The 170,000-nt window shown below is 47.4% G+C and carries 170 protein-coding genes, 2 rRNA genes, 1 pseudogene and 1 riboswitch (2 of these 174 running past the window's edge); of the genes and pseudogenes, 100 read left to right on the forward strand and 73 right to left on the reverse strand.

Going from position 1 to position 170,000, the window contains the following annotated elements; genetic code table 11:
* Nucleotides 1-772, forward strand: a 23S ribosomal RNA gene (locus CBP12_RS10580) (it extends 2,119 nt beyond the left edge of the window).
* 112 nt (nt 773-884) lie between these two features.
* A 5S ribosomal RNA gene (rrf, locus tag CBP12_RS10585) occupies nt 885-999 on the forward strand.
* 133 nt (nt 1,000-1,132) lie between these two features.
* Here rrf and CBP12_RS10590 read toward each other — a convergent pair.
* The gene (locus tag CBP12_RS10590; RefSeq protein ID WP_157420101.1) at nt 1,133-3,808 is read right to left on the reverse strand and encodes a bifunctional acetate--CoA ligase family protein/GNAT family N-acetyltransferase; all 2,676 of its coding nucleotides are present in this window, start codon (nt 3,806-3,808) and stop codon (nt 1,133-1,135) included.
* A gap of 213 nt (nt 3,809-4,021) precedes the next feature.
* Between CBP12_RS10590 and cysM the strand changes: the two genes are divergently transcribed.
* Complete coding sequence (cysM, locus tag CBP12_RS10595; RefSeq protein ID WP_086964397.1) at nt 4,022-4,912, forward strand: cysteine synthase CysM; 891 nt, start codon at nt 4,022-4,024, stop codon at nt 4,910-4,912.
* Between the two features lie 79 nt (nt 4,913-4,991).
* On the opposite strand, the gene cysA is transcribed toward cysM, so the two are convergent.
* From cysA to CBP12_RS10625, 6 genes are all read right to left on the reverse strand, one after another.
* Nucleotides 4,992-6,083 (reverse strand): sulfate/thiosulfate ABC transporter ATP-binding protein CysA, encoded by a 1,092-nt coding sequence (gene cysA / locus CBP12_RS10600; protein ID WP_086964398.1) that lies wholly within the window; start codon nt 6,081-6,083, stop codon nt 4,992-4,994.
* A 6-nt stretch (nt 6,084-6,089) separates the two neighbouring features.
* Complete coding sequence (cysW, locus tag CBP12_RS10605; protein ID WP_086964399.1) at nt 6,090-6,929, reverse strand: sulfate/thiosulfate ABC transporter permease CysW; 840 nt, start codon at nt 6,927-6,929, stop codon at nt 6,090-6,092.
* Nucleotides 6,929-7,771, reverse strand: a complete 843-nt coding sequence (gene cysT, locus CBP12_RS10610; protein WP_086964400.1) for a sulfate/thiosulfate ABC transporter permease CysT — start codon at nt 7,769-7,771, stop codon at nt 6,929-6,931. Before cysT ends, cysW begins: the two co-directional genes overlap by 1 nt.
* 3 nt (nt 7,772-7,774) lie before the next feature.
* Nucleotides 7,775-8,779 carry a thiosulfate ABC transporter substrate-binding protein CysP gene (gene cysP, locus CBP12_RS10615; protein ID WP_086964401.1) on the reverse strand — a complete coding sequence of 335 codons (1,005 nt, stop codon included), beginning with the start codon at nt 8,777-8,779 and terminating at the stop codon, nt 7,775-7,777.
* Between the two features lie 255 nt (nt 8,780-9,034).
* Complete coding sequence (locus CBP12_RS10620; RefSeq protein WP_086964402.1) at nt 9,035-10,999, reverse strand: exoribonuclease II; 1,965 nt, start codon at nt 10,997-10,999, stop codon at nt 9,035-9,037.
* 94 nt (nt 11,000-11,093) lie between these two features.
* The gene (locus CBP12_RS10625) at nt 11,094-12,023 is read right to left on the reverse strand and encodes a hypothetical protein (protein WP_086964403.1); all 930 of its coding nucleotides are present in this window, start codon (nt 12,021-12,023) and stop codon (nt 11,094-11,096) included.
* A 185-nt stretch (nt 12,024-12,208) separates the two neighbouring features.
* Nucleotides 12,209-12,311, forward strand: a riboswitch (TPP riboswitch).
* 78 nt (nt 12,312-12,389) lie between these two features.
* Between CBP12_RS10625 and thiC the strand changes: the two genes are divergently transcribed.
* From thiC to CBP12_RS10655, 6 genes are all read left to right on the forward strand, one after another.
* Nucleotides 12,390-14,378, forward strand: a complete 1,989-nt coding sequence (gene thiC / locus CBP12_RS10630) for a phosphomethylpyrimidine synthase ThiC (protein WP_086965542.1) — start codon at nt 12,390-12,392, stop codon at nt 14,376-14,378.
* Nucleotides 14,375-15,883, forward strand: coding sequence for a thiamine phosphate synthase (gene thiE / locus CBP12_RS10635; RefSeq protein WP_086964404.1), 1,509 nt, complete (start codon nt 14,375-14,377; stop codon nt 15,881-15,883). The genes thiC and thiE overlap by 4 nt, the downstream gene beginning before the upstream one ends.
* Nucleotide 15,884: 1 nt before the next feature.
* Nucleotides 15,885-16,643 (forward strand): HesA/MoeB/ThiF family protein, encoded by a 759-nt coding sequence (locus tag CBP12_RS10640; protein ID WP_086964405.1) that lies wholly within the window; start codon nt 15,885-15,887, stop codon nt 16,641-16,643.
* Between the two features lie 12 nt (nt 16,644-16,655).
* The gene (gene thiS, locus CBP12_RS10645) at nt 16,656-16,856 is read left to right on the forward strand and encodes a sulfur carrier protein ThiS (protein ID WP_086964406.1); all 201 of its coding nucleotides are present in this window, start codon (nt 16,656-16,658) and stop codon (nt 16,854-16,856) included.
* Nucleotide 16,857: 1 nt separating this feature from the next.
* Nucleotides 16,858-17,625: a thiazole synthase gene (locus tag CBP12_RS10650; protein ID WP_086964407.1), complete on the forward strand. Its 768-nt coding sequence runs from the start codon at nt 16,858-16,860 to the stop codon at nt 17,623-17,625.
* Nucleotides 17,626-17,827: 202 nt separating this feature from the next.
* Nucleotides 17,828-18,226: an NINE protein gene (locus CBP12_RS10655; protein WP_086964408.1), complete on the forward strand. Its 399-nt coding sequence runs from the start codon at nt 17,828-17,830 to the stop codon at nt 18,224-18,226.
* A gap of 115 nt (nt 18,227-18,341) precedes the next feature.
* Here the strand turns inward: CBP12_RS10655 and CBP12_RS10660 are convergent, their stop codons facing one another.
* Together CBP12_RS10660 and CBP12_RS10665 are read right to left on the reverse strand one after the other, a co-directional pair.
* Nucleotides 18,342-19,916 carry a phospholipase D family protein gene (locus CBP12_RS10660; protein WP_086964409.1) on the reverse strand — a complete coding sequence of 525 codons (1,575 nt, stop codon included), beginning with the start codon at nt 19,914-19,916 and terminating at the stop codon, nt 18,342-18,344.
* Between the two features lie 101 nt (nt 19,917-20,017).
* Nucleotides 20,018-21,559, reverse strand: a complete 1,542-nt coding sequence (locus CBP12_RS10665; RefSeq protein WP_198341798.1) for a phospholipase D family protein — start codon at nt 21,557-21,559, stop codon at nt 20,018-20,020.
* Nucleotides 21,560-21,907: 348 nt separating this feature from the next.
* Here CBP12_RS10665 and CBP12_RS10670 point away from each other — a divergent pair, with 348 nt between their 5' ends.
* Nucleotides 21,908-23,290, forward strand: coding sequence for an NAD(P)-binding domain-containing protein (locus CBP12_RS10670; protein WP_086964411.1), 1,383 nt, complete (start codon nt 21,908-21,910; stop codon nt 23,288-23,290).
* Between the two features lie 143 nt (nt 23,291-23,433).
* On the opposite strand, the gene CBP12_RS10675 is transcribed toward CBP12_RS10670, so the two are convergent.
* Genes CBP12_RS10675 through CBP12_RS10685 form a run of 3 tightly spaced genes read right to left on the reverse strand, consistent with a single transcriptional unit; the run spans nt 23,434 to nt 25,837 of the window.
* Complete coding sequence (locus tag CBP12_RS10675) at nt 23,434-24,363, reverse strand: 5-oxoprolinase subunit C family protein (RefSeq protein WP_086964412.1); 930 nt, start codon at nt 24,361-24,363, stop codon at nt 23,434-23,436.
* Entirely contained in the window at nt 24,360-25,094 is a 735-nt protein-coding gene (gene pxpB / locus CBP12_RS10680; protein WP_232455057.1) for a 5-oxoprolinase subunit PxpB, read from the reverse strand. The genes CBP12_RS10675 and pxpB overlap by 4 nt, the downstream gene beginning before the upstream one ends.
* A complete protein-coding gene (locus CBP12_RS10685; protein ID WP_086964413.1) occupies nt 25,091-25,837 on the reverse strand; it encodes a 5-oxoprolinase subunit PxpA in 747 nt (248 codons plus the stop codon). The genes pxpB and CBP12_RS10685 overlap by 4 nt, the downstream gene beginning before the upstream one ends.
* 387 nt (nt 25,838-26,224) lie before the next feature.
* On the opposite strand from CBP12_RS10685, the gene CBP12_RS10690 reads away from it, so the two are divergent.
* Complete coding sequence (locus tag CBP12_RS10690) at nt 26,225-27,766, forward strand: TerC family protein (RefSeq protein WP_086964414.1); 1,542 nt, start codon at nt 26,225-26,227, stop codon at nt 27,764-27,766.
* A gap of 95 nt (nt 27,767-27,861) precedes the next feature.
* On the opposite strand, the gene CBP12_RS10695 is transcribed toward CBP12_RS10690, so the two are convergent.
* Complete coding sequence (locus tag CBP12_RS10695) at nt 27,862-28,401, reverse strand: glutathione peroxidase (RefSeq protein ID WP_086964415.1); 540 nt, start codon at nt 28,399-28,401, stop codon at nt 27,862-27,864.
* A gap of 104 nt (nt 28,402-28,505) precedes the next feature.
* Nucleotides 28,506-29,471 carry a zinc transporter ZntB gene (zntB, locus tag CBP12_RS10700; RefSeq protein ID WP_086964416.1) on the reverse strand — a complete coding sequence of 322 codons (966 nt, stop codon included), beginning with the start codon at nt 29,469-29,471 and terminating at the stop codon, nt 28,506-28,508.
* A gap of 109 nt (nt 29,472-29,580) precedes the next feature.
* On the opposite strand from zntB, the gene CBP12_RS10705 reads away from it, so the two are divergent.
* The 8 genes from CBP12_RS10705 to CBP12_RS10740 all read left to right on the forward strand — a co-directional run bounded on the left by CBP12_RS10705 (nt 29,581) and on the right by CBP12_RS10740 (nt 35,501).
* On the forward strand, nt 29,581-31,374 hold the full coding sequence (locus tag CBP12_RS10705; protein ID WP_086964417.1) for an ABCB family ABC transporter ATP-binding protein/permease: 1,794 nt from the start codon (nt 29,581-29,583) through the stop codon (nt 31,372-31,374).
* Between the two features lie 66 nt (nt 31,375-31,440).
* Nucleotides 31,441-31,938 (forward strand): DUF2165 family protein, encoded by a 498-nt coding sequence (locus CBP12_RS10710; protein WP_086964418.1) that lies wholly within the window; start codon nt 31,441-31,443, stop codon nt 31,936-31,938.
* A 37-nt stretch (nt 31,939-31,975) separates the two neighbouring features.
* The gene (locus CBP12_RS10715) at nt 31,976-32,401 is read left to right on the forward strand and encodes a DUF3465 domain-containing protein (RefSeq protein ID WP_086964419.1); all 426 of its coding nucleotides are present in this window, start codon (nt 31,976-31,978) and stop codon (nt 32,399-32,401) included.
* Between the two features lie 31 nt (nt 32,402-32,432).
* Nucleotides 32,433-32,978, forward strand: a complete 546-nt coding sequence (locus CBP12_RS10720; RefSeq protein WP_086964420.1) for a DUF1415 domain-containing protein — start codon at nt 32,433-32,435, stop codon at nt 32,976-32,978.
* A gap of 132 nt (nt 32,979-33,110) precedes the next feature.
* Nucleotides 33,111-33,623 carry a lipocalin family protein gene (locus tag CBP12_RS10725; protein ID WP_086964421.1) on the forward strand — a complete coding sequence of 171 codons (513 nt, stop codon included), beginning with the start codon at nt 33,111-33,113 and terminating at the stop codon, nt 33,621-33,623.
* A gap of 113 nt (nt 33,624-33,736) precedes the next feature.
* Nucleotides 33,737-34,198 (forward strand): c-type cytochrome, encoded by a 462-nt coding sequence (locus CBP12_RS10730; RefSeq protein WP_086964422.1) that lies wholly within the window; start codon nt 33,737-33,739, stop codon nt 34,196-34,198.
* A 178-nt stretch (nt 34,199-34,376) separates the two neighbouring features.
* On the forward strand, nt 34,377-34,898 hold the full coding sequence (locus CBP12_RS10735; protein WP_086964423.1) for a cytochrome b: 522 nt from the start codon (nt 34,377-34,379) through the stop codon (nt 34,896-34,898).
* A gap of 27 nt (nt 34,899-34,925) precedes the next feature.
* Nucleotides 34,926-35,501: a YceI family protein gene (locus CBP12_RS10740; RefSeq protein WP_086964424.1), complete on the forward strand. Its 576-nt coding sequence runs from the start codon at nt 34,926-34,928 to the stop codon at nt 35,499-35,501.
* A gap of 68 nt (nt 35,502-35,569) precedes the next feature.
* Here CBP12_RS10740 and CBP12_RS10745 read toward each other — a convergent pair whose 3' ends face one another.
* The 3 genes from CBP12_RS10745 to CBP12_RS10755 all read right to left on the reverse strand — a co-directional run bounded on the left by CBP12_RS10745 (nt 35,570) and on the right by CBP12_RS10755 (nt 37,529).
* Entirely contained in the window at nt 35,570-36,247 is a 678-nt protein-coding gene (locus tag CBP12_RS10745; protein ID WP_086964425.1) for a cytochrome b/b6 domain-containing protein, read from the reverse strand.
* A gap of 172 nt (nt 36,248-36,419) precedes the next feature.
* Nucleotides 36,420-37,109, reverse strand: a complete 690-nt coding sequence (locus CBP12_RS10750; RefSeq protein WP_086964426.1) for a hypothetical protein — start codon at nt 37,107-37,109, stop codon at nt 36,420-36,422.
* An 81-nt stretch (nt 37,110-37,190) separates the two neighbouring features.
* Entirely contained in the window at nt 37,191-37,529 is a 339-nt protein-coding gene (locus CBP12_RS10755) for a DUF3634 family protein (protein WP_086964427.1), read from the reverse strand.
* Nucleotides 37,530-37,603: 74 nt separating this feature from the next.
* On the opposite strand from CBP12_RS10755, the gene CBP12_RS10760 reads away from it, so the two are divergent.
* On the forward strand, nt 37,604-38,713 hold the full coding sequence (locus tag CBP12_RS10760; RefSeq protein WP_232455058.1) for an endonuclease/exonuclease/phosphatase family protein: 1,110 nt from the start codon (nt 37,604-37,606) through the stop codon (nt 38,711-38,713).
* A 303-nt stretch (nt 38,714-39,016) separates the two neighbouring features.
* Here CBP12_RS10760 and ftsZ read toward each other — a convergent pair whose 3' ends face one another.
* Entirely contained in the window at nt 39,017-40,108 is a 1,092-nt protein-coding gene (ftsZ, locus tag CBP12_RS10765) for a cell division protein FtsZ (protein ID WP_086964428.1), read from the reverse strand.
* Between the two features lie 70 nt (nt 40,109-40,178).
* The gene (locus CBP12_RS10770) at nt 40,179-41,138 is read right to left on the reverse strand and encodes a helix-turn-helix transcriptional regulator (protein WP_086964429.1); all 960 of its coding nucleotides are present in this window, start codon (nt 41,136-41,138) and stop codon (nt 40,179-40,181) included.
* 277 nt (nt 41,139-41,415) lie between these two features.
* Between CBP12_RS10770 and CBP12_RS10775 the strand changes: the two genes are divergently transcribed.
* Nucleotides 41,416-42,876, forward strand: coding sequence for a M14 family zinc carboxypeptidase (locus CBP12_RS10775; RefSeq protein ID WP_232455059.1), 1,461 nt, complete (start codon nt 41,416-41,418; stop codon nt 42,874-42,876).
* A gap of 88 nt (nt 42,877-42,964) precedes the next feature.
* On the opposite strand, the gene CBP12_RS10780 is transcribed toward CBP12_RS10775, so the two are convergent.
* Nucleotides 42,965-43,357 (reverse strand): SirB2 family protein, encoded by a 393-nt coding sequence (locus tag CBP12_RS10780; RefSeq protein ID WP_086964430.1) that lies wholly within the window; start codon nt 43,355-43,357, stop codon nt 42,965-42,967.
* Between the two features lie 162 nt (nt 43,358-43,519).
* Here CBP12_RS10780 and CBP12_RS10785 point away from each other — a divergent pair, with 162 nt between their 5' ends.
* The gene (locus tag CBP12_RS10785; RefSeq protein WP_086964431.1) at nt 43,520-43,960 is read left to right on the forward strand and encodes a DUF411 domain-containing protein; all 441 of its coding nucleotides are present in this window, start codon (nt 43,520-43,522) and stop codon (nt 43,958-43,960) included.
* 13 nt (nt 43,961-43,973) lie between these two features.
* Here the strand turns inward: CBP12_RS10785 and CBP12_RS10790 are convergent, their stop codons facing one another.
* A complete protein-coding gene (locus CBP12_RS10790; RefSeq protein ID WP_086964432.1) occupies nt 43,974-44,318 on the reverse strand; it encodes a DUF2500 family protein in 345 nt (114 codons plus the stop codon).
* A gap of 161 nt (nt 44,319-44,479) precedes the next feature.
* Here CBP12_RS10790 and CBP12_RS10795 point away from each other — a divergent pair, with 161 nt between their 5' ends.
* From CBP12_RS10795 to CBP12_RS10810, 4 genes are all read left to right on the forward strand, one after another.
* Entirely contained in the window at nt 44,480-46,297 is a 1,818-nt protein-coding gene (locus CBP12_RS10795) for an intermembrane phospholipid transport protein YdbH family protein (protein WP_086964433.1), read from the forward strand.
* Entirely contained in the window at nt 46,298-46,480 is a 183-nt protein-coding gene (locus tag CBP12_RS10800) for a YnbE family lipoprotein (protein ID WP_086964434.1), read from the forward strand.
* A 9-nt stretch (nt 46,481-46,489) separates the two neighbouring features.
* Entirely contained in the window at nt 46,490-46,804 is a 315-nt protein-coding gene (locus tag CBP12_RS10805; RefSeq protein ID WP_232455060.1) for a YdbL family protein, read from the forward strand.
* A gap of 143 nt (nt 46,805-46,947) precedes the next feature.
* On the forward strand, nt 46,948-49,023 hold the full coding sequence (locus tag CBP12_RS10810) for a S9 family peptidase (protein ID WP_086964435.1): 2,076 nt from the start codon (nt 46,948-46,950) through the stop codon (nt 49,021-49,023).
* Nucleotides 49,024-49,118: 95 nt separating this feature from the next.
* Here CBP12_RS10810 and CBP12_RS10815 read toward each other — a convergent pair whose 3' ends face one another.
* The gene (locus tag CBP12_RS10815; RefSeq protein WP_086964436.1) at nt 49,119-50,465 is read right to left on the reverse strand and encodes a sodium-dependent transporter; all 1,347 of its coding nucleotides are present in this window, start codon (nt 50,463-50,465) and stop codon (nt 49,119-49,121) included.
* A 344-nt stretch (nt 50,466-50,809) separates the two neighbouring features.
* Here CBP12_RS10815 and fabR point away from each other — a divergent pair, with 344 nt between their 5' ends.
* Together fabR and CBP12_RS10825 are read left to right on the forward strand one after the other, a co-directional pair.
* Nucleotides 50,810-51,421 (forward strand): HTH-type transcriptional repressor FabR, encoded by a 612-nt coding sequence (gene fabR / locus CBP12_RS10820; RefSeq protein ID WP_086964437.1) that lies wholly within the window; start codon nt 50,810-50,812, stop codon nt 51,419-51,421.
* Between the two features lie 23 nt (nt 51,422-51,444).
* Nucleotides 51,445-51,825 carry a YijD family membrane protein gene (locus CBP12_RS10825; protein ID WP_086964438.1) on the forward strand — a complete coding sequence of 127 codons (381 nt, stop codon included), beginning with the start codon at nt 51,445-51,447 and terminating at the stop codon, nt 51,823-51,825.
* Between the two features lie 55 nt (nt 51,826-51,880).
* On the opposite strand, the gene CBP12_RS10830 is transcribed toward CBP12_RS10825, so the two are convergent.
* On the reverse strand, nt 51,881-52,753 hold the full coding sequence (locus CBP12_RS10830; RefSeq protein ID WP_232455061.1) for a sulfurtransferase: 873 nt from the start codon (nt 52,751-52,753) through the stop codon (nt 51,881-51,883).
* A 592-nt stretch (nt 52,754-53,345) separates the two neighbouring features.
* On the opposite strand from CBP12_RS10830, the gene CBP12_RS10835 reads away from it, so the two are divergent.
* Nucleotides 53,346-53,666, forward strand: coding sequence for a putative signal transducing protein (locus CBP12_RS10835; protein WP_086964440.1), 321 nt, complete (start codon nt 53,346-53,348; stop codon nt 53,664-53,666).
* Here the strand turns inward: CBP12_RS10835 and CBP12_RS10840 are convergent.
* Together CBP12_RS10840 and rsmD are read right to left on the reverse strand one after the other, a co-directional pair.
* Nucleotides 53,663-53,989 (reverse strand): DUF1145 domain-containing protein, encoded by a 327-nt coding sequence (locus tag CBP12_RS10840; protein WP_086964441.1) that lies wholly within the window; start codon nt 53,987-53,989, stop codon nt 53,663-53,665. The two genes, CBP12_RS10835 and CBP12_RS10840, sit on opposite strands and share 4 nt — an antisense overlap.
* The gene (gene rsmD, locus CBP12_RS10845; RefSeq protein ID WP_086964442.1) at nt 53,986-54,576 is read right to left on the reverse strand and encodes a 16S rRNA (guanine(966)-N(2))-methyltransferase RsmD; all 591 of its coding nucleotides are present in this window, start codon (nt 54,574-54,576) and stop codon (nt 53,986-53,988) included. Before rsmD ends, CBP12_RS10840 begins: the two co-directional genes overlap by 4 nt.
* A 133-nt stretch (nt 54,577-54,709) precedes the next feature.
* Here rsmD and ftsY point away from each other — a divergent pair, with 133 nt between their 5' ends.
* From ftsY to glpX, 6 genes are all read left to right on the forward strand, one after another.
* Nucleotides 54,710-56,164, forward strand: coding sequence for a signal recognition particle-docking protein FtsY (gene ftsY, locus CBP12_RS10850; protein ID WP_086964443.1), 1,455 nt, complete (start codon nt 54,710-54,712; stop codon nt 56,162-56,164).
* The gene (ftsE, locus tag CBP12_RS10855) at nt 56,165-56,830 is read left to right on the forward strand and encodes a cell division ATP-binding protein FtsE (protein WP_086964444.1); all 666 of its coding nucleotides are present in this window, start codon (nt 56,165-56,167) and stop codon (nt 56,828-56,830) included.
* The gene (ftsX, locus tag CBP12_RS10860) at nt 56,827-57,774 is read left to right on the forward strand and encodes a permease-like cell division protein FtsX (protein WP_086964445.1); all 948 of its coding nucleotides are present in this window, start codon (nt 56,827-56,829) and stop codon (nt 57,772-57,774) included. Before ftsE ends, ftsX begins: the two co-directional genes overlap by 4 nt.
* Nucleotides 57,775-57,969: 195 nt before the next feature.
* Nucleotides 57,970-58,827, forward strand: a complete 858-nt coding sequence (gene rpoH / locus CBP12_RS10865; RefSeq protein ID WP_086964446.1) for an RNA polymerase sigma factor RpoH — start codon at nt 57,970-57,972, stop codon at nt 58,825-58,827.
* Nucleotides 58,828-58,913: 86 nt separating this feature from the next.
* A complete protein-coding gene (can, locus tag CBP12_RS10870) occupies nt 58,914-59,564 on the forward strand; it encodes a carbonate dehydratase (protein ID WP_086964447.1) in 651 nt (216 codons plus the stop codon).
* Nucleotides 59,565-59,600: 36 nt separating this feature from the next.
* Entirely contained in the window at nt 59,601-60,608 is a 1,008-nt protein-coding gene (glpX, locus tag CBP12_RS10875; protein WP_086964448.1) for a class II fructose-bisphosphatase, read from the forward strand.
* 166 nt (nt 60,609-60,774) lie between these two features.
* On the opposite strand, the gene CBP12_RS10880 is transcribed toward glpX, so the two are convergent.
* Both CBP12_RS10880 and CBP12_RS10885 read right to left on the reverse strand, forming a co-directional pair.
* Nucleotides 60,775-62,136: a class II fumarate hydratase gene (locus CBP12_RS10880; protein WP_086964449.1), complete on the reverse strand. Its 1,362-nt coding sequence runs from the start codon at nt 62,134-62,136 to the stop codon at nt 60,775-60,777.
* Between the two features lie 25 nt (nt 62,137-62,161).
* Entirely contained in the window at nt 62,162-62,533 is a 372-nt protein-coding gene (locus CBP12_RS10885; protein ID WP_086964450.1) for an acetyl-CoA sensor PanZ family protein, read from the reverse strand.
* Between the two features lie 217 nt (nt 62,534-62,750).
* On the opposite strand from CBP12_RS10885, the gene CBP12_RS10890 reads away from it, so the two are divergent.
* Nucleotides 62,751-63,335 carry a gamma-glutamylcyclotransferase gene (locus CBP12_RS10890; protein WP_086964451.1) on the forward strand — a complete coding sequence of 195 codons (585 nt, stop codon included), beginning with the start codon at nt 62,751-62,753 and terminating at the stop codon, nt 63,333-63,335.
* A 2-nt stretch (nt 63,336-63,337) separates the two neighbouring features.
* The gene (locus tag CBP12_RS10895) at nt 63,338-63,589 is read left to right on the forward strand and encodes a YkgJ family cysteine cluster protein (RefSeq protein ID WP_086964452.1); all 252 of its coding nucleotides are present in this window, start codon (nt 63,338-63,340) and stop codon (nt 63,587-63,589) included.
* A 122-nt stretch (nt 63,590-63,711) separates the two neighbouring features.
* Here the strand turns inward: CBP12_RS10895 and envC are convergent, their stop codons facing one another.
* Together envC and gpmM are read right to left on the reverse strand one after the other, a co-directional pair.
* On the reverse strand, nt 63,712-64,995 hold the full coding sequence (envC, locus tag CBP12_RS10900; protein WP_086964453.1) for a murein hydrolase activator EnvC: 1,284 nt from the start codon (nt 64,993-64,995) through the stop codon (nt 63,712-63,714).
* Nucleotides 64,996-65,003: 8 nt separating this feature from the next.
* Entirely contained in the window at nt 65,004-66,536 is a 1,533-nt protein-coding gene (gene gpmM / locus CBP12_RS10905) for a 2,3-bisphosphoglycerate-independent phosphoglycerate mutase (protein WP_086964454.1), read from the reverse strand.
* Nucleotides 66,537-66,762: 226 nt separating this feature from the next.
* Here gpmM and CBP12_RS10910 point away from each other — a divergent pair, with 226 nt between their 5' ends.
* Genes CBP12_RS10910 through gpsA form a run of 3 tightly spaced genes read left to right on the forward strand, consistent with a single transcriptional unit; the run spans nt 66,763 to nt 68,728 of the window.
* Entirely contained in the window at nt 66,763-67,191 is a 429-nt protein-coding gene (locus CBP12_RS10910) for a rhodanese-like domain-containing protein (protein ID WP_086964455.1), read from the forward strand.
* Nucleotides 67,192-67,220: 29 nt separating this feature from the next.
* Entirely contained in the window at nt 67,221-67,724 is a 504-nt protein-coding gene (secB, locus tag CBP12_RS10915) for a protein-export chaperone SecB (protein WP_086964456.1), read from the forward strand.
* Nucleotides 67,724-68,728, forward strand: a complete 1,005-nt coding sequence (gene gpsA / locus CBP12_RS10920) for an NAD(P)H-dependent glycerol-3-phosphate dehydrogenase (RefSeq protein ID WP_086964457.1) — start codon at nt 67,724-67,726, stop codon at nt 68,726-68,728. The genes secB and gpsA overlap by 1 nt, the downstream gene beginning before the upstream one ends.
* A gap of 140 nt (nt 68,729-68,868) precedes the next feature.
* Here gpsA and nfuA read toward each other — a convergent pair whose 3' ends face one another.
* Nucleotides 68,869-69,447: a Fe-S biogenesis protein NfuA gene (nfuA, locus tag CBP12_RS10925; protein WP_086964458.1), complete on the reverse strand. Its 579-nt coding sequence runs from the start codon at nt 69,445-69,447 to the stop codon at nt 68,869-68,871.
* Between the two features lie 94 nt (nt 69,448-69,541).
* Complete coding sequence (locus tag CBP12_RS10930; RefSeq protein WP_086964459.1) at nt 69,542-70,252, reverse strand: ComF family protein; 711 nt, start codon at nt 70,250-70,252, stop codon at nt 69,542-69,544.
* Between the two features lie 27 nt (nt 70,253-70,279).
* Between CBP12_RS10930 and bioH the strand changes: the two genes are divergently transcribed.
* From bioH to CBP12_RS10960, 6 genes and pseudogenes are all read left to right on the forward strand, one after another.
* Nucleotides 70,280-71,053, forward strand: a complete 774-nt coding sequence (gene bioH, locus CBP12_RS10935) for a pimeloyl-ACP methyl ester esterase BioH (RefSeq protein ID WP_086964460.1) — start codon at nt 70,280-70,282, stop codon at nt 71,051-71,053.
* Between the two features lie 166 nt (nt 71,054-71,219).
* Complete coding sequence (locus tag CBP12_RS10940; protein WP_086964461.1) at nt 71,220-71,540, forward strand: hypothetical protein; 321 nt, start codon at nt 71,220-71,222, stop codon at nt 71,538-71,540.
* A 117-nt stretch (nt 71,541-71,657) separates the two neighbouring features.
* Nucleotides 71,658-72,374 (forward strand): YebC/PmpR family DNA-binding transcriptional regulator, encoded by a 717-nt coding sequence (locus CBP12_RS10945; protein ID WP_086964462.1) that lies wholly within the window; start codon nt 71,658-71,660, stop codon nt 72,372-72,374.
* 224 nt (nt 72,375-72,598) lie between these two features.
* Nucleotides 72,599-73,081 carry a nucleoside deaminase gene (locus tag CBP12_RS10950; protein ID WP_086964463.1) on the forward strand — a complete coding sequence of 161 codons (483 nt, stop codon included), beginning with the start codon at nt 72,599-72,601 and terminating at the stop codon, nt 73,079-73,081.
* Nucleotides 73,082-73,594: 513 nt separating this feature from the next.
* Nucleotides 73,595-74,290 carry an aspartate/glutamate racemase family protein gene (locus CBP12_RS10955; protein ID WP_232455063.1) on the forward strand — a complete coding sequence of 232 codons (696 nt, stop codon included), beginning with the start codon at nt 73,595-73,597 and terminating at the stop codon, nt 74,288-74,290.
* A gap of 680 nt (nt 74,291-74,970) precedes the next feature.
* Nucleotides 74,971-78,113: pseudogene (locus CBP12_RS10960) on the forward strand (DUF3427 domain-containing protein).
* An 80-nt stretch (nt 78,114-78,193) separates the two neighbouring features.
* Here CBP12_RS10960 and CBP12_RS10965 read toward each other — a convergent pair.
* From CBP12_RS10965 to CBP12_RS10975, 3 genes are all read right to left on the reverse strand, one after another.
* On the reverse strand, nt 78,194-79,459 hold the full coding sequence (locus tag CBP12_RS10965) for a type II toxin-antitoxin system HipA family toxin (RefSeq protein ID WP_086964464.1): 1,266 nt from the start codon (nt 79,457-79,459) through the stop codon (nt 78,194-78,196).
* Nucleotide 79,460: 1 nt separating this feature from the next.
* Complete coding sequence (locus tag CBP12_RS10970; protein WP_086964465.1) at nt 79,461-79,766, reverse strand: helix-turn-helix domain-containing protein; 306 nt, start codon at nt 79,764-79,766, stop codon at nt 79,461-79,463.
* Between the two features lie 376 nt (nt 79,767-80,142).
* A complete protein-coding gene (locus CBP12_RS10975) occupies nt 80,143-81,012 on the reverse strand; it encodes a LysR substrate-binding domain-containing protein (RefSeq protein ID WP_086964466.1) in 870 nt (289 codons plus the stop codon).
* Between the two features lie 390 nt (nt 81,013-81,402).
* Here CBP12_RS10975 and CBP12_RS10980 point away from each other — a divergent pair, with 390 nt between their 5' ends.
* Nucleotides 81,403-82,248 carry a bifunctional allantoicase/(S)-ureidoglycine aminohydrolase gene (locus tag CBP12_RS10980; RefSeq protein ID WP_086964467.1) on the forward strand — a complete coding sequence of 282 codons (846 nt, stop codon included), beginning with the start codon at nt 81,403-81,405 and terminating at the stop codon, nt 82,246-82,248.
* A 75-nt stretch (nt 82,249-82,323) separates the two neighbouring features.
* On the opposite strand, the gene CBP12_RS10985 is transcribed toward CBP12_RS10980, so the two are convergent.
* Together CBP12_RS10985 and yjjG are read right to left on the reverse strand one after the other, a co-directional pair.
* A complete protein-coding gene (locus CBP12_RS10985) occupies nt 82,324-82,926 on the reverse strand; it encodes an FMN-dependent NADH-azoreductase (RefSeq protein ID WP_086964468.1) in 603 nt (200 codons plus the stop codon).
* 72 nt (nt 82,927-82,998) lie between these two features.
* On the reverse strand, nt 82,999-83,673 hold the full coding sequence (yjjG, locus tag CBP12_RS10990; protein WP_086964469.1) for a pyrimidine 5'-nucleotidase: 675 nt from the start codon (nt 83,671-83,673) through the stop codon (nt 82,999-83,001).
* A gap of 230 nt (nt 83,674-83,903) precedes the next feature.
* On the opposite strand from yjjG, the gene CBP12_RS11000 reads away from it, so the two are divergent.
* Nucleotides 83,904-84,509, forward strand: coding sequence for a LysE family translocator (locus tag CBP12_RS11000; RefSeq protein WP_086964471.1), 606 nt, complete (start codon nt 83,904-83,906; stop codon nt 84,507-84,509).
* 266 nt (nt 84,510-84,775) lie between these two features.
* Here CBP12_RS11000 and CBP12_RS11005 read toward each other — a convergent pair whose 3' ends face one another.
* Both CBP12_RS11005 and CBP12_RS11010 read right to left on the reverse strand, forming a co-directional pair.
* The gene (locus CBP12_RS11005; protein ID WP_086964472.1) at nt 84,776-85,162 is read right to left on the reverse strand and encodes a VOC family protein; all 387 of its coding nucleotides are present in this window, start codon (nt 85,160-85,162) and stop codon (nt 84,776-84,778) included.
* A gap of 152 nt (nt 85,163-85,314) precedes the next feature.
* Nucleotides 85,315-86,931: a BCCT family transporter gene (locus CBP12_RS11010; RefSeq protein WP_086964473.1), complete on the reverse strand. Its 1,617-nt coding sequence runs from the start codon at nt 86,929-86,931 to the stop codon at nt 85,315-85,317.
* 171 nt (nt 86,932-87,102) lie between these two features.
* Here CBP12_RS11010 and CBP12_RS11015 point away from each other — a divergent pair, with 171 nt between their 5' ends.
* Nucleotides 87,103-87,837, forward strand: coding sequence for an endonuclease/exonuclease/phosphatase family protein (locus CBP12_RS11015; protein ID WP_086964474.1), 735 nt, complete (start codon nt 87,103-87,105; stop codon nt 87,835-87,837).
* Nucleotides 87,838-87,905: 68 nt separating this feature from the next.
* On the opposite strand, the gene CBP12_RS13610 is transcribed toward CBP12_RS11015, so the two are convergent.
* Complete coding sequence (locus tag CBP12_RS13610) at nt 87,906-88,169, reverse strand: ADP-ribosylglycohydrolase family protein (RefSeq protein WP_198341800.1); 264 nt, start codon at nt 88,167-88,169, stop codon at nt 87,906-87,908.
* 9 nt (nt 88,170-88,178) lie between these two features.
* A complete protein-coding gene (locus CBP12_RS11020) occupies nt 88,179-89,003 on the reverse strand; it encodes an ADP-ribosylglycohydrolase family protein (RefSeq protein ID WP_198341801.1) in 825 nt (274 codons plus the stop codon).
* Between the two features lie 209 nt (nt 89,004-89,212).
* Here CBP12_RS11020 and CBP12_RS11025 point away from each other — a divergent pair, with 209 nt between their 5' ends.
* The gene (locus tag CBP12_RS11025) at nt 89,213-91,495 is read left to right on the forward strand and encodes a putative bifunctional diguanylate cyclase/phosphodiesterase (protein ID WP_086964475.1); all 2,283 of its coding nucleotides are present in this window, start codon (nt 89,213-89,215) and stop codon (nt 91,493-91,495) included.
* Between the two features lie 20 nt (nt 91,496-91,515).
* Here the strand turns inward: CBP12_RS11025 and CBP12_RS11030 are convergent, their stop codons facing one another.
* The 3 genes from CBP12_RS11030 to CBP12_RS11040 all read right to left on the reverse strand — a co-directional run bounded on the left by CBP12_RS11030 (nt 91,516) and on the right by CBP12_RS11040 (nt 95,778).
* The gene (locus CBP12_RS11030) at nt 91,516-93,411 is read right to left on the reverse strand and encodes a TRAP transporter permease (RefSeq protein ID WP_086964476.1); all 1,896 of its coding nucleotides are present in this window, start codon (nt 93,409-93,411) and stop codon (nt 91,516-91,518) included.
* A 5-nt stretch (nt 93,412-93,416) separates the two neighbouring features.
* On the reverse strand, nt 93,417-94,349 hold the full coding sequence (locus CBP12_RS11035; RefSeq protein ID WP_086964477.1) for a TAXI family TRAP transporter solute-binding subunit: 933 nt from the start codon (nt 94,347-94,349) through the stop codon (nt 93,417-93,419).
* Between the two features lie 190 nt (nt 94,350-94,539).
* Nucleotides 94,540-95,778: a glycosyltransferase gene (locus CBP12_RS11040; protein ID WP_086964478.1), complete on the reverse strand. Its 1,239-nt coding sequence runs from the start codon at nt 95,776-95,778 to the stop codon at nt 94,540-94,542.
* Between the two features lie 83 nt (nt 95,779-95,861).
* Between CBP12_RS11040 and CBP12_RS11045 the strand changes: the two genes are divergently transcribed.
* On the forward strand, nt 95,862-96,203 hold the full coding sequence (locus tag CBP12_RS11045; protein ID WP_157420103.1) for a hypothetical protein: 342 nt from the start codon (nt 95,862-95,864) through the stop codon (nt 96,201-96,203).
* On the opposite strand, the gene CBP12_RS11050 is transcribed toward CBP12_RS11045, so the two are convergent.
* Entirely contained in the window at nt 96,204-96,905 is a 702-nt protein-coding gene (locus tag CBP12_RS11050) for a pseudouridine synthase (RefSeq protein ID WP_086964480.1), read from the reverse strand. It abuts the gene before it with no gap.
* 157 nt (nt 96,906-97,062) lie between these two features.
* Nucleotides 97,063-98,445, reverse strand: coding sequence for a glycosyl hydrolase (locus CBP12_RS11055; RefSeq protein ID WP_086964481.1), 1,383 nt, complete (start codon nt 98,443-98,445; stop codon nt 97,063-97,065).
* Nucleotides 98,446-99,169: 724 nt separating this feature from the next.
* Between CBP12_RS11055 and CBP12_RS11060 the strand changes: the two genes are divergently transcribed.
* Together CBP12_RS11060 and CBP12_RS11065 are read left to right on the forward strand one after the other, a co-directional pair.
* The gene (locus CBP12_RS11060; protein WP_086964482.1) at nt 99,170-99,466 is read left to right on the forward strand and encodes a hypothetical protein; all 297 of its coding nucleotides are present in this window, start codon (nt 99,170-99,172) and stop codon (nt 99,464-99,466) included.
* Between the two features lie 84 nt (nt 99,467-99,550).
* Nucleotides 99,551-100,525: a porin gene (locus tag CBP12_RS11065; protein WP_086964483.1), complete on the forward strand. Its 975-nt coding sequence runs from the start codon at nt 99,551-99,553 to the stop codon at nt 100,523-100,525.
* A 104-nt stretch (nt 100,526-100,629) separates the two neighbouring features.
* On the opposite strand, the gene CBP12_RS11070 is transcribed toward CBP12_RS11065, so the two are convergent.
* From CBP12_RS11070 to CBP12_RS11080, 3 genes are all read right to left on the reverse strand, one after another.
* Complete coding sequence (locus CBP12_RS11070) at nt 100,630-101,061, reverse strand: GNAT family N-acetyltransferase (RefSeq protein ID WP_086964484.1); 432 nt, start codon at nt 101,059-101,061, stop codon at nt 100,630-100,632.
* A 111-nt stretch (nt 101,062-101,172) separates the two neighbouring features.
* Nucleotides 101,173-103,515: a Tex family protein gene (locus CBP12_RS11075; RefSeq protein ID WP_086964485.1), complete on the reverse strand. Its 2,343-nt coding sequence runs from the start codon at nt 103,513-103,515 to the stop codon at nt 101,173-101,175.
* 295 nt (nt 103,516-103,810) lie between these two features.
* Nucleotides 103,811-104,236: a DUF4168 domain-containing protein gene (locus CBP12_RS11080; protein WP_086964486.1), complete on the reverse strand. Its 426-nt coding sequence runs from the start codon at nt 104,234-104,236 to the stop codon at nt 103,811-103,813.
* Between the two features lie 179 nt (nt 104,237-104,415).
* Between CBP12_RS11080 and CBP12_RS11085 the strand changes: the two genes are divergently transcribed.
* Together CBP12_RS11085 and CBP12_RS11090 are read left to right on the forward strand one after the other, a co-directional pair.
* Nucleotides 104,416-105,933, forward strand: a complete 1,518-nt coding sequence (locus CBP12_RS11085; protein WP_086964487.1) for a sensor histidine kinase — start codon at nt 104,416-104,418, stop codon at nt 105,931-105,933.
* Nucleotides 105,934-107,403, forward strand: coding sequence for a sigma-54-dependent transcriptional regulator (locus tag CBP12_RS11090; protein ID WP_086964488.1), 1,470 nt, complete (start codon nt 105,934-105,936; stop codon nt 107,401-107,403). It begins immediately after the preceding gene.
* 227 nt (nt 107,404-107,630) lie between these two features.
* Here CBP12_RS11090 and greB read toward each other — a convergent pair whose 3' ends face one another.
* Entirely contained in the window at nt 107,631-108,119 is a 489-nt protein-coding gene (greB, locus tag CBP12_RS11095) for a transcription elongation factor GreB (protein WP_086964489.1), read from the reverse strand.
* A gap of 179 nt (nt 108,120-108,298) precedes the next feature.
* Between greB and CBP12_RS11100 the strand changes: the two genes are divergently transcribed.
* The gene (locus tag CBP12_RS11100; RefSeq protein WP_086964490.1) at nt 108,299-108,676 is read left to right on the forward strand and encodes a DUF6746 family protein; all 378 of its coding nucleotides are present in this window, start codon (nt 108,299-108,301) and stop codon (nt 108,674-108,676) included.
* 239 nt (nt 108,677-108,915) lie between these two features.
* Entirely contained in the window at nt 108,916-109,707 is a 792-nt protein-coding gene (locus CBP12_RS11105) for a hypothetical protein (RefSeq protein WP_086964491.1), read from the forward strand.
* A gap of 18 nt (nt 109,708-109,725) precedes the next feature.
* On the opposite strand, the gene CBP12_RS11110 is transcribed toward CBP12_RS11105, so the two are convergent.
* Nucleotides 109,726-110,211: an Lrp/AsnC family transcriptional regulator gene (locus CBP12_RS11110; RefSeq protein WP_086964492.1), complete on the reverse strand. Its 486-nt coding sequence runs from the start codon at nt 110,209-110,211 to the stop codon at nt 109,726-109,728.
* Between the two features lie 428 nt (nt 110,212-110,639).
* Nucleotides 110,640-111,173: a superoxide dismutase family protein gene (gene sodC, locus CBP12_RS11115; RefSeq protein ID WP_086964493.1), complete on the reverse strand. Its 534-nt coding sequence runs from the start codon at nt 111,171-111,173 to the stop codon at nt 110,640-110,642.
* Nucleotides 111,174-111,488: 315 nt separating this feature from the next.
* Here sodC and CBP12_RS11120 point away from each other — a divergent pair, with 315 nt between their 5' ends.
* The 3 genes from CBP12_RS11120 (at nt 111,489) to CBP12_RS11130 (ending at nt 118,860) form a co-directional block, all read left to right on the forward strand.
* Nucleotides 111,489-113,201 (forward strand): diguanylate cyclase domain-containing protein, encoded by a 1,713-nt coding sequence (locus CBP12_RS11120; protein ID WP_086964494.1) that lies wholly within the window; start codon nt 111,489-111,491, stop codon nt 113,199-113,201.
* Between the two features lie 188 nt (nt 113,202-113,389).
* On the forward strand, nt 113,390-115,915 hold the full coding sequence (locus CBP12_RS11125) for a sensor domain-containing protein (RefSeq protein ID WP_086964495.1): 2,526 nt from the start codon (nt 113,390-113,392) through the stop codon (nt 115,913-115,915).
* 389 nt (nt 115,916-116,304) lie between these two features.
* Nucleotides 116,305-118,860, forward strand: a complete 2,556-nt coding sequence (locus tag CBP12_RS11130; RefSeq protein ID WP_198341802.1) for a putative bifunctional diguanylate cyclase/phosphodiesterase — start codon at nt 116,305-116,307, stop codon at nt 118,858-118,860.
* A 39-nt stretch (nt 118,861-118,899) separates the two neighbouring features.
* Here CBP12_RS11130 and hslO read toward each other — a convergent pair whose 3' ends face one another.
* Nucleotides 118,900-119,760 (reverse strand): Hsp33 family molecular chaperone HslO, encoded by an 861-nt coding sequence (gene hslO, locus CBP12_RS11135; protein WP_086964497.1) that lies wholly within the window; start codon nt 119,758-119,760, stop codon nt 118,900-118,902.
* A 221-nt stretch (nt 119,761-119,981) separates the two neighbouring features.
* Nucleotides 119,982-120,377 (reverse strand): ribosome-associated heat shock protein Hsp15, encoded by a 396-nt coding sequence (gene hslR, locus CBP12_RS11140; protein WP_198341803.1) that lies wholly within the window; start codon nt 120,375-120,377, stop codon nt 119,982-119,984.
* A 151-nt stretch (nt 120,378-120,528) separates the two neighbouring features.
* On the opposite strand from hslR, the gene nudE reads away from it, so the two are divergent.
* Nucleotides 120,529-121,092 (forward strand): ADP compounds hydrolase NudE, encoded by a 564-nt coding sequence (gene nudE, locus CBP12_RS11145; protein WP_086964499.1) that lies wholly within the window; start codon nt 120,529-120,531, stop codon nt 121,090-121,092.
* 185 nt (nt 121,093-121,277) lie between these two features.
* On the opposite strand, the gene CBP12_RS11150 is transcribed toward nudE, so the two are convergent.
* Both CBP12_RS11150 and CBP12_RS11155 read right to left on the reverse strand, forming a co-directional pair.
* Nucleotides 121,278-122,183, reverse strand: a complete 906-nt coding sequence (locus tag CBP12_RS11150; RefSeq protein WP_086964500.1) for a glycosyltransferase family 2 protein — start codon at nt 122,181-122,183, stop codon at nt 121,278-121,280.
* 288 nt (nt 122,184-122,471) lie between these two features.
* Entirely contained in the window at nt 122,472-122,930 is a 459-nt protein-coding gene (locus CBP12_RS11155) for a nucleoside deaminase (protein ID WP_086964501.1), read from the reverse strand.
* A gap of 419 nt (nt 122,931-123,349) precedes the next feature.
* Between CBP12_RS11155 and cysQ the strand changes: the two genes are divergently transcribed.
* Entirely contained in the window at nt 123,350-124,180 is an 831-nt protein-coding gene (gene cysQ / locus CBP12_RS11160) for a 3'(2'),5'-bisphosphate nucleotidase CysQ (protein WP_086964502.1), read from the forward strand.
* 81 nt (nt 124,181-124,261) lie between these two features.
* Here the strand turns inward: cysQ and metJ are convergent, their stop codons facing one another.
* Entirely contained in the window at nt 124,262-124,594 is a 333-nt protein-coding gene (gene metJ / locus CBP12_RS11165) for a met regulon transcriptional regulator MetJ (protein ID WP_086964503.1), read from the reverse strand.
* 183 nt (nt 124,595-124,777) lie between these two features.
* Between metJ and metB the strand changes: the two genes are divergently transcribed.
* Both metB and metL read left to right on the forward strand, forming a co-directional pair.
* A complete protein-coding gene (gene metB, locus CBP12_RS11170) occupies nt 124,778-125,935 on the forward strand; it encodes a cystathionine gamma-synthase (protein WP_086964504.1) in 1,158 nt (385 codons plus the stop codon).
* 2 nt (nt 125,936-125,937) lie between these two features.
* Nucleotides 125,938-128,379 (forward strand): bifunctional aspartate kinase/homoserine dehydrogenase II, encoded by a 2,442-nt coding sequence (metL, locus tag CBP12_RS11175; protein ID WP_086964505.1) that lies wholly within the window; start codon nt 125,938-125,940, stop codon nt 128,377-128,379.
* A gap of 245 nt (nt 128,380-128,624) precedes the next feature.
* Here the strand turns inward: metL and CBP12_RS11180 are convergent, their stop codons facing one another.
* From CBP12_RS11180 to ybaK, 11 genes are all read right to left on the reverse strand, one after another.
* Nucleotides 128,625-130,055 carry an aspartate ammonia-lyase gene (locus tag CBP12_RS11180; protein ID WP_198341804.1) on the reverse strand — a complete coding sequence of 477 codons (1,431 nt, stop codon included), beginning with the start codon at nt 130,053-130,055 and terminating at the stop codon, nt 128,625-128,627.
* A gap of 493 nt (nt 130,056-130,548) precedes the next feature.
* Nucleotides 130,549-130,974: an NUDIX hydrolase gene (locus CBP12_RS11185; protein ID WP_086964506.1), complete on the reverse strand. Its 426-nt coding sequence runs from the start codon at nt 130,972-130,974 to the stop codon at nt 130,549-130,551.
* An 80-nt stretch (nt 130,975-131,054) separates the two neighbouring features.
* On the reverse strand, nt 131,055-131,321 hold the full coding sequence (locus CBP12_RS11190; protein WP_086964507.1) for a GlsB/YeaQ/YmgE family stress response membrane protein: 267 nt from the start codon (nt 131,319-131,321) through the stop codon (nt 131,055-131,057).
* Between the two features lie 85 nt (nt 131,322-131,406).
* Entirely contained in the window at nt 131,407-132,495 is a 1,089-nt protein-coding gene (locus CBP12_RS11195; RefSeq protein WP_086964508.1) for a DUF1513 domain-containing protein, read from the reverse strand.
* On the reverse strand, nt 132,495-133,532 hold the full coding sequence (locus tag CBP12_RS11200) for an imelysin family protein (RefSeq protein WP_086964509.1): 1,038 nt from the start codon (nt 133,530-133,532) through the stop codon (nt 132,495-132,497). The genes CBP12_RS11195 and CBP12_RS11200 overlap by 1 nt, the downstream gene beginning before the upstream one ends.
* Complete coding sequence (locus tag CBP12_RS11205) at nt 133,529-134,917, reverse strand: di-heme oxidoreductase family protein (protein ID WP_086964510.1); 1,389 nt, start codon at nt 134,915-134,917, stop codon at nt 133,529-133,531. The genes CBP12_RS11200 and CBP12_RS11205 overlap by 4 nt, the downstream gene beginning before the upstream one ends.
* Before the next feature lie 129 nt (nt 134,918-135,046).
* Nucleotides 135,047-136,312: an imelysin family protein gene (locus CBP12_RS11210; protein ID WP_086964511.1), complete on the reverse strand. Its 1,266-nt coding sequence runs from the start codon at nt 136,310-136,312 to the stop codon at nt 135,047-135,049.
* A gap of 227 nt (nt 136,313-136,539) precedes the next feature.
* Nucleotides 136,540-137,280: an amino acid ABC transporter ATP-binding protein gene (locus CBP12_RS11215; RefSeq protein WP_269765817.1), complete on the reverse strand. Its 741-nt coding sequence runs from the start codon at nt 137,278-137,280 to the stop codon at nt 136,540-136,542.
* A complete protein-coding gene (locus CBP12_RS11220) occupies nt 137,265-137,909 on the reverse strand; it encodes an amino acid ABC transporter permease (protein ID WP_086964512.1) in 645 nt (214 codons plus the stop codon). Before CBP12_RS11220 ends, CBP12_RS11215 begins: the two co-directional genes overlap by 16 nt.
* 63 nt (nt 137,910-137,972) lie before the next feature.
* Complete coding sequence (locus CBP12_RS11225; protein WP_086964513.1) at nt 137,973-138,749, reverse strand: transporter substrate-binding domain-containing protein; 777 nt, start codon at nt 138,747-138,749, stop codon at nt 137,973-137,975.
* Between the two features lie 232 nt (nt 138,750-138,981).
* Nucleotides 138,982-139,440, reverse strand: a complete 459-nt coding sequence (ybaK, locus tag CBP12_RS11230; protein ID WP_086964514.1) for a Cys-tRNA(Pro) deacylase — start codon at nt 139,438-139,440, stop codon at nt 138,982-138,984.
* A 176-nt stretch (nt 139,441-139,616) separates the two neighbouring features.
* Here ybaK and CBP12_RS11235 point away from each other — a divergent pair, with 176 nt between their 5' ends.
* Entirely contained in the window at nt 139,617-140,567 is a 951-nt protein-coding gene (locus CBP12_RS11235) for a bile acid:sodium symporter family protein (protein WP_086964515.1), read from the forward strand.
* Between the two features lie 58 nt (nt 140,568-140,625).
* Here the strand turns inward: CBP12_RS11235 and CBP12_RS11240 are convergent, their stop codons facing one another.
* Genes CBP12_RS11240 through CBP12_RS11255 form a run of 4 tightly spaced genes read right to left on the reverse strand, consistent with a single transcriptional unit; the run spans nt 140,626 to nt 143,291 of the window.
* Nucleotides 140,626-141,120 carry a TPM domain-containing protein gene (locus CBP12_RS11240; protein ID WP_198341805.1) on the reverse strand — a complete coding sequence of 165 codons (495 nt, stop codon included), beginning with the start codon at nt 141,118-141,120 and terminating at the stop codon, nt 140,626-140,628.
* A gap of 43 nt (nt 141,121-141,163) precedes the next feature.
* Nucleotides 141,164-142,036 carry a TPM domain-containing protein gene (locus CBP12_RS11245; protein WP_086964516.1) on the reverse strand — a complete coding sequence of 291 codons (873 nt, stop codon included), beginning with the start codon at nt 142,034-142,036 and terminating at the stop codon, nt 141,164-141,166.
* Nucleotides 142,037-142,051: 15 nt separating this feature from the next.
* Nucleotides 142,052-142,675 (reverse strand): LemA family protein, encoded by a 624-nt coding sequence (locus CBP12_RS11250; RefSeq protein ID WP_086964517.1) that lies wholly within the window; start codon nt 142,673-142,675, stop codon nt 142,052-142,054.
* Nucleotides 142,676-142,724: 49 nt separating this feature from the next.
* Entirely contained in the window at nt 142,725-143,291 is a 567-nt protein-coding gene (locus CBP12_RS11255; RefSeq protein ID WP_086964518.1) for a DUF488 domain-containing protein, read from the reverse strand.
* Nucleotides 143,292-143,590: 299 nt separating this feature from the next.
* Between CBP12_RS11255 and CBP12_RS11260 the strand changes: the two genes are divergently transcribed.
* Both CBP12_RS11260 and CBP12_RS11265 read left to right on the forward strand, forming a co-directional pair.
* Entirely contained in the window at nt 143,591-144,007 is a 417-nt protein-coding gene (locus CBP12_RS11260) for a CopG family transcriptional regulator (RefSeq protein WP_086964519.1), read from the forward strand.
* 27 nt (nt 144,008-144,034) lie between these two features.
* Nucleotides 144,035-145,342, forward strand: coding sequence for an extracellular catalytic domain type 1 short-chain-length polyhydroxyalkanoate depolymerase (locus CBP12_RS11265; protein ID WP_198341806.1), 1,308 nt, complete (start codon nt 144,035-144,037; stop codon nt 145,340-145,342).
* A 74-nt stretch (nt 145,343-145,416) separates the two neighbouring features.
* On the opposite strand, the gene ppc is transcribed toward CBP12_RS11265, so the two are convergent.
* Both ppc and argE read right to left on the reverse strand, forming a co-directional pair.
* Nucleotides 145,417-148,059 (reverse strand): phosphoenolpyruvate carboxylase, encoded by a 2,643-nt coding sequence (ppc, locus tag CBP12_RS11270; RefSeq protein ID WP_086964520.1) that lies wholly within the window; start codon nt 148,057-148,059, stop codon nt 145,417-145,419.
* A gap of 362 nt (nt 148,060-148,421) precedes the next feature.
* Nucleotides 148,422-149,582: an acetylornithine deacetylase gene (argE, locus tag CBP12_RS11275; protein ID WP_086964521.1), complete on the reverse strand. Its 1,161-nt coding sequence runs from the start codon at nt 149,580-149,582 to the stop codon at nt 148,422-148,424.
* Nucleotides 149,583-149,825: 243 nt separating this feature from the next.
* On the opposite strand from argE, the gene argC reads away from it, so the two are divergent.
* The 33 genes from argC to rplQ all read left to right on the forward strand — a co-directional run.
* On the forward strand, nt 149,826-150,839 hold the full coding sequence (gene argC, locus CBP12_RS11280; protein WP_086964522.1) for an N-acetyl-gamma-glutamyl-phosphate reductase: 1,014 nt from the start codon (nt 149,826-149,828) through the stop codon (nt 150,837-150,839).
* Between the two features lie 4 nt (nt 150,840-150,843).
* On the forward strand, nt 150,844-151,632 hold the full coding sequence (gene argB, locus CBP12_RS11285) for an acetylglutamate kinase (protein ID WP_086964523.1): 789 nt from the start codon (nt 150,844-150,846) through the stop codon (nt 151,630-151,632).
* 27 nt (nt 151,633-151,659) lie between these two features.
* Nucleotides 151,660-152,577 carry an ornithine carbamoyltransferase gene (locus CBP12_RS11290; protein ID WP_086964524.1) on the forward strand — a complete coding sequence of 306 codons (918 nt, stop codon included), beginning with the start codon at nt 151,660-151,662 and terminating at the stop codon, nt 152,575-152,577.
* On the forward strand, nt 152,577-153,788 hold the full coding sequence (locus tag CBP12_RS11295) for an argininosuccinate synthase (protein ID WP_086964525.1): 1,212 nt from the start codon (nt 152,577-152,579) through the stop codon (nt 153,786-153,788). Before CBP12_RS11290 ends, CBP12_RS11295 begins: the two co-directional genes overlap by 1 nt.
* Nucleotides 153,789-154,003: 215 nt before the next feature.
* Entirely contained in the window at nt 154,004-155,878 is a 1,875-nt protein-coding gene (gene argH / locus CBP12_RS11300; protein ID WP_086964526.1) for an argininosuccinate lyase, read from the forward strand.
* 587 nt (nt 155,879-156,465) lie between these two features.
* On the forward strand, nt 156,466-156,777 hold the full coding sequence (gene rpsJ, locus CBP12_RS11305; RefSeq protein WP_086964527.1) for a 30S ribosomal protein S10: 312 nt from the start codon (nt 156,466-156,468) through the stop codon (nt 156,775-156,777).
* Between the two features lie 17 nt (nt 156,778-156,794).
* Nucleotides 156,795-157,433, forward strand: a complete 639-nt coding sequence (gene rplC, locus CBP12_RS11310; RefSeq protein WP_086964528.1) for a 50S ribosomal protein L3 — start codon at nt 156,795-156,797, stop codon at nt 157,431-157,433.
* A 17-nt stretch (nt 157,434-157,450) separates the two neighbouring features.
* Nucleotides 157,451-158,056, forward strand: a complete 606-nt coding sequence (gene rplD, locus CBP12_RS11315; RefSeq protein WP_086964529.1) for a 50S ribosomal protein L4 — start codon at nt 157,451-157,453, stop codon at nt 158,054-158,056.
* Nucleotides 158,053-158,355 carry a 50S ribosomal protein L23 gene (rplW, locus tag CBP12_RS11320; protein WP_086964530.1) on the forward strand — a complete coding sequence of 101 codons (303 nt, stop codon included), beginning with the start codon at nt 158,053-158,055 and terminating at the stop codon, nt 158,353-158,355. Before rplD ends, rplW begins: the two co-directional genes overlap by 4 nt.
* A 17-nt stretch (nt 158,356-158,372) precedes the next feature.
* Nucleotides 158,373-159,197: a 50S ribosomal protein L2 gene (gene rplB / locus CBP12_RS11325; RefSeq protein WP_086964531.1), complete on the forward strand. Its 825-nt coding sequence runs from the start codon at nt 158,373-158,375 to the stop codon at nt 159,195-159,197.
* A 20-nt stretch (nt 159,198-159,217) separates the two neighbouring features.
* Nucleotides 159,218-159,496 carry a 30S ribosomal protein S19 gene (gene rpsS, locus CBP12_RS11330; RefSeq protein ID WP_086964532.1) on the forward strand — a complete coding sequence of 93 codons (279 nt, stop codon included), beginning with the start codon at nt 159,218-159,220 and terminating at the stop codon, nt 159,494-159,496.
* A gap of 10 nt (nt 159,497-159,506) precedes the next feature.
* On the forward strand, nt 159,507-159,839 hold the full coding sequence (gene rplV, locus CBP12_RS11335; RefSeq protein ID WP_086964533.1) for a 50S ribosomal protein L22: 333 nt from the start codon (nt 159,507-159,509) through the stop codon (nt 159,837-159,839).
* Between the two features lie 18 nt (nt 159,840-159,857).
* On the forward strand, nt 159,858-160,547 hold the full coding sequence (gene rpsC, locus CBP12_RS11340; protein WP_086964534.1) for a 30S ribosomal protein S3: 690 nt from the start codon (nt 159,858-159,860) through the stop codon (nt 160,545-160,547).
* 12 nt (nt 160,548-160,559) lie between these two features.
* Nucleotides 160,560-160,973: a 50S ribosomal protein L16 gene (gene rplP, locus CBP12_RS11345; protein WP_086964535.1), complete on the forward strand. Its 414-nt coding sequence runs from the start codon at nt 160,560-160,562 to the stop codon at nt 160,971-160,973.
* On the forward strand, nt 160,973-161,164 hold the full coding sequence (gene rpmC, locus CBP12_RS11350) for a 50S ribosomal protein L29 (protein WP_086964536.1): 192 nt from the start codon (nt 160,973-160,975) through the stop codon (nt 161,162-161,164). Before rplP ends, rpmC begins: the two co-directional genes overlap by 1 nt.
* A 1-nt stretch (nt 161,165) precedes the next feature.
* The gene (gene rpsQ / locus CBP12_RS11355; protein WP_086964537.1) at nt 161,166-161,426 is read left to right on the forward strand and encodes a 30S ribosomal protein S17; all 261 of its coding nucleotides are present in this window, start codon (nt 161,166-161,168) and stop codon (nt 161,424-161,426) included.
* Between the two features lie 165 nt (nt 161,427-161,591).
* On the forward strand, nt 161,592-161,960 hold the full coding sequence (rplN, locus tag CBP12_RS11360) for a 50S ribosomal protein L14 (protein WP_086964538.1): 369 nt from the start codon (nt 161,592-161,594) through the stop codon (nt 161,958-161,960).
* Between the two features lie 10 nt (nt 161,961-161,970).
* On the forward strand, nt 161,971-162,288 hold the full coding sequence (gene rplX / locus CBP12_RS11365) for a 50S ribosomal protein L24 (RefSeq protein ID WP_086964539.1): 318 nt from the start codon (nt 161,971-161,973) through the stop codon (nt 162,286-162,288).
* Between the two features lie 14 nt (nt 162,289-162,302).
* Nucleotides 162,303-162,842, forward strand: coding sequence for a 50S ribosomal protein L5 (gene rplE, locus CBP12_RS11370; protein ID WP_086964540.1), 540 nt, complete (start codon nt 162,303-162,305; stop codon nt 162,840-162,842).
* A gap of 11 nt (nt 162,843-162,853) precedes the next feature.
* Entirely contained in the window at nt 162,854-163,159 is a 306-nt protein-coding gene (gene rpsN / locus CBP12_RS11375) for a 30S ribosomal protein S14 (RefSeq protein WP_086964541.1), read from the forward strand.
* A 22-nt stretch (nt 163,160-163,181) separates the two neighbouring features.
* Nucleotides 163,182-163,574, forward strand: a complete 393-nt coding sequence (rpsH, locus tag CBP12_RS11380; protein WP_086964542.1) for a 30S ribosomal protein S8 — start codon at nt 163,182-163,184, stop codon at nt 163,572-163,574.
* Nucleotides 163,575-163,583: 9 nt separating this feature from the next.
* Nucleotides 163,584-164,117 carry a 50S ribosomal protein L6 gene (gene rplF, locus CBP12_RS11385; RefSeq protein ID WP_086964543.1) on the forward strand — a complete coding sequence of 178 codons (534 nt, stop codon included), beginning with the start codon at nt 163,584-163,586 and terminating at the stop codon, nt 164,115-164,117.
* A gap of 9 nt (nt 164,118-164,126) precedes the next feature.
* Nucleotides 164,127-164,480 (forward strand): 50S ribosomal protein L18, encoded by a 354-nt coding sequence (rplR, locus tag CBP12_RS11390; RefSeq protein ID WP_086964544.1) that lies wholly within the window; start codon nt 164,127-164,129, stop codon nt 164,478-164,480.
* A gap of 14 nt (nt 164,481-164,494) precedes the next feature.
* A complete protein-coding gene (gene rpsE / locus CBP12_RS11395) occupies nt 164,495-164,995 on the forward strand; it encodes a 30S ribosomal protein S5 (RefSeq protein WP_086964545.1) in 501 nt (166 codons plus the stop codon).
* Between the two features lie 6 nt (nt 164,996-165,001).
* Entirely contained in the window at nt 165,002-165,184 is a 183-nt protein-coding gene (gene rpmD / locus CBP12_RS11400; protein ID WP_086964546.1) for a 50S ribosomal protein L30, read from the forward strand.
* A gap of 4 nt (nt 165,185-165,188) precedes the next feature.
* On the forward strand, nt 165,189-165,623 hold the full coding sequence (gene rplO / locus CBP12_RS11405) for a 50S ribosomal protein L15 (RefSeq protein ID WP_086964547.1): 435 nt from the start codon (nt 165,189-165,191) through the stop codon (nt 165,621-165,623).
* 8 nt (nt 165,624-165,631) lie between these two features.
* Nucleotides 165,632-166,963, forward strand: coding sequence for a preprotein translocase subunit SecY (gene secY / locus CBP12_RS11410; protein WP_086964548.1), 1,332 nt, complete (start codon nt 165,632-165,634; stop codon nt 166,961-166,963).
* Between the two features lie 26 nt (nt 166,964-166,989).
* Complete coding sequence (gene rpmJ, locus CBP12_RS11415) at nt 166,990-167,103, forward strand: 50S ribosomal protein L36 (RefSeq protein ID WP_086964549.1); 114 nt, start codon at nt 166,990-166,992, stop codon at nt 167,101-167,103.
* A gap of 139 nt (nt 167,104-167,242) precedes the next feature.
* Nucleotides 167,243-167,599, forward strand: a complete 357-nt coding sequence (gene rpsM / locus CBP12_RS11420; RefSeq protein WP_086964550.1) for a 30S ribosomal protein S13 — start codon at nt 167,243-167,245, stop codon at nt 167,597-167,599.
* Between the two features lie 14 nt (nt 167,600-167,613).
* A complete protein-coding gene (rpsK, locus tag CBP12_RS11425; RefSeq protein WP_086964551.1) occupies nt 167,614-168,006 on the forward strand; it encodes a 30S ribosomal protein S11 in 393 nt (130 codons plus the stop codon).
* A gap of 30 nt (nt 168,007-168,036) precedes the next feature.
* Entirely contained in the window at nt 168,037-168,657 is a 621-nt protein-coding gene (gene rpsD / locus CBP12_RS11430) for a 30S ribosomal protein S4 (protein ID WP_086964552.1), read from the forward strand.
* A gap of 24 nt (nt 168,658-168,681) precedes the next feature.
* Nucleotides 168,682-169,671, forward strand: a complete 990-nt coding sequence (locus tag CBP12_RS11435; RefSeq protein WP_086964553.1) for a DNA-directed RNA polymerase subunit alpha — start codon at nt 168,682-168,684, stop codon at nt 169,669-169,671.
* 43 nt (nt 169,672-169,714) lie between these two features.
* A protein-coding gene (gene rplQ / locus CBP12_RS11440) for a 50S ribosomal protein L17 (protein ID WP_086964554.1) crosses the window boundary here: on the forward strand, nt 169,715-170,000 show its 5' portion. 104 nt of this gene lie beyond the right edge of the window; only the first 286 of its 390 coding nucleotides appear in the window; it begins with the start codon at nt 169,715-169,717; the stop codon falls past the right edge of the window.

Consider the following 170,000-nt stretch of genomic DNA (forward strand, 5'->3'; position numbering starts at 1 on the left):
GAAACCATGACGCCAGTCGTGGTGGAGCCATCCTTGAAATACCACCCTTGTATGTCTGATGTTCTAACGTTGGCCCCTTATCGGGGTTGCGGACAGTGCCTGGTGGGTAGTTTGACTGGGGCGGTCTCCTCCTAAAGAGTAACGGAGGAGCACGAAGGTTGGCTAAGTACGGTCGGACATCGTACGGTTAGTGCAATGGCATAAGCCAGCTTAACTGCGAGACGGACAGGTCGAGCAGATACGAAAGTAGGTCATAGTGATCCGGTGGTTCTGAATGGAAGGGCCATCGCTCAACGGATAAAAGGTACTCCGGGGATAACAGGCTGATACCGCCCAAGAGTTCATATCGACGGCGGTGTTTGGCACCTCGATGTCGGCTCATCACATCCTGGGGCTGAAGTCGGTCCCAAGGGTATGGCTGTTCGCCATTTAAAGTGGTACGCGAGCTGGGTTCAGAACGTCGTGAGACAGTTCGGTCCCTATCTGCCGTGGGCGTTGGATGATTGAGAGGAGCTGCTCCTAGTACGAGAGGACCGGAGTGGACGAACCCCTGGTGTTCGGGTTGTATCGCCAGATGCATTGCCCGGTAGCTACGTTCGGAATCGATAACCGCTGAAAGCATCTAAGCGGGAAGCGAGCCTCAAGATGAGTCATCCCTAGGGCTATACGCCCTCTGAAGGGCCGTTGGAGACGACAACGTTGATAGGTTGGGTGTGTAAGCGCTGCGAGGCGTTGAGCTAACCAATACTAATGACCCGTGCGGCTTAACCATACAACACCCAAGAAGTGTGAGACCTTGCGCTCAAGAGCAACAAACAAATTATCCAGTTAACGTACTAACAGTACGATAATAAAAACATCAGTCTTCCAGATTACAATTTATGCCTGGCGGCCATAGCGCTGTGGAACCACCTGACTCCATGCCGAACTCAGTAGTGAAACGCAGCCGCGCCGATGATAGTGTGGCAGATGCCATGTGAAAGTAGGTCACTGCCAGGCGCCAAATTCAAAAAGCCCTTCACCAATGTGAAGGGCTTTTTTATGCCAGTTATAAAGTGCTATATCTCGGTGTCTTGCTGTTAAGCTATCAGAGCCAACCCGTACATCAGCCGATAGACAGCTCGGTTTTATTCTACATATCAGAGCGAGGCGCAGCGTCTGCCAGCTGTAGTTTTAACTCGGCCGCCCCTTCTTCTAAGTCTATTTTGACCTTAAAGCCAAGCTTACGCGCTAAGGCAATCATGCCGCGATTAGTGGGCATGGTCATACCGCTTAAACTGTGTAAGCCTTTAATAGTGGCATAGCGGATCATTTTCTCCATGAGTAAACGGCCTAAACCTTGGCCCTTAAGATCAGAGCGCACTAGAATAGCAAATTCGGCATCTTCGTTATCGGGATCTGACACCGCCCTGACCACTGCTAAAATTTTTCCATCCTCAGCAATCGCCACAAACGCCATTTCACGGTCATAATCGATTTGCGTCATATGGGCTAACTCTTCGTGCCCAATAACGATATTGGCAAAAAAGCGCTTATATCTATCTTCTTCAGAGACATTATTCACAAACTCTTTATGCGCCGGTTCATCTTCTGGCAAGACGGCACGCATTAAAATAGGGCTGCCATCTTTTAGCGTGGCTCTTTCTTCCCATTCGGTAGGATAAGGCCTAATGGCCAACCTGGCTTGTGCCTCTCCTTCAAAAGGTTCGAGCTTTAAGCTCACATCTAATGCGATTAATTCTTTGCCGGTCGCTAGTAGAGGATGAATATCTAAATGCGTAATCTCTGGATGATTAATAATTAAATGAGATACTTTGGTTAACACCCGACAGACAGCTTCCATATCCAGTGACTGATGAGAGCGGTTAGCCCTTAACTTGCCGGTCTTTAGTGCATGGATCACTAAGTAACGCGCTAGGGTCATATTAAGGGGCAGTAGAGAAACGGCTGCTTGTTCTTCACCGTCCCAATCGATACCACCATCACCTAATAAAATAATGGGACCAAATACTGGATCTGAGCGCACAGCGATATGTAGCTCTTGTGAACCGGCACGCCGCGCCATGGGTTGGACCATCAAGCCGGTTATACGAGAGCCGGGGTAGGAATGACTAACTCGATCGAAGATGGCGTCTGCCGAATGTGCCACCTCGGCGGCACTGCGCAAGTTAAGCACCACGCCCGATACCTCTGATTTATGGACGATGTCGGGGGAGCGCAATTTAAGAGCGATAGGATAACCAATTTGCTCGGCGATATGCGCCGCTTCAGTGCTGTCATTGGCAATCCAAGTAGGCAGTGTTTGTATGCCATAAGCTGCCATTAAGCGGCTCACTTCATGGGTATCGAGTTGATAAATCTGTTGCGAAAATGCTTCTTGAATTAATGACTTTACGGTCTCTCTGTCGCTTGGCATATCTGAGATAGACTCAGGTGTTTCCATTAACAGTTTTTGGTTGCGTCGATACTCTACTAAGTGCATATAAGCACTAGCAGCACTCTCTGGCGTGCGATAAGTAGGAAGACCGGCCTCGGTAAAGTAACGTCTTGCTTCAAAAGCACTGGTTTCACCGGACCAATTAGTAAGAATATTAACGCGCTTAGCGCGCGGATGGGTGTTTAGTAATTGAATAATCCCCTTCGCTACGGCTGAACTAGAAACAGATGCAGAGGGAGCATGCATAATTAAAATAGCGTCGCAGTCATCGCTATCGAGTAACACTTTTAAGCTATCGAGATAACGATTGATAGGGGCATCGCCCACTATATCGATAGGGTTGTTTTTTGACCATGCAGCGGGCAGTACTTTGTTTAATTCGACTGTGGTGTGCTCACTTAAGGTAGCGAGTTTACCGCCGCGACTTATTAATGTGTCTATGGCCATAATAGCTGGCCCCCCACCATTGGTAAGGATCACTAATCGCTCACCGCGCAAGCTTTGGGCATGGTTCAGCGTTTCTACTGCGGCAAAGAGATCGTGAGTGTCTCGCACTCTTAGCATACCTGCGCGACGAATAGCGGCATCGTAGGCGGCGTCCATGCCCACTTTGCCACCCGAGTGCAACTGACTCAGCTCGGCACCTAGGGGAGTGCGGCCGCTCTTTACCACTAGCACGGCTTTATTACGCGAGGCAGTTCTAGCGGCGGTCATAAATGCGCGCGCATCTTGTACAGCATCCATATATAAAAGAATGGAGTGGGTGTGGCGATCGCGCGCTAAATAATCGAGCAGTTGAGCAAAGTCGATATCGCAGGCGTCCCCTAGCGATATAAAGTGAGAAAAGCCCACATCATTATGACGTGCCCAATCGAGAATAGTGGAGCATACCGCTGCCGACTGAGACACAAAGGCAATGCGCCCCGCCTTAGCTGGAAAAGGAGCAAAGCTAACGTTAAGGCCTAAGTGGGGTAGGATCACCCCCATACTATTAGGACCTAGCAGGCGCATTTTATGTAAGCGCGCGCTGGCTTTCATCTCAACTAATTGTTCAGCCATAGTGCCGGCGGCAAGAATAATGACCGCCTTGCAGCCCTTACTTCCTAGTTGCTCAATAATCTCGGGATTTTTTGCCGCAGGCGTACAGACTATGGCTAAGTCGGGGCTGCGGGGAAGACGGCTAATATTGGGGTAGGCCATCACACCCGCTACGGCTTCGTATTTGGGATTAACGGGCATAATAGGGCCGCTAAAATTGCCGGCTAGTAAGTTTTTCATTACCAACTTTCCCGCGCCGTTATCGCGATGAGAAGCGCCGATCACCGCTATGCTTGCGGGGCGAAATAACGCATCTAAACCTTGCAGCGGCATACGCACTCCTTTATGTCGGGGGCAAAATTATGGCAAAATGATATTCACGGCTGCGCACCCTAAAAGCGCAGCGTGCTTTTAATGAGCTTGAAAGTTGTAGCATAAAACTTGCCACTTAGCTTAGCTTGCACTTAAAGGCGTGAGCAAATAGACATTAAGTACTGGCTCATCTGCTTAATTCTATCTTATGTACTTAGCAATCAAGGACACACAATGCCATTTCCTACCATAGAGGACTTCGTGGGTCATACGCCTCTCGTGCGTTTGCAGCGTTTAGCCCGCCATACTAACAGTCAGGTGCTAGTTAAGTTGGAGGGCAACAATCCCGCAGGCTCGGTGAAAGACAGGCCTGCCCTAAATATGATCATTCAGGCTGAAGCGCGCGGTGAGATAACGCCCGGCGATACGCTTATTGAGTCCACGAGCGGTAATACGGGCATTGCGCTGGCGATGGCGGCGGCGATTAAGGGTTATAAAATGATATTAATCATGCCCGATAATGCCACCGAAGAACGTAAAGCCGCCATGCTCGCCTATGGTGCCGAGCTAATCTTAGTGAGCAAAAAAGCAGGCATGGAAGGCGCACGTGATTTAGCCGATAAAATGGCTGCTGACGGTAAAGGGGTGATTTTAGATCAATTTAATAACCCTGATAATCCGCAGGCACACTATCTCACTACAGGTCCAGAGATTTGGCAGCAAACCCAAGGCACACTTACCCATTTTGTCTCTAGCATGGGGACTACGGGTACTATCATGGGCGTATCTCAGTACTTAAAAGAACAAAATAACGCCGTGCAAATTGTCGGCTTACAGCCGTGCGAAGGCAGCAGTATCCCAGGAATTCGCCGCTGGCCAGAAGCTTATTTGCCCGGTATTTTTGAAAAAAGCCGTGTCGATCAAATATTAGATATCAGTGAAGATGAAGCTACAGCCACTATGCTGCGCTTGGCTCGCGAAGAAGGTATTTTTTGTGGGGTCAGCTCAGGCGGTGCAGTAGCTGGTGCGCTCAAGCTTGCCGAGCAAGTAGATAATGCCATTATTGTGGCCATTATTTGTGATCGCGGTGATCGCTACTTATCGTCTGGTGTTTTTAACGGCTAAAGACGGGCAAGAGTGATTAGGGACTGGAAAGCGTGTTTGCTTATCACCACTCACGCCTCCCTCGTCCTTTTTTGCTCTTTTAGGCCGTTAACGCGATATGGCTATCGGTTAATTGCTGCTCGCCTAAATAGACTCGCCCGCCTTGGCTACCTAAATAAAGCGTTTGACCACGTTGGACATTACTTAAATGCTGATGAGGTAGTTGAGCCGTTAATAATTGTCCTGGCCAATCTTTAGGCTCTAACTCTAATTGCACGGCGCTACCTCGTCCGTTCACATCGGTCACCAATACCGGCAGCGGATGCTGGGCGTCTGCGTCAGTGGTAAGGCTCACTTCATGAGGGCGTAAATACCAGCAAGCGGCCCCTTGTTTATGGCTAGCTACTGGTAACTGCAGTGGATAATGACCCACCTTAAAGCGGCTACCATTAAGCTCGCCCTCAATTTTGTTTACTTCCCCGAGAAACTCCAACACAAAACGGCTGGCGGGTGCTTGCCAGATGGCGTCTGGCGAACCAATTTGCTCCACTTGGCCTTGGCTCATGACCACCACTTGATCAGACACATCCATGGCTTCTTCTTGATCGTGGGTAACAAACACGCTAGTAAAGTGCAGCTCATCATGTAAGCGGCGTAACCAGCGGCGCAGCTCCTTGCGTACTTGAGCATCTAAGGCGCCAAAGGGCTCGTCGAGCAATAGCACACTGGGCTCTACGGCTAAAGAGCGTGCTAACGCGACTCGCTGGCGTTGGCCACCTGACAGTTGAGCGGGGAAGCGCTCGGCAACGTGAGATAACTGGATCATCTCAAGTAGAGCGGTGACTCGGCGCTTAATGTCAGCCGCGCTAGGGCGCTGGCCTTTAGGCATAATAGTAAGGCCAAAGGCGATATTGTCGAACACCGTCATATGGCGAAAGAGTGCGTAGTTTTGAAATACAAATCCTACCTTGCGATCTCTGGCATGTAGCTGAGTAACGTCGTTACCGTTAAAGTGAATTCGTCCCTGATTGGCATGCTCAAGACCGGCAATAATACGCAGCAAAGTGGTTTTGCCTGAGCCAGAAGGACCCAGCAAGCCCACTAACTGCCCGCTGGGTAAGTCTAGATTAATATTATTTAGCACTTGGTTTTTGCCGAAGGACTTGTGAATACCCTCAATATGAATACTCATGTTGACTTACTCCTGTGCTTCAGCGCGTTGCAAGCGCCATTCAAGATAAGATTTAATTAGCAAAGTGAAAATGGCCATCAAGGTTAACAGTGCCGCGGCGGTAAAAGCACCGACTGCATTGTAGTCTTGATGTAATAACTCCACATGTAATGACAGCGTATTGGTTTCACCGCGAATACCACCGGAAACCACAGACACGGCACCAAATTCACCCACGGCGCGGGCGTTGGTTAAAATAACGCCGTACAAGAGTGCCCAGCGGATATTAGGTAAGGTGATTTTGCGAAATAGCTGCCAACCACTAGCACCCAGTAATACGGCCGCTTCTTCTGAGTCGGTACCTTGGCTGCTCATAAGCGGTACTAATTCTCGGACCATAAAGGGGCAAGTTACAAACACCGTCACCATGACGATGCCGGGCCAAGCAAACATGAGCTGCATATCGTAATTGTCGAGCCAGCTACCGATAGGACCATTGACGCCATACATCAGCAGGTACAATAAGCCTGCTACTACAGGTGACACGGCAAAGGGCACATCAATTAAAGTCAGCAGAAATTGGCGGCCACGAAAGTTAAAGCGGGTCACCAACCAAGCCAGCAAGGTGCCAAACACTAAGTTAATGGGTACAGTCAGTGCGGCTACCATTAGCGTTAAGCCAATAGCATGTAACATGTCTGGCTCATTTAAGTTCTCAATCACGCCACCGACACCGGCGGCAAAAGCACCGGCAATAATCGCCAGCAGCGGCACCACTAATAGCAAAATAGACAGCACTGTGCCTATGGTAATTAAACACCAGCGGCCCCAAGGGCGAGGTTGAGTAATATTAAGAGTGTGCTCCATTAGCCGTTACCTCGCACGCGACGCATAAAACGACCTTGGATGCCGTTAATTAAAAACAACAACAAGAAAGACGCTAATAAGATGACGCTGGCAATGGCACTGGCGCCGGCTAAATCAAATTCTTGGATCTTGATAAAAATCATCAAAGAGGTAACTTCGGTTTGCCAAGGCATATTGCCGGCAATAAAAATAACGGCACCAAACTCACCCAAACTACGGGTAAAAGACAGCGCGGTGCCGGTGATCAATGCGGGTTTTAATTCCGGTAGTACTACACGGCTAAAAGCTTGCCAAGGGCTTGCGCCTAAGGTTTCAGCCGCTTCTTCATATTCAGGCCCAAGATCTTCTAGTACCGGCTGTACGGTGCGCACGACAAAGGGCACGCTGGTAAACACCATGGCCACCACTATGCCCACCCACGTATAAGAGACCTTAATGCCCACATTAGCTAACGCCTCGCCATACCAACCGTTGGTGGCAAACAGTGAGGCCAAAGTTAAGCCTGCTACTGCCGTGGGTAGAGCAAACGGCAAGTCCATTAAGCCATCTAAAATGGCCCGACCTGGAAAGCGATAGCGCGTTAAAATCCAAGCCATAAGCAGGCCAAATATCATATTAAATAAGCTAGCAGCGGCAGCGGCGCTGGCGGTCACCTTATAGGTGGTAACCACCCTAGGGTCACTAATAATCTGCCAATATTGCTCCCAGCCCATTTGGCTGGTGCTGATCACAAGACCGGTTAACGGCAACAAGATAATCAAGCTCACAAATAGCAGGCTAGTGCCCATGCTCAGGGTAAAGCCCGGTAATACTCGCTTTGAAGAACCCAAGAGCGCCATCATGACTTAGCGTCCTTGAGCCTGAAGCTGGTCTAGCGTGCCACCGTTAGCAAAGTGATCTTTCATGGCTTGTTCCCAGCTACCGAACACATCTTCTACCTTAAACAGCTCAGTTTCGGGGAACTTATCGGCAAATTCATTAGCCACGTCTTTATCATTTACGCGATAGTAGTTTTTCGCCAAAATACGCTGTGCTTCGGGGCTATATAAAAACTCTAAGTAAGCTTTAGCTTCTTTTTCGGTCTTGTTGCGCTTTACGTTCTTATCAATCCAAGTCACCGGGAATTCGGCTAATACATCTACCGGTGGCACTACCACTTGGTAACCATCAGCGGCATACAAGTCGCGAATATTGTTTACTTCAGACTCAAAAGTGATTAATACGTCACCAATACCACGGTCGATAAAAGTAGTTGTTGCGCCCCGACCGCCGGTATCAAACACAGCGACTTGCTTGATCAGCTTGCCCATGTGCTCACGAATTTTATCTTGGTCGCCATCAAACTTCTGATGGGCGGCACCCCAAGCAGCAAGGTAGGTGTAACGCCCGTTGCCTGAGGTTTTTGGATTAGGGAACACTAACTTTACATCTTCACGAGTTAAGTCATCCCACGTTTTAATATTTTTTGGGTTATCTTTTCGCACTAAGAACGCCATAGTGGAAACATAAGGCGAGCTGTCGTTAGGTAGGCGCGCTTTCCAATCTTCTGGGATTAGTTTGCCTTTTTCATAGAGTACATCTACGTCTGTGACTTGGTTATAAGTCACGACGTCGGCGCGCAAACCTTGCAAAATCGCCTGAGCTTGGCTGGATGAGCCGGCGTGGCTTTGCTTAATAGTGAGCTTCTCACCGGTTTTTTCTTCCCAGTGCTTAACGAATACCGGATTAATTTCAGCGAACAGTTCGCGTGCTATGTCATAGCTGCTGTTTAGCAGTTCTTTAGCCTGCAATGGACCTGCGGTGGTTAAGCCCGCAGTTAACAGCAGAGTTGCGATCAGTGTTTTGCGCATAGTGAACTCCAAAACAAATAGGGTGGATATGCATCTATACTAATAGATCCATAAGTGATTGATAAGTCATTTCATATTCTTTTTAGTTATACATAAGCAGGCGAGAGTATAATACCCCTACGCCGTCGTACGTTTACGCCGTACGTGGTAAGTGAAACAGAGGGTGTTAGTATTTTACGTGTTGCGCGAGACATAAAGCTTACAAAAAAAAGGCCTGCAACTGCAGGCCTTTTAGAGTGGTTTACCTAAGAGCGGTTACTGCGAAGCGGCGCTCGCAATGGGTTGTGCAGGTTTAGCAATTAAAGAGCGAGTTTCTTCAATGGCTTCGGTAATAATAATTTGTACTACCTGGCCTAGCTCATATAACGGCGCTTTATCTAGATAAACGCGGCCATCATCCCAGCTGCACTCTAAGCGATCGCGATTGGCTAAAATAAGTGACGAGGGCATAAATACCCCGGCGCCATTTTCATGTAAACGCAAACGCACGCCACCACGACTCACATCTACTACATCCGCATCAAAGACTTTACCTTCGGCTACGGCCGGCTTTAAGAAGCGTACATATAACCAATCAGCAATATCGCGCTCGGCACGGCGATGCATACGGCGCTGATCCGATAAATGAGTCGCTAGCTCATTGCTAGGTAACAGGTCTTTATGATCTTGGCCTGCCAAGACTGCTTTAATAAGACGATGATTAATAATATCGCCGTATTTGCGAATAGGTGAGGTCCAAGTAGCGTAGGCATCTAAACCTAAGCCAAAGTGAGCACCTGGATTGGCGCTCATGGCGGCAAAAGATTGGAAGCGACGAGTACGGCTATCTAAATAAGAAGTTTCGCGCTCATCTAACCAACGGCGCAAGGCACAAAAACCCGCTAGCGTATTGATAGTGGCGGGGTCAAAAGGGGCATCGTGTGCGGTTAATAGCTCAGTTAAGCCGTCCATTTTTTCGCTATCAAAGCCGGCATGCACGTTAAAGATACCCGCGCCCACATGCTCGTTTAGCCAGTTACCACAGGCTAAGTTGGCAGCAATCATCGACTCTTCTACCATTTGGTTGGCAATACGACGGTAATCCACCAAAATAGCCGTGACATTGCTGTCGGCGTCTAGCGCAAAGCGAAAATCGGGGCGGTCTTTAAACACGATGGCATGCTTAGCTCGCCAAGCGGCGCGCACTAAAGTAAAGGCATGCATTTGACGGATCTGCTCAGCAATAACTTCATTAGCTGGCTGCCAGTCGCCTTTTTCTTCAATCCAATCAGACACATTGTCGTAGCTTAAGCGCGCGTGCGAGCGCATAGTCGCGGCAAAAAATTCTGCTTTATCTGCGACTTTACCTTCATTATCAATAAATAAGCGGGCACAAATAACGGGACGCTCTACGCCCTCTTGTAATGAGCACAGCTCATCAGACAAGGTGCGTGGCAACATAGGGATATTACGCCCTGGCAAGTAAGCGGTAAAAGCGCGCTCAGCGGCCACTTTATCCATCACACTGCCTTGGGGTACATACGCCGTGGGATCGGCAATGGCCACTAACAGTTCCCAGCCGTCATCAAGCTTTTTAATGCTTAGCGCATCATCCATATCCAGCGTGGATTCGGCGTCTATGGTGAAAAAGGGGATATCCGTGAGATCACGACGCGCTAAGGTATCGGGCACTTGCTGCCAGTCTTTGCTGTCTTCGGGGGCGACTTTAGACAGATTATTGCGCGCTAGTACCACCCACCAAGGGGCAATAGGATCATCAACACCGGCAATCACTTCCACTACATTGGCGAAAAAACCATTGCCTTTTAGCGGGTGTGAAGTCATTTCAGCCAGCACCCAATCGCCTTCTTTTAAGCTTTTTTCATTTAAGCCTTTAACGGTGCGGGCTTTAATGGCTTCGTTCATTAAAGGGTGGTCGGGTACCAAGTTTAATCGGTCACGAAACCACTTAACGCGAGCTACAAAGCGGGTTACGCCGGCTTCAATTAGTTTTTCTGGCTCTACCAGCTCGCGCTCATTTTCGGTGCGTAAAATAGCGGTAATATGATCGCCATGCATGACTTTTTTCATGTGGGGCGGGGGAATAAAGTAACTTTCTTTTTCGCCGACTTCTAAAAAGCCAAAGCCTTTAGATGTGCCTTTAACGACACCTTCTTTGATAGTAAGGTCGTCACGCATTTGTTGCTTTAGCTGAGCTAATAGGGGGTTATTTTGAAACATATATAGAAACCTGTCGAAATATGCAGCTGACTATACGGATTTAGCCCTCATAAGCCAAGCAGAGCGTGAGCGCCAAGTTACGCTAATTGCTGCGTTAGAGCGGCGTGAGTCCGCTAATCAGTGGCAATCCGTGGTGATCTACGCCTGAGTCTAATAAATACCGACAGCGGCCTAAGGCCAGAGGTGCCTCCCCTAGCCATTGGCCAGATAAGTAAGCAAGCTGGCTCTGTCCAAAGCCACTTTGTAAGCTATCGCCAAGCAATACGGCTTGCCCTAACTGTTGAGCGTGGCGCACCAATGCTTGGTTATAAGCTAAGCCGCCTAGCTGACTGGGGCGAATAAGCAGTGCGCTGGCAAAACTAAACGCCCCTAAATCGACTTGCTGAGGCGGTGGTGTATCTAAATAGCGTGCTATATCCAGTGCCACTGGAATGTTAGCTTGCTCTGCCAACCCTTGAGCTTGTGCAAGGGTGGTGCCCGCATCCATTATCCAATCGATACGTTGCCCGTCGATACGTGACCATAAGTCTTGGATATATTCGTCGCTAAATTGGCCCGCTCCATCCAGCACTAAGCGCACCTTAGGTGCTAATAAACACAACTCGCGAATTAAGCCGGCGTCATAGTGAATACTGCCGGTAAGGGTAAGCCAAGCCAAGGCGGGGTGAATACGCCGACAGCGCCATGCGCGCACTAGAGGGTCGCGTGCTCCTTCTAACAATGGCAAGTTTAAAGGACTCGTTTTAAGGGAGAATGGCGCGCTAGGGAGCTGAGCTAAGGCGCAATCTAGACCAAACTGTACGGCAGGGGTGTGAGCATTATGAGCCAGTCCTTGGCGCAGGCGGGCACAGGCTTGGCGAGCATCTTTGGCGACCAGCGCCATGTCTGCCGTAAGCGGTGGCGCTATTTCTCCCCAAGCGTCATTAATTTGGACAAAAAAGCCCTGTCGCTGGCCAATCATCTGCTGGGCAAAGACTAGCGGCTGAGTGAGTGATAATTGATAAGGATAAAGACTAATAGACATCCGTTCTCGCCTTAAAAAGAAAGCACGCCGCCGCGATGCGACTTAAGCTAACCGACAGCTAATTTCACCTGAAGATACCAGTTGAGGCGAACAATGACAGCCTAACAGAGAATGAGTTATTGGTAATTTTTGACTGAGCGTGCCAGTGAGCTTTGCTTTTGTGATCTGGATCTGCTTTACTGGCCACTATCTTGTCGGAGTGCTCTATGGAGCTGAGACCACGAATGTGGGATCCGTTGAACCTGATCAGGCTAGTACCTGCGTAAGGGAAGCAAGTGAGAAATTGGCGTTTTTCCCCTCTACCATTTTCTTTATCAACACTCCTGACAAGCTTTTTCACCCAACACGGATTCAAGTGAGATGGCTATGTCAACTAAAGCAGTAACCCAAGTTTCAGAGCAACAATCTAAAAAAACTAATCGTCGCGAAATTCGCAGCCAAGCCCAAGCCTTTATCGATAACCTTAAAGGCGAGCAATTCCCTAACTCTAAACGTATTTATGTCCAAGGCTCACGCCCTGATATTCAAGTCGCGATGCGTGAAATCCACCTTGCCGACAGCTTTAAAGGTGGCACCCAAGAGCAACCCCTTCTTGAGCCTAATGCGCCAGTACCCATTTACGACACTTCAGGTCCTTATGGCGATGCCGAGGCGAAGTTAGATGTGCGCTTAGGCTTGCCTCAGCTGCGCCGGCAGTGGATTTTAGAGCGCAACGATACCCAAGAATTAGCCCAAGTGAGCTCAGCCTTTACCCAAGAACGCATGGCCGATGAGGGCCTGGATCATTTACGCTTTGAGCAACTCCCTCAGCCTCGTAAAGCTAAGCCAGGCAAACGTGTGACGCAAATGCACTATGCGCGCCAAGGGATTATTACCCCAGAAATGGAATACATCGCCATTCGAGAAAACATGGGGCGTGAGCGGGTGCGCGACGAAATGTTGCTCCAACAGCATAAAGGTGAAAGTTTTGGTGCTAATTTACCAGAGCGTATTACGCCGGAGTTTGTACGCAAGGAAGTAGCAGAAGGGCGCGCGATTATCCCCGCCAACATTAATCATGCCGAGTCTGAGCCGATGATTATTGGCCGTAATTTCTTGGTGAAGATTAATGCTAATATCGGCAACTCAGCGGTGACCTCCTCCATTGAAGAAGAAGTAGAAAAACTGGTGTGGGCAACGCGGTGGGGCGCGGATAACGTGATGGACTTATCCACGGGGCGTAATATTCATGAAACTCGCGAATGGATCTTGCGCAACAGTCCAGTGCCGATTGGCACCGTTCCTATTTACCAAGCGTTAGAAAAAGTGAATGGGGTGGCCGAAGACTTAAACTGGGAAGTATTTCGTGACACCTTAATCGAGCAGGCCGAGCAAGGCGTGGACTACTTCACGATTCATGCCGGCGTCTTGCTGCGCTATGTGCCCATGACCGCCAAGCGCGTCACCGGAATTGTATCGCGCGGTGGCTCTATTATGGCCAAATGGTGTTTATCCCATCATAAAGAAAGTTTTCTTTATGAGCGCTTTCGCGATATTTGTGAAATTTGTGCCGCCTATGATGTGTCATTATCGTTAGGTGATGGCATGCGCCCAGGCTCGATTGCCGATGCGAACGATGAAGCACAATTTGCCGAGCTGTATACCTTGGGCGAGCTCACGAAAATTGCCTGGGAATATGATGTACAGGTAATGATTGAAGGCCCAGGCCATGTGGCCATGCATATGATTAAACGTAATATGGAAGAGCAGCTTGCACATTGTCATGAAGCGCCTTTTTATACATTGGGTCCGTTAACGACTGATATCGCGCCGGGTTATGATCATTTTACCTCAGGGATTGGTGCGGCTTTAATTGGTTGGTATGGCTGCGCTATGTTGTGTTACGTCACGCCTAAAGAGCATTTAGGGCTACCTAACAAAGAAGACGTGAAGCAAGGCTTAATCACCTATAAGATAGCCGCCCATGCGGCCGACTTAGCCAAAGGTCATCCGGGTGCGCAAATTAGAGATAATGCCTTGTCTAAGGCGCGATTTGAGTTTAGATGGGAAGATCAGTTTAACTTAAGCTTAGACCCACAAACGGCCCGCGATTATCACGATGAGTCTTTACCCCAAGAATCCGGTAAAGTCGCGCATTTTTGCTCTATGTGTGGCCCCAAGTTTTGCTCAATGAAAATTACTCAAGAAGTGCGAGAATATGCCGCCGCGCAAGAAGCGATAGCCATTAAGCTAGTCGACATAGATGGCAACCAAGAGACAGTACTGGCGGGCATGGCAAAAATGTCAGAAGAGTTTAATAAGCGCGGTGGTGAGCTTTATCATCAAGCGGATCAATTGGAGAAAGAATTAATATGACAAGACCCATAGTCTGGACCATAGCCGGTTCTGATTCGGGCGGCGGCGCTGGCATTCAGGCCGACTTGCACACTATTCACGCACTGGGCGGCCACGGCTGCTCGGTTATTTCTGCTATTACCGCCCAAAACTCGGTGGCCGTTTCTATGGTCGAGCCGGTTCTAATGCAGGCATTTAGCCAACAATTAGTGGCCCTAGCCAGCGACTTACCGGCTCAAGCCATTAAAATTGGACTATTGCCAGGCGGCTTGCGTGCAGAAGTATTGGCTCGTTACCTACGTGAATATCGCCGCCAATGGCAGCCATATGTGGTGTATGACCCGGTGGCGATTGCGAGCACCGGCAAAGCCATGGCACAAGAGAGTCTGTTGCCGGCAATTAAACAGCACTTGCTAGCCGAGGTGGATCTTATCACCCCCAACGCCATTGAGTTGGCGGCGTTGTCGGGCATTACGCCCGACTCGCCTGCTAATGTGCGCAGGGGTGCCGCGGCGTTATTAGCAATGGGCGCGCGCGCCGTCCTTGTTAAAGGAGGGCACTTTGATTGGGCGCCAGAGCAAGCGATCGATTTTTATACCGATGGTGAGCGTGAAATTTGGCTAGCCAGTGCGCGTGTAGAAACCACGCACGGCCATGGCACGGGTTGTACCTTATCCTCCGCCATCGCGACTGCCATTGCACTCGACTATCCTATCGAAGATGCGCTGGTGTTAGCTAAGGCTTATGTCACTCAAGGTCTAAAAGCAGCCCAAGGGCTAGGCGCGGGTCCTGGCCCAGTTGCACACTTAGGTTGGCCAACGGATCTTAATGATTTTCCAACCGTCGTTATGCCAGGCTCGACGCTAGCTGAGCAGTTAGGTATTAGCGGACCCCACCCTAAGGCGGAGTTTGCGCCTATGGACACCTTAAAGCTGGGTTTATATCCGGTGGTGACCAGCGTGAGCTTATTAGAGCAACTGTTAGACTGGGGCGTGCGCACTTTGCAGCTGCGCATTAAAGACAAAACCGATGACCAAGTAGAAGCGGATATTAAAGCGGCAGTTGAGCTAGGCCAGCGTTTTAACGCGCGCTTATTTATTAACGACTACTGGCGCTTGGCCATTAAGCATGGCGCTTATGGTGTGCATTTAGGCCAAGAAGACATAGAGATTGCCGACTTAGAAGCGATTCGTGCCGCCGGTATTAAGTTGGGTCTTTCTACTCACGGCTATTATGAAATGCTGCGGGCTCGCGAGCTTAAGCCCTCTTATTTAGCGCTGGGTCATATCTTTCCGACCAAGACTAAAGATATGCCTTCTCGGCCACAGGGCTTAGAGCGTTTACATCGCTACGTCGCCTTGATGGAAACCGAGTTTCCACTGGTGGCGATTGGTGGCATTAGCCGCGACCGAGTGCCATTAGTTGCTGAAACGGGGATTGGCAGCATAGCGTTAGTCACCGCCATTACCGAGTCTGACAATCCAGAAGCCGCAACGCGCGAATTATTAGCGCTAGTGGAGGGGTAAGATGGTTAGCGACAGCCAGCTCACCGACGACGAATTTATGCGCTACAGCCGCCACTTACTGCTAGAAGAAGTGGGCGAGCAAGGGCAGCTAAAGCTTAAGCAGGGTTCAGTACTGATTGTCGGGTTAGGCGGCCTTGGCTCGCCGGCGGTGCAATATTTAGCCGCGGCGGGGGTGGGTACCTTATGGTTAGCAGATTTTGATCATATCGAGGTTAGTAACCTACAGCGCCAGACGCTGTATGATATGAAAAGCTTAAAGCACAGTAAGGCAGAAACGGCACGCATTAAGCTACAAAATCTAAACCCTGAAGTAGAAGTCATTGCCATTAATCAAAAAATGGATGAGCAAAACTTAGCCGCTTTTGTGGCTGAGGTCGACTTGGTGTTAGATTGCACCGATAATATCCTCATTCGCCAGCAACTCAATGCCGCCTGCTATCAGGCTGGTAAACCGTTGTTAGTAGGGGCTGCGATTCGTTTTGAAGGGCAATTGCTGGCGCTAGACCCTAAGCAAGATCACGGTTGTTATCGATGTCTTTATGGCACCGATATCGGGGAGCGACTTAATTGCAGCAACTCAGGCGTAATTGGCCCTGTGGTGGGCACTATTGGTATGCTGCAAGCGCTGGAAGCCATTAAGTTTTTTACACAAACCGGTAGCGTACCTTGGGGTGAGCTAAAACTATTTGATGCCAAAAACCACAGTTGGCATGGCTTGCGGGTACCAAAAGATCCCGCTTGTCCGGTCTGTGGATCCTAAGGGAGGTAAAGAATGCAAATCACCTTAAATGATAAAACCATGATGTTGACCGAGGGCATTACCCTCGGTCAATTATTACAAGATCTTGAACAAGATAAGCCGGGCGTGGCGGTGGCGCTAAACCAGAGTGTGGTGGCGCGTGGCCAATGGTCCGAGCAAGTTTTAAATGAAAACGATAAAGTTACGTTATTTCACGCCATAGCCGGAGGCTAATATGAGTCTTACCATTGCCGATAAAACCTTTAGTTCTCGTCTTTTTACCGGAACCGGTAAATTTGCCAGCCGTCAGCAGATGAAAGATGCGTTTTTTGCGGGTGGCTCAGAGATGGTCACCATGGCAATGAAGCGCGTTGATTTGGTTAATCACAGCGATGACATTTTGCCGCCCTTGCTGGAGTTAGGTGTGCATTTGCTGCCTAACACTGCAGGCGCGCACACCGTAGAAGAGGCGTTATTTGCAGCGCGTTTAGCTCGTGAGGCACTGGGCACGAACTGGTTAAAACTTGAAGTGCACCCTGATCCTAAGTATTTGCTGCCTGATCCCATTGAAACACTAAAAGCGGCGGAGATTTTAGTTAAAGAAGGCTTTATCGTCTTGCCTTATTGCAGCGCCGACCCTTTATTGTGTAAGCGCTTAGAAGAAGTAGGCTGTGCCGCTGTCATGCCACTGGGTGCGCCTATTGGCACCAATAAAGGCTTAGTGACTCATGATTTTCTACAAATCATTATCGAGCAGGCTAAGGTTCCGGTGATCGTTGATGCGGGAATTGGTGCGCCAAGTCATGCGGCTTACGCCATGGAGTTGGGGGCCGATGCCGTGCTAGTTAATACTGCTATTGCTACTGCGCGCGATCCTATTGCTATGGCCAGTGCTTTTAAATTGGCAGTGGAGTCGGGTCGTCAAGCGTATTTGGCTGGGTTACCAACCAAAAGCCAATATGCCCAAGCAACCAGCCCGCTGACTAATTTTTCTCAAAAGTAACTTAGTTTTACCTAATAAAAAAACCTGCTGCGGCAGGTTTTTTTATATCTAACCCTTGCGCTTCAGTCAAATTAAGACGCAGCCTCTGCATTTAGTGTGACTAAACATGGTGTGAGTGGCTAACAGCCGTTAAGCTAAAGTGACCGCCTACTCGCGTCCCGCCCTTGAGCGAAACCTACCTAATATCGATGAGGATAAGTAAATGAACAATACGCACAGTGTGGTGATCGGCTATGTGTTATGGATTTTTGGTTTTATGGGAGCGCACCGCTTTTACTACGGTCGCCCTATTAGCGGCATTATTTACTTCTTCACGCTGGGCTTATTTTTTATTGGCTGGATTGTGGATCTCTTTTTAATTCCCAGCATGGATAAATCCGCCGACCGCCGTTTTACTAAAGGCAGCAAAGATTACAACATTACCTGGATTTTAATGACTTTTCTCGGCATCTTTGGCGCGCATCGTCTTTACATGGGCAAGTGGATCACGGCTATTTTATGGTTTTTTACCGGTGGTTTCTTTTTGATAGGTTATCTTTATGACTTTTGCACTTTAAACAGCCAAATCGACGAAGTTAACCGAAATTCAAGAAGGTTATGATAAGTAACGGTCATAAACCATACGTTATCTAGGTGCTTAATCTTAATTTTCCGTGTATTGAGTGGCAAAAAAATATTGAGTCTTTAGAAATTAGCTTACAGCGGACGGCTAGCTGTTAAAGCATGCCTTCGATAGGGAGATAGCCAAAAGCCCACACTTGAAAACGCCGCCACTGGCTAGCTTCTGGCTCGTGGCTAATAAGAGTTGCGGGCTGGTGAGACTCATCTCGCCATATTAAACGTTCGCGCTTGCCCCACCATGCTTTAGTAGATATTACATCTAAGTGCCATGCATGCTCGGGAAGATCATTCAAAAAAGTGGTACTGGCTGTGCTAGCTAACGTTTTACTATAAATAAGTACCCCAATTTCGGTATTTAAATTAATGGAACGGGGGTCTAAATTCATAGAGCCCACAAACAAAGTATCGCGATCAAAAATCATGGTTTTAGCATGTAGACTGGCACGTGATGAGCCGGGTAAGTCTTTTTTGTAACTGTTATTTTTAAGCGCACTGGCACTGGGTCGTAATTCCCACAGCTCTACGCCTGCTGTTATTAATGGCTTACGATAGCGGGCATAACCGGCGTGCACCGCCGGCACATCATTTGCGGCAAGCGAGTTAGTTAAAATCGTAACTTTGGCGCCTGCGTCAATCCAACTTGCAAAACGACTTACCCCATTGTTACCAGGAATAAAGTAGGGCGAGACGATCAATGCCTCGTTTTCGACTTCACTAAGTAAGGCATTAAGCGCAGGCGCCATATGGCCGTGGGTATTATCGCTAGCATTAAGAATTTTATCTGGCGTGTCATAAATTAGGCTAAAGTCGGCCCAGTGAAACGCTAACGAACCTTGTTTTAATTGCTCGACTAATTGCAGCGAAGCAAGTCGTGCTAGATAAGTTTGGCTGCGCTCACTGTTCATGGCGCTATGCAGTTGCTGGCGCGCCTTAGTGAGAGCGGTGGCTCCTTGGCCTTGTTCAAATTGCTGAACGGGGCTTGATAAAACATGGTTCCAATAGAGATCAAAAGCGCCAGATACCTGTGGCGCAAAACTTCCCACCCCTAATACATCTAAGTCAGTGAAGTTGGTGTGCTCATCGGCGCCAAAGTAAGTATTACCAATATTACGCCCGCCAATAATAGCGGCCTGATTATCGGCAATAAATGACTTATTGTGCATCCGCCTGTTTACCCGCTTAAAGCGAGTGATAAAGTCTAAGTAAGGCATCACTCGGTTGCTAAAAGGATTAAATAAGCGCACTGAGATATTAGGATGTTGCGCTAAGGCGGCAAGCAACTTTTCTTGACCATGGTGGCCAAAGTCATCGAGTAGTAAGCGCACTCGCACTCCGCGGTCTGCGGCGCGTAATAAGTAATGACTAAAAAGCTTGGCGGTGTCATCGTCATGAAACAGATAATATTGAATATCTAGCGTTTTATCGGCCGCCTCCATTAATAACAAACGCGTTACAAAAGCATCTAAACCATTACTTAATAAGTAAAAGCCAGAGCTGGCTGTTTGAGCCTTTGCCTCTTGCGCTATGCCTTGGCCAAGGCGCGTGTCTTGAGTATCGCTAAATGCCGAGCTAATAGGGCGATAAACTTGCGCTTGCGCCCCACAACCGCTTAAATAACTACTCAGCAATAAGATAAGGCTTAGATAAAACACGTGAAAATTAGCGGTCATAGCGGCGTCTTTTTATAAAAATTAAGCTTAAGTGTATCGCAGCCTAGCGACTAGATAACTCATTTTGGCGCTCAACTTGAGCGACCAGATAGGGTTATATGCTACAAAAAGGCGTCTATGGGTAAGTAACCAAACAAGCGCGCGCGAATGCGACTCCATAGGCTAGCCTCTGGCTCATGATGATAGCGAATGATGGCGTTGGGATCGGACTCGTCGAGCCAATTAAGGAGTGGGCGTGAGTCTTTATTAATGTGTAAGCGCCAAGCGTGCTCGGGCAATTCATTTAAAAACACTCCACTCACGTATTCGGCTAAGCGTTCGCTATTAATTACTACGCCAATTTCAGTATTGAGATTAAGGGATCTGGGGTCTAAATTAAGTGAGCCGATAAACAGCGTTTTACGATCAAATACCAGCGTTTTAGCATGTAAGCTGGCCTTTGATGAGCTAGGAAGGCCGCGTCGGCGTCGGCTTTTACGCGCTTTTTTACTACTAGGTTGTAGCTCCCATAAAGCGACGCCTGCCGCTAACATGGGCTGGCGGTATTTTGCATACCCAGCATGGACTAAGGGCACATCATTGGCGGCTAATGAATTGGTTAATACCGTCACTTTCGCCCCCGCTGCCACCCAAGCGGCTAACTTTTCTACGCCACTGTCTTCAGGGATAAAATAAGGCGACACTAACAGCGCTTCTGTTGTGACCGACTGCCAAATGCTCTCTAAGCTTGCAGACAAATGACCGCGCGTATCTTCCCAGCCATTGAGTAGCTTATCGGGATGATCATACACTAACGTTGCCTCTGCCCAGCGTAGTGCTAGCTTCCCCTGAGTCAGTTGTTCTACCAGCTTTAAATTACCTAAACGCGCTAAGTAATCACGACTGTGTTTATTATGACTGCTAAAGGCGAGCCTGCGTCGTACTCTCTTTAACGAGGGGGCGATGCGTTTGCGCGCTAAATTTTGCATCGGTACCGCTAAGCTATGATGCCAATATATATCAAAACTGGCGCCAACATCTTGGGCGAACTGTCCTACGCCCAACACATCTAAATCACTGAAACTGGCATATTTATCGGCGCCAAAATACGCGTTACCTATATTTCGCCCACCGATAATGGCGGCCTGGTTATCCACGGTAAATGACTTATTGTGCATGCGTCTGTGAATTTTAGAAAAGCGCGTTAAAAAATCCAGATAACGCCAGCGCCGATTGTTAAAGGGATTAAATAAACGAATAGAAATATTAGGGTGTTTAATTAGGGCTCTAAATAAACGCTCTTGGCCATAATGGCCAAAATCATCCAGCAACATGCGTACCCGCACGCCTCGATCGGCGGCGCGTAATAAATAATAAGTAAACAGCTTGGCCGTGGCATCTCGGTGAAACAGGTAATACTGTACATCCAGCGTTTGATCGGCGGCTTCCATTAAAGATAAACGAGTCACGAAAGCATCTAGGGCATTATTAAGAATAAAAAAGCCCGAGCTGCCTTGTTGCTTTGCAGTGGCTTTCATAATGCCTTGGCCTAAGCGCGTGTACTTAGAGTTGCGCGGCTCAAAAGGAGTAGGCTCGGGCTGTGGTTCGGGGACGCCAAACCAAGCTCGAAAGCGCGACAATAATCGTTTTGCATAATGGTTCATAGCAGCTTCTAGGTGAGTGCTTCGCATAACCTCAGTATAAACAGCTCATGAGACTAAAGATAAGAAACTAAGACAGGATAAATTATTAGGCTAGCAGGCAGTAAGTTAAGTCGTTGCTAATTAACAGGTTGATGAAAGGTTGGCGCCTACTAACCTACAGAGAATTTACTGCTAATAAAGTATAATTTTACGCATTAATGAGTGGCAATAAGGCAGCTAAAAGCACGGATTTAATACCATAATAGTCTGACTCATCTGGCTATTATTGAGCCAAAATGCCACAAATATTTGTAAATCAACAGCTAAATCCTTTAGTATGATAAGGTTACAGTTCTAAAGGAGCTTGTTTTGAAACAGCAGAAAATAGCGATTTTGGGCGCAGGGCCCAGCGGTTTAGCTCAGTTGCGTGCCTTTGAAGCTGCGCGCCAAGCTGGGGTAAAAAACCTACCAGAGATAGTGTGTTTTGAGAAACAAAACGACATCGGCGGCATGTGGAATTACACTTGGCGCACCGGCTTAGATAAAAATGGCGAGCCTGTACACGGCAGTATGTATCGCTATTTATGGTCTAACGGCCCTAAAGAATGCTTAGAGTTCGCAGATTATTCTTTTGACGAGCATTTTGGTCAGGCCATCCCTTCTTATCCGCCACGTGCTGTGCTCAAAGATTATATTATGGGGCGTATCGATAAAGCGGCCATTTCTAAGTACATACGTTTCGAATGCCCAGTGCGTTGGGTGACTTATGACGAAAGCAGCAAATTATTTACTGTTACCGTCATGAATCATAGAACTGGCAAACAAGAAACCGATGAATTTGACTATGTCGTAGTTGCCACTGGCCATTTTTCAACGCCCAATATGCCTTATTTTGAAGGTCTAGAGCAGTTTCCTGGGCGAGTGTTACATGCTCATGATTTTAGAGATGCGCTAGAATTTGCTAACCAAGATGTGTTGTTAGTCGGCGCCAGTTACTCCGCAGAAGATATCGGCTCACAGTGCTTTAAGTACGGCGCTAAGTCGGTAACTATTAGTTATCGCACTAACCCTATCGGTTTTGATTGGCCAAAGGGAATGAGTGAGCGGCCTTTATTACTGCGCTTAGAAGGTAATGTAGGGCATTTTAGTGATGGCAGTAGTAAGCAATTTGACTCGGTAGTGATGTGTACCGGTTATCTGTTTCACTTTCCGTTTTTACCCGATGAGTTGCGTTTGCAAACCCATAACTGCTTATATCCAGACAATCTGTATAAAGGGGTTTTCTTTCAATCTAATCCTAAGCTTATTTATTTGGGCATGCAGGATCAGTATTACACCTTTAATATGTTTGACGCCCAAGCGTGGTATGCCAGAGATGTCATCTTAGGCCAGATAGCCTTGCCTGCGGCCGCACAGCGCCAGCAGGATATGCAAAGCTGGCTAGCGCGCCATGAACAACTTACCGGCTGTAATGACGCAATCGATTTTCAAGCCAGTTATATTCGTGACTTATTAGAGGCTACCGACTACCCAGATTTTGCAGTTGAAGCGCAGGCTGAATTATTTAAGCAGTGGCTACGTGATAAAGAAGCCGACATTATGGCCTTTAGAGAAAACGTGTACGCCTCTACTGTAACCGGCACCTTGGCCACGCAATTACCCGCGTCTTGGTTAGATATTAAAGATGACTCTTTAGAGAGCTTTATGTCCCTTGATTTTATTGAAGCTAATGAGCTAGATAAAGTCGATTAAGCATGGCGTTTGCTTAACAAGCCTGCCTAAATGGCAGGCTTTTTTATGGGCGCTTATCCAGCACGTTTTTTGCTTGATAGCTTTGGTGGTACAGGATGTGCTTGAGGTAGAAACAGCGGGTATTGTAAATCTGACTCTGCTCGCTATTTATCTAGTGCAGCCCTAAAGGTACGATATTGAGTTTGTGCTTGACTGGCAGTACATAGGCTGATCCTTAGCTGCTGCCCAGGCGGACACTGTGCTAATCGCGCACAGGCCAGCGGAGTTAAGCTGCCTAAGCGCGGGTAGCCACCAATGGTTTGGCGATCATTAAGCAAAATAATAGGTTGACCATTAGGTGGTACCTGTACGGCGCCCAGCGTTAACCCTTCTGAGATTAAGTTTTCAATAGAGCAGTGCAAAATAGGGCCCTGTAAGCGCACGCCCATGCGATCGGAGTTAGGATCCACTCGCCAGGGTTGGTTAATCACATGCAATAAGCTTTGATTATCAAAAAAGCGAAACTGAGCGCCAGGAATGAGCTCTAAGACAGGAGGGCGGCGATAATCGGGCAGGGCGGCCTTGGGCAGCTCTCGGATGGGCAAAGATTGTGCGTTCTTTGTAAAGGCTAAGCGCTGAAGGGGTGCAAGCGGGCTGCCATCCCCGTGGTGGCCACCTAATTGCTCACGACGCACCGTCGCCACGCTGTTGAGTATGGGCGGCGCTTTAAAGCCGCCTGCAATAGCAAGGTAACTGCGCAGCCCTTGTCGCGCCATGCCGAGTACCAACTCTTGCCCTACTTGCATCTGAAAGGCGCGATTATTAGCTAACGGCTCACCGTCCAGCCTTGCCTGCATATCGGCGCCGCATAACGCTAAATAACAAGTTTGCTCGGCTATGACAGTAAGCCCGCCTAAGGTCACCTCTAAAGCAGGGCTGCCCCAAGCATTGGCAAGCAACCAGTTTGCCCAGCCCCACGCTTGTAGGTCCACAGGCCCCCCTTGAGTAATACCTAAGTGGCGTACGCCAAAACGCCCCGCATCTTGTAGGGTGGTTAAGGGGCCGGCCTTTATCACTGTTAAGTAACCTGTCATAACGGCGCCTTTGCTAGCGGCGTAGTATCTCCGCCTAAGCGTACAAACTGCGCTTGGTCAATCGGTACAAAACGCACTCGATCGCCTGCCTGTAATAGGCTTAAAGAGGCGCTTGCTAAATTAAATAATGGCGTGGGACAACGACCTAAAATATTCCAGCCACCTGGAGTGGCGGTTGGGTAAATAGCCGTTTGGCGCCCCGCAATAGCTAAGCTTCCTTGAGGAACTTGCGCTCTAGGCTGAGTTAAGCGCGCTAGCGCTAACGGCTCGGGTAGCGAGCCCATAAAGGCAAAACCAGGCGCAAAGCCTAGCGCAAAAACGCAATAAGTCGGTGCACTGTGTAAGTCAATTAGGGCGGGCACGCTTAAGCCGGTGTGCGCGCTTAAACGTGCTAATTCAGGGCCTACGCTTAAGTGATACCAAATTGGCAGCTCAATAACGGCGCGTGATTTAAGCTCTTTTGCTAAGGGGAGCGTGAGCTCACTTACTATGTGTTCTAATAATTGGCGCGCTTTACCATGATCTAGCAATAGTGCATCAAATTGCACTAATACCGTGGTATAGGAGGGCACTATATCGACTAAGTACGGCCCAAATTGATGCTGAACATCCTCTACCAAGGAGGAAATCCAAGGCATATTGCGCTCATCTAGGGTATCAAAGAGGCGTACTAGCCACGCCTCCATGCCCGCGTTTTCAAGGCGCGGCATAGGCGTTAGTAATAGCTTCATCCTAAGTTGTCCAGTAACTGGCGAATAGCCGCCACCGCCTTAATAGACTCTGGGTTGTCGCCGTGTACGCACAAAGTATCTGCCTGCAGCAATAAGGCACTGCCCTCTAAGGTCATTAATGGCTCGCCTAAAGCCAAGCGTCTTGCTTGCTCAATAATTTGGGTGGGCGCTGTTAATACTGCCCCAGGGCATTGGCGCGATACTAAATTACCGTTGTCGTGATAGGCACGATCGGCAAAGGCTTCAAACCACAGCTGCAGTCCAAAGGGCTGCGCTAATTCACGTGCCTCTTGATTATTAGCTTTGGCCATCAGCATTAGTGGTAAATGATGATCAAAGTGCGCGATCGCCTGCATGACGGCTACCAACTTTTCGGGTTCGCGCATCATATCGTTATACAGGGCGCCGTGGGGCTTGACGTAGCTTAACTCGGTGCCTTGAGCGCGACACAAACCAGCCAGTGCGCCTAACTGATACAGCACCATGTTTTCTATCTCAGCAGGCGTGCAGGCCAGTGAGCGGCGGCCAAAGCCTACCAGATCGGGATAAGCCGGATGAGCCCCAATCTTTACATTATGTTGGTGCGCTAACTGTAAGGTGGTGCGCATGTTAGTGGGGTCGGAGGCATGAAAACCGCAAGCGATATTGGCTAAGTCGAGATAAGGCATCAGCGCGCCATCTTGGCCTAGCTGCCAATGTCCAAAACTCTCCCCTACATCGGCATTCAGCCATAACCTTGCCATGCACCTTACTCCTTTCACTGTATCTAGCATCAATCTTACCCTGCATTTAGGCCTGATACAGTAGCCGCGGCGTTTATAAGACAGGGTACTTAAACAGAAGAGGGACCTAAAAAGGTTAAAAGGTAAACAAATAACCTTGCCAGTGGCGTTTTTGAGCTTATGATATGCTTTCATTTTAATTAAGAGGTCCGGCTAAACCCGGTATGGCCTATGGATGGCTCGCGAAGTTGCTTGCATCGTAATGATTTAACCCTTTCTGTTCTCTTGCCGCTGTCTGGGGCAGGCGCCACTTTTTTTATCCCCTCCCACTCCTTTAATGCCGCTATGAGTGTCAGCTCAATTACGCGATTAATGAATGGCTTTGCCTTAAGCGACTAAGAGGTCAATATGGAATTTTTAACGGATCCTTCGTTGTGGGCGGGCTTACTGACCCTGGTATTACTAGAAATTGTCTTAGGTATCGACAACTTAGTATTTATTGCCATTTTAGTGAAAAAATTGCCTGCGCCTCAGCGTGACAAAGCGCGAATAATTGGCTTGTCGTTGGCGCTGGTGATGCGCTTAGGATTATTGAGCGTAGTGTCTTGGTTGGTTACCCTCACCAGCCCTTTAATCACTTGGTATAACTTTAGCTTTTCTGGTCGAGATTTAATCTTGCTGGCTGGGGGTGTTTTCTTACTCTTTAAAGCCACAACCGAATTGCACGAGCGCTTAGAAGATACGAGTCATGAAGCCACTCAAAGCGGAGTGTATGCCGGCTTTGGCGTGGTGATAGCGCAAATTTTAGTGTTAGATGCGGTATTTTCACTGGACTCAATTATTACTGCTGTGGGCATGGTTGATAGCCTAGGCGTGATGATGACGGCCGTTATCTTAGCCATGATAGTGATGTTATTGGCCTCAAAAGCACTCACCGATTTTGTAAATGCGCACCCTACCGTCGTCGTGCTGTGTTTAAGCTTTTTGTTGATGATAGGCTTTAGCTTAGTGGCAGAAGCGTTTGGTTATCATATCCCTAAAGGCTATTTATACGCGGCTATTGGCTTTTCGGTATTAATTGAGTTTTTTAACCAGTGGGCTAAGCGCAACTCTACTAAAGCTCAAGCGCGCTTGCCGCTACGAGAGCGCACCACTACGGCTATTTTTAAACTCATGGGCGGACAATCGGCTGCGGATGCGGAGCAAGACGTTGAGCCCAACCCAGAGCAGGAGCTGGGCTTTGCTGAAGAAGAACGTAATATGATCAGCGGCGTGTTATCGCTAGCGGAGCGCTCTACGCGCACCGTAATGACGCCGCGTTCTGATATTGCGTGGTTAGATATTGCTGATACTCGCGAACAAATTATTGAGCAGTTAATGGCGTCATCTCATAGCCAATTTCCGGTATGCGATGCAGAGCTAGATAATTTATTGGGTGTGGTGCGCGCCAAAGATCTGATGGCGGGCTTAAAAGAGGGTAAAAAGTTAGCCGAGCTGGCGCAAGGTCATCACTCTATCATAGTGCCTGATAGTATTAGTGTGATCCGGCTGTTGAATTTGCTACGCGAAGCCCGAGGTAATTTAATACTGGTCAACGATGAGTTTGGGACCATACAAGGCTTAGTGACTCCCCATGATGTCCTAGAAGCCATAGTGGGCGAGATGCTTGATGAAGATGAGGACCCTGAAGTGGTGGTTGTAGCGGATGCTTGGCTGGTAAAGGGCAGCACCGACTTACATTATCTGGAGCAAGTGTTATCGCGCCGTGGACTCGTGGATCCCGAAGAAGAGTATGCCACTCTGGCCGGCATGCTGTTAGCCTGGAGTGGGCAGCTGCCGACAGAGGGAGCCATCTTTGAACATGAAGACTTACGCTTTGAAGTGGTAGAGCTGGATGAGTTTCGTATCGCCCAAGTACGTATCTCTTCGTTGCTCGATACGCCAAGCTAAGCTGTTGCGTCACTAGTGCTTGCAAAACGGCGTCTTTCGGCGCCGTTGTTTATCACCTAAGTTTGATTGATTTTTCCCTAATCCCTAATCCCTAATTATAATACCGCCTCAATCGCGGCCTGTAATTTAGGATCGTCTGGCTTAGTTAAGCTTGAAAAAACTGCCGTCACTGCGCCGTTTTTATTAAGCACATATTTATAAAAATTCCAGCGCGGTGCCTTGCCACTTTGACGAGCAATTTCTTTAAAAATAGGGTGCGCGTCTTTGCCGCGCACCGCTATGGGTTGGCTCATATCAAAGGTGACCCCAAAGTTAACAAAGCAGACTTCTGCCGCTTTCGCCTCATCTTTGGCTTCTTGGCGAAAATCATTTGAAGGAAAACCTACCACCTTTAAACCTTGATCTTTATAGGTTTGATGTAGCGCTTCTAAGCCTTCAAATTGACCGGTAAAGCCACAAAAACTAGCAGTATTAATGATTAACATCGGTTGGCCAGCAAAAGGGCGCAGATCCAGTGTGTCGCTAGAATGCAGCCTAGGTAATTGATGGTCATACAATGTTGAAGTATTAGGGCTAGCTGCTAGCAGGGGCGGGCAAAGTAATAATGCGCACAGTCCAGTTACTAATTTTTTCATGGCACTTTCCTCATGGGCATAACAAAGACTTAAAGCTATCGCCATCCTTTAGGTTCGTTAAGTAGTAGACCCAGTGTCAGTCATTTTGCTTGCACTAAGCTTGCCTACCACCAACGTCGCGCTTTAAGCCATAATGCTAATGCCCCGCCTAAGCTGCCCAAAATGGCACAAAAAGTCCAAAATGCATGCGGGTTCTCTGCGCCTGGAATGCCGGCAAGATTAACGCCTAATAAGCCGGTTAAAAAAGTAGCGGGTAAAAATAATAACGCCAAGATAGAGATTTGATAAGCGCGTTTATTAGTAGCAGCACTCATCATATTATTAATTTCATCGGCCAAAATGGCACTGCGCGCCACGCCTGTATCCAAGTCATCCAGCCAGCGGTGTAACCGCTCGGCAATATCGAGCAGGCGGCGTCGGTCGTCCTCTGCCAGCCAGCTGATTTTTTCACTGGCTAGACGCGCTACCAGATCACGTTGTGGTGAAAGGTAGCGGCGAATTAAAATTAATTGCTTACGAATCCGACTAAGTTGGCCACTGGCAGGCAACTGACCTTCTAGCACTGTTTCTTCGAGCGCTAAAATATCATCGTGTAACGAATCGACAAACTCACCGGCGCGATCTGTTAGCGTGTCACACATTTCTACCAGCCAATCTGCAGTGGTGAGTGGGCCGGCTTGCTCTTGCAGTTGTTGATAGAGGTCTTGTTCAGAGAGTAAGGGGCGTTGGCGGCTGCTAATAATCAGCTTGGCATTAATAAAAATGCGCAGCGCCACCATTTCTTCAGGGCGGTTAACTTCATTATGATTAATGCCTCTTAAGACTAAGAGCAGGTTATCGCCATAACGTAATAGTTTAGGGCGATTACTTTGTCCTACTAGCGTCTCTTTAGCCGCTTCATTTAATAACGAGGTGTGTAAGAGCCAATGTTTGGCCGCTACTTGGCCATAATCTAAATGCAGCCAAGTGGCTTTAGCCTCCGTTAAAGCTGAGCCTGGCGCGAGGGCTTGCATGCCGCCAGTGCCGTTAAGTTGTAGGCTATAAATACAGCGCGCCGGCACGTGTTCCATACGATAGCACTCCTAGAGCGTTAATAAATAAAGAGGAGTTGTTACATGCCCTCACTACAAACAAGCAGGTATGATAGCGCCATTCCCGTTTTTTATAGCTAGGTGATGCATGCGCCGCAGTTCTTTTAATCCCGATACCCCTGATGAGCGTTTTAATAAGCAAACATTGCGCACTCTGCTGCCTTATTTACTTGAGTATCGCGTGCGGATTTTTTTAGCACTGTTGTGCTTAATCGCGGCCAAGGTCGCCAGTGTAGGCTTACCTTTTATTCTTAAGTATATAGTCGATGCCTTGGATAAAGGCGGCGAGGGCAATGCTCAAGTGCTCATTCTACCGCTTGGCTTATTACTGGCTTATGGCGTGGTGCGCTTTGCCAATGTCTTATTAGGAGAAGTGCGCGATGCGTTATTTGGGCGGGTAACCGAGCGTGCTATGCGCCGTATTGGTTTAACGGTGTTTAAACATCTGCACCGCCTAGAGTTAGACTTTCATCTTAATCGCAATACCGGTGGCTTATCTCGCGACGTTGAACGCGGCGTGTCGGGGGTCAGTTTTTTACTGCGCTTTATGGTGTTTAATATAGTGCCGACCCTCTTTGAAATTGCCATGGTCATTGGGGTGTTATTAGCTAACTATTCAATTTGGTTTGCCTTAGTAACCTTTATTGCGGTGGTGTGTTATATCGCGTGGTCGGTGATTGCCACCGATTGGCGAACCGAATATGTACGTGCCGCTAATTTGGCTGACTCGCAAAGTAATACCCGCGCCGTAGACAGCCTACTTAATTTTGAAACTGTTAAATATTTTACTAATGAAGCCTATGAAGCGAAGCGCTACGATCAAGACCTAGCACAGTGGGAGATAGCACGGCGTAATAATCGCCTAAGCTTATTTGCGCTTAATGGCGGGCAAGCGCTAATTATTGCCGTGGCCATGACCACTATGATGATATTAGCAGGCCAAAATGTGGTGGCTGGGACCATGACGCTGGGTGATTTTGTACTGATTAATGCCTTTATGATGCAGCTTTTTTTACCGCTTAATTTTTTAGGCTTTGTGTATCGAGAAATGAAAGGCTCTATGGCTAATGTGGAGCGTATGTTTGCCTTATTGCGCCGTAAGCCGTTAATTAATGATGCGCCGGTCCATAAAGACTTGCGCATCAGCCAAGGGGCCATTGAATTTAATAAAGTACACTTTAGTTATACTCCTGAGCGGGAAATCTTAAAAGACGTTAGCTTTTGGGTGCGTCCTCAACAAAAAGTAGCGGTAGTGGGCGCCAGTGGCTCCGGTAAGTCGACCTTAGTTAAGTTATTATTTCGCTTTTATGATGTAGATGCGGGTGCCATTTCAATCGATGGCCAAGATATTCGCCATGTCACCCAAGCGTCATTGCGCCAAGCAATAGGCATAGTGCCCCAAGATACGGTGCTATTTAATGCCTCTATTTTTGACAATATTCACTATGGCCGTATTGAAGCCAGTACTGAGGAAGTGTTAGCCGCTATTCGCATGGCGCATTTAAGTGACTTTATTGCCCGCCTACCCGAGGGCGCTAATACCTTAGTGGGGGAGCGTGGTCTTAAATTAAGCGGCGGTGAAAAACAACGAGTGGCGATTGCGCGCACTATTTTAAAACGCCCCGCTATTTTGGTATTTGATGAAGCGACTTCTTCGCTAGATAGCCGCTCTGAGCAAAGTATCTTACAAGCCATTAGCGAAGTGTCGCGTGGGCAAACCAGCCTAGTGATAGCCCATCGCTTATCCACCATAGTGGATGCGGATCATATTTTAGTCATGGATCAAGGGCGTATAGTGGAGCAAGGAAACCATCAGCAGTTATTAGCGCAACAAGGGCGCTATGCCAAGCTTTGGCACATTCAGCGCCAATCTCAAACGTAAATTTTTTAATCAGTATCCCCTCAACCGTTACCTAGGTAGCAAACCCTATAATAGTAAGGAGTCAGTATGATAGTGCGTCTTTCTAAAACGCTAATGGTCGCAGCAATAGGTCTATTTGCCTTTTTAGTTGCCTTTGGCAATATCACCGATTACGGCAGTAACTTTGCTTTTGTACACCATGTGTTTTTGATGGACACGATTTTCCCTGAAGCCAGTATTAAATACCGCGCCATTGAAACCGAGTGGGTTCATCATCTCGGCTACGTGTTTATTATCCTCTTAGAAAGCCTCACTAGTTTATTGTGTTTGGCGGGCGCTTGGCAGTTGTGGAGTAACCGGGATCAAGCGGCGCGCATTTATAATCGTAGTAAACGCCTAGCGGTGATCGGCCTAACCTTAGGCTTTTTAACTTGGCAGGTGGGCTTTATGTCGGTAGGCGGAGAGTGGTTTGGAATGTGGATGTCTTCTCAGTGGAATGGCGTACCCGATGCCTTTCGCTTTTTTATTACTATCTTGGGCGTGCTTATTTACTTAGTGCAAACGGATGATGAGCTAGACGCTTAACCTCGGCTCTTTTTACTTCATGACTAGGCTTATTGTTATGAAAAAAAACTGGCTAGCGCTGCTAGTGATTCTGGGAGTGATGTTTGGCTCTCAGGCGGCTGTTAGCCGTTCTCATGAGTGGGGGGCAACGCACACCAACACTCAGTTCTCCCACTATAATAAAACGCATCATAAACAACAAATTACGGGTAGCGGACAAGTAATAAAGTTATTAGCCGATGATAATAAAGGCAGTCGTCATCAGCGCTTTATTTTGCGCCTCGCCCAAGGACAAACCCTATTAGTAGCGCACAACATTGACTTAGCTCCTTATTTAACTGAGCTGCGCCTAGGTGATACGGTCGCATTTTGTGGTGAATATATTTGGAATAAAAAAGGTGGTGTTTTGCATTGGACCCACCATGATCCACAGGCACGCCGAGCAGGTGGCTGGCTCAAGCATCAAGGTCGCATCTATCACTGATGCGTTATAAAAAATTAATGAGAGTTATGTTATGCCAGACCTCGATTATCAGCAGGCGACCGAAAACTGGGTGAAACAGGTTATTATGAAGTTTAACCTGTGCCCGTTTGCTCGTCGTGAAGTAGAGCGCGCCAGTATTCGCTATGCGCTAGTAGAAGAGACTAAAGTCAAAGCGGTAGTAAAAGCGGTGCTAGCCGAGTGTGCGTTACTTGATACTCAACCCGAGATTGAAACAACATTAGTTATTTTGCCGCGCGGCTTTGAAGGTTTTTATGACTATTTAGACTTAGTGGATAAGGCGCAAGCCATGCTTGAAGCTCAGGGATATGAAGGACATTATCAGTTGGCCAGTTTTCATCCCGATTACTGCTTTGATGGTGAAGCACAAGAGGATGCCGCCAACTTTACTAACCGCTCACCGTACCCTACGTTACATTTAATTCGCGAAGCCAGTATGGTGCAGGTATTGGCTGATTATCCTAATCCCCATGCTATTCCTGAGCGCAATATCGCCTTTGCACGACGCAAAGGTAGCGAGTTTTTTGCTGCACTCTTGGCTAACTGTACCAAGTCTTAGGCTCGCAATGTGGGGGCATTTGTCTAAAGTGAGGGCTAAGCACAGTACTTTTTAGTCACTATGGGCGGCGACTGGTTGTTGTGGGCAGGCGCTGTTGGTTTATTTTCATGTTAGTAACTGCAAAGGAATATTATGCGCTATTTACTTGTCTCGTTGTTGGCTTTATTAACAGGTTGTACCGGCATGCCTAAAGGAGTGACTCCGGTAGAAAATTTTGATGCACAACGCTATCTGGGTACTTGGTATGAGATAGCGCGCCTTGATCACTCCTTTGAGCGTAACTTAGAGCAAGTGACCGCCGAATATAAAATGCGTGAAGACGGCGGTATTCAAGTGATTAACCGAGGCGTAGAGGCGAGCAGTGGCAAGCACAAAGAAGCTAAGGGTAAGGCGTATTTTGTAAACGGTGCCGATAAAGGGCACTTGAAGGTGTCATTTTTTGGTCCTTTTTATAGCTCTTATGTGGTGTATGAATTAGACGATGATTATCAATATGCCTTTATCTCGGGGTACAACTCTAAATATCTGTGGTTATTGTCTCGCACGCCACAAGTGAGTGATGAATTAAAAGAAAGATTTATTAATAAAGCGCAAGAATTAGGCTTTGCTACTGAGTCATTAATTTGGGTTAAGCAATCAAACTAGGCTAAAGTCTTAGTCTTTATCGGTGGCTTTGCGCTTTTTGATGGTTTATCGTAATAAGCTAATAAAGGTAATATCATTTACCAATTAAAAATAACTCATATTAGGAGCATATAATGCTGAAAAAAGTTGCGCTATTAGTAGTGGGGGGCGTTTTTGCAAGCTCGGCTCTTGCTCAATCTGAATTATTTAAGCCCGATGACTTAGTTAAGTATCGCCAATCTATTTACCAAGTGATGAGTGCTCAAGCAAAAGTCATGGGCTCCATGGCCAAAGGTGAGACAGAGTTTGATGCTGAAGTGGTGCATGAGCGGGCGCAAAACCTAGGCAATGTGGCTAAACTGTTGGGTGAAACCTATGTGCCTGCTACTGAAGGCGTAAAAGACAGTAATATGTTGCCCGCCGCTTGGAAAGATATGGATGGCTTTCAAGACAAGGGCAAGGCCTTTGGCGGAGCGCTGCAAGAGCTGATAGCCGTATCCGGCGAGCCGGACTTTGATGCTAAAGCTGCACGCCCTGCAATTGGTAAATTGCTAAAAAGCTGTAAAGCGTGTCACGACGATTATCGCGCAGATTAATAAGTTTATATTTTTATTTAAAGGAGCCTCAGGGCTCCTTTTTATTAGGCATTTGAAATGCATTAATATAAAAACTCGAGCTCTATCAAAAATAAAGTGCTGATATTAGCGAGCAGCTAATATAAGTGGTAAAGATAAAGGGATATAAACTTAATTATTATTTTTACTGAGAGCTGCTATGCATAAATATTCGCCCACCCTGCGTATTTTACACTGGCTTAGCGCACTGCTTATTATTGGCCTATTTATAATAGGCTTATGGATGCGCAGCCTTAGCTATTATGACGCGCTTTATCAGGTGCTGCCGTTTTGGCATAAAAGCGTCGGCTTTTTACTGCTAGGCTTAGTACTGTTACGCTTAGTAGTAAAGATGATAAGCACCCAGCCGCAACCCTTAGCAAGTCACAAGCCTTGGGAACGACGACTGGCTAATCTAGTGCAGTGGTTATTGTATGGCTTGCTGTTTGCTATGTTTATTAGTGGCTACTTAATCGCTACTGCAGATAACAGACCGGCCTCATTTTTTGGCTGGTTTGATATTCCTGTGTTGATGAGAGCTTTTCCAAATCAAGAAGATGTAGCTGGCTTATTTCATGAATACTGTGCCTGGGTATTGATTGGTTTATCACTCCTACACGGCCTAGCTGCACTAAAACATCATTTTTTAGACAAAGATGCCACGCTTAAACGTATGCTTTAATTCCGTAATTTAACTAAGGGGAACATAATGAAAAAAACGCTACTTGCTCTCGCTACTATGGTGCTCGCTAGCCACGCTTATGCAGCACCCGAAAACTATGTAGTAGATACCGAAGGTATGCATGCTTCAGTTAATTTCAAAATTAACCATATCGGATATAGCTGGGTAGTAGGGCGCTTTAATGATTTTAAAGGCAGCTTTGTATTTGATGAAGATGACGTAGCTAATAATGAAGTTAAGGTCACTATTAACACCAACAGTGTTGATACTAACCACGCGGAGCGCGATCGCCATGTACGCGGTAAAGACTTCTTAAATGTGAAAAAATTTCCTGAAGCAAGTTTTCAAAGTACTCGGGTGACTCAAGCTGATGATAAGGGTGAGTACACAGTAGTCGGTGATTTAACCTTGCACGGTGTTACACAACAAGTGGAGTTTGAGATTGAAGAAGTAGGTGCGGGTAAGGATCCTTGGGGAGGCTATCGCCGTGGCTTTACCGGCGAGATGACCTTAAAGCCCAGTGACTTTGGGATTAATTATGACTTAGGACCTGCGGCGGCGACCATGGAGCTTGAGTTTATTTTAGAAGGGGTAAGGCAGTAAAAGAGCCTTATCAGTTCAACAGTGACTAGTAACAACCCGAACCCTTAGGTTCGGCTTGTTGCGCCTCACTAGATATAATAAAACAATATCCATACCGGCAGGATGGCCAGTGCCACTGCCAAAATAAAACGTAGCCAAGGAAAGGTAGCGTCGGCAGGCAAAGGATCGGCGACTCGTGCAACCTCAAGCTCTTTATGGCCGGTGAACATGGCTTTAACTAAGGCTTCACCGCGGATGCGATACATTATAATAGCCAGAATATGTAAGCCCACTAAACTCAAAATCCCCCAATAAAACCATTTCTTATGCACAAAGGTGAGCAAGTCGGTAGTGGCGCCTGAGGCATACATATAGAGCGGGCCATCATAAAAAATATCATCACTGGCAAAGAGCCCGCTACCTAATTGCACCAGTAAGGTTGCTAGTAACACCAGCACCATAATGCCGCCTACGGGATTATGGCTAACATAAATAGGTTTGTTGGGTTGAGTGCTGGCGATAAAATAAGCAAAAATATGTTTAGGATGGTAAATAAAATGGCTAAAGCGTGCATAGGGGGTACCAATTAGCCCCCAAATTATACGATAGGTTAATAAGACAAGCAGCACCTGGGCAAACAGCATATGTTGATCCATATCTTCACCCGCAGAGCGCCACAATAAAAACAGCAAAATCGGCAAGCTCCAGTGAAACAGCCGAACGGACCAATCCCATACTTTTATTTTACTCGCAGCTGGCTGGCTCATTACAATCTCCGATGAACACCATAAGGCTATATTAGCCTGAGCAAACTTTTTATATAAGTAATAACTTAAGTTAATGTGCAGTGATGTGAGCTAAGCCTGCTAAAGGCGTGCTCTTAAAAGTAAACATCCCAGCCTAGGCTGGGATGGAGTCATACTAAAGTGCCAGCTGCCGTTACTTGGCTGAAGCAGGCTGCTTTATTTTTGCTAAGGCTTGCTCTAGGCCTTGGCGAAATTGATTGCGGGTGAGTGCATCAATTTCTGCCCACTTTTGCTTAGGAGCAAAGTCAATGGTGCTCTCGGTGAGTACATCTTTACTTTGCAGGGCAATCCAGCGCGCATCATAATTACGCTTTTGCTTGCCATCCCATTCTAATGCCTGACTAACAATGGCTTTTAAGCGCTCAGGGTTGCTCATAGAATAAGGGGTTATCTTGGCACCAAAGCGTTGATTAAGCTGACTTACTGCGGCGTGGGCCGTGTCATCTCCCGATTTATTGGCATCACTGCGCGCGCGCAGCTGAGCAACGTAAAACCAAAAAGTAGCCTGATCTTCATATTCGTTATCAAACATAATGGCAGAAATTAAATATAACACGGGTGGAGCATAATCATTGGGCGCTTCTAAAATAGTGTTAATGGTTTCGCCTTTACCATTGGTGATGGCATCCATTGCCTGCTGAGATTTACTAATATCAACTTCGGCAAATTCGCCCTTAGGAGTAATTTTACTGGGGGCTTGGTTGGCCGAGGTTTGGCTGCTTTGTTTATTGTCTTTGCCCCCTGCACTATTGGCTTTTTCAGAAGGAGCTTGGCTTGAACAAGCAGCCAATAAGGCGCACAGCAATAATGGATATAATTTCATCGGTAAACCTCATGTATTAATAATGTATTCAGCAAAGCGGTAAATGGCGCTTAGGTCAAGGGCATTAATAACAATAAGCCATTATTTCAGTAAGCTTGGCAGGCCATTAGGGCAGCTTTTGTCTGTTTGGCAGTGCTGTTGCCAAAATAAATAAATATCTTGCCGATAAGCAATGGGGATACTGTGCGAGCAAATAAGCTCAATGCGATTATTTTTTTTAAGTCCGCGAATACTGCCGTTCACACTGCCCACTTCTAGGGTGAGCTGTTTACAAAATTGCAGTAGTTTTGGGCACGGTTGTCCGCTAATCACCTTTACTTGGGTGCTTTGCAAGCGAATGCGAAACACTTCTTGTTGGCGGCGCAATAGGTACAATAAAACAAATAATGACAATGCAGTAAGAAATACGAGGCTGGACATGATTTTTCATCCTTGAAAAATAGCGCTTAAAAACTAGATGATGACAGCTTGAACTATAAAGGCAAGTAACGCTCATGATGCAGCAAGATAAAGTGCGTGTGGCGACATTTAACGTCGCGCTCGCTAGGAATAAACGGAGACAGTTAGCGCGCGAACTCGCTAGCGGGCTGCAACAAGCTCGTAATTTGGCGCATATTCTACAACAAGTCCGCCCCGACATAGTGCTGCTCAATGAATTTGATCATCAAGGGGAAGAGGCGGGGCTGCTACTATTTTGCCAAGAGTATGTAGCACAAGGAGCTCAAGCACTCCATTATCCATTTTACTATCTGGTACCCAGTAACACAGGAGTATTGGCGCCGCTCGCGTTACAAGGCAGCGACGTGCCTACACTTCCCCGTGATGGCTTAGGTTTTGGTCATTTCCCTGGACAATATGCCATGGTCATTTTGTCTCGTTTTCCTTTTCTGATAGAGCAAAGCCGCAGCTTTCAGCACTTTTTATGGAAAGATATGCCCAGTGCGCGCTTACCTAGCACTGCTGAAGGGGCATATTATGCGCAGTCTGTGTTAGACATACTGCCGCTATCTTCTAAGAACCATCTTGATCTGCCAGTGCAGCTGCCTAATGGCACCTTGTTGCATCTGCTTGCCAGCCATCCTACTCCGCCTATCGATGAAGGGGATGAGCGGCGAAATAGCTGTCGTAATCATGATGAACTGCGCCTGTGGCATGACTATATCCGCCCCAGCAAGAGTGACTATCTTTATGATGACAAAGGAAAGCGCGGCGGATTAGCTCCCTCCCATCCTTTTATTATACTTGGCGACTTAAATGCAGATCCCCGAGACGGTGATGGCTTTCGCAGTGCTATTAATCACTTACTTAGCGAGCCGCTGCTAAATCAGGCCGTTACCAAAGGGCACTTGCAGCCAAAAGCGCGCGGTGGTTATGGGCTCAAGCTGCGCCATGCTCGCTCTGGCTCCCCTAAAGTTTGGACTCATAGCCAAGGTTTACGTCTTGATTATGTGCTACCCAGCTCTGAGCTGAAGGTGACAGCCACGGGTGTATATTGGCCGTTGCCCAATGAACAAGACAGTGAATTATTTTGGAATAAACGAGGCTGGCCGGCGCGCAAAGCGAGCTCCGATCATCGTCTAGTGTGGCTTGATATCGCTCTTTAGCTAGGTAGCGCCATAAGCTGTGAGTCAGTTCACGATTTTTAGCAATTAAGCCGTAATACTTCGAGCTAGCTCAAACATTAAACTCGCGCGGCTAGGTTTTTTTGCGATGGCGTTATCTAATAGCACTCGAGACCCAAGATTGCTTTCGAAGTGCCCTTATCTGTGTTGGTGACGTAGATAAGTTATTGGTATCCTTCATTTCGGGCAAGCCAGTGGCTTGCCCTTTTTCTTGTCTGCTTTACTCAATATAAGTTAACAGCATAAAAAAAGCCGATGCAGGCATCGGCTTGTTAAGAGCAAGTACTATTGCTGGCGTTGGCGTAAAAAGGCCGGAATATCTAAGCCATCGGGCATGGCTTCTTGCTCAGCTTTCGCCTCGGACTCTTGCGGCTTGGGCTGCTGAGTAATGGCAATGGTTTCTTGAGGCGGCTGAATACCGGTCGCAATCATAGTAACTTGGACGCTATCGACTAAGTTAGGGTCTAAGCTAATACCTGATACCACAGTGGCATATTCGCCAACACATTCTGCAACCTGATCGCCGATTTTTTGAAAATCATCAAGACCAATGTCCATTGAAGCGACCACATTGAGCAACACCCCTCGGGCGCGCTCTAATTCAACTCGCTCCAATAAAGGGTTATTTAACGCTTGCAAGGTGGCGTCATGGACTTTGTTTTCTCCGGTGCCTAAGCCAATTCCCATGACTGCCTTACCTTGTTGGCGCATGATGGTGCGCACATCGGCAAAGTCGATATTAATTAATCCTGTTTGGCCTATGATATCGGCTAAGCCTTTAACGGCATTTTGAATAACCTTGCTGCTTTCAGTAAAGGCCTGCAATAACGGCGTTTTAGAGCCGAGCACTTTTAATAAGTAATCATTAGGCAGCACTAATAATGCGTCTGTGTGCTCAGCTAAGTCTTTTAAACCATCATCGGCAGACTTAGCGCGCAGCTTACCTTCAAAGCCAAACGGGCGGGTGACAATGGCCACCGTCATAATGCCTAGCTCTCTGGCAGCTTTAGCCACAATGGGCGCAGCACCCGTACCGGTCCCCCCGCCCATGCCGGCTGTTATAAAGCATAAATCCGCGCCTTGGAGTTGGGCACGGATTTCATCAATACTTTCTTCGGCTGCTAGGCGGCCTACTTCGGCTTGGGCGCCGGCTCCTAAGCCGCGCGTTAATACTTTGCCAAGTTGTAATATATTTACTCGGCTTTGTTGTAGTGCTTTAGCGTCGGTATTCATGGCCACTATATTGACGCGTTCGGGCAAGCTGCTATCAGCTAATAAGTTGACGGTATTACCGCCGCAACCGCCTACACCAATAACGCCTATATTAATGACATCACATTCCGGCTCGGCAGGTTCGAAAAACAGGTGGTCGCTCATCCGGTACTCCGTGGAAAAACAAAAGGGCTGATTGGTCAGCCCTTAGATACAATATATCAGAAACAATAGTTTAACTATTTTTCAATGATTCTGGCGCCAAAATTTCAACTTTCCCGGCCATGTCTGTTAACCAGCGGCGAAATTCTGGAGAGTCTTTCACTTCGGTTTCCACCATCATGCTTTGCTTGTCATAACGGGTCAGTCTTGGGTTGTTGCCAGGAATCGCCGTTTCAATAATGGCACGATTCGGGCTAGTAATGCGACCCACAAACTGAATGGTGTCTGCCTCTTCATGGTAGCCTTTTTCGCGAATCAGCTTATTAACGCTAAAGTCACGAGGCTGAGTGACAGGGCGAGCGGTGAGCTCTACTTCTTTGATATGTTCAAAGGAGATGCCGTAAATCTTAGGATCCATGTCAGAAACGGTGCACAGCAACATAGTGCCATCTTTACGACCGACTATGCCTAATGGATTCACCTGCTCGTAGCGTAACCAGACGGTGCGGCCTTTTATTACGCGACGAATTTCGGCGCTAAACTTACGACCACGCCACAGCGCATCACGAATAGTGGTAGAGCGACGGATTTCTGGGCTGCCAGCAAATGGCTTAGGCAGTCTCACTACGTTTTCCATCCAACGACCGGCGAGCTCACTTTGGCTATCGCTGATCACTTGGTTGGCTTTATCTATAATAGGGTTTAACTCATTTAGCACACTGGCTGGCAGCAAGTCGGCGGCCTGATCATTCCAGGTCTTAAGCGCCATCGCTAAGCCCAGTGGCATAAAGTTAGCAAAGTCATTTAAGCCATTGCGTTCGAAACACCAACCATGGGGTTTGCTGCGATCATCAGAGGTGAGATCAAACAGGCCCATGCCTGACATTTCTTCTAAGTCACGCTGTACGGTGCGTAAACTTACTTGGATACCTTCTTCTTCCAATTTCTCTTGTAGCTGGCGCGCAGTCAGCTTATACGGACGGTATGGAACACAGCGCGCCAGGGTCAGTTGTCTTAATAGCTTTTTACTCATTGGTGATGCCCTCTTGCTTTGGTATGAGTGTATCCTAGTCTGAGGTTGTGACAACTTCTGTCGCATCCTTTGTGGGGGAGAGTGTCGCTATTTCTCTACACTTTGCTTTTTGCAGTCGGTTATTGACGCTATAGTTGGCTGGTATTGCATCTAGCTGCTACCGTGTAAGTTACTGTTCTCAATGATTATTTTTGAGGTTTTCGTGATCAAGATCATGGTTTTTTTACTTTTTTTGCTGCTGCAGGTTGGGCCCTTAGCCGTCGCAGAATCTCGCGATGTGTCAAAAAATAAACCGCAATTAGCGACCAGTACGACAGTCAGTCAGGGTTTACATCGCCTTGCTGAGCAATCTGAGCGGCTTAAAGTGGTGAAGTTAGGTCAGTCTGCGGGAGGGCGCCCTATAGAAGCGGTGTTAGTCTCAGCGGATCCCGACTTTCTTAATCAGTCTGCGCCTCAAGCTAATAAAGTCACTGTGATGTTGTTTGGTTCACAGCATGGCAACGAGCCTGCGGGTAGCGAAGCCTTAAGGCGATTAGTAAAGGAGTTTTCACAAAATCAACACAGTGAACTCTTGACGCGACTTAATTTAGTGTTGGTGGTACTCGCTAATCCCGATGGTCGAGATCTAGCCTCTCGTTACAATGCCAATAAAGACAACACCAATATTGATTATGTCGCGCTCGCTGCCGGTGAAACTCAATTACTGGTTGATGCGCTTCATGATTTTGATCCCGATGTAGTCTATGACGCTCACGAGTCTGGTATTTGGAAGCGCGTGCTCACCAAGCAACAAGGGTGGCTGACTGATGTAGAGGCGCAATTTGATATGGGCAACAACCCTAATATCGATATTAGATTGCATCATTATACGGAGCAAAAGCTGCTGCCTATGTTAATTGAGCGCGTGAGTGAGGCAGGCTTACCGGCTAGTCGTTACCGAGGAGAAATTACTCAACTAGAACAAAGTGTGGCTCGTGGTGGCTTAGGTATTACTAACTTGCGTAACTATGCGGCTTTACAAGGGCGAGTCTCTATCTTGGTCGAAAACCGCCTCGATAATAAACAAGGTCATTATGATAGCCCGCGTAATATTGACGAGCGTATCCGTAAGCAGCACTTAAGCATGCTGACGATGTTGCAATTAGTCAGTGAAGAAGCTGAGCCATTATTAGCGGTGTCTCGTGCGGCGCGTAGTCACTGGCAATCCGGTACTCATGGCGAGCAAGAGCTAGTAATGAGTGTGGGCTTTGGCGTAAATGAAAGTGAGCCACAGGTAGAGATTCCCTTAGTTCGGTTAAGTGACGGTCAAAGTGCACTGCACACTTTTGCTAATCATGATGCCATTATCGCCAGCCAAGCCGTGGCTTTGCCTGCAGCCTATGCTATTACGCGAGAGCAAGCGCGCATGGCCACTTGGCTAGCGCGCCATCACATCGACTTTACGACTTTAACTAAGGCGCAATCCTTTGCCGCGCAGCGCTTATCTATTACTAAGCTAAGTCCACCGCTAAATGTGCGCTCAGGAGTGCGAGAAAAAATACAGGCCACCGTTCACAGTGAGCCAAGCCAAGTGACTTTAAGCGCCGGTGATTTATTAGTGCCGATGGCGCAACCCTTAGCGCCGCTAGCGGCATTAATGTTAGACCCTCGCTCAGCCAATGCCCTCTATCAAGAGGCGTCGTGGCCATGGTTAGCGCTGGGTGAGTTTCCTGTATTCCCTATTTTAACGCCGCCTTAGTAGCGCCCTAAGCAACGCCATAAAAAACCGCAGCCAGAGAGCTGCGGTTTTAGAAAGTGTGCGCTTGATGACGCTTTTGCTTAAGGCCTTAAGAGAACGCCAACCAAGACCAAGGTGACTTGCTAAGAGCTGCACCATAAATATAAGCAAAAATAGCCAGTGACGCCACGGTAGCTACTACTCTTTGGCTTTGGGTCTTGCCGCGTTTAATCGCTATGGTGCCCACGATAATATAGAGCACTAAACCAATGACTTTAGCGGTGAGCCAAGGACTGTTACCAAAAGGAATTTGATTGCTAAGTACTGCAAGCCATATCCCCATGGCTAACAATAAAGTATCCACAATATGGGGCAATATCTTAAGTAGCTTACTCTTAACGCGAGCCGGTGAAGGAACTGCTAGCCAAGCGCGCAGCATAAACAACGTAATACTGATCAGCGCAAACATCATATGTGCGTGCTTAATCGCCACGTAAGGCATAATAACTCCAAGAAAAACGAACGAGGGCGCTATGATAGCAGGAACCGCTTTTAGGGCGAGATGAAATACTGTTTAGTATCAAGGTCAAGGCCTCCCAACTCGCTATAGTAACTCCTCATTATATTTTATTAGACATTATCGATATGAACCAAAGAGGTCATTATGGCTAACACTTTCTCTTATGGTACTTTGCTGGGCCTATTTTCCAGCTTATTAGCCGCGCCAGTATTGGCGGCCTCCTTAACCGTTTATAAATCTCCAAGCTGTGGCTGTTGTGAAGATTGGGTGAGCCACATGCAAGAAGAGGGTTTTGTGGTGAAAGTTATTGATCGCGATAATATGTTGCCGATTAAACAACAAGCCGAGGTTTCCCCAGCGCTTGCCTCTTGCCATACCGCATTTATAGAGGGCTATGTAATTGAAGGTCATGTACCGAGCGCAGATGTGCGCCAACTCTTAGAAACAAAACCCCAGGTACGTGGGCTTACTATTCCTGGTATGCCACAAAGTGCGCCAGGCATGGATATTCCAGGCACGCCTTATGAGGTGTTAAGTTTTGATGAGCAAGGGCAAACCCAAGTATTTAGTCGCTATGCAGGCTAAAAGATTGTAGCTGTTATTGGTTTGCATCGGGCTCAAAGGCAATAAAGCGAGTCCCTTTAATAATTAGGGTGCCCGTTTGCTCTGGCTCTAATTGCTCATAGATAAGCTGGCTTACCTGAAACTCTTGAGCCGGCGCATCTTCTAAGGGCCGAAAAGTGACATAGTAATTTACTCGAGGAGCGGGGGGCTCAGTCTGTTGCTTATGAGTTTGGCCCATAAACTCTCGATAATGTTTCTCTTGTACTAATACTGCCACGCTATGGGAGGCTTGGCGCTGATTAAACCAAAAGCTGCTCACTCGCCGCGCTAAAACAAAGATGGCAATGAGTATTATGCCCCAAAAAACGAATCTTCCCATTGAGCCCCTCTACTTATTGCGCCCCAGCCGCTAGCTTAAGTGTAACTTAGCGTTGAGGAGTTAACCTAAACTCGTTAACTTTATATCACTCGCTAATGGTATTGCGCGCTTAGTGACATGCAAGACACGGCGTTGTTCTCGCTACTAACGGTAGGCTCTTTATGCTAAATGCTTGGCTATGCGCTTTATTATTCTTCTTAAGCTGGCTGCCCGCTCCAGCAAGCGCTGGCTTACTTGATAATTATTTAAGTGAGTCATTAACCATTAGTGCAAGTGCAAAGCAGATCACCACGCCGGCTTGTGCAAAAGAGCGAGCGGTAGAGTTAAGTGTGGCGTTAATCGAGGGCCAGCTACAAGGCCATTTAGCAGAGCTAAGTGTAGACTTAACCTGTACTAAGCCCAGATTAAAGCCCTATCTAGAGTCGGAGGGCACCTCTGGAGCGTCCATTTTATATGCCTTGCCGGCGCTGGAATTCACTATTGACCACCTGATCTTACATTTACCCGAAGGTCGCTTTAGTGGACCGGCGCGCCTTTCTCAGCAGCAGCAAACCTTTAAATTTACTTGGCAAAGTAACGCCGGCCCAAGCCAGCTCACTCTTGAGCCTAGTGCGTCGGGCTGGCGTTGGCAGGGAGCATTGCCCGGCGTCTTGGTGAGTACTCATTTAACTAAGCCGCTCAGCATCAAAGGCACTTGGCAGCCAACCCAGCCACTGACTACCACTGTTCAAGGTTCACTGCCCGCGCCCTTAGTGGGAAACTGGCAGCTAGCACTGGCTGGTGAACATACGCTTGAGGGTTGGCAGCTCTTACCCAAGACGCAGCTTAGTGTGGAGCGCTTAAGATGGAAAAACTTGAGCGTGAACCAACTTACCCTTACCCCACAACATAAGTTGGCGCTCAACAAACCTTGGCAACTTAACCTTAACTGGCAAGAAGCTTATTTGGGAAATCAAGTTTTACCGATCACCCGTGTGCAGCTAAGCAGTGCCAGTATGAGCGCAAAACAGGGAGCCATTCGTGCAAATTTAAATCCTCGCCTTCAGCTTACAGGGCAGTGGAACTTTAATAAGGGCTTGTCCTTAAAGGTGCCTAAGCAGGAGGTGGCGGCGATAGCGGCTTGGGAGTGGCTAGCACAGTGGCAGGCTTTGCCGGTGGGACTCGCTTTGCAAGCAGGACAGCTAGAGTTTGCGGCCAGTGCTTCTAACTTATTAGATGCAGCCACCCCGATTTTGGTCAGTAGCGAGCTTCGCCAAGGCCAGTTTAAATATCGAGATATGCTTGCCGAGTCTGTGAGTGCCAAAGTTAAATTAAACTGGAGCCAAGCGTTGGGCTGGCAAAGCCGTGGGCCACAAGCCTTAGCGGTAGAGAAACTTAATATAGGCGTGCCGATTACTGATATTCATGGCGCTTGGCGCTGGCAGCCAGACGGGATGTGGCTATTGGGACTCACCGCTAAAGTATTTGATGGCCATGTGGCCTTATCGCCCATGCTTATTAACACTTATCCGCAAGGAGAAGCGCACTTTAGTGATATTTCCCTAGAGAAGTTACTCAGTTATGCCAGTGTCGAGGGCTTAAGCGGCAGTGGTACGCTTAAAGGACGCCTGCCATTTAAGTATGATCAAGGGATGAGCGTGAACAATGGCCGAGCGAGCAGTCAAGATGGCTGGATTTCTTATCAGGCCAGCGAGCAGCTCAAGGAAAATGGTGAGACTAATATCTCCTTAGGACTGACGTTAGGGCTGCTTAGTGACTTGCGCTATCATCACTTAACGGCGGATATTTCCATGGCCAACACCGGTGAAGCGATAATAAATAGTCATTTAGAAGGGCAAGCGCCAGTTAAGGGCAAATTGCATCCTGTTAACTTAAATTATCACCATCAAGAAAACCTGTTACAGTTGTTGGCAAGCTTGCGTTTTGCTGAAAACTTAACAGAAAGGCTGCCAGCTAATCTTCAGGGGGAGAGCGAGTAAATGATAAAGTATACAGCCTTAATCGGTTTGTTATTGCTGAGTGCTTGCACGCCTCGGGTGGAGATAATGGTGCCAGATAAGCCCATTACCGTGAATTTAAATGTCAAAGTCGACCATGAGATTAGAGTGCGTGTCGACCGAGAGCTAGAGCAGCTATTTGAACAAGATAAAGACTTGTTCTAAGGAGTCACTATGCGTTGGTTAATGGTGTTATTTGCAGCGGCGCTGAGTTTTTCCGTATGGGCGCTCGACTTACAGCAAGCTAAACAGCAAGGCTTGGTAGGCGAACAATTAAATGGTTTGGTAGGGGTAGTGCAGGGTAGCAATGATGCTCAAGCGGTTGCCAATGATATTAACCGCAAGCGTTTAGCCAGTTACCAAGATATTGCTAAGCGTACCGGCACTAGTTTAACGGTCGTTCAAAGCCGCGCCGGCCAATACAATATAGAGCGCACCCAAAGTGGCTACTATATTCAGCTCGCCGATGGAAGCTGGCGCAAGAAGTAGTTTAAATAAGCCAAGTGGTGGGGCTTAGTGTTAACAGTAGCCATACGCTAACCCCACCTGCACAGACCCAAGTCTGCTCTTTGACCAATGTCTTATCCTCTTCACTTTTTACTGCTTACGCATCCAAATAAAAAGGCCTCTCTGTGTCTGTTACCCCGCCGTTTGCTAAAAAAATCCCCCATACTTTCAGTCATCATCAAGACACGCGCCACGATCATTATCACTGGCTGCGTGATGACGAGCGATCTAATGCCGAGGTGTTGGCGCATCTTGAGCAAGAAAATGCGTATACCGAGCAAGTGTTAGCTCCTCAGAGCACACTGCAACACACCTTGTATCAAGAAATGACGGCCAGATTGCGCCCCGATGACAGCTCAGTGCCTTATTTAAAGAATGGCTATTGCTATCAAAGTCGGTATCAAGAAGGGTTGGAATATGCGCTTTTTGAGCGCTACCCCGAAGGTAAGCCTGAGCAAGTGGCGCTATTACTGGATGGTAATGCTCGTGCCCAAGGTGCGGATTATTACGAGCTTGCTCAAGTTGCGATAAGCCCAGATCAGCAGCTGTTAGCTTTTGCTGAGGATTTTATCTCGCGCCGCCATTATCAAATTCGCATTAAGTCGCTGCAAACGGGGGCACTTTTTGAGGAGGTGTTAGAAAATACCTCAGGGAACTTAGTGTGGGCGAATGATAATAAAACCTTGTTTTATGTTTATCAGGACCAAGACACGTTGTGGCCTTATCGGGTGTATCGCCACACGTTAGGCACAGCGCAAAGCCAAGATGTTTTAGTCTATGAAGAAACGGATATGAGCTTTTATACCAGCCTTTATAAAAGTCGCTCTCAAGACTATATCATTATCGGTGGTTGGAGCACTTTAAGTAGTGAAATCAACCTGTTATCGGCAAATTTTCCGCACCAAGCAACGCAACTCTTTTTAGCGCGTGAGCGTGAACATGAGTATGAAGTAGAGCACTTTCAAGACACTTTTTATATCCGCTCTAATAAAGACGGTGCGAACTTTGGTCTATATGAAACCCCCACACTGACCACTGTTCCTAGCCAATGGCATACCAAAATCGCGCCGCGCAGCGAGGTATTGTTAGAGGGCTTTACACTATTTAATGACTGGTTAGTCGTAGAAGAGCGCAGCCAAGGCTTAACTCAGCTTCGTCAACTGCAGTTAGAAGGCGCTATTGAGTATACGCTGCGTTTTGATGATCCTACCTATGTAACTTGGCTTGATATTAATGCCGATCCTCACAGCGTTTGGTTGCGTTACGGCTATTCATCCATGACCCAACCCGTTACTCTTTATGAAATTAATCTGCACACTCAAGAGCGCCGCGAGCTTAAGCGCGACTACGCAGGCGAGCAGTTTAAGGCGAGTCATTATTGTAGTGAGCGGCTGTGGGTAAGCGCAAGAGATGGGGTAAAAGTGCCCGTGTCTGTGGTGTACCGAGCGGACTTATTTAATAAAGCGGCTAACCAAAGCGCAGCTAAAGGTGCCAACCCCTTATTAATTTATGGCTATGGCGCTTATGGCGCCAGTATGGACTCAGACTTTAGTGCGGCGCGACTAAGTTTGTTAGATAGAGGCTTTGTCTACGCCATTGCTCATGTACGCGGCGGTGAAGAATTAGGACGTGATTGGTACGAGCAAGGCCGTTTGCTAAGCAAACTTAATAGTTTTAATGATTTTATTGATGTAACCCAAGCCCTAACGGCGCAAGGCTATGGCGATAAAAATCGCGTGTATGCAAACGGCGCCAGTGCCGGTGGCTTATTGGTGGCTGGGGTACTTAATATGGCGCCGCAGCTTTATCATGGTGCTGTGGTAGCGGTGCCATTTGTCGATGTGGTAAGTACCATGTTAGATGAAACTATTCCGCTGACCACAGGTGAGTTTGATGAGTGGGGCAATCCAGCACAGGCAACGTTTTATCACTACATTAAATCTTATAGTCCCTACGATCAGGTGCAGCCGCAGGCGTATCCACATTTACTGGTAACCACAGGTTTACATGACTCACAAGTACAATATTGGGAACCGGCCAAGTGGGTAGCTAAGCTGCGTGAGTTAAAAACAGATAATCACTTATTACTGCTGCACTGCGATATGACCACCGGTCACGGCGGTAAGTCTGGCCGCTTTGAGGCTTATCACGAGCTAGCGCGCGACTATGCCTTTTTGCTAACACTGGCTGCAAGCGCGTGAGGCGTAAATGGTGAGAGGACCAGACCGCCCGTCTTACGTTATCCGCCGTATGCGGTACGTCATCAGGCGTAAAGCGTACGGCATACCGCGTTCTGTTAATTAAATGACTGGATAATGACTACCAGCACTAATACCGGACAGATGAAACGTACATACCAAGGCCAAATTTTCCAAAATAGACCTTGAGCCAGTTCCGGATTGCCTTCTTGCATCTCCTTTAACACCGCATTGCGCCGCCACACCCAGCCTGCATATAGCGTAATGCACAGACTCACTAAGGGCTGAGCATATTGAGTGGTCGCGGTGATCACTAAGCCAAACATGCTGGCAAAATTAAAGACGATCACCACGCTAAATAGCGTACAAATGGTGGTCACTATCCAAGTCGCTTTTACTCGCGAGAGGGCGCTCGACTCCAATACTAAAGAAACAGGCGCTTCTAGCATCGAAATTGCCGACGTAAGCGCGGCCACTATCATCAGCAGGAAAAAAGCTAATGCGATGGGATATTGAGCCGCACCCATAGTGTCGAATAAGGCAGGTAACACCGAAAAGACTAGGGTATCTGAGCTAAGTAAGCTGCCATCTTCTGCGAAAATGGTGACTCCATTATGCTGAGCCACATACATAGCAGGAATAATTAATAAACCGGCCATAAAAGCCACACTGGTATCGAGTAAGGTCACTTGCGCCGCTAAGGCGGGGATATTGGCTTGGCGATTTAAGTAAGAGCCATAAAGCATCATTACGGCTGCGCCTAATGATAGCGAGAAAAAGCTCTGGCCTAAGGCGCCAATCAGCACATTAGGGTTAAATACCCGAGAAAAATCCGGCACCAAATAGACTTTTAAACCTTCGCTCGCGCCTGGTTGTAGCAACATATAGCCGGTCAGTAAGATCAGCATTAAAAACAATAACGGCATGAGTCGGGTAGACCACTTCTCTATGCCTTGCTCTAAGCCGCGACTCACCACATACAAGCTCAGTAGCGCAAATAATAAAGTAAACACTAAGTTTCGCGAGGTTGAGAAGTCAGTTAACCAAGAGGCAGTCTCATTGGCACCCACCACATTAGCGATGGGCGCTAAGGCATAGGCCATAAACCAACCGGAGACGATGGCATAAAAAGTAAAAATAAAACTGACCGTAATAATAGAAGCCAGTCCTACTAAGCCTGCGATAATACGACCGTTACCCGCAGCCGTCGTTTTTTGTAGAGCACGAAAGGGGTTCGCTTGACCATAGCGACCTATAGTGATCTCGGCGACCAGCATGGGGTAGCCTAATAGAAAAATAAATAATAAGTAAATAAGTAAAAAAGCGGCGCCGCCATTACTGGCCGCTTGAGTAGGAAAGCCCCAAATATTCCCCACTCCAATAGCCGAACCAGCGGCAGCCATGACAAACCCGAGTTTGCTACTAAATTGCGCCCTTTTTTCCACTGCTTACTCCTGCTGCTCTGGGTGTTTTTATATTATTTTTGATATTGCTCGGCTCACCTAACGCTTTATTCGTTGGCTCGTGCCGTCTACGCTAGGCAATATAGGGGAAACTGCGTCTTTTTTCAGGAAAATATCTGGCTGACCTTGTTGTAGGCGTGTCATTACTTTTTTAAAAAATAAGTGAGTTACGTCCAATACGATTAATTTGATTCAATCGAGGCCTTTAAATTGTCGCGCTCATTCTGTTCTGTTCTTAGTTAATCAAAAAGTGAGCAATCGGGGCTGACCGCGCGCCGACAAAGGGGTATGATCGGCGTCATTAATAGGTGAGATGTCGGTGTGTCTTGGGTATTCGCGCTACACAAAAAGAAAAAACCCGTCGTACGCTAATTGACGCCGCTTTTAAACAATTGAGCGCAGAACGAAGCTTTTCTAGTCTTAGTTTACGAGAAGTGGCGCGGGAAGCGGGGCTTGCACCCACTTCTTTTTATCGCCACTTTAAAGATATGGAAGAGCTTGGGCTGACGCTCGTTGATGAAGGCGGTCTTACTCTGCGCCAATTAATGCGCCAAGCACGACAGCGCATTGCGGATGGGGGCAGCGTCATTCAAATTTCAATAAAAACGTTTATGGAGTTTATTGAACGCAGCCCCGATGTGTTTCGTTTATTACTGCGCGAGCGCTCCGGTACCTCGGCGGCTTTTCGCCAAGCAGTGGCGCGAGAAATTCAGCACTTTACCGCAGAACTTACCGATTATTTAGAAGAAAAACAGCAAACTAGCCGAAGTTATGCAGAAATGCAGGCCCAAGCTATGGTCACCATTGTATTTAGTGCCGGAGCAGATGCACTGGATATGAACGAAAATGAGCGGGCGGCGTTGGCCGAACGCATGACCTTGCAACTGCGAATCATTGCCAAGGGCGCAGATGCATACAATAAAGCAAAGAGGCTATAAGCCTTATATTAGGAAGGATGACCATGTCAGTAACTAAGAATATTCGTCGCAAACCTATCTTACTCGCGTTACTTGTCGGCCTGTGTGGTAACGGCACGTTAGCCGCATTAAGTGTGCACCAAGTGGCGTTTTCACTGTTCCCTATCATCGCTTTAGTGCTGGCAGCACGCATGCTTTATAAGGAATATCTAACGGTGCCGATGGAAGGTGATACCCCCTTATGCACCTTGCTTGCTTTCTTAATAGGTGTGTTTGGCTATTCCGCCATATTACGTACCGAGTTTCCAGAAATGGGCACTAACTTTTTCTCAGTGATGATTTGTTTAGTGTTAGTTATTTGGCTGGCACTAAAAATGGGTGTTGCGGCGCGTCCGGTTGCTAAAGACGAAACAGTAACTCCTTAAATGGAAAGTGTGTCTAAAAAGCCCGCCATTGGCGGGCTTTTTGTTGGTGGAGTGTTTAGGGAGACGCCGGTGCGTCAGTCACTATTGGTAATTCTGTCCGCGATCCCCATTCGGTCCAAGAGCCGTCGTACACCGCAATGGCTTTATGCCCCGTAATATAGGCAGCCAAGGCGATAATAGCGGCAGTGACGCCTGAGCCACAGCTACAAATTAGGCGTTGCTCTGGCTTTAAAACTGGCGCTAATTTTTTGGCCAATTGCGCCTTAGGTAAGAAGTGTCCTTGCTCTAAAAGTTGGTTAAAGGGTAAGCAAGTCGCGCCTGGCATATGACCTGAGCGCACTCCTGCTCTGGGATCGGGAGCCTGACCGCTAAAGCGCTCTAAACTGCGAGCATCCAGCACTTGATAATCATCTTGCGCTAGGGCGTTTTGTACCTCACTGGCGTTAACTTGCCACTGAGGTTGAGGGCGGGCCATAAACTGCCCAGCGTGGGCCTTGGAAGGGGGCGCGGTGTCAGTGGGTAAGTCTAGCGCTTGCCAACTTGGCAGCCCCCCATCTAATACGGCAACGTCTTCATGGCCCATGGCTTTAAACATCCACCATGCTCGAGGAGCGGCAAATATCCCTAAGCTGTCATAAATAATAACTTTATGATGGTTGCTGATGCCTAAGGCTGCTACTTGTTGAGAAAATTGCTCAGGGCTTGGCAACATGTGTGGTAAGTGAGTATTTTGATCAGCAATTTCTTGGTCGAAGTCAAAAAACTGTGCGCCGGGAATACGCAGTTGTTGCCACTCATCGCGACCCGAGCGTCCCGTAGCCGGCATATGCCAGCTGGCATCTAAAATTTTTATTTGAGGATCACTTAAGTGTTCTGCCAACCAAGTGGAGGTGACCAACGCGCTTGGGTGAGATAATGCCGCCATCATATTGCTCCTTATTAACCAGTGTTCTTATGGTAGTGGTGGAATTCACTGGGGGCTATGTTTTTATACTAGCCATTATTTTGTAAGACATTGACCATAGTCCTTGTAAGCTAAAGCGTAATGTAGCGACAGTGATGACATATACTTCAGAGGTAATATTAGCCTGCTTATAATAAAGCCTACTTATATCAATAACTTAAATTTAAACTATGATTTATTCGCAAAATGCAAAGCCGGTTCTTATCTTGAGAAGCAAGGTGTTTGCTGTATAGTTAGTCATGCAAGGAGCAAGTAAGCCCGTGAGGAAGACAGGCTTGCCATGTAAGGCGAAAGGAACCCCGCAGGAAGCGGAGTAGGACACCTCCAGGATGGAGACGTTACGCAACTCAGGATGAGTCGCAGTCAGGATGACACAGGACACGCCGATGGAACGGTATGAGGAACCGCCTTAAGGACAAGGTACTACGTCAAGGATTGCAGGGAGCAATATTGGTTTAAGGATTTGAGCCGAACGACAACCCAAAAGGGGATGACATTTGTCATCCCCTTTTTCTTTTGTGAAAATCACCCTTAATTTACTCATTAGGTAGATGATATGGCGCAGTGGAACGCTATTTATAAAGCAGCCAATAGCTTAGAGGCGCATATGCTAAAAGGCGCGTTGGAGGTGTCGGGAATTGCAGTGCAACTACAAGGCGAAGCATTAGCCGGCGCGGTAGGTGAGTTACCTGTGAGCGCCATTGAAGTCACAGTGCTGGTTCAAGCTCAGCATCTGGTACCTGCCAAACAGATATTATTAGCGTATCAGCAACCCTATACCCACTCTTGGCATTGCCGACACTGTGGCGAGCACAATGACGGCAGTTTTGAAGTGTGTTGGCAATGTGGGCAAGAGGCGCCACAATTTACTGATTAATCGTTCTTCTGTTGTCTTTTTTGACGATTTTCGGCGTTAATTTTTTTATTTTCTTCAGAAATGGCTTTTAAACGAGCGCGATGATGATTCATAGCAAAGGAGCCAAAGACTAACACTGCCAGATAATCTTTAGCCGTGAGCTCTAAATATTGTGAAGCCTGCTTTAGCATTAACATCTGCATAAGATGCATCACTAATACCACGCCGCCTAAGATCAAGGGCATTGAGCCCACTTCCTGAAAGTCTGAGCCTACTAGGGCATAAATAACGCCACACCAAAATAACAACATAATTAAACGCATGGCGAGATTGATAATATTCATGACACGACTTCTCTTTGATAAAGTTGATAGGAAACTTGACCGGCTTGCTTATTTTTTAATAGCTGCCAGTTAGCAGGTAATATCGGCGCAAGTTGTTCACGCTCTATATAGATCTTAGCGTTGGGCGCAAGCCAACCGCCTGCTTCTAATAATTGGCAAACATCGCTTAACAATTGCTGGTGAAAAGGTGGGTCTAAAAATACCACGTCAAAGGGCTGCGCAATGCCTTGTAGAAACTGCAGCGCATCTTGTTGATGGACAGTGGCGGGTGCTGCGGGCAAGCTGGCTAAGTTTTGCCTTAATTGGGTGGCCACTTGCGGACTTTTTTCCACCAGTACCACTTGAGCGGCGCCCCGAGATAGCGCTTCAAAACCTAAACTGCCGCTGCCGGCAAATAGATCTAGGCAGTGTGCTTGGCGAATATCGAACATTAACCAGTTAAATAATGTTTCTTTAATACGATCGCCCGTTGGGCGCAAGCCTACACTATCTAGAACGGGTAATTTCCGCCCTCGCCATAGGCCGCCAATTAAGCGAATTTGTCCGGTAGCCACAGCGGCCTTGTTTACAGGTTTTGCTTTTGCCATCACGTTTCGCCGTCTTTCAATAAAGTGCTAGTATGAGAGCGGTTTTGCACCCTCAAGGTGCTGTGTATTCTAAAGAAGGGACAGGGCTACGGCCAGCTCTAATCTCCCCCCGACATTGGTGAGTAATAATATAATGGCAAAAAAAGGTTTTTTTTCTTGGTTAGGTCTTGGTAAAAGCAAAGAGCAGCCAGGCATAAACGAAGAACAAGATGCACAGCAAAGCGAACAGGCACGCCTTAAGGCAGAAGCCGAACAACAACGCTTAGCTGAGGAAGCTCGCCTAGCGGCAGAAGCCGAAGAACAGCGTTTAGCTGAGGAAGCTCGCCTAGCGGCAGAAGCCGAAGAACAGCGTTTAGCTGAGGAAGCTCGCCTAGCGGCAGAAGCCGAAGAACAGCGTTTAGCCGAAGAGGCTCGTCTAGCGTCAGAGGCCGAAGAGCAGCGTTTAGCTGAGGAAGCTCGCCTAGCAGCAGAAGCCGAAGAACAGCGTTTAGCCGAAGAGGCTCGTCTAGCGTCAGAGGCCGAAGAGCAGCGTTTAGCCGAAGAGGCTCGTCTAGCGGCAGAAGAACAGCGTTTAGCCGAGGAAGCTCGCTTAGCGGCAGAGGCTGAAGAGCAGCGTGCAGCTGAAGAAGCTGAAGCACAAGCAGCGCTATCAATGGCAACGCCTAAGGCGGGGTTTTTCTCGCGGCTAAAAAGCGGATTGCTTAAAACCCGTCAAAATATAGGATCCGGTTTTTTTGGCTTATTTAGCGGCAAGAAAATTGATGATGACTTATTTGAAGAACTAGAAACACAGCTGTTAACGGCAGATTTAGGCGTAGAAACCACCCTTGCGATTATTGATAATTTAACGCGCCAAGCAAATCGTCGCCAGCTTAAAGACGGCGAAGCCTTGTATGAGCTATTAAAAGAAGAAATGACCGCTATTTTGCATAAGGTTGAACAACCTTTAGTGATAGAGAGCGCACCTACTCCTTATGTTATCTTAATGGTTGGCGTGAATGGCGTGGGTAAAACCACCACTATCGGTAAGTTAGCACGCCAATTTCAAAGCGAAGGTAAGTCGGTCATGTTAGCGGCAGGAGACACCTTTCGCGCGGCCGCTGTAGAACAGCTACAAATATGGGGTGAGCGTAATAAAATCCCGGTTATTGCTCAGCACACGGGGGCCGATGCCGCCTCTGTTATTTATGATGCCGTAGAAGCGGCAAAAGCACGTAAAGTGGATGTATTGCTAGTGGATACGGCGGGGCGTTTGCAAAATAAGTCTCACCTTATGGACGAGCTGAAAAAAGTGGTGCGTGTGATGCAAAAAATAGATAGTGCTGCACCTCACGAAATTTTATTAACCCTAGATGCGGGTACTGGGCAAAACGCACTGAGCCAAGCCAAGATATTTAATGAGGCGGTGCCTATTAGTGGCATTGTTTTAAGCAAATTAGATGGGACTGCGAAAGGCGGCGTTATCTTTGCGGTAGCCGATAAATTTAGCATTCCAATTCGCTATATTGGCGTGGGCGAGCAAATTGACGACTTACGTCCGTTTGTTGCTCGAGACTTTATTGATGCCCTTTTCAGTCAGGATGAATAAATGATCCGCTTTGAGCAGGTAAGCAAGGTATATAGTGGCGGCTTTCAAGCGCTACAAAAAGTGAGCTTTGATATCGGCAAAGGTGAAATGGCCTATTTAACGGGCCATTCCGGTGCCGGAAAAAGTACCTTACTTAAGCTAATTAGTGTGATGGAGCGACCCACAGACGGCCAAGTATTTTTTAATGGTCAAGATGTGAGTCGTATTCGCCGTGGCCATATACCTTATGTGCGCCGACGTATTGGCATGATCTTTCAAGACCATCATCTTATTAATGGCCGCACTGTGTTTGATAATGTCGCGCTGCCGCTCGTTATTGAAGGCTATAACCATAATGATATTCGCCGGCGAGTGTCGGCTGCGTTAGATAAAGTAGGCTTGTTAGGCAAAGACAGGTACTTTCCATTAATGTTATCGGGCGGTGAGCAGCAGCGGGTGGGAATTGCTCGCGCTATTGTGAATAAACCTTCGCTCTTATTAGCCGATGAACCGACGGGTAATCTAGATCCGGCCTTGTCCATGGAGATATTACGCTTGTTTGAAGCCTTTAACAGCGTGGGCGTGAGTGTATTAATTGCCACCCATGACACTGGGCTTATTAATGCACAACGCCACCGAACACTGACCTTAAGTGCAGGCAGACTGGTTGCGGAGACCACGCTATGAGCCGCCATAAATTATCTGTGTTGCAGCGTTTTGCTATGTATGTTGCCGATCATGTCCGCCAACTGTTTGCTAGTTTAGGAGAAATTTGGCGCACCCCGTTGAGCTCATTAATGACCATAGCCGTCTTAGGCGTGAGTCTTGCTCTACCGGCTAGCTTTTATGTATTACTTAAAAACGCTGAGTCTATTAGTGCGGTTTGGCAAAGTAAGGCGCAAATTAGTCTTTATTTACAACAAGATGCCACTGAAGAGCAAATCACTAAGCTGCAAACGCAGCTAGCGCAATCAGCCGATATTGCCAATGTCACTTATATTAGTGCCGAGCAGGGTTTAAAAGATTTTCAAGGGGCAGCGGGCTTTTCTGAAGCGCTGGATTTACTGGCCGACAATCCTTTGCCGGCGGTGTTAATTTTAAATCTATCAGAAACGGGGCGCGCGCCCGATGCCGCCGAATTATTATTAGCTGATATGAATGCAGAGCCCATAGTTGAAACCGCGCGCCTTGATATGGCGTGGTTGGCACGTCTTTCTGGTATCGTCGATCTATTGCGCCAAGTAGTGGTGGGGATGGCGACGTTATTATTAGCGGGAGTATTATTGGTAGTGAGCAATACGCTGCGCCTTAATATTCTTAATAGTCGTTATGAAATTGAAGTCATGAAGTTAGTGGGTGCCACCGACCGCTTTATTCAGCGCCCCTTTTTATATGTGGGGCTTTGGTATGGTATTATTGGTGGTTTGCTCGCTTGGTGGCTAACCTTAGTCATGGTGTTTTGGCTCAGTCATAAAGTAACTTCTTTAGCTGACTTATATCAGAGTGAGTTTAATTTATTGGGTCTAAACTTAGAAGAGAGCTTATTGGTGATCCTCACCGGTACCTTATTGAGCCTATTAGCATCGGGTTTTTCGGTACACCGTCACATACGAGCCATAGAACCTAGCTAAAAGCCTTAACTGAGTTGAACTTTATAGGGTAAATATGGTCTTATATACGCCCATTAAAGCCAGCTCTTGGTTTCTAGTCTTTAATAGCTACATTTTCCGCTATGCACTACGCAGTACTTATCCCGTTGGGCCAAATTAGCGCCGGTACTGCTTAGCGCCTTAATACGGAGTCATGTAATAATGAATACGAGTGCAATGACAACAGATTTTCAGCGCCATTTTGCCTTGGTTCCTCAAGGTAGCCTGGAGGCCTATATTCAGGCAGTAAATACCATACCTGTGTTAAGCGCCGAAGAAGAACAGTCTCTGGCTGAGCGCTTATTTAACGAAGGTGACTTAAGCTCTGCTCGCCAGATGATTATGTCTCATCTGCGTTTTGTGGTGCATATCGCCCGCGGCTACTCGGGATATGGTTTGCCTCAAGCGGACTTAATTCAAGAAGGCAATATTGGCCTAATGAAGGCCGTTAAGCGTTTTGATCCCAATGTGGGGGTACGCTTAGTGTCTTTTGCCGTGCATTGGATTAAAGCTGAGATCCACGAATATGTATTGCGTAATTGGCGGGTAGTGAAAGTGGCTACCACTAAAGCCCAGCGTAAATTATTCTTTAACCTAAGAAAGTCCAAAAAACGCCTCGGTTGGTTTAACCAAGCCGAAGTAGAAATGGTGGCTGAAAATTTAGGCGTGCGCCCCGAAGAAGTGGTGGAAATGGAGTCGCGCATGAGCGCACAAGATCCCGCTTTTGATCTGTCTGCAGATGAAGATGATCGCGATAGCCAATTTTCTCCGGTGCAATATTTACAAGACCACAGCTCGGATGTGGCGCATCAAGTAGAAGCGGATAACTGGGAGCAAACCAGTAATCGCCGGCTGCGTGCTGCGTTAGCTACCCTAGATGAGCGTAGCCAACATATCATTCAAGCGCGCTGGTTAGACGAAGACGATAAAACCACACTGCAAGTGCTCGCCGACGAATACGGTGTGTCTGCAGAGCGTATTCGCCAACTTGAGAAAAGCGCGCTGAAAAAGCTGAAAGCGGCCATGGATTCTTAAGTGATAATAAGGTCGTATAAAAGGCCTCGCGGGGCCTTTTTTTCCGCCGATTATCTATTCTAAAAAAGAAAAAAGTAGGAACTCCCATGAGAATATTAAAGCAGCTGTTTGACAATAACCAAGACTGGTCTGAGCGTATTAAGTCCGAAGATCCGGCTTTTTTTGAAAAGCTCGCCTTACAACAGGCACCAGAATATTTATGGATTGGTTGCTCAGACAGCCGCGTTCCTGCTAACCAATTAACGGGTTTGCTACCGGGCGATGTCTTTGTACATCGTAATGTGGCTAACCTGGTAATGCACACCGATTTTAACTGTTTGTCGGTGGTACAATATGCGGTAGAAGTGCTGAAAGTGAAGCATATTATCATTTGCGGACACTATGGCTGTGGTGGAGTAAAAGCGGCCATGGGTGATGCAGAGCTAGGCTTAATCGATAACTGGTTAGCCAGCTTAAAAGACTTATATCAGCGTTATCGCAAAGACTTACTCGGAATAGAAGATGAGCAGCTAAGGGAAGATGCCTTATGCGAGCTTAATGTCGTAGAGCAAGTCGCAAATTTATGCCGCACCACCATAGTGCAGCATGCTTGGCAACGTGGCCAAGAGCTGTCGGTACATGGTTGGGTTTACGGTATCCAAGATGGTCGACTGCATGACTTAGACGTTTGCGTATCAGAACAAGAAGAAACTCCTGACGTCTATCGTATTTTGCAGCAGCGTATATTAGACAAGTAATCCGCCTCGGCGGGTATTTGAACACTAGGAAATATCATGAGACGTGAATTAGCCATAGAGTTCTCTCGAGTCACGGAAGCAGCGGCACTAGCCGGCTATAAGTGGTTGGGAAGAGGCGATAAAAATATCGCAGATGGCGCGGCCGTTGCAGCCATGCGCCATGTATTAAATGAAATAAACATCGATGGCGAAATTGTTATCGGTGAAGGTGAAATTGATGAAGCACCTATGCTTTATATTGGTGAAAAATTAGGGCTTGGCGGTGAAGAAGTTGATATTGCCGTAGACCCCATTGAAGGCACTCGCATGACCGCCATGGGTCAGCCTAACGCGCTTGCCGTGATTGCCGTAGGTGAGAAAGGCGCTTTCTTGCGTGCGCCCGATATGTACATGGAAAAGCTAATTGTTGGCGCAGGCGCGAAAGGCATTATCGACTTAACTAAGTCGATTGAACAAAATATTAAAGCCGTAGCTAAAGCCTTAAATAAGCCACTCTCACGCTTTACGGTGATCACCTTAGCTAAGCCGCGCCACGACAAAATAATTAAGACTATGCAAGCTTTAGGTGTGCGCGTATTTGCTATACCAGATGGGGATGTGGCGGCTTCTATTTTAGCCTGCGTGCCAGAAAGTGAAGTGGATATGTTATACGGCATCGGTGGTTCACCAGAAGGCGTTATTTCTGCGGCTGCGGTGCGCTCTTTGGATGGTGATATGCAAGCGCGATTAATTCCTCGCTATGAAGTTAAAGAGCCCACCGAAGAAAATATCGCGATTGGTAAACAAGAAGTGAAGCGCTGCCAAGAAATGGGCATTGCAGTGGGTGAAGTACTAAAACTGGAAGATATGGCGCGTACCGACAACGTGATGTTTGCCGCGACCGGTATTACCAAAGGGGACTTACTAGAGGGAATTAGCAGTGACGGCGTATATGCGCACACTGAAACTTTGGTGATCCGCGGTAAATCCCGTACTGTGCGTCGGATCCGCTCTACTCATATATTGTCACGCAAGCGCCAAGCGATAAAAGATATTATTTTATAAGCCGCGCGCCAAGGTAAAGATGAAGACTCAGCTTCTAACTTCTTCTTCGCTTGGAGTGAAAAAGGGATGCCTCGGCATCCCTTTTTTTGTGCCTAACGTTGTGCTTCTGTGCGTTATCCTTCAACCCACCACTTGCTGTAAAAAATAGCCAGCAGCTTCATGCTTTCTAGCGAGTTAAGCCTGCGGGATCCAGTAATTTGTGTAATTCATCGAGTGAAATATCCGTATGCTCTTGGGCAACATCGACTATGGCTCTTTGCTCTTGGTACGCTTGTTTGGCTATTTTAGCGGCCTTTTCATAGCCAATTACCGGATTAAGCGCCGTGACTAGGATAGGATTTTTAGCGAGGTTTTCATCAATATGGTGTTGATTAACGCTAAAGCCGCTAATCGCTTGTCCTAAAAGCGGTGCGCAATTACTGAGTAACTCCAACATATGCAAGAGATTATTTGCTACTAAAGGCAGCATCACATTTAGCTGAAAATTCCCAGACTGGCCGGCAACTGTGTTAGCAGTATCTAGCCCTATTACCTGCGCCGCCACCATGGCCACCGCTTCTGGGATCACTGGGTTAACTTTACCGGGCATAATAGAAGAACCAGGCTGCAGCGCCGGCAGTTGTATTTCGCCAATGCCGGTTAACGGGCCTGAGTTCATCCAGCGTAAATCGTTAGCTATTTTCATTAGTGCCACGGCCAGCGTTTTTAGCTGACCCGAAAGCTCAACCGCCGTATCTTGGCAACTTAAGCTATAGAAATAATCGTCGGCGGGGCAAAAATGAAGTCCGGTTTCTTGATTCAAATAATCACAAGCTAATTGGGCTTGGCGAGGATCGGCATTAATGCCGGTGCCAATGGCGGTGGCTCCCAGAGCCAGCTGTTGTAAACGGCTTTGTAAGCCCTCTAGACGCTGTGCGCCGTAGCGTATTTGTGTGGCCCAGCCGCCTAATTCTTGATCAAAGCGCAGCGGCATCGCATCCATTAAATGGGTACGGCCAGTTTTTACCTGATCTTTTAGTTGCTCGCCTTTCGTTAATATTGCTTGTTCTAACTCTAAGAGGGCGGGCATTAATTCACGAGATAAAGCCAAGGCACAACTCACATGCAGCGCGGAGGGGATCACATCATTAGAGCTTTGGCCCATATTCACGTCATCATTGGCACTCACGCTTTGTTTAAGCTCGGCGGCGGCTAAGTGAGCCAATACCTCATTGACGTTCATATTAGTACTGGTACCTGAGCCAGTTTGGTAGACATCGATTGGGAAGGCATCTGGATATTTACCCGCCATCACAGCGTGTGCGGCCTTAATAATGGCATCACTTTTAGCGCTATCGAGTCTATCAAGCTTGCCATTAGCATGAGCACAGGCGGCTTTTAGCTTGGCCACAGCGGCAATAAACGCGGGCGGCAGTGACTGTCCGGAAATAGGAAAATTATCGATGGCTCTTTGCGTTTGTGCGCCATATAAAGCGTCAGCAGGCACGGTTATTTCGCCCATAGAGTCATGTTCAATTCGCGTTTGCATGCAGTCTCCTTAGCGGTATTAGAAATTACTCTAGGTTACAGCTTAGCACTGGAGTCTGGCCGTTAAAGCCTTGGCTTTGTAAAAACGCGACTAAGCCCGCTTGTTGATTGGGTTTAGCTTGTGGTTGGCAAGTGAGTTGCGAATAACCTTGCTGCTTGGCGGCATGTTTAATTACCCGCAATAGCTCTTGGCCAATACCGCGGCGGCGCGTAATATCGCGCACCGCGATAAAACTGAGTTGCTGTTGCTCGCACCAAGCGAGTGCGACGGCTTTGTCGTTAAAAGTAGCTAAGTAAAACTCTGCCTGCTCTGGCAAGGGCTGGCCTTCTAAAATAAGTGCTACATGAGCATGGTGCTGAGCGGGAATGTGCTTAACATTGTGGATGGTGAGTCGCATAATAATACCTCATAAAAAGCGCAGTTTATCATGCAGGCCCTCAGCGCAGCTATTCGCCTTAAACCGCTTATTTAAACTAGGTAACCAATACCAGTGTCGCCGCTCCTTGCCTGCTAAATTTTTATATTTTTTATAGTAAACCAGCGCGCAGTGATTGCGCTTAGTAATAAGACGTTACTATTTCTAGTTTGTTATCAGTTTGGCATCAGGAGGGGAGATGAGCTTTGATACGCGCGAGCATAATAGCCAAAGGCGTTATTTTGACCAGTGTGACTCTTTTTGGTTATTTGGCTATGGCTCGCTTATCTGGAAGGCCGGCTTTGCTTATCTTGAGCGCCGCCCGGCGTCTATTTTTAACTGGAGTCGTCGTTTTTGGCACGGCTCTCATGATCACCGAGGTACAGTGCAATCGCCGGGGCGCGTGGTTACCTTAATTAAAGACGAGGGCGCGCGCTGTGATGGCATGGCCTATCGTATTACGCCTGCGGTATTAGCCGACTTAGATATAAGAGAAAAAAATGGCTATTTGCGTGAGCTTATTCCTATTTATTTATCATCGCAGCTAAGTGGTGCGCCCTCCACTCAGGTGTCGGGCCTAGTTTATATCGCTACGGCAGATAGTGAGGCCTACCTAGGCGAAGCGCCGCTTTTAGCTATTGCCCAGCAAATTGTTCAAGCGAAAGGGCCCAGTGGTGAGAATCGCGACTATTTATTAAATTTAGATAACGCTTTGCGCCAATTAGGAATGCAAGACGAGCATGTTTCTCAATTAGCGGCCCATGTTCAGCAAATAAGTGAGTAGTCATGGAATGTAGAAGTCAGTGCGGTGCTTGTTGTATTGCGCCAAGTATTAGCGGCCCTTTGCCGGGCATGCCTCAAGGAAAGCCGGCCGGCATACCTTGTGTGCATTTAATGTCAGATATGCGCTGTGCTATTTTTGGTCAGCCAGAGCGCCCGGCCGTATGTGCCAGCTTTAAAGCCATGAAGGATGTCTGTGGGGAGAATAAAGCCCAAGCCATGTGGCTGATTAATGAGCTAGAAATGGCCACCTGTTAACGCGCTATACGCTAAACACAAGCACCGCTCTTTGCCACTATGGCGGACTTGCTCCGAACTTTCCTGTATTAGGTGTAAACGTAACGCGTCCCTCGTATAGCGTACGGCGTTTTTAGCCAGCGCTACCCTTTGCGTAACCAAGGTAGGGGGTCGATGGCCGTGCCTTGATAGCGAATTTCAAAATATAAGCCCGACTTATTTTGGCCACCACTGGCGCCACTGAGCGCAATCGCTTGGCCGGCGCTTATTTTATCGCCAGGGTTACACAGCAAAGATTGGTTATGACCGTATAAGCTCATGTAGCCTTTACCGTGGTCGATAACCAACACCATGCCAAAGCCGCTTAGCCAATCAGCGTAGACAACTTGGCCATTCGCAATGGCACTGACCTCGCGCCCACTGGGTGCGCCAATTAATAGTCCTTTCCACGCTAATTGACTGGTACGAGCCCCCCCAAAACGATGCACTAATTCTCCCTTAAGCGGCCAAGGTAGGGTGCCTTTGCTTAAGCCTCCAAAGTTACCATTGGTTTTGGCTACTACAGGTTTTCTTCTTAGCACTTCACTGGGGCGGGAAGGTTCACGGCCGGCATTGCGCGCCCGCGCTTCTTCTGCCGCGCGCTCTTTTGCTAAGCGCTCAGCACGTTCTCGGGCTTCACGTTCCGCGCGCTCACGGGCGGCTTGCTCTCGCGCCGCCTTAGCAATAGCGGCCTTAATTTGTTGCTCGAGTTTATCTGCCGATTGCTTAAGACTCGCTAATCGCTGATTACTTTTATCTAGCGTGGCATTAAGCTGCTTAGCGGTAGCACTGCGTTTACTTTGCTGCGCTTTGAGTTTTTCTTGTTCCTTTTCTTGCTGTGCTAAGAGCGAATTGAGCTGATTACGACTTTGCTCTGCTTGGCGGCGGTTAGCGGCTAGGCGCTCCATGGTGCTTGCCAGCTCTTGTAACGCATTGGCGCGCACTTGGTTTAAATGAGCGTAATAGTGCAACAGGCGGTCTATTTCGGTGCTGTCTTGGCCATTAAGCAGCAACTTTAAATAATCATGTCGGCCATTTTGATAAGAGGCGCGTACTTGTTCGGCAAGTAAGGCTTTTTGCTGCTGAGCCTCTTGATTAAGGATGTCATGCTCTTTATCAAGTTCAGCAAGCTCGCGCTCATTAGTTTTAAGCTGGTGCTGGGTTTCGTTAAGCTTGCGCGCTTGTTGAGAAATGGCTTTTTCATCATTAGCTAATTGTTGCTGCAATTGGCTAAGTTGTTTTTTCTGCTGCGCAACGTCTTGTTGTTGGCTGCTAATTTGGCTTTTAACATTTTTTAGCTGCGCATTATCATTCGCCCACGCGAAAGTACCGGTCATAAGACCGGTACTAAATAACATGAATAAGGCGAGAGCTCGCTGGTTGCGCATGGCGCTAATTATTTCAGAAGCATCAGCGGCTGGCCAGTCATTTGCTCAGGGATTTCCATGCCTAATAAGTGTAGCATGGTGGGTGCTAAATCCGATAAGCGCCCCTTAGCGGCCGGCGTAGCATCACGGCCGACATAAATCAGTGGCACCGGTAGATTAGTGTGTGCGGTTTGTACTTGGCCAGTGATGGGATTTACCATTTGCTCGGCATTACCGTGATCCGCAGTAATTAAGGCTTCACCGCCCACTTCTTTTAAGGCGCTAACCACTCGTCCTACTGCCGTATCTATAGCTTCACAGGCTTTAACTGCAGCTTCAAAAACCCCCGTATGACCCACCATGTCCCCGTTCGGATAGTTACAAATAATAACATCGAAGGTTTGGCTCTTAATGGCGTCTACCAGTTTGTCAGTCAGTAATACTGAGTTCATTTCTGGCTGTAGATCATAAGTGGCAACATTGGGGCTTGCGATCATTACTCTTTGTTCGCCAGGGAAGCATTCTTCACGGCCACCGTTAAAGAAAAACGTTACGTGTGCGTATTTTTCAGTTTCTGAAATTCTTAACTGTGTTTTACCGTGGCTGGATAGCCACTCGCCTAAGGTATTAGGCAGTGCCTCTGGTGGATAAGCGCAAGCAGTATCAATATCAGCTGCATACTGGGTAAGCATCACAAAATTGCTTAGTGCGGGGCGGGCTTGGCGAGTAAAGTGGCTAAAGTCATCTTCTACAAAAGCGCGAGTAAGCTCACGAGCTCTATCGGCGCGATAGTTCATAAAGATAACGGCATCGCCATCATTGATGGCGACGGGCTCACCTATGGTTGTCGCACTAATAAATTCATCGTTTTCATTGCGACCATAGGCGTCGTTTAAGCCAGATAATGCATCTTGTGCATGAAATTGAGCCTTGCCTTGAGTTAATAAGTCGTAGGCTACTTGGATGCGATCCCAGCGATTATCACGATCCATGGCAAAATAACGGCCCACGATAGAAGCAATGCGACCTTTACCTTGCTCTTTAAAAATCTGCGAAAAGCGCGCCAAAGGGGCGTGAGCAGAGCGCGGTGCTACATCTCGACCATCAAGAAAAGCATGCAAATAAATATGTTCACAACCGCGGTCGGCGGCCATTTTAATCATGGTCGCAATTTGGTCTTCATGGCTGTGTACGCCACCGTTAGAAAGCAGCCCCATAATATGAACGGCTTTGCCGTTAGTGACAGCTCCGTCTATGGCTTGGGTGAGTGCGGGGTTACGAAAGAACTCCCCGCTATCAATCGCATGACCAATGCGGGTGAGCTCTTGGTAAACAATGCGCCCAGCGCCTATATTAACGTGGCCCACTTCTGAATTACCCATTTGGCCATCAGGCAGGCCTACGTCGTAGCCAGAAGTATGGATCAGCATAGACGGGCTGTTTTTCATTAAATTATCGAGCACCGGCGTATGCGCGGTGTGAATAGCATTATGCTCGGTTCGTTCACTATAGCCCCAGCCATCCATAATGATGAGCACCAGGGGCTTTTTGGTTGAGTTCATAGTGTAAACCCTATGTTGTTATATATTTGAGATGCAGGAGATAGAGGCAATGCACTTATACTACTACACTTGCGATTTTGGTCTTGAGCTAAGGGCTGTCGAGATGGCTAAAGCTTAGCATGAACTTATAAATGACAATAGTTATCATAAACGGGCTGCTGTTATTTAGCGATGCGCCATGTATACTCGTTTTTTTCCCTATTTTGACGCTAAAAGAAGTAAGCACATGCAAGAGTATCTGGATTTTTTCGCAAACAATACCTTATTAGTCGTGGCTTGGATTGGTTTAGTCGCAGCGATTATTGTCATGACAGTAATGACTAAGTTCAGCAAGGTACATAATATCCCTACCCAAGAAGCCGTATTGCTGATTAATAAGCAAGATGCGGTGGTGGTAGATGTTCGTAATGCAGATGAATTTCGCAAAGGTCATATTAGTGGCGCCATTAATGTGCCCGCCAGCCAGCTAAAAGCAAATGACTTAAGCCAAATACAAAAATATCAGCAAAAGCCGATTATCTTAGTGTGTGAAACCGGCATGACTACCACCAGCATCGGTCGTGTTCTAACTAAAGCCGATTATGCCCAAGTCTATGCACTGCGCGGTGGTATGTCGGATTGGCGCACGCAAAACTTACCGGTGACTAAACGCTAATTTCTTACGTTTTAAATAAGGATATCTTAATGACTGATGCAATAAACGGTGCTGCAAGCGAAGCGCAACCCCAAACCGATAATCAGGTTGAATTTCAAATTCAGCGTATTTATTTAAAAGACGTGTCTTTTGAAGCACCCGCGACGCCTGTGGTGTTTCAAAAAGAATGGCAGCCTGAAATAAAGCTGGACTTGGATACTAAAAGTAATCGCTTAGCCGATAATATCTTTGAAGTGATCCTAACACTTACTGTCACCTGTGTATTAAATGAAAATGAAACCGCTTACCTGTGTGAAATACAGCAAGCAGGCATTTTCACTATTGGGAATATGGAAGATCAGCAATTAGCGCATTGTTTAGGTGCGTTTTGCCCTAATATATTATTCCCTTATGCGCGTGAGACTGTGGGCAGCTTAGTGGGTCGTGGTTCTTTCCCTCAGCTCAACCTTGCGCCCGTTAACTTTGATGCCTTGTTTGCCGCCCACGTACAGCGCGCCCAACAACAGCAGCAGTCTCAGCAGGCGGATGCCTAATGCCTAATGCAGCCGCCATCTCAGTGTTGGGTGCTGGCTCATACGGTAGCGCCTTAGCTATTGCGGTAGCTCGCAATGGTCATCAAACCCTGTTGTGGAGTCACAGAGCCGAGCAGGTAGCAACGCTGGCCGCCGACCGCTGCAATAAGGTCTTTTTGCCTGATGCACTCTTTCCGGAGAGCTTAACGCTCACCGCTGACTTAAAAGAAGCGGTGCAAGCCAGCCGCAACTTATTAATTGTGGTGCCAAGTCATGTATTTGCCGATGTATTAAAGCAAATAAAGCCCTTTTTACGCAGCGATAGCCGAGTTGCTTGGGCGACCAAAGGCCTAGATCCTAATACTGGTAATCTATTGCAAGTAGTTGCTAGCGAGATATTAGGTGAGCAGGTGCCGTTAGCGGTGCTCTCGGGCCCCACCTTTGCCAAAGAGCTGGCCTTAGGCTTGCCAACGGCCATTGCTTTAGCGGCCACCGATAATACCTTTGGTAAAGAGCTTGGGGATTTATTGCATTGCGGTCGCTCATTTCGCGTTTATTTAAATGACGATATGGTCGGCTTGCAATTAGGCGGTGCCGTTAAAAACGTGATTGCCATTGGTGCCGGGCTTGCCGATGGTCTTGGCTTTGGTGCTAATGCACGTACTGCCCTTATTACCCGCGGCTTAGCCGAGCTACAACGCTTAGGTGTGGCATTAGGCGCCCAGCAAGATACTTTTATGGGCATGGCGGGATTAGGTGATTTGGTGCTTACCTGTACCGATAACCAATCCCGGAATCGTCGTTTTGGGTTAGCGCTGGGGCAGGGCAAAGACGTGGCTACCGCCATGGCAGAAATTGGCCAAGTAGTAGAAGGCTATCGTAACGCCGCCGAAGTTCAACAACTGGCCGAGCGCCATAACGTTGAAATGCCCATTTGCGACCAAGTCTATCAAGTGTTGTATCAAGGCAAAGATGCCAAAGCGGCCGCCATTGATTTACTGAGTCGTGATAGAAAAGCGGAATAGCTTTAAGTGACTGGTGATTAGGGATTAGTGAAAAGCAAAAAACGCAATGCCAAGTTTTTCTGTAATGGCTCACACCTCACAAATAAATAAAAAAGGGAACCTAAACGGTTCCCTTTTTGCTGCTCATTACTAACTGATAATCAGTAGTAAGAGTGCGCACCGCGCTCGTGATCGGTGGCATCACGCACGCCGGTAATTTCTCCAGCAAATTGTTGAAGCAGCTGCTTTTCAATGCCGTCTTTTAACGTCACGTCTATCATAGAGCAACCGTTACAACCGCCGCCAAACTGCAAAATAGCCAGGCCGTCTGGGGTAATTTCGGTTAACACTACCTGTCCACCATGACTGGCAAGGCCTGGGTTAATTTGCGACTGCAATACATACTCAACGCGATCGGCAAGCGGCGCATCTTCTGGCACTTGGGCCATTTTTGCATTAGGCGCTTTGAGCGTGAGTTGCGAGCCCATTTGGCCGCTCACAAAGTCGATTTCCGCATCTTCCAAGAAAGCGACACTTTGCTTATCGACAACCGCTTCAAACCCTTTATAGGGTAGATGCAGATCATCGTGCTCAACGGCATCGGGTGGGCAATAAGAAACGCCACATTCGGCGCTAGGGGTGCCCGGATTAACCACAAACACCCGAATGTTGGTGCCTTCGGGCTGCTGAGATAGCAACTTGCAGAAGTGTTCCTGGGCGGTTTCGGAAATCGTAATCATAACTACCTCGTAAACCTGACTAAACAACTCAAGTTTTATCATACTCTGGTTGGCAGCGCTTGAATAGTGACAGCAAGCGGCTTTGTGCACTGAGTTAATGATCTAAAGTTCGACACACCGCCCACACCTCTACCACTTTCACTCCGTGTTGGTGTAGCAAACGGGTAAGCTCTGCCATGGTGCTGCCGGTAGTAAGCACATCATCCAATAAGGCAACATGTTGGTAATTTAGAGGGCGAGCACTAAAGGCATGGTGCAAATTATGCTGGCGCTCTTTGCGGCTAAGATGAGTTTGACTCGCGGTAGCGCGCGAGCGTTTTAGGCTGTCATTATCAATGGCTAAAGGGAGTAGAGATTGCAGCCCAAGGGCAATTTCTTGCGCCTGATTATATCCGCGGTGTAACTGGCGCCACCAATGCAGTGGCACGGGAATAATCACTTCTGGATAAGGAGGCGTGATGTGCATGGCCAGCAGTTTCCCTAATAAACGACCATTTAACGATTGCTGATGATATTTAAGGCCATGGATCAAACCACTAAAAGGCGGAATAAAATCTGCTAATACTTGCATGCGCTGCCAAGGAGGAGGTGTTTGCTGACAGTGACCGCATACACTGTTTTCTACTGGCAGTGTAAATCCGCATAAGCGACAGGTGTGCGCGAGCAGCGGCAATTCCTCTTGACATTGTTGACATATTAACGGCTGCTGCTGGCAAGACTGGCGACACAATAAACATTGGCCCCACCACCACGTTGCTCGCCAAGCGCCACCATCTTGTAGAGCAGTCATTAGCCGACTTATCATACGCCACCGCATTGAGAGGAAGATATAATGAGTGTATACGTAGAATGCCACGGCCAAGGGGCCGACTTGGTATTAGTACATGGCTGGGGAATGAATGGCGCTGTGTGGGAACCATTAGTGGCACAACTATCATGCCATTTTCGCCTCCACATAGTGGACTTACCCGGCTTCGGTGATAGTGCGGCTTTACCCCTAAATGCCAGCTTAGACGAGTGGGCGAGTGCGGTATTAAACGTGGTGCCAGAGCACGCCGCTTGGCTAGGCTGGTCATTAGGTGGTTTAGTCGCAACGCAGGCCGCCTTGCAAGCTCCCAACCGCGTTAGCCATTTACTAACCTTAGCTAGCTCCCCTTGTTTTGTGGCGCGTGAGCAGTGGCCGGGTATTAAACCCCACGTATTAGCGAGTTTTGCCGAACAACTCGCCCAAGACTCGCAGTTGGTGATTAAGCGCTTTTTAGCGCTGCAAGCCATGGGCAGTGAGCACGCTAAAGCCGATGTTCGCCAATTACGCACCAGTTTAGCCACTAAGCCTCAACCGCAAGCTCAAGCTTTAGTGGGCGGGCTAAACTTGTTAGCCGAAGTAGACCTGCGCGCTCATCTTTTTAACTTAACTATGCCGTGTTTACGACTCTATGGTCATCTTGATGCCTTAGTGCCTTATCAAGCGATTCCCTTAATTGAAGCCTTAATGGCACCTAATAATCGCCAACACTGTATTGCACAGCGAGCATCTCATGCGCCTTTTATTTCTCACCCTCAGCTTATTGCAGCAGAAGTTAGTGCTTTTTTAAGGTCGGTATAGCGTATTTTTAAGATTGCAGCACAATAAAAAAATTGGCGTATAGTTAAACAGCTTTAGCACTATAGAAAAGTAGAGCGCGGCCGATCTATAACAGTAATAGATCAGTTTTTAATTAACGTTTTTTAGCTCGCTAGCCACTGATGCTATTTATCTCAGGGAGAGTCTTATGGCCATACCTGTTATTTACCCCACTTTAGCGCCTAACGCTGCATCGCCGAGCACCGAAGCTGCGGCTACCGATAAAGCACGTCGCCCGATTATTCCTCATATTACGGCGGTGTTGCCTTATGTGCCTATTCGCCCCCGTCATAAAGACCGAGAGCGCGCTCGTCGCCAAGCCGCGTTTGAAGCCTGGCTTGGCCTGCGCCAAGGAGAAGTGTGCTGGATTGGCTCTAATCCTTCGATGAGCAAGCGCATGCAGGTTATCCACCAGCGTTATCAAAGCAGTGAAGAAGACGCCACGTTAGCACTTAAGATAGAAGTCTAAATTGAGAAAAGCAGCGCACTTTTTAGACAGCGCGACTGGCTTATCCATTAATAGATTTGGCGCACGGCTAGGTGTAAAATTGTGCCCCTTATTAAGACTCATAAACGAGAGCATCTCATGGGCAGAGCCTACGAAAACCGCAAAGACTCCATCTCCAAAACCGCCAATGCCAAGAGCAAAATTTATAGCAAATATGGCCGAGAAATTTACGTGGTGGCTAAGTCTGGTGGTGCCGATCCCGATGGCAACTTAAGCTTGCGCGGGTTAATCGATCGGGCGAAAAAAGATCAGGTGCCGGCTCACGTTATTGAAAAAGCGCTACAAAAAGCCACCAGTGGTGCCGGCGAAGACTTTTCACCCGCCCGCTACGAAGGCTTTGGCCCGGGCAACTGCTTAGTAATCGTTGACTGCTTAACCGATAATCCTAACCGTACTATTGGTGATGTGCGGGTGTGCTTTAACAAGGTTAAGGCCAAAATCGGCACCTCGGGCACCGTGGGTCATATGTTTGATCATTGCGCCATTTTAGCTTTTGCCGGTGATGACGAAGACGCCATTTTAGAAGTGCTAATGAACGCCGATGTCGACGTAACCGACGTAGAATGTGAAGAGGGCATGATCACCGTTTTTGCGCCGCAAACCGAATACTTTAAAACCAAGCAAGCGCTTAGCGAAGCCTTCCCCGATATCGACTTCGAAGTAGACAGCATTCAATATCTGCCCCAAACCACAGTCGAACTTAATGGTGAAGATGTGGCCCTTATGGAGCGGTTCCTTGATTTGCTTACCGACGTTGACGACGTACAAAACGTGTATCACAACGCGCAATTTTAATAACCTCCATTTAAACTGCGCCTCTAAAATAAGCCCTCTGTAGTGAGGGCTTTTTTTATAATATTAACCATAGCCGTACTTATGACGGGTGTTTAACGCACTGGCAAGCAGCTCGTTAAAATATAATAATTTATATAGGTATTAAGTTAAGTAACTGAAAAAGCTGGTTTTTTAAGTTAAGCTAGCTTCTTCGCTAAGCCACTTAACAAGGAGAGATAAATAACATGTCAGATTTAGATTTTATTAAAACTACTATCGAGCTTGCGCGTGACAACGTAGTGCGTGGCGGCCAACCTTTTGGTGCGCTGTTAGTACGTGACGGTGTGGTATTAGCGGATGGCGTTAATGAAAGCGATATCGACCATGACTGCACCGCTCATGCGGAAATTCAGGCGATTCGTAATGCTGGTAAGCTGCATAAAACCAGCTCGTTTGCTGGCAGTACTATGTACGCCAGCGGCAAGCCTTGTGCCATGTGCATGGCGGCCATGATCCAAGCCGGTGTGTCTAAGTTAGTGTATTGTGCCGATGACGATGTGGGCGAAGTTTTTGGTTGGTCTACCGAGTATTTATATCAGCGCCTGCAGCGCGACTTTGGTAGCCAAGGCATCGAGACCACGCACCTGCCACTAGATGAGAAAACGCAAATATTTGAGCAATACCAAGCTAAGTTTGGCAAAGGCAGCAACGAGCAAATGAAAGGTTAAAATCATAGCGCCAAGCTAAACAAAAGACGGTGTTTATGGGTAAGTCGCCATCCTGATACCGGGTCGTGGCCCGGCATGACGAAGCTTCAGGATCTCGCTTTAGATCTTAGGGACTAAAACCTATTTGCCACGGAAGGCACGGAAAAGTGAAGGAAAAATAGGGATCAAATCTGGCAAAGCTAAAACTAGGATAAAAGCCTTAATGGGTTAAGAGCAGCGCCGAGCGCCCAGCACCAAGCTAAACAAAGAGCGGGTTTATGTTTATGCCGTCATCCTGACGCACGTCAGGATCTCGCTTTAGATGCTAGTGACTAAGAGCTATTTGCCACGGAAGAACACGCAATCCACCAAAAAATAGAGATCAAATCTGAAAAAACTAAGCAAAATAAATCTTCAAGGGGTAACAGTTAAACACCCAGCATACACGCGGCGAGCCCTTACCATAAAAGGTCTTAGTCACTTGTCGATCTTATCTTGGCTTAATTTTTCTGTGGATTCCGTGGCGAAAAGTCTGTGGTTTTTAACGCTCATCTTGAGGAACTCACCATTAAACACCTGATCTTGATTAACCCTAACGGTAATAGCGACGCCACAGCCATCATGGTGGAGCAGGCACAAACCGTGCTTGGCTTAGGCGTGCGCGTGATGGGTAAAACCAATACTCAAGCGCCAAATTTATTGGCCACGCCTGCCGATATGCAGCTGGCCAAGCAGGGCGTATTAGCGCTGGGTCTAGAGGCGGCTCAAGCGCTAACAGGACGAGAGAAAAGCAGCGCTATTATCATTGCTGCCTTTAGTGACCCAGGCTTACTAGAGCTGCGCACTCAAGTGTCGATTCCGGTATTGGGGATTGGCGAGGCGGTGTTTCTTGAAGCAGCGGCAAATCATAAACGCTTTAGTATCGTCACTATTACGCCAGATCCTGAGTTACTCGCTTCATTTTGCACGCGAGTAGCCGAACTCGGGTTAGGTGCTCAGTATTGCGGTGCTCGTGTCACTCAAGGCAATGCACAAACGCTACTCGTTAGCCCTCAATTATTAGATGCCGCCTTAAGTAGCACCATAACTAAGTCTATCCATGACGGCGCCCAAGCGATTATTCTCGGCGGTGGCCCCTTATCTGCCTCGGCTGACCGACTACAACCGCAATTTGATATTCCCTTACTCAATCCGGTGGCAGCCGCCGCGCGAGCCGCGTTTAAAGACTAGCGCTGTAGGTAGGTACGTGCTTTAGCCGTAAAATGGTGCGCGGCATCATCCTGATACCGGGTCGTAGCTCGGCAGGACGAAGTTTCAGGGGCTGGCTTTGGATTTTAGTGATTCCAACCTATTTGCCACGGAAGACACGGAAAAATGAAGGAAAAATAATGATCAGATCTGAAAGGCATAAAGCCAAGATATAAGCATTATGGATAAGGGAAAAGCTCAATAAGTAGCGGTGTTTATCTTTATTACCGTCCTCCTGAACTCGTTTCAGGATCTCGTATTTTGCTCTTTAAGGGTAAGAGCACTGTTGCGGCGTTACTTGTGAATAGCTGAATAAACGGCCTACCCCTTCGACTCGCTATAAATACTTCCATGTAGGCTCCGCCGCGCCATCCTTGGCGCAGACGGTCGGCTAGCAGATCCCTTTATCCAGCTTTAGGCAGCAAAGCCGCTGGTGAGTATTGCCTTTTAAGCCGTCATCCTAACGAACGTCAGTAGCTGCTCTTGATTATTAAGTAGTGGGTTTTGTAGGCGAAGTGATGCGCAGCAGGTTTTGATGTATAGGTTCTATCCGTGTCGGCGATTAGTTTAAGGTATTGTGTCGCCAATCAACTATAAGCAAATCATTGCTTGGTAACATAGCTTGCATTAATCGGAGTCGAACAAGCCCAAGGATAAAGTTGATGCAGCAAATTGGTATTTACGAACAGCTGATCACACAGCTCGTTGCTTCACGTTTAAACCGCGATAAATTTTATGTGGGTGAACGGATCTTAGAAACGGCTGAAGCATCGATTTGGTTATCGCGCTTTTTGAGCGATGTTTTAGAGCACGCCGTCGACTCTATCCCCATGAAGGTAACCGCTTAGAGCTACAAATTGAGCTAGCTAACCAGCTGTTGCTATGGCTAAAAAACAAGCTTAATGATCCCGACTTTTTTGAAGAAAACCTGCTAGATAATCAAGGTAAAATTCTTACCGCCTTGTATGAGTTAGACAATCCAGTGGCAGCAGATCTTAAAAAATATGTGGCGGATATTTTTCCGCTAACGGGCTTAACCCAAAGCGAGCTGTTCTGCGGTAGCAACGCGGGTTTGTCATTAGAAACTGAGCTAAAGCGAGAAATACTGTCGTCCGATAAGATCTACTGGCTGGTGTCGTTTATTAAGTGGACTGGCATTCGTATCTTTCGTAAAGAGCTGGAAGAGTTTACCCGCAGCGGCCGCCAGCTTAAGGTGATTACCACTTCGTATATGGGCGCCACCGATGCCAAAGCGGTAGAGTTTTTAGCCAGCTTGCCTAATACCGAAGTTAAGCTGAGCTACAACACGCAGCGTGAGCGGCTGCATGCTAAGAGTTATCTGTTTTTGCGTGATACGGGTTTTCATACCGGCTATATTGGCTCTTCAAATTTATCCCATTCAGCTCTAACCAGCGGTTTAGAGTGGAACCTCAAAATCACTTCCCAAGAAATTCCGCACATTATTGAAAAATCGCTGAGCACCTTTGAAACCTATTGGGCTTCAAATGACTTTGAAACGTTTGATGGTAATACTGAAAGTAAAGCTAAGCTCACTACTGCGTTGCGCGAAGCGCGGGGCAGCTATGCTCCTACCAATGCCTATTTTTTCGACTTAACCCCCTTTCCTCATCAGCAGGAAATCTTAGAACAACTAGCCGTTGAGCGTGATTTACATCAGCGCTTCAAAAACCTAGTGGTGGCGGCTACCGGCACCGGTAAAACCTTAATTTCAGCTTTCGACTTTGCCCGATTCTTGCGTAATAAGCCGGACGCCACATTTCTGTTTGTGGCTCATCGCCAAGAAATTCTGCAGCAAGCCCAAGCTTCCTATCGGGGGGTGTTACGCAGTGGTAACTTTGGTGAGCTATGGGTGGACGGTTCAAAACCGGAGCACTATCGTCAGTTGTTCGCTTCTATTCAAACGCTTAATAATCAGCTCAAAGAGCTGTCGTTATCCGCAGATTATTACGATTACCTAGTGATCGATGAAGTGCATCATATAGCGGCCAGCAGTTATCGCGCCGTACTGGAGTATTTCACGCCGCAAATTTTATTGGGCCTGACGGCAACGCCGGAGCGCCACGATGGCAGCGATATATTAGCTGACTTTGGTGGTGTGATTGCAGCAGAAATTCGTTTGCCAGAAGCTATTAATCGCCGTCATTTATGTCCGTTCCAATATTTTGCAGTAGATGATGATACAGATCTGCGCAGCATTCCGTGGAGCCGTGGTCGTTATGATATTGCTGAGCTGACGAACTTATACACTCACAACCATGCTCGGCTGAATAAGATAGTGCAGAGCCTACAAGAAATCGTCACCGATATCGGTAGCATCAAGGCGTTGGCGTTTTGTGTCAGCCGCGCCCATGCAGATTTTATGTGTCAGCAGTTTTTGCTCAAAGGTATCAACAGCGACATCTTAACCAGCGATAACAGTGCTGAGCGCCATCTTAAGCAGCAAGCATTGCGCTCTGGCCAAATTAACGTGTTATTTGTGGTGGATATCTTCAACGAAGGCGTCGATATCCCAGAAGTGGACACACTATTGTTCTTGCGGCCCACCGAAAGCTTGACCATTTTTCTACAACAATTAGGCCGAGGCTTGCGCCTGTCCGACGGCAAAGAGTGCTGCACAGTATTAGATTTTGTTGGTAACTCACGGCCAGAATATGACTTTGCCAATAAATTTAGATCCTTAGTTGGTAAAACCAATCGCGCCATTAGCGATGAGATAAAACAAGGTTTTCCCCACGCACCCTTAGGCTGTCGCATCGAGCTATCGAAGCGCACCCAAGAAATGGTGTTGAGCAACATCCGACAAGCGACGGTAAACTTAACGCGTTTGCTCGGCCTGATCCGTCAGTTTCCCTCTCATTCGGACTTGCCATTAACGCTATCGAATTTTTTAAAAATTAATCCAAACTTAACGCTGGAAGATATTTATAAAAGAGGCAGCTGGACTCGCTTAGTTGCCCAAGCGAAGGCCAGCGAGGGACAAGAAGAATTTGATGAGGTCGTACTCAAAGCATACGAGCGCGCGATTAGAACTCGGCTCTTGAGCTGTGATTGTTTTAGCTATCTGCAGTTTTTACGTGGCTTAGCAGCGAATGACTTCGCCTTAACCGAGCCCATGGACGAGCGCCATGCTGTGATGTGTCATTATGACTTTTGGCAAAAAACCGGTGTAGAGTTGGGCTTTAAAACGTTGGCACAAAGCCTTAACGCACTTGATCACCCCGCGCTAAAAATTGAATTGTTAGAGCTACTCGATGTGCTGATTAATCGTATTCACCGCGAACAATTCGATTTGCAGCAACTTCCTTTAAATCCATTAAAAGGGCATGCCCGCTATACCCGAGAGCAAGTTTTAGCTGGCTTTGGCGTGACCAGATTCGAGTATCAAAAGCCGGCGCGAGAAGGGGTATTGATGATTGCGGAGCAAAATATTGAACTGTTATTTGTGACGCTCAATAAAAATGAAAAGCAGTTTTCCCCCACCACTATGTATCATGACTACGCCATTAATGAGCAGCTGTTTCACTGGCAATCCCAAAATAGCGCACGGCCCGATCATGGTAAGGGGCTAAGTTATATTGAGCATAAAGAGACTGGCAAACGACTATTCCTATTTGTGCGCGAGCAGAGTAAAGATGAATACGGCGCTACCATGGGTTTTATAAACTTTGGCGAAGTGGAATATATTTCTCATATCGGCAGCCAGCCGATGAACATTACTTGGCGGCTTCACTCAGTCATGCCAGCTTTTATGTGGCAGCAAGCCGCTAAATTAGCAGTGGGGTAAGTGGTGAGCATTCAACCTAAGCCAAAAACTAATCAGCACCAATAAGTCGGCTAGCCTAGATCGCCATCACAGCTAAATTTTTAGGCTGTAAGCAGCTTGATATTCTCGTTAATGCGGCCCTGAATGAGTTGCAGCGTGTCTTTCGTTATTTGATTGCCAAACAAGCTCTGCGCTTTATGGCTAAAGCCTTCTGCTACAGCGCAGTATCGGTCAATAATATTTTCCGCCACACTGGGTGATAAGTCTGCTTCTTTAACGCCGAGCGAGACCATGATTTTGCGATTAATATTCAGCGCCTCGCCCATGATATCCATCTGATGGTAGCCGCCAGGGCCTTCGCAAAAGGTAACATCGTAGGCTGGGGCTAGCTGCCACTGACCCTTGGCTGACATTATATAAGCAAAGTTTTTAGGGTGGTCATCACGGTTATTGAATACCACATTAAACACCGCTCGTTCAAACGCGCTGGTTTTTTCGCGAACATCATTGGTGCATATTTGTGTCGCCCGTAAAAAATTTGCATAGTCTAATGCGCCCAGAGACTGGTAATTAGCACCGGTAAAGGCAGCAAGGCTCTGCATAGGCACGCGCAGACCCTTTAGCCGATCAAAGCGTTTAGTGGCAAACGCAGCCTGACCATTTGGTAAGTTGAAATGCAATGTGTCGGGAGTGCTAATGCTGCACTCGCGTAGACACTGAGAATAGACAGCTTCAATCGCACAAACTTCAGGATGCTCTGCTTGAGCGGGAAATTTAATTAGCCAAGCTTCTGAATTCGCAGTTTCAGCCGTGCTAAAAATACCCGTTTCAGGGTTTCGATAGAGCAATACCTTGGGCCGAGCGCCTTGTGGTGAGCCGCCGATTAGCATGAGCTGCTGTAAAAACTCTCCGCCTTCACCATTCAATACCGTTTGTACGTCTTGCGCTATTTTTTCAAGAGTGATTTCTTCAGGCGTCGCCGTATCCACCAACGATACGGGCCTAAACGACATGGCGCCCATGGCCTTATCACCAATATAACCTAGCCGCAGTAAAGGGCTGATGCGAGCGGGATTAAGGCCATTACGCTTAAACAAACGATCCATCAGCAGCATTCCCCAGCCATCGGGTAAGGCATCATAAACGGGGCCCGGTAACCCTAGCTGATGTGCGGGGAAATCTTTACGTAACTTAGTCTCGCTTAGCGGTAGCAGATAAGACGATAACTCAACGCCTTTACTTAAGGCCTCATCGCTGTACTCAAACAAGATCAAAGGGCGACCCGTTAGTGTGGTCGATGAAGCTAGCGTGCCCCAATGCCAGCATTCTCCCCAGCCTTCGTAATAAACGTGTATTTTTTCAGGCATGTTAGGATTTCCTCCTAGCGCGATAGCGCTTGTTGCTTTCTTCATAGCGCCGTAGATCATCCAAGCTGTCGAGTTTTGGTTGGAAGAGCGCTTCTAGCTCTTTAACTCGCCCTAATACCATGGCGATGCGGACTAGGGTTTCGAAGCTAGTATTCTGACCATTTTCTAAGTTAGACAAGGTGTTAACACCCACTCCGGCACGCGCCGCCAGCTCTGCCTGAGTCATCTGCAGGGCAAGGCGTTCTTTGCGCAAGCGCTGACAAAGCAACTCGACCACCTCGCTGGGTTTAGTGAAGTTTAAATCCATTAAATTGTACCTTAAGTGGGCATTATCGACTTAACACTCACTATTATAGGTTTTAATTGTAAGGTCTGCCATCGGATAAGGTATTTGCCAGTAAGTGGTGAGGTGCAAGCAAGGCAACCAGTACCGACGCTAATAAACGCAGCCTTTCAAGCAAAGAATTACAAACCTAAGTTGGCAGTTACGTTTTGGCGCTCACGCTTACAAGTCGTGATTAGTAGTTACGTTTTGGCGCTCACGCTTACAAACCGTGATTGGCAGTTACGTTTTGCTGAACACACTTACCAATCGGATTCACGCTTATCCGCCTTGTCAGAGAGCCTTGTTTAACACTGTGAGGCGATTGCAGCATTACTAATAAGAGTTTTGCGCACAAAAATTACTGGCGGCAAATTTCGTTGCAGGCGCTGATTAAGCGCTCGGCGAGTATTTTGCTGTGCGCCGAGAGTTTATCTTGGGCGTGCAGGGTGAGTTCAAGATCCGGTACCGGCGGTAGGCCGTCTTGCTTGGTTAAGATACGATGTTCGGCGGTCACTAAGCGCCGTGGTAATAATGAAATACCAAAGCCGGCTTCTACTGCACAACATACGCCGGACAAACTGGTGCTGACATAAGCTAAGCGCCAGCTGCGGCCGAGGCGGTCGAAGGTGTGGGCCATTTCGCTACGGTATAAGCCGCCGATAGGAAAGGTGACTAGCGGGATCGGCTGGCTGTCGAGATTGTTACTGTGCAGGCTATCTATCCAGCACAAAGGCTCGGGCCAGCTAACAAGACCGGGCACGCTGCCTTGGCGTTGCTTTACTAATGCAAGATCCATATCGCCGCGCTGAAACTCCCGCCAAATATCGCTACATAAGCCGCTTTTTACTTCTAGGCGAATGCCTGGGTATTCATTAGAAAAGGCGGCCAGGGTGGGCATAATGGCGTGAGTGGCAAAGTCTTCGGGCACGCCTAAGCGAATTTTTTGCTGCTCGGCGCTGACGCTAGTTTGCGCCACCGCTTCATTCATCATCTGTAAAATACGCCGTGCATAGCTCAGCACGCGCTCGCCCTCAAGAGTGGGGGTAATATAGCGGCCTTTGCGGTGCAATAATTCACAGCCAAATTGGGCTTCAAGTTTGCGCACCTGTTGGCTAACTGTAGATTGAGTAAGATGAGTGCTTTCGGCGGCGCGGGTAAAACTGCCGGTGTCGGCCACCGCAATAAAGCTGCGCAGTAAAATGGGATCTAAGGTGATGTTTAAGTTCATGGTTATCTCTGAATGCGCTAAAGGTAATGTTGAATGTTTAATTTTGAGTGTTGAATTAAGCCGGAAAGATCAAAGTCTTAAAGACTTATTTGCAACGAAACCCGCTAAGCCCCCGAAAAAAATAAGCATAAGTGTTAAAAAGAGGCTTTGATGTAAGAGCGAGCCTTTCCGCTATCGCCACTCAGCACTGTGTTTTGTCGTCCTCTTCACGTCTTACCTCGCACACGTCACAATTAGTAGTGGTTTAGCCACTAGTGCTCATTAAATTATTTAATTTATCAATCACGATGCTTTGTTATACAATAGCCCCGTTAACATTCTAATAGCTATGCCAAGCGGCGTGGCTTTTGTCGGCAAGCAGCCGGCCCTCTCGTATTAAAGGACAGTATCATGGCCCGTAATACCTATTATGCCCCTAAGGGTGGTTTACCACCTCAGACTCAGCTGATCCACGATCGCGCTGTGTTTACCGAAGCCTATGCCGTTATTCCTAAAGGTGTAATGAGCGACATCGTAACTAGTTTCCTGCCTTTTTGGGATGAAACTCGTCTGTGGGTTATCGCACGTCCGTTAAGCGGCTTCGCTGAAACCTTCTCTCACTACATCATGGAAGTTTCTCCAAAAGGTGGTAGTGATAAGCCTGAGCTGGACAAGGGCGCCGAAGGCGTATTGTTCATCGTTGAAGGTGAAATGACGCTGACGTTGGAAGGCAAAGAGCACCACATGGAATTAGGCGGTTACGCTTACTTGCCAGCTGGCGCTAACTGGAGCCTGCGCAATAACAGCAGCGAGCCAGTACGTTTCCATTGGTTGCGTAAAGCGTACGAATTTGTTGATGGTATTGATGTACCAGAAGCTTTTGTAACGAACGAAAATGACATTGCGCCTACGCCAATGCCAGACACCAACGATGCATGGGCGACCACTCGTTTCACCGATCCAACGGATCTGCGTCACGACATGCACGTCAACATTGTTACTTTCCAGCCAGGCGGCGTTATTCCATTCGACGAAACTCACGTGATGGAACACGGCCTGTATGTATTGGAAGGTAAAGCGGTTTACCACCTGAACCAAGACTGGGTTGAAGTAGAAGCCGGCGACTACATGTGGTTGCGCGCCTTCTGCCCACAAGCTTGCTACGCGTCAGGCCCAACTCGCTTCCGTTACTTGCTGTACAAAGACGTTAACCGCCACATGGTGTTAAACTCTTCTCCTGCTTATCGCGGTCGCTAGACTGTAAGTAAGTTGCAGTAAGTAATAGTAAAAAGGCAGCCCACGGGCTGCTTTTTTATTTGCCCTTCATTGAAACTAGGCATCTAATGCATTAGCTAAGTCTTGCTCGGCTTGGGCAAAACCTTGTGCTGCGGCTTCTTCGCCCATATTAAGGCCTTCCGCGTAAATGAAGTGTTGCTCAGTAATGCCGATAAAGTTTAATACCGAGCTTAAATAAGGGGTTTGGCTGTCGCCTTTGGTATTACGATAAATGCCGCCTCTAGCAAAACCCACATAGGCTTTCTTGCCCTCTAGTAAGCCTTTAGGACCTTGCTCGGTGTAATAAAAGGTAACGCCGTTTTGTGCAATGCTATCAATCCAGTTTTTTAACTGCACCGATACCCCAAAGTTATACATAGGCACGCCCAGTACTAAAATATCACAGCCTTTTAGTGAGCTAACTAATGATAAGCTTTCTGCTACTCGAGCTTGCTGCTGGGCGCTACGTTGTTCGGGCGGGCTGAACAAGGCATTAATGCCGGCATTATCCAACATGGGGGCGGGGTGAGTGGCAAGATTAAGTACCTCAACTGCTGCGTTTGGGTGTTGTTCTAACAAGCGCTCCACAATGCGATTCGCAACTTTAGTGGAGTTGGCGCCTGTCGTGCGCGCGCTAGCATTCACTTGTAGTATCTTCATAACTTGTCCTTGGGTGTTAACTAACTTAATAGCTTAATAATGAGCGGGGGAGTTAAGGCGTTTTATTGTTACTTATCCTAATAATAAGCGCTGTAGTTGCTGCAATGAGTTCACTTCATAATGCGGGCGAATACCTTGCGGTGTGCTGCGCCCCGTACTATTTAACCAGCAAGTATCAATACCGGCATTTAAGCCCCCTAAAATATCAGAATGGGGATTATCGCCCACCATTAAAATTTGTTCTTTGGGTGGGTGGCCCATTAAAGCAAACGCATGTTCAAAAATGCCGGCCGCAGGTTTAGCAATCCCCACTTGTTCCGAAATTACTAAGGTATCAAAGGCTTGTTGCCAACCGGCTTTGGCTAAGCGGGTGTGCTGCATGGCGCTAAAACCATTAGTGATAATACCAAGCTTAGCTTTGCCTTGCAGTGCTGAGATAAGCTCAGGCGCGCCCGACAAGGGAGGCGATACTTCAGCCATGGCGGCCAAGTAATCACGGTTTAGGGTGTCGGTGCTTACTTGTAAACGCTCGGCCCAGTTGGCAAAACGCAAGTGCTGCAGTTGCGCCGCACTAATGGCGCCATTTTGATAATCCACCCACAGCGGCGCGCTTAGGGTGTGGTATTGGCGATAGTCTTCTGCGGTAAAATCTATGCCAAAGGAGGCAAATAACACCTTTAAGCCAGCAAAAGCGTCGAAATGAAATAAGGTTTCGTCCGCATCAAATAAGATCCAAGAATAGCGCATGGTGGTGACTCCACATGGTTAACGATTTTTTAGCGGATCGCCGTCTAAAAGCCGATATAAAAATGAGTGTTTTGCGTCAACGACTGAGTAACTGTCCATTTTTTGCGATGGTTGCCGAGGTTTATGCTAACAAAACCTTAAGCTTAGCCACATTTTATCTTACAGTAAGCGCCCTGACTAATTCGTGGGGTGGTTAACGGTTTAGCCATTCTCTTTATAAGGTCTTTTTAATGGAATTTTCTAGCTGGCTAGCCTTAGTCGCTATTTGCGTGGTCGGTGCCATTAGCCCCGGGCCCAGTTTAGCGGTGGTGATGCGTAACACACTGGCCGGAGGGCGCGCTTATGGCGTGCGTACCGCCATCGGTCACGGTAGCGGGGTTGGATTATATGCCTTGTTAACGGCGCTAGGCTTAGCCTTGGTGATTGCGAATAATCCAGTCGTATTTAATGGCATTCGCTATGGTGGTGCGGCTTTTTTAGCTTGGCTAGGCATTAAAGCGCTCTTGGCTAAACCTAAGGCCATAGAGCAGAGTAAGACGCAACAAATGGTTAAGCACCGCGGTGCTTTTGAAGGCTTTATGGTGGCGTTTTTAAATCCACAGTTAGCGATTTTTTTTGTGGCGCTATTTAGTCAGTTTGTTAATGCCAATACCAGCTGGCAGCAAAGCCTAGTGATGATGGTTACCGCCGGTGGCATAGATGGCGCTTGGTATGTACTGGTGGCGTTGGTGTTATCTCGGGGGCCTGTGCTGGCGTGGCTAAATGCCAAATCACTATGGTTAGATAGACTAAGTGCAGTGGTGTTATTAGCACTGGCATTCACTGTGATGCTATAAAGCGCGGTTAATGGTGGCGGTACCCGGGGTTTTAGTAGGCAGCGCAGGCATTAATGGTTTTTATAAAGAGGAAATAAAGTGGCTGGGCACGGCGCCTATTTATGCAGTCTAGTATTCCCCTAATTGCGCCACTTAGACGCGGGATCAAGGTCGTGCCCGAGCGGTTACTAATACTCAATCGTTAATCGCTTTGTTAAGGCTCCACTTTATCTTCTTTCTTTGAGCCAAACAGTGATGTCGCTGTGTTCGTCATTAATATGAATGAGTTAGTGTTTTGAGTGTAGGCCTATGGTATTGCCTTCACTGTCGGTAATGAGTGCCGCATAGCCGTAGCGGCCAATGGCATATTTTTCTTTTAATACTCGCCCGCCATAGGCATCCACTTTCGCCAAGACAGTGTCACAGTCAGGGCAGCTAAAATAAATAAGAATGTTAGCGCCACCGTCACCTATTTCATCGCCCACTCTTTTAACAAGTGCGCCGCCTGCCCCGTGATCCGAGGCGGTACTTGGAAAAACCCACATGTGCGCTTCGGCACTTGTGTCATTACCTTGTGGCTCAAGCTTAATATCTAATAAGCCTTCATAAAAAGCATGAGCGCGAGCCATGTCATTGACAAAAATTTCAAACCAGGTGATAGGATTGTGTTGCATAAAAGAACTCCTCATCTTGTCAGCTCAATAGAAACTTTGCTTAGTTACTAATTGTAGCTGGCTGAGAGTGATGTCAAGTGCAGTGTACGCCCATAAAAAACGCCTAAGCAAAATGCTTAGGCGTGAGAGTTTTTAGCTGTTAACGGTAGCGCTTATTTATGTTTATTACGTCTTGGTACCAAGATGGGCACTCTGGGCTCTTCATGCAAGGTAGGCTGCTCAAGCTCATCATTATGGCGCTCTTTATGGGGCACAATACCTTGTTCATAGGCCATTAAATGCGCCACCCTCGGCCCGGTCCACAGCACCGGCAACAGCAATAGCGACACGGGGGCTGCGGTGATCACAATAAAGGATTGTAAAGCCCCAATGCCACCTTCACCCATACGCAGCAAGACGGCCGCAACTAAGCCCATAGTCAGTGCCCAAAAGATGCGGTCGCGGGTGCGTGGCGTGTGGCTGCCACTAATGGCCATGGCAATGGCATAGGCCATAGAGTCACCGGTGGTGGCCACAAATACTACTGTGAGTACTAAAAACGCCGGCACCATAAATTCGGCAAAGGGCATTTGCTGGGTAATCGCTAACAAGGCGGCGGGTAAGCCTCCCACTTCCAGAGGTGTTGAAATGACACCCGCGGTGGCTTCTTCATAAGAAATGCCCGCACCGCCCAAAGTAGCAAACCAAAAGTTGGTGACTAACGGCGCCATAATAGCGACAGCCACTACCAACTCGCGTAAGGTACGACCGCGCGAGATGCGGGCAATAAATAAGGCCATCATGGGGCCATAACCAATAAACCAGCCCCAGAAAAACAGTGTCCAAGAGCCCATCCATGCGTTGTCATGGCGGGTGAGTGCCATTGGCATAAAGTCTTGCAGATACAGACCCATGGCATTCATATAAGAGTCAATAATAAAGCCACCTGGGCCCAGTACTAAGATCATAGCAATGAGGAGCAGCGCTAATACGACGTTAGCGCTAGAGAGCCATTGAATGCCTTTATCTATGCCGGTGGAGGCAGAAATGGTGTAAACCAAAACCAAGCCACCTAAAATCGCTAGCTGTAAGGCGTAGTTATTTTCCCAGCCTAATAACGACTCAAAGCTAAAGCCAAGTTGTGTAGCTAAAAAGCCAATTGGACCAATAGTCCCGGCAGCAACGGCCACAATAGATACCACATCGGCCACAGTACCTAACCAATGGGTTTCTACTTTATTACCTAAAATAGGATAAAGCAGCAGGCGAGGGCGCATCGCCAAGCCTTTATGATAGTGGGCATAAACCACCACTAACGCCGATAAGGTGCCAAGAGCTGCCCAAGCCATAAAACCCCAATGCATAAAGCTTTGCGCAAGGCCGGCAGAAATGGCCGATATACCAGAGGGCGCTTCAGAAAATACTGGGGGAGTGGTCAGATAATGGTACATAGGCTCAGCGGCAGACCAAAATACGCCACCGCCCGCTAATAAAGTACACATAATCACGGCTAGCCAGCCAAAGGTGGAGCTGTCTGGTGAAATATGGCCGCCTAAGCGAATATCACCATAGCGGGTAAAACCCAGCACTAAAGCAATCACTAAGTTGGCAAGCATCCATAATTGCCACATAGGACCAAAGACTTTAATCACCCAACTAAAGCTGGTATTAATCCAGTAGGTCATTTGTTCTAGGTCGAACAGGGCGAGGATAACAAAGAGTAAAAGGAAGCCGCCACTGAGCGTGGCTACTAGGCGTTTATCAAAGGTGCGGGGTTGGGATGAAATCATGTGTTCACTTTATTTAATGCATGAACGCACCAAGTGTATAGAAATAGCACGAAAATGTGAAGTTGCTTGGCTTTTTAGAGGAAAATTGCGACGTTTAGCAAAAAGTGGACAAGAAGCGCGGCAGCGGCTTCTGATAAGATGAGACTACCTTCAACTTAAGCAGGATACTGTATGTTACGCCCGCGAATTGCGCCGCACCAGTTAGTGCACCAAGGCCAACCCTTGGATGATAATGAGTTGGGGGTTATGTGCTGGAATACACAAAAGCTCACTATGAGTACCGAATTTCAGGTGTGCTTGAAAGCGTTATTAAAACAATTTCCTACTGCCTTATTGCTGCTCCAAGAAGCTAAGTTAAGTGTGCAACAAGGCTTGCCTTTAGACGGCTGGTCTTACGCGGTCTCGCCGAATATCCAAACGCAGTCTCATCTGTTTGGGGTGCTCACTGCCGGTCAATGTGCCTTTGATGATATTACTACTGTGCTCAGCCAAGGCCGAGAGCTGACCTTTGCCACTCATAAAAGCCAAATAATTACCCTTCATCCCTTAAGTGGCGGCGATACCTTACTGGTGGCTAATATTCATGCCATTAACTTTGTACGCCATGGCCAGTTTCATCAAGAAATTGCGATTTTGCGCCAAGTCCTGCTTCAGCATAAAGGCCCATTGATAGTGGCAGGTGATTTTAATGTGTGGAGCCGCTCAAGGCGACTATATCTAGCGCAGTTTTGCCGCGCTATGGGTTTAAAAAGAGCGGTAATGGAAGACTCGCAATTTATTAAGATGTATCGCAAGCAGCCGCTAGACTTTATTTTTTACCGAGAATTGAAATTGCACTCAGCGCTAGCGATTAATACTCCCACTGTCTCGGATCACAATCCCATTTATGCTCAATTTACGCGGTAACTGAAAGCGCTACGCCCTAGGTTAAAAAGACGACGTTCATTTTTAACCTATAGCGTACAGCGTAAGGCTTAAAGTGTTATTTTATTTGACAGTTCAGCCACTTGCTTGGTCATGCTGACTAACTCTTCTCCATCGGCCAATCCATCGATAAAGCGCTGAGGTATGGCGGATAAGCCTACTTGAGCGCCCACTAAGGCGCCCGTTAACATGGCGCGCGCCATATTATGGCCACCGCCATTAATGGCGTGTAATACCGCCGACTCAAAATCATCACTAAAGCGTGCCGCTAAATAATAACTGGCGGGTACTAACTGATAAATAGAGCAGGCCATGCCATAGACTTAGGATACGCGCCACGCAGGCTCAATGCGCGTTGCTGGATTGTCCGCCAGCTTGGCCATATAAGCCGGGGTCAGCAAAGCCTCGGCACAACTTAAATTAGTATCAGATAAGTCGTCTAAGTCGAGCGCTTGGTCGGCGCTAGTAGATGAAGGTAAGCAAAAGGGCAGCTCAGCGCAGTCTACTTGAGCTAATAATTTATCGGTTAATGTGGCATCTAGCGCGTGCCCTTCAATTAATAAACCCAACACGGCATTAAATACCAAGGTGTGAGTCAAGACCATTTCGTCATCTTGAGTTAATAAGGTGTTAGCACGTACAGCGGCACTTAATAATTTAGGCTGTCCCGCATAACACGCTGCAATCCCTAAGGTGCGCTCTAGCGCTTCGGTGTTGTCTGCAGATCCCGCACATTGTTCCCAGGGTAATTGCCGTTGGATGCGTTTATGCCAAGTCTCGCGAATAGATTGGCTGGTATAGCCGCCCGGACCTTGCTTAGGTGGGTTATTTAGGTTTGAAAAATCCAGTTGCGTAAATAAGTCTTGCTCTAAGCGCTGACAAAAATCCGCTTGTTTATAGCCGTTGTTGGCCAGCAAGGACGCTAGAGTTAGGCGTAAAATAATGCCAGATTGTGATAGCTCACCGGCTGTTAACTCTGCATGATAATGACCTGCTTTAGGCAAAGTATAATCGCTTATCCAGCCGCTATATTCGCGCTTTAGCTCATCAAGGTCGTAATACCAGTGGGGTCCTACTCCTAGGGCATCTCCAATAAAGGCTCCCATAATGGCCCCTGCTATACGATCGTTTTTAGTTAATAAAGTCATGATCCGCCTCAATATTATTTTAATAACAGGGATTATAGTGCGTCGCCTCACACTCTAATTTTTTTAATAAGTCTTTAGCTAAAGTCTTAAATAATAGGGCCGATAGACTGCGAGGACTCTAAAACTGTATGTCATTGATGAGCTCGCCTAATCGCTTTGTTACCGCGCTTTCAAGACCTAATATCCCGTTACTTGCATGTTAAGGATAGATGTTAGTGATTATCCATTTATTAAAACATTCCATCTTATTATTAGCGATGTGCTGGTTGCTCACTTTAGTGGCACGTAATTGGGCGTTAAATGATAAAGCCACTAAAAGTATTAATGGTACTTTATTTGGCTTGGCGGCGGTGGCCGCCATGATGACTGCGATTGAGTTAGAAAGCGGCTGGATCTTTGATGCCCGCAGTGTCATTTTGAGCGTGGCCGCCTTAATGGGTGGCCCTTTGGTGGCTGCCATTAGTCTTATTATTGCGGGCTGTTATCGAATATGGATTGGTGGCGCGGGGCAGACAGGCGGGGTGTTAGTCATCGTTTTGTCTGCAGGCATAGGTTTGGCTTATTACTATTTATACCGCCACGCTAAGGTAAAAAAAGCATGGTACTCATTATTAGCGTTTGGCTTTTTAGTGCATTTAGGCGTGGTAGGGACATACCTTTTATTACCCAATCCGAACCTAGGCCCCATGGCCGTTACGGTGGGGCTACCTATGCTAGTGGTTATGCCCTTCGCCACCTTAGCTCTTACTTGGATGCTAGAAGAGATAAAAAGCCGCAGCCATTATGAGCGTGAGTTATTAATTGCTGCCACTGCATTTGAAGTGCAAGCGGGCTTAATTGTTACGGATGAAAAAATCGCCATTCTTAGAGTTAACCCTGCTTTTAGTGAAATTTCTGGCTTTCATACCGCAGAGCTCATCGGAAAAGATACAAGCTTCTTAAGATGCGAGCAGCAGCCGAGTCAGGTTTATGAAGAAATAAGAACGCACTTAATTGAAACGGGGCGCTGGCAAGGTGAAATGCAAAGTCGGCGTAAAAACGGCGACAGTTATCCGGCCTGGGTTGGCATTAGTGTGGTGCGAGACCAAAAAGGGAAAGTGAGTAACTATGTGGCCTCGGTAGAAGATATGACGGAGTTTAAAGCGACTCAGGCTAAGTTACATGGCTTAACTTTTTCCGACTCACTGACCCACTTGCCAAATCGTAGTTTATTACTAAAGCGTATGCAGCATGCTATAGATGGCGCTCTTTATAAGGGCAATTATGTGGCTTTGCTGTTATTAGATATTGATGGCTTTAAAAGCATTAACGACTTGCATGGCCGTAAAGTGGGCGATCAAATGTTGTGTCAGTTAGCTAATCGCTTAAATGAAGCGATTTACCCTGGCGATACGGCCGCTCGTATCGGTGCTGATCAATTTGTGATCATGATGGAAAACTTAAGCCAGCATCGCCAAGTGGCGGCCGATCGCGCCGAACATTATGCGCTGCGCATTAAGCAAAACCTTGAGCAAGTTTATTCTATCGATGAATTGGCGCTACAACGGGGCATTAGCATTGGCATCACCTTATTTAATGATGCTAATGAACAAGCAGATACCTTGTTGCAAGAAGCAGAGATGGCGCTCCACCAAGCGAAAGCTTCTTTTACTCAAGATATTCACTTTTTTGATTTGGCTATGCAAGAAGCGGCCAGTGCCCGCATTCGCTTAGAAGAAGATATTCAGCGCGGTATTAGCGCCCATGAGTTTATTCCTCATTTTCAGCCGCAATTTAATCACACTGGTAAAGTGATAGGCGCAGAAGCACTGGCGCGTTGGCAGCATCCGGAGCAAGGTTTATTGGCTCCCTTTGCTTTTATTGAAGTGGCTGAACAAGCAGGCTTAGTGGATTTAATTGATTTGCAAATGCTAGAGCAAGCCTGTTGTCAGCTAGCGCAGTGGCAAGCACAGCCCAGTAGTGCAGAGTTAGTGTTAGCAGTAAATTTAAGTGCCCGCCTTTTATACCAACCGCACTTTGTAGATACGCTACAGCGTTTCTTAACCCAAACCGGTGCCGATGCTCATTATTTAAAACTAGAATTAACAGAAACTATGCTGCTCGATGATATGGAAAAAGCCGTGATTCGTATGCAAGCACTGCGCGTGTTAGGTATTCGCTTTTCTATTGATGATTTTGGCACTGGCTATTCCTCACTGTCTTACTTACAAAAGTTACCCTTGAGCCAGCTAAAAATTGACCAATCTTTTGTCCGCGAGCTAACAGAAGAACAAACCAGCAGCGTAGCGATTATTAAGGCAATTTGCGCGCTGGCCAATAGCTTGCAGCTCGCTGTTATTGCCGAAGGGGTAGAAACTCAAGCTCAGTATCAAAAGCTATTAGGGCTGGGCTGTCAGCATTTTCAAGGTTATTTATTTGCCCGCCCTATGGCTATTAATGATTTTACTGCCTTGCTGGAAGAACAAGCCGCCCCCTTAGCGGTGCAAATATAGGCATTAAATATCTAATTTTATTAAGAATTATCCGCAGTAACCGCTCTCTTTTTATCCCACATAATTATCGCTAATAACAAGGCTAACCCTCCTAAGCGTACCAAAGGATGCTCAATGAGCATGAGTGCCACTATGGCAAGGAGTAATCCTCTGGGTAAGACGCCTAAGCGCTTAAATAAACGACCTTCAATGCCACAAGCAAAGGCAATAATTAAGCCGATGGTGGCGGCAATCGCTAACGCAAACTGCCACGCACTATCATCGGCGCGCCATAATAAACCGGAATAGGCCATCATTAGCGGGATCAGGAAAAAACCAAAGGCCAGCTTAAAAGCCTGCACCGCCGACTTCATAGGGGAAGCGCCAGCAATGCCGGCACCGGCAAAAGCCGCTAAGGCAATAGGCGGCGTAACGTTAGAAGTTTGCGATAGCCAAAAAACAATTAAGTGAGCGGTCAAGATGGGTAAGCCAAACTCATTGAGTGCAGGTACGGCCATTACTGAGAGCACAATATAGGCGGCGGTGACTGGTAAACCCATACCTAGAACGATAGCAGCTAAAGAAACCAAGATAAAAGCGCCCCATAAATAGCCTCCCGACCAAGCCAATAGCGCTTGAGTAAATTGTAGGCCAATGCCGGTTTGGCCTACGACTCCCACTACTAGCCCAGCGGTCGCACAAGCGGCACTGATCGGTAAAATCATCAACGCGCCTTCACGAAGGCCTGCTAAAATTACCGAAAACGGCACCCAAGTGGCACGCCTACTGTAGGTAGCGATAATAATGGCTAAACATCCTGCCAGCCCTACCAAGACCGGTGAATAACTCATTAATAGTAAGGTAGTGATCATGATCAGAGGTAATAAATAGTGCCAACCTTGTTTAACCACCACCGCGAGTTTTTGTACATTATCCATGCCCTTTAAGCCCAACTTGCAGGCCATTAAATGTACATAAAGTAAGGTGCAAAAAAAGTAGAGAATAGCGGGTGCAATAGAGACTAAGAGGATCTCGGCATAGGGCAAGCCGGTGAATTGTGCCATCACAAAGGCCCCAGCACCCATCACAGGTGGCATAATTTGCCCGCCGGTGGAGGCAGCCGCTTCAATCCCTGCGGCTTGCTCAGGCTTATAGCCCAGCTTTTTCATCATTGGAATGGTTAAGGCGCCGGTGGTCACCGTATTAGCGATAGCCGAGCCGGAAATAGAGCCTAACGCGGCCGAGGCTAAGACCGAGGCTTTAGCCGGACCCCCGCGGTAGCGACCGGCGATAGCAAAAGCGCAATCAATAAAAAACTGACCCGCCCCCGTCACTTGTAATAAAGCACCAAACAACACAAATACAAACACTACGCCTGCGGCTATGGCGAGTGGCGCACCAAACACGCCATTAGTAGAGAACACATGAAAGCGAATAATTTCTTGTAAATCAAAACCTTTACTGGCGAAGTCATTAGGCAGCACATCACCTAACATGGCATAAGCTAAAAATAAGATGGCGATGGCGCTCATTACCCAGCCCACGGTGCGCCGGGTGGCCTCCAGTAGTAATACAATGAGTACGCTACCAGCATATAAATCTATGCTGCCTAAGCCATCAAATAAAAAGCTCAAATCATTATAATCAAAATTCGATAAGCGAAATCCCAACCAAGCACTCACCGCCGCGCAAATAAAGTCCACCATCCGCCCCATTAAGTATAAAGACGGTGGGGCGGTACGTGCCAAGATAGGATTGACTAAAAAAATAAGTACCAAGACCCAACTTAAATGGATAGGTAAAAATACTGGTGCCGATAGTTCAGCGACTAAGCCATGCCAAATCTGAAATAGCGTTAAGCCAATGGCAATAGCGCCAATAAGATAATCAAACCCGCCTAAGCGGGCGGGTGTGGGAGCAAGGGTCTCTGGCTGCATTAGGCTTAGTTACCTTGTTGCTTATCTAGAAAAGCTTGAGTGCTGGTATGTAGCGGTACACCGGCTAAGCGGTCTATATTTTCTAAGGTGGTATTTTTAGCATCACTGATAGAGCGTTGCACCTTGTCCATATTGGCAAAGGCGGTTTCAATCATTTGCTCTGCTAATTTAGGGTCTAAGTCTTTCTTCACCACTAACACATTCCATACTGCCGGAGCGGTAAAAGCGGGAACCTTATTGTAGGTGTCTGCAGCAATCTCCATTCCTGCATAAGCTGGCAGGGCGGTATTAATTTTTGTTAGCTCGTCCTCACTAAAGGAAAGAATTCGGATATTACGAGTTAAAGCCAATTCAGTAATAGCACCCACGCCGGCGCTACCAATAATGACACCCGCATCAATTTGGCCGTTAGAAAGGGCTTCTGTGGTTGCGGTGTAGTTAAGACTTTGCGCCTTAAAATCTGCTTCGCTCATGCCTAACGCTTTTAAGATATTAGTAGCGCCAACGCGTGTCCCCGAACCCGGTGCACCCACAGAGACTTTTTTACCTTTTAAGTCCGCTACTGAATGAATATTAGAGTCGGCGGCAACCATAAACTGCACTACGTTTGGATAGAGTGCGAATAATACGGCAACATCCATAGGGCGCTTAAAAGGCGCTTCGCCTTCTACCGCAGCGAGTACTGAGTCTCCCATGGCAATCCCAGCTAGTTGTTGGCCAGAGGCGACTTTAATAACGTTCTCCACCGAGGCTGCGGTAACTTCAACCCGCATATTAAAGTCATCGATATTTTTATTCCAAATCTGTGCCAGCATGCCCCCTAGAGGATAATAAGTACCGCTTTGGCTACCGGTGCCTATTGTATAATTAGCGGCAGTGACGGGTAATGCGATGGCCAAGGTGGCCGCTACTAAGGCGCGCTTAAACCAAACTGTCATAATATATTTCCTTATCAGTGAGCGATAAAACGATATTTGCTAAGGCTGAGCTTGCATGAATCAACGTTAGGCAAAGTGCTGGCTGTTAAAGACTATTGATGACTATAGGTAGTTATATTGTCAATGTGAGGTTGCGTAATTGTTAAGTTACGCAGGCTGGTTGAACATCGATTTGTCTTTTAGCGGCATATTAAGTATTGCCCGCGTTTTTGGCCGCAATCCATTGCGCCATGTATTGGGTGCTCTTCATGGTATGGTGGCGCAACATGCTACCGGTAAAATTCGCTAATCTGTGCTCTTCGAGATGGGCGGCTAAATAATGTAGCCGTTTAATTAAGCGCTCCCCCAGCAAAGTGGCGTTATAGCGCTGGCTTAATAATGGCTGAGTGGCGTGTTGAGCTTGCTGCCAGCAAGCCTTATCTTGATAGAGTGCCACGGCAGCATCGGCAAACTGTTGCGCATGATTGATGTTGCTAACTACCACGCCTGGCCAAGGTTGCTCGCCCTGCATGCCTTCACTGCCAATAGCTGTGGTGACGCTGGGAGTATTAACGAGCATGGCGTCCAACAACTTACCTTTTATGCCTGCGCCAAAGCGCAGTGGGGCTAAGCACACTCGAGCTTGCTCCATGACCTGCAAAGCGTCATCTGCCCAGCCTTTAATTAAAAAACCAGTGTTAGGATTATGTAGCGCCGTGGCTTTTGGTGGTGGATAGGAGCCATAAATATGTAACTCGGCAGTGGGGAGTTGCTTGCGGATCAAAGGCCAAATTTGTTGTAAATATAAAACAGCATCCCAGTTAGGGGCATGGCGAAAGTTACCTATGGTTATAAAGTGTTGGCGTTGCTCAAAGCTTAAGGTGGTAGCGGGTAGGGTGGTTTCCACCATAAAGGGGAGATGAAGCAGCAAGCTGGTATCGACCTTAAAGGTCTCTTGCAGCAGTTGCATTTCATAGTCGGAGATAATTAATGATAAATCACAGCGTAAAATAGCGGCAATTTCCCGCTTAGCAAGATCGCTAAATAAATAAGCTAAAGACATGTCTTGCTCGGCTTTTAACGCCTGATGACGCGCGTGGCGCAGGCATTGTAAGTCTTCAGTGTCTAAGACCCGTAGCGCATGAGGGCAGTGCTTTTCTACTCGCCAACCAAACTGCTCTTCCATCATAAAGCGGTCGAACATGACGATATCTGGAGAAAACTGGGTGATATAAGCGTCAAAGCTGTCGCAATTGAGCACGATTGATTGCTGGCTAATGCCCTCGGCCGCTAGGTCGGCCATATGCTCGGAGAGCTGTGCTGGGCTGGCAAATTCTACCTGCCAACCTTGGCGGCGATATAAACGCAGCAGCGATAGCATATGGCTGCCTGCCGCCGAAGAATTAGGCTCAGGCCAGACGTAACCGATCACCAGCACGCGAGTAGACATGGTCGCTCTCCAAAATAATTTGTGCGCCTGATTATGCAGGCCTAATCTTTAAGGAGAGCGATTTTACCATCGAGGAAAAATTTATGATGAAATTATCGATAGCTTCCTTGTTAGTGACTGCCACCTTAATAATATGTACCAGTCAGGGCATAGCAGATCAGCGCCACTATCAACAACACCATCAACACAACCGCCATCATCAATATCAAAATCAGCAGCGTCATCCCCACCATAACGAGGGTAGCCGTACGGTAGTAACGAAAGAGATCACCGAAAATGGCGTGGTTATTCATAAGCGTGTAACTACCCACAATGGCGTGACTTACACCTTAGATAAAGAAATTAAAAAAGGTCCTCGTGGTGAAGTTAACATAGAAAAAAGCAGCGAGGGGCAGCTAATTGAACGTCGCCAGCCTGCACGATAATTAGGTTTTCTTCGGTATGTGGGTCGCCATAACTTCTGCGGACGTTAAGTAACGCCACTCTCTCGGCGCTAGATCTAACTGTAAATTGCCGACTTGCTCTCTGTGTAAGGCCAGCACCTTATTATTCACGGCGGCGAACATCCGCTTTACTTGATGAAAGCGCCCTTCAGTTATGGTGAGCAAGACTTCTTTAGCCGTAACGGGTGTTAGGATTGCGGGCAGGGTGGGTTTAGCTTCGCCTTGTAATAAGATACCTTGCTTGAATAATTGCGCGGTATCGGTGGCCAGTTCAGATCGCAGCGTTACCCTATACACTTTGCGACAGCCACTTTGTGGATGAGTCAGCTGATAAGACCAGCGACCATCGTCGGTGAGTAGTACCAAGCCTGTGGTATCGGCATCTAAGCGGCCTACCAAATGAAGCAGCTCCGCTTTTTCTAAATCAAGATCACTAAATAAAGAGGGATAGGCGCCATCTTGGTGAGAGCATAAGGTGTTGAGTCGTTTATGCAGCATAATATAACGAGCGGGTCTAGGAGTGAGCCGTTGGCCAGCTAGTGAAATATTATTATGTTCATGCACTTGCTGAGCGGGGTTAGTACAAAGGTGGCCAGCGACTTGCACTTGTTGATTAGCAATATGAGTGCGGGCTTGGCTTAAGGTTAAATCGCTGCTGTAGCAAATATATTTATCAAGACGCATAACAGCCCACGGCCGGTGTATTAAGAAAGAGCTAATCGAATAGGCGCTTAGCTTAAAGGATAAAGTGGTGCGTTTGAAATAATCTGAGTAGGTTTTTTTAAGATACTCGGGCCAGCGCTTAGAGGAGGCTGACCCGAGAGGAGTTAAGAGAAAATATTTATAGTATTTCAATTATCATCGGATAATCACTTAAGGTGAGCTTAACAGTCTCAGTGTTAGAAAGGGTTTTAACAGCCATGGTGCCTTTGGTAATATCGTAAATACGCACTTTTTCTTGGGCCTTAGCAAACTTTACCACCACCTCTTCTGAGCCCGATACCTTTTCGCCCCAGACGACGAGCTCAAAGGTTCCATCGCTCTTTTGCAATAAGAGATCATGAACTGTCTTAGGCTGGTTAGGCAGCTCATAAGCCAGTGAGCTTAGAGGGGAGCTGTGTTTTTTATCCGCTAAAATATGCGTTAAATTATGTAAGTAATCTGCCGCCTTTCTCGGGCTATAATCTGGCTTATATAAACCAAATTTCTGATTACCTCCTTCATCTACTCGGTCTCGTAAGAGATACAGCGCGGTATAACTCCAGCCTCGTTTAAACTGCGCTAAATACATGTTAACGATTAACCGAGCATGTTTTTCTTCATTAATTTCACCTTCAATACGCAGCCCTGTTTCAGTGGTGACTCTGGGTAATGATGATAGCGCTTGTTCATCATAGCCTGGGAAGGAGCGAAACCACGTTTTGCCATAATGCTCATAAAGGCTAGATACTCGACTATGAGGGCCAGGATCAGCCGCACTCCAAGTTTGATTATCTGCAAGATGTGGATTTTTGGGATGAATAATGTAGTTGTGCACATTAGCAAAGTCGGCATATTTAGTACCGGCGGGCAACAAAGCATCTGCGCCTTCAGGGATTTCTAAATACTGTAAACCGGCGTTATCAGATTGAGCGCCATTTTCACTGATATGCCAAACTGGAATATCGGCTAAATCAGGGTCGCTTTTAACGGCTTGGTATAAGTCTTTTTGTAGCTTAGCGACTGGCAACCATGAGTGAGCTTGGCCCGCGCCCTTTTGCTCTTGGTATTTAATTCCCCAATTATTAGGCTCGTTGACTCCCTCGAGTGCTAACAGCGCATCTTGTGCCGCCAACTGTTTACCGTCTTTAATAAGACGCGCAATATCAGTGCCGCCGCTTAATAAGCCATAACTAAACTTCACTCCGGTGTCTTTATGCAAAGACAGCAAATCAGCAAGGGGAGCATTAGTTTCATAACCGGTACGAATCCAACGCACCCCTGTGTAATCGAGCGCGTTACGGGTTTGTTTAAGTCGCTCTCCGCGTCGTGAAACAGCGGTATTAGCACCGATACTATTTAAAAACTCATTGGCACTGGTGGCTGTCACTGGCGATGGTGAAGTGTTTTCCGCGCTTGCGTAGGCACTTAAGGGCACACTAAAGACAAGTGCCGTCGCTAACATTAACGGCGTAAAGGGAGAAATAGTAGGTGATGACAGCTGCTGAGGCCTTTTGTTTTTCATGTGACTCCTTTTTTAGGCTTTAAAGAAGATGATTAATATGCGCGAACAAATAACCATGGTTAAGAGTCGGGCCACCCCTAAAAAGATACTCAAGTGGCTTATATTATCCCGCTCACTACCATACCTGAGCTCTAGAGGTTAATCATCTTAAGCGCTACTGCTGCCTGTTAGCTAGTTAACTAGTAGGCTGGTGCAGTGCACCGCTCATCTCGCGAAGGGTTGCCAGTTAAAAAGCTAATAATCGTGATTTTTTAGGATAAGACACTTGTTTTGTCTTTAGGTGAAGATTTGGTTTAAAATAACCAAAACCAATGCATATTTAGGCTAAAAGTATGTTTTTACAGTTTTATAAGTGCTTTATGGCTGTTTTTCGACCTATTTTAAGTTAATTTTTGTAACTTATAAAATAATTTAGTAAAAGATTGGCGCCCCTCTTACAGAATAATCCACTTTCTTGTCCTTGTGGTCAGGATTGTTGTGCTGCTCTTGGCTCTTTTTGCCTGCCTATCACCATGCCATGACACTTTTTGTCGTTAATATTAGTTATGTTTACATTTTATAAACATGAAAATTAATTATTGTGCCCATTAAACACTAGGAGTAATCTTTATTTCGTTCCAGCGTTGAAGTGAATTAACAGACGTTAGGAATAGTTCGCTGACTTATTATTTTGCAGTGAAACTTCAACCTAAATACAATTATAAATATAATAAGGTAAAAAATAATGAAAAAGTCTACATTCGTAATTTCTGCAGCCGCTCTTGTTCTTGCCGCTTCTGCTAACGCAGGTTTTGGTGGTAATCATTCTTATAACCACAGCTACAATAATGGCTATAGCAATGTTGAAGTAAACAAAAACGTTACCGCCGACGGTGTTTCTTTTGATAGAACCATTACTAAAGCGAACGGCGATGTTATTAGTATCAGTAAAGATGTACAATACGGTCAAAACGGTAGTGTGACAGTTAATAAAAATGTTAATGGTCATCAACACTCTTATACCAAGCACTTTAATCGTTAATTTTTAAGTAAATACGATTAGAAAAGGGCGCCCATGCAGCGCCCTTTTTTGTCCCTAAGAGTGAATAAGGTATAAGAGGTCTTAATGATGAAGGCTATCTTATTGTGCTGTTTATTTATTACGCAGCCAGTATGGGCGTTAACACTTAGCTCTAGCGACAACTTGAATACGTTAAGCATAAATGCTCGATATAAATATCAAATGGGGGCGCTGGCTTACCAATACCGCCACCCTAATAAAGCGCAAGCATTTGGAGGCAGTGATCAGCTTTCATTGGGCCTGATAGCAAGTCGTCAACTCAACCCCACCGTGACTTTAATCGGCGAGATGAGTTGGGATGTGTTTAATGAAACTCAAGCTGATGCTCAACTCTATGCAGACCAAGCTTGGTTAGGCGCTCGTTTTTATGACCGACTTGAGCTAACAGTCGGGCGCAGTGAAAGCCCTGTTGCACAAGTGGCCGATCTCACTGATGTATTCAATATTTTTGGTGGCCAAGGCTATCGTTATCAAGAACTTACTTTAGACGATCAAATTAAAGTCAGTTTTTATAACAATAACTTAGATATTAGAGCAGCTTATGCGGTTTATGATCAAAGTAAGCAAGACTCAACTCTTAATTTACGAACTCAGTCTGCTGCCTCATTAGGTTATCGAGCCGATAATGGCTTAGGTATGGTATTAGCCTTAGATCATAAATCGTCTTATGATTTAGACAGTGATATTAATTCTATTGCCATGGGTATTAGTTATATTAATAAACAAGGACTCTATGCCGCTATTAGCCATAACCGTAGTTATTATCAAAGGGCATGGGATGTTCGAGAGCTAACAAGCTGGGAGTCTGTTATTTCTTACTCGTTTAATCAGCTCGCCATAGGCGTTGGTTATAATCGTTTAAGTTTAGCTAAGCCTGAGCAGCAAACGTGGACCGATGAATATATTATTGCAGCTGAGTATTATTTAATTCCTCAAGCAAAAATATATAGTGAAGTACTATTAAACCAAGTGGAAGATAAAGAACCTTTATACGGTATTGGCATGCAATACTATTTTTAATTAAAAGCAGTCAATGATGAGGTGGGAAGTAAAACGAGCAGCCCGTCATTGTCATCAGCCAAGCATTATTGCTCTTTCAGCCTGGCGTTGGACTATATCTTTTTTCACTCTTTAGCCTTCACTATGTACTCCATCGACAAATGGGGGATACCCGCATCCATAAATTCTTCGCCGTAGGGGGTGAAGCCAAGCTTGGCATAAAAGTCGACGGCGTGAGTTTGTGCGCCTAAATAAACTCTGGAATAGCCTCGTGCTTGGGCAGTGTTGATTAGCGCCCGCATCATCTTAGCGCCTAACCCTTGGCCTCTAAATTCCTTTAAAATGGCAATTCTCCCAATTCGCCCATCACTGAGCATGCGCCCCGTGCCTACATAGTGATTATCTACTGCTAGCAATAACTGGAGTGCTTGTTCATCTAAGCCATCAAACTCAAGTTCGGGCGCAACCGCTTGCTCACTAATAAATACCTTTTCACGAATATGCTGAATGTGCGGGCGATAAGTTGCGTCATAAACGACAAGGTGTATCTCTAACATTGCGACTCCTGAATTGAGCACTTAAAGATGAAAGACTTTTCACCACGCAATCCACAGAATATAAACTTTGTACTTATGGCTGTGGATTGTGTGGCAAGTATTTATCTTTATTTATTTCTTTTTCTGCATGGCAGCGGCTAGGGCTGCGCCCATCGCGCCTTGAGGTGCACCTTGCTCTTGGCGAGCGCGTTGCTGACTCGCCGCTTGTCGCGGATTATTTTTCTTAGGGGTAGCGGATTGGCGCGGCTCTTTTCGCTCGGTGCGCACCTTGCCACTGCCGTGCTGTTCGGCGGTTTGTTCAAGGCGCATAGTGAGGGCGATGCGCTTGCGCTGTAAGTCCACCTCTAACACTTTTACTTTTACAATATCACCGGCTTTCACCACTTCACGGGGGTCTTTAATAAAGCGATCGGTGAGTGCCGAAATATGTACTAAGCCGTCTTGATGCACACCAATATCCACAAAGGCACCAAAGTTGGTAACGTTGGTCACTACGCCCTCGAGTATCATGTCGAGCTTGAGATCGCTGGGTTTTTCTACGCCTTCCATAAAACGTGCCGCCTTAAATTCAGGCCTAGGATCGCGGCCCGGTTTATCGAGCTCGCGTAAGATATCTTGCACCGTAGGCAAACCAAAGTCGGCATCGGTATAATCTTGGGCATTAAGCTTTTTCAGTAAGTCACTGTTACCAATCATGGCTTGTACTGGCTGCTTCACATCTTCGGCGATACGTTTCACTAATCCATAAGCTTCGGGGTGCACGGCAGAAGCATCGAGCGGATTTTTGCCGTCGCGAATACGTAAAAAACCGGCACATTGTTCATAGGCTTTAGGTCCTAGGCGGGGCACTTTTAAGAGCTGCTTGCGCTCGGTAAATACGCCAAGTTCATCTCGGTAGGTAACAATATTTTTCGCCAATGTAGGCGTGAGGCCAGATACGCGAGTCAGTAGGGGGGTCGATGCCATATTGACGTCTACCCCCACGGCGTTAACACAATCTTCCACCACCGCATCAAGATTTCGTGCGAGTTGAGTTTGAGACACATCGTGCTGATATTGACCCACGCCAATGCTTTTAGGATCAATTTTAACAAGCTCAGCCAGAGGGTCTTGTAAGCGGCGGGCAATTGACACGGCGCCGCGCAGTGAGACATCTAAATCAGGGAACTCGTTGGCGGCTAATTCGGAGGCGGAATATACAGAAGCGCCTGCTTCACTAACTACTACTTTTTGTAGCTTAAGGTCTGGGTGTTGCTTCATTAGTTGCTCCACCAAGCGCTCAGTTTCTCGTGAGGCTGTGCCGTTGCCGATGCTGACTAAGCTAACATGATGAGCACGACATAAGGCGTCGAGCGAGCGTAGGCTTTGCTCTACCTTCTTAGCAGGTTCAAAGGGATAAATGGTATCTTGTGCCAGTAATTTACCCGTCTCATCAACCACGGCCACTTTGACGCCAGTGCGGATCCCGGGATCTAAGCCCATGGTGACGCGTGGGCCAGCGGGAGCTGCCATCAGTAAGTCTTGCATATTTAAGCCAAATACCTTGATGGCTTCTATTTCTGCTTGTTCGCGCGCTTGGCCGATTAACTCGGTTTCCATTTGCAAAGAAAGTTTAACGCGCCAAGTCCAACTTACGACGCCTGCAAGCCAAGTATCCGCCGCGCGCCCTTGATCTTGCCAGCCAACATGGCGGGCAATCAGGCTCTCACAGGGGTGAGTCTTAGCGTCGGTGGTATCCACCACTAAGCTTAGGTTCAGCACCCCCTCGTTACGCCCCCGTAGCATGGCTAATAAGCGGTGGGAGGGGACCCGGCTAATTGGCTCTTGGTGCTCGAAATAGTCTTTAAACTTAGTACCGGTTTGCTCTTGCCCCGCTTGTACTTTTGCTTGTAATTGGCCGTGTTGCTGCAAATAGCGGCGCAAGGCTTCTAGCACATCTGCTTGTTCGGCAAAGCGCTCCATTAAAATATATTTGGCGCCATCGAGGGCCGCTTTTTCATCTGCTATCCCGTGCTCGGCATTAATAAACTGCGCCGCTAATGTCTGTGGGTCTTGAGTGGGCTCCGCAAATAAGCTATCGGCCAAAGGCTGCAGGCCGGCTTCGATAGCGATATAGCCTTTAGTGCGCCGCTTTTGCTTATAGGGTAAATATAAGTCTTCAAGGCGGGTTTTCGTATCGGCCGCCACCAGCTCTTTTTCTAGTTCAACGCTCAGTTTACCTTGCTCGCTAATGGCGTTAATGATGGCGGTGCGCCGCTCACTAAGCTCACGCAAATATGTTAACCGGCTAGCAAGGTTACGTAGCTGAGTATCGTCTAAGCCACCGGTGGCCTCTTTTCGATACCGTGCAATAAAGGGCACAGTGGCGCCTTCATCAAGCAATTGAACGGCGGCATTAACTTGTGATTGGCTAACATTAAGTTCATTTGCTAGGGCATGGTTGATATTCGACATCGTTAATACTCCACACTGCCAATAGCAGGCAGCCAATAGAAATGCTAAAGCCGCTTAGCCAAAAGCGAGCGGCTTACAATAAGACTCTGAGGCGTTATTAAACACTTGAGAACGAGAATAAACGCTAAGTTGAGCAGCTTACTATTATGAAGCAGTTAAAGAGGGCAAAGAAGAGCCCATTTGCTGAGCTGCGACAGCTCACTCGCTAAAGAGGTGGGTAGGGGCTAAAAAATAGGCAAAAAAAAGGGGCTGAGGGCCCCTTCGTTTATATGCGCTATATGGAAACAGAGAAAGTTTACTGAAGAGCGGAAGCGCGCTCTTGGAGTTCGGTATCGGTTTGAATGCGAGCGGCAATAGCGTTGTAGGTAAGCGCATCCATGTCATTATCTTTTACAGCTTCTAGCATTTTTTCTTGAGCTTCCATTTGCAGCTCTTGTGCCTTAGCTTGATCACTTTCTTCACTTAGCTTTTGGGTGAACTCGTCACGTACTTTAGCTACATCTTGGTTAGCTTTAACGAAGTTTTTCAAATCAGCATCGGAAACGGGACCTGACTGTTGGCCTTGAGGTGCGCCTTGCTGGGCTTGAGGAGCACCTTGTTGAGTTTGGGCGGCACCCTGTTGTTCAGGAGCGGCACCTGGAGCTTGGGCCATGGCAGCTGTGGCGCCCATACCGAAAGTGGCGAAGGTAATGGCTGCGGTCAGTGTCTTTAGCTTATTCATAAGGAAACTCCTTGGTTGAAAAATACTTAACGATAGTACTGCTCAGTACCTTTCATTAAGCGTGCCAAGTTTTATGGTCTTGACTAAGGCGTTGATTTTAAAGGGTTATATTTTACATGTTAATGTTTTAGCTTATTTTGTCTGTTGTTAGCTGGGCATTTTGTGTATACATATTACACATGAGACAAAAACACCCGTTCAAAAACAACACACTGCTTGCTGGTTGGCGCTTAAGTGGCTTACAGCGCACCTTATTACTATTTGTAGTTCTGCCCTTGGTGCTACTTACGGCCCTTGGCATCCGCTTTGGTTTGGAGCAAGCTAACCAATATCAAGAGCAACGATTAAAAAACGATCTTGAGCTTATTGGGCGTGCGGTCAGTATCCCTATTGGTAATGCGGTAAATAATGGCGACCGAGAAGCCGTGGAGTTAGCGCTGCGCTCGGTGTTTGTACTGGGCGAAGTCTATGGTGCCTCTGTATTTGATGTGAATGGTAACCGTATTGCGTCGGCGGGCATTACCATGAAAGACTTAACCGCCACCACCATACCGGCTCGTATTCGCCTCACAGGTGAAGGCCAAGAAGCCTATAGCCAAGTCGCCGGCCATCGTTTTTTCTCCCATTTTTTGCCCATGTTTGATGTAGCAGGTCAAATACAGGGGTTGATTCAAATTACCCGTAGAGCGAGCGACTTTGATCGCACGTTAGGCCAATTTACGCTTATTGCGTGGCTGAGCTGGGCGCTCTTTAGTTTGGGCATTTTAGCCAGTGTGTTATTAGGCCATTACGGCGGTGTGGGGCGATATGTCGATAAACTATTGGCTCACATGCAAAGAGTAGCAGGTGGCGAGTTATCTCACCGAGCCGCGCTAGATGGCCCAGAAGAAGTGGCCAGCCTAGCAAAAGGCTTAAACCAGATGCTTGACAGTATTGAGCAGGCTCATCATGACTTAGATGCCCATCGCGCCGCCGAAACTGCGCTTATTAGTCGTTTAAAAGACAATGAAAAAATGGTGGCCATTGGCAGCATGGCGCAAGGGATTGCTCATGAGCTGGGTGCGCCTTTAAGTGTGATAGATGGTCGAGCGCGGCGCTTAGAGCGAGTGGGTAGTTTAAATGAACAACAGCAGCACAACTTAAGCGGTATTCGCGCCCAAGTACAGCGTCTTACCCGCACAGTTCGCCAACTATTAGACTATTGCCGCCCCGCGGCCACCCAGCCTCGCGCCTTAAATGCCCAAGTGATAGTGACGGCTGTCATTGATGCTATGGCGCCCGAGTTAGAGGCGAAAGCCTGTCAGCTTGATGCGTATTTTGCGCCTGACTTGCCGTTATTTTATGCCGATGCCGGTCGCCTAGAGCTGGCATTATTAAATTTAGTGCGCAATGCCTTACAAGCTGCTCACCAACAGGTGCAAATTTCAGTGACGGCCACCGCTTGTGAATTAACCATTTGTATTACTGATGATGGCGATGGCTTGCCAGAAAATATTAATGAAAGCAGTTTTGTCGAGCCTTTTTTTACTACTAAGTCTCCCGGTGAAGGCACCGGCTTAGGTTTAGCCATTGTACAATCGGTTGTTGAAGCACAAGGAGGGCGCTTTAGCTTACGTAATGGAGATCACCAAGGTTGTGAAGCCTGTTTAGTGTTGGCATTAAAGGCTCAGCCTCGCGCACAGCCACAGGAGGTTTAAATGGCAAAGCAAGATAAAATTTTACTGGTAGAAGACGACAGTGGGCTGCGCGAGTTATTACAAGAAGAGTTAGAAGCTGAAGGCTATAACGTTAGGACCTGTGGTGATGCCGAGCAAGGGCTGGAATTATTAAAAAGCAGCTCGCCAGATTTATTAATTAGTGATTTGCGTCTGCCAGGTCGCGATGGCCTAAGTTTATTACCTGCGCTTGCTGGCGCCGACTTAGCCCCAGCGGTCTTGATCATCACCGCTTTTGGCTCGGTACAACAAGCGGTAAAAGCGCTACAAGCGGGAGCAGATGACTTTTTAACAAAGCCGCTGGAAATGGATCATTTCTTATTAACGGTTAGCCGTTTATTGGCTAACCGGCGGTTACGTAGCGAAGTGCAACACTATCGTAGTATGCATGCTATCGAACAATTTAACGGCATTATCGGCCAAAGCCCGGCTATGGAGCACTTATTTCATCAAATTCGCCAAATCGCCAGTGCCGATGGCCCAGTATTAGTACAAGGAGAAAGTGGAACCGGTAAAGAGCTAGTGGCGCGCGCTTTACATGATCAAAGTACCCGTAAAGAGGGTCCCTACCGAGTGGTGAATTGTGGCGGTATTCCAAGTGAGCTGATGGAGAGCGAATTTTTTGGCCATGCGGCCGGCGCTTTTACCGGCGCCCGCAGCCAGCGCGCAGGCTTATTTCAACAAGCTGATGGCGGTACCTTATTGCTCGATGAATTAGGGGAAATGCCACTTACGCTGCAAGCCAAACTGTTACGGGTATTACAAGATGGAAAAGTACGCCCTGTGGGCAGTGATCATGAAATTCAGCTCGATGTGCGGGTGATTGGCGCCACTAACCGTAATTTAACCGAGGCGGTAGCTGAGGGCACTTTTCGCGAAGACTTATTCTATCGCCTAGAAACATTTGCCGTGCACATTCCACCGCTGCGCGAGCGAGGCGAAGATATTCAGCGCCTAATGCGCTTTTTTCTTACTCGTTACAATGCTCGCCAGCAGCGTGATATTAAAGGCTTTACCGATGAAGCGCAGGCATTGGTGGCTCGCTATGACTTTCCTGGTAACGTACGTGAGTTACAAAACGCCGTAGAGCGGGCTGCCACCTTTTGCGAGGGTGGCTTTATTGATGTGGAGCACTTTCCTCAGCGCATTGTGCAACAACCACCCCTTAATTTAGCTGAAAACTATACTGAGCTTGCTCACGCTAGTGCACGACATGAGGCTGCACCGATTAACGCTCACACCGGTGATAATCAGGTGCCAGTCTTCGAGCAAACTGAGCCAGATAACACCGCTCAAGAAGCTGCAGAAAATATGCCGACCTTAGAAGCCGTGCAGCGCCAATACATTCAACAGGTATTAAGTGCTACGGGCAATAACAAACGCCGCGCCGCCGATATCTTAGGCATTACCCGCCGCACGCTATATCGATGGATAGATAGTCCTACGGACTAGTCCTGCGCCATAAGCTATCAGTTAAAGATAAGTTCGACAGATTTCTTTAGGTACTATGCCGTCATACTGGGCGTGCCTCGGTATCTGGCATGTGTGTGTTTATTGCTAAATCTAAATCGAGATCCTGAAACGAGTTCAGGAAGACGGCAAAACACCAAGCGCTTTAGCTGCCGGTTCTGCGGAGCAGGAAGGAGTCTGTCTTTAACGTATGGCGTACCGCGTAAGGCTTAACGCGTCGCTTTAAAGGGCTGATATTGAATTTTATTGATATACCACTCTTTTACGCCCGAGGGGGTGTGGACTAGCACTTCGTCATCCACTTGCTTACCAATAAGCGCGCGAGCCATGGGCGAGTTAATAGTAATGTAGTTATTTTTAGGATCCATTTCATCGCTGCCTACAATACGATAGCGCACTATATCACCGGCTTCATTTTCTAACTCCACCCAAGCGCCAAAGAATACTTTGCCATCTTGGCGGGGATCATAATCGACAATTTTTAATACTTCTAAACGCTTCATTAAAAAACGTACTCGCCGGTCTATTTCGCGTAGCCGGCGCTTACCATAAATATATTCAGCGTTCTCGCTACGGTCACCGAGCGCCGCCGCTTCTGATACTGCTTGAGTCACGGCAGGGCGCTCTACTTTCCACAGCTCTTTTAATTCTAAATCAAGCTGGTGCCAGCCGGCGCGAGTAATTAAATTAGTTTTCATTAACCGTTGTTTAATCCTTAAATATAGAAAGCTATTGTGGCTGAGACTTTCCCAAGAAGAAAGCTGAGCTAACTTTGATCAAGCACAAACTTTGTACGAAAAAGTAGTAGGTCTGCTAGACAAGATAAAGGTTAATGATTACTGTTTTCATCTTTAATGCACTATGCGAAGGAGTTAAAATGAAAGCACTATTCTCTCTGGCCTCAGTTGCAGTTGTTATGTTGGCCAGTACCGCTCACGCCACTGACGAACGTCCCTCTCACTTTAAAGGTGAAGACTCACCAACGTGGGAAGTCGCACAAGAAAATCTTAGCGAATATAACCAACGTTTAGCAAAATTAGTTAATCAAGACCAGCTTAGTGCAGACGATCTTCACCAAGTGCATCAGCTGACCTATACCTTAGAAAATGCGCTAGAGCGTATGGAAGAAGAATTAGAAAAGGTAGCTGAAACATTAGAAAAAGTGCATGTCGCTTCAGAAACTAATAAGCCAGATACGGTTAAAAAAGAGGGCGAAAAATACCTAACGGATGTTGAAAAGTTACTGAGTAAATAATTTTTTCTTTATATACCAGCAGGTTGCATTGCACTTGCTGGTTTTATTTTTAAGCGGTGTGTTAAGCCGTTGAGTTTACATCTTAGATATTGGCGGTAAAATAAGCTGTTTTGTATTCCATCGCAAGCGAGACAAATGCGACTTTTCTATCCCTTTCAAGAACCACCTTTTAGATTAGCTCTGTGTTTACTGTGGTGCGTGGGCACGAGTGAATATCATGAAAAGGGCTGGTTTACTTAATGGATAATTTAAAACAGTGGCAGCACGTGGCCGCCAAAACTTACCCCTTATTTAAGCAAATCAAACAAGACTTCGTTCGTGAAGCCAGCTTTTTAAAAGAGGAGGCGCCTACCTTAAATGAGCTGCTTGATTATACCCAACTCACCCATGAATTCTCTGACTACTTGTGGCTAGATACCGATAGCCTAGATAATCTTTCTTTGCAGCTGATGGATGCTAGGCATCCCGAGCACGCGCCGTTATTCGAACAATTTCGCCAGCATGCCTTAGGTAAACACCAAGATATATATGCGCCGCGGCCATTATTTTGGGGAGAAAATAGGCCTGCAGCCTTAGATATTGCGCCGCGCATCAATGACGAAGGGCTGAGTTATCGCTGTAATCTCGCCGTGCTTGAACACACACAAAGTAAGCCGCGCATTATCGGTAACTGGGTATTGAGCTTTAATGGTGAAATTCCAGTAGAGCGACCTGCACCGGCATTAGAGATGGCTTTAAAAAGTCTTTACTTATTGCCGGAGTGGCAGGGCTATGGTGTGGGCTCGGTAGTGAACCGCGTACTTAGTGAGTTATTGTGTAAAATTTTAAGTACGCCATTGGCCAGTGCACTGCCTAACGAGCTGCCTGCACCTCCTGCTATGCAGTTTTATGCCAACTATACCAGTCGTAATGGCCAACGAATGGGTAAGCAAATTGCGCGGCGACTTGCGCCTCTTGCCCGCCAGCACGGGCTGTTATATTACGATAGCAGCCAGTTTTGCCAGCAAGGCGTCGCTAGAAATATGATTTAGTGTGCAGTCGTGACTGCCTTAGCCTAAATGATCCAGTGGCAGGGCAGTTTCATGCTTGATGCGGCGTAAGACAAAGCTGGAACGTACGCCAGTGACACCATTAACACGGGTAAGCTTGCCCAAAAGAAATTGCTGATAGTGCTCCATATCTCGTACCACTACTTTTAATTGGTAGTCAGCATCGGTGCCGGTGATCAGATCGCATTCTAATACTTCAGAGAAGTCTTTAATGGCGGCATCGAAGTTTTCAAAGCGCTCGGGAGTATGCCTATCTAATGAGATATGAATATAGGCTTGCAGACTTAAGCCCAGTTGGTTGGCATCAAGTAACGTCACATGGTTAGCAATAAGACCTGCATCTTCTAGCGCCTTAACGCGCCGTGAGCAAGGTGAGGGTGATAAGCCAATGCGCTCGGCAAGTTCTAAATTGCTAATGCGCCCGTTAGCTTGCATTAGCTCTAAAATACGGCGATCAGTTCTATCGAGTTGAATTAAGTTGCTCATGTAATGGTCTTAAGAGTGAAAGTGTATGGTTTTTTATAGCATAAAGGGTGAGTTGTTGCTCTAAGTAAGGGTTTTAGCTGCAACTTAGCAAGCACTCTCCCTTAATAAAGCGCTACCATAGTTGCATCTGCTGGAGACAAACAGACCGACACCTTCGGACGCTGTTGCAAGCCAATTAACCCAATTGGTAAGCGCCACTAGGCCGCATTTTAAGAGAATGTGAGGCTGGAAGCCGGGCCACAAGCCTTGGCAAGATGCAGATCATCATCGCGGTTAGGCCGTTAAAAAAAGAGCACCCAAGGTGCTCTTTTTTTATGGAAAAATAGGTAAGGAGTGAGGCGGAGATAGTGAGGTATAACAAGCAAACACCAAACATAGACTAGTGTTTTGAATTTAATCCCCTCACGCCTCACCATTTACTCTTCACGCTACTTAACTACTCCACAGGCAAAGCGCGCACCGCCGCCACCTAAAGGCTCAGGGTTGTCACTGTGATTATCACCTCCCGCATGGATCATAAGCGCGTGACCTTTTAGGTCACTGAGTTTTTTCAGCTTAGGGGCGAGTACGGGATAGTGAGCATTACCTTCTTCATCTACGTAAAGCGCAGGTAAGTCACCTAAATGTCCATCATCATCATAAGGCCCTAAATGCTGGTCGGTTTTTTTAGGATCTAGGTGTCCTCCTGCTGCACCCCCTGGTACAACTTTACCGGCGTCGTCTTTCTTAGGGCCACAATCGGCGTTTTCATGCACATGAAAGCCATGAATGCCCGGCGTTAGCTCAGATAATTGCGGCGTGAATAGCAGGCCGTAATCGGTTTCAGTGACTTTAATTTGGCCAAGCTCACTGGCGGTGCCTTGCTCATTCACTGTATGAATGATGATGTCTAAGTCTTGTGCTAGAGCGGTTGCACTTAAGGTGGTAGCTAATAATGCGCTAGCAAGTAAAGTACGCTTCATGATGACTCCTTTCTAGTAATAAATAGGGAATGTGAAGTTGTCTTATAAAGTGGCTTTATTACGCGCTTAAACAGGAACTTAATATATTTACCCTGACAGCTCTCTGAGCATAGAGCAAGGGTAGGCAGCCTTCGAGTTAAAAACCCAGAATAGTTAAAAAAATTAACACTTTTCAGGCCGTTTTAGAATTGTGCTCGGTATTCACTCTTTACAACGATATTTTAAACTTAGATATACCGGACATTCTCCGTATAATGTGCTTATCAGTTATCAATTTAACAAGTGATAACTATTTATTGATGAGTGGATCTATTTATGAGCCTATCTTCGCTACGGTCAACATCGGATATTACGCCCTTGAGTGGTGCTAACTCATTAACTGCTAGCGAGACAGATTGGCAGCAGTTATGTCAGCAAGTGTGTGTAACGAGTCACGCTTTACATGCCTGTTTTGTATTATTTAATGCTAATGAAGAGCTCCCTCATTTATTTTATAGCGAACATTGGCCGTTATTGTCTGAGTGGCAGACGCATGATTACCAGCATATTTTGCAAAAAAACTTATTCTATCACCCACTCTCTAAGCCTAATTCTACACTCAAAAATTACTTAGCCATTCCTATTAAACGCGGCCATATTAGCGGTCTTTTGTTATTACATTTTTCTGGAAACTTACCCACGTTAAATGAAAAAAACAAACAATTGCTAGATACCTTTGCCATGCATGGCGCCTTGTTATTCCAAGCTAACCAACCCAAACTTAAACACCGCCGAGTCAGTATTTCTCGCCATCTTATTCAGCGTTTTAAAAAAGTACTGAACCAAGCCGCTACCCCCATTAGTGCATTTGATGCCAGTGGGAAATGTGTATTTTGGAATTTAGCCTGTGAGCGAGTATTTGGCTGGCATAGTGAAGAAATGACGCAACATGAGTCTCCCATTTGTTTATTTTATCCTGAGGAAACTGAGCGCCAGCTAGTAATGAAAGAGGCGAGAGCGCTAGGGCGCTCAAGCTTTAAAGAATGGCATCCTTTTAATAAAGCAGGGCAGCGCTTAGGTATTTTATGTACCTCGATTAGTCTCACCGAGGGCATTAGTTTATGTATCTGTCATGATATTACTGAGCAAAAAAAGTGGCTTAAACAGCAGCACCTTGCGCCTAATGTTTTTGAGTCGAGTTACGATGGTATTATTATTTCCGATCCTAATCATCGAATTACGCATGTTAACCCGGCTTTTACCCGCATTACGGGCTTTAGCGCGGCTGAAGTCGTGGACCGCTACCCTTATGTTTTTAAATACTTGTTATCTAATCCTGAGTTTTATCATTACTTAGCGGCTCAGCTTAAGGTAAAGGATCATTGGCAAGGCGAGTTAAATAGCCAACGAAAAAGTGGTGAAGATTGTGCGCTATTGTTAGCTATTACCGCAGTAAGAGATCACAGCGGTAATATTTTAAATCATGTTACTGTGTTATCAGATATCACCCATTTAAAACAACATGAGGCTAATCTTCGACATCAAGCCTTTCATGACGCCCTAACGGGCATTCCTAACCGACTGCTCTTTAGTGAGCTGCTTGAACGCGCTATTTATCGTTGTCAGCGCAAGCAGAGCCAATTGGCTGTGTGCTATTTAGATCTTGATGGCTTTAAAGCCATTAATGATAACTTTGGTCACGCCGCCGGCGACGCCTTATTAATAGAAATTAGCCAGCGCCTAAATTCACGTACTCGCGCCTGTGATGCGCTAGCCAGACTCGGAGGTGATGAATTTGTATTATTGTGCACCGAGTTTGAATCACGTGAGGAATGTGCCGATATTTTAGAGCGCATCCAAGCTGTGATCCGTGAGCCGGTGCTATTAGAGGCAGAAACGGTGTATGTGTCTGCCAGTATTGGTGTTGCCTTATATCCTGACGATGCCGACCATGCTGAGCTATTGCTGCGCTACGCGGATCAAGCCATGTATCAAGCAAAAAAGCAGAGCAAAGATACGTATGTGTTTTTTGATACGCTAAATAAATAGTACTGCGAGTATCCCCTCCTTTTTCAAGCCAGTTTTGGGTCTTAAAAATTTAATTCGACCCTACTGGCAACGCAACCTAAAAACTGTCCTACTCTTAGTGTCACTTTATCTCAAACTAGTTGTGAGCCGTGCTTATTATCAGCGGCGGCCTTTGAGAATCGTTTTTTAGAAAAATAATAGGCATGGATATGCGACTGCAACATAATCAGGATGATTGGGCGCGCCCCGCCAACTTGCACATCACGACACCTGAGTTGGACTGGCAACAGTTATGCCAGCAAGCCAGCTACAGCTGTGGGGCTTTGAATACTCGTTTTGTGTTTTTTGCCGGTGTAAGCACAACACCTCAGATAATTCCCGAGGCAAAGCTAACTAGGCCAGACTCTTGGACTTTGGCCGACTATCAGCAAATATGGCGCCAAGCGAGCTTTTATCAGGCATTAGCAGCACCTAACAGTACGCTGAAGAATTACATGGCTATTCCTATTGCTCGGGCTAAGGTGCAAGGGTTGTTGGTGCTTCATTTTGCCGCTAGCGCACCTAAGCTTAGCCAAACACAGTATTTATTGCTTAATACCTTAGCCACCTATGCGGCGCTATTGTATCAAGAACAAACGGCGCCGCAGTTGCTTAAAGTAGATACCGCGGCGGCCAATAAGCATAGAAAAGAACAGAGCTCACGGCGGTTATTTAAAAGGCTAAAAAAGCTATTTAATGATGTGCCCATTCCCATTAATGCCTTTGATGAACACCAGCGTTGTATTTTTTGGAATCAAGCCTGTGAACAAGTTTTAGGCTGGTCTAAAACTGAGATTAAGCAGCATCCTGCTCCGTTACAATTATTCTATCCCGATGAGCAAGAGCAACAACAATTAAAAGCGGCCTTCAATGGGGAATGTAACTCTGAATTTAAAGAGTGGCAGCTGCGCCATCGTAACGGCCAGCTCCTCACTATGCTGTGGGCGCACATTAAATTACCCAATGGCGACACCTTATGTGTGGGCCATGATATGAGTGTGCAACATGAAATAGCGCATTTACAGCGCTTGGCTACCAATGTCTTTGAGTCCAGCTACGACGGCATTATGGTCACGGATGCTGATCATTGTATTACTCATATTAATCCCGCTTTTACCCGCATTACAGGTTATCAACTTGATGAAGTGAAAGGGCGCTATCCCGACTTATTAAAATATTTACCCGCCGATCGTAAGCTTTATCTCGAACTGGTGGCACATTTTAAAAGCCATGACTTTTGGCAAGGAGAGCTAACGGGATTACGAAAAAACGGTGAGAGCTATTCATTGTTACTGGCCGTTACTGCCGTTAAAAGTGACGCCGGACAAGTGCTGAGTCATGTGTCTATATTTACGGATATTACTTATTTAAAACAGCATGAGGCGCAGTTACGCCATCAAGCGTTTCATGATGCCCTAACAGGAGTCCCTAATCGGTTACTGTTTGGTGAGCTGTTAGAGCGAGCCATTGCCAGTGCAGAACGCGATAAAGGGCGCTTAGCAGTGTGTTATTTAGACTTGGATGGTTTTAAGGCCGTGAATGATAAATTGGGGCATGCGGCGGGAGATCAGTTATTAATAGAGGTGAGCCGGCGATTAGGCTCAATTACTCGAAGTTGTGATGCAATGTCGCGCTTAGGCGGCGATGAGTTTGCCTTGCTATTTACTGGCTTGCACTCGATTGAAGAAGGAGAAGAAATACTAAAGCGCGTGCACAATATTATAAATCAGACGACCTATATTGAAGGTGAACAGGTTAAAGTATCGGCCAGTATTGGCGTGGCTTTGTATCCAGAAGATGCCGATGAAGCCGAGTTATTGCTGCGTTATGCAGACCAAGCCATGTATGAAGCTAAAAAACAGGGTAAAAATGGCTATGTTTTTTTTGATGAGAGCCAAACTTATGAACAACATAGCCATGCCCAGCAATTAGCCTTAATTAGCCAAGGCTTAGCAAGGGGGGAGTTATGTTTATATTACCTGCCCGCGATTGATCTCCATACCCAGCGCGTAGTGCGTCTTGAAGCCTTATTGCGCTGGCAGCATCCTCAGCAGGGGCTGCGCACGCCAAGCGATTTTTTACCAATAGTGATGGGCAGTGCGTTAGAGCTGGAGCTAGGAGTTTGGGTCATTGAAGAAGTGCTTAAGCAAATAGAGATATGGCAACAGCAAGGACTGACTTTAAAGGTTAGTTTTAATGTGAGTGCCGGTCAGTTGTTAGATGACAATTTCACGCCTAAGTTAGCACACTTATTAAGTGCTTATCCTGCTTCTTTTGCTAGTCAGCTGGAGTTAGAGTTTCAAGAAAGTGCGATTCAAGCAGATATTAATGCGGCAGTAGATGCGCTACAGCGCTGTCGTGATCTGGGGATCAGCATGTCTATTGATAACTTTGGTACCGGCTATTCGTCTTTAAGTCATCTTAACCAGCTTCCTATTGATACCATAAAAATAGATCGTAGCTTTATTAACGATCTATTATCCAATGCGCATGATCTGAGTATGGTTACCAGTGTTATTCAGCTGGCCGCCGCCCTTAAGCTCAATGTGATGGCCGAAGGAGTAGAGGAAGCTGCTCAAGGCGTGCGTCTCTTACAATTAGGTTGTACTCAAGTGCAAGGGTTTGGTATTTCTCAGCCTATGCCAGCTGCTCATGTCCCGGCATGGCTTAAAAGCTGGAACTATAAGCTGCAATAATTTAAATTTACCTACTGTGCTTATTTTAAACTTGGTTAAATAACAAGGTGCCTCTCAATGAGGCACTTTGTTGTTTAACATGAAGATAAATATATGAATTGGTTTTTATTGCCCTAACTGACTAGCCGTTTTTAAAAGCGCCTTATATTAATTATGCTGATCATTTGCAACCTTGCTAATGTAGCGAGTTATTTTAGCTAATAAATTAATTTCATTTAAAGATGAATATTGGATGCTTAATAAAGAATAATAATAACCATTTGTCTTATATGAACTCATCTTATTTATGTGGTATAAAACTAAAACCACTAAGCTTAAACTTTAAAATGCTTTTACCTTAAAGATTGGCTTATTTTCGCACATACATGCCCATTATTATAAGTAGGAATATGCGCTCTCAAGGAAAAGAAGACGCCACCATTAGTGATGGCATAGTGCTCGTTGTTCAACAAAGCGATGAGTGGCGCAAGCTTTGCCAGCAAATAGTAGTGCTAACTAACGCTCAGCAAGCGTGTTTTATTTTTTTCGCTACTAACACTATTACTGTTATCGCCAGCGACCATAAGCCTAGTATTTGGTCTGAGGACGATTATCGTCAGTTACTTAAAGAAAATCAGTTTTATCAGCTACTTGATAAGCCAAAAGAGCCACATAATAATTATGTGGCTATTCCTATTAAACGAGGTGAGCTAACCGCTTTATTATTGCTAACCTATGTTAACAATCAGCCCGCGGCGCCTTCGTTTCTTAGTTTAAAGGATGAGCAAACTAGCCTTTTAGATATATTGGCTTTACAAGGAGCGCTATTGTGGCAAGAGCAGCACTGGTATGGTGCTGCGGCTCATGGCTTTGATAATGAAGAAAGACCTGTACCTGAAGTGAGTTCAGGGGGATTATTTAAACGATTAAAACAGTTGTTTCACCAAGCGCCTATTTTAGTGAATGCCTTTGATGCACAGGGGCGCTGTATTTTATGGAACCAAGCTTGTGAAAAAACCTTTGGCTGGAGCCGAGCAGAAATAAAAAGTCACCCTTCGCCTTTTCTTTTATTTTACCCCGATGGCGAAGAGCGCCAGCGAATGATTAGTGCCTTGCATACCAGTAACCATTCTGAATTTGTAGAATGGCGACCTTTTAATCGAGCCGGGCAGCGACTGACTATCTTATGGGCACACGTTAGCTTGCCACATGGCGGGGCGTTATGCGTTGGCCATGATATTAGCCAGCAAATCCAAGCGCTTAATGAGCAGCGTTTGGCGGCTAATGTGTTTGAGTCCAGCTATGATGGTATCGTTATTTCTGATCCTCATCATCGCATTACCCATATTAACTCGGCTTTTACGCGTATTACTGGTTTTACGCCAGCAGATATTATTGGCCGCAGTCCCTATCAGCCCACTCATATAGTTTTTGAGAGTAAGTTTTATCTCTCGTTACGCGAGCAACTTAAAACTCAAGACTATTGGCATGGTGAGCTGAATGGGCGCAGAAAAAATGACGAACAATGCATCTTGCGCTTAGCTGTGACTGTGGTGCGCGATGAAAAAGGACAGGTCGTAAACCATGTGACTATCTTGTCTGACATCACTCATTTAAAGCAGCATGAAAATAATCTTAAGCATCAAGCTTTTCACGACTCGCTTACAGGTATTCCTAATCGTTTATTATTTGGTGAGTTATTAGAGCGCGCTATTACTACCAACCAGCGTAACCAGAGCCAATTAGCGGTCTGCTATTTAGACCTAGATGGCTTTAAATTAGTCAATGACAGCTTTGGTCACGCCGCAGGAGATAACCTGTTAATAGAAGTCAGTCAGCGTTTGGCAGCAATTACTCGAGGCTGTGATGCGGTGGCGCGTTTAGGCGGGGATGAGTTTGTATTGCTCTTTAGCGGGCTAAACTCAAAACAAGAATGTGACTCTATATTACAGCGTGTTAAAAAAGTGATTTGTGAACCCGTCATCCTAGATGAGGGAGTAGTGACAATTTCCGCAAGTATTGGAGTGGCCTTATATCCGCAAGATGCCGATGAGGCAGAGTTATTATTGCGCTATGCGGATCAAGCGATGTATCAAGCTAAGGCGCAAGGTAAAAACGACTATGTCTTTTTTGATGTGACCTTACAACAGCAAGCACGCAGTGCCACCCAGCGCCTTGAGCAGTTGCAAGAAGGATTTCGCCGAGGTGAGTTCTTACTTCACTACCAGCCTGCCATTGACTTAAAAACGCAACAAGTCATTAGACTGGAAGCCCTTTTACGCTGGTCTCATCCTGAACTGGGCTTATTAGCGCCGGCGGATTTTTTACCCGTGTTAAACGGTAGCTATTTAGAGCTTGAGCTAGGGCTGTGGGTGGTTAAGCAAATACTCGAGCAGTTACAGCTTTGGCAAGCGCAAGGGCTGACCCTGACAGTGAGTATTAATGTAGGGACAGGGCAGTTATTGCATAAAGATTTTGTTAATCAGTTTAGCCAATTGCTCGCGCTTTATCCGAGCTCCTTTAGCCGCTTATTGGCCCTGGAGTTTCAAGAAAAGGCCCTATTAAGTGATGTGCAAGCTGCTATGGCAGTTTTACAGTGCTGTCGAGATTTAGGCGTTAGTACCACCTTAGATAACTTTGGCCTAGGACACGCCTCGCTAAATCATCTTCACCAGCTGCCCTTAGATGCCATTAAAATTGATCGCAGCTTTATCAGTGACTTACTCACTAATCAGCGCCATGTCAGCTTGGTACAAAGTGTTATTCAATTAGCAGCAGCCCTAAAGCTCGGCGTGACCGCTGAGGGCGTGGAAAAGCACGAACAAAGTGACCGCTTACAAGAGCTGGGTTGCTTTCAAATTCAAGGCTATGGCGTGGCGCTGCCCATGCCGGCAGAGCAAGTACAAGAGTGGCTGGGTGTGTGGGAGCGCAGTGATAAGCGCCTAGGTCAGGTGCAAGCCAAATAATGGCTTGCACTGTTATTAAGGGTGCCGTTGTTTAAGAGATTAGTGAAGAGTGGGTGGCTCACTAAATAAAGCACTGATATCGTCTTGATCAAACTGGTATTGCTGAGCGCAATAATCACAGTTCATTTCAATTTTCCCCTGTTCTTGTAGGATATCTTGCGCTTCTGCTTCTCCTACTTGCAACAACGCTTGCTCACATTTTTCCCGTGAACACGTGCATTGAAAACTCACGGCTTGCGGATCGAAGACGCGCACTGACTCTTGATGGTAGAGTCGATACAGCACTTCATGGGCATCTAAATTAAGAAGTTCTTGGGGCTTGATGGTTTGAGTAAGGGCTTCAAGATGTGAAAACTCTTCTCCTTGGCCGTCTGGTAAAGCTTGCAGCAACATGCCGGCACAGCGCGGTGTGTCTTGGCTTAAGTCGGTAAATAGCCAAATGCGCGTAGTCAGCTGCTCAGATTGAGCAAAGTAATTTTCTAAGCTCTCACTTAAGGAGTGCTCGCCTAACTCCACTATCCCTTGATAGCGTTCGCCTTCATTAGGCGTAATAGTAATGGCCAAATACCCTTTACCCACTATTTTAGACAGCGTATCGGAATCGGGCACTTCCCCTTCCCAGCGTGCGACACCCCGTAGCTGCTGTAAGTTATCTCCGTTAATAACCGCCAATGAGACAGGGCCATCACCTTGCAACTGCACGGTAATATGGCCTTCAAACTTAAGTGTGGCCGTCAGTAAACTGGTAGCGGTAAGCAATTCACCGAGCAAGCGCTGCACCGGAGCGGGGTAGCTTTGAGAAGCCAGCACCTGTTGATAGCTGTGCTGTAACTGAACCAGCTCGCCACGAACTTGATAGTTATCAAAAAGATAGCGGTGCAATGTGTCTATATGAGTCATAAAAATCCTGTCTGGGCTTGAGGCACTATGAAGGGTGCTGTAAGCGGTTACCTAATAAATATGGGGGCAAGTTCGTAACTAACAAGAGCTGAGAGTGCCTTACGGTCTATGTTAAAGATAAACCCTACTTGCAGCAGAATAAATGCATCAAAATTGGGCTCGACCAGCTCGTTGCTGTTTTTAATTGTCTTTAGCTTAGTGCTGCAAGCTCCCCGCAGGGCTTATTCTTGACCATGCTTAACTTTTAGCAAAGAACGACGCTCTTTTTTATCGGGCTTGCGTTGTGGGCTGGGGGTAAATTGATTATTAAGTTTACGCGCCTCGGCATTGAGCTCACGTTTTTTAATGCTCTCTGGCGTCTCATCATATAAGAGTTGCGCCTGCTCAGCTTTCCCTCTGTGCTCGCTTAGGGCGAGTACCTGAACTTCTCGTTCGTCGTCACCTTGGCGTAATTTAATAGTATCGCCGATTTCTACTATTTTGCTGGGCTTAGTGCGCTGACCATTATAATGCACTTTACCTCCTTCAATCATAGCGCGCGCTATGCTGCGCGTTTTATAAAACCGAGCCGCCCACAGCCATTTATCTAATCGCACCTTGCTTATGATTGTGTTCATCTCGTCCATCTTGCTTGTTGACTGACAAATAATGATAACAGATGCCACCTTAATTGGCTGTGCTAGCCTGCTGAACCGAATATGCTGAGCAGACGCATGCGCCTAGTTAGGATAAGCTCTTAATAGAGCTAGCCGATAGAGGATGTGAGCAGTGGGCGATAACAAACAAAAACCTCAAATTTTACACACTGAGTTAGTGGCACAAAGTCGCTTATTTAAGGTGGAGTCGGTGCATCTTAGATTTAGTAATGGGGTAGAGCGCCTCTACGAGCGCATGAGAAACGGCGGCAATGGCGCTGTGATGCTAGTGCCCCTATTAGACAAAGACACCCTATTATTAATTCGTGAGTATTGTGCCGGCACCGACAGTTATGAATTGGGTTTTCCAAAAGGGCTCATAGACCCGGGTGAAAATGCTTTTGAAGCAGGCAACCGAGAGCTGATGGAAGAAGTGGGCTATGGTGCGCGACAACTCACACCTTTAAAGCAAGTGACGCTAGCACCTAGCCATTTTGGTAGCCGTATGGATATATTATTGGCGCAAGACTTATACCCAGAATGGCGAGCAGGCGATGAGCCTGAGCCACTAGAAGTGGTGCCATGGCGCCTAGACAAATTGTATGATTTATTAGCGCACCCCGATTTTAGCGAGGCGCGCAGTATTTGTGGCTTATATTTATTACAAAACTGGCTTAACAGTAGCAATGCAAAGTAATTAACTAAGATTAAAAATGGTATTCATAAATAGAGCAATAGCTTTAAATTGTTATATTTTTTAAGTGGTTAAATATATAAAGCAACAACCATTAAACAACCGTAGTTAATTGAATTACATTATTATTCTATAAATAATAAAAGAGAGCGCCATAGACTAATGCGTTCTCTATTTTTTAGCTAAGATTAAAGGTTAAGTACATTAAGCGGATTAAGCTTACCTCTAATCAAATCGGAAATGGCGCGTGCATTGCCTTTTAAGCGACCGGAGTAATCTTTAATTCGCACGCCTCGTAATGTCTTAGACGAGTTGCTCGCCACGTTTTTGCTCATTAGCTTAACCGCAGCCGGCCAAGGCATGCTGCCTTTTTTGATTAAATAAAGCGGGTTGGCAATTTGCGAGTAGCCAAAACGAACTCCGCTAGTACGGCCATTGCTGGTACCTAAATGCACACCTTTAGTAGCGGACACTTTTCGTAAGACACCATACTTAAGTGCTCGGTGGGCAAAGTCGTAATCTTCTTGCCAAGAATACATGGGTAAGTTTTCATCGAATCTTTGCAGTTGCATTATCTTACCTGCATACGCCATATTGCAGCCATATAAGCCCTGCACAGCGCTTGGTTTCTCATGGGTATCTGCTGACTGACTCGTTAAGTAGTTCTGAGCCTCTTCCTCAGGAATACCGAATTCAAGATGAACTCCATCCGCTAAAACTAAACCTGTAATACCGACCACGTCAGTATTCTCAGTAAAGTATTTTTGTGCCTCAGCTATCCAGTTCTGGGCGGGTCGGAAATCATCATCAAAAAATGTGACGAACCAATCTTGCTCTACGGCTAATTCAGGCTGAGTAGTTAGCAAGGTCTCAATACCTGCATTTCGTTGAATACATAACCCCGCGTTAGATATAACCAGCTCGCCTTTTTTTTGCTCTATAAAAGGATGAGTTTCTAAACCTTCGATATCACTCTGTTCGCTACCGACAACCACTACATAGTGCGGCATAAGACTTTGATTCAACAAATAATCTAATAATACTTTGGTTTCTTTTGCTCTGCCTTTTGTAGCAACAATAACAAACGGTTTCATATATAATATATCCAAGTAAAAGTTAACAATTGAATCTTAAAGTTCACATTCTCAGTAGTTATATAACAGCAGGCAGACGTGTAGGTATGCCAATAATAAGATTGGTCACCCGAGCAGCAAGTTATTAAAAACTCATTTGCGGAAAAAAAGATACGTAATCTTGTAAAGCTGGAATATCATACAGTGCTCAAATAAAATTCCAAGTCAAAGCTTAAATAATAAATAGATTTAGTATTTTATTAACAATTAATAGCAGGCTCTTTTACTTTCTCTGAGCCTGCCAAAATATTAGGCGGGATTTTTTTCAGCGTAAAGAGTGAAAGGTTTACTCTGTTCGTCTATGGGTAAGTGCTCAACCTTGGCACCCTGTTGGCCAAAGGACTGCTGCATACGAGCGTAGCCTTGTTCAGTGGAATAACCAAAGGGCCCGCCAATTTCATCATCGGCGCAAAATACTACCCGCTCTACACCGGCATTAACCATGGCTGCCATACACATAGGGCAAGGCTTTCCACTGGCGTACATTATGCTACCCGGATGAGTGAAGCGAGCGTGTTCACGGCTAGCGATACGCAGTGCCTGAATTTCTGCATGAGCGGTGGGGTCGTGATCCACATGGGCCTGGTTCATGGCTTCGGCTAATACTTTTCCGTCTTGGACTAAAATTGCGCCAAAGGGCTCTCCGCCTTGTGCCACGCTCTCGCATGCCAAGTCCACGGCACGTTGTATTAAACTTTTATCATTCATTTGTTGCTCCTTTATATTGTTATGCCTGTGTTAGAGGTGCCTTTAGGCTGGCTCTTAATTTAGTGGTTAGTCATCCTCTTTGGCAAGCTAAGGCCTCGCTAAAACTCGGTGATCATAGCTAATCGCAGCCACAACAGGAAATCACAGACAAAATGACTCTTTAATCGTATTAAATGTGAGCAGCAATCGGTTATGCCGGCTCACTTATATTTTTAGCTAGTGCTTTCTGGCAAACTGCGATTACAGTAAAGTAGCTTGCAGGTTGTTAAGTTTTTAAAGCGCAGTGCTTTGCTAAAAAGATGAACCTTAGCTTTTTGTGAGGTGTGAGTTATTTTATTAAATCAACTTCGAGTGTGGATAAGATGTATCTCACGGTGTGGGTGTTGGCTGCAAATGTGGCTCGATAAAAAGGAGTAAATATGGATGTTTCTGCCTTGTTGCCCAGTGTTATTGCTGCTGCTCGCCAGTCGGGTGCCTTGATTTTATCGCTTTATAATAGTGGTGATTATAAAGCGCTTAATAAAGATGATAATAGTCCGGTAACAGATGCCGACTTAGCCGCTCATGAGTTTTTACAACAGGCGCTGCGCGATATTGCCGATGTGCCGGTACTATCGGAAGAAGGCAGTGAAGTCTCGCTAGCAGAGCGTAAAAGCTGGCCTTATTACTGGCTAGTGGATCCGCTGGATGGAACTCAAGAGTTTATTGCTGGAAGTGGCGATTTTTCTACCATGATTGCGTTAATGGCAGAGGGTGAGCCGGTGTTGGGCGTGGTATTTGGTCCTGTTAATGACTTGCTGTATTACGCGGTGCGTGGCCAAGGTGCATTCAAAGAAAGTCAGGGGCAGGTGCAACGTATCTTTGCCAGCCATTACGATAGTCGCCAGTCATTAGAGACACTGCGCATTACGGTAAGTAGACGCCAAAATGTTGATTGGGTACGCGCCCGTTTAACGGATGAGATTAATTACCAGTTAGTACCGCTTGGCTCCAGCTCTTTAAAGTCTTGCCTAGTGGCAGAAGGCGGGGCGGATATTTATATGCGTATTGGCCCTACGGGTGAGTGGGATACCGGAGCGACACAATGCATAGTGGAAGAAGCAGGTGGGCGTATTCGCGATTTGTACCTGCAGCCTTTAACTTATAATTTGCGCCACACTTTAATTAATCCCAATTTTATTACGCTTGGGGATCCTGAGCTAAGGTGGTCACAAATTCTCATTAGGCCAGAAGGTAATGGCGACTATTAGGTATTAGCTACTTAGCGGCCTAAATAACAAATATAAAAAACCGCAGACGAAAATTAGTAGTCTGCGGTTTTTTTAGTGCGGCTATAGTTGTTCGTCGCTTTCGAAGTCTTCAATTTCAATGCCAAGTTTTGCCATAATATCGCGCGCTCTGGCAGGGATTTGATCAGGCACGTCTTTGCGCAAGTCTTCGTCATCAGGCAACGGTTGTCCGGTATAGGCATGCAGAAAAGCTTCACACAATAATTCGCTATTCGTGGCATGACGCAAGTTATTAACCTGTCGACGGGTGCGCTCATCGGTTAGTATCTTTAATACCTTGAGAGGGATAGACACGGTAATCTTTTTTACTTGTTCATTTTTTTTGCCGTGCTCGGCATAAGGGCTGATATAGTCGCCGTTCCAATCAGTTTTCATTATCTACCCGCATCAAGGTTAAAAATTCGAGCAAGATTGTAACTCTTACACATTATATTGGCAATCCAACAGCTTAAACACCTGGCCGTCTAGGTGGCTTGACGTCTCGCTTGCGCTGGGTTACTGTGCGCGAAAGCAATAGTGACTTTTATAATTAAGCCGCCTCGGGGCAAAGGAGAATAAATGCCAGATTATCAGACTCAAACTCATGCGGTTCGTACCGGCATTGACACGGATTCTCAGCACGGTGCCGTCGTGCCCCCCATCTATTTAACCAGCACCTTTTCCTTTGAAAATTTTGGTAAACAGCGCCGTTTTGATTATGCCCGCTCGGGCAATCCTACTCGCCAAACTTTAATTGATGCGCTCACTAAATTGGAAAAAGGCGCCGGTGGCGCAGTAACGGCTAATGGCACTGGTACTATTAACCTGATTATTACCTCGCAGCTTAACAGCGATGATTTATTAATTGCCCCGCACGACTGCTATGGTGGCACCCATAGAATATTTAATGCCTTTGCTAAAAAAGGCCACTTTAAAGTGGAATACGTAGATCAAACCGATGCCGCCGCTATGGCCGCCGCCATGGCAAAAAAGCCCAAGATGCTGTGGATTGAAACGCCTTCTAACCCCTTGCTGCGGGTCGTCGATATTGCCGCCTTGTGTAGCGCCGCTAGGGAAGTGGGTGCCATGAGCGTGGTAGATAACACCTTTTTATCGCCCATTTTACAGCAGCCGTTAACGCTTGGTGCCGATTTAGTGGTGCACTCCACCACTAAGTATATTAATGGCCATTCTGATGCCTTAGGTGGGGCTGTAATCGCCGCCGACGCTGAGCTGGCCGAAGAGCTGCGCTGGTGGGCTAATTGCTTAGGCGTAACGGGTCCGGCCTTTGATAACTATCAGACGCTACGAGGCTTACGTACTTTGGGCGTAAGAATGCGCCAACACTGTGAAAACGCTGATGCTATCTTAGCGTATTTGCAGACTCGCTCCGAAGTAAAAGCTATTTATCATCCAAGCTTACCCGACAGCCCGGGTCATGAGGTGGCTGCGCGCCAACAAAAAGGCTTTGGCGCTATGCTGAGCTTTGAGTTAAATGTCGATGAGGCAGGCATGCGCGCCTTTTTAGGCGAGCTGCAGCTGTTTTGTTTGGCGGAGTCTTTAGGCGGTGTAGAAAGCTTAATTGCCCATCCCGCCACCATGACCCATGCAGCTATGCCAGAAGCTGATCGGTTAACGGCCGGCATTAGTAATCAACTGCTACGGTTATCGGTAGGCATTGAAGATGCTCAAGACCTCATTGCCGACTTAGAAAACGGATTTAAGGTACTCAACTAATAATGACTTTGCATCCAAGCCAAGAAGGGCTGCCTGCTCAGCAACGGGGCGTGCATAAATTTGGTGGCAGTAGCTTAAGCGACGCGCCTGGGTTTCAGCGGGTGGCTGATATTATTCGCAGCGAAGCACCCGCCGATGCTCTGATAGTGGTCTCGGCTTCGGGCAAGACCACCAATCGCTTAATTGAGCTATTAAATTTATTTGATAGTGGAGACAGTGCCGCCGCCACTACGCTAGAAGGTATTTACAGTTATCAGCAAGCGCTAATAACCAGTACGCTAGCCGAGCCTCTTGGGCACCCCTTACAAGCGGCCTTGGATGCAGATATTAATACCATCGCTTATGTCTTAGAAAGCCAACGACTTGATGAACATCAGCGTAATTTTATTCAGGCATTTGGCGAACTATGGTCGTCGCGCTTATTAAGTGCCCTCTTGTGTAGCCAAGATTTACCTGCCGTAGCCATTGATGCTCGCGATTTTTTACGAGTATCTGGCTCACCCGTACAAGTAGACGATGACCGCTCTCGCCAGTTATTAACCGAGCTATTAGCGCGCTACCCAGAGCAGCGGTTAGTGGTGACCGGCTTTATTGCCAGTGACGAGCAAGGGCGTACCCGTTTATTAGGGCGTAATGGCTCAGATTTTAGCGCCACTTTACTAGGCGCTTTAGCAGATAGCTCGCACACCACTATTTGGAGTGATGTGGCGGGGGTGTTTAGTGCTGATCCGCGGCGGGTATCAGAGGCGCAATTGTTATCTCGGTTATCGTTGGCCGAAGCCTCTGAGCTAGCCCGACTCGGTTCATCAGTATTACACCATCGTACTCTTGGCCCGGTAGTAGAGAGTCGCCAACAATTATTACTGCGCAGCAGTTATCATCCAGGCGATGGCCAAACCCGTATTTTGCGCCACGATCCTCGCGATCCTGGCGCCCGTATCGTGACTTCAGTGGACGATACCGTACTGATTGAAATGAGTATTTCAGATCGCTACCAAGAGCGCGTCAATGCGCTAACGCAATGGTTAACCCACCGTGAGTTAGTGCCCTTAGCCTGTAAACGCCGCCCTGAGCGTAAACTATGGCAAATTGCTTATACCCCAGAGCAAGCGCAACAAGCTTTTTCCTTATTGCGCGATCACCAACCTGCCGGTGGCTTCGAAGACTTACAACAACGAGAAGGCTTTTCACTGGTGGCCTTGGTCGGTAAAGGAGTGACTTCCCAGCCTGAGCAGTGTTTGCATTTTTATCATGCACTCAATGAGCAACCGCTGGAGTTTATTCAGCCCGCTAAAAATGGCTTAAGCCTAGTGAGTGTGGTGCGAAAAATGGTGTTAGAGCCCTTATTACAGCGCTTGCATAATAGCCTTTTTAGCCGCCCTAAACGCATTGGCTTAATTCTGTTTGGCCGCGGTAATATAGGCCAAGCGTGGCTTAAGCTATACCAAGCTCAGCAAGCCCATCTTGAGCAGCAGCTTAATGTACAATTAACCTTGTTTGGTGCTTTTAACTCTCAAGGAGGCGTGCTCTCTAGCGAAGGCTTAAGTGCTGAGCAAGTATTACATGATTTTCAGCCAGAGCCTGTGCAATGGCCTAACTGGTTAGAAGAGATTGCTGAGCACGGCTTTGATCAATTAGTGGCGCTGGACTTTACCGCCTCTGCTGAGCTGGTGCGCTATTATCCGGCATTGGTTGCACAGCGCATCCATTTAATCGTAGCTAACAAACTAGCCGGCGCCGCGCCGCAAAATCAGTATGTGCCGCTTAAGCAAAGCTTAATTGAACATGATGTACAATTTTTAGGTAATGCAACTGTGGGAGCCGGCTTGCCAGTACAAAGCAGCATAAAGCAGTTGCAGCATTCGGGCGAAGCCGTGCGTGAGATCAGTGGCATTTTCTCCGGCACCTTAAGTTGGCTGTTTCAACACTTTGATGGCAGTCAGCCTTTTTCTGAGCTGGTATTACAAGCTTGGCAGCAAGGTTTAACCGAACCCGACCCTAGAGAAGATCTCAACGGTCAAGATGTACAGCGCAAGCTAGTGATTTTGGCGCGCGAGGCGGGCTTTGATTTAGACCCCGATGAAGTAAGAGTGCAAAACTTGGTACCCGAGTCATTGATGGCCATTGATAAAGACACCTTTTTTGAGCGTTTAAGTGAATTAGATGCGCCCATGGCAGAGCAGTTGCTTAAGGCGCAACAGGCCGGCGCTAAATTGCGCCACATTGCTCGCTTTAACACGACGCTAGGAGAGGCCGAGGTAGGGTTAGCCACTGTGGCTAGCGATCATGCCTTTGCCCATGTGCGCCCTGGCGATAATATTTATGCCATAGAGACCACTCATTACCGACAAAACCCGTTAGTGATTCAAGGGCCAGGAGCGGGGCGCGCAGTGACTGCAGGTGCTATGCAAGCAGATTTATGGCAATTGCTGGCCAGTCTTTAAAAGACTGTGAGGCGGGAAGAGTGAAGAGCCAAAGCCTGATTTTATTAGCTTTTACTCCCCACGTTTTACCCATTCGCTCCGCACCAATAAAAAAGGCTCCTAGATAGGAGCCTTTTTTATTGGTGCGGAGGAAGGAGTTTCTTTAAGCTTTTTCACGCTTCACGCTTCACGCTTCACGCTTCACGCTTCACGCTTCACGCTTCACGCCACACCTTCCTCCTCACTCTTCCTACTTCGCAGGTATCTCAGCCACAGTGGATCATGGCTCGGGGTGATAAGATTTCTGCCAATTGTTCTTCAGTTAACAGCTCTTCTTTAAGTACTAATTCTGCCACACCTAAGCCGCTTAATAGCGCTTGGCCGGCGATGCGACTGGCGTTATCGTAGCCGATGTGTGGCACTAAGGCGGTGACGATACCGATGCTGTTTTCTACATGGAAAGTACAGCGCTCTTCGTTAGCGGTAATGCCGCGAATGCACAGCTCATCCAACATATGAATAGACTTGCTTAAGATACGACAGTTATTCAACAGGTTATAAATGATCAATGGCTCCATGGCATTAAGCTGCAACTGCGCGGCTTCGGCGGCCATGGTAATGGTCATATCCGTACCCATTACCTGAAACGCAGTTTGGTTCATGGCTTCTGGAATAACGGGATTAACTTTACCGGGCATAATAGAAGAGCCAGGCTGCATGGCGGGCAGATTAATCTCAGCAAAACCGGTACGCGGGCCGCTAGATAATAAGCGCAAGTCATTGCTTAGCTTTGATAGCTTAACGGCTAAACGCTTTAGCGTGCCAGAGAAGGTAACAAAGGCGCCCATATCAGAGCTGGCGGCAATGAGGTTAGGTGCCAAGCGCACGGGCAAGCCACTAATATCAGCCAGCTCTTTGACTGCTAAGCAAGCATAGCCCGCTGGCGCATTAATGCCGGTACCGATAGCGGTGCCGCCTAAATTCACTTCACATAACTGCAAGCAAGCTTCATCTATGCTGGCGTTTTCTGCGGCTAAGTCGGCAGCAAAGGCATCAAACTCTTGGCCTAAGGTCATCGGTACCGCATCTTGCATCTGGGTCCGACCCATCTTTAAGATGTCGGCAAATTCTTGACCTTTAGCCGCTAAGCTTTCTTTTAAGTTAGCTACCGTGACCATCAGCTCTTGAGCGGCAAACACGATAGCCAGGCGCGCAGAGGTAGGATAAACGTCGTTAGTAGACTGCGAGCGGTTAATATCGTTATTAGGATGTAAGTGAGCATACTGACCATACTCAAAGCCTAATTTTTTTAGGCCAATGTTAGCGATAACTTCATTGGCATTCATATTAGTAGAAGTACCGGCGCCGCCTTGAATAAGGTCTACGATAAACTCTTCATGGTGCTCACCATTAATTAGCTCAGCACAGGCTGCTTGGATGGCATTGTTTTTGTCATCGGTTAATAAACCGTGACTGTGGTTAGCACGGGCGGCCGCTGCTTTCACCATGGCTAAGCCTTTGACTAGCTCAGGAAAATGGCTAATGGGCATGCCGGTAATATCGAAGTTTTGCTTGGCACGCTGGGTTTGAATGCCATATAAGGCGTGAGCGGGTACAGCTTGATCGCCAAGTAAGTCATGTTCGATACGTGTTTTGATCTGAGTTGATTGTTGCTCTGTAGCGGTTTCGATATTCATAAGGCCCTTTAGAGGTTAAGTGAGTAAAAATAGCGATAAAGCGCGCTATCTGTAGGACACGCTCGACAAACGACGCCATTGGCATCCGTTTGATGGGAAGGCAACGGCTCTGATCATAAAGAGGAGGCCGAGCGAGCGGAAGAAACCCTAAATGTGCACTTTTTTCGCATAGCTATTCACACAATTAGTGAGGTATTAATATTCCTAACTAGTCGAGTTTCTAGCAGGTGCAACGACCTAACAGCGGTCGAGACAACATCGAGTGCGGGTAAAGATAGCGAAATAATTACCGATTTTCTAGTATTTATTGTTAGTAAATCACCGCATTAGCGCTTTTTTTTAAAGATGGGTAATTAAGGGAAGAGGCTCTATACATGAGAAAGCCAGAGCCAAGAGGCGGGCATATTTTAGACAAAGCATCTGAAAAAACAGAAAAAAATAACCGCCAAAACTGAATTCCTAGTCAGTCGCTGCGGTCGTTAAGGGCAATAAATTATGCGTGTCGTGCTCGTTGTAAAATTTCGACTAAATCGGGGCATAAAGGACTTGGTAGGGAGTCAAGTGAAAACCAACCTACCGCTTCGGCGTCATCGGCCGCTTGGGCCTGACCACTAATATACTCGCCCCGTACCGCTACCATCACATAATGATGAGCTAATTGACCGTCTTTTGCGTTTTCTAAGACATCAAAACACGCAAACGGGTGATCCATCTTTGCCTGTACTGCCGTTTCTTCTAATAATTCGCGCGCCGCACCTTGGCTCATGGTTTCGCCCCATTCCAACTTGCCACCTGGAAAACCCCAATGACCCGCATGCGGGGCAAACTTACGCTTAACCAGTAACACCTGCTCTTGCTGCCAGACGATGGCAATCACTCCTACTTTAGGCTGGGGGTTAGGTTGTACTAAAGATGCCATCTTTGCTCCTGCAAATTAAGTAAAAGTAAGGTGCTACCTTAGCGCAGTGTAGAACGAGTCGCTAGCATAGGAGACGAGCGCTATTTTTTCACCAAGCGATAGAGAAACAATAAGATTAGCGCGCCTACTACTGCGGTGAAAAAGCTGGCCACATTAAAACCACTCACGGTACCAAAACCAAACTCACGACCAATACCAAATTCTTTACCAATCCAGCCGCCCACAAAGGAGCCGGCTACACCCAATAAAATGGTCATGATCAAGCCGCCGCCATCTCGGCCCGGCATTAAAAACTTAGCGATAAAGCCGGCAATCAGACCAAAGAAAATCCAACTTAAAATATCCATTAACAAACTCCTGCGATAAATAAGACATAGCGCCCAGCTAAAAGAAAGCGCACAGCCATCGGCGGCTAGTTTTACTGTTAGTGGCTTAAGCGTCAATCAGTGCCCAGTGATTATCCCATTGATAAGGAGAATAAAAGCGCTGCTCACGACCGTTGATGTCTAATTGGCTAATGCCCCCTTGGCCGCTACTTAGCCAAATTTGGCCGGCCGTGGCGGCGGCTCCCGAGGCATCGGGCAGCGGCGAGATACGGATCAGCTCGCCGCTGTCTCTGTGCCATAGCCCATAACAGTTGCCAGGTGGTGAAGTGGCGGCAATTAAAGTATCAGTGACGGCTATGCTGGCGATGTAGTGATTAAAACGCGCCCACTGCAGCGGCGTGCCGCCAAGAGGCGTTAACTCATTTTCGCCAAGCTTATGGCGCACGATTAACGGCGGATAGTCTTGGGGCTCGCCCCGATACTGCTGGCCGGTAAAGACTTCACCGTCGGCGGTTACGGCTAAGTGGCGAATTGACAGTTTATGATCGCTTAAGCCGACTTGGCTTAAAATTTGGCCATCTTTGGCGCTTAAATAAGTCAGACTGGGGGCCATTGTCTTCAGGTTAAGCGGCTCTCGACCTAGGGTGTGCACGCCGCCAACGCCCACCACTAAGTTACCGTTGGGCAATAAACGAATTTCATGAGGACCGATCCCAAAGCCGGTAAATTCATTGATCTTGGTAAGGCGGTTAGCCCTTAAGGCATACACGCCAATGATGCCTTGGCTGGTATGGCGCTCGCCCTCGGTGGTATAAAGCGTTTGGCCGTCGTCACTAAAAGCTCCATGGCCATAAAAATAGCGCTTAGCCTCGGCATCAAGAGTGTGCAGTAATTCACCGCTGGCATGATTAAACAAACACATAAACTGCCCTGGTCGGCGTCCATGACACACTGCAAGTGGTAAAGAAGGATGCACAGTAATGCCATGGCCACGGGCAGGCAGCGCCAGCTCAAAGCGCAAGCTGCCATCCATATTAAGTGCCTGTGCTACATATTGCTCAGCTGCTCGCCGTCCGCCGCCAATGACATAGGCGCGACGGGCGGGTGTTTGGCTTTGGGCACTACAACCTAATAATCCTAAACTGCTTAATACGCCGGCTGCGGTAAGTGTTTTTAAAAATTGCCGGCGCTGCATTAATCACCGTCCGTCGCATTAAAGCCAAGGCTTAAGCCCAGCTCGCTAGGTAGCGTTTGTTTTAACTGGCTGCCTAATTGGTCTAATGACACCTTAAAGCGCAATAATTGGGCGTAATCGTCACCTGTTAACCACTGAGCTAAACTATCGCCGGCGGGCAAATGCGCCAAAGCATCGCTAAAGGCTGCATCCAGCTGGGAGACCAGAGTTTGATGGTGAGTATTAGCTAAATAATTGCGCAGTCCACCCTGGTGGTATTCTTGCTGTAGGGCAAGGAGACTGGTGCGTAAAAAGTATAACGATTGCTGGCTGCGCCACGTTTCCCCAAACATGGGGCGCGGATTGCTGGCGGTATTAAGGGGCAAGACTAATTTCTTTTCTAGACGGTCGTAGCCGTGCGCCAGTTGTGCGATGGCTTGAGTGAGTAAGGCAGTCTCGCCACCTTGTTGCTGCATTTGACTGAGCTGGTGTTGATAACCGCTAGGGTCGTGCCACGCGGCTTGTAGCAAATGGGCATTATTGACTAATTGCTGGCTAATCGCTGGCAGCAATAGGCAGCGTTGCTCAGCACTCAGCTCTTGAGTGAGTAAGTATTCCACGGCGTTTAAGGTGGTGACTACGCCACGATCTGGGGTGGCTGAACCTTGCGCGACCGCAGCGAGCTCTCGTTGTACCTGCTTAGCGACCGTGTCTTTTTTATCTGGCCAAAATTGAAAAGCATAGCTTAAACCCGCGGCGTCCAGTGGCCCACCACTTTGGCCTTGAATGGCGGACCAAGCGGCGAAGCTCTGGCGCCAATCTTGTCTAGCTTGCTGTAAATTGGCGGGGCTGGGCGTGGTGCAATACTCATGGCTAGCGCTATTAAGTTGCGTAAGTTGCTCGGCTAGAGAGTCTGCTTGGTGGCGCATGAGTATGAGGTGCTGGTCAGTTAGTGCTTGCAGCTGGGCGTCGTGGGCAGTGAGGGCTGTACTTTGGCAAGCCGTTAAGCCGATGAGGGCGCTGCTTAGTAGGCCAAAGGCGAATAAAGACTGCTTCATAGTGACTCCAAAAAGGCGATTAGTTGCGCGCGTTCATTCTTGCTGGCAGCCATCACGCTTTGTTTAGCTATTTCGGCTTCACCACCATGCCAAAGAATGGCTTCTAACAGCGTGCGTGCTCGGCCATCGTGTAAATAAAAGGCATCGTCACTGCCGGCAACTTCTGCGGCATAGCCTAGGCCCCATAAGGGTTGAGTACGCCATTCTCGACCGTTGGCTAAAAACTCGGGGCGGTTGTCGGCCAACCCCTCGCCCATATCGTGAAGTAGTAAGTCGGTATAAGGATAGATCTTTTGCTTACTTAAGGCGGGGCTGGCGTGTTGGCCTGTGGTGTAAGAGGGGATATGACAGCTGCTGCAACCCAGTGCTAAAAATAATTGCTCACCGGCTTTGACTGCAGGCTTATCCATGTTGCGGCGCACGGGCACGGCTAGATGCTGACTATAAAATGTCACCGAGTCTAGAATATCTTCACTCACTTCCAGCTCGCCACCATTAGGAAAACGCGCACATTCTTGAGCTACCATGCAGTCGTCGGCTAAGAATAAGGCCGAGGTTAGGCCCATATCACCGGCAAAGGCACTGGCATTTTGTTGGTGTAAACTGGGTTGGCCGGCTTTCCAACCAAAACGTCCCATAACGGCTTTGCCGGCGTGGTTGTCCCACACTTTATTAGCGCGGCCGCTAATGCCATCTTGATTACTATCATCAGCGTCTTGGCGAGCAAGTAATACCGACTCAGGAATGGCTTCCAGTAATCCCAGTCCTATCATAGGCTGCGCGATACGCGCGGAATATAAGGTATCCTCGCGAAGGGCGCCGTAATTGAGATCAGTAACCGTTAAGTGGGGCTGTCTTAGCTCAACCTTAGTGCCATCGTTTAGGCGCAGGGTGTGTAAGGTATAGCTAATATTTACCTTACCTTCTGGCTTGGCGTTGGGAATGGCCATATCTTGTAATTGGCCACCGTAATGGGGTTCGGGAATTACCCCTTGCTGACGTAATATTTGTTGATGCTCTGGGCTGTCAGTGGCAGGAATGGATAAGCGCACTAACATGCTCACCGCATTATCACCTTTAAAGCGCGGCGGATGACCGCGACCATCTCTAATATGGCAACCTTGGCAAGCATTAGTATTAAATAACGGCCCTAAGCCGTCGCGGGCATCGGTAGTGGCCGGAGCTGTCACCCAAGGGTTTCTAAAAAAGCTATTGCCTACTGAGAAGTCGAGGCGTTTATCAAAGCTTAAATTACTAGCAGGCATGGAAAAAGCGCTACTACCACTCTTATCGGTGCTGGTTTTACCACCCGATTGCAGCGGGTTTGCTTGAGTGTTGAACGCCAAGCTGGCATATAAGAGGGTAGTTGTGAGTCGTAACCACATATTTATTCCAAGATGAAATGGCTGAGGAGCGAGGAGCAAATCACACCGCTTTTTTGCGGTGTGATTGCTGTGAGCTAGGTGTTAGGCCATTATTTCACGTTTCACGTTTCACGTTTCACGTTCAACAGATCAAAATTCGTGATCAGCGGTGTCTGGGCTGAGGTTAGTAATACCAATGGTGTTGGCCGCCAGCTCAATGGCCCGTGTTTGCTCAACGAGCGCGTCGATGGCGTCTTGCACTAATTGATTACCACTGCTGTTATTGGCGTCAATCAACTGATCAAAGTGCACATTATTGACTTCGGCCGATTGCACTAATTGGTAAACCGCTTGTTCACTAGTACGCATTTGGGCATCAATTTTCTTAGCGGCACTTTCATCCTCTTGGGCCACTAATTGCAATAATGAGGGGCCTTGTAAGGTGCTGCCATCGATTCGTTGGTACTCACCAAACATCAGATTCACTATGCCTTTTTCATTGTAATAGTGAGAGTTGTGCGTGTTATCAGAAAAACAATCGTGCTCATCTTCAACTGAGTTAGCTACTAAGGCGACTTTCATGCGCTCACCGGCCAGCTCTCCTAGTGATAAAGAGCCCATACCAAATAACATGCGGCGCATGCCCTCGCTAGCAGGCAGAGCAGTTAATTCGGCACGATAATTATCACTGTCTGTGGCTTGCCACTGTTCAACCATCCAGCTTAAGTCGCTAACTAAGAGCTCGCTGGCCGCTTGCAAATAGTCAGCACGGCGATCGCAATTACCATTAGTACACTCTTTGCCTAATACATAATCGGTATAAGGGCGCTCGCCGGCACCCGCACCCGTGCCGTTTAGATCTTGCCCCCACAGTAAAAACTCGATGGCATGATAGCCCGAGGCCACGTTCGCTTCGGAGCCGGCTAGCTCATTGAGACTGGCTAATAAGTCAGGAGTAAGAGTACTAACATCTAAGCGCTCACCACCGATTTGTAATACTTTGTTCGCGATAATATTGGCAGTAGCGCCTTGATTACCCAGCTCATGCTGATAACCGGGAGCCACATAATCGATTAGGCCCTCATCGAGCGGCCAAGCATTTAGCTGACCTTCCCACTCATCTACAACGGGGTTGCCAAAGCGAAACGCTTCTGACTGCTGGTAAGGGACGCGCGCCGCAATCCACGCAGTGCGCGCATTGCTTAGGCTTTGCTCGCTGGGTTCTGCTAAAAATTGTTTAATCGCTAGATTGAGCTGCTCAGCACGGGTTAGCGAGTCTTGATAGACCGCATGGCCAAGATCTGCATAGTGCTCCACCACTTGGCGTTGGCTAACTTGGGGCGTAGGGTTAGTTTGAGCACAGCCAGTGAGTAGTGCACCCATGGCCGCAGCCAGCATGAGTTTAGGGTAGGGCATAACAGCATCCTGTTTGATTATGCGTGTGATAATCGTTTGTGATTAGGAGCGAAAGTGTAGCGTTTTTAGGCAAAGTGTCGCAACAAATAATTGTTAGAAAGCGGATTTAATAAGCAGGTTAAGTGAGGTGTGAGATGAGGGAGAAAGGTGAGGGGTACGCCGTAAGTTAAAGAGGGAGGGGCTTTCTCTTTAACGTACGGCGTTTAACCTAAAGCGTGGCGCTGTGTTTATAAAATTTTACTTAAAAACTCTTGAGTGCGGGCTTGTTGCGGATTATCAAATAAAGCTTCAGGGGTGTTTTGTTCTAAAATTTTACCTTCATGAATAAACACGACCCGATCACTGACTTCGCGGGCAAAACCCATTTCGTGAGTCACCACCACCATGGTCATGCCCTCCAACGCTAACTGCTTCATTACCGCCAGCACTTCACCCACCATTTCCGGATCCAGCGCCGAGGTGGGCTCATCAAATAACATAATCTTGGGGTTCATCGCTAAAGCGCGAGCAATGGCTACCCGCTGTTTTTGCCCACCGGATAACTCTCCCGGGTAAGCCTCTGCTCTATCTGCTAAGCCGACTTTTTCTAACAGTGCTAAGGCATTTTTTTTCGCTTCTGCCTTGTTAACACCGCGCGCTTTAATGGGCGCTAAGGTAATGTTTTGCAAGACGGTTTTATGAGGAAATAAATTAAAGTGCTGAAACACCATGCCCACTTCTTGGCGAATTTTATTAATATTGGTACTGGGCGAGGTAATATCTTGATCATCTATGATGACTTGGCCGGAGGTAATGTCATCTAATCGGTTTAGGCAGCGTAAAAAGGTACTCTTGCCTGAGCCAGAAGCGCCAATCACGCACACCACTTCTTTCTCGGCAATGGTAATAGAAATATCTTTAAGCACTTGGTTAGTGCCAAAGGATTTTTTTAAGCTGTGTACTTGAATAATATTCATGGCAGCCGACATCTCCGCTCTAGATAGCTAGATAATAAAGAGAGCATGTAAATCACTACAAAATACATGGCGCCCACGGCAATCCAAATTTCAAAGGCTTTAAAGGTGGCGGCAATTTGTACTTGTCCCTTTTGCGTTAAATCCGCAATACCAATCACCGATAACAAAGAAGTATCTTTTAAACTAATAATGGCCTGATTAGTAAAGGCCGGTAACATGCGCCGAAAAGACTGCGGTAAAATAACATAGCGCATACTTTGGCTACTGGTTAAACCTAAAGAGCGTGCGGCTTCATTTTGGCCTTTATCTAGAGATTGAATACCGGCGCGAATAATCTCTGAATAATAGGCACCCGCATTAATGGCCACCGTAAAAATACCGGCCGACTCCCGATCTAGGCTAATAAAGCCTAATGAGTTTAAACCAAAATAGATAAAGAACAGCTGCACTAAAATAGGGGTGCCGCGAATAATATCGACAAAAATTTTAGCCAGCCAACGTAAAGGAGGAATAGGCGATAAACGTAATAGGGCGAGTATTAAACCAATGCCAAAGCCTAAGCTAATGGCGATAATAAAAATTTTAAGTGTAACTTGCAGACCTTGCCATAAATAAGGCAGAGCTTGAATGACCACATCCATAGTGTCGTCCTTATAAATGCCGTTAACGGCTTGAATGGTGCAGTTAACGGCGCTTGGTGAAGCTTAATCCAAGTAAGTATTCATGATGGTCTCGTATTCACCACTTTCTTTTAAATTGGCCAGGCCGTCATTGATCATCTGCAGTAGCTCATCGTTTTTGCCTTTGAGTACTGAGATACCGTAGTCATCACCGGTGAGGCGCTCGCCCACGGTTTTAAGTTTAAGCCCACCAGTTGCGATGGCGTAGCTGATAACGGGGTAGTCTTCCATTAGTGCATCTGCTGTGCCGTTGGTCACTTCTTGAAACATAGAAGCACTGTCGCTGACTTGGATAATGCTGTAGCCATATTCTTTGGTATTTTTATCGGCAAAAGAGGCGCCTACGGTGCCATTTTTAACCACCACTTTTTTATCTGATAAATCGCTGAGGCTGGTAATGTCTTGATTCGTGTCGGCTACCACCAGTGACACACCTGCGGCAAAGTAAGGGTCAGAAAAATCAACGGTTTCTTTACGTTTATCGGTAATACTCATGCCGCCCATGCCAATGTCGAGCATGCCCGCTTGCATGGCAGGAATAATACCGGAGAAGTCCATTTGCTCGATATCAATCTTAAAGCCTTGGTCTTTAGCAATGGCGGTAATGAGATCCACATCTATACCCACTAATTTACCATTTTGGGTAAATTCAAAAGGAGGATAGGTGTTATCTAAACCGACCTTATACACTTTATCTTGGTTGCTAGTGGGGCTGTCGTTGGTGGTTTGCGGGGTGGACTGATCACAAGCTGTTAGTCCGAGTGCGGCGACTAAACTTAAAAGAGCCAAATTTTTATTCATATAAATTCTTCCTTGAGGTGAAGTAAAAGCTCATTAATGCTTACTTGTTAATCTATAATATTTTTTTAAAAATTACAGTATAAACAAGGGCGTACCAGCTAACAGCCAGCTAATTTCACGCTATTAGAAAAGACTAATCCTGTCAATTTAATGTTAAATATAGCAGTTTAAATTGCGGGCTAGCGCCCAAGATCACTATATTAAGTGGTTGCGGCTTTCATCTTGGAAAACTTTAAACAATGTCTGCAATAAGCACGTTAAGCGCAGTGGCTAATAGAGTAGCGCTAATGCCTAAGGATAGACCGCGCTTGCCGCCAGAGACTAAGATTTCGCGATATTGCAACGCCGACGTATCCACTATGGTCAACAGTGCTTTTTTTTGTGCGAAAGGGCTAATACCGCCTACCTTATAACCGGTGAGGCGTTCAGCCTTGGCGGGCGCCATCATCTGCAGTTTTTTCATGCCCGCCGCCTTCGCTAAGCGCTTTAAATTGACTTTAGCCGAGGCGGGCACCACTGCCACTATCGCACCTTGCTCGCCTTCGGTTAATAGCGTCTTAAAGACTTGCGCTAACGGCAGCTGTAACTGAGCGGCGGCATGAGCGCCAAAGTCGTCATGGGCGGTGCAGTGATATTGATGCAAGGTAAACTTGGCGTCTTGCTGTTCTAAAAATAAGATGGCGGGAGTCATAATCGAGTCTCAATCAAAAGCCAGAAATTTTATTATGTAGAAAAAATCGCCACCGTCATCACGAATATCAGTAAGTGAGTGAACCTTGCTCGCCTTAGCGGTTAAGTGTGTGGTAATCATAATGCGTAAATAAGGTTATTCGCGGTGGATAACCTTTAAATAAGAGAGCAAGGCAGATGTTAAGTGTGATCACTCAGTTATTCCCGTTGTGGGCCCTATTATTATCGGCGTTAGCCTATTTTCAGCCGCAATTATTTATCGGCATTAAAGGCCAAATTGTACCTTTGCTCACCATTATAATGTTGTGCATGGGCTTAACCCTTAGCATTAGTGATTTTCGCAATGTGTTAGCTAGTCGTAAGGCTTTGCTGGTGGGGGTAGTCTTACAATTTAGCATTATGCCAATAGTGGCTTTACTCATCACTCGCTTATTTGGCTTTGATGCCGAGCTCACTGTGGGTATGTTATTGGTAGGAAGCGTAGCGGGCGGAACCTCCTCTAATGTGATGTGCTATTTAGCTAAAGGCGATACAGCGTTATCGATTTCCATGACCGCTATCTCTACCTTGTTAGGCGTGCTGTTAACGCCTTTATTAGTGGCGCTGTTCGTCGGTCAAAGTATTGATGTACCAGTTCAGTCAATGCTAATAAGCTTGTTGCAAGTGGTGGTGGCACCGGTGTTGCTGGGTGTGGTGCTAAATTATGCATTAAGTGGCTTAGTGAAGCGTTTGGAGCCGGTACTGCCATTATTTTCTATGCTGGCCATAGTGTTAATTATCGCGATAGTCGTGGCGCTAAACGCTGAAAATATCGCGCATATTGGGGGCATAGTCGCGCTGGCGGTTATTATTCATAACAGCTGCGGGTTGGCGCTGGGTTATGGTATTACTGCGCTAATGGGGTTTGATAAGAAGATTTGTCGAACCATCGCCTTTGAAGTGGGCTTGCAAAACTCAGGACTGGCCACGGCGCTGGCCATGAAGTTTTTTACGCCCACGGCGGCACTGCCGGGCACCTTATTTAGCGTATGGCATAATATTTCTGGCTCTTTGTTGGCGGGTTACTGGGCAAGAAAACCTTTGTCAGAGCTAGGGGCTGTACCAACAACGCAGCCTCGTTCTAAATAAAGGAGTAATAAGGTGGCGGCGCTTATAAGCCAAAGCCGAGCTTTAGCTAACAGTCGGTTTATAAAATAACCGGCGCATTAGCTAGGCTATCTTGATGGTGATCCCCAAAGGGGGCCTGAGCCTTTAAAATGGCTTGAATGGTGTCAATGGCGGCTAATACCCCATGTTGGTAATGGCCTTTTGCCAGGCTCTCTTGTAGATTTTCGCACACTCTTTGCCACTGCGCGCTACTGGCAGTAATACCACGGTCGGCGACGATTTCTATGGCCCGTCTATCGAGTGCTAAATAGAGTAACACGCCGCTATTGAACGGCGTATCCCATACTTTTAGTCGGCCATAAACCTCTAGTGCCCGCAGTTCTGGGTCTGCCTCATGGCTAGGCATTGTCGCTTCCACTGCCACCACCAGCTCGCCGGTGTGCTCGGTTTCGCCTTGGCGAATATGCTCAGCTATTTTGGCTAGCATAGCTTCATTAAAATGGCGTCTGCGTAGCCAGTGGCCATGCATGGCAGCCAGTCCCATTAACTGTTTAATGTTACTGCGCATGCTCATGTTTACTCCCCAATCCCTAATCCTCAATCTCTAGCTGTGCTGTTTACCAACCTCCAGAGGCACCGCCGCCGCCACTTCTACCGCCACCACCGCCACCAAATCCCCCGCCTCCACCGCCGCGCCTCCCTCTGGTGCTGCCTAAGCCTCCTAAAAAAGCGCCACGGCGAGAAGCGCGCGCCGAGTTGCCTCGTCCTCCTGCGCCAAACACCTTACCTACTAACGATAAGACAAACGCCACTGCGGCGGCGAACAGCGCTAAAATCAGACTGCCAAAAATAAAGAAAGTGAATAAGCCTATGGTCACAGCGCTCGCCAGCGGCGGAAGCACAACAGCGAAAATTGCCAACGGTAGTAACATACTCCAAGAGCCTTGTTCACTGCTACTTTGGCTAGCAGGCGGCGGTAAGGGCTCTCCTGCAACTAACGCCATGATCTTTTTAACGCCTTCTTGGATCCCGCCAACATAGTCATCTTTTTTAAAATAGGGCGTGATAAATTCATTGATAATTCGCCCAGCTTGTAAGTCGGTAATCGCCCCTTCTAGACCATATCCCACTTCAATACGCAGCCGCCGATCCTGTTTGGCAACTAATAACAGCACGCCATCATCAATTTTTTCACGACCTAATTGCCACTGGTCATACACGCGGCGGCTATATTGAGCGATGTCTTCTTCGCCGGTGGTGGGCACCACCAGCACAAAAATTTGCGCGCCTTTGTTTTGCTCAAAGGCACTAAGTTGTTGTGCAAGCGCGCTGTGTTGAGCCTTACTAAAAGTATGAGTCGTATCGACCACCCAGTTATCCAGTTTAGGTAAAGCAAGTGGGGCCGCCGTTACTGGCCAAGCCAGCATCAACAGCAGCATCAATGCCATTCCCAGTATGGCCGAGGGCTTAGACTTAATGGGGTGGGCCATTATGCTCACTCCTTATTAGTTTGCCGGTGCGCTGGTGGGGGTATTAGGCATATCAAAGCGCACTTCAGGGTTTTTCATAATCTCTGCCTGGCGCTCTACACCGTAATTATCTTTTACCTGATAACCCATTATTTTGGCGGTGATCACCGTAGGAAATTGGCGAATATATTGATTATAGGCTTGAACCGCTTGAACAAAGCGACCCCGCTCGGTGGCGATACGATTTTCAGTGCCTTCCAGTTGGATCATTAAATCGCGCACTAGGCCATCGCTTTTAAGCTCAGGATAATTTTCTGATACCGCCATTAATCGTGACAATGCCGAAGATAGCTCGCCTTGAGCTTGGTTAAAGCGTTGCATTAAAGCCGGGTCGTCTAAATCGTTCACATTTACATTAATTTGCCCCACTTTAGCGCGCGCTTCGGTTACATCAGTTAATACTGTGCGCTCTTGGCTCATATACGCATTGACTGAGCTCACTAACTTAGGCACTAAGTCGGCTCGGCGTTCATATTGGTTTAAGGCCTGTGACCAGGTGGCGTTAACTGCTTCATCGAGCGTTTGTATTTGATTGTAGCCACAGCCGCTTAAGCTAAGGGTGATGAGCGCAAAAACTAAAGCGTGAAGGTAACTTTTCATAATAGGGTTCCTGCTATTCGCTAATAAGGAAGATGCTTAACTGTTGGCACTATGACTTTTTAGGCTGTGCTTCAGGCGGATAAACTAGCTCACCTTGGTCAATTTCTACCGGTTCGGCGCCCCATTTACCTAGCTGATGTTCTTCGATCAGCGTTTGCTGTTTCGGGCCATCAATAATGTGTTTTACCTGCCAGCCGTGAGTGGCCAGCCAGTTACTGATCAATAATCGATGGCATCGTGCGGGATGGCGCTCTGAGCAACAAATGGCAATTCGTTGCTCGTCCGCTTCTGCTTGCAATTGCTTAATGGCGTCCTGAAATTCGGCGGTGAGTGTGTAATCTGCATAGTTATGAAACGACTGATTTTGCCAGCCGTCATTAAGCGCTTCGTCTATTTCTGTGGATTTTCTACGCCGTCCGCCTAGGTGGGGGCAATGCTGGTAGGCAATGCCATTGTCCGGTAACCACTGGCGCAGTTGGTCTTGGTGAAAATGGGGAAACTTGCGACTACCAGGAAAGGCGCGAACATCCACTAGTTTCTCAATACCGGCATCCTTGAGCAGTCGTAAAAACTCTTGCTGGCTGTGAGTCGAATGGCCGACCGTATAGATTTCCATGACAGCTCCTGTGCTTAGTTGGCGCTTAGGCTTCTTTGCTCCTCTTATGTTTATAGCAGAGATAGCTCTCAGACTCATAGTTGGCTTTTAGCAGGCCGCTACTTTATTAGCGCTGGCGCTCACTGAGCTATAGGAAAGATGTGGGCGCCTGCGTGGCTAAAAAAGACCCTTTTTGTATAAATAATGACAATTAATCGACAAAGTAAGTTATATTGACTCCACACGCCATCCATATGGATGGTTAATTGTTGAGTCTTTATCTTTAATATTTGCTAAAAGCCTGATCACAAGGAGCTGAGATGAGCGTACATGAGCTAAAAAGAAAGCCGAGCGAGACCAGTGAAAAACTTACCATCAACTTAGGGGTGGTGGATTTAGGACAGGTAGATTTACTGGTACAAGAAGGCTTTTATGCTAATCGCAGTGATCTTATTCGTACCGCGATTCGTAATCAGCTAGCGGTGCATGCCGAGGTAGTAAAAGAAACCGTGGCCCGTAAAACCTATGTGCTAGGGCTGCAATATTACAGTCGCAGTGACTTAGAGGCGCTACAAGCCCAAGGTGAAATGCTGCAAATTCAAGTCTTAGGCTTAGCCAATATTGCCGATGATGTCTCTCCCGAGCTTGCGCTAGCAACTATTGAGTCCATATCTGTGCTCGGCGCTCTGCAAGCCAGCAAGGCGGTAAAGGCCGCACTGGCTAATCGAATTTATTAACGCTGCAATGCGTATAAGGAATTGACAATGAACTTTCCTAATAATGAAACCTTAATGGCCCATTTACAGCAAGCCACGCGCTTAACTAATGCCGGTCAATTACAACAAGCCACCGCACTCATTCAACGTGCCTTGCAAGGTAAACCTGTGGCACAAACGGCTGCGCGCTCCGCCGACTTTACAGATGGCGCGCTGTTTGAAGGTCAATGCTATGAAGTAGATAAAGAAGAGATAGAAAGTAACCATGGGCCAAGCAAGCGTGCGAAAAAATCTGCCACAAACCGCGAGCACGCAGCAGATGAAGCAGTAACACCGCCATGGAGCGGCGCATTTGCTGGCGAAAGTGCCTCTGAGCTGACTAAAGTGGGATTAGGCGGGGTTAGCAAACAATGGCGAGATACACTCTCTGGCTTAAAAGTTAAGCAGCCGAGCCCTGCGTTGCCTGAGGGAGCGACCTTTAATAACGCCACTTTTGCAAATGCAGCGGGCAGTCGAGATTATAAGCTCTATGTGCCCAGTAGTTATCAGGGGCAAGCCTTGCCGTTAGTGGTGATGCTTCATGGCTGTACGCAAAACCCCGATGACTTTGCTGCAGGCACCGGCATGAATCTTTTAGCAGAAAAAACGCCTTGTTTGGTGCTGTATCCGGCACAAAGGGGCAGCGCTAATCATTCTCGATGTTGGAACTGGTTTAAGCCAAGTGATCAGCGCCGTGATGCCGGAGAGCCGGCCATTATTGCCGACATGACTCGCCAAATTATTAAAGAGTATCGGCTTGATAAACAACGTGTCTATGTAGCAGGACTTTCTGCCGGCGGCGCTATGGCCACCACTTTGGCTCAGCTTTATCCTGAGCTTTACGCAGCAGTGGGAGTCCACTCTGGCTTGCCTTATGGCGTGGCCCAAGATATGCCCTCCGCCTTAGCGGCTATGCAAGGCTCAGCAAGCCCGCTTGCAGGGCTTAATCAGTCACGTTCCAGAGCTGTGAATGGTGAGAAAATTCCTGCCATTATTTTTCACGGTGACCAAGACAGCACAGTGCACCCTAGTAATGGGGAGCGGGTAGCAGCGCAGTATCTTGCGGGTGCCGCTTTATCACCTTCTAAAACTCAGCCACAACAGCGCACAGGAAAGGTAGCCAAAGGCCGCTCTTACACCTGTACGGTTCACTCTCACAGTAATGGCAAATCGCTACTGGAGCTGTGGTCTATTCACGGAGGCGCTCACGCGTGGGCGGGGGGTGATAGCGCGGGCTCTTACACAGATCCTAAAGGCCCTAACGCCTCACGGGAAATGCTGCGCTTTTTCCTCGCCCATCCAAAAAACGCCTCATAATAAGCGGCAGTAAAAAAGCCCCAGTGCTGTGTTCGGTACTGGGGCTTTTGCTTGTATTTTACTTACAGCGGTGTCTATCCCGTATTACGCATCCCTGCCGCGATACCGGCGATGGTCACCATGAGTGCTTGATCTAATACCGGATGAATATCTCCTTGCTGGCGGGAGCGTTTTAATAGCTCGGCCTGCAAAACATTTAACGGATCTGTGTAGGGATTACGTAGCTTAATGGACTCTTTTATCCAAGGTTCACTGACTAATAACTCAGCTTGTTCTTTCAGTTGTAAAATAAGCGCCATGCTATCGCGCAGCTCATTGCGCAACCGCTTACCCAAAGGCTTTAGCTCATCAGGTACTAATAGTGCATCGTAATAGGCGGCTAGGCTAATATCAGTTTTTAAAAACACCATTTCTAGCATATCGAGCCGAGCTCTAAAAAATGGCCAGCCTTTGTTCATCGCTAGCAGGGTACTTTCTTGACCCTCGGCAATGACTGCTGCTAGGCCTTTATGCGCTCCCAGCCAAGCAGGGAGCATCAGTCGATTTTGTGTCCAGGCAAAAATCCAAGGGATGGCGCGCAAACTTTCTACGCCGCCATCGGCTTTTCGCTTGGCGGGACGTGAGCCCAGCGGCAGTTTGCCTAGCTCTAACTCTGGAGTGGCGGCGCGAAAGTAGGGCACAAAGTCTGGCTCGTCACGGATAAGCGCTCGATAATGAGCACACGACACCTCACTTAAGGTATCCATTATTTTCCGCCATTGTGGCTCTGGCTCGGGCGGTGGTAATAAGTTGGCCTCTAATACGGCACTGGCATAAAGCGCTAAGCTGTCAAGCGCTACTTTTGGTAAACCAAACTTAAAGCGGATCATTTCCCCTTGTTCCGTCACCCTTAAGCCGCCCTGAGTTGAGCCCGGCGGCTGCGCTAAAATCGCTTGATGAGCTGGGCCGCCACCGCGCCCTAAGCTACCACCTCGACCATGAAAAAGAGTGAGCTTAATTTGTGCTTGCTCACTTAATGCTACCAGTTTTTCCATAGCGCTATATTGGGCCCAGCCGGCGGCCATCATGCCGGCATCTTTTGCCGAGTCGGAATAGCCAATCATCACGTATTGGCGACCTGCTAGGTAGCCACGATACCAAGGCAAGCTATAGAGCTGCTTAATGACCTCGGCGCCCTTGTTTAAGTCATCGAGGGTTTCAAATAAGGGCGCCACCGGTAGCGCAAAGTCCACACCATTTTCTTTTAGTAATAGCTGTACTGCCAATACATCCGATGGCGCGCTAGCCATAGAAATAATATAAATGCCAAAGGCCTCTGGCGGGTGCTGAGCAATAACTTGGCAAGTTGCTAGCACTTCTTGAGTGTCGGCACTGGCTTGCCAATGGTGAGGCAGCAAAGGCCGGCGGGAGGCCAATTCATTTAGTAAAAAAGCCTGTTTATCTGCTTCGCTCCATTCACTGTAATCACCTAATCCTAAATAACGGGTGATCTCGGCCAGTGCTTTTGCATGGCGCTCGCCATCTTGGCGAATATCTAATTTAAGTAAATGAATACCAAAGCAGGCCACTTTACGAATGACATCCAGCAGTAAGCCATCGGCAATTTTGCCCAATCCGCAAGCTTGCAGTGAGCGATAACATAACTCTAAAGGTTGGCGCAGCTGCTCGTTGTGGGTAATTAAATCTCGGGCATCGGTATTTTGTCCTTGTACCTTAGCATTCAAATGCAGCAGTGTTTCTCGTAAATCTTCGCGCAGTTTTCGCAGCAATGCGCGATAAGGCTCATCACTTTCTCCACGACTCGGTGTGAGGGATTGGCTGGCTAATATAAGTTCATCGCTAGCTTCTGACATAGAGAGCTCAGAAACCAGCTCTTGAATGTCACTTAAAAATAACGAACTAGCCACCCAGCGTCCTAATAACAACACTTCTTCTGTTACCTGAGCGGTGACAAAAGGGTTACCGTCGCGATCGCCGCCCATCCAAGAAGTAAAACGAATAGGAGCCGCATCCAGCGGCAGCCTAACGCCTAGCTCGGCCTGGGTTTGTTGTTCGAGTTGGCGCATAAACTGAGGCAGGGCAGGCCACAGGCTATTTTCAATAACCGCAAAGCCCCAGCGTGCTTCATCTACGGGAGTGGGACGTTGAGAGCGAATTTCTTTACTGTGCCAACCTTGGGTGATCAGCTGCTCGATACGCGCTATTAGCTCAGCGTGTTCGTTACTGGGCAAATCGAGCTCAAGTGCGGCTAAACAGTCATTAAGTTGCACATGTTTATGGATAAAAGTGCGCCGGGTAACTTCTGTGGGGTGTGCGGTTAGCACTAAGTCGATATCGAGCTCGCTGAGCGCTGCCGTAATGCGCTCAGGTTCAATCTGCGCCGCTTTAAGACGTTGTAATACTTCATGTATTGGCCCCGCGCCGGCATTGCGCTGCGTTTGGCGAGAAATAGTATGAAATTGTTCAGCTACATTGGCTAAGTTTAAAAACTGGCTAAAGGCGCGCGCCACTGGCAAGAGCTCGTCATCACTTAGTTGTTTTAAGGTGTCGATTAATCGGGTTTCGTCTTGCTCATTACCTTGACGGGCAGACTTAGCTAATTGGCGAATAGTTTCTATTTTATCTAAAAACTCCGCGCCGAGATGATCTTTAATCGCCTCGCCCAGTAATTGCCCCAACAGGCCAACGTTTGCCCTTAGTGGTGCATGATTATCCATATCTGTGCATCCTTAATGTGAAGTTATTGCTTGCAAACCATATAGCCAGCTTTCCCCAACACGGTCAATTGTGATAAGCCCAGAGTGGATAAAATCTGTGAGGGGCGAAGCATAAAGAGTGGAGGGGAAGTGCCAACTCGCGCTGCTCTTAATCTTTACGTCGTCATCCTTATGACAACCGGTGAGGGTGAAGGGGAAGTGCCAACCGCTGGCCTTAATCTTTACGCCGTCATCCTGATGAACATCAGGATCTCGCTTTAGATTGTTAGAACATAAATGCGAGATACCGAGGTCGTCATACCGAACTAGGATCCGGTATGACGATGGTGAGGGTATGGGGTGTCTTTAGCTAGGCGCTGCCTTTACTTTTGCTCTAAACAAAAGCGATTTACTAAGCGCTGGATAATATCAAGGGTGGGCTTAACGAAAGACAAGTCCAAGTATTCGTCGGGTTGGTGCGCTTGGGCAATATGACCTGGACCCAGTACGATAGTTTGACAGCCTAACTGATTAATAAAGGGCGCTTCGGTGCAGTAGTTTACCGCTTCGGCAGGATTACCTGATATCTCGGCGGCGGCTAGTACTAATTCGCCGTTAGGATCCGTGCCATAAGGAGGAATAGGCTCATGTAAATGGAATAATTCCAGTGCGCCTGGGTATTGCTGTTTAATGGGCTCGATGGCGTGATGTAGTAAGCCCATTAGCTCATCGGGGCCCACGCCTGGGATCGGGCGCATATCGAAATTTAGCTCACAGCAGGCACAAATACGGTTAGGGCTATCGCCGCCATTGAGTGAGCCTAAGTTTAGCGTCGGTTGTGGCACCTTAAAATGGTGGTTACCGTAGTTCTCTTTTAATTGGCGCTGTAGATCTAATAAACGCCCCATCACTTGGTGCATAATTTCCAGCGCATTAGTGCCATTGGCGGGATCTGAGCTGTGGCCGCTTTTACCAGTAATACGAATGCCTTCCGACATATGGCCTTTATGCATCATTACCGGCACTAAGCCGGTCGGCTCACCAATCACCGCATATTCGGGTTTAATGGCCATGGCACTGGCAATGGCGCGCGCGCCAGCCATGGTGGTTTCTTCATCGGCAGTGGCTAAAATACGGATCGGTTTGGTTAACTTGCTTAAGTCCATGTCTTTAAGGGCTTCAATAATAAAGGCAAAAAAGCCTTTCATATCAATCACCCCTAAGCCATAAAGGCGGCCATTTTCTTCTGTTAATTTAAAAGGATCTTTAGTCCAGCGGCCTTCATCATACGGCACGGTATCGGTGTGGCCGGCTAACAGTAGGCCGCCATCACCTTCGCCGCGAGTAGCGATTAAGTTAAACTTGCCGGGTAAGCCCTCAAGCTCGGTAACTTCTACCGCAAAACCGAGCTTGCTAAACCAGTCGGCTAATAAACGGATGACTTTTTCATTACTTTGGTCCCAACTTGGATCTGTGCTGCTAATGGAGGGCAGGGCGATTAAATCTCGATACATATCTAGTAGTTGAAACTGGGTAGATGACATAGGGTCTCCAAAAAATTGCGCAAATTTATATTCAATAATGTTGCATAACTATTTTATCATTGCTAGTCTGGCAGCTTATTCTTTTCCAAGTATTTAGCGTAGCAAATGGCCATGTTTTTCCCTTCTTTATTCAAGCGACGACGACCGCTCGCCTAAGCCATGACCTTAGGGTGACATAAGCCCTCAAAACACGCTAGGCTGACGCCTACACTCTTACGTCTTACAAATAAACGGACATGCCTCATGTTAAAAGCTGCAGTTATTGGTGCTAGCGGTTACACCGGAGCGGAACTGGCCGGTTTAATTCAAGCGCATCCCCACCTGTCATTAGCTGGATTGTATGTATCTGAGTCTAGCCAAGATGCTCATAAACCTTTCTCAAGTCTATATCCACGCTGGCGCGGGGTGATTGAGCAGCCTATATTGCCGTTAGATGATGAGGCGCTGAGCCGCATCCATACCGAGGCGGACATCGTCTTATTAGCCACGACCCATGAAGTGAGTCATGATCTAGCCGCAGGATTTTTAGAAAAAGGCTTGCCAGTATTTGATTTATCAGGCGCGTTTCGCGTGCCTGGTGAAGGCTTTTATGAAAAATTCTATGGCTTTAGTCATCAGTACGGTGACTGGCTAGGTAAGGCCGCCTATGGCTTGGCCGAGTGGAATCAAGAAGCAATAAAAGCCGCCCAGCTGATTGCCGTACCGGGTTGTTATCCTACGGCTTCATTAACGGCGCTTAAGCCGCTGCAAGCTGCTGGTTTTATTGCCGATAACACTAAGCCCATTATCAGTGCTGTATCCGGTGTGACCGGCGCCGGCCGTAAAGCAAGTCTTGCTACCAGTTTTTGTGAAGTCAGCTTTAAGCCTTATGGCGTGCTTAGTCATCGCCACCAGCCTGAAATAAGTCATCACTTAGATAATGGTGTGGTGTTTCAGCCGCACTTGGGTAACTTTGCCCGCGGTATTTTGGCCACTATTTATGTAGAGCTAAAAGAGGGCGTGACTGATGAGCAAATATCTAACGCTTATCATCAAGCATACGATGGACAAAAAATCGTGCGTATCACCGATCAATGGCCAGAGATCAACGATGTAGCGGGTACGCCGTTTTGTGATTTGCACTGGGCCCGTGAAGGTAATCTATTAATTGTGGTCTCCGCTATCGATAACCTATTAAAAGGTGCGGCCAGCCAAGCCATTCAATGTATTAATATTCACCAAGGATTCTCGCCCGTGGCGGGCTTAGTGCAGGAGTAACAGCATGAGTACCCAAACTAGCCCGCTCATTATTAAATTGGGTGGCACCTTATTACAAAGCAATGAGGCCTTAGCGGCCTTATTTACCACCCTTAATACCTTTATTAAAGAGGTTAAACGTCCGCTAGTGTTAGTTCACGGTGGTGGTGTGTTGGTAGATAATCAACTTAATGCCATGGGCTTAAGCTCTACCAAAAAAAATGGTCTAAGAGTGACCCCAGCTGAGCATATTGGTGTGATCACCGGCGCCTTGGCGGGCACGGCAAATAAGCTGTTATTAGCCCAAGCCATTGCCCATAACATTAACAGTGTGGGCTTGTGCTTAGGGGATGGCGGCTTATGTCGTGTTAGCCAGCTCGATGCTGAGCTGGGCTCGGTGGGCAAAGTCGATGGCGGTGATGCCACTTTAATTAGCACCCTTTTAAATGGCGGCTTTATGCCGGTGATAAGCTCCATTGGCATCACCCAAGACGGCCAGCTAATGAACGTGAATGCGGATCAAGCGGCCACCGCCATTGCTGAAGTATTGGATGCAGATTTAGTGATGCTATCCGATGTCAGTGGCATTTTAGATGGCGAGCGCCAACTGATTAATAGCTTAACGCACGACCGTGCGCAGGAGCTGATGCATCAAGGCGTGATTAAAGACGGCATGGCCGTGAAAGTAAAAGCGGCATTACAAGCCACACAAACCTTGGGTAAGCCGGTAGCCGTAGGAAGCTGGCGTAACCCTGAACAATTATTGTCGCTGCTGGCAGGTGAGTCAGAGTTTGGCACTCGGATTTCACAGTAAAGACCTATCTCAAACGAAGGAAAGAAGATGCAGCATTTATTAAGCCTAAAAGATTATAGTAAGCAGCAAATTGAAGATATCTTGGCGCTGGCTAAAGACTTAAAAGCCCATCCAGAAAAATATGCCGATGCTTTGAAAGGTCAAAGTGTGGTTACGCTGTTTGAAAAACCTTCGTTGCGTACTCGCGTAACGCTCGATATTGGTATTAACCGCTTAGGCGGGCATGCGGTTTATTTAGATAGTCAAAATGGCGCTATGGGCAGCCGTGAAACCGTACAAGATTTTGCCGCTAACCTCTCTCGCTGGTGCCAAGCGATAGTAGCACGGGTGTTTGATCACCAAACGCTGGTAGAAATGGCAAAATATGCCAAAGTTCCAGTAATCAATTCCTTATGTAACCTGTATCATCCTTGTCAGGCGTTGGCAGATTATATGACCATAGCCGAGCACCATGAGGATCTGAGTAAGGTACATTTAGTCTATCTGGGTGATGGTAATAATGTAACTAATTCATTATTACTGGCCGGTGCGATTTTAGGCGCCACCGTTACCTCGGTGTGCCCGCGTGGACGCAACGTGGATGCCCAAGTATTAAAAGAAGCCGAAGCGCTAGCTGAACTAAGTGGTGGCAAAGTGCAAGTGGCTGATAGCCTTGATGATATTACTGATATCGATGTGTTATACACAGATACTTGGGTGTCGATGGGTGATGACACGCCGCTTGAGCAAGTGGCTGAAACTTTTATGCCTTATCAGATCAATCAAGCGCTGCTTGATAAAACCGGTGCTAAGCAGGTATTACATTGCCAGCCTGCGCACCGAGAAATGGAAATAACTTCTGAGGTAATGGACGGTCCTGCTTCCTTTATCCTCGACCAAGCTGAAAATCGCATGCATGTGCAAAATGCCGTGCTGCTGACATTGATGAATAGGGATACCCACTAATGAGCCAAATTAAAAAAATCCTACTGGCCTACTCCGGCGGTTTAGATACCTCTGCCATCATTCCATGGCTTAAAGAAAACTATGAAGGTTGTGAAATTATCGCCTTCGTCGGTGATGTTGGCCAAGGTGCAGAAGAGCTTGAAGGTATTGAAGAAAAAGCTTTGGCGTCCGGTGCAGTAAAATGCATTGTTGCCGATTTAAAAGATGAGTTTGTTAACGACTACGTTTACCCAACGTTAAAAACCGGCGCTATCTATGAAGGTACTTATTTATTAGGCACTTCTATGGCGCGCCCGATTATCGCTAAAGCCATGGCGGAAGCGGCATTGGCTGAAGGCGTGCAAGCCATTGCTCACGGTTGTACTGGTAAAGGTAACGACCAAGTACGTTTTGAAGGTGCAGTAGCGGCATTAGCGCCACAGATTGCTATTATTGCGCCATGGCGCATCTGGGATATGAAGAGCCGCGAAGACTTGTTGGATTATCTTGCCGAGCGCAATATTAAAACCACGGCCAGTGCCACTAAGATTTACTCGCGCGATGCCAACGCTTGGCATATCTCCACCGAAGGTGGCGAGTTAGAAAGCACTTGGAATGAGCCTTCCGAGCAAGCCTGGACTTGGACCGTATCACCAGAGCAAGCACCGGATAAAGCCGAGACCTTGTCGCTGACGGTTGAGCAAGGTCGCATCACCGCCATCGATGGCCAACAGATGAGCCCTTACAACTTATTAGTTGAGCTGAACAAGCGTGCCGCTAAGCACGGTGTGGGTCGCGTGGACATTGTAGAAAACCGTTTAGTAGGCATGAAGTCGCGCGGTTGCTACGAAACCCCAGGCGGTACCGTGATGATGGCCGCACTGCGCGCTGTTGAAGAGCTGGTATTAGATAAGCCAACCCGCGCCTGGCGTGAAAAAGTAGGCGCTGAATTCTCGCACTTGGTTTATGACGGTCGCTGGTTTACGCCGTTATGCAAAGCACTGTTAGCTTCCGCCGATGCCATTGCCGAAGACGTATCGGGTGAAGTAGTACTGAAGATGTACAAAGGCCAAGTGACCGCGATTCAAAAGTCCTCGCCAAACAGCCTGTACTCTGAAGAGTTTGCCACATTTGGTGAAGACGAAGTCTACGACCAAAGCCATGCTGAGGGCTTTATTCGCCTTTACTCCTTGGCCAGTCGCATTAAAGCGCTGAACAATTTGAAAAAATAAGCGTAGCGAGAAAGTAAAAGGGGGCTTAAGCCCCCTTTGTTTTTGAGCTAAAGCGGTGAGGTGTGAGAGGAGAAACGCTAGGGGGTAAACACCTCACAATTTACATCTCACACCTCACCGCTTTTAAGTATAATAGCGCGCAATAAACAGCCCGCTTGCACAGTCAGGTGCGGTTAACCAATAAATTTAGCAATGTTGTTTAGGAGTAACAGGTTATGGCACTTTGGGGTGGGCGTTTCAGTCAGGCGGCAGATGCCAAGTTTCAGCAGTTTAATGACTCACTGCGTTTTGATTACCGCTTGGCAGAGCAAGATATTGTTGGCTCTATTGCTTGGGCGGGCGCGCTATGTAAAGCCGGTGTCTTAACCACAGAAGAACAGCAAAAAATTGAGCTGGCATTAAACGATCTTAAATTAGAAGTAATGCAAAACCCCAGCCAAATTTTAGAGTCTGATGCTGAAGATATTCACTCTTGGGTAGAAGGCCAGCTAATTGCGGTGGTCGGTGATTTAGGTAAAAAATTACACACTGGCCGCAGCCGTAACGACCAAGTGGCCACCGACTTAAAGCTATGGTGTAAGCAACAAGTGCCGCCTTTGCTGGCTAAAATCGATGAGCTGCAAAAGCAGCTAGTGACAGTGGCTCGTCAACAACAAGCCACCGTATTGCCAGGTTACACCCATTTGCAGCGTGCCCAGCCGGTGACCTTTGCCCACTGGTGCTTAGCCTATGTAGAAATGCTGGAGCGCGACTTCACCCGTTTACAAGATGCCCAAAAGCGCATGGACACCTGCCCGTTAGGCAGCGGTGCCTTAGCGGGGACCGGTTTTGCTATTAATCGCCACGAGCTTGCGCACTCATTAGGCTTTTCTTCGCCGACTCGTAACAGCTTAGACTCGGTATCGGATCGTGATCATGTGTTAGAGCTAATGAACTGTGCCGTTAATTCCATGATGCACTTATCGCGTTTTGCCGAAGATTTAATCTTTTACAACTCGGGTGAGTCAGACTTTATTGAATTATCCGATCGCGTGACCTCTGGCTCATCACTGATGCCACAAAAGAAAAATCCTGATGCGTTGGAGCTTATCCGCGGTAAAACCGGTCGGGTATTTGGTGCTTATGCCGGCATGATGATGACCTTAAAAGCGCTGCCGCTGGCCTATAACAAAGACATGCAAGAAGATAAAGAAGGCTTATTTGATGCCCTCGATACTTGGCATGACTGTTTAGAAATGGCCGAGATGGTGTTGCATGATATTAAGCTTAACGAAGAAAAAACCCGAGCAGCAGCTCAAGGCGGCTATTCCAACGCGACCGAAATGGCCGACTACTTAGTCAATAAAGGCATTCCCTTTCGTGAAGCGCACCATATTGTGGGTGCCATTGTGGTGCACGCCATTAATAAGAAGCTGCCCATGGAAGAGCTGCCATTAGCGGACTTTAAAGAGTTTAGTCCGCTGATTGAAGACGATGTGTTCGATAAGTTGTCTCTAGAGTCGAGTCTCGCCAGTCGCTGTGCCTTAGGCGGCGTGGCGCCGGATCAAGTAGAGTTTGCCCTCAGTAGTGCCGAGCGGCGCTTAACCCAGCGTGATAGTTCAGGTATTGCGGTGCGCAGTGCGCGCTTAACCGACTTAGATGCTATTGAGCGTTTAGTGAATTATTGGGCTAACGTCGGTGAAAACTTACCTCGAGACCGTAAAGATTTAGTGAAGGCAGTGGCAGAGTTCGCTGTCACCGAGGTACAAGGCCAGATCACCGGCTGTGCCTCTTTATATGTCTATGATACCGGCCTTGCCGAAGTACGCTCACTGGGCGTGGAGCCGGGTTTCCAAAATCAAGGGCAGGGCAGTGCGCTGGTAGATAAGGTGCTGCAAAAAGCCGACGATATGGGCATCGATAAGGTGTTTGTCTTAACTCGGGCGCCTGAGTTCTTTATGAAGCAAGGTTTCACCATGACCAGTAAGTCTTTGCTACCAGAAAAAGTCATGAAAGATTGCGATATGTGCCCACGCCAACACGCCTGTGATGAAGTGGCACTGGAAATTGTCTTAAAAGATAAAGCCAGTTTACGTAAGACTGAACGTTAAACACCGTACGCGTTAGATTAAAGACCAACAGTGAAAATACCGGGCTTGTCCGGTATTTTTTGGGCTAAAGTTCAAAGCTCTCTTTTGCCGTCCAAGGTATTGTCGCTAGCTCTCTGATGTCTTGCCGTTTTGCTAACTAAAGCAAGCGCCTGACTTTGGTCAGCAAGACGGCAAGAAGCGGTGGGGATTTTCATCTTAGGGCGTAAAAAGTATTGCGTAGGGCGGTTTACACTTAATAACATACCGTCTTTTTTAGGCGTTAGGTGGTGCTCTTAAAGCTCGTCCTCTTCACCTTTTGCGCCTCACTCTTTCATTGCCCTCAAGAAACTGGTGAAAAATAACTCAAAGTCACTTGTGCCTCGTCTCGAGATAGGTATAATAGCGCTCGCTTGGTACGAGATAACTTAGTTTTTAGCTAATGCATTAACGTAATTAAGCGAGCCGATAAGGCTCCGTTAGTCGCTGTAATGCGATTAACCATACAAGCCCCCGATTTGGGTGGCACCGTTGTTAAATCACACCCCCATTCTTCTATAAGAGTGCAGGCGGTGCTGATTTATGTTCTTTATCCAATTGGAGCTCTGGTAATGCAGAACCAAAGAATTCGTATCCGCCTCAAGGCCTTCGATCACCGTCTGATCGATCAGTCTACTGCGGAGATCGTAGAAACTGCTAAGCGCACTGGCGCCCAGGTTCGTGGTCCAATCCCACTGCCGACACGCAAAGAGCGTTTTACCGTACTGACATCTCCACACGTGAATAAAGATGCACGTGATCAGTATGAAATTCGTACTCACAAGCGTCTAGTTGACATCGTTGAGCCAACTGACAAAACAGTTGACGCTTTGATGAGACTGGATCTGGCTGCTGGCGTTGACGTCCAGATCAGCTTGGGCTAACAACGGAGAGGTTAATAATGGCAATCGGTCTAGTAGGTCGTAAGCTAGGTATGACCCGCGTCTTCACCGAAGACGGCGTGTCTATCCCAGTCACCGTTATCGAAATAGATGCCAACCGTGTTACCCAGGTGAAAACTCTGGAATCGGATGGCTACCAAGCTATTCAGGTGACTACTGGCGTTAAGAAAGCGATTCGCATCACCAAGCCACAAGCGGGTTTATTCGCTAAAGCTGGCGTAGAAGCGGGCCGCGGTCTGTGGGAATTCCGCCTGGGTTCAGGTGAAGGCGAAGGTATCGAAGTAGGTACTCAGCTGAATGTTGACATCTTTAACGATGTTAAAAAAGTAGACGTTACTGGCACTTCTAAAGGTAAGGGTTTTGCAGGTACTGTTAAGCGCTGGAATTTCAGCATGCAGGACGCTACCCATGGTAACTCTCTGTCACACCGTGTTCCTGGTTCAATTGGTCAAAACCAATCACCAGGTAAAGTGTTCAAAGGCAAGAAGATGGCCGGACACATGGGTGCAGAGCGTGTTACTACGCAAAACCTAGAAGTTGTTCGCGTTGATGTTGATCGTAACTTGCTGCTCATTAAAGGTGCAGTACCAGGTGCGACTAACGGCAGCGTGATCGTTAAACCTGCCGTTAAAGCATAACGTCTGAGGAGATAGTAATGGAATTGGTAATGAAAGACGCGCAAGCCGCTCTTGAAGTTTCCGAAACTACCTTCGGGCGTGAGTTCAACGAAGCGCTGGTGCATCAGGTTGTAGTAGCCTATGCCGCCGGTGCTCGTCAAGGTACTCGTGCTCAGAAGACCCGTTCCGAAGTGTCTGGCGGCGGCAAGAAGCCGTGGCGCCAAAAAGGCACAGGCCGGGCCCGTGCCGGTACCATTCGCTCTCCTATTTGGCGTGGTGGTGGTGTGACTTTTGCAGCTAAGACGCAAGATCACAGCCAGAAAGTCAATAAGAAGATGTACCGTGGAGCTATCAGAAGCATTTTATCTGAGCTGGTACGTCAAGAGCGTTTGATCGTGGTCGAGAAGTTCGGTGTAGAAGCGCCTAAGACTAAAGAACTGCTAGCGAAATTGAAGCAATGGGATCTGACTGATGTCTTGATCGTTACTGCCGAAGTTGACGAGAACTTGTTCCTTGCCGCCCGTAACCTGTACAAGGTTGACGTGCGTGATGTAACCGGTATCGATCCAGTTTCTTTGATCGCTTTCGACAAAGTATTGGTAACTGCTGATGCAGTTAAGCAAATCGAGGAGATGCTGGCATGATCCGTGAAGAGCGTATTTTAAAAGTTCTGAAGGCGCCGCATGTCTCTGAAAAAAGCACCATGGTTGCCGAAAAGACAAACACAATTGTGTTCAAAGTTGCTATGGACGCTACCAAGGCTGAAGTAAAAGCTGCGGTTGAGAAGCTGTTCGAAGTTGAAGTTAAAGATGTTCGCTCATTAGTAGTGAAAGGTAAAACCAAGCGTTCTGGCAACCGTACCGGTCGTCGTTCTGATTGGAAGAAAGCCTACGTGACCCTGCAAGAAGGTCAAGACATCGACTTCATCGGCGGCGCCGAGTAAGAAAGGAGTAAGTTAAAATGGCAATTGTAAAATGTAAGCCTACTTCTCCGGGTCGCCGTCATGTAGTTCAGATCAGCAACCCGGAATTGTACAAAGGCAAGCCGTTCGCCCCTCTGCTGGAAAAGAAAACCAGATCAGGCGGTCGTAACAACGCTGGCCGTACTACCTCTCGCCACATTGGCGGTGGTCATAAGCAGCAGTATCGTTTAGTTGACTTCAAACGCAACAAAGACGGTGTACCGGCTAAAGTTGAGCGCTTAGAGTATGATCCTAACCGCACCGCTAACTTAGCTCTGCTGTTGTTTGCCGATGGCGAGCGTCGTTACATCTTGGCACCTAAGGGTGTTCATGCTGGCGATGCCATCCATTCTGGCGATGCCGCACCGATCAAAGCAGGTAACTGCTTGCCGATGCGTAACATCCCAGTAGGTAGTACTGTTCATGCCATCGAAATGAAGCCAGGTAAGGGCGCGCAAATTGCTCGTTCTGCTGGTACTTCCGCCCAAATTTTGGCGCGTGATGGTCAGTATGTCACCTTGCGTTTGCGTTCTGGCGAAGTACGTAAAGTACTTTCCGAGTGCCGTGCAACGCTGGGTGAAGTAGGTAATGCTGAGCACATGTTGCGTCAGCTGGGTAAAGCTGGTGCTTCGCGCTGGCGTGGTATCCGTCCTCAGACCCGTGGTGTGGCAATGAACCCCATTGATCACCCACACGGTGGTGGTGAAGGTCGCAGCTCTGGCGGTCGTCATCCGGTTACTCCTTGGGGTAAACCGACTAAGGGCGCCAAAACCCGAAAAAATAAGCGTACTGAACCATTAGTAGTACGTCATCGTAACAAGTAACGTTTTTTAGAGGTATCGCCATGCCACGTTCTCTCAAGAAAGGTCCATTTATAGACCTGCACTTGCTGAAGAAGGTAGAGAAAGCGGTGGAAAGCGGGGAAAAGAAACCAATTAAGACTTGGTCCCGTCGTTCAATGATCATTCCGAACATGATCGGTTTGACCATCGCTGTCCATAATGGTCGTCAACATGTGCCTGTTTTCGTTTCTGAGGAAATGATCGGCCACAAGTTAGGCGAATTTGCACCGACTCGTACTTATCGCGGCCATGTCGCTGATAAGAAGGCCAAGAAGCGTTAAGGGGTAAAAGATGGAAGCTATAGCTAAACACCGCTTTGCTCGTACTTCTGCCCAGAAGGCGCGCCTGGTAGCCGATCAAGTCCGTGGTCTATCCGTAGACAAGGCTCTGAATGTCCTGGCTTTCAGCCCTAAAAAGGCTGCCGTTCTGGTTAAGAAAGTACTTGAATCTGCCATTGCTAATGCCGAGCACAATGAAGGTGCGGATATCGATGAGCTAACAGTGGCTAAGATCTTCGTTGACGAAGGTCCAACCATGAAGCGTATTCGTCCACGAGCCAAAGGCCGCGCGGACCGTATCATGAAGCGTACCAGCCACATTACTGTGGTTGTGTCCGACCGCTAAGAGGCTAGGAGAAAAGCAATGGGCCAGAAAGTACACCCAAACGGTATTCGCTTAGGGATTACCAAGCCTTTTAATTCGACCTGGTTTGCGAATACAAAGGATTTTGCTGATAACTTATACAGCGATTTTCAAGTTCGTCAGTATCTGAAAGAAGAACTGAAGAATGCATCCCTGTCTCGTATCGTGATCGAGCGTCCTGCGAAGAGCATCCGTGTGACTATTCACACTGCTCGTCCAGGTGTTGTGATCGGTAAGAAGGGTGAAGACGTGGAAAAACTGCGCAAGCACATCGCCAAATTGGCCGGTGTACCTGCACAGATTAACATTTCCGAAGTGCGTAAACCTGAGCTGGATGGTCAGTTGGTAGCGGATTCAATCGCTTCACAACTCGAGCGCCGCGTCATGTTCCGTCGTGCTATGAAGCGTGCGGTACAGAACGCAATGCGTATCGGTTCCAAAGGCATTAAGGTGGAAGTTAGCGGTCGTTTAGGCGGCGCTGAAATCGCGCGTACCGAATGGTACCGTGAAGGTCGTGTGCCACTGCACACCCTGCGTGCCGATATCGACTATGCAACTTCTGAAGCATCTACCACTTACGGCATCATCGGCGTAAAGGTTTGGATATTTAAAGGTGAAGTTCTTGGCGGCCTACCAGTCGTTGAAGAGCAAGCTCCATCTAAACCAAAGCGCAAAGGCCGCGGTAAGTAAGGAGACTCGGATATGTTGCAACCAAAACGTACGAAATTCCGTAAAGTCCACAAAGGCCGCAACCGCGGCGTGGCAACCACGGGTAACCTGATTTCTTTCGGTACCTTCGGTCTTAAGGCGACTACTCGCGGACGTATCACTGCTCGTCAAATCGAAGCAGCACGCCGTGCTATGACTCGTCACGTTAAGCGTCAAGGCAAAATCTGGATCCGTATTTTCCCAGACAAGCCGATTACCGAAAAGCCCCTCGAAGTTCGTATGGGTAAGGGTAAGGGTAACGTGGAGTACTGGGTAGCCCAGATCCAGCCTGGTCGCGTTCTGTATGAGATGGACGGTGTACCTGAGTCACTGGCTCGCGAAGCCTTTGCACTGGCAGCGGCTAAGTTGCCAGTTAGGACCACTTTCGTAACTCGGACGGTGATGTGATGAAAGCACAAGATCTGCGTGAAAAGAGTGTTGAAGAACTGAACCAAGAGCTGTTAGCTTTATTGCATGCGCAATTTAAAATGCGTATTCAAGCCAGCACAGGTCAATTGGAACAGACTCACAACATTAAAACTGTACGTCGCGATATCGCACGTGTGAAGACTGTTTTGAACCAAAAGGCAGGGGCGTAAGATGAGCGAATCTAACGTTCGTACCGTGCAAGGCGTAGTAGTTAGCGACAAGATGGAAAAATCCATTGTTGTAGCGATCAGCCGTTTCGTGAAACACCCCATTTATGGGAAGTATCTGAAGCGCACTACTAAGCTGCACGTACACGATGAAAACAATGAATGTTCTACCGGTGACGTCGTGACTGTTCGCGAATGTCGTCCGCTGTCTAAGACTAAGTCTTGGACATTAGTAAAAATTATCGAGCGTCCGGTTAAAGCCTAAGACTTCTTTATAATCTTTGCTTGGTCAAACGGCCCTATGTTGGGCCGTTTGTTTTTTATGCTTCCTTTTTCGGAATTGGCAGTGCTATAATGCCGCGCCTTCAAAGGCAGTCAATATCCCGAAAGGGGTTTATTAATAAAGTAATCACTTTAGCGGAGCACTAACATGATCCAAATGCAAAGTATGCTGGACGTGGCCGACAATTCCGGTGCGCGTAGCGTAATGTGTATTAAGGTCCTGGGTGGCTCGCACCGTCGCTACGCCGGAATCGGCGACATCATCAAAGTTACTGTTAAGGAAGCAATTCCTCGCGGTAAAGTAAAAAAAGGTGATGTAATGAATGCGGTGGTCGTACGCACTCGGAAAGGCGTTCGTCGCGCGGACGGCTCAGTCATCCGTTTCGACCGCAACGCGGCCGTGATTTTAAATAGCAATCAACAGCCGATCGGAACTCGTATTTTTGGGCCTGTGACGCGTGAACTTCGTAATGAGAAGTTCATGAAGATTGTTTCACTGGCACCTGAAGTACTGTAAGGAGTCAACGATGGCAGCTAAAATCCGTCGCGATGACGAAGTCATCATTCTTACTGGTAAAGACAAAGGCAAGCGTGGCAAAGTCACTAAAGTTTTAGTCGAAGCTGGTAAAGTAGTAGTCGCAGGTATTAACCTGAACAAGAAGCATCAGAAGCCAAACCCACAGCTGGGCCAAGCGGGCGGTATTATTGAGCAGGAAGCACCTCTCGACGTTTCAAATGTAGCGTTGTTCAACTCTGCCACTGGCAAAGCTGATCGCGTTGGTTTCCGGTTCGAAGACGAGAAGAAAGTTCGTTTCTTCAAGTCTACCGGCGAACTTGTGAAGTAATTGGAGTTTATACGATGGCGAAACTGCATGGTTACTACAACGAAACTGTAGTAAAAGAGCTGATGAGTCAGTTCGGGTATACGTCTATCATGCAAGTCCCTCGGATTGAGAAAATCACCCTGAACATGGGTGTAGGTGAAGCTTTGGCTGATAAAAAGATCTTGGATAATGCTGCTGCCGATATGGCTGCCATTTCCGGTCAAAAGCCATTGATCACTATTGCTCGTAAATCCGTTGCTGGCTTTAAAATACGTGAAGGCTACCCAATTGGTTGTAAAGTAACACTGCGCGGCGAGCGTATGTGGGAGTTTTTGGAGCGTTTGATCTCTATTTCTATCCCTCGTATTCGAGATTTCCGTGGTCTGAACGCTAAGTCGTTCGACGGCCGTGGTAACTACTCGATGGGTGTGAAAGAGCAAATCATCTTTCCAGAAATCGATTATGACAAAGTAGACCGAGTTCGTGGTATGGATATTACTATCACTACCTCTGCTAAGTCAGACGAAGAAGGCCACGCTTTATTGGCAGCCTTTAACTTCCCATTCCGTAAGTAAGGTGTAGGGTTATGGCAAAGCAATCAATGAAAGCTCGCGAAGTCAAGCGCGAAAAATTAGCTGAGAAATATTCAGCTAAGCGTTTTGCACTGAAAGAAATCATCTCTAGCGTTAATTCTTCTGATGAAGAGCGCTGGGATGCAGTGTTGAAACTGCAGCAATTGCCCCGTGACGCAAGTCCCTCTCGTCAGCGTAACCGCTGCAACATCACAGGCCGTCCGCATGGTTTTCTGCGTAAATTTGGTCTGAGCCGCATTAAAGTGCGTGAACTGATGATGAAGGGTGAAATTCCAGGCCTGAAGAAGGCTTCTTGGTAAGCGAACACGGGAGTAATACATAATGAGCATGCAAGATCCGATCGCGGATATGCTGACCCGCATCCGCAACGGTCAGGCAGCCAATAAAGTGGCTGTGACTATGCCCTCTTCTAAAGTTAAAAAGGCAATTGCCCAAGTACTTAAAGAAGAAGGTTATATTGCTGACTTTAACGTTGTTGGTGACACCAAGCCTGAGCTAGAAGTTACGTTAAAGTACTTCCAAGGCGAAGCTGTGGTTGAGCTAATCCAACGCGTTAGCCGCCCAAGTCTGCGCATCTATAAGAAGCGCGACGAACTGCCAAAAGTAATGGCAGGTATGGGTGTTGCTATCATTTCCACGTCTAAAGGTGTAATGACCGACCGTGCCGCGCGTAAAGCCGGTATGGGCGGTGAAATCATCTGCTACGTAGCTTAAGGAGTAGATATGTCTCGTATTGCTAAGGCACCTATCGACATTCCTGCAGGCGTAGAAGTGACGTTGAATGGTCAGGAAATTACTATCAAAGGTGGCAAAGGTACTTTAAATCGTACTATTCATGCCGCCGTTGAAATCAGCCAGAATGATAACGTGCTGACGTTTGCCCCACGTGAAAACGTAGCAAACGCTGATGCCCAGGCGGGTACTGCCCGTTCCCTGGTCAATAACATGGTTGTCGGTGTTACCGAAGGCTTTGAGCGCAAGCTGCAGCTGGTTGGTGTTGGCTATCGTGCCCAGATGAAAGGCAATTCAATTGCTTTGTCTTTGGGTTTCTCTCACCCGGTTGAGCATGCGCTTCCTGAAGGCGTGTCAGCTGAATGTCCAACTGCCACTGAGATTGTTCTCAGATCAGCTGACAAACAGCAGATCGGTCAGGTCGCTGCCAATATTCGTGCGTACCGCAAGCCAGAGCCTTACAAAGGCAAAGGTGTTCGCTATTTCGGTGAACAGGTACGCAGTAAAGAGGCTAAGAAGAAGTAAGGTAACACTATGCTCAAAAAAGCAGCTCGTATCCGCCGTGCTACAAAAGCACGTGCAAAGATGCTGGAACTGGGTGCGACACGCCTTGTGGTTCACCGTACTCCGCGTCACATCTATGCCCAGGTTATTGCACCAGGTAGTTCAGCCGTGTTGGCTTCTGCGTCTACCGTAGAAAAAGCACTGCGTGAACAGGTTAAATCAACCGGTAATAGTGAAGCCGCAGCAGTCGTCGGTAAAGCCATCGCTGAACGCGCACTTGAAAAAGGCGTAACAGTTGTCGCATTTGACCGTTCCGGTTTCCAATATCACGGTCGCGTAGCCGCATTAGCTACTGCTGCACGTGAAGCTGGTCTTCAGTTCTAAAGGTGGAGTCGAAAATGGCAAAAATCGAAGCTCAAGCCGGCGATCTGCAAGAGAAGCTTATTGCAGTTAACCGTGTTTCAAAAGTTGTAAAAGGTGGTCGTATTTTCTCCTTCACCGCTCTGACGGTAGTAGGCGACGGTAACGGCCGTATCGGATTTGGTTACGGTAAAGCTCGTGAAGTTCCAGCTGCGATTCAAAAAGCAATGGAACAGGCTCGTCGTAACATGCGTACTATTGGCCTGAACAGCGGCACCTTATTCCACCCGGTAAAAGGTCGTCACTCTGGTTCAAACGTATTCATGATGCCTGCTTCTGACGGTACCGGTATTATTGCCGGCGGTGCAATGCGCGCCGTATTAGAAGTTGCTGGTGTTCATAACGTATTGGCTAAAACGTACGGTTCCACCAACCCAAACAACGTAGTTCGCGCTACCATCGACGCACTGGCAAAAATGAAGTCGCCAGAGCAAGTCGCTGCTAAGCGTGGTCTGCGCGTTGACGAAATTCTGGGGTAAGCGCCAATGGCTAACAAGACTGTAAAAATTACACAGACTCGCAGCTCGATCGGCCGTTTGCCTAAGCATAAGGCAACGTTGCGTGGCCTGGGTCTGCGTCGCATTGGTCACACCGTTGAGCTGGAAGATACAGCTTGTACTCGCGGTATGATCAACCAGGTTTACTACATGGTAAAGGTTGAGGAGTAATCGCATGCGTTTGAATACTCTATCTCCAGCTGCTGGTTCCAAGCCAAGCGCTAAGCGCGTTGGTCGTGGTATCGGTTCAGGTCTGGGCAAAACCGGTGGTCGTGGCCACAAAGGTCAGAAATCACGTTCTGGCGGTAAAGTACGTAACGGTTTTGAAGGCGGTCAAATGCCTTTGAAACAGCGTTTGCCGAAGTTTGGTTTTACTTCTCGCAAAGGTTTAGTTACTGCTGAAATCCGTTTGAGCGAACTGGCCAAAGTTGAAGGCAACGTTGTTGACCTGAACACCCTTAAGCAAGCTGGCTTGATTACCAAGAATATCCAGTTCGCCAAAGTTGTTCTGTCTGGCAGCATTGACCGTGAAGTGACTGTGGTTGGTTTGGGCGTCACCAAAGGTGCACGCGCAGCCATTGAGACTGCCGGCGGTAAAATCGAGGAATAATAAGTACTATGGCCAAGAAACCAGGATTAGAATCTAAAAGCGCACAAGGTGGGCTGGGTGAACTGAAAAGTCGTTTGCTTTTCGTTCTTATCGCGATTGTTGTCTTTCGCGCCGGCTCCTATGTGCCTATTCCTGGAATTGACGCCGCCGTACTAGCCGAGTTGTTTAAACAGCAACAGGGCACCATCATCGAAATGTTTAACATGTTCAGTGGTGGTGCTCTGGAGCGAGCATCCATATTGGCGCTGGGGATAATGCCGTATATTTCTGCGTCTATTATTATCCAGTTACTGTCTGTGGTTCACCCCGCTTTAGCTGAGCTAAAGAAAGAAGGTGAATCTGGCCGTCGAAAGATCAGTCAGTACACCCGATATGGCACGCTCGTGCTCGGCACCATCCAAGCCATCGGTATCGCTACCGGCTTACCAAATATGATGCCAGGTCTTGTGGTTAACGCAGGACTTGCTTTTTATTTTACAGCAGTAGTGAGCTTAGTCACCGGCACCATGTTTTTAATGTGGTTAGGTGAGCAAGTGACCGAACGAGGCATTGGCAATGGTATCTCGTTGATAATCTTCGTGGGTATTGTTGCTGGTCTGCCATCGGCTATTGGTGCCACGGCAGAGCAGGCGCGTCAGGGGGAATTGCACGTCTTGTTGCTGTTGCTACTGGCCGTTATTGTGTTTGCAGTGACCTTTTTTGTGGTATTTGTTGAACGTGGCCAGCGCCGCATTGTGGTGAACTACGCCAAGCGTCAACAAGGCCGTCAGGTTTTTGCAGCACAAAGTACACACCTGCCCTTGAAAGTGAATATGGCGGGGGTTATTCCGGCGATTTTCGCATCCAGTATTATTCTTTTCCCAGGTACCGTAGCCTCATGGTTCGGCCAAGGAGAAGGGTGGTTTGCCAATGCGTTGCAAGAGGTCTCTCTTGCGCTGCAACCAGGCCAGCCGCTGTACGTGATGCTGTATGCAGCTGCTATTATCTTCTTCTGTTTCTTCTATACCGCCTTAGTGTTTAATCCACGCGAGACGGCAGATAACTTGAAGAAGAGCGGTGCGTTCATTCCAGGCATACGTCCGGGTGAACAAACAGCGCGCTATATCGATAAGATAATGACTCGCCTCACTTTAGTGGGTGCGCTCTACATTACCTTTATTTGTTTAGTGCCACAGTTTCTGATGTCAGCTTGGAACGTCCAATTTTACTTTGGCGGTACTTCGCTGTTAATTATTGTGGTCGTCATCATGGACTTCATGGCTCAGGTACAAACCCACATGATGTCTCATCAGTATGGCGATGTGATGAAAAAAGCGAATCTGAAAGGTTACAACCGCTAAGATTCGGTTATTTACGGAGTTAAGCAATGAAAGTTCGCGCTTCCGTTAAGGCAATTTGCCGTAACTGCAAGATCGTTAAACGCCACGGCGTAGTACGTGTTCTTTGCACCGAGCCAAGACATAAACAACGTCAAGGTTAAAAAGTTACGGTTTAACTTGTAATTTAAAGGCGAGCTGGCTAAAGTAGCCAGCCTCCCTTGTAGGGTGTCTGTACAGTCGTTGCGTATCCTAGACGGGCTTTGCAACGGCTTAATATTTATAACTCTGTAGGAGTGCATAGTGGCCCGTATCGCTGGCATTAACATTCCTGACCATAAACATGCAGTTATTGCGTTAACTGCGATTTATGGCATAGGCCGTACCCGCTCACAAGCCATTTGTGCTGCAGCCGGTATCGCTGAGAATGTGAAGATTAAAGAATTGGATGAAGCTCAGGTAGAAACTCTGCGTGAGCAAGTGGCAAAGTTCATCGTTGAAGGTGATTTGCGTCGCGAAATCTCCATGAACATTAAGCGTCTGATGGACCTGGGTTGTTACCGAGGTTTGCGTCATCGCCGCAGCCTACCCCTTCGTGGTCAGCGCACTAAGACTAATGCGCGTACGCGCAAAGGTCCTCGTAAACCGATCAAGAGATAACGGGAAGGTAGATCATGGCTAAAACTCCAGCTCGTAGCACGCGTAAGCGCGTGAAAAAGCAGGTGAGCGATGGGATCGCCCACGTTCATGCATCTTTCAACAACACCATAGTAACTATTACTGATCGTCAGGGTAATGCTCTTTCTTGGGCAACTGCTGGTGGTTCAGGTTTCCGTGGTTCGCGTAAGTCCACCCCGTTCGCCGCTCAGGTAGCTGCAGAACGTGCCGGTGAAGTTGCGAAAGAATACGGTGTTAAAAACCTAGAAGTAATGGTGAATGGTCCGGGTCCGGGCCGCGAGTCATCTATTCGTGCATTGAATGCTGCGGGTTTCCGCATCACCAATATCACTGATGTGACTCCGATTCCGCACAACGGTTGTCGTCCTCCGAAGAAGCGTCGCGTATAACACTTCTTGTAGGATAGTTGGAGAAAGAACATGGCAAGATATTTGGGTCCCAAACTCAAACTGAGTCGTCGTGAAGGCACTGACTTATTTTTAAAGTCAGGTGTTCGCGCAATCGATTCAAAATGTAAAATAGATACTTCCCCTGGTCAACACGGTGCTCGTAAAGCCCGTTTGTCTGACTATGGTGTACAGCTGCGTGAAAAGCAGAAAGTTCGTCGTATGTATGGCGTTCTGGAAAAGCAATTCCGTAACTATTATAAAGAAGCTGCTCGCTTGAAAGGCAATACCGGTGCAAACCTGTTGCAGCTGCTGGAAGGACGTTTAGACAACGTTGTTTACCGTATTGGTTTTGGCTCTACACGTGCCGAATCACGCCAATTGATCAGCCACAAGGCGATCTTGGTGAACGGTAAGGTTGTTAACATTCCTTCGTTCCAAGTTTCTCCCGAGGATGTTATCAGCATTCGCGAGAAGGCGAAGAAACAAGCCCGGATCAAAGCCGCTCTTGAGGTTTCCGGTCAACGCGAAAAGCCGACTTGGGTAGAAGTTGACGTTACTAACATGCAAGGCGTATACAAGCGTCTGCCTGAGCGTAGCGACCTATCTGCCGAAATCAACGAACAGCTGATCGTCGAGCTTTACTCTAAGTAAAGCTAGCTTCAAAGAGAGGACACAATGCAGGGTTCTGTAACAGATTTTCTTAAGCCGCGTCTGGTTGATATCGAACAGATCAGCTCGACTCATGCCAAAGTGACTCTCGAGCCGCTGGAGCGAGGCTTTGGTCATACATTGGGTAATACGCTACGTCGTATTCTGCTTTCTTCCATGCCGGGTTGTGCGATTACCGAAGTCGAAGTCGACGGTGTACTGCACGAGTACAGCAGCAAGGAAGGTATTCAGGAAGATGTCCTGGAAATCTTACTTAATTTAAAAGAAGTTGCTGTCAAGCTGGAAGGCAAGGACGAAGTCACCCTGTCTCTGACCAAAACTGGTGCAGGTCCCGTAACAGCAGGCGACATCACTCATGGTGATGACGTTGAGATTGTTAACCCAGAGCACGTTATCTGTCACTTGACAGGCAATGACGCCGAGATCAGCATGCGTTTAAGAGTGCAACGTGGACGAGGCTATGTACCTGCTTCTGCTCGTGCGCACACCGAAGACGATGAGCGCCCAATTGGTCGTTTATTGCTAGATGCGGCTTATAGCCCAGTGGTTCGTATCGCCTATAACGTTGAGGCGGCCCGTGTTGAGCAGCGTACCGATTTAGATAAGCTGGTTATCGACATGGAAACTAACGGCACACTTGATCCTGAAGAAGCTATCCGTCGTGCAGCCACTATTATGGCTGAACAACTGGAAGCCTTCGTTGATTTACGTGACGTAAGTGAACCAGAAGAGAAAGAAGACAAGCCTGAGTTTGATCCTATCCTGCTGCGTCCTGTCGACGATCTAGAGCTGACAGTTCGCTCGGCGAACTGTCTCAAGGCTGAAGCGATCCACTACATTGGTGATCTGGTACAGCGCACCGAGGTTGAGTTGTTAAAAACTCCTAACCTAGGTAAGAAATCTCTCACTGAGATTAAAGACGTGTTAGCATCACGTGGCTTATCACTGGGCATGCGCTTAGAAAATTGGCCGCCAGCTAGCATAGCTGACGAATAAACCGGGTCACGGTTTTACAGATTTAGTTAGGAAGGATTAGTTCATGCGCCATCGTAAGAGTGGTCGTCAACTTAACCGGAACAGCAGCCACCGTCAGGCAATGTTCCGCAACATGGCTAGCTCCTTGGTTCGTCATGCAGTTATTAAAACGACACTGCCCAAGGCAAAAGAGCTACGTCGTGTTGTTGAGCCTTTGATCACATTGGCTAAAGTCGACACAGTAGCTAACCGTCGTTTGGCATTTGCCCGTACTCGCGACAGCGAAGTAGTAGGTATTTTGTTCAACGATTTAGGACCTCGCTATCAAGAGCGTCCGGGTGGTTACACCC

Origin of the sequence: Oceanisphaera avium (assembly GCF_002157875.1) — a bacterium.
GTDB classification, from domain to species: Bacteria; Pseudomonadota; Gammaproteobacteria; order Enterobacterales; family Aeromonadaceae; genus Oceanimonas; species Oceanimonas avium.

Excerpts from the sequence above, each read along its gene's own strand:
- CBP12_RS10590 (WP_157420101.1), bottom strand. The coding sequence starts at position 3,808 with ATGCCGCTGCAAGGTTTAGATGCGTTATTTCGCCCCGCAAGCATAGCG.
- cysM (WP_086964397.1), top strand. The coding sequence starts at position 4,022 with ATGCCATTTCCTACCATAGAGGACTTCGTGGGTCATACGCCTCTCGTG.
- cysA (WP_086964398.1), bottom strand. The coding sequence starts at position 6,083 with ATGAGTATTCATATTGAGGGTATTCACAAGTCCTTCGGCAAAAACCAA.
- cysW (WP_086964399.1), bottom strand. The coding sequence starts at position 6,929 with ATGGAGCACACTCTTAATATTACTCAACCTCGCCCTTGGGGCCGCTGG.
- cysT (WP_086964400.1), bottom strand. The coding sequence starts at position 7,771 with ATGATGGCGCTCTTGGGTTCTTCAAAGCGAGTATTACCGGGCTTTACC.
- cysP (WP_086964401.1), bottom strand. The coding sequence starts at position 8,779 with ATGCGCAAAACACTGATCGCAACTCTGCTGTTAACTGCGGGCTTAACC.
- CBP12_RS10620 (WP_086964402.1), bottom strand. The coding sequence starts at position 10,999 with ATGTTTCAAAATAACCCCCTATTAGCTCAGCTAAAGCAACAAATGCGT.
- CBP12_RS10625 (WP_086964403.1), bottom strand. The coding sequence starts at position 12,023 with ATGTCTATTAGTCTTTATCCTTATCAATTATCACTCACTCAGCCGCTA.
- thiC (WP_086965542.1), top strand. The coding sequence starts at position 12,390 with ATGTCAACTAAAGCAGTAACCCAAGTTTCAGAGCAACAATCTAAAAAA.
- thiE (WP_086964404.1), top strand. The coding sequence starts at position 14,375 with ATGACAAGACCCATAGTCTGGACCATAGCCGGTTCTGATTCGGGCGGC.
- CBP12_RS10640 (WP_086964405.1), top strand. The coding sequence starts at position 15,885 with ATGGTTAGCGACAGCCAGCTCACCGACGACGAATTTATGCGCTACAGC.
- thiS (WP_086964406.1), top strand. The coding sequence starts at position 16,656 with ATGCAAATCACCTTAAATGATAAAACCATGATGTTGACCGAGGGCATT.
- CBP12_RS10650 (WP_086964407.1), top strand. The coding sequence starts at position 16,858 with ATGAGTCTTACCATTGCCGATAAAACCTTTAGTTCTCGTCTTTTTACC.
- CBP12_RS10655 (WP_086964408.1), top strand. The coding sequence starts at position 17,828 with ATGAACAATACGCACAGTGTGGTGATCGGCTATGTGTTATGGATTTTT.
- CBP12_RS10660 (WP_086964409.1), bottom strand. The coding sequence starts at position 19,916 with ATGACCGCTAATTTTCACGTGTTTTATCTAAGCCTTATCTTATTGCTG.
- CBP12_RS10665 (WP_198341798.1), bottom strand. The coding sequence starts at position 21,559 with ATGAACCATTATGCAAAACGATTATTGTCGCGCTTTCGAGCTTGGTTT.
- CBP12_RS10675 (WP_086964412.1), bottom strand. The coding sequence starts at position 24,363 with ATGACAGGTTACTTAACAGTGATAAAGGCCGGCCCCTTAACCACCCTA.
- pxpB (WP_232455057.1), bottom strand. The coding sequence starts at position 25,094 with ATGAAGCTATTACTAACGCCTATGCCGCGCCTTGAAAACGCGGGCATG.
- CBP12_RS10685 (WP_086964413.1), bottom strand. The coding sequence starts at position 25,837 with ATGGCAAGGTTATGGCTGAATGCCGATGTAGGGGAGAGTTTTGGACAT.
- CBP12_RS10690 (WP_086964414.1), top strand. The coding sequence starts at position 26,225 with ATGGAATTTTTAACGGATCCTTCGTTGTGGGCGGGCTTACTGACCCTG.
- CBP12_RS10695 (WP_086964415.1), bottom strand. The coding sequence starts at position 28,401 with ATGAAAAAATTAGTAACTGGACTGTGCGCATTATTACTTTGCCCGCCC.
- zntB (WP_086964416.1), bottom strand. The coding sequence starts at position 29,471 with ATGGAACACGTGCCGGCGCGCTGTATTTATAGCCTACAACTTAACGGC.
- CBP12_RS10705 (WP_086964417.1), top strand. The coding sequence starts at position 29,581 with ATGCGCCGCAGTTCTTTTAATCCCGATACCCCTGATGAGCGTTTTAAT.
- CBP12_RS10710 (WP_086964418.1), top strand. The coding sequence starts at position 31,441 with ATGATAGTGCGTCTTTCTAAAACGCTAATGGTCGCAGCAATAGGTCTA.
- CBP12_RS10715 (WP_086964419.1), top strand. The coding sequence starts at position 31,976 with ATGAAAAAAAACTGGCTAGCGCTGCTAGTGATTCTGGGAGTGATGTTT.
- CBP12_RS10720 (WP_086964420.1), top strand. The coding sequence starts at position 32,433 with ATGCCAGACCTCGATTATCAGCAGGCGACCGAAAACTGGGTGAAACAG.
- CBP12_RS10725 (WP_086964421.1), top strand. The coding sequence starts at position 33,111 with ATGCGCTATTTACTTGTCTCGTTGTTGGCTTTATTAACAGGTTGTACC.
- CBP12_RS10730 (WP_086964422.1), top strand. The coding sequence starts at position 33,737 with ATGCTGAAAAAAGTTGCGCTATTAGTAGTGGGGGGCGTTTTTGCAAGC.
- CBP12_RS10735 (WP_086964423.1), top strand. The coding sequence starts at position 34,377 with ATGCATAAATATTCGCCCACCCTGCGTATTTTACACTGGCTTAGCGCA.
- CBP12_RS10740 (WP_086964424.1), top strand. The coding sequence starts at position 34,926 with ATGAAAAAAACGCTACTTGCTCTCGCTACTATGGTGCTCGCTAGCCAC.
- CBP12_RS10745 (WP_086964425.1), bottom strand. The coding sequence starts at position 36,247 with ATGAGCCAGCCAGCTGCGAGTAAAATAAAAGTATGGGATTGGTCCGTT.
- CBP12_RS10750 (WP_086964426.1), bottom strand. The coding sequence starts at position 37,109 with ATGAAATTATATCCATTATTGCTGTGCGCCTTATTGGCTGCTTGTTCA.
- CBP12_RS10755 (WP_086964427.1), bottom strand. The coding sequence starts at position 37,529 with ATGTCCAGCCTCGTATTTCTTACTGCATTGTCATTATTTGTTTTATTG.
- CBP12_RS10760 (WP_232455058.1), top strand. The coding sequence starts at position 37,604 with ATGATGCAGCAAGATAAAGTGCGTGTGGCGACATTTAACGTCGCGCTC.
- ftsZ (WP_086964428.1), bottom strand. The coding sequence starts at position 40,108 with ATGAGCGACCACCTGTTTTTCGAACCTGCCGAGCCGGAATGTGATGTC.
- CBP12_RS10770 (WP_086964429.1), bottom strand. The coding sequence starts at position 41,138 with ATGAGTAAAAAGCTATTAAGACAACTGACCCTGGCGCGCTGTGTTCCA.
- CBP12_RS10780 (WP_086964430.1), bottom strand. The coding sequence starts at position 43,357 with ATGCCTTACGTGGCGATTAAGCACGCACATATGATGTTTGCGCTGATC.
- CBP12_RS10785 (WP_086964431.1), top strand. The coding sequence starts at position 43,520 with ATGGCTAACACTTTCTCTTATGGTACTTTGCTGGGCCTATTTTCCAGC.
- CBP12_RS10790 (WP_086964432.1), bottom strand. The coding sequence starts at position 44,318 with ATGGGAAGATTCGTTTTTTGGGGCATAATACTCATTGCCATCTTTGTT.
- CBP12_RS10795 (WP_086964433.1), top strand. The coding sequence starts at position 44,480 with ATGCTAAATGCTTGGCTATGCGCTTTATTATTCTTCTTAAGCTGGCTG.
- CBP12_RS10800 (WP_086964434.1), top strand. The coding sequence starts at position 46,298 with ATGATAAAGTATACAGCCTTAATCGGTTTGTTATTGCTGAGTGCTTGC.
- CBP12_RS10805 (WP_232455060.1), top strand. The coding sequence starts at position 46,490 with ATGCGTTGGTTAATGGTGTTATTTGCAGCGGCGCTGAGTTTTTCCGTA.
- CBP12_RS10825 (WP_086964438.1), top strand. The coding sequence starts at position 51,445 with ATGTCAGTAACTAAGAATATTCGTCGCAAACCTATCTTACTCGCGTTA.
- CBP12_RS10830 (WP_232455061.1), bottom strand. The coding sequence starts at position 52,753 with ATGATGGCGGCATTATCTCACCCAAGCGCGTTGGTCACCTCCACTTGG.
- CBP12_RS10835 (WP_086964440.1), top strand. The coding sequence starts at position 53,346 with ATGGCGCAGTGGAACGCTATTTATAAAGCAGCCAATAGCTTAGAGGCG.
- CBP12_RS10840 (WP_086964441.1), bottom strand. The coding sequence starts at position 53,989 with ATGAATATTATCAATCTCGCCATGCGTTTAATTATGTTGTTATTTTGG.
- rsmD (WP_086964442.1), bottom strand. The coding sequence starts at position 54,576 with ATGGCAAAAGCAAAACCTGTAAACAAGGCCGCTGTGGCTACCGGACAA.
- ftsY (WP_086964443.1), top strand. The coding sequence starts at position 54,710 with ATGGCAAAAAAAGGTTTTTTTTCTTGGTTAGGTCTTGGTAAAAGCAAA.
- ftsE (WP_086964444.1), top strand. The coding sequence starts at position 56,165 with ATGATCCGCTTTGAGCAGGTAAGCAAGGTATATAGTGGCGGCTTTCAA.
- ftsX (WP_086964445.1), top strand. The coding sequence starts at position 56,827 with ATGAGCCGCCATAAATTATCTGTGTTGCAGCGTTTTGCTATGTATGTT.
- rpoH (WP_086964446.1), top strand. The coding sequence starts at position 57,970 with ATGACAACAGATTTTCAGCGCCATTTTGCCTTGGTTCCTCAAGGTAGC.
- can (WP_086964447.1), top strand. The coding sequence starts at position 58,914 with ATGAGAATATTAAAGCAGCTGTTTGACAATAACCAAGACTGGTCTGAG.
- glpX (WP_086964448.1), top strand. The coding sequence starts at position 59,601 with ATGAGACGTGAATTAGCCATAGAGTTCTCTCGAGTCACGGAAGCAGCG.
- CBP12_RS10880 (WP_086964449.1), bottom strand. The coding sequence starts at position 62,136 with ATGCAAACGCGAATTGAACATGACTCTATGGGCGAAATAACCGTGCCT.
- CBP12_RS10885 (WP_086964450.1), bottom strand. The coding sequence starts at position 62,533 with ATGCGACTCACCATCCACAATGTTAAGCACATTCCCGCTCAGCACCAT.
- CBP12_RS10890 (WP_086964451.1), top strand. The coding sequence starts at position 62,751 with ATGAGCTTTGATACGCGCGAGCATAATAGCCAAAGGCGTTATTTTGAC.
- CBP12_RS10895 (WP_086964452.1), top strand. The coding sequence starts at position 63,338 with ATGGAATGTAGAAGTCAGTGCGGTGCTTGTTGTATTGCGCCAAGTATT.
- envC (WP_086964453.1), bottom strand. The coding sequence starts at position 64,995 with ATGCGCAACCAGCGAGCTCTCGCCTTATTCATGTTATTTAGTACCGGT.
- gpmM (WP_086964454.1), bottom strand. The coding sequence starts at position 66,536 with ATGAACTCAACCAAAAAGCCCCTGGTGCTCATCATTATGGATGGCTGG.
- CBP12_RS10910 (WP_086964455.1), top strand. The coding sequence starts at position 66,763 with ATGCAAGAGTATCTGGATTTTTTCGCAAACAATACCTTATTAGTCGTG.
- secB (WP_086964456.1), top strand. The coding sequence starts at position 67,221 with ATGACTGATGCAATAAACGGTGCTGCAAGCGAAGCGCAACCCCAAACC.
- gpsA (WP_086964457.1), top strand. The coding sequence starts at position 67,724 with ATGCCTAATGCAGCCGCCATCTCAGTGTTGGGTGCTGGCTCATACGGT.
- nfuA (WP_086964458.1), bottom strand. The coding sequence starts at position 69,447 with ATGATTACGATTTCCGAAACCGCCCAGGAACACTTCTGCAAGTTGCTA.
- CBP12_RS10930 (WP_086964459.1), bottom strand. The coding sequence starts at position 70,252 with ATGATAAGTCGGCTAATGACTGCTCTACAAGATGGTGGCGCTTGGCGA.
- bioH (WP_086964460.1), top strand. The coding sequence starts at position 70,280 with ATGAGTGTATACGTAGAATGCCACGGCCAAGGGGCCGACTTGGTATTA.
- CBP12_RS10940 (WP_086964461.1), top strand. The coding sequence starts at position 71,220 with ATGGCCATACCTGTTATTTACCCCACTTTAGCGCCTAACGCTGCATCG.
- CBP12_RS10945 (WP_086964462.1), top strand. The coding sequence starts at position 71,658 with ATGGGCAGAGCCTACGAAAACCGCAAAGACTCCATCTCCAAAACCGCC.
- CBP12_RS10950 (WP_086964463.1), top strand. The coding sequence starts at position 72,599 with ATGTCAGATTTAGATTTTATTAAAACTACTATCGAGCTTGCGCGTGAC.
- CBP12_RS10965 (WP_086964464.1), bottom strand. The coding sequence starts at position 79,459 with ATGCCTGAAAAAATACACGTTTATTACGAAGGCTGGGGAGAATGCTGG.
- CBP12_RS10970 (WP_086964465.1), bottom strand. The coding sequence starts at position 79,766 with ATGGATTTAAACTTCACTAAACCCAGCGAGGTGGTCGAGTTGCTTTGT.
- CBP12_RS10975 (WP_086964466.1), bottom strand. The coding sequence starts at position 81,012 with ATGAACTTAAACATCACCTTAGATCCCATTTTACTGCGCAGCTTTATT.
- CBP12_RS10980 (WP_086964467.1), top strand. The coding sequence starts at position 81,403 with ATGGCCCGTAATACCTATTATGCCCCTAAGGGTGGTTTACCACCTCAG.
- CBP12_RS10985 (WP_086964468.1), bottom strand. The coding sequence starts at position 82,926 with ATGAAGATACTACAAGTGAATGCTAGCGCGCGCACGACAGGCGCCAAC.
- yjjG (WP_086964469.1), bottom strand. The coding sequence starts at position 83,673 with ATGCGCTATTCTTGGATCTTATTTGATGCGGACGAAACCTTATTTCAT.
- CBP12_RS11000 (WP_086964471.1), top strand. The coding sequence starts at position 83,904 with ATGGAATTTTCTAGCTGGCTAGCCTTAGTCGCTATTTGCGTGGTCGGT.
- CBP12_RS11005 (WP_086964472.1), bottom strand. The coding sequence starts at position 85,162 with ATGCAACACAATCCTATCACCTGGTTTGAAATTTTTGTCAATGACATG.
- CBP12_RS11010 (WP_086964473.1), bottom strand. The coding sequence starts at position 86,931 with ATGATTTCATCCCAACCCCGCACCTTTGATAAACGCCTAGTAGCCACG.
- CBP12_RS11015 (WP_086964474.1), top strand. The coding sequence starts at position 87,103 with ATGTTACGCCCGCGAATTGCGCCGCACCAGTTAGTGCACCAAGGCCAA.
- CBP12_RS13610 (WP_198341800.1), bottom strand. The coding sequence starts at position 88,169 with ATGGCCTGCTCTATTTATCAGTTAGTACCCGCCAGTTATTATTTAGCG.
- CBP12_RS11020 (WP_198341801.1), bottom strand. The coding sequence starts at position 89,003 with ATGACTTTATTAACTAAAAACGATCGTATAGCAGGGGCCATTATGGGA.
- CBP12_RS11025 (WP_086964475.1), top strand. The coding sequence starts at position 89,213 with ATGTTAGTGATTATCCATTTATTAAAACATTCCATCTTATTATTAGCG.
- CBP12_RS11030 (WP_086964476.1), bottom strand. The coding sequence starts at position 93,411 with ATGCAGCCAGAGACCCTTGCTCCCACACCCGCCCGCTTAGGCGGGTTT.
- CBP12_RS11035 (WP_086964477.1), bottom strand. The coding sequence starts at position 94,349 with ATGACAGTTTGGTTTAAGCGCGCCTTAGTAGCGGCCACCTTGGCCATC.
- CBP12_RS11040 (WP_086964478.1), bottom strand. The coding sequence starts at position 95,778 with ATGTCTACTCGCGTGCTGGTGATCGGTTACGTCTGGCCTGAGCCTAAT.
- CBP12_RS11045 (WP_157420103.1), top strand. The coding sequence starts at position 95,862 with ATGATGAAATTATCGATAGCTTCCTTGTTAGTGACTGCCACCTTAATA.
- CBP12_RS11050 (WP_086964480.1), bottom strand. The coding sequence starts at position 96,905 with ATGCGTCTTGATAAATATATTTGCTACAGCAGCGATTTAACCTTAAGC.
- CBP12_RS11055 (WP_086964481.1), bottom strand. The coding sequence starts at position 98,445 with ATGAAAAACAAAAGGCCTCAGCAGCTGTCATCACCTACTATTTCTCCC.
- CBP12_RS11060 (WP_086964482.1), top strand. The coding sequence starts at position 99,170 with ATGAAAAAGTCTACATTCGTAATTTCTGCAGCCGCTCTTGTTCTTGCC.
- CBP12_RS11065 (WP_086964483.1), top strand. The coding sequence starts at position 99,551 with ATGATGAAGGCTATCTTATTGTGCTGTTTATTTATTACGCAGCCAGTA.
- CBP12_RS11070 (WP_086964484.1), bottom strand. The coding sequence starts at position 101,061 with ATGTTAGAGATACACCTTGTCGTTTATGACGCAACTTATCGCCCGCAC.
- CBP12_RS11075 (WP_086964485.1), bottom strand. The coding sequence starts at position 103,515 with ATGTCGAATATCAACCATGCCCTAGCAAATGAACTTAATGTTAGCCAA.
- CBP12_RS11080 (WP_086964486.1), bottom strand. The coding sequence starts at position 104,236 with ATGAATAAGCTAAAGACACTGACCGCAGCCATTACCTTCGCCACTTTC.
- CBP12_RS11085 (WP_086964487.1), top strand. The coding sequence starts at position 104,416 with ATGAGACAAAAACACCCGTTCAAAAACAACACACTGCTTGCTGGTTGG.
- CBP12_RS11090 (WP_086964488.1), top strand. The coding sequence starts at position 105,934 with ATGGCAAAGCAAGATAAAATTTTACTGGTAGAAGACGACAGTGGGCTG.
- greB (WP_086964489.1), bottom strand. The coding sequence starts at position 108,119 with ATGAAAACTAATTTAATTACTCGCGCCGGCTGGCACCAGCTTGATTTA.
- CBP12_RS11100 (WP_086964490.1), top strand. The coding sequence starts at position 108,299 with ATGAAAGCACTATTCTCTCTGGCCTCAGTTGCAGTTGTTATGTTGGCC.
- CBP12_RS11105 (WP_086964491.1), top strand. The coding sequence starts at position 108,916 with ATGGATAATTTAAAACAGTGGCAGCACGTGGCCGCCAAAACTTACCCC.
- CBP12_RS11110 (WP_086964492.1), bottom strand. The coding sequence starts at position 110,211 with ATGAGCAACTTAATTCAACTCGATAGAACTGATCGCCGTATTTTAGAG.
- sodC (WP_086964493.1), bottom strand. The coding sequence starts at position 111,173 with ATGAAGCGTACTTTACTTGCTAGCGCATTATTAGCTACCACCTTAAGT.
- CBP12_RS11120 (WP_086964494.1), top strand. The coding sequence starts at position 111,489 with ATGAGCCTATCTTCGCTACGGTCAACATCGGATATTACGCCCTTGAGT.
- CBP12_RS11125 (WP_086964495.1), top strand. The coding sequence starts at position 113,390 with ATGCGACTGCAACATAATCAGGATGATTGGGCGCGCCCCGCCAACTTG.
- CBP12_RS11130 (WP_198341802.1), top strand. The coding sequence starts at position 116,305 with ATGCGCTCTCAAGGAAAAGAAGACGCCACCATTAGTGATGGCATAGTG.
- hslO (WP_086964497.1), bottom strand. The coding sequence starts at position 119,760 with ATGACTCATATAGACACATTGCACCGCTATCTTTTTGATAACTATCAA.
- hslR (WP_198341803.1), bottom strand. The coding sequence starts at position 120,377 with ATGAACACAATCATAAGCAAGGTGCGATTAGATAAATGGCTGTGGGCG.
- CBP12_RS11150 (WP_086964500.1), bottom strand. The coding sequence starts at position 122,183 with ATGAAACCGTTTGTTATTGTTGCTACAAAAGGCAGAGCAAAAGAAACC.
- CBP12_RS11155 (WP_086964501.1), bottom strand. The coding sequence starts at position 122,930 with ATGAATGATAAAAGTTTAATACAACGTGCCGTGGACTTGGCATGCGAG.
- cysQ (WP_086964502.1), top strand. The coding sequence starts at position 123,350 with ATGGATGTTTCTGCCTTGTTGCCCAGTGTTATTGCTGCTGCTCGCCAG.
- metJ (WP_086964503.1), bottom strand. The coding sequence starts at position 124,594 with ATGAAAACTGATTGGAACGGCGACTATATCAGCCCTTATGCCGAGCAC.
- metB (WP_086964504.1), top strand. The coding sequence starts at position 124,778 with ATGCCAGATTATCAGACTCAAACTCATGCGGTTCGTACCGGCATTGAC.
- metL (WP_086964505.1), top strand. The coding sequence starts at position 125,938 with ATGACTTTGCATCCAAGCCAAGAAGGGCTGCCTGCTCAGCAACGGGGC.
- CBP12_RS11180 (WP_198341804.1), bottom strand. The coding sequence starts at position 130,055 with ATGAATATCGAAACCGCTACAGAGCAACAATCAACTCAGATCAAAACA.
- CBP12_RS11185 (WP_086964506.1), bottom strand. The coding sequence starts at position 130,974 with ATGGCATCTTTAGTACAACCTAACCCCCAGCCTAAAGTAGGAGTGATT.
- CBP12_RS11190 (WP_086964507.1), bottom strand. The coding sequence starts at position 131,321 with ATGGATATTTTAAGTTGGATTTTCTTTGGTCTGATTGCCGGCTTTATC.
- CBP12_RS11195 (WP_086964508.1), bottom strand. The coding sequence starts at position 132,495 with ATGCAGCGCCGGCAATTTTTAAAAACACTTACCGCAGCCGGCGTATTA.
- CBP12_RS11200 (WP_086964509.1), bottom strand. The coding sequence starts at position 133,532 with ATGAAGCAGTCTTTATTCGCCTTTGGCCTACTAAGCAGCGCCCTCATC.
- CBP12_RS11205 (WP_086964510.1), bottom strand. The coding sequence starts at position 134,917 with ATGTGGTTACGACTCACAACTACCCTCTTATATGCCAGCTTGGCGTTC.
- CBP12_RS11210 (WP_086964511.1), bottom strand. The coding sequence starts at position 136,312 with ATGCCCTACCCTAAACTCATGCTGGCTGCGGCCATGGGTGCACTACTC.
- CBP12_RS11215 (WP_269765817.1), bottom strand. The coding sequence starts at position 137,280 with ATGTCGGCTGCCATGAATATTATTCAAGTACACAGCTTAAAAAAATCC.
- CBP12_RS11220 (WP_086964512.1), bottom strand. The coding sequence starts at position 137,909 with ATGGATGTGGTCATTCAAGCTCTGCCTTATTTATGGCAAGGTCTGCAA.
- CBP12_RS11225 (WP_086964513.1), bottom strand. The coding sequence starts at position 138,749 with ATGAATAAAAATTTGGCTCTTTTAAGTTTAGTCGCCGCACTCGGACTA.
- ybaK (WP_086964514.1), bottom strand. The coding sequence starts at position 139,440 with ATGACTCCCGCCATCTTATTTTTAGAACAGCAAGACGCCAAGTTTACC.
- CBP12_RS11235 (WP_086964515.1), top strand. The coding sequence starts at position 139,617 with ATGTTAAGTGTGATCACTCAGTTATTCCCGTTGTGGGCCCTATTATTA.
- CBP12_RS11240 (WP_198341805.1), bottom strand. The coding sequence starts at position 141,120 with ATGAGCATGCGCAGTAACATTAAACAGTTAATGGGACTGGCTGCCATG.
- CBP12_RS11245 (WP_086964516.1), bottom strand. The coding sequence starts at position 142,036 with ATGGCCCACCCCATTAAGTCTAAGCCCTCGGCCATACTGGGAATGGCA.
- CBP12_RS11250 (WP_086964517.1), bottom strand. The coding sequence starts at position 142,675 with ATGAAAAGTTACCTTCACGCTTTAGTTTTTGCGCTCATCACCCTTAGC.
- CBP12_RS11255 (WP_086964518.1), bottom strand. The coding sequence starts at position 143,291 with ATGGAAATCTATACGGTCGGCCATTCGACTCACAGCCAGCAAGAGTTT.
- CBP12_RS11260 (WP_086964519.1), top strand. The coding sequence starts at position 143,591 with ATGAGCGTACATGAGCTAAAAAGAAAGCCGAGCGAGACCAGTGAAAAA.
- CBP12_RS11265 (WP_198341806.1), top strand. The coding sequence starts at position 144,035 with ATGAACTTTCCTAATAATGAAACCTTAATGGCCCATTTACAGCAAGCC.
- ppc (WP_086964520.1), bottom strand. The coding sequence starts at position 148,059 with ATGGATAATCATGCACCACTAAGGGCAAACGTTGGCCTGTTGGGGCAA.
- argE (WP_086964521.1), bottom strand. The coding sequence starts at position 149,582 with ATGTCATCTACCCAGTTTCAACTACTAGATATGTATCGAGATTTAATC.
- argC (WP_086964522.1), top strand. The coding sequence starts at position 149,826 with ATGTTAAAAGCTGCAGTTATTGGTGCTAGCGGTTACACCGGAGCGGAA.
- argB (WP_086964523.1), top strand. The coding sequence starts at position 150,844 with ATGAGTACCCAAACTAGCCCGCTCATTATTAAATTGGGTGGCACCTTA.
- CBP12_RS11290 (WP_086964524.1), top strand. The coding sequence starts at position 151,660 with ATGCAGCATTTATTAAGCCTAAAAGATTATAGTAAGCAGCAAATTGAA.
- CBP12_RS11295 (WP_086964525.1), top strand. The coding sequence starts at position 152,577 with ATGAGCCAAATTAAAAAAATCCTACTGGCCTACTCCGGCGGTTTAGAT.
- argH (WP_086964526.1), top strand. The coding sequence starts at position 154,004 with ATGGCACTTTGGGGTGGGCGTTTCAGTCAGGCGGCAGATGCCAAGTTT.
- rpsJ (WP_086964527.1), top strand. The coding sequence starts at position 156,466 with ATGCAGAACCAAAGAATTCGTATCCGCCTCAAGGCCTTCGATCACCGT.
- rplC (WP_086964528.1), top strand. The coding sequence starts at position 156,795 with ATGGCAATCGGTCTAGTAGGTCGTAAGCTAGGTATGACCCGCGTCTTC.
- rplD (WP_086964529.1), top strand. The coding sequence starts at position 157,451 with ATGGAATTGGTAATGAAAGACGCGCAAGCCGCTCTTGAAGTTTCCGAA.
- rplW (WP_086964530.1), top strand. The coding sequence starts at position 158,053 with ATGATCCGTGAAGAGCGTATTTTAAAAGTTCTGAAGGCGCCGCATGTC.
- rplB (WP_086964531.1), top strand. The coding sequence starts at position 158,373 with ATGGCAATTGTAAAATGTAAGCCTACTTCTCCGGGTCGCCGTCATGTA.
- rpsS (WP_086964532.1), top strand. The coding sequence starts at position 159,218 with ATGCCACGTTCTCTCAAGAAAGGTCCATTTATAGACCTGCACTTGCTG.
- rplV (WP_086964533.1), top strand. The coding sequence starts at position 159,507 with ATGGAAGCTATAGCTAAACACCGCTTTGCTCGTACTTCTGCCCAGAAG.
- rpsC (WP_086964534.1), top strand. The coding sequence starts at position 159,858 with ATGGGCCAGAAAGTACACCCAAACGGTATTCGCTTAGGGATTACCAAG.
- rplP (WP_086964535.1), top strand. The coding sequence starts at position 160,560 with ATGTTGCAACCAAAACGTACGAAATTCCGTAAAGTCCACAAAGGCCGC.
- rpmC (WP_086964536.1), top strand. The coding sequence starts at position 160,973 with ATGAAAGCACAAGATCTGCGTGAAAAGAGTGTTGAAGAACTGAACCAA.
- rpsQ (WP_086964537.1), top strand. The coding sequence starts at position 161,166 with ATGAGCGAATCTAACGTTCGTACCGTGCAAGGCGTAGTAGTTAGCGAC.
- rplN (WP_086964538.1), top strand. The coding sequence starts at position 161,592 with ATGATCCAAATGCAAAGTATGCTGGACGTGGCCGACAATTCCGGTGCG.
- rplX (WP_086964539.1), top strand. The coding sequence starts at position 161,971 with ATGGCAGCTAAAATCCGTCGCGATGACGAAGTCATCATTCTTACTGGT.
- rplE (WP_086964540.1), top strand. The coding sequence starts at position 162,303 with ATGGCGAAACTGCATGGTTACTACAACGAAACTGTAGTAAAAGAGCTG.
- rpsN (WP_086964541.1), top strand. The coding sequence starts at position 162,854 with ATGGCAAAGCAATCAATGAAAGCTCGCGAAGTCAAGCGCGAAAAATTA.
- rpsH (WP_086964542.1), top strand. The coding sequence starts at position 163,182 with ATGAGCATGCAAGATCCGATCGCGGATATGCTGACCCGCATCCGCAAC.
- rplF (WP_086964543.1), top strand. The coding sequence starts at position 163,584 with ATGTCTCGTATTGCTAAGGCACCTATCGACATTCCTGCAGGCGTAGAA.
- rplR (WP_086964544.1), top strand. The coding sequence starts at position 164,127 with ATGCTCAAAAAAGCAGCTCGTATCCGCCGTGCTACAAAAGCACGTGCA.
- rpsE (WP_086964545.1), top strand. The coding sequence starts at position 164,495 with ATGGCAAAAATCGAAGCTCAAGCCGGCGATCTGCAAGAGAAGCTTATT.
- rpmD (WP_086964546.1), top strand. The coding sequence starts at position 165,002 with ATGGCTAACAAGACTGTAAAAATTACACAGACTCGCAGCTCGATCGGC.
- rplO (WP_086964547.1), top strand. The coding sequence starts at position 165,189 with ATGCGTTTGAATACTCTATCTCCAGCTGCTGGTTCCAAGCCAAGCGCT.
- secY (WP_086964548.1), top strand. The coding sequence starts at position 165,632 with ATGGCCAAGAAACCAGGATTAGAATCTAAAAGCGCACAAGGTGGGCTG.
- rpmJ (WP_086964549.1), top strand. The coding sequence starts at position 166,990 with ATGAAAGTTCGCGCTTCCGTTAAGGCAATTTGCCGTAACTGCAAGATC.
- rpsK (WP_086964551.1), top strand. The coding sequence starts at position 167,614 with ATGGCTAAAACTCCAGCTCGTAGCACGCGTAAGCGCGTGAAAAAGCAG.
- rpsD (WP_086964552.1), top strand. The coding sequence starts at position 168,037 with ATGGCAAGATATTTGGGTCCCAAACTCAAACTGAGTCGTCGTGAAGGC.
- CBP12_RS11435 (WP_086964553.1), top strand. The coding sequence starts at position 168,682 with ATGCAGGGTTCTGTAACAGATTTTCTTAAGCCGCGTCTGGTTGATATC.